Raw genomic sequence first — 230,686 nt, forward strand, 5'->3', positions numbered from 1 at the left:
CGGATGTCGGATGTCGGATGTCGGATGTCGGATGTCGGATGTCGGATGTCGGATGTCGGATGTCGGATGTCGGATGTTTTGGATTTGCAAGTTATAGTTCTTTTCAAATCAGACATCCGACATCAGAGATCAGCCATCTTTTCTTACATTTAACACCATATCATTAAATTTTTATGCAGGGAAATCAAAAACTGAATCTTTTTAGCTTCACCATGATCGTTGTAGGTCTGGTGATTGGAATGGGTATTTTTAGAACAGCCGCCACCAGTGCCAAAGATGCCATTGAACCATCTGTTTATTTTACGGCATGGATACTGGGTGGTTTTGTGGCCCTGTGTGGAGCACTTACCTATGCGGAGATCGGCAGCCGCTACCCGGTAACCGGTGGTTATTACAAAGTGTTTTCTTATGCTTATCACCCGAGTATTGCATTTGCCATCAACTGTATCATCCTGATCAGTAATGCGGCCAGTTTAAGTGCAGTGGCGTTGATTGGTAGCGGGTATATCACAAAATTATTTCCGGGCGTTGAATGGACAGATATTCATAAAGCGCTGATTAGTTGTGCCGCCATCATCTTTTTTTATGGGATCAACCTCATGGGATTGAAAATGAGTTCCCGTGCGCAAAATATCCTGATGCTGATAAAAATTGGCATGATCGTGGTGCTGATTCTTGCCTTGTTTTTTCCACATGATCAGGCCGCAGTTGTGGCAACCAGCTCCACACCTGTTGCAGATGTAGCATCGATGAGCTGGATCCAGAGCCTGGGTATCAGCCTGATTGCCGTATCATTTACGTATGGCGGGTATCAGCAAACCATCAATTTCGGTAACGAAGTAAACCAGCCGGCTAAAAATATTCCGAGAGGCATTTTTATTGGTATTGCCATTATCATTGTATTATATCTCCTGGTAAACCTGAGTTATTATACCATCGTAGGGTTTGATCAGATGAAAGGAGAAAAAGAAATTGCCTATGTAGTCATGGAACGAACATTTGGTGCAAAAGGCGCCGATATTTTTTCCTTCTTTTTATTCTTTGGGGTACTCGCTTATGTAAATGCACTGCTCATGAGTAATCCGAGGGTTATGTATGCCATGAGCGAAGAAAAAACATTGCCATCGTTCTTTGCCAGACAAAACCCGAAAAACCAGGTCTTTACCATTTCACTTACGGTGTTTGCAGCCATGTGTATTGTGATTTTATTTTTCGCACAAACATTCGATAAGATTCTCAACTTTACCATTTTCCTCGATTGTTTTGGAATGGTAGCATCCAGCGCCACCATTTTCATTCTGCGCAAAAGAACCAAACACCTCGATGGTACCGGCATTTTTAAAATGAAATTATTTCCATTGATGCCACTCATTTTTATGAGCGCATATTTATTCGTTGGTATCAGCATCGCCATGCAAACACCCGATACTGCTTTTGTTGGTTTCTGTGTGTTACTCGGATTTATGCTCATCTATTTCATCAGTACCAAATTCAGGAAACCCAATACTGAAAACCCGCAATAGAATACTATGGACCTTTCTTATATATTGAATGAGCTGGCAGAAGACAGGGATGAATATTTCAGGGCAGTGTCGCCACCCATTGTGCAGACCAGCAATTTCGCCTTTAAAAAAGTAGACGATCTCCGTAAGTCGTTTGAAGATGAATATTCAACCTGGTTGTATAGCCGTGGACTTAACCCGACAGTAGAAATTTTGCGGAAGAAATTAGCAGCACTGGATGGGGCAGAAGATTGCCTGGTATTCAATAGTGGAGCGGCAGCCATTTTTGCAGCCGTACTGGCCAATGTGAAAAGCGGTGATCATATTGTAAGTGTAAAAGACCCCTATACCTGGGCAAGGAAAATGTTTGATGAAATATTACCTCGTTTTCAGGTAACGGTTAGTTATATCGATGGGAGATCGATTGAAAATTTTGAGAAAGCCATTCAACCCAATACAACCGTTATTTATCTTGAATCGCCCAATAGCTGGCTCTTTGATTTGCAGGACCTGTCTGCCGTGGCTCAACTGGCCCGGTCAAAAAACATCGTGACCATCTGCGATAATAGTTTCTGTACACCCTTATACCAGAAACCATATGAAATAGGGATTGACCTGACCTTACAATCCGCCACCAAATATATCAGTGGTCATAGTGATGTGATTGCCGGGGTTTTAAGCGGTAGCAGTAAACAGATTACCCGTATCTTTAACAGTGAATACAATAATATAGGGTCCGGTATCCAGCCCTTTAACGCATGGTTGTTGATCAGAGGTCTTCGAACATTACCGGCACGTCTGGAGCGCATTACCCGCACTACCCAAGCTGTAATAACATTTTTGAAGTCTCACCCACAGGTGGAAAGGGTTATTTTTCCTTTGGATCCCTCATTTCCCCAATATGAGTTGGCCTGTAGGCAGATGAAAGGGGCATGTGGTTTGCTGACATTTATCCTGAAGACCCAATCCTGTGAAGCCATAGAAAATTTCTGTAATGGACTGAAACACATATTGATGGCGGTGAGTTGGGGCGGACATGAATCCCTGATCATCCCCAAATGTGCGGGAATGCCGCGCGACCAGTTCAACCCGGCGCTTGAGTTACACCGTAGCCTGCGCCTGTACGTTGGATTAGAGGAGCCTGACTATATCATTAACGACCTGTCTCAGGCACTGGATGTAATAAAGGACCATTCATAACGACTTATGAAGGGTTTCAGATAAAGCTAGTCCGCCTATCAGAAAATTATCTATCTGGTTGGGAAACTGTTATTTTTGTTATATATGAAGAAGTTAATTGCCCTTTTGGGTTGTGCCATTCTGGTACAGGTGCAGGCCCAGACTACCAATGAGAAATGGGATCTGCGGAAATGTATTGACTATGCTACACAGAATAATATTTCTGTGAAGCAGGCCGATGTACAGGCCAGGATCAGCGCATTGCTGGCAAAACAGGCAAAACTGAATCAGTACCCATCATTGAATATGAGCTCAGGAACAGGTGTGCGTTTTGGTAGATCTATTGATCCCACCACCAACCAGTTCTCTACCAGCCAGTTTTTATACCAGAATTTCGGACTGAATGCTGGTATCCAGTTATACAATGGGGGAGCAATAAAAAATAATATCAAGGCAGCGGCCTTCAGTGCACAGGCTGCTCTTGCAGATGTAGAGAGAACGGCCAACGATATTTCACTGAATGTGGCTAATTTCTATTTGCAGATACTGGCATCCAGAGAACAAGTGAAAATTACACAGGTACAAATTGCACAATCACAAACACAACTGGAGATTACGCGAAAAAGAGTAGAAGCAGGTGTATTGCCTGAATTGAATCTTGCAGAAATTGAAGCACAACTCGCCAACGACAGCAGTAATTATGTAGCGGCTGTTACAGGGTACGAACTGAATATTTTAAACCTCAAAGGTCTGCTAAACCTTGATCCGGCGATTGCTTTTGAACTTGAGGCACCTCCGGTAGAAAGTATACCTATTGAAAGTTTTGGTGATTTACAACCAGAGCTGGTGTACCAGTTGGCACTTACTTCGCAGCCATTGCAAAAAGCAAATGATTTCAGGATCAAAGCAGCACAAAAATCAGTATTAGCCACCAAAGGGCAGATGTATCCCACCATTACTTTCGGAGGCAACCTTTCATCGAACTTCTCCAATTCATTCAAAAAAACAACCGGGTTTACTTTTCTGGGTTATAGTCCGGTTACAGGTGCAGAACCTAAAGTAACCATCAGCAATGTGGATTACTATGTACAAAGTCCACTCTATCGTTTTTCGCAAAGCAGCAGAGGTTTTGGTGGATTATGGGAAGGATGGACCGATCAGATTACCAATAACTTTGGTCAGAATGTGGGTCTTAATTTCTCCATTCCCATTTTCAACAATGGTCAGGCAAAAACTGCTTACCAGCGTTCTAAACTGGACCTGAGAAATGTGGAACTTCAAAAAACACAGGCCGACCTGAAACTGAAACAGGATATCTATACCGCATATAATAATGCAACAGCCGCATTGCAGAAATTCAATGCAGGTAAGAAAACAATTGAGAGTACACAAAAAGCATATGACTTTGCATTGAAACGTTATGAAGTGGGTTTATTGGGTTCACTTGATCTCATCACCAACCAGAATAACCTGCTTCGTGCCAAAGTACAGCAGCTGGCCAATCAATACGACTATGTATTTAAAATGAAAGTGCTGGAATTTTACAAAGGACAGGGATTGAAACTCTAATAACGGGTTGAACAAAACAGAAATACAATATCTATGAATAAGAAATTACTTTGGACTATTATCGGACTGGTTGTTGTAGTGGGAGGCTTTATCGGACTAAAGAAAAGTGGTGTCATCGGCAAAGATGAAGGGTTGAAAGTATCTGCTGAGAAAGCAGCTACCAGAACCATCATCGAAACTGTGAATGCCAGCGGTAAAGTATACCCCGAGATAGAAGTAAAAGTAAGTCCGGATGTGAGTGGTGAAATAGTGGAGTTAAATGTAAACGAAGGAGACAGTGTACGTAAAGGCCAGGTACTGGCAAGAATTTATGCTGATATTTATTCCACGCAAAGAGACCAGGTGGCCGCAGGTGTGGATCAGGCAAAAGCGCAGCTCTCGAATTCTACTGCCAGTTTACCCGGATTAAAAGCTACACTCGATAATGCCAAAGCTGCTTTTGAAAGACAAAGAAAACTATACACTGAAAAAGTAACATCTCGTCAGGAATACGATCAGGCAGAGCAGGCATTCCGCACGGCAGAAGCCAATTACAATGCAGCAAGAGAAGGATTGAAAGGCACAGAAGCATCGATCATGGGTGCAGAAGCGCAACTGGCACGTGCCAATAAAGATCTTTCCAGAACCACATTGGTAGCACCCATGGATGGAGTAATCAGTTTACTCGCAGTAAAAAAAGGTGAACGTGTAGTAGGAACCGCACAGATGGCCGGTACTGAAATGATGCGTGTAGCCGATATGCGTAGCATTGAGATCAGGGTAGATGTAGGTGAAAACGATATACCCAAAGTAAAACTGGGCGACACAGCCCTTGTGGAAGTAGACGCTTATACCAATCGTAAATTCAAAGGACTGGTGTACAAAATTGCCAACCCGAATACACAGGCAACTGCTACCACTACTTCAACCGAAGTAACCAATTACAAAGTACATATTCGTCTTATTCCCGATAGTTATAAAGACATGGTGGTGCCAGGAAGAGCATTTCCTTTCCGCCCGGGTATGACCGCCAGTGCAGATATTCAAACCAATACCAAAGAAAATGTATTATCTGTTCCGCTGAATGCAGTAACCACCCGTGAAAAAGGATCTGGTGAAGGCAACAAAAAAGAAAAAACAGATGATGGCCCGCCAAGCGGTGATCCGGCCGATGACGAAGCGGTGGAAGAAGTGGTATTTGTAATAGGAAAAGATAAAAAAGTTAAAAAGGTTAAAGTAAAAACAGCTATCCAGGACCTTAACTATATTGAAATTGTAGAAGGATTAAATGAAGGCGACCAGGTAGTAACAGGACCATATAATACGGTAAGTAAAATCCTCAAAGACGGCAATCTGGTAGAAGTGGTGGCGAAGGATAAATTATTTGAAGAGAAGAAGAAGGAATAAGCAGAGCGTCCGAAAGACCGAAAGTCTGGAAGTCCGAAGAGGGGGGTATAATATTTTTGAAGCGTTATTGCTGTTAAGCAGTAACGCTTCTTTTTTTTATGAATGGCTCTTCTATACTCCCGTTCTCGTCTTCTCCCTGTGAAAAAACATTCAGTGGATGCTATACCTAATTATTGTTTTGACGCTATTAGCAGGGAGAAGGGGAGAACGGGAGTTGGATAGTTTATGCCATGAAACCTCTTCCGGTGTTTCCGACCCCGGACTTTCGGCCCACTCTCCGTATGTTTGCAATTGAATAATGCTAGATACATGCAGTATGGAATAATTGGTAGTGGCAGTTGGGCTACAGCTTTGGCGAAAATCCTTACAGATAATGGGCACACTATTTACTGGTGGGTAAGGAATGCTGAAACCATTGCGTATATGGAGAAAAGAAAGCATAACCCACATTATCTCAGTGCTGCTTATTTCAATCCACCACAATTGCGCTTAAGCAGCGATATACATGCAGTAGTTGCAGCTTCCGATGCTTTGGTTATTGCTGTACCATCGGCTTATGCAGAGCAGGTATTCGAAGAACTGAAACCGGAGGAACTGGCAGGGAAAAAAATAATTTCGGCCATCAAGGGAATCCTTCCCACCGATAACCGGTTACTGCATGAATATTTATTTACGCATTATCATGTGCCGATTGATATGTATTTCGCATTACTCGGACCCTGTCATGCAGAAGAAGTAGCATCAGAAAAATTATCTTATCTCACTTTCTCCGGAAAAGACCATGCAAGTGCAGAACAAATAGCCGGTGATTTTTCTACGGAATACATCAATACAGTTGTCAATGATGATGTAGTAGGTGTACAGTATGCAGCGGTATTGAAAAACATTTATGCACTAGGTGCCGGTATAGCACATGGACTTGAATATGGTGATAATTTCCTGAGTGTATATATTGCCAACAGTGCCAATGAGATGGTTGCTTTTTTGCGCAAACTCAGCGAAACAGAAACACAGCCTGCGGTACTTACACCCAATTATGCCGCCTCGGTTTACCTGGGCGATTTGCTGGTAACCTGTTATTCGCTGTACAGCCGAAACCGCACTTTTGGCAATATGATTGGGAAAGGTTACTCTGTAAAAGCGGCCCAACTGGAGCTGAATATGGTAGCCGAAGGGTATAATGCCGCCCGTTGCGTTTACCGTACAAACCAAACGGTAAATGCCACAATGCCCATAGCATCAACCATTTATGAGATTCTCTGGGAACACCGCCCTGCCGCTGATGGATTTAAGAAAATAGAAGGTTTTCTGGTATAGGAAAAGTGGTAACTTTATTCCATGCCAGTTTCATTTACCTTATTAAGCCCCATGGTACTCCTGATACTCCTCGGCGGAGTAATTGGTATCAACCTGCTGAGGAAACTGCTGCGTCATTCAGGGCATCATTGATAGAATGAACTTTACAGCTATGAGCTTTGAACCATGGGCTGTGAGTAAATTATCCCTTTATTTCCCTTTTTTATAATTGCAAGACAGACAACGTTCTTCAAAAAGACTTGAAGCTCACCGCCCATAGCTCACAGCTTAATTAAGCTGAAACAAATCCGCCGCAATACCATCAGCCAAAAACTTTCCTTTTTTAGTGAGAACAAGCCGATCGTCAGATAAACTGAGCGAAGCTTCTTTCAAATATTTTTGTGCGGCATTCAAAATGGCAGCTACATTTTTTTCACCCCATTTTTTTTCAATCAATGCCAGAGAACAACCTTCCATGGTACGTAAACTGGTCATGATGTATTCGTTCAGTTGTTGTTCTTTGGTAAGTTGCTCGGCTTCAGCAGGTACCAGACCCTGTTCAATGCTTTGCAGGTAAAGCGCATTATTTGACATATTCCACTGCCGGATAGTACCATTAAAAGAATGTGCCGAAGGGCCGAGTCCGAGATAAGATTTCCCCTGCCAGTAACTGCTGTTATGTCTGCTGCGGAAACCCGGCCGGGCGAAATTGGAGATTTCATAATGCTCAAAACCGACTGCTTCTAAACGGTTAGTGAGCAGGTTGAAATGCGTGGCCTGGCTTTGTTGATCAACATCGGCTTTGCTGCCTTTTTGTATCAGTTTATCCAGCGCCGTGTTGGGTTCAACTGTTAGTGCATAACAGGAGAGATGTGGTATGTTGAATGAAATAGCTGTTTCAATATTAGCCATCCATCTTTCATTGCTTAAACCCGGTGTGCCATAAATAAGATCGATGGTCAGGTTATGAAAACCAGCATCCTGCGCTAATCGTATGCATTGTTTGGCTTGTTCAGCATTATGTGCCCTGTTCATCCATTGCAGGTCTTCTTCAAAAAAAGATTGTATGCCAATACTCAGTCGGTTGATGCCTGCTTTTTTCCATTCCTGCAATTTGTCTGGTGAAATATCATCCGGGTTGGCTTCCAGTGTTATTTCAGCATCGGGTATAAGGGAAAAATGTGAGGAAAGCGTTTCCATCACCATCATCAGCTCCTCCAATGTTAAAAGTGAAGGTGTTCCTCCTCCAAAATAAATGGTAGATACGGGGTCTCTAATAAAATCTTTTCTGATGATCGCTTCTTTTGCTATGGCTGCCACCATAGCTGTTCTGGATTGTTGTGAGGTAGAGAAATGAAAATTGCAGTAGTGACAGGCTTTTCTGCAGAAAGGAATATGAATATAAATGCCCGACATATTTTGCGAAGATACAGGTAAGCTGGCAGGGGTTGATGACTAACAGATATTGTAAAAGCTTATTTTTGCGTTGATGAATTTGCTGAAGCGTTGTTTTTTGGTGCTCACAGGAATATTTTCCTTTTTTATTGGCATGGGCCAAACAGATACACCCGTCCGCAAAGCACCCATTATCCGGCAAAACGATAGCCTGGCTCCGGTTACCAGGCCGGAACAAAGTTTCGATACGGCAGTAAATATTACTGATTCACTTCAACAGCAAATAGACAGTCTTCGGTCAGATTCTCTCATCAAAGCGGCTATACCCACCGGACCACGCATAGACACCAGTACTTACAGAAAATATTATACACACCCTTTTTTGCCCCTTACACAAAAGCCCATGTTCATGATTTCCGATTTCAGGGAAAGAAGAACTCTGGATGATATGTTTTACCTGCTGATGGGTGTAGTGCTCCTGCTCGCATTTGTAAGAACAGCTTTTCCGAGGTACTTTAAAAACCTGTTTATACTCTTCCTGCAAACCTCATTAAGACAGAAACAAACAAAGGACCAGTTATTACAGGATAACCTTGGGTCTTTATTCGTGAATCTTCTTTTTATCATCAGTACCAGTATTTATGGAGCATTGGTCATCAGGAACAAAGAATGGCTCGATTACCCCTTCTGGCATATTGTATTCTTTGGAGCCGCCCTGCTGACCATGGTATATTTTGGGAAGTTTCTTTTTTTACGATTCTCGGGCTGGGTCTTTAATTCGAGAGAAGCGGCTGTAAACTATACGTTTACGGTATTCCTGGTGAACAAAGTAATGGGGGTTATATTGGTGCCTTTTCTCTTCCTCATGGCTTTTGCCAAACCCGGTTTTAAGGAAATTGCGCTCACTGTTTCGGTTGGTTTGATGGTTCTGCTGTTATTATACCGCTATATAGTATCCTTTGCCACAATAAGGAACACATTGAAAGTGAATGCCTTACATTTTTTTCTTTACCTTTGCGCCGTTGAAATACTTCCGCTGCTGTTATTATATAAGCTGATGGCGGATTATATCGGTGGAAGGTTTTAATTTTGCAAAATCTCAGAAAGCAAGCATGGTAAAGAACGGAGCAAAAAAAACGAGTACCCCTAAGACCTCGAAAAAGATCCTGATCTCTCAGCCCAGACCCGAAAGCGATAAATCGCCCTATTTCGATCTGGAGCGGAAGTATAAGGTAGAACTGGTTTTTCATCCTTTTATAAAACTGGATGGAATTCCTGCCAAAGAGTTTCGCAAACAGAAGATCGACATCATGCACTATTCCGCAGTGATCTTCACGAGCAGAAATGCCATCGATCATTTTTTCCGCACCTGTGAAGAAATGAAAGTCACCATCGGACAGGACACCAAATATTTCTGCATTACCGAAGCGGTGGCCCTCTACCTGCAAAAATTTATTCTCTACCGCAAAAGAAAAGTATTCTATGGTGCCGATGGTACCAATAAGAGTATGTTCGATGTGATCAATAAACACAAAGAGAACGAGAAGTTTCTGTATGTGTGCAGTGAGAACCAGCAGGACAATGAAATCGTTACCTGGCTCAAATCGAATAACTGCGAGTTCCAGCTGGCTTTTATGTATCGTACCATCAGCAACGATATTAAAGAAATAGTGGAAGGACAAGAGTACGATGTGATCTGTTTTTTCACCCCCAGCGGTGTAAAAAGCCTGTTCGACAATATGCCATCATTCAAACAGAACGGAACCGTTATCGGGGCATTTGGCAACAATACATCCAAAGCAGTGGAAGATGCAGGATTGAAACTGGAGATAAAAGTACCATCACCTCAAAAACCAAGTATGGTATCGGCACTCGATCAGTTTCTGGCTTCCACCCAAACCAAAAAATAAGTTCATCAACTCATTATAGATAAAACCCCTTGCTAATGCAGGGGGTTTTATTTTAGTGGTTAAATTCAGCGCATGTCATCCAGCACCCAACATACCAACAGGTTAATCCATGAAACAAGTCCTTATTTGTTGCAACATGCGCATAACCCGGTTAACTGGTATCCATGGGGTGAAGAAGCTTTGTCGCTGGCCAGAAAAGAAAACAAACCCATACTCGTCAGCATTGGTTATGCGGCCTGTCATTGGTGTCATGTAATGGAGCGGGAAAGTTTTGAGGATGAGGCAACGGCGACCATCATGAATGAACATTTCATCAATATTAAAATTGATCGTGAAGAAAGACCCGATATAGATCATATATATATGGATGCGGTACAGGCCATGACTGGTAGCGGTGGATGGCCACTGAATGTATTTCTTACACCCGATACCAAACCATTTTACGGAGGTACTTATTTCCCTCCTGTAAGGGCGCATAACAGGCCTTCATGGAAAGAAGTGCTGCTGGGATTACACAATGCCTTCACGGAAAAAAGAGAGGAGATTGATCAACAGGCGGAGAAATTAACACAACACCTGCAAACATCCAATGCATTTGGTCAGCAGGCCAATACAGCAGAATGGGTAATGGCCAATGAAACCATTGAAGATATAGCTGCCAATATCTTAAAACAGGCCGATACTGAATGGGGAGGTTTTGGTCATGCCCCCAAATTTCCGCAAACACAAAGCATCAGGTACCTGCTCAGGCATTTTCATTTTTTTCAGGATGAAGCTGCCAAAAAACAGGCATTGTTAAGTCTCGATAAAATGATTGATGGGGGTATCTACGACCAGTTGGGCGGTGGTTTTGCCCGATACAGTACCGATACAGAATGGCTGGCACCCCATTTCGAAAAAATGCTTTACGACAATGCCCTCATTGTAATAGCCATGTGTGAAGCATATGCAATAACCAAATCGGCAAAATATGCCAGGGCCATTCGCGAAACACTGCTATTTGTTGAAAGAGAACTCACACATACCGATGGAGGCTTTTACAGTGCGCTTGATGCAGATAGTGAGGGTGTAGAAGGGAAATTTTATACGTGGTCCAAACAGGAAGTCGAAGAAGTATTGGGTGAGGAAGCCAGCCTGTTTTGTGCCTATTATGATGTAACTGCAGAAGGTAACTGGGAAGAAACCAATATTCTCCGGGTAAAAGTGCAGCCGGCCGATTTTGCAGCGGCCCATGGCTATACAGAAACAGACTGGTTAGAAAAAATTGCAGCTGCAAAAGCAACACTCAAGCAGCGTCGCGACCAGCGGGTGCGTCCATCATTAGACGATAAGCATTTGCTGGGATGGAATGCTTTGATGAATACAGCCTATGGACAGGCTTACGCAGTACTGGGAGACCCCCATTATAAAGCGATAGCCGAAAAAAATATACAGTTTTTAGAACAGTCACTCAGTAAAACGGATGGCGACAGGTGGTTGCATACCTGTAAAGAAGGCAAAGCCAGTATTCCCGCTTTCCTGGACGATTATGCCTATTTAATACAGGCATATATACAGTTACAGGAAATTACAGGTAATGGCAACTACCTGATGAAGGCAAAAACCTTGCTGGAACTGGTAAACCGGTATTTTGGGGAAGAAAAAACAGGTTTTTACTTCTATACCATGGAGGGACAGTCTGATATCCTCGTGCGTAAGAAAGAAGTATATGATGGGGCTACCCCCAGCGGAAATGCGGTAATGGCAGCCAACCTGCAGTACATGGGAAGGGTCTTTGATCATAAAGGCTGGCTCGACAGGATGAACCAGATGCTGACAGGGCTGAGCCAGGCAATAGTGAAATACCCGACGTCTTTTGGGGCATGGGCGCTGGTAATGCAGGCAGAATTGGCGGGGTGGAAGGAAGTGGCCCTGGTGGGTTTGGGAGCCAAAACATACCTGCCGCAGGTATTGGAGCGCTATTCGCCCAATAAAATACTGCAGACGCAAGAAACTAAAGAAGGGGAATTCCCGTTATTAGCGGGGAAAATGAGGGAAGACGGGAAACTGGTGTTTTATGTGTGCCGGAATTTTACCTGTAGTGATTATACTACTGATAAAATAATTGATTTTTTAGCAAATGTGTAACAAGAATTACGGTAATTTGCTGTCTGACAGTGGCTTCGAGCCTATATCAGATAGTGAAAACAAAATCAGAACATTACTGACATCATCTTTACCCGCCTTGTGAAATTATTGGTTTTTCCATTTGAAAACTGTAGTTCGCTACAGTTCTAAACTTATATTTGTCACTGTCATAAATCACTTTGATCAGATGAAAGGTTATTTAACAACTATTACCCTGGCCGTATTCACGCTAAGCATGAGCTCATGTTTTCTGAATAAGGGCAAAAAGTCGAAGGGCTTGCCAGATGACGGTCAGTTACACGGAGTTGCGCCAACAGCCAGGCCAAGTATGGCAACACCCAGAAACATGGTATATGTGCCACCTGGAACCTTCCATATGGGACCAAGTGACGAGGATATCAGTTTCAACTACACCAACAGGAACAGATCAATGTCTATTCCCGGTTTCTGGATGGATGCAACCGAAATTACCAACGACCAGTATCGCCAGTTTGTAAACTGGGTTCGTGATTCTCTTACCTACAAAATTCTCTTTGGCGGTGGTATCAATAAAGAGGATGATACATCTGCAGTTAACTGGGTAAGGATGAGAACGGTTCGTTATGATAAAGCCACCATTGAAAAACTCAATGAACTGAACCTGGCGCCGGATAACCGCTTATTTGGCAGGAATGAAATTGATCCAGGCAAACTGAAATACAAAGTAGAATATTTCAACCTGGCTGAAGCTGCCAAGCGTGAAAATGCCGACAGGCCTCGTAAAGATTTCATCGTTAAATACGACGAAAAAGTATATCCCGACACACTGGTTTGGATAAGAGACTTCTCTTATTCATACAATGAACCCATGACCAAACGTTACTACGCACACCCTTCCTATGGTAATTATCCCGTAGTAGGTGTAACCTGGAAACAGGCGGTAGCATTTTGTCACTGGCGCACACATTACCAGAATAGCTGGTTAGAGAAAAAGAAATTTGCAGTAGACGGTGATTACCGTTTACCCAGTGAGGCAGAATGGGAATATGCGGCCCGTGGCGGAAGAACAAACTCCATGTATCCATGGGGTAACTATTACCTGAGAAACAAAAAAGGATGTTTACTTGCCAACTTCAAACCAGGTCGAGGTAACTATCCGGAAGATGGTGGTTTCTATACGGTGAAAGCCAATGCATACTGGGCCAATGAATATGGACTGTATAATATGTCTGGTAACGTAGCAGAATGGACAGGCTCCTATTTCTATGAAGGTTCCTACAATTTTATGTCAGACCTCAGTCCGGATGTAAGAATTGAAGCGGCCGATTCAGATTTACCCCGTATGAAACGTAAAGTGGTACGTGGTGGAAGCTGGAAAGACATTGCTTACTATTTACAGGTAAGTACCCGTAACTATGAGTACCAGGATACTGCTAAATCTTATATCGGATTCCGTTGTGTCATTGACCTTGCTCCAAAATCAAAAAGATAAAACCATTTCGCATTAAACGCGACCAATAACCTAACTATTAAAAACTAAACTTAACTATTATGGCCTCAGGTGTTTCTCCCGCTACTAACCGAATCGTTAACGTAATTGTATGTCTTGGTGCCTCTGTGGTAATTTTTGGTGCCATGGCAAAAATTCTTCACCTGTCATGGGCCGACTGGGCACTGAAGATTGGTCTTACTACAGAAGCTTTGATTTTCGTTGTATATGCCATTCTGCCTCCACCCGATATGGGAGCACCGGCTCCGGTAACTGCAGCGGGTAACCCTGCACTGAAAAGTCTGGACGATATGTTACAGCAGGCCGATATTACACCAGCCAACTTATCAAAACTGAGCGCCAATTTCCAGAAATTAGGAACTACCGTTGAGAATATGGGAGAGATCAGCAATGTCGTAAAATCAACTGGTGACTTTTCTGCTAAAACACAGGAAGCAACTGCTGCTTTATCTGCTGTTGCGGGTGCGGTAAATAGTGCCACACAGTCATTGTCTGGCTTTAACACAGCTTCTGAAGGAACCAAACAATTTCATGAGCAGGTGCAGGTATTAACCAAAAACCTGTCATCGCTGAATACCATTTATGAACTGGAATTACAGGAGAGTAATAATCACCTGAAAGCATTGAACCAGTTCTATGGTAAACTGGCACAGGCATCAGCCGCGATGTCTAGCAGTGCAGACGATGCTATGAAAGCAAAAGAACAGATTGCTGTACTGGCGAATAACCTGGGCAAACTGAACCAGGTATATGGTAATATGCTTACTGCTATGCAGGGTCGTGCATAAACCATCACCAAGAACCAAAACCTATTGTAAAACAGAATTAGAAAACTTAAGATAGATGTCATTACCAAAGGAACCGCGGCAGAAGATGATCAACATGATGTACCTGGTGCTAACTGCACTGCTGGCGCTGAATGTATCGTCTGAAATTCTGAACGCATTTAAAACGGTAGACAGGAGCCTGGTTACAGCGAGTGGTATTGTAGAGAAGAAAAACGACGAAGTATTCAGGTCATTCCAGGCAAAAATAGAAGATCCTAAAACCAGGGAAAAAGCCATGTTGTGGTTACCCAAAGCACAACAGGCAAAGAAATTGGCGGCCGATCTCTATGCCTACATGGAAGCACTGAAGAAAGAACTGAAAGAAGAATCAGGTCTTACCAAAGCCGAAGACGGAACAGAATCATATAAAGAAGATAACCTCGATGCAGCCACCCGTATGTTTATTTCTGCTCCACCCAATGGAAAAGGAAAAGGAAAGGAATTGTTTAACAGACTGAAGGATTTCAAGGATAAGCTACTTGCTATTGATCCCGATATGGCTAAAGAAATAGCAGCGGCATTGCCACTCGACCTTACTCCGCTGCCATCCAGCAGTGAAGCAGGTAAAGGCGACTGGGCCTATGGCTATTTTCATATGACACCAACTGTGGCTGCCATCACCATCCTGAGCAAGTTTCAGAATGATGTGAAAAACAGTGAGTCACAGGCCGTAGAATATTGTCACCGCCAGATCGGACAGGTAGAACTGATTTATGATGAATTCCAGGCATTTGCCGGAACCAATTCACAATACCTGATGCCAGGAGAAGAACTGGTTATAACAGCAGGTATTGGTGCATTCAGTAAAGCTGCCAGACCAAGCATTACAGTTGACGGCGCTGCCGTTCCACTGAATGCAGAAGGTGCAGCAGAATATAAAACAAGGGTAGGGAATTCAGGTCCGGCAGTAAAGAAAGTAAGGATATCATACCTCAAACCAGATGGCACATCTGCGGTAGTTGAAAAAGAAGTTCGTTATACCGTAGGGGTACCTTCCGGATTGGTGGTTTCTACCGATAAAACACGTGTATTCTACCAGGGTCTTGATAATGTGTTAAGTGTAACCGGTGGTGGAGGAGACGAGAAAGTAAAAGTGAATATTGAAGGCACCAATGTAAACATGCGTAAAGAAGGAGCAGGTCAGTACATTGTTGTTCCGCAACAATTGGGAACAGTAGTGGTGAATGCAACAGATGGAAAGAATACACAGCGTATCACCATCCCTGTAAAACGTGTACCAGATCCTATTGCCATTGTAGGTGGTAGTGCAGGTGGTACCATGAACGCCAATGTGTTCCGTGTACAGAAAGGGGTAATTGCTGATTTGCGTGATTTCGTATTTGAAGGGGTGAAATTTGAAGTATTGAATTATATGCTGATCTGTACAGGTAAAGGTTTTGATGAACCTGAATTTGCAGAAGTAAATGGTCCGTCATTCAGTGGCGATGCCATGAACCTGATCAGACGTTGTCAGCCAGGTACAACAGTAACCATCGGTGAAATCAAACTGAAACAACCGGGTGGCGGAACAAGAAAACTGGATCAGAACATAACATTCATCTTGCAATAAAGCAGTGATTATGAAAAAGACATTCTTATTGTGTGTAACGGTTTCATTGCTGGCAGGTACAACTGCCATGGCACAGGGTTTTGGTAACCTGCGTAACAACCGCAAGCCTGCAGACTCAACAGCCAATAAACCGGCTGCAACTACCGTCAACAGAGATACCATTAAGCCTGCGGCAAAACCTGCTGTAGATCCTGCTTCGGTTAAGCCAACTAAAACCATCGATACCACCACAGTTGGTGGTTTTGGAGAAGTCATTGCAAGAAGCCTGCGTAACGAAACAGCCGCAGACCGCAGCCAGACACGTGAAAAACGTCCGCTGGAGTACGAACACCTGCGTGAAGATGATCAGTTATTCAGTGAATTTATCTGGAGAGAAATAGATGCCCGCGAAAAAGTAAACCAGGCATTTATGTATCCGGGCAAAGATGATATGGGCGACCAGCGCTTTTTCTCGATCATGCTGAGTGCTATTAAAAACGACAGCGTAATGGCTTTCTCTGCAGAAGGCGGCGACGATCGTTTTACCAAACCACTGGCTTATGATGATATCATGAAAATGCTGAAAGGCCGTCTGGATACCCAATATGTTCAAAATGCTGATAACCCGAACGTAGTAGATACAGCGGTTATTTATGATACCAAGTTTGCACCCAATCCCGATTCTATCTATACATTCCGTATAAAAGAACAGTGGATATTCGACAAGGAAGCCAGCCGCTTATTTGTTCGTATCCTGGGTATTGCACCAGTGGCTAAACTGGTCATCAATGGAAAGTCAACACCAAGAACCCTTTTCTGGATCTACTATCCTGAAATGCGTAAAACACTGACAAAATTCAACGTATACAACCCGAAAAACTATGCCGGCCGTATGACCTGGGAGGAACTGTTTGAAAGCCGCTTTTTCGCCAGTTATATCGTAAAAACAAGCTCTAATAACCCCAGCGACCGTTTCCTGGCTGCTCTTATCAAAGATCCGCTGTTCCGCCTGCTGGAGGGTGAAAATATCAAGGAGCGCCTGTTTAATTATGAGCAGGACGTGTGGCAGTATTAACCCATAAAAATTTTTTTAATCAAAAAAGGAGCTGTAAAGCTCCTTTTTTGATTAAAAAAAGCTTATATTATATTTTTTGAACAAGGATTATTGGTTAATTCAGGGGAATCCTTAACTTTACTCCGGTTTTTCATAGGATATTGGATTTTAAAAACGGGGTTGGATTTCTATCCTGACCCCTTTTTTTATTTTAACCCTTTTCACTTTCTCCTGCGAAAAACGCCAACAGTAATTCGGCCTTCTTGTTGCCGATGATTTTAATCAGTGTTTCCTTATCTGCTTCCCTGATATTCTTTACCGACTTAAATGTTTTTAATAAACCGGCTATCGTTTGTGGTCCAATTCCGTTGATGCTTTCCAGCTCATTTTTAAAAGTTCCTTTCGATCGCTGATTGCGATGGAAAGTAATACCAAAGCGATGCACTTCATCACGAATACGACGAACCAGTTTTAAACTATCACTATCCCAGGGTAATTTGATAGACGCCGTATCTCCCGCAAAGAAAATTTCTTCTTCATTCTTGGCAAGTCCTACCAGTGTTAGTTGACCGGTAAGTCCCAGTTCATGAATGCTTTCCATGGCAGCACTTAACTGGCCTTTACCACCATCAATGATCACCAATTGGGGAAGAGGGGCTAATTCGGCCTGTAAACGCTTATATCTCCTGTACACCACTTCTTTCATCGTGGCAAAATCATTGATGCCCTGCACCGTTTTTACATTATAATGCCGGTAATCTTTCTTACTGGGTAAACCATCCCTGAAACAAACCATGGCCGAAACCGGGTACGCACCCTGGAAATTAGAGTTATCGAAACACTCTATATGCACAGGCACTTCCTGTAAGTGCAAATAGGATTGCAGTTCATACAATACTTTTTTCTTCTCGATATCGGAACTGCCTTCCAGGTGTAATGTTTTTTTTCTTCTCAGTTCCTCTTTGAAATAGTTCACATTCTTTAAAGCCAGGTCGAGCAGTTTCTTTTTATCACCTGCTTTCGGAATGGTCACAGTGATGGCTGAATCAGGGTACTCTATTGCAAAAGGTACAATGATCTCATTCGCCATACTGTTGAAATCGTTCCTGATACGGGTAACAGCAAAACTCAAGACTTCTTCTTCCGTTTCTTCCAGTTTGGGTTCAAGTGGTACGGTATGCGTTTGAACAATAGTGCCATTCGACACCATCAGGTAACTTACATAGGCCAGGTCATCGTCTTTCAGAATGGCAAATACATCCACACTGTTTAAATGTTTGCTTACAATAACTGAGCGCGACTGGTAGCTCTCCAGGTGCTCAATTTTTTTGCGCATCAGCTCAGCTTTCTCGAACTCGAGTTGTGCGGCGTGTTGCTGCATCTGTGCTTTAAAATGGGTAATAACAGAGCCCAGGTTGCCTTTGAGCATATTTCTTACCTGCTGCAGGCTCTCTGCATAAGCGGCTGCATCCTGTAAACCCTCGCAGGGCCCTTTGCAGTTACCAAGGTGATATTCGAGGCATACTTTAAACTTACCCTTCTGAATATTATGATCTGAAAGATTAAGCTTGCAGGTACGTAAGGGAATATACTGTCTGATAAACGCAATCAGCTCACGTACTTTTCCCGCAGAAGTAAAGGGGCCGAGGTATTCGGAGCCGTCATTTATTTTTTTCCGGGTGAGAAAAATACGGGGAAAGGGTTCTTTTTTGATGACAATATAAGGATAGGTTTTATCGTCTTTCAGGTTGATGTTAAAACGGGGCTGGTATTCTTTAATAAGTGAGTTCTCCAGTAAAAAAGCATCCTGTTCCGAATCTACAATGGTAAATTCAATTCTCCTGATACGCTGAACCAGTTCATGGGTTTTATACGTGGTAAAGGTTTTGGAGAAATAAGAAGATACCCTTTTGCGCAGGTCCTTGGCCTTGCCTACATATAATAATACATCTTCCGCATCAAAATATTTATAGATGCCGGGTTGATGTGGAATGGTATGAGCGCGTTGCTGAAATTCCTGTTGTGTCATGCTGTTTTATTCATCCGCTGAAGGGTTACTCCATGTTACATCGGTTCGTTCCTGTCGGCTATAACCACCGGGCGCTGAAAACGATCGGTTAATCTGAAAACCTTTAAATGCCCGCCAGTTATATTGTTCCTGAATACTGGTATCGCCCCGGCGGATAAATGACCGGATGAAAATACGTTTTACCTGGTTGGTTTGTTCATCCAGCAAAACATCTATTCCCTGAACGGGTACATCACGGGTTACTGCTGTATAGTTTAAGGTATAACTTTTTGTGCCTGCATCCTGAAATACGGTTTCGCGGTAATGTTTTTTATCTGTTGCGTTGCTGATGTCTTTTGCAATAAAAGCCTGTACCAATTGCATCAATTGCAGGCTGTCTAACAAAGCAGAATCCTGTTGGCCATTCATGTCATGATATACATGAACAGGTTTCCTCAACAGTAATACCTGTTTAACCTGCTCCTCAAAAAAACGACCGGTGGCAAAAAACTGCGTGCTGTCTGGTGAAGCCTGTAATTTTGTTTCGGGTGTTTTTGTTTCGCCACAGGATATGATAGTAATGATGAGCAAGGAAAAACAAGTCAACGGTATTTTCATGCTGTAAAATTATTCAAACAAGGTATAAAAGCCGGGTTAAAATTAAACTCCCGCTAAATCAGCTACATGTAATCGATGATCTAAAAACGCCAGCGTAAGAAATTAATAGCTCACAGCTAGTAGCTCATGGCTGTTGAAATACAAAAAAGCCACCTACTTTCGGCAGATGGCTTTCTCAAAAAAGCTAGTTTGGGTTTATTGTATAGCCTTGGTTAGGCCGATACGCATTCCATAGTCTAACAGGTATTCCTTAATGGGATACTTGTTAGAGAAAGTGGGCAGGTGTTGATAACGGACCTGCGGACCAAGCTGCCAGGTGGTTTTACCTGATGTATAGGTAAGGTTAAAACCAACATTGGTATTGATATTCCATTTTCTCACGAAATCATTTCCATCAGCATAATGCCTGTAATCGGTCGACAGTAGGTAAACATTTTTATTCAGGTTCAATGTGGGCTGAACAGAAGCCTCGGCATTCATACCCAGGTGGTTGCCTTTTAATACCTGCCACTGTAAACCAATGGGTACAGAAAGCTGGTACACTTTATTGGCCAGTTCGGTTTGTTTATATCCTACATTGTTATTGTAAGGAGAGTAGCGGGTAATATTTTCAATACCATTAAAGTTGATCAGTGAAATAGTGGCACGGTCATAAGTACTCGACTGGAAAGTTTCGATCTGGTAATGACGGATATTCAACTGTAATCCTGTTTTCAGTTTCAGACGGTCACTGATATTGTATAAAACAGCAAACCCCAGTTCCATACCCACAGCAGGGCGATGGCGTACGACTTCGTTTATATTCGCCGGCTGATTCAATGGTGCATTCACAGGTAAAGCGGCAGAAGCAGCAGGTTGAATGATGTCTTTTACTTTTTCATCAGACAGTCTGCGATAACTTGTTGATGGGGTGATATAAAACTGGAACCCGAATTTTGAGAGTCTTTTAGAAGACAATTTCTTCCTGGCTACACTATTGTGATTTTTGGGGTTTTCGCTGATCAAAGGATATTGTTCTTCTTTGAGTTCAGTTGCTTTCTCATTGGTATTTACCGATTCGTCTTTAGTAGGAACTATCAACTCGTTGTTGTTCGCTGCTGTTTCGGTAACAGCTATTGTGGAAAGATTTTCAATCGGTGTTGCGTTTAAGGCACGAACAGCATGTATGTCTTTGGTAGCAGCCATACTGCTTTTTGGCGCAGTTGTATTAACAATGGTTGCGCCAGGTGTTATATTATCAATGGTATTGGCCAGTAAATCATCATTGCTGGTTTCAAGCTCTGCAATGGTATGGGTATTGATAGATGATGGAGCCAGTGTATTAAAATATTGCCTGCTTTTTTCATGTGCTGCATTATTGGCAGCGAGGGCTTGCTGCTGACTTGTTACCACATTAGGTACCGATAATGGTTGCAGGTGTACATTCTGTTGTTGTGTACTTAAAACGGTACTGAGGGTAAGTGCAGTGATAATAAAAACAGAAATAAAAGTAAGTGCGGGCCAGGAGCGGTATCCATGCAACTCCGTACGTATATTATTCCATACATGATCCGATGGATACATACGGTGCTGTTTTACTTCATCTTGTAAAAACTGCTCAAACTCGTCGTCCTGGTACATCTTCTTATCCATATCAAACAATGGCTACGATTTATTAAACGCAGTAAGCCACTGAAAATCCTGTTTTGGTGCTTCGATGATCTTTTTACGGATCAATATCGTTTCAAGCATTGCTTTGGCACGGGTGTACTGGCTTCGGCTGGTACTTTCCTCGATGTCGAGCATGATGCCTATTTCTTTATGACTATACCCTTCCAATGCATAGAGGTTTAAAACCGTTCTGTAACCAACAGGTAATAAACGTATGCATTCAATGATCTGACGGGCCTGCATAATGGAGGGTACCGTTTCTTCTCTCACATGTACCGTGTTGGCATAACTGATATCAAGACTTTCATTGAACTTTTTATGTTTCTTCAGAAAGTTGATACAGGTATGAACAATGATACGCCTGATCCATCCTTCAAATGCGCCTTTGTTCTGAAATGTATGTATCTGGGTAAATACCTTAATGAACCCTTCCTGCAACATGTCTTCCGCATCTTCGCGGTTCGGTGCAAAACGGTAACACACACTCAGCATTTTAGGGCTGAACCGGTTATACAACTCGCGCTGAGCGGCAGCGTCGTTTTGTAAACAGCCTGCAATTATAGCCTGCTCCGTCATGAAGGGGTAAAATAGTTTACCCTAAATATAGACATATTTTACCTTCCGATGCTGCATTGCCACACCGAATTGTATCTGTATAAATATTAAGTGAGGATTAATTCGACCAATGGACGGATGAAAAACGGCTAAAAAACGATATTTTTCATCTAAGAAACTGATTCTCACTGTCCTATTTAAAACCTGCAGATGGAAGATATATCTACCCTGACAACAGTAAATCCAAAAGCTGTGGCATTGGAAGACATGCCACCACCCACAACGGGTCTTGCACCTTATACCGGTCCATGGACCGAGGCAGAAGTAATTCATCTCCTGAAACGAGCACTCTTCGGGGCCAAAAGAAGTGATATTGCCTATTTCCAGTCGCTCACCTGCGCACAGGCGGTAGATGCCCTGCTAACCATCGCTCCCGACGCACCTGCACCTCCTGTAAAAGAATATACCACACCGGCCAACGCCACTACACCCGATACCAATATTCTACAGGGCGATACCTGGGTAAACGACCCCAATAACGACGGAACAGTGGGCAGCCTGCGCAGAGCCTCTTTTAAAAAATGGTGGATGGGATTGATGATCAGACAGGAAAGAAACCTGCGCGAAAAAATGACCCTGTTCTGGCACAATCATTTTGCCACAGAAAGCACCGATATCAATGCCCAGTTTGTTTATAAACATCATGCACTGTTAAGAAGTTATGCAGTAGGAAATTTTAAGGCACTGGTAAAAGCTGTAACACTCGATCCTGCTATGCTGGTGTACCTGAATGGACAACTCAACCAGGCAGTAGCACCCGATGAAAATTATGGACGCGAATTACAGGAATTGTTCTGCTGTGGCAAGGGCCCCGGCTCACAATACACCGAAGAAGATGTGCAGGAATCGGCAAGGGTATTAACCGGATGGAGAAACAATGCCAATACCATCTCATCGTTTTACGACAATAACAGACACGATAAAAAAGACAAACAATTTTCTTCTTTTTACAACAACACGGTCATCACCGGTAAAAACGGACCCACCGCAGGTGAAGAAGAACTCGATGCCATGCTTGATATGATTTTTGCCACCAACGAAGTGGCAGAATACATGTGTCGCAGGTTTTATCGCTGGCTGGTGTATTATGATATCGATGATACCGTAGAGAATAATATCATCAAACCATTGGCAGTTATTTTCCGCAATGCCAACTATGAAGTGGCACCCGTATTACGCACCCTGCTGATGAGCGAACACTTTTTCGACATCCTTTCCCGTGGATGCCAGATTAAAAGTCCGGTTGATTTAGTAGTGGGTATCTGCCGTGAATTTGAGATTCCTTTTCAGCCCGATACAGATTATATTACCAATTACGGACACTGGAACTATCTCGTAAACCAGGCAAGCAATCTGCAACAGAATATCGGAGACCCACCCGATGTGAGTGGCTGGAAAGCCTATTACCAGGAACCACAGTTTTATGAAATGTGGATCAACAGCGATACACTTCCCAAACGCAACCAGTTTACCGATACCATGGTGGTGAATGGTTACACATTTGCCGGAACCAAAATGATGATTGACGGTGCGGAGCTGGCTAAAACATTCTCCAATCCCGGCGATCCCAATCAACTGATCAACGATTTCACCAAACTCATGTATCGGATTGATTTGTCTGACACATCAAAAGCGCAGATCAAAAAAGATATACTGCTGGGCGGACAGTCGCAGGATTATTACTGGACCAATGCATGGGATCAGTTTATCAATAATCCGGGTGATATGGCCAATGCCACCACGGTGAGAAATTATATCCGCGACCTGCTTAAATACTTAATGAATCTGGCCGAGTACCAACTCGCTTAAAACCAAATACTATGCAAAGACGGAATTTTTTACGCAATGCTGTGCCAGCGGGTGTGATGCTGCCTTCATTGATCAACGGCATGACGGTTAAAGCATTTGGTGCAGAGTCTTTACTCATGCAGGGTCTGTTTCCACCTACAACAGAAACAGATCATGTACTCGTGATTGTTCAGTTGAATGGAGGTAATGACGGATTGAATACAGTGATACCATTGGAATATTTTCCCAACTATATCCGCGCCCGTTCCAACATGTACATACCTCAACAGAAAGTATTGAACCTGGCCGGAACCGATAAAGTGGGTTTACATCCTTCCATGACGGGTATGCAGGCATTGTTTAATGATGGAAAGATGAGTGTGATTCATTCTGTTGGTTATCCGCAACCTAACTTTTCTCATTTCCGTGCCACCGATATCTGGATGAGCGCCAGTGATAGCAAGGAAGTAGTGAACAGCGGCTGGACGGGCAGGTATTTGAATTATGAGTATCCCAATTTCCCGAATGGTTATCCCAATAGTTCCATGCCCGATCCGCTGGCCATACAAATTGGTTCAACCACATCACTCGCTTTACAGGGTCCGGCAGTGAGCATGGGTATGAGCATATCGAACCCGAATAATTTTTATAACCTCATCAGTGGTGTGCAGGATCCGGCACCGAATACACCTGCGGGTAAAGAGCTTACTTATATCAGACAGGTGGCACAGCAAACAACTGAATATGCTACCAGTATCAAAGCAGCATCTGCAAAAGTTACACAGCAGGCCGAGTATCCGAATAATTCACTGGCATCGCAGTTAAAGATTGTAGCACGACTGATTGCAGGTGGATTGAAGACAAGAATTTATATGGTGAGTTATGGTGGATTCGATACACATTCTGCACAGGTAAATTCAACCGATACCACTACCGGTTCACACGCCAATCTCTTAAAAAATGTAAGCGATTCGATTAAAGCCTTCCAGGATGATTTGAAATTGCAGAAAGTAGAAGACCGTGTTATTGGTATGACTTTTTCTGAGTTCGGCAGAAGAATCAAAAGCAATGGTAGTATCGGAACCGATCATGGCTCTGCAGCGCCCATGTTTGTATTTGGAAAAAATGTAGATGCCAGTGTCATTGGCGATACACCCAATATACCTGTCACTGCCAACTTTAATGATAACCTGCCTTTTCAATACGATTTCAGAAGTGTGTATGCCACCCTGTTGAACAAATGGTTATGTGTAGATGCAAAGGACCTGGACCAGATCATGCTGAAAAACTTTCAAACACTTCCTATCATCAATTCACTGGCCTGTAATAAATCGGTGAACCTGTCGGGGGAGAGCTTTTTAACCAATTATCCGAATCCTTTTACCAATAGTACCAATATCAGTTTTAAAACTGCAGGCGGACATACCCTCATCCAGGTAATGGATACCATGGGCAGGGTAATTGCCAGTTTAACCGATCGGGAATATGAAGCTGGTAATTATAATGTAGTCTTCGACGGATCGAGGCTGCCGCCGGGTATTTATTATGCCCGTTACCAGAATATGACCATCCAGCAGGTACGTACCATGATTAAAGTGCGATAATAATCGGTGAATTTTTTGCAACAATGATGTAATTTTTGAATCTGAACTATATATTTGCAACATAGTAGCAAAAACATATAGTATGAACAGATCATTCAAATGCATCATGGTTTTGGCTTTTCTGTCAATGGGTATATGGGTTTCAGCCATGCCCGAAGCAGCGCCACCCAAAGGAAAACTCACAGGTAAAGTGGTAGACATCAAGGGTCAGCCATTACCGGGAGCGGCTATTTATCTTCATGAAGCCCGAACCGGAACAGTGGCAGGCATAGATGGACAGTTTAGCACGCCTGAAGTACCGGTAGGTAAATACCTTGTAGAAATATCATTCCAGGGTTATGCCAGCTTACTGGAAATAATGACCATTGCGGAGAATACTGCTTCTGCTGTTTTTACACTCAAAGAAACCTATGCAGAACACGATGCCGTAACCGTTACCGGTGTGGCTTCTGCTACCAAAGTAAAACAATCGGCACAGCCTGTATCCATCATCAAAAAAGGAGACATGCTCAGGTCTTCATCCACCAATATCATCGACGCATTGGGAAAACTGGTGCCTGGTGTTGCAGCACTATCAACAGGACCAGCCATCAGCAAACCTGTGATCAGGGGTCTGGGTTATAACCGTGTGGTAACCATACACGATGGTATTCGCCAGGAAGGACAACAGTGGGGCGATGAACATGGAATTGAAATTGATGAATACAGCCTGCAGCGTGCCGAAGTATTAAAAGGACCAGCTTCATTACTATATGGCAGCGATGCCATGGCAGGGGTGCTTCATCTCATCACCAATGTTCCGGTTGAACAGGGCACTGTAAAAGGTAACCTGCTTGGAGCATTCAATGATAACAATGGATTACGTGCGCTCAGTGCTAACCTGGCCGCACACGATCAATCTGGTTTCAACTGGAATGTGTATGGTACCAGTAAATCGGCTGCCGATTACAGGAATAAATACGATGGCCGCGTGTTCAACAGCCGCTTCAAAGAAAATAATTTCGGTGGTTACCTCGGTATCAATAAATCATGGGGGTACAGCCATTTACTCATCAGCAGTTTTAACCAGAAACTGGGTGTGGTAGAAGGGGCAAGAGATGTGGCTACAGGTGCATTCCTCATTTTTCCCGAATCTCCATCGGAGCGTGTAGCTACCAATGATGAGCTGAACAGCAGACAGTTTTATACACCCGGACAAAACATCCATCACTTTAAAATTGCAACGGATAATAATATTGCAGTGGGTACTGGCAGACTGGCATTGAACCTCGGTTTTCAGCGTAACCAGCGAAAAGAACTGGGCGATCCCGATGCACCAACTGTTCCTGAATTATATTTCGATCTGAAAACAGTGAATTATAATGTGCAGTACCATGCAGCAGAAAAAAATGGATGGAGAACAGCTTATGGTGTCAATGGTATGTTCCAGCAAAACAAAAACCTGGCAGAAGAAGTATTGATTCCTGAATACAACCAGTTTGATGCAGGCGCATTCATCTATACCAAAAAAACATTTCAGCAAAACCTCACGCTGAGTGGTGGTATACGCGGCGATTACAGACGTGTAACAGGTAAAGGCTTTATGGAAGGAACAGAAGTAAAGTTCACCGACTTCACTAAGAACTTCAGCAATTTCAGTGGTAGTGTGGGGCTGAGTTATAATGCCAATAAAGATGTTACACTCAAACTCAATGTGGCAAGGGGTTACAGGGCACCCACTGTTTCTGAGCTCGCCAGCAATGGTGTGCACGAAGGAACAGATCGTTATGAGTTTGGTGACACCAACCTGAAAACAGAAACCTCACTGCAGTTCGATGCAGGTGTAGAAATAAATTCCGAACACGTAAGCATCAACTTCAATGGGTTCTATAATAATATTCAGAACTATATTTTCTACAGTAAACTCACCGCAGCCGGTGGCGGCGATTCGCTGGTGAATGTGGATGGTACAGATGTAACCGCATTTAAATTCAGACAATCAGGTGCATCACTTGCCGGTTTTGAAATGAATGTTGACCTGCACCCGCATCCGCTCGACTGGTTACACTTCGAAAACAGTTTCTCACTGGTCATGGGTCAGTTTGGACAGCCGATAGATGGCAGTAACCGTTTACCTTTTATTCCCTCACCCCGTTTACAAAGTGAGCTGCGGGCCGATTTCAAAAAAGCTGGTAAAGGATTGGGTAATTTATACTTCAAGGCAGAGATGGATAATGTAAGCAGACAAAACCGAATCTTTACCGGTTACAATACCGAAACGGTAACAGATGGTTATACCTTGTTCAACATCGGTGCAGGAACCGATGTGCTGCACAAAGGAAAAACATTGTTCAGTCTGCACATTGGTTTGAATAATATTACCGATGTAGCTTACCAGAACCATTTAAGCAGACTCAAATACACAGATACCAACAATGCCACTGGCAGAACAGGTGTATTCAATATGGGCAGAAATTTCAGTTTGAAATTAAATGTGCCGATAGGGTTTAGGCTCTAGTTGACTGAAAGAAATAAAAGTCACAGATGCACAGATTAGGTAAAAAAATCTGTGCATCTGTGGCTTTTCCTTTTCATAACAACCCTAATTACCCGTCTCTTACTTCCTCATTCCTTATTTCTTATTTCATATTCCTTATTTTTAAGCATGGAGATCAACCTCAACACACCCGCCCTTTTATTTCCTGCCATCAGTCTGATCATGCTGGCCTATACCAATCGTTTCCTCTCTTTATCAAACAGGATACGCAACCTGCACGATAAATACCAGAGTCACGAACAGAAACATATTATTCATGGGCAGATAAAAAACCTCCGTTATCGTTTAAAACTCATCAAGAACATGCAGGCCCTGGGTGTTATTACTTTTCTGGGATGCATCATCTGTATGTACCTTATTTACACACAATACATGATGGCAGCGAATGTAGTGTTTGCCCTCACACTAATGAGTTTTGCAGCATCCTTATTTCTTTCACTCATCGAAATACAACTCAGTACCAAAGCCCTCGAACTCGAACTCAGCGATATGGAAGGACTGGAAGACCCATCAGTCATAGAATATTTTCGTAAGAAATTTGGACGGGACTGAGGGAACAGAGGAATAAGAAATAAGGAATAAGAAATAAGAAAGGGAAGAAAAATACTTTCTCGGTTCCTTATTTCTTATTCCTTATTTCTCTGTTTTTAAGCGCTAGCTGACAAAGTCTTCCTTTCTCCTATCTGCTGTCTCCACATCGCATAATACAATCCTTTTTCGTTGAGTAATGACTGGTGGTTGCCGGTTTCTACTACCTGGCCTTTTTCCAGTACATAAATGCGGTCGGCATGCATGATGGTGCTGAGGCGGTGGGCAATCATTACGGTAATCTGTTCTTTCTCGTCGGAGATATGGCGGATGGTATTGGTAATTTCTTCTTCGGTAATACTGTCCAATGCAGAAGTGGCTTCATCGAAAATAAGCAGGTGTGGGTGACGCAACAAAGCGCGTGCAATAGATAAACGTTGTTTTTCACCACCGCTTAATTTCAGTCCACCTTCACCAATCATGGTATCCAGTCCTTTTTCTGCTCTTGATAAAAGGTTGTCGCAACTGGCTTTGTGTAAGGCTTCCAGCAGGTCTGCTTCACTGGCATCGGGGTGAACGAAGCTCAGGTTCTCGCGAATGGTGCCGGCAAACAATTGGGTGTCCTGTGTTACAAAACCAATCTGGTTACGCAATTCATCGAAGTTCATATCGGCGCCATTTACTTTGTTATAGTAAATATGACCTTCCTGTGGACGGTACAAGCCTACCAGTAATTTTACCAGTGTACTCTTGCCCGAACCCGATGGACCTACAAAAGCAATGGTTTCACCTTTTTTTACATCGAAAGAAATGCCATCGAGGGCACGGTATTGAGCGGTCTGGTGTTTGAATACCACCTGGTTAAATTCGAGTTCTTCAATGAGTCCCACCTGTTTGGGCTGATCGGGGCGGGGCTCTACTTTTTTCTCCATCAGGTTATGGAAATTATTCAGCGATGCTTCGGCTTCACGATAACTCATGATGATGCTGCCAATTTCCTGTAGCGGACCGAAGATGAAGAAACTATAGAATTGAAGTGAAATCAATTGACCTACGGTTAATACATCGCGGTAAATAAGCCACATCAGTGTAAACGTGATTACCTGACGCAGAAAATTCACCATGGTACCCTGAATAAAACTGAGGGAGCGGATGCTCTTTACTTTTTTTAGTTCAAGTCCGAGAATCTTGTAGGTATTGGTGTTCAGACGTTTTACTTCCTGGTCGGTAAGTCCCAGGCTTTTTACCAGTTCAATATTGCGTAAGCTCTCAGTGGTAGAACCCGCCAGTGAAGTGGTTTCTTTCACAATGGTTTTCTGGATGATCTTTATTTTCTTGCTCAGCAGGTTGGTTACAAAGGCAATCATTACAGCACCACCGAGGAATATGGGGATGATAGACCAATGCAGTTTGGTAGCATAGATAGAAACAAAGACCACGCTTACAATAATGCCAAACAATACGTTGATGACATAACCAATGAATTTCTCCGTATCGGACCGCACTTTGGTTAGAATAGAGAGGGTTTCGCCGCTGCGCTGGTCCTCAAATTCCTGGTAGGGGAGGCGCATGGAATGTTTGAGTCCGTCGGTAAATATTTTAGCGCCGAATTTCTGGATGATCACATTTACGGTATAATCCTGGAATGCTTTGGCTATACGGCTCACCATGGCGGTACCCACCAGCAATAAGAGCATGGTCATTATGCCATTGATGAACTGACTTTCTGTACGAAAGCTGCCATCGGCATTGGTTTTTGGGTGATTGGCAAACTGGTCAATCAGTTTTCCAAAGATCATGGGATCGAAAAGGGAGAAAGTCTGGTTAACCGCTGCCAGCAGCAAAGCCAGTAAAACCAGCCATTTATAAGGTTTAAGGTAATGCAGAAGAATTTTCATGAAAACGTTTTGAGGGTTATTACCTGTCAATTTCCGTACAATTTTTGAAAAAGTGACAAATAAGCAGGGAGGAGGGAAGCTATGAGCTATGAGTTTCGAGCTGCAAGCCACAAGCTGCAAGCTACAAGTTCGAGGTAAAATTTATTCTTCTCTCCTTGCCATTCACCTCCGAAGGACTCCTTCGGACATTGACCATTCACCATTCACCATTCACCATTCCCGCCCCGGTTCTCCACAGCTGTGAACAATAAGAAATCATTAACCCGTTCGCAGAACCCCGATTAATCGGTAACTTACAAAAACCTTCCTCATATGCGTTGGAGAAAATTTAACGGCGAACAGATTCAGTTGCCCATTAAAGAAGCGGTGGCAGAAGCCATCAAACGCGAAACTTCACAGGGCATTAAACTCAAAGTATGTATTGGCACCGACAGCCAGGTAAAAGGCGATGATACCGAGTTTGCAACGGTCATCGTTTTTCTGCGTGAGCACAATGGCGGGTTCATGTACATACACAATGAGAAAACAAAACAGAAATACCACATCAAGGAAAGAATGCTGGTAGAAGTAGCCAAAAGTATTGAAATAGCGTACGAACTATGCGACCTGTTTATTGAACACCAGGTTGATATGGAAGTACATGCCGATATCAATACCAATCCACAGTTTAAAAGCAACGACGCTTTACGCGAAGCCATGGGTTATATACTCGGTATGGGCTTTGCGTTTAAAGCCAAGCCTGAAGCGTTTGCCAGTAGTTGCTGTGCAGATAAGGTAGTGAACTGAGGATAGTGAGTAGTGAGTAGTCAGTAGTGAGTGCTTGAGCCCTTACTCACCTCCGAAGGAGTCCTTCGGACATTCACCATTCAATTGGATGGCGATGAACTTTGTTTGATTTCAATGGCCTATTAGGAGTACCCGAAAATTCCAGGATAGGCCCATTTCTGCACCCCTGAAGTGTCTTAGTTTTTCCTCCAGATTCGCTGTATCAACTATGCAATTCTAACATAAGATGTTAGAATTGCATAGTTGATACAGCATTTTGTTCCCCGCAATGTCTCCCTCTATCACCGCAGGTGAAAGAATGGGGACGTTGCGGTGACTCTCGCATGAGTTGGCTATTTAGTAATCAGCATTCCCGAACTTTCGCTAACGAAATGATTGAACTCAAAGTAAATGGAGCAGGCTGGCTGTGTAACACGCAGAGTCCCTCGTGCCTCGGAGACTCTGCGGGGAATGAAGCCTGAAGCCTTTGCCAGTAGTTGCTGTGCAGATAAGGTAGTGAACTGAGGTATTTGTTAGTGAGTACTGAGCAGTCAGTAGTAAATACTGGGCTGTTGTAATCCTTATTCACTAATCACTGCTGACCACTTACACAGCGGGTGTACTGGTTACTTTTAGATTTACCAAGTCGTTACAGACGAATCGGGTATTTGAATTACTGATTAACTTTCTTATGTGTGAGCGTTCGCCGACTCATCATTTCAATGTATATGTATCATACCGATATTTAGGTATTGGGTGTGAATACATAGTTTCTTACTTTAATAATCTAACTATGATTATATGAACAACTTTTTCCGAGCGTGTATCCTCGCGATGACTATTATAATTTTTCTCCAGGGAAAAGCACAGGTAACACTAACAAAGGGCGAAACAATTGCCTATTTGAATAAAAAGATCAAAGAAATTGCGGGCTTCAAACATCCGAAGTTGCAACCGGCCTCATTTGCCTCGGAGTACCTGCAGGAAGTAAAACTTTCCGATAATAAGGTCGAAATCATTTTTACTTATATTGGTGATTCGCGTCCGCGTACTTATAAGTTTAACCCGCTTTTTATTACCCGAATTTCTTCATCAGAAGAGAAAAATGCAACTACAGGATTGGTGTATTTCGACTTTAACTCTATGACGGTTTTGCAGGATGAGATAAATATCAAGGGCCCCATTCAAAATAATTATGCAGTATTTCCTTATCTGATAGGTGACGGCAGCAACTTTGAAAAAATAAAAAAAGCATTTCTTCATCTGCAGGCGCTCTTAAAGGCTGAAGATGACCCGTTTCAATAAGTTATTGTACAAATAAAAACGACAATCTCAACCATTTGTTCTCCGCAATGTCTCCCTCTATCACCACAGGTGAAAGAATGGTGACGTTGCGGTGACTCTCGCATGAGTAAGCTATTTAGTAATCAACATTCCCGAACTTTCGCTAACGAAATGATTGAACTCAAAGTAAATGGAGCAGGCTGGCTGTGTAACATGCAGAGTCCCTCGTGCCTCGGAGACTCTGCTGGGAATGAACGACAATCTCAACCATTTTGATCTGCGCAATGTCTCCCTCTATCACCGCAGGTGAAAGAATGGGGACGTTGCGGTGACTCTCGCATGAGTTGGTTATTTAGTAATCAGCATTCCCGAACATTCGCTAATGAAATGATTGAACTCAAAGTAAATGGAGCAGGCCGGCTGTGTAACACGCAGAGTCCCTCGTGCCTCGGAGACTCTGCGGGAAACAAAGCATTGCTGTTTTGTCCATATTTCTTCCTGTTTTTTGGGGTAATGTATTGATATTAAATAGATTAATTTTATTGTATATGTGTGGCGGGTTGCGTATATTTATGAGTTAGCGGCAATTTTACATGCACACCCTGAGTATGAAAGAATTCTTAACCATTTTGATGTTTATAATCTTACTGGGACAAATTTCATGTAATGACAGCAAAAAGTCAATTCAAAGCGTCACTCTTGACTTTGCCTGTTTCAAATCACCTTACACTTCATTCACAGTAGACTTTAGTTCTAATACTTTAGTATGCAAGAATTATGGCTATGAACCCAAATTGAATGAGAAAACAAAAGAACCAATTTCTGTATATGAAAAAGATTACAAATTAAATTCGGAAGTTGCTAACGAATTAAGAGAAATGTTTAGCAAATATGTTCCAAACACAACAACACGGCGTGAAGAAGGTGATGCAACTGATGGTGGAGGTTTTCGGATTAGCTATGTGCGTTCACCCAAAGACACAGTAAATCTCACAGTTTTAATTCCGATTCATAATGACAAGCACAAAACAGACCTTCTGCAAATAGATAATTTCTTTAAAGTTGCATACATGGTTGTTAAGGATTCATTGGGAGTTAATACTCTTGATGAAACTTATGAAGTATATTTTTCAGGCCCGCCAATTCGTAAAGTATCTGAAGACCCATTAACTTATAAAATATGGGGGAATTTTAGCGGATGCAGGGAGGACAACAAAGAACTGGTAAATTTTCTTACCAGTCTATCAAAATATAACTGTGTAGCGGTTGAGGTAGGTGAACGTAAGTTAAGCTACTGTCTGACAGAAGTCATTGCAGAGTATAGCTTAAAAGGAAATATTCACTTTATAAGTAATGATGATTTACCGTGGCTTTGGACAGAACTTAACGATTTAAAAAAACAAGTGCTGGACGCAAAAAAGCAAAACAAGACCGTGGAAAAAACGTCAGATAATGCTGTTTTCTTGAGCGTTTATTTAGAAGACTCAGCAATACTTAACAAATGGCTGGACAGACCCAAAGAAGAATTATTCAAAACAAAAACAGAGATAAAAAAAATATGCCACTAACAAAAGGGTTTCCGCAAGGATGGTGGGTGGAACAACAATCGGCTGTAGTACTACTATAAGCTAATATTGGGCTTACCGATTTCTATTTGGCTTTTAGTTGTTAACTTCAACTTCAGTTTTCAATCAGCAGCGGTTCCGGGCTGAGCATTATAAAATAACAGCACAGCAGCAAGCTCTGGCCGTTAGCAATAATCAATGTATGAGAATAATATCTTTTGCTTTTTTTCTTTTTTCGTCTATGCACTTACATGTACAATCACAGAGTAGTGATTCAAGTGCAAGGGATAGAAAGTCAGAGGTTGCATCCGATAACATCGTTTTCATGAAGGCTCAAGTAATGCCAACTTTTAAAACTGGCTTAATTGATTTCGAAGACACTTTAACAAACGGGTTGAATAAGCGAATAAAAATTTCAAAAAAAACATATACAGCTATCTACTTTGTTCAAATACAAAAAGATGGAACTGTTGATCATGTCCAAAAGTTTGATGGTCAAAAAGCTCTCCCATTTGAAAAGGAATTAGAATCCACAATACTTTCCACTTCTGGTTTATGGGAACCTGGCAAACAAAATGACAAGCCAGTGAATGTGATGAAAGCAATAAGATTTACTATAAGTAATAGAAAAGTCAGTGTAGTTTACTAACACTGAGTACTGCCGCTAACATCGGTTTTACAAAATTTGGGCTGAAGAATATCGCCCATCTGCTGTGCGTTAACTTTTGGAAAGTTCCAAACCTTTACAAAAGTTTTGGATGAAGTCAGTCATCATTACTTAACTCATCCTCTCACTATTACACCCCTCAATAAACGCCAGCATTTCCTCTCTCCCCAACTTCTTCTCCGCACTCGTTACAAAATGTCTGGGTAGAAATTGCCAGGTGGTTCGGAGGGTATCGAAAAAAGCTTCGATATTTCTTTTTACTACGCCGGGTTTTTCTTTATCGGTTTTGGTAAATACCAGTGAGAACTGAACACCCCATTTATCGAGCTGGCTGATGAATTCAAGATCGTTTTTCTGCGGGCCATGCCGGCTGTCGATGAGTACAAAAATCTGGGTCAGGTTTTCGCGTTTACGGAAATAGCCTTCAATCATCTGTTCCCATCTTCTTCTGTCGGTCTGTGAGCGTTTGGCATAACCATAACCGGGTAAGTCAACAATATACCATTTGTGTCGAGGCCCTTTTTCGCCGGCACTGCTTTCTATCACAAAATGATTGATGAGCTGTGTTTTGCCCGGTGTGGCCGATGTTTTGGCCAGACTCCGCTGCCCCGTTAACATATTGATGAGCGAAGATTTGCCCACATTACTTCTCCCGATAAACGCATATTCAGGAACATCCGGTTTCGGACATTTATCGAAACTGGGGCTCGATATAAGGTACTCAGCTTTGCGTATCTGCATGCTGCAAAGTAACTAAAAGCCCGCTGATGAACGATCAGCGGGCTTAAAACAGATAGTCTATATACTCAGAATCCTGCTTTCAGGGAGATAGCAATATTTCTGCCCGGAGCCGAAATACCACTGGCAAAATAGCGGTAATTGCGGTCGGTGATGTTTTCCAGCACCAGCACTGCCTGTAATTGTTTGCTGAAAGAAAAACCTGTTCTCAGGTTCAGGGTTAACCAGGAAGGCATACCATCTGCCGTGGCATAGGGCAGATTGTCTTCGCCGTTCGGGTTATAATCTTTCAGTTTTTTCCATCCATTGAATAAGGCATAGAACTCAGCATTCCACCTGTTTTGCTGTGTTTTAATACCCATTTTTCCATACACGGGCGGAATATGGTCCAAGGGTATTTTAACCTTGTTCTGGTCGGTATAACGTCCGTAAGTGTAGGTTACAACAGCCTCCAGCGATGTTCCTTTGGCAATGGTAAGTGCACCGTTTAAGCTGAAACCGGTTACAAAAGCACTTGCTTTGTTCTGGTTGGCAAATACGGCACTTTTAACACCGGAATAAAAAATACTGTCCTGACCATTGAAGCGGTATTTATCCAATACCAGTGCATTCCTGAAAATGGTATAAAAAAAAGAACCACCCAGTGTATAGGCTTTGGTTTGTTTGGCAACACTCAGCTCACCATTGTAAGTATATTCGGGTTTGATATCCGTATTAGGCACTACTACAATACCCGTACGTGTATCGAAAACTTTAGAAAGATCATCTACATTCGGTGCCCTGAAACCACTGCTGAATACCAGTGCCATCCTGAAATTATCCTTTGTAGCATATACCAAACCAATATTGCCTGTTACAGCCACATTGTTTTGTCTGGCCCTATTGAAAGGAAAATGCATTAATGTGGTATCTGCAAACCGGGCATCCAGTTGAACGAGGTTAAAGCGGATACCATCATTTAAAGTCCATTCATCATTGATTTTGTATGTGTGTTGTGCATAGACTGCATTCGACGACATTTTAGTGGGGCCATCAGCATAGCGCGTGGTTATTCTGCTCAGAGCACCCGATACAATATTGCGTCGCTCGGCAGTGGAGCGAACAAAATTGGTATAGCTTTCTGCGCCCACATGTAACTCATGTTTACCACTATAATGTTTGGCATCGAAATTCAATCCGAAAACATTGATTCTTTCCCACCGGTAGTCTTTGTTGTTATTATTGAAACGTCGGGTGATGCGACTCTCTTCAATATCCTGGAAACTGGTCGTCAGTTTCAGGTCCTGGAAAAAGCCATTTTGTTTGCTGGCATTCAGGTGATAGGATACCAGGTTACGCATCTGCGGACCATAATACCATTCCGCATACACAGGCGCTGCAAGCGTGCCTTCACTTAAACGGTCGTAACGCGGCAGATCGCTGGTATTCGAAAACTGGAAGTTGAAAACATGTTCAATTTTGTCGCTGGCTTTGTACAGAAATTTCTGCAACACATCAATCTGATCGTATCCCGAAGGGCTTTGTTTATTGGGATCAGGATTGGGCACTGAAATATCGGTATTGCCATTTCGCTGCACTATAAATGGTTTGAGACCGAAATTGGGATACTTGCTGTTTCTGTTTTTTCCCTGTACCATATCGCCAAAAGAACCAAAAGTTACAGAAGTAAGCGAAGCCCATTTAGCACCTCCGATATTGAGAATGATATTGCCACGTTTCTCATTAATAGCACTTGCATACCTCAAAGTGCTGCTTCCCGAAACAGTTGTTTTACCATTGTTGGAAAGGGTAGGGTTTCTGGTGAACATACTCACCACACCACCCAGTGCATCGCTGCCATAGAGTGTAGAAGAGGGGCCATACAATACTTCCATCCTGTCGAGGATCATATTGTCGATGGTGATGACGTTCTGCAAATGACCGGCACGGTATACCGCATTGTTCATTCGGACACCATCAACGGATAATAATACCCTGCTGGCTTCAAAACCACGAATCACAGGACTACTGCCGCCCTGCTGGCTTTTCTGTACAAACAAAGTACCTGTGTTAATGAGTATATCGCCGGTATTGGGTTGCATGTTCAGGGTGTTTTTATCCCTGATGCTTTTTACGGTTTGTGCAATACGTCCCGATCTCTCGGCAAACTTATTGGCATAAACGGTAACGCCATTGAGTTCAACGGTTTCGTTCTGCTGGTTAGCACTGTCTTTATTTTGCTGAGCAAGTATAGTCTGGTTGAATAGCAGGCATGATGTTAAGCAACATGCCCATGCTATGTTTAAACGCATAATTTCTTTTTTGAATTTTTTTAGAAAAGATAGGATTGGGTTGATTCAGCCCTGAATAGTTTTTGTAGAAGGTTACCCTCCGTTTACTTTTTTTCCTTGATGAAAAAAAGTAACAAAAAAAATCAAGGCTGTCGAAAAAAAGCTAAAATTCATTTCATTGCGCTACAATGGATGAAGTCTAAAGCTGAGCTTTTGTCCATCGATAAAGCGAAACTGTGCTTCAGCAATAGAATAGAGCTAAGCATCATCCATTGCTTTACGCTTCATTACATGAATTTCTTAACGCTTTTTTTCTAAGGCCGGCATAGCAATACATTTTAGGTATATGCTGCCTAATCCTATTTAATAACTATAAGTACAGAAAACCTTTCGGCGGAGGCACAAGAATGCCGGGTTGAAATTGGGGAATTAGGGTTTCGAAATATGCTCCATGCATATTTGCTGGTAAGCTTGCATGCTGTAAAAGAGAAAAAGCAAAGTTCGACTGGTTGCTCACAAAACAGGATGCATATAAAACCAGCAAAGGCGATTTCTGGTTTTTCTCTGTGGTTTGATCCAGCAGTTGATGCAGTTTTTGTTCCTGGTGATCGTAGAGGCCTTTTACAATATAGGTTCCGTCGGGTTGCTTTGAAATGGTACTCACATCAAACAAAGTACCGTTTACAATGATCTCTTTGTCTTTCTTGTACCATTTCAATTGACGTACACGAACCGTACTCAGTTCTTTCGATTTGAATGCCTGTTTCATTTCGGCCCTGATGGTTTTTTGCTGGTAATGAAACAATACAAAACCCATCAGCGGGAATGCCACTAATAACAATAGAACAAAGGCGATACTTTTTCTTAGAACTGACAAATTAGTTTCTTTTTCTCACGAGGCTGTCGATCGGGTAATGTGCTTTCATGGTATCCATTACCGACTGTGCCCAGGTGGTAAGTGCCACACGCTCAGCGTCAGTAAGTTTTGCATCACGGTGTACCCATGTATAGGAATTGAGTGGCATTTCTTTTTCTTTTACCTGCTCTACCACTTCTTCCATTTTATGGTATTGTTTTCTGAGGCTGAAGGTCGTATACTCATCAAAGTTGAGGTGTTTTTTCCCTTCTTTGATATGATCATCCAGCCACCAGGTTACAGGCTGCACTTCCGCATACCAGGGGTAAATGGTATTGTTGGTATGACAGTCGTTACAGGCTTTGGTAAGAATGGTATTTACATCATCAGGAACTGCATAGAGCTTACTGATGTGTTTACTTTTATCGGTGGATTCATTTTTAGCCGGACGCACAAACTGTATGGCCAGCAATGCAATCAGTAAAATGAGCAGGATTCTTTTGAATATTTTCATGATTCAAGTGTTGTTTGGGCCATTAAATTAATACATTTCCCGTCATTTCTTTTGGAATAGGTAAACCCATGACAGTTAAAATGGTAGGTGCCAGATCGCCCAGCTTGCCCGGTTTTATGGTTCCTTTCCATTCTTTGTCGATGATAAAGAAGGGGACAAGGTTTAATGTATGGGCCGTATTCGGACTACCATCTTCATTGATCATAAAATCGGCATTACCATGATCGGCAGTAAGGAATATGGTATAACCATTTGCCAGTCCTGCAGTTACTACCCTGTTTACACAGGCATCAACCGTTTCGGCGGCTTTAATGGCAGCACTGAAAACACCGGTATGACCCACCATATCTGTATTGGCATAGTTGAGACAAACAAAGTCGGCGCTGCCTGCTTCAATTTCGGGTATGAGTTTGTCGGTGATTTCAACAGCACTCATTTCAGGCTGCAGATCATAAGTAGCCACTTTGGGTGATGGCACCATGATTCTTTTCTCACCACTATAAGGTTCTTCTCTGCCACCACTAAAGAAGAAAGTTACGTGCGGATATTTTTCTGTTTCTGCAATACGTATCTGTGTTTTGCCATTGGCTTCCAGTACTTCACCCAATGTGTTGGTGAGGTTATCGTTTTCAAAGATCACATGAACGTTTTTGAATTTGTGATCATAGAGTGTCATGGTGGTATAATGCAGGTTCAGCGGCGACATATCAAACTCAGGGAAAGCCTGCTGTGTTAATACTTCTGTGATTTCCCTGCAACGGTCGGTTCTGAAATTAAAACAGATCACTGCATCATCTTCTTTGATTGATGCAACAGGTTCACCACCTGCATTTGTGATGACGGTTGGTAAAATAAATTCATCGGTAGTGCCTGCTGCATAAGCATTTTCAATAGCACTGATGGCATCTGTTGCAACAGGGCCCTTTGCTTTCACCAAACAATCATAAGCCAGTTTAACCCTTTCCCAGCGTTTGTCTCTGTCCATGGCATAGTAACGACCGCTTACAGTGGCGATGGTACCTGCACTGTTTTTCAGGTGATCTTCTAATTCGCGTACAAAACCCAATCCGCTTTTCGGATCGGTATCGCGTCCATCGGTAAAAACATGGATAAAGAGTTTTGATAAGCCATGCTGTTTGCACAGATCGCAAATGGCTTTCAGGTGGTTGATATGCGAATGAACACCACCATCGCTCACCAGTCCGATCAGGTGTAAAGCTTTATTATTGTTTTTGGCATATGCAATGGATTGAAGAAACTGTGGGTTTGCAGCCAGCTCTCCTGTTTTAACAGCAACATTGATGCGTTGTAATTCCTGGTACACAATTCTTCCTGCACCCAGGTTGAGATGGCCTACTTCACTGTTGCCCATCTGTCCATCGGGTAAACCCACTTCTTCACCACAGGTTACAAGGGTGGTATTCGGGTATGCTTGATACAAAGAACTTACAAATGGAACTTTTGCCTGCTGAATGGCGTCTGCAGATGCTGTTTTACCAAGACCCCATCCATCCATGATGACTAAAATAACTTTCTTGCTCATATAGTAAAATGATATAGTGTGTTAATTGCTGATTAGGTATTAACTTTATGCTGATACCGGATAATCCCAAAGTTGGCATGTTTTTGGCACATATAAAGGAAGAAAGCAAAATAAAGTATATGAAATCATTTTTTTTAACCATCGGATTGGCATTGACCCTGATGTCGTTTACGTTACAGGGACCTACAGATGCGATCGTGCGTTCGCTGAAATCGGCGAGTGCAGAGCAGGTGGCATCACATTTTGATGATTTTGTAGATATGAAATTGCTGGAAAAAGACGAAGTAAAAAATATGGGTAAAAACCAGGCTACCATTGCATTGAAAAATTTCTTTGGAGATAAAGGCATCAAAGGGTTTGAGAAAATTTCAGAACGTGAAATCGGCAGCACCATGTATATGACAGGTAAACTCCTGAACAACGATAAAGGTTATAATATTACCGTGATGCTGAAACAGAAAGGCGGTCAATACCAGATCGTAACCGTCCGCATCAACTAACCCCGGTCTATCCTGGCCTTGTTTCTTGCCCCTTGAATCTTGTTTCTTGTATTCTTGTGTCTTCTTCCATTAGTTTTGTACCATGCATACATTCGATCAGCAATTACAACTATTGGTTCAATCGGCTTTACAGGAAGATATAGGTGATGGTGATCATTCTACACTGAGTTGTATTCCGCCCGGTAAAAAAGGGAAAGCCGTTCTGAAAATAAAACAGGATGGTATTTTGGCCGGATTGGCAGTTGCGGAAAAAATATTTCGCATGCAGGGCCCTGGTGCTGTTTTTCAATCTTTCAAACAGGATGGCGATGCCATGCAGGTGGGAGAAAAAGCATTTGAAGTAACCACATCTATCCATACCATACTTTCCTGTGAGCGTCTTGTACTCAATTGTATGCAACGAATGAGTGGTATAGCCACACTCACCAAACAATATACGGATCTGCTGAAAGGTTATCATACGCGCTTACTGGATACCCGTAAAACAACACCCAATTTCAGGTTGCTGGAAAAAGAAGCGGTGAGGATTGGCGGTGGTATCAATCATCGGTTTGGTTTATATGATATGATTATGCTGAAAGACAATCATATTGATTATGCAGGCGGAATATCGCAATCGATTGCGAAAGCGTATGATTACCTGCAAACGAACAGCTTATCATTAAAAATAGAAGTAGAAACACGTTCGCTGGAAGATGTAGAAACCGTTTGTGCTATTGGGCATGGAAAAGTATTTCGCATTATGCTCGATAATTTTTCACCTGCACAAGTTGCCGAAGCGGTGAAGCTGATTGACGGTCGATTTGAGACTGAAGCCAGTGGAGGTATTAACCTGCATACCATTCAATCTTATGCGGCAACAGGGGTTGATTTTGTTAGTGTGGGCGGACTAATTCACCAGGCGCAAAGTCTTGACCTGAGTCTGAAAGCTGTGTTGACAGATTAGTCTGTAATTATTGTTTTTATTACCCCTTTCCTTTATCTTGCTAACAACGCTGTAGCCCCCGCGTATTTGTTGGTATGAGAAAATTTATGCTTTTCGGTTGCTTCTTTTTGTTCATATATTCATCTATTGCACAAACAGCAAAAGCAGATTCATTGATTCGTTCGCTGGCATCAATGACAAAAGACACCCAGTATGTTCGCTTTCTCAACCTGATAGCAGAAGAATTATCTGATAAAAATGCTGACCGCTCACTCGAATTTGCTAAACAGGGTTTGGATCTTTCAATACAACTGAAGTTTACAAAGGGCAAAGGCATTTCATTGAATAATATTGGATGGGCCTATTACCGAAAAGGCGATTATTCAAAAGGATTTGATTATGCTTTACAGGCATTGCGTATCAATGATTCAATTGTTAATCTTCCGCAACTGGCTATATCATACCGGAATGTTGGGGCCATTTATAATTCACAGGCCAAATACAGAGAATCGATGGATTATTTCAGGAAGGAGATGCGCATTCATGAACAATTGAATGATCAGCATGGTATTGGCCGTAGCCTGAACAATATTGCTTTCTCTGCACACCGGGGTAAGTTGAGAGATTCTGCCCTTATTTATTGTCAGGCAGCCCTTGAACACAATGCAAAATTGGGTGATAAGTATAAGATGGCTTTTGGCCTGCGCACACTGGGTGATATTTATATGGAAGATGGTGCCATCAACAAAGCCATTGATTATTTCTCTGCTTCCGTTGCCGAAGCACGTTTGGCAAAAAGTAATTTTATTATTGAGACAGCTTTATATCGGTTAGGTAAAGCTTACCAGGAAAAAAAAGAATGGGAAACCTCGATCACCTATTTTGAAGAAGCTGTAAAAGTAGCGGAAGAACTGGGGGCGAAAGGAGAACAATCAACCATCTATAAATTATTATCCCAATCTTATATAGCACTTGGCGACTATAAAAATGCCTATCGAACACAGTCTGCGCATGTTACACTGAACGATACATTATTTGAAGAGCGAAGCCGGGCTCGCTTTGCCCAAATGCAGGTAGCTTTTGAAACAGAAAAGAAACAGGCAGAAATTAACCTGCTCAAAAAAGAAGATGAAAGCCAGAAAGAAAAAATAAGAGACCAGCGGGTATTTACTTTTCTGCTGTTGATTGTGGTGGGTCTGGTGATGGCACTCTGGCTGGTATCATGGAGAAGAAACGAGTTTAAACAATTGGTAAATAAACAACTTCGGGAGCAAAAAGAAGCACTTGAACAGGCATCGTTTCAAAAAGATAAAATATTTTCTATTCTGTCGCACGATCTTCGTATTCCGATTGCATCATTAAGTAGTGTATTACAATTGGTGGAAAAACAAAGTTTATCTGAAGAAGCATTTGCCAAGATCAGGCTGGCATTGAATAAACAAATCGGTTCGCTGAATACAACACTTGATAACCTGTTGTTATGGTCGAGGAACCAGATGGGTGGTGTGACTGATGTAAGACCAACAAAAGCACAGGTGTATGATATCATAGAAAATAACCGGCATCTTTTAATGGGTGCAGCCAACCAGAAAAAAATAGCCATTCATAATGAACTGCCTCTAACAGCAACAGTATATGCCGATGTTCATCATATGGATATTGTGATGCGTAACCTTTTACTGAATGCGTTGAAATTTACAGACGAGGGGGGTGAAGTAACTATACAATACACTGAAACTGCAGACACGGCTACCATTGCAGTTGCCGATACCGGTGTAGGAATGACGGAAGAACAATTGGGAAAACTGTTTAAAATCAATACCCATTTTACAACAACAGGTACCAGGAATGAGAAGGGGGCCGGACTTGGTTTGCTCCTCTGTAAAGAATTTGTGGAAGCCAATCATGGTACACTATCTGTAACCAGTGAGCCGGGAAATGGATCGGTGTTTTCCGTTACTTTGCCAAAAGAACAACATGGCTAAGAAAAATACCTCCGATAAAAATGGCTTTATTTTCAGCACCGACCCCAACTTCAGGTTTGAGCCGGAGGAAAACGAAATAACCGATACACTGGCACCTGCACAACAACCACTTCGCATTTTACTCGATAAAAAACAACGCGCCGGGAAAGCCGTTACACTTGTAACCGGTTTTGTGGGAAAGGAAGCTGACCTAGAAACCTTAGGCAAACAGCTCAAAAATTTCTGTGGTACCGGTGGCTCCGTTAAAGACGGCGAAGCCATCATCCAGGGCGATCAACGCGATAAAGTGCTGCAATGGCTGTTGAAGAATGGATATGCGAAAAGCAGGAAGGGGTAGGGAACAGAGGAATAAGAAATAGGAAATAAGAAATAAGAAAGGGGAAATCCTCCTTACTTTCTTATTTCTTATTTCCTATTTCATATTCTTATCTCTCCGTTTCAAACCCCACTTTCCTATGCGTTCCATCACAATACGGCTTGTTGGCCGATTGTCCGCAGCGGCAGAGGGCGGTAGTACCTTGTTTGGTTTCCTGGCTGCCATCGCCATGTGTAATCACACAATCGGTGGTAATCAATATGGGGCCATTCTTTTTGATCTCAATATTCAGGATACTGGCAGCTTCAGATTGGATGTCTTTTTGTACGGTTTGCTCTCCTTCGGCATTCAAATAATAACTCAATGCACCACTCGGACATTTTCTAACCTGTGCAATAATGGCTTCGGTGGATGCAGCTTCCATATTGACCCATGGTTTTTTAGCCGGGTCAAATACTTCTCTTAATTGTGTCCAGCAAATACGGCTATGAATACAGGTATCTGGTTTCCATACTACCGTTACTTCATTGTTTGTGTATTTGAATGTGGATTTAGGCATAAGGCAGGAGAATGATTTGATTAGTAAGTTACGAAGAAGGGGAATTCAAAATTTGGAAATTTGGAACAGATTCCGAAGTTAAGTAAGGTAGTATATATGCTTTGTTTGAAAGGCTTACAGGAGATTTTTTTAATTTTGAATTAATCAATAGTCAATCTCCAGTTTCAAGCGGTCTCTTAATTCTTTCACCAGCGGATACTGTTCTGCAATTCGTTCGAATTTTTGTTTACTGTTGAGTCGCATATGTACCGGTACTTCTTCTCTTTCGGTTGCTTCTACAAGGATATTAAAAACGATGGCCCTGTTATTGAAGGCGGTCTGTATATAATCGATCAGCATCATTCTTTCCTGCTCCACGAATTTCTGTGCGGTTAAAGCGGGAACAGTTACGGTAAAATGAATATCATCTTCTACCTGTAACAAAGCCATTTTAAAAGTGCCGGCCGATGAATGTTTCTGTTGCTGCTCCAGCTTTACGGCATATTCATTCCAGCACTGGGTCAGTTTTTCGATATTCAGTACTTCTGCTTCTTTTACTTCTTCAATGGCATACTGGTCGCCTACTTTTTCGCGTAATGCGTCAAGTAAACTTTTCTTTGGTCCGCTGGCTGTTGAGGGGAGAACAGGTTTGACCGTAGCGGCAGTGGCTGTTGGTGCTGGTTTCGGTGTTGTGGTAGTTGAAGCGGCAGCAACTGGTGCAGTATTCTTTTCTTCAATATATAATTTAGGCGATGCTGTTTCAGGAGCAGCTTTTACCTGGATGGAAGGAATAGCCCTGGTGCGAAAAGCTACCGGACCGTCAACTCGTTTTTTTTTTACAACCTGGCCATTGTCCATGGAAAGTTCGATAGCCTGTTGAAGGAAATTGAGTTTGATGATGGTCAGTTCTACATGTAAACGTTTGTTGCGTGCCATTTTGAACTGTATTTCAGCTTCGTTCAAAATGTTAAGCGCACTTACCAGGTACGACATACCTATGGATCCCGCAACCTGTATATATTTTTCCTGTAATCCTTCCACTACATCCAGTAATGCGGCAGATTTTGGGTCCTTACATACCAGCAGGTTGCGGATGAATTCTGCAAAACCATTTAATACCATATCGCCCTCAAAACCTTTCCGGTTGATTTCGTCAAACAGTAACATGGCCGATGCCATATCCTGCTGCTGTAATGAAGACAATAGCCTGAAATAATAATCCTCATCGAGGATGTTCAGGTGTTCGAGTGTATTTTGATAGGTAACAGTGCCGTTGGTAAAACTTACAATCTTATCGAGTATGCTCAATGAATCGCGCATACATCCTTCACTCTTTTGCGCAATCACCTGAAGTGCAGCTTTCTCAGCTTGTATGGCTTCTTTCACTACAATTTCCTGCAGGTGTTCTACCGTATCGTTATTGGTGATGCGTTTGAAATCAAAAATCTGGCATCGGCTCAGGATGGTAGGCAGTATTTTATGTTTTTCTGTAGTAGCTAAAATAAAAATAGCATAGGAGGGCGGTTCTTCCAGTGTTTTCAGAAAAGCATTAAAGGCACTGGTACTAAGCATGTGTACCTCATCTACAATATATACTTTGTATTTACCCGCCTGTGGTGCAAAACGTACCTGCTCCACCAGTGAACGGATATCTTCAACAGAGTTATTACTCGCCGCATCCAGCTCATGTATATTGAGCGAAGTACCGCTTTCAAAAGACACACAACTGTTACAGGTATTGCATGCTTCGCCTTCGGGGGTAGGATTGGTACAGTTGATTGTTTTGGCCAGGATACGGGCACAGGTTGTTTTACCCACCCCCCTCGGACCACAAAACAAAAATGCATGTGCCAGCTGGTTGTTTTTGATGGCATTTTTGAGTGTGGTAGTGATATGAGACTGCCCCACCACCGTATTAAAATTCTGTGGTCTGTACTTACGTGCCGAAACAATGAATTTATTATCCATATCAGTGGTGCAATATAAGGAGAAGCTTTTAGCTTCTAGCTACTGGCTGCTAGCTTCTAGGGGAATGTGTAAAAATATGGCTACTGGCTGCTAGCTTCTAGCCGCTAGCTTTTATTGGAATAAGTAAAAAACTTCTATAGCTAGCAGCTAGAAGCTAGTAGCTATAAGCTTATTTATACTCCATTTCCGGATGCCTTTCAAACGCTTTGCTTCTGTCGAATAGGTAGCGGAAAGTAATCATTCGACGACTTTGCACGCCGCCCAGACTTTTGTAGATATTCAGCATTTTGGGGTTCCAGTCGCCAGCCCAGCCCATTTCGTATTCATAATACCATCCACGGTTCTGGATCAGCAAGGCACATTCATTGATCATAAAACTATCAATACCCAAAGCCTGGTATTTTGGTACCACACCAAATGCCAACCCGGTCAGCCGTTTACAGGCACCTGTTTTTTTCATCCATAATAAATGCAGTTTCTGCCAGAGACCAAATTTGCCATTAAAATGTTTGAAGTACTGGTTGATATCTGGAATATTGATGAACATGGCAATCGGCTCTTCCTTATAATAAGCAAACCATACCACTCTTTCATCCATAATAGGTTTCATCGTGTTGAACAGTTTAACCACCTGTTCTTTGGTAATCTCTTTGTTCTCTCCATGTTGTGCCCATGCAGCATTGTAAACCGTGGCAAAATCGCCTGCATATTTTTCCAGTTCCGATAATTTGGCATGTCTTGCTTCATAACCGGGTTTGGCTTTGAACTTGGCATGTCGTTCCGCAAAACGTGGCGGCAGCGGATCATCCACTTTCATGGAATAATAGAACTGGTTATAATAATTCTGAAAACCATAGTTCACAAAAAGCTGTTCGTAATAGTCGGGATTGAATGACATGCCATACATGGGTTCTTTATCAAATCCTTCCACCATCAGTCCCCACCATTTATCGCGGTCGCCATAGTTGATGGGGCCATCCATGGCTTCCATTCCCTGTTCGGCGAGCCATTCTTTGGCAGTGTCGAATAAGAGGTTGGCAGTGGCCTGGTCGTTGATGCAATCAAAAAAGCCAATACCGCCGGTGGCAAAATCTGTTCCCTTGTTGATGTATTTGCTGCTGGTAAATGCAGCGATGCGGCCCACCGTTTCTCCTTCATCTGTTTCTACAATCCAGCGTTTGGCAGTACCATATTTAAACTGTTTGTTTTTTTCCGGGTTGAATACATCATTCACCTCATTGTCTAATGGACGTATATAAGCAGGATTGTGACGGTTGAGTGCCGCACTTACTTCCAAAAATGATTTTATCGTGGCGCTGTCAGAAACCTCAATCAAATGCATGGGCTAACTGTTTGTACAAATGTATGAAAGTCCGGGAGTTCAGGAGACCGGAAGACCGAAAGTCGGAAAGTCCGAAAGACTGGAAGAGCGTTATGAGTATTTAGGTTCTTCTTCCGGACTTTCCGACTTTCGGACATCGGACTTGCTAACTCCTATCTAAACAACTTCATTGCCATCTTTTCATCATGTTTATAAATATCTTTTCTGAAATTGAGTTGTCCGTCTTTATCAACCCATGCAGTGAAGTAAACGATGAAAACAGGTACGGATTTTTTCAGGGGTACCCATTTTTCCTTTTTGAGATGCATGGCACTGTCTATTTTTTCAGTGGTCCAGCTACTGTCCATCCTTAAAAGATATTGAGCCAGCTTTTTGGGTTCGCCAACACGGATACAGCCATGACTAAAACTTCTGCTGCTTTGTGAAAACAGGTTTCTGTTAGGGGTGTCGTGAAAATAAATATTGTAATTATTGGGGAATAGAAATTTTACAAGTCCGAGTGAATTGGCAGGCCCCGGATTTTGCCTGATAACAGGCACACTGGCTTCTTTCACAATTTCCATATTGTGTTTGGCCAGGTAATTCGAATTCTTTTTAATGCCGGGTAATATTTCACCACGAACAATGCTTTCCGGAACGTTCCAGTATGGACTGAACACAATGTATTGTAATCGGTCGTTGAAAATAACGGTACTATTGGCAGCCGTACCAACGATGACATTAACATTAAACTGAAGTCTGCCGCTATCGTACACATGCATCATGAATTCGGGGATATTTACCAGGATGTAGTTGGTATCTTTTTCAGGTGGCATCCAGCGAAGTCGTTCGAGGTTAATGAGTATCTGTCGCAGCCTTTGTTTCATAGGCACGTTTAGTTCTGCAATCATTTTATTCCCAATAACACCATCTTCAGTGAGACCCATTCTGCGCTGGTATTGTTTGGTGGCAATTACAAGGCTTGTATCAAAAATCGGAGATCCATCATTTTCCGGGAGATCACCCAGTAACTGTAAGTGTTTTTTTATCACTGTAACTATTTCTGAGGAATCTCCTTTTCGCAATGATTTTTTTAGAGAAGGAATAGAGTCGAAGCCATTTTCTTTACTGAGCCGGCTATAGGTTTGTACAAATTGTTGTAACCTTTTGTACTGGCTGTTTTGCGGTGCATAAGCATCTGCTGATTTATGCAAAAGCGTTGAATCGAGCAGGGCATGCAGGTCTATTTTTTTTCGTGGGATAAACCAGCCAAGTTCTGCGGCATCAATATCACTGCCTTTGTATACTTTGGCAGCATATTGAAAAAACTGACCGGTTAATAAAAGCTCTGTTTCAAGTAGCCGGGTGTTAGCTATTTTTTTCTTTGCATCATTTTGCTGCAAACTTTGTAATAAAGAATCGAGTAGGGGATTGTAAATACTGCTGTCAGAAAAACTGCTGATATAGTTTTGCTGAAGGTTGTTGAAGTTGAGTGCCTGTTCTGCTAAGCCAGCAGAATCGAACCAGGCATAAGCATAGTTTCGGTCTTTATAAAAATCGTTGAACTGTTCGGTGAAGCTTTTGTACTCCGGATGACTGCCTAAAAAATCAGACAGTTTGGAACTGTCCATGAAAAGATTATTGAAGGAGGTTGTTCTGGTAATGCTGGTGTCGCGGATAACAGGTTTTCTGCTTTTACCATTTTTGCAGGAATAACATAATAGTGCTAGAAATATAGAAGAAATGATCAGTGCTTTGCTCATATGATGAATATACGAAAGAGATGTGATAAATGTAATGGCCACTGAGGGCACAGAACGACACAGAAATATTCAGTGTTATTCTGTGCCCTCAGTGGCCATTTATTTTATCGAAAGAAGTGTAGCCCCTACAATACCCGCAGTCTCCGTTCTTAACCTGGTATTTCCAAGAGAAACAGGTAAGAAACCTTTGTTCAAAGCCTCCGTAATTTCCTGTGGTGTAAAATCGCCTTCCGGACCAATCAGCAGAACTGCGTTGTTGGCTGTTCTAATACCCGCTAATGATGTCTTCTGGTTTTCCTCGCAATGCGCAATCAGTTTTTGTGTCTGAGTGGCGGTTGCTATATAGGAAGCAAGTTTTGCCGGTTCATGTAAAATTGGTAACCAGCTCTGCTGGCTTTGTAACATGGCAGCTATCAATATCTGCTGCATACGGTCGAAACGAAAACGGGTATGTTCTGTACGTGAACAAATGAGTGGAATGATTTCAGTGATACCAATCTCGGTAGCTTTTTCTAAAAACCATTCAAAGCGGCTGGTATTTTTTAAAAGCGAAATGGCAATACTGATTTGTTTTTCAGGTGCGGGAACAATGGTTTCTTTTTCAAGCACTACTGTACAATGCCTTTTATCTTCCTGGGCAATACTCGCCGTATATAAACTACCTTTTCCATTGGTAAGTTCAAGCAGTTGACCCGATTTCATGCGCAATACCTGGATACAATGTTTACTTGTTTCCTCACTCAACTGAAAATGCGTGGAAGTAAATGCAACAGAGGGTTCAAAGAAATAAGGTAACGACATGGTTATGCAAATACTTTCTTATTACTGATTTCCCTTCGATAAACTCAGGGCAAGCTTATTTCTTATTGCTTATTTAAAAGGGCGCGTCATTGTCTGCGTCAAATCCTTCATCAAAATCGCCGCCATTCATTTTGCTGCCTTTTTGTATAAAGAGTTTGCCGGCATCGCCGCCTGCTGCCGATCCGCCGCTGGTGGGTAAAGTGCCTGGTGCAACAGGTTTCCAGTTGCCGCCGCCAAATCCGCCACCATCTGCTTCCCATTCTTCAAATTTCTGTATCTCCAGTTTGGCGCGCAGTTTTATGGTTTCGAGCGAACCATTACGGTGTTTGGCTATACGGATATGTGTTTCGCCATGCGTGCTTTCGCCCATTTCATTGTTCATTACCTCGTAGTATTCCGGACGATAAATGAACATGACCATATCGGCATCCTGTTCAATGGCACCCGATTCACGAAGGTCACTCAACTGAGGCATCTTGCTTTCCTTACGTGTTTCCACGGCACGACTCAACTGGCTTAGTGCAATGATGGGAATGCCCAGTTCCTTTGCAAGTGCTTTCAGGTTTCGGGAGATATTACTGATTTCCTGTTCACGGTTATTGTTACGGTCGCCACTACCACTCATCAACTGTAAGTAGTCAATAATGATGATGCCTACATTGTGTTTGTTTACCAGTCGGCGGGCTTTTGCACGAAACTCGAAAATATTTAATGCTGCTGTATCATCAATATAGATAGGAGCGGTTTCCAGTTTTTTAATACCCTTGCTGTGTAATTGCTGGTACTCATAATCTTCCAGTTTACCGCGGCTGATCTTTTCCATTTTAATCTCACTCTCTGCACTCAGAATACGCTGTACCAACTGTGCGGCGCTCATCTCCAGTGAGAAGAAACCAACCGGAATGGGTTTGGTAGGATGTAAGGCAGCATTACGTGCCAGGTTTAACGCGAATGCGGTTTTACCTACAGACGGACGTGCCGCCAGGATGATGAGATCGGTTGGCTGCCAGCCGTAGGTAATACGGTCTAATGTGGCAAAACCACTCGGCACACCCGATATATCTTCTGTTTTGGTACGCAGCTCATCAATACGGTTGATGGTTTTGGCGAGTACGTTTCCTATGTCTTCAAAATTCTTTTTGAGGTAGTTGTTGGTAATGTTGAACATTTTCGTTTCGCTGTCGTCGAGCAAATCAAAAACGTCGGTGCTGTCTTCATACGCATCTCCAATAATTTCACCACTGATGCGTATCAGTTCGCGCTGAATAAATTTCTGTAACACAATACGTGCGTGTGCATCAATATTGGCAGTAGATACAACGGAGTTAGTGAGTTTGGTAACATAGTAAGGGCCACCCACTACATCTAATTGTTCGCGCATTTTTAATTCCTCTACCACGGTGAGGATATCGATGGGCATACTTTTTTGTTGTAAGCCCTGCATGGCCCTGAAGATGAGCTGGTGTGCTTCTACATAAAAACATTCCGGTTTTACAATCTCGGTAACCGTATCAAATGCACTCTTCTCCAGCATGATGGCACCCAATACCGCTTCCTCCAGCTCTTTGGCCTGTGGCGGTACTTTGCCATATACCATGGTACTGAGGTCTATTGCGGGTTTTCTTCTTTTTCGGTCTTTATTCAGGCTGGTCAGGTCCATCTTCGTAGCGCTTCTTTTAATTGGTTGTTAGTAAGAAACCTATCCGTATCCTCAGTGGCGGTTCCATGTTACGGAATTGTTACCTCGGCAGTTAGGGGGAGCGAATATGGCGTAGAATTTTTTCATCTTAAAATTTTTCTTTGCCATTTTTCATCCACAGCTATTCACAGTTCCACGCAGGTTATTCACCGCTCTATTCACACAAATTACAAAGCTTATCCCCCAAAATCAAAAGTTTTCCGCCGCTCAGCACAGGTAATGCACAAACCGGTGTGCACAAAGATATTTTCGAAAAAGGGGGTTGGGGAGGAAGAAAAAACGTAACTGGAGAAAGCTGCCAGATGGATCTTTTTTTAAGATTAAATGCCTTCAGAATACAAGCAACATATCGTTAAATAACAGCTCGGAGCTGGTAGCTAGTGGCTGGCAGCCCAAAGCCAGCGGCTTTGCCGCTTATTATCCCTATTTTTACGCCCCGAAAAGAGCAACCGAATATGACCATTAGTTACAATTGGCTGAGTGAATATCTTCCCCGTACCATTGAACCAGAAGCTTTATCCAAAATCCTGACCGCAATTGGTCTGGAAGTAGAGAGCCTGGAAGCCTATGAAAGTATTAAAGGAGGACTGAAAGGATTGGTGATAGGTGAAGTACTTACCTGTGAGCCGCATCCCAATGCAGATAAATTAAAAGTGACGACCGTAAATATCGGCGGGGAAACACCCTTACAGGTGGTTTGTGGCGCGGCGAATGTAGCTGCCGGACAAAAAATAGTGCTGGCAACAGTGGGTACTACTATTTATCCAATTAATGGAGATCCACTGACCATGAAAGTGGCTAAAATTCGCGGGATAGAAAGTCATGGTATGATCTGCGCCGAAGATGAAATTGGCGTAGGCACCAGTCACGACGGTATCATGGTATTACCTGCCGATGCAGTACCCGGGCAACCCGCTGCTGATTTCTTTTCTCCTTATTCAGACTGGATTTATGAAATAGGTCTTACCCCCAACCGTATGGATGCGATGAGTCACCTGGGTGTGGCAAAAGATGTATGCGCCTATCTTACACATCACGAGCAGGAGACAAGACCCGTAACGCCTTTCAGTAATGCATTCTCAGTTGATAATCATAAGTTGCCCATCGCTGTAAAAGTGGAGAATACGGAAGCATGTCCACGTTATGCCGGTGTAAGTATCAGTGGGGTAACAGTGAAAGAATCGCCCGACTGGTTAAAAAATCGGTTGATGGCCATTGGACAGCGTCCCATCAATAATATTGTAGATATCACGAACTATATTTTACATGAAACAGGTCAGCCACTGCATGCTTTTAATGCAGATGCCATTACGGGTAGTGAGGTGATTGTCAAAAACATGGCTGAAGGCAGTTCCTTTATTACACTGGATGAAAAAGAAAGAAAATTATCGTCGGAAGACCTGATGATTTGCAATGCCAGTGAAGGGATGTGTTTGGCGGGTGTTTTTGGTGGTATCAAAAGCGGCGTGAATAGTGCCACAAAAAATATTTTCCTGGAAAGTGCCTGGTTTCATCCGGTATCTATCCGTAAAACTTCATTGCGTCATGGCTTGAGAACAGAAGCTGCAACCAGGTTTGAAAAGGGAGTAGATATTTCTAATTGTGTACAGGTATTGCAAAGAGCTGCATTGCTGATTAAAGAAGTGGCAGGTGGTGTTATTTCGAGTGAAGTAGTAGATGTGTATCCGCAGCCACAGCCTAAAAAAGAAGTAGCAGTAAAATATCACTACATTAAAAAACTGAGTGGTAAAAATTATCACCCCGAAAATGTAAAACGTATTCTCAAAGCACTGGGTTTTGAAATTGTGAAAGAAGACATTGATGAGTTAACAGTAGCAGTACCATACAGCAAACCCGATATCAGCATACCCGCAGATATTGTGGAAGAAATTATCAGGATCGACGGGTTGGATAATATTGATATACCTACTTCTATTACCATTAGTCCGGCAGTAGAACAACTGGGTATGAAGGAAGCGTTAAAAGACAAAATCGCCGGTTATCTTGTGGGACTGGGTTTTGTTGAAATACTCACCAACTCTATCACCAACAGTAAATATTTTTCTGAAGAAGTGTTGGGTGCTACGGTGAAGATGATCAATAACCTGAGTGCAGAACTCGATGTATTAAGACCTTCCATGCTCGAAACAGGTCTGGAAACCATTGCCTATAACCTGAACAGGAAAAACCAAAACCTGCAGTTGTTTGAATTTGGTAAAACCTATGCCACAACAGGTGCGGGTGAATATACAGAAGCAGAACATTTGTGTATTTATCTGACCGGACAGGCTCACGAAGCAGGCTGGAGAGAAAAGCCAGGTGCTTTCGATATTTATTTTGGGAAAGGAATTGCAAAAGCTGTGGTACAATTGGCAGGTATATCATCTGTTCAGTTACAGCCGTCGGAAAATAATGCGAATATTCTAACTCTATTCGCTGGTAAGCAACAGGTGGGAACAGTTACGGAGGTCGACAAAAAAACGGCTGCTGCATTTGATATCAAACAAACAGTTGTCTTTATTGATATTGATTACGCAGCACTTACAAAAGCAGTTCGCAAGCAAAAAATTGTGTACCAGGAAGTAAGCAAGTTTCCTGCCATGCAGCGAGACCTTGCCATGGTAGTAAACAATACCACTACTTATGCGGCTATTGAAAATGTAGTGCAGAAACTGAAACTCTCCCGTTTACAGGATATGCGTTTGTTTGATGTGTTTGAAAGCGATAAACTGGGAGCAGGGAAAAAATCGATGGCCATCAGTTTTACTTTTGTGGATGAAGATAAAACCCTCACCGATAAAGAAGCCGATGCCATGATGAGTAAGCTCATTCAGGGTCTGGAGAAGGAATTAGGGGCGGAGATAAGGAAATAGTCAATAGTCAATGGTCAATGGTCAATGGTCAATGGTCAATGGTCAATGGTCAATGGTCAATTATTTTTTTTGGGGCGTAAGATAGAGAACATATTCACGATTGACCATTCACCATTCACCCCGTGCATAACTCGTGCACTAAAAATGCAGTAACGCTTAAAAATGAAGTTAACTTAGAGAGATGGTAGATCTGGATCTGCACATAAAAGCCGTACAGGATAAGCTTCAGTTGTTGCTGAAGAGTCACCAGGTGCTGACCAGGGAGAACCAGCGATTACAGAAAGAGCTGGAGAAAAGCCAGCAACAGTTACAGCAACGTGATGAATATGTGCATGCGCTTCAGCAACAGGTCGACGCATTAAAACTGGGTACTTCAGCGCATTCTCCGGAAGAAAAACAGTTGCTCGAAAAACGCATCAACGGTTACCTGAAAGAAATTGATAAATGTCTGGCCTTATTAAATACCTGATCTTATGGCAGAATTGATACCTGTTAATATTGTCATTGCCGATCGCAGTTACAGACTGCGTATTGAAGCTGCCGATGAGGAGATGGTCCGTAAAACAGCCAATCTCATCAACGATAAGATTACCGAGTTCCGCAATAACCTGGCTGGTAAGGATATGCAGGACTATGTTGCGATGGTACTGCTTTGGTTTGCCACCGAACAAAATCAAAGTGGTATAGAACTCGTCAAATGGCAGGAAGCCGCCGATAAACTGGGTAACCTTAGCCGTCAGCTTGATAAGGCTATGGAAGGAGTGGGTAGTGAGTAGTCGGTAGTGCGTAAGGGTTAAACACTCACTACTGACTACTCACTACTCACTTTTCCCTATCCCTTACAGACTTTCCTCTTCTTAATTCGCGTTTCTTCTACACATTTAATTATCTTCGCTTCTATCCGTTTACCTATTATGGTAAATTGTGATGTGTAATTGTGAACCAATGATTTTGAATTTTTTAAAAATTGACCAACAAAATGGACATGATTGTCTCAATAATAACAGGAGCCGCAGCATTGATCGTGGGTTTAATAGCAGGTAAATTCATTTTTGCCAAAAACACCCAAAAACAGGTCGACGAAGCCCATTTACAGGCACAAAACATCCTCAAAGAAGCCGAACTCAGGGCCGAAACCCTTAAAAAAGAGAAACAGCTGGAGGCCAAAGAACGTTTTGTTCAACTGAAAGCTGAACATGAACGTGAGGTAAATGACCGTAACCGCAAAATCAGCGAGTCGGAAAACCGCGCCAAGCAGAAGGAAATGGCGATTAACCAGAAAGAAGCGGCTTTAGACAAACAGATCAAAGAAAATGAGGCGATCAAAGAAAACCTCAACCGCCAGATTGAAGTAGTTAACCTGAAGCGTACTGAACTGGAGAAGCACCAGGAAGAACATATACGCCGCCTGGAGAAAATTGCGGGTCTGAGTGCAGACGAAGCCCGTGCCCAATTGATTGAAAGCCTGCGTCAGGAAGCTCAAACAAGAGCGCTTTCCATGCAGCAGGAAATCATTGAAGATGCCAAGCAGAAAGCCAATAAGGAAGCACGTAAGATTGTTATTCAATCCATCCAGCGAACCGCTGCTGAGCAAACCATTGAAAATACGGTAACAGTTTTCAACCTGGAAACAGATGAAATAAAAGGTCAGATCATTGGCCGCGAAGGTCGTAATATCCGTGCCATCGAAGCTGCAACAGGTGTTGACCTGATTGTGGATGATACACCCGAAGCCATCATTCTTTCTTCATTCGATCCGTTGAGAAGAGAAATAGCCCGTCTGAGTTTACAAAGACTGGTAGCAGACGGACGTATTCACCCTGCTCGTATTGAAGAAGTGGTAGAGAAAACCCGTCGCCAGTTAGAAGAACAGGTGATGGAAATAGGTGAGCGTACCGTTATTGAAATGGGTATTCATGGTCTGCACAAAGAACTGATTCGTATTGTTGGTAAAATGCGTTTCCGTTCTTCTTACGGACAAAACCTGTTGATGCACAGCCGCGAAACAGCCAATCTCTGTGGCATCATGGCTGCTGAACTGGGTATGAACCCTAAGCTGGCTAAAAGAGCTGGCTTACTCCACGATATTGGTAAAGTGCCAGATGAAGAAACTGAACTGAGCCACGCTTTGCTGGGGGCTAAACTGGCTGAGAAATATGGTGAGAACCCAGCAGTGGTAAATGCTATTGGTGCCCACCACGATGAAATGGAAATGCAATATGTGATTTCTCCCATTGTTCAGGCTTGTGACGCTATCAGCGGTGCACGTCCGGGCGCACGTAGAGAAATCATGCAACAATATTTACAGCGAATCAAGGATCTCGAGAATCTGGCTTTGGCCTACCAGGGTGTTGAAAAAGCCTATGCCATCCAGGCGGGAAGAGAATTGCGCGTAATTGTAGAAGCAGAAAAAGTAACCGATGGTGAGAGCGATAAACTCAGCTTCGAAATAGCCCAGAAAATTCAAACTGAAATGACCTATCCCGGACAGATTAAAGTAACGGTAATCAGGGAGAAGAGGGCGGTGAATGTAGCCAGGTAGAAAGGAAAGCTACTTGCTATTAGCTGCTAGCTTCTAGCTTACGATATAATAGAGAGCCGCTTCGTTTGTATCGAAGTGGCTTTCTTTATTATTGTAGCTAAAAAGCATGATAAATTTTAAAAAACTCAAAGTCTGGCAATTAGGTTTTGATATTGCGAAAGAATGTTATGTTCTTGTATCTGTTTTTCCGAAGGAAGAAAAATATGCCCTAGTAAACCAGATTACAAGAGCAGCGGTTTCAATACCTGCCAATATTGCGGAGGGAAGTAGCAGGAAAAGTGCAAGAGAATATGCTCATTTTCTTGAAATATCACTTGGCTCCAGTTATGAGTTGGAAACGCATATATTACTGGCGGAAGCATTGTGTTACGGAGATATAAATATAAGTAAATCAATACTTTATAAACTATCAGAAGAGCAGAAGATGCTCCTGGCTTTTATCAATAAAATAAAATCTGATGGCTAGGAGCTAGTAGCTGATAGCTAACAGCTCAAAAACTTTTGGAGAATCCCCACTCCCTCCTTACCTTTGCCGTCCGCAAAAATTAAAAGTTATGAACGCAGCAGTTCAGTTTGTACACGAGCAGTTAACTGTAAAGAAGGAGCATCCTAAGTTTAAAGCAGGTGACAATGTCACTGTAAACTATAAGATTATTGAAGGTGGTAAAGAGCGTATCCAGAGCTTTCGTGGCGATGTGATCAAAATGCAGGGTAATGGCGCTACTGCTTCTTTTACCGTGCGTAAAATTTCTGATGGTGTAGGTGTTGAACGTTTGTTCCCTATCCTGTCGCCCAATATCGATTCTATCGTATTGAACAAAACTGGTAAAGTACGTCGTGCTAAATTGTATTACCTGCGTGAGCGTAGTGGTAAGAGTGCACGTATTAAAGAAAAACGTTTCTAAGCAAATCTGCTTAACCATATTAAAAGCGGAAGTTGGTGTAAACCGGCTTCCGCTTTTTTGTTGTCCTTATCAATTGTTTTTTAGTTTGGTAGCAAATTTGTTTTACTTTTGAAGTCTACAAAAATTACAAACAATGTTGTTGTCTACATTACTTTTTGGAATGCCCGGTGGAAGTGAATGGATTGTTATTGTATTGGCAGTATTGATCCTCTTCGGTGGCAGAAAAATCCCTGAATTTATGCGTGGTCTGGGTAAAGGTATCCGTGAGTTTAATGATGCCAAGAATAACGTGAAGAAAGAGATCGAAGACGGTATCAAGGAGAAAGACCAGGCTGCACAATAAGTATTCATTTCAAAAGCCTCTTAGCCTTTGTTTCGCTTCAGCACAATCAAAGACTATCATATCGCATTACAGAACGGCCAAACCACCTGTGTGGAGGCCGTTCGTTTTTATGTAGATACTATACGGCGTGATACGGAACTCAACGCCTGGCTTAGCGTTTATGAAGAGGAAGCACTTGCTCTTGCTGCACAACTCGATGCATCGCGCTCGGAAGGTAAACCCCTTACAGCCCTGCATGGTGTAGTAGTTGGTTTGAAAGATGTAATCTCCTATAAGGATCATCCTGTCTCTGCCGCTTCCCATATTTTAAAAGATTTTACCGCTATATACGACGCAACCGCAACGGCCCGCTTAAAAGAAGCCGGAGCCATCATCATTGGCCGTCAGAACTGCGATGAGTTTGCCATGGGTAGTACCAATGAGCATTCTGCCTATGGTGCAGTAAAAAATGCACTGGATACTACAAGGGTACCCGGTGGTTCTTCGGGTGGTTCTGCCGTAGCTGTTCAGGCCGGACATTGTATGATCAGCCTGGGAAGTGATACTGGAGGCTCTGTACGTCAGCCCGCAGATTTCTGTGGCATCATTGGTCTTAAACCCAGCTATGGCCGTATTTCGCGTTATGGGCTGATTGCCTATGCTTCTTCCTTTGACCAGATTGGTATTTTTGGGACCAGTGTAGAGGATGTGGCCATCACTTTACAGGTAATTGCAGGCGCAGATGATTTCGACAGTACCGTTTCCGATACAGCAGTACCCGATTATAGCAATGCATTAGCCGACAAGGCAGCTACGCCTAAAAGAATTGCCTATTTCAAGGAAGCACTGGAACACGCAGGACTCGATCCGGCCATCAGGGTAGCAACAGAAGCCTTTATCAAAAAATTAACAGAGCAGGGCTATATTGTAGAACCGGTTGATTTTGAATTGCTTGAATATGTAGTCCCAACATATTATATCCTCACTACCGCAGAAGCTTCCAGCAATCTTTCGAGGTTTGATGGGGTACGTTTTGGACATCGCTCAGACCTGCATTTTGAGGACCTGAATGCCTTGTATAAAAGCTCCCGCTCAGAAGGTTTTGGAAAAGAGGTGAAACGTCGAATCATGTTGGGCAGCTTTGTATTAAGTGCGGGATATTTCGACGCCTATTTCACTAAGGCTCAACAGGTTAGAACTATGTTGCATACCCGAACGCAGGCCATTTTTCAACAGTACGACGCCATTATTTCGCCTACTGTTCCTGCCCCCGCATTCAAGATAGGTGAGATGCAAAACGACCAGGTGGCGATGTTCCTGGGAGATATTTATACTGTATTTGCCAACCTCGTGGGCATACCGGCTATTTCGGTGCCATTGTTCAAACACCCCAACGGAATGCCCTTCGGGCTCCAGATTATGACTTCTCAGTTCGATGAGGTATCTTTGCTGCGTCTTTCGAAGCAGTTTATGGAACTGGCTTAGCCGTTCAAATTGCTTCCGGCAACCCTAACCCAACTGCAGGTTTTTCAACAATAAATAGATCATCAGTCAATGAAATGGTTTGGTATCAGTTTACAAAGTCATATAAGCATCAGCAAGACCCTGCTGATAGGCTTTGCTTTTGTAGCCGGTAGCCTTGGTATCATGTCATTTACCACTGATCCGGGAAATACTTCCCAATCCTTTTCGGATTCCTTAAACGATAAAACGTCTTTTAAAAGCCTTTTTGCCAACAATCGTTTTGATGCATCAAAGCCCTATGCCGGTCAGTTAAACCCTAGAGCAGTGGCTTTTGTACAGGAATATGTAAGAAAACATGGTGAACACCTGGAGAAAATGAAAAGCTGGGGCAAGCCTTATTTCGATCTCTACGATAATATTTTAACCGTTTACGGTTTACCCCGTGAAATGAAATACCTGAGCGTTATTGAAAGCTCACTCGGAGCCAACCTTGTTTCATGGGCGGGGGCAGCGGGCCCATGGCAGTTGATGCCTTATGAGGCCAAAAGATTTGGATTAAGGGTAGGTAATATTGACGACCGTACCGATTATTATAAAAGTACCCATGCAGCCGCTAAGCTGATGCGGGAACTCTATGCTGAATTCAATGACTGGTTACTCGTAGTAGCAGCCTATAATGCAGGTGCGGGTCGGGTAAAACAGGCCATCAGGAAGTCGGGTAGCAAAGATTTCTGGGACCTGCAATACCATTTGCCGGAAGAAACACGTAACCACGTAAAAAAATTCATCGGTACCCATTATGTATTTGAAGGAAGTGGGGGATGGACCACCATGACCGCAGCCGAAACAGAAATGAAAAAAGCGGCCATGCAAACCAGTGCCGAAGTGGTATTAAGTCAGGAAGAAATTAATAATAGCGCTGTGGTTGAAGTCAGCGGACGGTATAATTCCCTAGTGGTAACCAATTCATTATTGATGGATCTGAACCAGTTTAATCGCTGGAATCCAGGTTTTGATAAAACACTGGCGGAAGGAAAGAAATACTCCATGCGTATCCTGAAAGATAAGGAAGCCGTTTTCCTCGCTAAAAAGCAACAGTTACTGATGGAGTCGGTAAAAGCCTTGTTGGAAGGTACTGCCGTTTCAAAATAATCATTCTGCCTGCAGCACTTTTCTGATGGCTGCTGCTTTCAACAAACATTCTTCATATTCCTTTTCCGGATCACTGTAAAAAGTAATTCCGCCACCTACCTGGTAACCGAGATATGCATTATTTGCATTGTAGAGCATACTCCTGATGACCACATTGAAATCGAAATCGCCATTGGGGTCAATATAACCTACGGCTCCGGAATAGAGGCCCCGTCTTGTTTTTTCATATTGTTCAATCAGTTCCATCACCCTTTTTTTGGGTGCGCCGGTCATACTACCCATGGGGAAACAGGCTTTCAGTATGGAAGAGAATAGAACAGTTTCATCCAGTTCACCTTCTACGGTTGAGATCATTTGGTGCACTTGCGGAAAACTATAAATACCGAACAACTCACTTACATGCACAGATCCTTCTTTGCAAACCTTACTAAGATCGTTACGTACCAGATCAACCACCATCACATTTTCACTTTTATCTTTCTCACTTTTTTTGAGGTCTTTCAGCAGTTGAAGATCTGCTTCTTTGTTTTGCAGGTTTCGCTGGATGGTGCCTTTGATGGGTTGTGATATCAGTGTGCTTCCTTTTTTTTGTAAAAATCTTTCTGGACTGGCACAAAGCAGGTATTGGCTTTCGTGTTTATAATAACAGGCAAACGGGTTGGGAGAAATTGCTGTTAATTGCTGGTAAAGCGATAAAGGATCTATTTGTACATCCGTGGCATAAAATTCCTGGCAATAATTTATTTCATAACAATCGCCACGCAGTATATGTTGCCTGAGTTGTTGAATGATGTGTATGTATTCATTTCTGCTAAGACGCGACTGTATATTTAATGCAGGTGTTCTAACCGGCTTAAGAGGTACCACTGCCATTATTTCACTGTAAATATCTTCCGGGGTACGTTGATCGTAACAGGTAATCTCGAGTTGTTCATGCTGAAGTTTTAATATCACTGCCGGAACAAAAAAGAAAAGATCAGGAAACTGAATGGAATCGGGATGAGAGGAGCTAAGTGCCTCTACCTCGTTTTTATTATCATAAGATATATGGCCGAAAATCCATCGGCCTTTATGCTGTTGCAGAAATATATCGAGATCTGCAAAACGGGCATTTGCAGCAGTTCGTGTGATAGTGCCACAGGCTGCAAGACATTCAACAGTAGCATTATTTTGCTGGTACTGGTGGTTATCCAGAAAAGAACAAATGTTGAACCGGTTTGACCAGTTCAACATTTGTTCTTTACATTCTTTGCTATCTGTTATCGGAAAAGAATGAGTGATAGGCTGTTGGTTTAAGACGATCTAGAAATCATCGTCGTCATCATCATCAAATCCGCCGCTTTTATCGTTGAAGAGATCAAATTCTTTGAAGTCTTCATCCAATTTAAAATCGTCGTCATCTTCGTCGCCTTTTTTCTTGGCGCCGCCGGTTTTCTTGCCTTTACTTTTGGGAATATCAAATTCATCGAAGTCCGGATCCCATTCTTCGTCTTCTTCTGCTTTTTCCCAATCATCATCTCCTTCTTCTTCAACATCATCGTCATCATCGTCGTCATCTTTCGATTTTTTCGATGCAGATTTCGATGCAGATTTTTTAGCGGAAGGTTTTACATCCATTTCATCATCATCGTCATCCAAATCATCATCATCGTCTTCCATTTGCTTCTTGCTTTTTGAAGACGGTTTCTCGTCAGCATTTTTAGGTGCTGCTTTTTTAGGGGCTGAGGATTTTTTATCCTTATCAGATCTTTCTGCCATATTCCAATAAGATTAACTGCGTAAAATTTCAACGCAAATTCTTATTAACCAAAAAAATTTTTCTGTTACAAATGCGGTGCCACAAACTACAATCTTACAATCTGATCCCGGCCGGGGCCATTGGATACAAATTTAATAGGCGCACCCACATAATTATTAATAAAATCAATATAAGTTGACATTGTTTCAGGCAAAGCTGCTGCTTCTTTAATACCGGTTGTATCGATATTCCAGCCTGCGAAACTTTTCCAGACAGGTTGAATATCTATTCCCGACATCTGGAAAGGCACTTCAGTTGTTTGTTTGCCATCCATATTATATGCGGTGCAAACATTCAATTCGTTGAAACTGTCGAGTACATCTGCTTTGGTCATGATGATTTTAGATACACCATTGATCATACAAGCAAACTTGAGTGCAACCAGATCAATCCAGCCGCAACGGCGTGGACGGCCTGTAGTGGCACCAAACTCACTTCCAATCTTGCGCAATTCCTCGCCAGTGGCATCATGTAATTCGGTAGGGAAGGGTCCGCCACCTACACGGGTACAATAGGCTTTGGTTACACCCAATACTTCTTTAATCTGTCTGGGCGATACGCCTAAACCGGTACAAACACCTGCTGAAGTGGTATTGGAAGAAGTTACAAAGGGGAAAGTGCCGAAATCAATATCCAGCATACTTCCCTGTGCGCCTTCGGCCAATACTTTTTTGCCTTTGCTGATACTATCGTTGATGAAATATTCGCAATTAATTACATTCAATGTCTTCAGGAATTCCAATGCCTCAAAAAATTCCTCTTCAGAGGCTGAAATATCTTCGTTGAAATTGAAATTATTGAGTAAAACCTGGTGTTTGGTGCGCAGGTCATTGTATTGTTTGGAAAAATTAGGATGCAGAATATCTCCTACACGCAGGGCATTTCTGCCTGTTTTATCCATATAAGCCGGTCCGATACCTTTTAAGGTAGAACCGATTTTTGATTCACCCTTTTGTAATTCGGAAGCTTTGTCTAATGCACGGTGTGTGGGAACAATAATATTGGTTCTCTGCGAGATAAAAAGATTCTTGCGTACATCTACCCCATAAGCAGCTACTGCATCACATTCTCTTTTGAGGGTTACCGGGTCAAGTACCACACCATTTCCGATAATATTCACCGTATTCTGGTGGAAAATACCAGATGGTATCTGGTGAAGAACCATCTTTTTGCCCTCTACATATAAAGTGTGTCCGGCATTCGGACCACCCTGGAAACGGGCGATGATATCGTATTCCGGTGCGAAGTAATCAACAATCTTTCCTTTTCCTTCATCACCCCACTGTAACCCAAGTATAACGTCGACCATAGTATTGCTTTGAATCGCGGCAAAAATAGGAGATAGTTTGGGCTTTGTTGTGTTTGGCTGGGATTATTTTTCGGGAGAAGCAGTATTGAAATTCAAAAGTCAAAATGAAAAAGTCAAAAGTCAAAAAAGCAGGATATGTTTTTGACTTTTGACTTTTTCATTTTGACTTATTTACCCTCCGTTTCTGCATCAAAACGATCAACTGTTTGTATACCATTCAGTGATTTGAGGCGTATTACCAGTTCTTCCAGTTCTTCTTTATCGTGAACGAATACTTTGATGGTGCCTTCAAACAAACCTTCTCTCGATTCAATGGTTAAACCTGCAATATTGATCCTGAGATCGCCGCTGATGACATTGGTAATTTTATTGATAACGCCCACATCATCCAATCCTACAATTTTCAAACCGGTGAGGAAAGAAATTTCCTTGTTCTTCGCCCACTTTGTTTTTACTACCCTGTGTCCATAATTGGCCAGTAACTGGGCGGCATTCGGACAACCGGTCCGGTGAATGATTAAGCCTTTACCTGTACTTACAAAACCAAATACATCATCACCCGGAATGGGGTTACAGCATTTGGCCAGTGAATACATGATTTTGTCGCTGCTCTCACCAAAAATGATCAGTTCCGAATCTTTTTTGCCATAGGTTTTCTGGGTAGCATCTACAGCAAGTTCCTGGATAACGGGTTTGGGTTTGGGTATTTCAACTTTATCGCCCAATACCTGGAAGTCTTTGAGTTCTTTCAGGTCAATGACTTTGGTGGCAATCTTATAATGCAGGTCGAGTGAGGAAGGAAGTTTATAAAACTGTACCAGCTCTTCAATATTATACTGACTGTATGCGGCGCCCATACTCTCCAGTTTGCGCTGTAACACATATTTGCCATCTTCTGCTACTTTTCTTTTTTCTTCTCTGAGCGCATCTTTGATTTTGTTCCGCGCTTTAGCCGTTACCACAAAACCCAACCAGTCTTCAGAAGGTTTTTGTTTGTTACTGGTAATAATTTCTATCTGGTCGCCGCTGCGTAATTTATGACTGATGGGCACCAGCTTATGATGCACTTTGGCACCAATACATTTGGAACCAATGGCCGAGTGAATAGAAAAGGCAAAATCCAGTGCCGTACTGCCTGTAGGCAACATTTTTACTTCACCTTTTGGTGTGTACACATAAATTTCTTCGGCGAGAAAAGATGTTTTGAAATCCTGCAGAAAATCAACCCCTTCAGTATCCTGTGTACTCAATACTTCACGTATCTGGCCAAACCATTTATCGAAGCGGTCCTCATCATTACTGCCTTCCTTGTATTTGTAATGGGCGGCCAGACCTTTCTCGGCAATTTCGTTCATTCGTTTGGTACGAATCTGTACTTCCACCCATTTACCCTGTGGGCCCATTACGGTGGTATGCAATGCTTCATAGCCATTGCTTTTGGGATTACTGAGCCAGTCGCGTAAACGTTCGGGAGACGGATTGTATTCATCGGTGATCATGGAATACACTTTCCAGCAATCTTCTTTTTCTTTTTCGGTTGGTGAATCGAGGATCACACGAATAGCAAAGAGGTCGTATACTTCTTCAAAAGCCACTCCTTTCTTTTTGATTTTATTCCAGATAGAGTGAATGCTTTTGGGACGACCATAAATTTCGAAGTTGAAATTGGCCGCCTGCATCTTGTCTTTTATCGGTCGAATAAATTCATTGATATACCTGGTTCTTTCACGTTTGGTTTCCGCCAGTTTTTTGGCGATATCCCTGTAAGCTTCGGGCTCCATGTATTTCATGGACAGGTCTTCCAGTTCTGTTTTAATGCTGTATAAACCCATCCGATGGGCCAGTGGTGCGTATACCCAAACCGTTTCAGAAGCAATTTTTAATTGTTTCTCCCGCTTCATATGGTCGAGCGTACGCATATTGTGTAAACGATCGGCCAGTTTAATGAGGATGACGCGCGGGTCATCGGTAAGCGTGAGTAATATCTTTTTAAAATTCTCGGCCTGTTGTGAAGTGTTGGTATCCATCACCGTGGAAATCTTGGTGAGCCCATCAACAATACGGGCGATTTCGGTACCAAACTCTCTTTCCACATCTTCCAGGGAAATATCTGTGTCTTCTACCGTATCGTGCAGTAATGCGCAAATGGTGCTTCGCACACCCAGACCAATTTCTTCCACACAAATCATGGCCACGGCAATCGGATGAAGGATATAAGGTTCACCGCTTTTTCTCCGCATGGTTTTATGCGCATCGGCCGCCATTTCAAAAGCATGACGAACCAGCTCCTTATCGCCTTTTTTCAATTTCGATTTCAGGCTGCGTAATAAAGCACGGTAATGCCTGATGATCTCATTTTTTTCCTGCTCGGGATTCAGATTATACTTGGGTAATGCCGCTTCAACCGGTATTTCTTGCGCTTGCTCCATATCTGAGTACGAATATACGAAATCGTGAATGCTGAATGGCCAATGGCGAATAGGAGAATGTTCTTATTCACCATTGACCATTCACGCCTCCTATCTTAACTAAATTTTACAGCATCGGTAACCACTACCCCGCCTTAGTTGTTAACTTTGGCACCTGTCATGACTGAAACGAGCAAAAAGAAAGTCTTCGATTTTTCCTTATTGTCAAGAGTGTTCCTCTTTGTGCGGCCTTACCGTACCAGTTTTTACGTCAGTATCATACTGGCGGTCATCATGGCTGTTTTTGCACCCATCAGACCTTATTTAATTCAGCTAACGGTTGATAAAGCCACCGGCAAAGCAATAGCTGTACCGGGATGGCTAGACAGTTTATTATTCAGTCCGGATTTATCTGATGCCAGCCGTTTTATCATTGCGGTGACTTTATTTCAGATTGTATTTCTTTTTGTGGAAACGGCCATACGTTTTGTGTTCACCTTTATGACCGCATCTATGGGTCAGCATGTGGTAAGAGATATGCGGATCGCCACCTACAGAAAAATACTGGGTCTGAATCTTCGCCAGTTCGATAAAACCCCAATAGGTACTTTAACAACAAGAACCATTGATGATATTGAAAGGATCAATGATATTTTTTCTGACGGGCTTATCCCCATTATTGCCGATATACTGGTGATTGTGGTAACACTGGGTGTGATGTTCTGGGAAAACTGGCAATTGACGTTGATCTGCCTGACACCTTTCCCCATTATGATCATTGCTACTTATTATTTCAAGGAAAGTGTCAACAAAAGTTTTATCAGCGTAAGAAATGCTGTAGCCAGTTTGAATGCTTTTGTACAGGAACATATTACTGGAATGCAGGTGGTGCAGGCATTTGCGGCAGAAGACCGGGAGATGAATAAGTTTCAAAAAATCAATGCCGAACACCGTAATGCCAATATCAAAGCCATTTTTGCTTATTCTGTTTTCTTTCCCGTGGTGGAAGTTGTGCTGGCCTTAAGTACGGGTTTACTGGTATGGTGGATAGCGGGAAAACCTGCAGCCACCAGTCCCGGATTATTGATGGCTTTTATTCTTTATCTCAACCAGATATTTCGTCCGTTACGTGTTATCGCTGATAAATTCAATGTGTTACAAATGGGTATGGTAGCAGCAGAAAGAGTGTTTAAAGTGATGGATAATCGCGATGAAATTACAGCTGCAGATTATGGTACCCATCAACCCGAACATATCAGGGGTGATATAGAACTCGACAATGTTTCATTTGCCTATACCGATGAACAGTATGTGCTCAGGAATATCAGCTTCCAGGTAAAAGCTGGTGAAACCGTAGCGCTGGTAGGTCATACCGGAAGCGGAAAAACATCGATCATCAGTTTGCTGAACAGGTTATACCAGGTACAACATGGAGAAATCAGGATCGATGGAATTAATATTAATACCTACAATATCGACAGACTGCGAAAAAGTATTGGCGTGGTATTACAGGATGTATTTCTTTTCTCCGGCTCGGTGATGGATAATATCACTTTACGCAATCCTGCCATTACAAAAGAACAGGTAGAAGAAGCTGCGAAAATGATTGGGGTGCATGAATTCATTATGCGGCTTCCGGGTGGGTATGATTATAATGTGATGGAGAGAGGAAGCACGCTGAGTCTGGGCCAGCGACAGTTATTATCATTTATCCGCGCATTATTGTACAATCCTTCTATTCTTATTCTAGATGAAGCCACTTCTTCTATTGACACAGAAAGTGAGATGCTGATTGAAAAAGCGATTGACCAACTCATCTCAGGCAGAACGTCTATTGTTATTGCTCACAGGTTGTCTACCATACGCAAAGCAGATAAGATTATTGTGTTAGATAAGGGTGAAATAAAAGAAATGGGTAGCCATGAGGAGCTCTTGTTAATAGGCGGATTTTATGCTAAATTGCATGAGATGCAGTTTGAAAAGAAGAAGACTGTATTGGTATAGTAAATGCCTGCAAATTTTTCTGATAATAATCAGAATGAAAAAGAGCCTTCAAAAGTTGAAGAGCCTCATTTTTTATATGGTCCTTCTGAAGAAGAGCAATTACTTCGTGCCCTTAAGAGAACGCATACAGAACGTTTCCAGGTGATGACCAAACTGATGAGAATGAATATCATGTTAAGCAAGGCAAAAATTACACATCATCGTTCCGGAGAAACTGATCAACCCGAATAGTCATGGATTTTTTTGATGACGACCTGCTCGAATTTTGGTCGGCCCTTAACGAGGCAGGGGTTCTTTATCATTATTATAGGAGGGGTGGCAACCAATCTACACGGATTTCAGCGAACAACGGAAGATATTGATGTTTGGATTAAAGACACATCCGAAAACAGGACTAACCTGCGAAAAGCATTGAAAAAATACAGTCAGATAGGCTATTACATGCTTGAAACGATCCAGTTTATCCCGGGTCGGACCAATTTTAGTCTGAATAACGGTTTTCGGCTGGATTTGATGATTGATGTAAAAGGTTTAGAAGGGTTTGGGTTTGACGAATGCCTGAAAAAAGCATTCATTGCGGAAATTACTAATATTAAAATACCTTTTTTACATATCAATCACCTCATTGAATCTAAAAAAGCGGCTAACAGACCCAAGGACCAGGTCGACCTGATTTACCTTGAAAAAATCAAAAATATAGTAGAAAATAACCCGGATAAGCTGGACTGATTTTTTTCTGTGTTTTAAGGGCTTTACTTTCTGTTTTCACCCCCTTTACCCCTATCTTTGCCGCAAATTTCGAGACAGGTATGACCCGCAAGAGCGTAAAATCTTTACTGGTAGCGACTTTCAGCCTTTTTATATTGCTGTTTTCTACTGTTTCCTATGCCAATGATAATCCACAGCACGGTAATGCCGCTGCGGAGGGTCATGCTGCAAAGGAATTTGATGTAACTGAAACCATTCTCGAACACATTAAAGACGACCATAGCTGGCATTTATGGGGTCATACAACCTTGCCTTTACCGGTGATTCTGTATTCCGATAAGGGTCTGGAAGTATTTTCTTCCGCAAAGCTGATGGATGAGCACCATGAACCAGCGGTGTATGCCGGCAACTATAACTACAAAACCATCGAAGGGAAAGTAAAAGTGGTGAATGCAGATGGCAGTATCGATGAAACAGCTACCGCCAAACTATGGGATTTCTCTATCACGAAAAACGTAGCTTCTTTATTTGTTTCCATTGCTATTCTTTTACTGGTATTTCTTACTGTAGGTGGTGCTTACCGTAAAAGAGGGGTGAAATCTGCTCCCAAAGGGCTGCAGTCATTTATGGAACCCATCGTACTTTTTGTACGCGATGAGGTAGCCAAACCGAATATCGGTCATAAGTACGCGAAGTACATGCCCTTCCTATTGACTATTTTCTTCCTGATTTTAATCAATAACTTCTTAGGTCTTATTCCATTCTTCCCGGGTGGTGCCAACGTGAGTGGTAATATCGCATTTACCATGACCCTGGCCGTGTTTGTGTTTATCGTGGTAAACCTGAACGGAAACAAGAGTTACTGGCAACATATTTTCTGGATGCCTGGTATGCACTGGAGCATGAAACTGTTCCTGGCACCTATTGAATTGATTGGTGTATTCACCAAACCTGTTTCATTGATGATCCGACTGTTTGCGAACATTACAGCGGGTCACATTCTGGTACTGAGCTTAATCTGCCTGATCTTCATATTTAAAACCGTGTTTGCATCTGCTATTGCTGTGCCTTTTGCGGTGTTCATTGGATTGATTGAATTGCTTGTGGCTTTCCTGCAGGCATACATCTTTACCATGTTGAGCGCCATGTACATTGGTATGGCTACAGAAGAGCATCACCATGAAGCAGCGCATCATTAATAAATTTTTTTTCACTCACAATTAAAACATAAAACAATGGTAGTAGGAAGTGTTGCCGCAATCGGCGCTGGTTTAGCTGCTATCGGTGCCGGAATCGGTATCGGTCAGATTGGTAAAGGTGCAGTAGAAGGTATTGCCCGTCAGCCAGAAGCTGCTAACGACATCCGTGCAAACATGATCGTTGCTGCGGCTTTCGTAGAGGCGGTTGCCCTGTTTGCGGTGGTAGTTGCCCTGTTGGGTAATAAGTAACCCATTTAATTTTATACGGACCTTAAGCAAAGGGCGGCGGGTCCGTATAATTTCTAAGAAGAAATTTCAAACGCAGTTATAAACATCGTTTATGTTATTAGAAATCAACCCGCTGGTATTACCCGATATCGGACTTGTATTCTGGAATACCATTGCATTTATCGTACTCTTTTTTGTATTGCGTGCTTTTGCATGGAAGCCTATGCTGAAAGCCATTCACGATCGTGAACAGGGTATTGAAGATGCACTGAGCAAAGCCGACAAAATGAAGGCTGATATTGCTGCCATGCAGAGTGAGAACGAAGCATTGCTGGCAAAAGCCCGTGAGGAAAGAGCACAAATGATTAAAGAAGCAAAGGAAACTGCCGATAAAATGGTAGCCGATGCAAAAGATAAAGCCAAAAGCGAATACGACAGAATTGTGGCAGATGCTCAGGTAGCTATTAACCAACAGAAAAATGCAGCACTTACCGATGTTAAAAACCAGGTAGGCTCATTAGTGGTTGAAGTAGCAGAAAAGGTATTACGCAAAGAACTGGCTAACAAATCAGAACAGGAAAGCTATATTAAGCAACTGGCTGAAGGAGTGAAGCTGAATTAATTTGAAAATGTGGCAATTTGAAAATTTGAAAATGATGAAACCTTCATTTGCAGATTTTCAAACCAGTTAATTGCCACTAAAATTTTCAAATTTTCAAATTTTCAAATTTTCAAATTGAATAATAAATGCAGAATCCACGTTTAGCAGGAAGGTATGCAAAGAGCCTGGTTGACCTCGCTACAGAAAAAGGTCAGCTCGAAGCAGTGTATGCCGACATGAAATACCTGCAGGCTGTTTGTAAACAGAGCAGAGATTTTGTAAACCTGTTGAAGAGCCCGGTAATTAAAGCCGATCAGAAAAACAGTATCATCACTGCTGTTACTACTGGAAAAATAAGTGCATTAACCGCCTCTTTCAATAACCTGCTGGTAAAAAAAGGCCGTGAAAGTGATCTGCCAGAAATAGCAGAAGCATTTATTGATCAGTATAATGCACTGAAAGGCATTCATAAGGTACTGCTTACCACTGCTGTTCCGGTGAGTGAAGAATTGAAGCAATCAATTGAGCAGAAGGTAAAATCTGAAAAAAGCTTTGCCAATATTGAACTCGAAACCAAAACCGATGAAAGTCTTATTGGTGGGTTCGTGTTGGAATTTAATAATAACCTGGTTGATGCAAGTATCTTGCGCGATCTGAAAGACATCAAAAAACAGTTCCTGCAGAACTTATATGTTCAGCAGTTACGATAATAACAATCACAAATCATCATTAAACAGAATACATCATGGTGGACATTAAACCCGATGAAATATCAGCGATACTGAGACAGCAGCTCAGCAATTTCAATGTATCGGCCGATCTGGAAGAAGTGGGAACCGTATTACAGGTAGGTGACGGTATCGCCCGTGTATATGGCCTTAACGGCGTACGCAGTGGTGAACTGGTAGAGTTTGAAAGTGGCGTAAAAGCCATTGCCCTTAACCTGGAAGAAGACAACGTGGGTGTGGTATTGATGGGCGAAAGCGGCGATATTAAAGAAGGAGCCAAAGTAAAAAGAACCGGTAAAATTGCCTCTATCAAAGTTGGTGAAGGCGTTGTAGGTCGTGTTATCAATACTTTGGGTGAAGCCATCGATGGTAAAGGTCCAATCACCGGAGATTTGTACGAAATGCCACTGGAGCGTAAAGCGCCAGGTGTAATTTATCGTGAGCCGGTAAAAGAACCATTACAAACTGGTATCAAAGCAATCGATGCGATGATCCCTGTAGGTCGTGGTCAGCGTGAGCTGGTCATTGGTGATCGCCAGACTGGTAAAACAGCCATCTGTATTGATACCATCATCAACCAGAAAGAATTTTACGATGCAGGTAAACCTGTATACTGTATATATGTTGCGATTGGTCAGAAAGCTTCTACCGTAGCCGGTGTAATGAAGACTTTGGCTGATAATGGTGCAATGGCATATACCACTATCGTTGCAGCATCTGCATCAGATCCTGCTCCGCAGCAGTTCTACGCACCATTTGCCGGTGCCGCTATCGGAGAGTTTTTCCGTGATACCGGTCGCCCTGCACTGATCATTTATGATGATCTGTCTAAGCAAGCAGTAGCTTACCGTGAAGTTTCTCTGTTGTTGAGAAGACCTCCCGGACGTGAAGCATATCCTGGTGACGTATTCTACCTGCACAGCCGTTTGCTGGAACGTGCAGCGAAAGTAATTGCGAATGATGATGTAGCTAAGAATATGAACGATCTGCCGGAATCCATCAAACACCTGGTTAAAGGTGGTGGTTCGCTGACAGCATTACCCATTATTGAAACACAGGCGGGTGACGTTTCTGCCTATATCCCAACCAACGTAATTTCGATTACCGATGGTCAGATATTCCTGGAAGGTAACCTGTTCAATGCTGGTATCCGTCCTGCGATCAACGTAGGTATCTCGGTAAGCCGTGTGGGTGGTAATGCACAGATCAAATCCATGAAAAAAGTAGCTGGTACTTTGAAACTGGATCAGGCACTTTACCGTGAGATGGAAGCGTTCTCTAAATTCGGTGGTGACCTTGATGCTGCTACTAAAATGGTATTGGATAAAGGTGCGCGTAACGTAGAAATCCTGAAGCAGGCACAGTATTCACCTTTTTCAGTAGAGAAGCAGGTAGCGATTATTTACCTGGGTACACAAGGCTTGTTACGTGAAGTAGCGGTGAAAAAAGTGAAAGAGTTTGAAGCACACTTCCTGATGGAAATGGAAAACAAGTTACCTGATGTACTGGCTGAGTTTAAAAAAGGTAACCTGCCTGAAGATGGCATCACTAAGATGACTGAACTGGCAAAAAGTTTGATGCCTCAGTACAAATAAGAAGGATATAAAGCTTAATTATATAATGCCCCGGATAATATTCCGGGGCTTTTTTATAGAAATAATATTCTTATTTGGTCAGAACTTATAAGAATAACCCAATCTGAATACCTGTGTTTCGAGATAATCGGTACTTCTTAAAACAAAGCCATTACCCCTGATTGTTTTACTTGTTCGAAGCGTGTTAAAGATATCTGTGCCATTCAGGAATAATTCTCCACTGCCTTTTTGTATCTGCTTTCTCAAACCCATATCAACAGAAAATCTGCTTTCAATGCGGCCTTGGGGTATAAGATCAGGCGCTAACCAGATTGTGCTGGTCTGAATATCGAATTGACCTGGTAATTTAACGGACGTATTCAGTTTGATATTTCCTGAAGTAATATTTTCTTCAGGCATTGAAAAGATGGTTGGAACCGGGTATTTATTAGAGATGGTAAATGCGCGTATCGTATTTCGGTAAATCGTGGCACTTGCATTAAAGGAAAACCTTTTTGATACTTCCTGCTGGTACACCATTTCTGCTCCCGTGGCCTGACTTTTACCAGCATTTTGAAATATATTATAGATAAGGGTATTTCCAGGAACAATTGTTGCAATACGAGTAATGGTTGCATCTGTAATACGATGATAAAGGGATGTATAAATATTACCCGACTTCCATTTGTACGTATAACCTGCTTCTATTGATTGAGAAAACTGTGGCCGCAATGTAGGGTTGCCAACTTTTAAAACCTCAGGTTCATCGTATTTGGGGAAGATGCGAATATCAACTTCATTAGGTCTGTCTACGCGCCTGTTATAAAATACCGATAGCTTATTATTTGTGTTTAGTTTCCAAGCAAGCCTGATGCTTGGAAAAGGTTGAGCATAGTCGTAACCATCACTTGAGTAAGTATTGTGGTTGGGATTTACTTTATAATCAACACGAACATATTCGAGCCTTAAACCTGTTTCAAGTTCCCATTGATTGTTTTCATAAACATAGTTGCCATATACGGCAGGTATTGTTTCCCGGTAAGTGGCCCATCCACCAGCGCCTGCATCTATCGGAGAGTTCAATCCCGGAAAGAATTGCATATCGGTGGGTATCGACCTGTACCTGAACTTCAGGCCGGTTTCAAGGCGGCCATGTTTTAGTGGTTTTATATAGTCGAGTGTAAGGTCTGACACATGCTCGTCTGATAAAAGCTTAAATGCATCTTCACCCGTAAAAGAGGGCATGATATTAGTAAAGAAATATTTCTCATCTTCCCGGTGAAAAGTATAAGTATATCCAATATTCAACAAATGACCTGGCTGCGCAAACTTATGCCGCCATAGTGCCGTAGCTGTAGCTGTATATTTCACTTCATCTTCCAGAAACTGCCACAAACGTAAACGCTGAGAAAAATCTTTGTTGAAATAAGGGATATCGCCTTTATCGATAATTTTTTCGCGGTTGAAGTAAGCTGAAATGGTAACACTGTTACGATCATCCGGATTCCAGTCAATTCCCGTTTTAACCGTGGTAAAAGTAGTAGTACGGTTGCGCTTAACCTGTTGATGAATAACAGTACCATCAGCATAAGTACGGTCTGCAAACTCATTTCTGTTCAGCGTTCTGGTATAAAGCCAGTCTGCCTGAAGAAAAGTATTGAGTTTATTCTTCCGATAGTTGAGTGAAACAGAGGGATTGATTTTTGAAGTACCCCTGAACTGAGGCCTGATACCCGGAAGATTTTCTTTTCGCTCCCATAAGGCACCAAGGCCATTCGTAATACCAATTTTACCATTAAAACCCTCTTGCTGACTTTTTTTATAAATGATATTGATAATGCCCGCATTCCCATTCGCATCATAAATAGCAGAGGGGTTGTTAATGATTTCAATTCTTTCAATAGCTGAAGCAGGAATATTATCAAGACCAGACTGGCTCCCAAAACCTGTTACAGCATTTTGCCTGCCATCAATCAGTACCGCAACTTTATCATTTCCCCTTAACTGAATTTTTCCATCCTGAACTGTAACACCGGGCAAATTTTGCATGGCCTGTAATACTGAACCGCCGGTCTGTGTGGTATTATTGCTTACCGAATATATTTTCTTATCCATCTTAGCTGAAACACCATCGCGCTGTATAGATGCACTAACAGTTACGCTACTCAATGAGCTGGTATCTTCTTTGAGTTCAATAGTGCCAATATCAAGAAATGCGCTCAATTGCCCCACCGTAATGGCTTGTTTGTTGGTCAGAAATTGAGCGAGCGATACCTCAAGTGTATAATTACCCGGTTTTATACCGGCAATTGAAAAGCGTCCATCATCACTGGTAATAGTGCCAGTCATAAAACTATTATCCGGCCTTTTTAATTGCACGGATGCGTAGGCGAGTATTGATTTATCTTTTGCATTTTTTATTACACCGGAAATAGTAACTGTTATTTGGCTGAATACAAAAAGCGGGGTCATTAGTAAGGCTACCAGGGCGGTTCTTTTCATGCTACAAATGAAAATAACAATTCTCAAGAAAATCTGCCGGATATAATAAAGACACTATTTATTCTCCACAACCCTCAGATGAAGTATCAAAAATAGAATTTAAGCATGCTAAAAGCGTTCTTATGACCACCTGAAACACTTTGGAATTAACCGAAATTTCTAAAAATGATCTGGAAATTCATAGGCATTTTGAACCTATAAGGGTAGTTTTTTAACCCTTAACGGAGTGATCATTTTCGATAGATCAATTTTAAGTACCTGAAAATCAATTTGTAAGATGCATTTTTTCAATGTAAAAATAGTTTTTATAATAGTTTGGTTTATAAAATAAACTATTCTATGTTTGCTGTATCAAAACAACGAGCAATGAAAAAATGGATGATAGTCCTGCTGATAATAGCACCTTTCCTGGCAGGCGCGCAGGTAAAAATTACTGGTTCTGTAAAAGACCAAAAAGGACGTATACTGGCAGGAGCCAATATTGTGGTTAAAGGATCATATGATGGAGCTGTATCAGATTCAACCGGTCATTTTTCTTTTAAAACCTACGAAAAAGGTAAACAGGTGGTAGTGGCCACCAACATGGGTAATAAAACAGTGGAACAGGAAGTAACGATCGATACAGCGATCATCAGCATCGATTTTATATTGAAAGAAGAAATCAGCGAACTCAAAGCAGTAACTGTAACAGCCGGAAGTTTTGAAGCAGGCGATAAGAAAAAAGCAGCTACTGTACTAAGTTCATTGGATGTTTATACAACAGGTGGCGCCAATGCAGATATTTCTGCCGTGGTAAAAACATTACCCGGTGCCCAACAGGTAGGAGAGCAGGAAGGTTTGTTTGTACGTGGAGGTGCTGGTTACGAAGCAAAACAATTTATTGACGGCACACTGGTTAATAATCCATTTATGGCAAGCGTGCCAGATATCGCATCACGTGGTCGTTTTGCTCCAGCTTTGTTTAAAGGAACCATTTTCAGCACAGGGGGGTATTCCGCTTTATATGGTCAGGCACTTTCATCAGCGCTCATTATGGAAAGCATTGATATTCCTGAGCGTTCCGAAGTATCGGCTTCTATATCTGCACTGTTCCTTGGTGCCGGTTTGCAAAAAGTGGCAAAAGATAAAAAATCATCATGGGGTGGGAATTATGGGTATACCAATCTCGCTGCCTATTTCGGCATCGTAAAACAACAACCTGAATATTTCCGCATGCCCGATTTTCATACGGCTGATTTGAATTTTCGTGCCAAAACCAAAAGCGGTGGTATGATCAAATACTACAGCACTTTTGGTGCCAGCGACATGGGTTTACGCAGAGCTAATATTGATGACCCCACTTTAAAAAATGCTTTTGGGTTGAACAACCTCAACTGGTACCATAATCTGAGCTGGAGAGATAACCTGGGCAATGGCTGGAAAATGAATCTGGGACTGGGTTACAGCATCGATGTAAACAAAATAGACCAGCAGATACAAAACCAGCAGAATCAGAAAGTAACAACGGGTCAGCCATGGATTGATAACAGCAATTTCAACATCAATACGCGTTCTGATTTATCGCAGATCAAAGCTGTATTCGATAAACGTTTAAGTGGTATCAGTGTAATACGTTTTGGCGGAGAGTATATGTATTTCTATAACAGAAGCACTTACAATAATTTTAAAGCATGGTTACCCGATCATTTCAAAGCCCTTTTTTCTGAAGCAGATCTTTATATCACCAATGACCTTGCCGCTAAAGTAGGCGCACGTTTTGAACATTCTTCACTCATTAGTAAAGCCAATATCGCACCCCGATTATCACTTGCGTATAAAACAGGTAAAGGGGCGCAGATGAGTGTGGCTTATGGTGAATTTTACCAGAAACCAGAGAATACCTATCTCTATAATACCACCAACTTCGGGTACTCAAAAGCCACACATTTAATTGCGAACTATATCAAGAACACGGCTTTACAAACCTTTCGTATAGAAGCTTTTTACAAGAAATATGATGGGTTGGTTAAAACCTATCCTGTGATGAACAATGCAGGAGCAGGTGATGCGAAGGGCATTGAGTTATTCTGGAGAGATAAAAAAACATTCAAGGGGCTTGATTACTGGGTAAGTTATTCTTATCTCGATACCAAACGCGATTTCCTGAATTACCCCAAAGAACTGCAACCCACATTTGCAGCCAATCATACTGCATCATTTGTGATGAAACGTTTTATCAGCAAAATCAACACCGGTTTTAATTTCACCTACTCCTATGCTACGGGTCGCCCTTATTATAACCTGCAGCAAAGTGGCGCACAATATGTAATAGCCGACCAGGGTAAAACAATGGATTACCATAACCTTGGGTTTAGTTTCAACTATCTCACTTCTTTGGGAAAAGCATATGCTGTCATAGTAGGATCAGTAACCAATGTGCTGAACAGTAAACAGGTATTTGGTTATAACTATTCTAATAATGGTGCACGAAAAGAAGCCATTACACCACCTGCTCCGCAATTCTTTTTTCTCGGTGTATTCCTGAGTTGGGGTGTAGACAGAAGACAGGATGCAATAAATAACAATTTATAGGCTGTAAGCTACAAGCTGCAAGCCACAAGTGAAAATCAATAAATCAATGATCAAAAATTATTTTATGAACAATGAACAACGCGACGAACAACTCTGGCAGATTGCAAAAGCAAGAGCCGGTTTTAAATGGGGACTGCTGAGTTATTTTGTAGTCAACACATTTCTCGTAGCCATCTGGTTTTTCACCCATGGTGACAGACCTTATTTCTGGCCCATCTGGCCCATGTTGGGATGGGGTGTGGGGCTGGCTTTCCAGTATTTCCATGCTTACCACGGTAATAAGTTTCTGAGTGCAGCAGATGAGTACGAGAAACTGAAGAATAAAAATAATATGTAAGCTGCAAGCTACAAGACATAAGTAAATCAAAAATCAAAGATCAAAAAATCAAACAGTATAGTCATGAAACAGATCATCATCATTTTATCTATGTTATTTGCCGGCCAGTTGCTGGCGCAAACCAAATATGAAACTGGTATGCAAAAAGGATTAGAACAATTTGCTGCAGCAAAATCGGCTGAAGACATGGCAGCCGCATCTGCTTTTTTTGAAAGAATTGCTGATGCAGAAAAAGACAAATGGTTACCCTACTATTATGCCGCGTATGCGAATCATTTAACCGGCTGGATGAATCCTAAGGCTGATAAAGATAAAGTGGCTGAAAAAAGTAAAGACCTCTTAAGCAAGGCAGAAGCATTGGAAAGAAATTCAGAAACCTATTGCATGCGCCAGATGATTGCCATCCAACAAATGAATGTAGACCCAATGTCGCGCTGGCAAACTTATGGTACTGAAGCGACTAATGCATTGGCGGAAGCAAAGAAAATGGATGCCAATAACCCAAGAATTTATTTACTGGATGGACAAACGCTGATGTATACACCAGAAGCATTTGGTGGTGGTAAGGCTGTAGCAAAAAAACTGTTCGAAAAAGCACTGACAATGTATGGAAGTTTTAAACCGGCTTCTCCTATGCATCCAAACTGGGGAAAAGATCAGGCTACACAATTGTTAGCTGCCTGTCAGTAACTTGACGTATAAACCAAAGGAACTACACAGCAGTTCCAATAACTTTAAGTAATGGACCAACTGTTTTCCATTTTATTGATACTGCATATTACAGGTGGTGGTGCCGGACTCATAGCCGGCACCATTGCTGCGTCTGTAAAAAAAGGATCAAAGCCACACCTGTTGGCAGGCATTATTTTCTTTTGGGGCATGCTGGCAGCATCACTCAGTGCATTAATACTGAGCTGGCTTCCGGGTCATGAAAATTTATTTCTTTTTGCAGTAGGAGGCTTCACCTTATACATGATCCTGACAGGCTACCGTATCGTTATTTTAAAAAGGCGCTTCAAATCAACAGCCCTGAATATTCCACTGGTTGATTTTATCATCACCATATTCGGACTGGCATTTGCTGTTTTCCTGTTGATACAATCAGTAAAAGGCTTGTTGAACGGACATGTTTTCAGTATCGTGCCAGGTGTGTTTGGTGGTATCTGCTTGAGTTATGTGTTGCTTGATGCCAAATTATTCATGGGTCGAACTACTATTAAAGCCACATGGATGTACAGTCATATTGTTCGTATGATGGGTGCCATGATTGCATCATACACTGCATTCCTTGTTGTAAATGTGCAGATTCAAATGCAGTGGTTATTATGGTTACTGCCTAGTGTAATAGGTGCTATCTTTATCAGCTTCTTTATCCGTAAATATGCAGTGTCTTCCAAAAAATAATGCTTATGCCTGAACAAACACAAGAAAATAAGGAGGGAAAAGATTTTTCTCCTGAAGAAAGCCTACAGTTGATTCAATCAATGATCACCAAAACAAAAGATGCTGTTGCTGTAGACAGTTTTTATTTTTTGTTCTGGGGCTGGCTGGTATTTGCCTGTTGTGTGGTGGAATATGTTCTAATGGTATACTTCGAGTATCCCCATCATAGTTTTGTATGGTGGTCGATGCCATTGGGAGGTATTATTTCAGGTACCTATAGCGCCAGACAGGCAAAAAGGAAAACATCGATGACATATATTGAAGAAGCGCTCAGCTTTTTATGGATTGCTATTGGGATGTCTTTTTTTGTAATGGTATTTATCAATGTTATTTCAGAGGCCTGGAAAACAGCTTTTACCTATTATATACTTATGTACGCCATCGGCACATTTGTAAGCGGAAAACTTATTAGGTTCAAACCACTGGTAATCGGTGGAATACTCAATTTTATCCTTGCTGCCGTTTCTATTAAGTTTAATTTTGCCAACCAATTGCTGATAGGGGCACTGGCCATACTCATCAGTTATATCATACCCGGTCATTTATTAAGGATCAGGCACAACACCAAAAAACAATAAATCATGGCAGAGGAAAAAAAGATGACGGAACAGGAGAGCCTGGATCTCATTACCAATATGATCCAAAAGGCCAAGAGCAGCTACCATGATACCGGTATCGGCTCATTGTTATGGGGAACTGTGGTAGCTATAGCATCTATTGTATCATATTTTGAACGCGCCTATGATTTCAAAATTGGATTTGATATATGGCTGCTGGTTTTAGCAGCCATTATTCCACAGATCATTTTTTCCATCCGCGAAAAAAAATCTAATCAGGTAAAAAAACATGAAGATGATGCATTGAATGCTGTATGGCTGGTATTCGGGTTATCTATTTTCGCACTTAATATTTACCAGATTTTTGTTCCTGGCGTAACTGCAAAGTTTATTCAGGAAGATGGTTGGCAAATGACCAAACATTATCTCGATGGTAGTAAGCCAGATGAAATATTGCTTCCCTTTCCTCCCAGTTTTTACTCCCTGCTGATACTGTTATATGCTTTTCCAACCCTGGTTACAGGTGTCGTAAAAAAGTTTAAACCCATGCTCTATGGGGCCATCATTACTTATGGTCTCTTTATCTGGTCCTGTTTTACCCGCTCTGAGTACGACTGGTTACTGGGGGGCGCAGCAGCCATCATTTGCTGGTTCATTCCCGGCATCATTTTAAGAAGAAAATACCTGGCCCAACTGAAAAAGCATGTTTAAAGAACTGGATCCCATATTACATTCACAATTACGACTTGCAGTCGTAAGCCTACTCATTGGGGTAAAAGAAGCGGAGTTTACATTTATCCGCGAAAAAACCAATGCCACAGCGGGTAACCTGAGTGTGCAGGTCCAGAAACTGAAAGAGGCTGGTTATATTGAAGTAACCAAACAGTTTAAAGACAACTATCCCCAAACAACCTGTAAAATCACGGCTAAAGGCATTGAAGCCTTCGAAGCCTATGTACAGGCCCTGCAGCAATACCTGAAAGTAGGTGGGTGAGGGAGGAGGGTGTAGGATGGAGGATGTCAGATCTCGGATGTCAGATTTTAATAGTAGGGAAGTTTATAGACCATAGACCATGGACTATAGACTACCAACTTGCTCCAGCTTTTCACTTTTTCTTCTGCCTATCTCCCAAACTTCCGCTGTACTTTTGTGTTATAACTACGCATGCAATCAATTATACAGGTAAAAGGATTAACCAAGTCATTCAAAAACCTCACAGCCGTAAAGGATTTATCTTTTACCGTACATGAAGGTGATGTATATGGTTTTCTTGGTCAGAACGGAGCAGGTAAGAGTACAACCATACGAATGTTGCTTACCCTTATTGAACCAAGCGCCGGTTCCATCGAATTATTTGGAATGCCATTACAGAGCCACAGAACTGAAATACTTCGTCAGGTAGGTGCTGTAATTGAAAAGCCAGATGTATACAAATACCTGAGCGCTATTGATAACCTGCGCATCTTTGCCCGTCTGAGTGGATTAAAGCCTACCGACCAGCAATTGATGCAACAACTGGAAATGGTGGGCCTGGCTGAAAGGGCAAAAGATATCGTGAAAACATTTTCACAGGGAATGAAACAAAGACTGGGAATAGCGGTAGCACTTATTCACGATCCCAAACTGATTATTCTGGACGAGCCTACCAATGGACTCGACCCGCAGGGTATCGCCGATATCCGAAACCTGATACGCCATTTAAGCCGAGATCTCAATAAAACCATCCTGGTATCATCACATTTACTCAATGAAATAGAACAGATCGCCACTAGGGTACTGATAATCGACAAAGGAACCAAACTGGTAGAAGGTTCTGCGGCTGAACTGTTCGATCCGGCACAAACACTTGTTGAACTGGAAACATTGAATAACGACGCAGCTTTAGCACAACTGGAACAAAGCAGGTGGTCGGTAAACCTGCAGCCAAGAAGAACAGGAACATTACTGATTAAACTGCACAGAAACCAAATACCGGATTTACATAAAGACCTTGCAGCTATGCAGATCCCTGTATTGTCTATGCAGCCACGTCATTCACTGGAAGATTATTTTTTACAGGTAACATCAGCACAACATGCGCACACTCATTAATATAGAACTGTACAAAATATTCAAAAGGCCAAGAACCTATATTGCTTTTGCGGCTATAACAGCATTGATTGTACTGATACAATTCGGGTTGAAAATAGACGGGCAGACCTATGTAGATTTTATGTTGAACGATATTGGTTCAACACTTGAAATTGACGGGAATGTGTTGAATGGATACCTGGTTTGTTATATCATGCTGCAATTGTTATTGGTGCATGTGCCATTGCTGATAGCCCTGATTGCAGCAGATATGATTTCGGGGGAAGCAAATATGGGAACACTCCGGATATTACTGTCAAAACCATACAGCCGTACCTCATTCATGCTGGCAAAATTTATTGCCTCAACCATTTATACATTACTCTTGCTGGTATGGCTTGCTTTTCTGGCGTTATTTGTAAGTATGTGGGTTTTCGGTACCGATGACATGTTTCTGATGAAAAGTAGTTATGTGGTTTTATTAAAAGAGAATGATGTGTTCTGGCGATATATCGGTGCATTTATGTTTGCCGCACTAGCCATGACCACCGTTGCAGCATTGGGTTTCTTCCTGTCGGTATTTGCAGAAAATTCTATTGGTCCTATTGTGGCTACCATGAGTGTGATCATATTCCTTACCATACTGAGTACCATGAATATTCCTGTTTTCAATACCATAAAACCATACCTGTTTACCACGCATATGATTAGTTGGAAGGAATTTTTTGATATACAAGTAACAGAATCCAATGAAGCCATACTGGGAAGTATACAAAACAAAGACAGGATATTGAATTCTGCCATTGTACTGGTAATACATATCATCGTATTTGTGTCGGCAGCAATTGTGGTATTTAAAAAGAAAGATATTTTAAGTTAAAAACGCATCATGCAAAAACTCATCATACTACTGGTACTCGCTATTCACTGCTCACTATTCACTACTGTATCTGCACAAGATGCCACAGCGCTTGTAATGAAAGTAAAAGCCAAACTCGATCAGGTAAGTGATTATGAGGCTGATGGCAAAATGAAAACCAATGTGGCTTTTATAAAAGCGCCCATCGGCAGAGTGAAAATTTTTTATAAAAAACCAAATAAGTTCAGGCTAAAAAAAGACGGTGGCATCTCCCTTCTTCCCAAAGGTGGCGTTTCCGTCAACATGAATTCACTGGTAACAACAGATGAGTTTATGGCATTGGCAGCCGGAGAGGCAATGGTGGGAGGTATAAAAACAACCGTGGTAAAAATGTTGCCCACGAATGAAAGCAGCGAGATTGTATTGACTACCATGTATATTGATGAAGCAAACCTGCTGATTAAAAAAGCCGTTACCACTACAAAAGAAAACGGAACTTATGAGATCGAAATGAGTTACGGAAAATTTGCCTCTTTCGGACTACCTGATAAGGTCATTTTTAGTTTCAATACAAAAAATTATAAACTCCCTAAGGGGCTTACGCTTGAATTTGAAGACAATGAAAAGCCGTTATCCGAAGAACAAAAGCTTAGGAATAAAAAAGGGAGAGTAGAAATAACTTATACAAGTTATGCCATTAATAAAGGTATAGCAGATGCAGTGTTTAAATAATTAAAATACGCTTACCGACCAGCTACGCTGAAAACTTTCACCTGCTGGTAAACGATGAATGCCTTCTTTTGCTTCAAGCTTGCCTGGAGTATTTAAATGGTCTGCAATGCCGCACCAGGGCTCAATGCAAACAAAATCAGCATCTTTAGCGCTCCAGATACCCATATAGGGAAAGCCGGGATATGTTACTGTAAGTCCATGTGCATGTTTGTCGGATAATATAGAAATAGCAGTAGACCGAAGTGATTTAAATACAAGTGCATCTCCATAAAACAATGATTTGCGTAATGCAATCCGATCATTGTTTTGAAAAAAAGGAATGGCTTCTTCTTTAATCAACCCTTCCGGCGACAATGGCCAGATACCGGCATTTTCTTTTTCACTGAATTGCAGGTAATAATCTTCAAATACCATTCCTTCAACCAATGGCACCGCAAAAGCAGGGTGGGCGCCTACCGAAAAATAGATGTCTTGCTCATCTGTATTTTCAACCCTGTATGTGACATGAATCGTATCTTCTTCGAGGCGATAACCAACAGAAAAAGAAAAATGAAAAGGGTATACAAGGATGCTTTCTGCATCAGCATGCAAAGAAAAAAGGATGGAATCGTTTGATTGTTCTGCTACTGTAAACCTGCGGTCACGCGCAAAACCATGTCGGCCTAACTGGTATGTGTTATCATTAAATTGGTAGCTGTTGTTTTTTAATCCGCCAACAACCGGAAACAACACCGGACTTTTTTTACCCCAGAACTGAGGATCGCCAGACCACATATATTCCAGCTTTGTATTGTTATGAACAATACTTTGCAGCTCTGCGCCCTGATCGCTGATACTTACCGATAGATGATGATTGGATAAATGATACAACTGCATGTACTATTCTGTTTCTTCAATCTTTTCATCAACAGCATTAGCCAGCATGCGTGCACTCATTTTACGTAATGGATTCAAACGCATTTCTGCATACCCCATGCGGAAACGGATGATTTCAATACATTCAAAAGTAGCAGCGAGGAATGAACTATGGTCGGCCTTTCCTTTACCGGCAATATCAAATGCAGTTCCGTGATCGGGACTGGTACGCACGGCATTTAAACCTGCTGTATAATTAACACCTTCGCCAATAGCCAATGATTTAAAAGGTATCAATCCCTGATCGTGATACATGGCCAATACAGCATCGAAACGCTCATATTGTCCGCGCGCAAAAAAAGCATCTGCACTATATGGGCCAAATACCAGCATACTATGTTTGGCTTCCTTGATGGCTGGTTTAATGATGGTTTCTTCTTCGCTCCCGATCAAACCCTCATCACCCGCATGCGGGTTAAGTCCAAGCACGGCAATTTTTGGTTTATCAACACCAAAATCTTTTTGCAGACTGCTGTGCATGATCTTTAATTTACTGAGAATACCTTCTTTGGTAATATGTTTGGCTACATCTGCAACCGTAACATGTTCGGTAACGAGGCCAATGCGCATATTTTCAGCAACCATAAACATCAATACATCACTTACACCGAAAATATCTTTCAGGTAAGGGGTATGGCCGCTATAATTAAAATCGGGAGACTGAATATTTTTTTTGTGAATTGGAGCCGTAACAAGACCGTGAATATGCCCGGCTTTTAAAGCCTGTGCTGCTTCTTTCAAAGAAACCAGTGCATATTTTCCACCCGTTTCATTTAATTGACCGGGTGTGATGGCAATTTCTTCTTCCCAGCAAGGATAGATATTTACCTGTTTGGGGTTGAGCCTGCTGAAATCCTTGCCACTGGCATAGTTGAAATTGATCTCTGGTAAGCTCTTCCGGTAAAAATTAATGCTTTTACTATTGGCAAAAACAACGGGTGTGCAAATATCCAACAGGCGATGATCGCCAATGGTTTTCAGGATCAGTTCAATACCAATTCCATTGATATCACCACAGGAGAAACCAATTACTGGTTTTTGCATTTCATTCATCTGGAAAGCTTTAGAGCGTAAAAATACGGATAATTCAGGGACAGGGATCAGCCGATGGACTATAACATCCGCCATCTGCCATCAGACATCCGACATATAGGTGTATTTTTGCCTCAATGGAATATACCCTCAAAAAATCACTTGGTCAGCATTTCCTGAAAGATGAAAATATATGTCTGCAAATTGTAGATGCATTAAAGCAGGAATCTTTTTCACAACTGGTGGAAGTGGGTCCTGGAGGGGGGGCGCTGACTAAATACCTGTTGCAGTTAACGGATATCAGTTTTAGAGCAGTGGAATTGGATGATGAAAAAGTGGCTTACTTGGAACATACATATCCTGCCATTAAAGGGAAAATCATTCATGAAAGTATACTCGATGTAGCGGCGCCGTTTAATGACCAATTCACCGTGGTAGGTAATTTCCCTTACAATATTTCATCACAGATACTATTCCGCATACTGGAATGGAAGCAGCAGGTGCCGGTTATGATAGGGATGTTTCAAAAAGAAGTGGCTGAGCGGGTGGCATCAAAATCGGGTAACAAAGAATATGGAATATTAAGTGTGCTGGTACAGGCATTTTATGAAGTGGAATATTTATTTGATGTGCCACAGCATGCTTTTAACCCACCTCCAAAAGTAATGAGTGGGGTCATTAAACTAAAACGCAGAGAAACTGTTTGTGAGATGAAGAGTGAACGAGCTTTTTTTGTACTGGTGAAAGCAGCCTTTAACCAGCGCAGAAAAATGTTACGAAATCCGTTAAAAGGAATGTTTACGCCGGAAGTATTGCAGGAAGAGATATTTACCAAAAGAGCAGAGCAGTTAACCGTTGCAGATTTTGCAGCACTGACTTTCCGCATGAAATAATAAGAAAAGATACAAGAAAGAAGATGCAAGGGAACAAGGTGATTATAACAGCAAGAGCAAATCCATATTTGTTGGAAAGACTGGAGCGGGCGGGGTATATATGTGTGTATGCGCCAGATATTAATTATGATCAACTGAATGAACAAATAGCTGATTGTACGGGGCTTATTGTCACCACCCGATTACAGATAGATCGGGAACTGCTTGATGCAGCCCCATCACTTCAATGGATTGGCCGTTTGGGAAGTGGGATGGAAAAAATTGATGTGGCATATGCAAAATCAAAAGGTATAAAATGTGAAAGCAGTCCGGAAGGTAACCGTAATGCCGTTGCTGAACAGGCATTGGGTATGTTACTGGGTTTGATGAACAGGATCAACAGCAGTTACCAGGAAATTAAAGCAGGTAAATGGATCAGGGATGCCAACAGGGGTGATGAGCTTAGCGGAAAAACTGTTGGTATCATTGGTTTTGGAAATACCGGAATGTCATTTGCTCAAAAACTGGCTTCTTTTGAAGTTACCGTACTGGCCAATGACCTCTATAAATCAGATTTTGCAAAAGGCCTCATTCGCGAAGCGGGAGTGGAACAAATTCAGCGTTATGCTGATGTTGTGAGTCTGCACCTGCCATTAAATGAATCAACCTATCATTATGCCAATGATGATTTTTTTAATGGACTGGAAAAACAACCTTATTTTCTCAGCACCTGCAGGGGAAAGGTAACCGATACCAAAGCGCTGATACGCGCTTTAAAAAACGGGAAGATCAGGGCTGCAGCATTAGATGTACTGGAAAACGAGAAGCTGGAAACCTATACAGAAGATGAACAGGCAGATCTCGACTGGTTACTGCAACAACCCAATGTGATCATTACACCGCATATAGCAGGGTACAGCCATGAATCCTATTACCTGATGCCAAAAATTCTGTTGGATAAACTGGGTATTCAGGAATAATCATCCAGCGCTGTTACGGGCATACAGTTTTTCACCATCCATCTTTCGAACATATAACCAGGTACAAAAAACCGGTACCAGCACCTGGTACAGCATCATAAATAAGAATACCAGTAAGTCGTTTTGTTGAAAGGCATCATTTTTTACAGGTATCAGTATATGGTTTCCGATAGACCCACCTGAGAAAAGAATACTGCCAACACAGTTCCAGCCCAGGTGTAAGCCAATGGGCAGATAGAGTGAATTGGTTTTAAGAAAAGCATAGGCAAACATCCATCCTGCGGCGGCAGTGATTAAAAAGATAAAAAGCATTTGTAAGGGCTGCCCCATAGCACCATAGGAAAACCAGTGATAAATGCCAAATGCAATGGTAGAGAGCCATAAGCCTTTTACAGGCCCTAGTCTTTTTAAAGCGATATAAAACAAGGCGCCCCTGAAAATAAGTTCTTCATATAATACTGATCGAAACATCCACCAGAAAGCCTGACCAAAATCCGTTAGTTGATAAGAGGCATTCAATTGCCAGGAAAAGCCGGTCAACCATGAGCGGATCAGCTGAAAACAGGTTGCCAGCATCAGTGAAAGCATTAACCCGATCAACAACTGTTGAATACGTTTGAGCGTAGGTAACCAACCTAATACAGAAAGGTTTTTCTTTTCAACCAGCCTTAACAAAATGAGTGACAGAACGACTTCTATCAGGATTCCAATCATAACAGGCTGATTTTAAACTTTTTAAGTGTTTTTATCCTCATTCAAGATACTGGATTTTTAAAAATAAAAAACAATAATAGAAGCATTGAATTCTATATAATTTTCTATTTTTACAGTCATGCAACGCTGCAATCAAATGTGGCGTTGTATTTTTTTTACCCATTTTAAACCGAAAGAATATGAGCGAGAGTACCATGTATGTTACGAAGGAGACATTTGAGAAGATGCGTGAAGAGCTTCAGAAGATGAAATCGGTTGATCGTCCAGCCGCTTCCAGGGCCATTGCCGAAGCAAGGGAAAAAGGTGATTTGAAAGAAAATGCAGAATACGATGCCGCCAAAGAGGCGCAAGGCATGCTTGAGGCCAAAATCAAGCAACTGGAAGGTGCTATTGCCAACGCTAAAATTGTGGACACCAGCGATATTGATACCAGCAAAGTAACCATACTCACCAAAGTAACCATCACCAATATTGCCACTAAAAAAACGGTGACTTACCAGATTGTGGGTGAGAAAGAAGCAGACCTGAAAGCCGGGAAAATATCTGCAGGTTCACCTATTGGTAAAGGCCTTATGGGTAAAACCAGAGGTGAGGTAGCAGAAGTGCAGGCACCAACCGGTGTTATCAAATTCAAGATCGAAGACATCACTATCTAACATATCATCCGTTGCCATGATGTAAAACTCATGGCAACGGATGATCGTTATACCTTACTATGACCATTTTCTCCAAAATCATTGCAGGCGAAATACCATCTTATAAAATTGCAGAGAACGAACAGTTCTTTGCTTTTCTCGATATTTTTCCGCTGGTAGAAGGTCATGTATTGGTGGTGCCTAAAAATGAAACGGATAATTTATTCGATCTCTCCGACGAATACCTTTCTGCCATCCTTTTATTTTCCAGACCTATCGCTAAAGCCATAGAAAAAGCATTCCCCTGTAACCGTTGCGGCATCAGCGTGGTTGGACTTGAAGTGCCACATGCACACGTACACCTTATTCCTATTAACAGTGCGGATGACCTCAACTTCACAAGAGGCAAACTCAAACTCAGTCCGGAAGAACTGAAAGCAGCCCAGGAGAAAATTCTGGCGGAACTGTAGGGCGTGAGTAGTGAGTAGTCAATAGTCAGTGCGGAATACTCACTACTGACTACTCTCTACTCACTTTTCTCCTATCTTTAGTCAAACAAACCCCTCCACATGCAAACGACTGCTCCCAAAAGGGTCATCAATGGCTGGGCCATGTACGACTGGGCCAATAGCGTGTACAACCTCGTTATCACTTCAACCATCTTCCCCGCTTATTTTGAATCGGTAACAGGCGACGGTAATGATCAAACGTCGAACGATACGGTCATGTTATTTGGCCGTGAGTTTGTCAACACTTCCCTGTACAACTACGCATTGTCGGTAGCATTTATGATTGTGGCATTGATGTCGCCCATGCTGTCATCTATTGCAGATTATAAAGGCAATAAAAAAAGTTTTCTTTTCTTTTTCTGTACCATGGGTAGCATCGCCTGCAGTGCTTTGTTTTTTTATAACAGCAGCAACCTGGCTTATGGTCTTGCCTGTATGATTATAGCCTGTGTAGGTTACTGGAGCAGTCTTGTATTTTACAATTCATTTCTTCCTGAAATAGCTGCCCCCGTTGACCAGGATCGTGTGAGTGCAAAAGGTTTTGCAATGGGTTATATAGGAAGTGTTATTCTCCAGATTATTTGTTTTGTGTTTGTACTGAAACCAGACTTGTTTGGTATTACTGTTGGTAAAGCTTCTCAGATTTCTTTTTTACTGGTTGGTATCTGGTGGTGGGGTTTTGGCCAGTTGGCACTGAGCCGCTTACCTAAAACAAGTCCTGCAGGCAATCCCAATAGCAAGGGTAGCATTTTTACCAATGGATATAAAGAACTCAATAAGGTATGGAAACAACTGAAACACCTGCCTGTGCTAAAAAGATACCTGGCAGCTTTTTTCTTTTTTAATATGGGTGTACAAACGGTTATGCTCGCTGCCACCTTGTATGGTAAAAGCGAATTGAATATACCTACTACTAATCTTATCATTTCCATCCTCATCATACAACTGGTGGCCATACCCGGTGCATTTACCATTGCCAAGCTATCTGACAGGCTGGGAAATTTCAGGGCATTGATGATCACGGTTTCTTTGTGGATCATACTTTGTATCATTGGTTATCTCTTACCAAGAGATGGCATCAATGAATTTTATGCGCTTGCCGTATTGGTAGGTTTTGTGATGGGAGGCATTCAATCGCTTAGCAGAAGCACGTATGCCAAACTGATGCCCGAAACGAAAGACACCACTTCTTTCTTCAGCTTTTATGATGTAACAGAAAAAATAGCCATTGTAATTGGTATGTTCAGTTTCGGATACATCAATGAATACACCGGCTCGCAAAGAAATTCTGTGCTGGCACTCGTGGTTTTCTTTGTGATTGGATTGATATTGCTCACATTTGCATCGGCTACCAAACATAAACAGGGGAAAGTAGCATAAACATGAAATTGTATTCAATCAATAGCGGATATTTTAAACTGGATGGTGGTGCCATGTTTGGCGTAGTACCCAAATCAATGTGGAACAAACTCAACCCGGCAGATGAAAATAACATGTGTTCCTGGGCCATGCGTTGTTTACTGGTTGAAGATGGAAACAGGCTGGTATTAATTGATAATGGCATGGGTGATAAACAGGATGCCAAATTCTTTGGTCATTACTACCTGCACGGTGATGATGCACTCGAGACATCTTTAGCGAAATATGGGTTTAGTAAGCAGGATATCACCGATGTTTTTCTTACCCATCTTCATTTTGACCATTGTGGTGGCAGCATCATCCGCAAAGGAGATAAACTGCTACCTGCATTCCCCAACGCTACTTACTGGAGTAATGAAAAACACTGGAACTGGGCTGTTCAACCCAATGACAGGGAGAAAGCCTCTTTTTTAAAGGAAAATATATTACCCATACAGGAAAGCGGTCAGCTCAGGTTTATTGAAGCGCCGTTAACCAATTTTACCAAAGAGGGCAATCTTGAAACCGTTCCTTTTCTGGATCATTTTTCCATTCGTTTTGTGAATGGGCACACCGAAAAAATGATGCTTCCGCAAATAGAATACAAGGGTCACACACTGGTATACATGGCAGATTTGCTGCCTTCCACCGCTCATCTGCCCATTCCTTACGTGATGGCTTATGACATGTTCCCGCTCACAACACTACAGGAAAAAAAGAATTTCCTACAGGAAGCGGCAGAAAATAACTACATACTTTACTTTGAACATGATCATCTGAATGAATGCTGCACACTACAGGTGACTGAAAAAGGGGTAAGGGTGGCAGAGACATTTGCTCTTTCTGCTTTGTAAAATTGTAGTGTATTGTAGTATTTCACCTATTTTTTAACTTCAAAAAAACAGTGAAAAAACGCCATAAAATCGGTGTTTTTCAGGCTGTTATTGCCATTGTTTCATATTAAGTTTACATTGAAATCCTAGCTTTAACACGCTATTTTAAAATCCAATGTCCAAAAACCAGGTAACTGGATGTCCGAATTGCGGGTGCCGGATATCCTTCAGGCAGTTTATTCTGCTCAACAATTTTTCCGCGATCAACTGCGATACCTGCAATGCCAGGATAGAAATATCTAACAGAAATGGCAATGCAGTTATCGCGGCTGTTTCCGGACTCATCTCCGCTGCCACTGTTGTTTTTGCTGCTTATGCAGGCAAACAATATTTCAATTCCTTTTTATTGGGATTAACGGGTGGTATTTTGCTTGCCACCATTTTTGTGCTGATCATCTGCAAGGTTTTGTATAAACGTTCGCAGTTGTACAGGAGCATACAGAGCAGGCCCATTCATTATTCCGAAAGTGCCATTGTTTAACGATTGAAGCTGATCATAGAGCTTAACGGGTAACGCAGGTTGCGGTATTGCATCATATCAACCTTTACACTTCCAACCACGATCGGACTTTCTATTCGCAGTGGTATATGGTTTGGATCATCACTCACCCATACCGTCATTTTTTCACCCCCTTCAAATAGAGTGCCTTTCACCAGTAATGGTTTGAATTTGATGGCACGAAACTTTCCATACTTTGTTTTTATGGTTTCCTTACCCATGTATTTGATATAAAGATTGTACACTTCATTATCCAGAAACATAGCGAAAGGAATTTTATCTTCCGGCTTGTATTTGTTGAAGTCGATATTACGGGCATAATAAATGGAGCTAAGCACATCCTGAATACAGCCCGGAACCTTATAAACTCCTTCTGTTGTTACAGCCGTATTGGTTTCCTGGTTGAAAGTAATGTTCTCAAACTTTTTATACCCGCCTTCTTCAATATTTCGGATGAATTTCAGTGGTTGAAGATTGGCTGTATCAATATAAGACTCATAACGATCTCGCACCTTAAAAATCCAGTCGTAGCTTGGGTTGGAACTCCCCCTGCCTACAACATGATAAGCAATACGGTTATTCATTTTATCGAGTGATACAGAAAAATTGGCATTGCCTGCATTTACATACAAACCAATAACAGAATAAAATACATTGTAAGAAATACTCTCTCCTTCTTCAAAAGCTTTGTTGCGGATACCACAAAATTCATCTCCGGCCGACAATGGTTGCAGACCAATGATCCATGCGGTTAATAATAGAATTTTCTTCATGCTTGCCTGTTATTTATTGTTTCTGAACAACCTGATGCCCAGTAAAAAAACACTTCCTGCGATGGCCGGAATAATAAGGTTAATAATCCAGATACTTCCTGTCGTTGCAATGATGCCTAACAGATTTGTACTTAACATGCCAAATAATAACAAACTCACTTCCCCCCTGATACCCAGCTCTGCCAGTGTAATGCTTGGTACAATCGATAATATCAGTAACATTACCGCTACCAACGCTGCTGTGTCTGCTATACTTATTCCTACTTCAAACACCTGCATCATCAGTACATATTGCACTATAAATACAACGTACCGGAGCGCAGAAAGAAGTAAAATTTTTGTTAAGAACTTCCAGTCCAGCCTTTCCATATTCTCCACTACGAACCTGTATCGTGCCACCAGCGGTATTTTTTCAAGTAACCGGATCAGCCACGATAGCTTATAATACAGTAGAATAAGCAAAATCGTGCCAAAACAGAGGACTGTCATTAGACCGGTTAGCCAGAACATAGACAATCCTTCAAGCCGGTGGGTTGCATCGAGAATGAAAATCCGCATATACAACATGCCCACTAACCCCATCACAAAGTTCACGATGATTAAACTCATGCTGCCCACCATGGAAATGGCCATACCTTTCAGGCGATGGCCTTCATCAAGATAAAGTGATCTTGCAGCCGATTCTCCAAAACGGTTGATGCTGTTAAATACCAGTGCATGTCCTGACAAGGTAGCTTTAATGGCTTTCCAGAAAGAAATTTTTTGGACTGAATTTATCAGCACTTTCCATTTGAATGCTTCCACGCCAAAATTGGCTCCCAGTAACAGTAACGCCAGTATGAATTTCCAGGATTGGGTACTGCTGGCTGAAGAAAGAATCATAGCCCATGACTGCTGTAAATTATCCTGGGTCTGTATCTGCCGGTAAATGGAATAACACAGCCATATAAAAAGTACCGGGCCGAGGAAATAGTTGAGGAATATTTTTAACCGCTTATTCAGACAACATTTGATTTATTGATTACAAAGAACGGGGAAATAAGGGAGATAGTCCATGGTCCATGGTTAATAGTCCATAGCAGAACCTTGGGAGCGTTTTAACTCAGCAATTCACTATTGTCTATCTGCTATCAACTATGGACCGTGGACTATCTCCTTTCTTCCGTATTTTCACCCTCGAATGGCAAAAGATGAAATAATATTAGGCATTGACCCGGGTACCCAACTCATGGGTTATGCTATATTACGTATTCACAAAGGACAACCACAGGTGTTGCTGATGGATGTTTTAAAGTTGACAGCTCAGAAAGATATCTATGCACGACTTGAGACTATTCATGCCCGTGTTTGCGAGTTGGTTAAACTGTACAAGCCATCCACATTTGCCATTGAAGCCCCCTTTTTTGGTAAAAACGTACAGAGTATGCTGAAACTGGGAAGGGCACAGGGGGTTGCCATTGCCGCAGCCATGCAGGCTGGCTTAACGGTTACAGAGTATTCACCCAAAAAAGTAAAACAATCCATCACCGGAAATGGCAACGCCGATAAGGACCAGGTATGGAAAATGTTGCAGCGTATTTTACAGATAGAAGAGAAACCACAATATTTTGATGCTACCGATGCATTGGCAGTGGCACTATGTCATCATTACCAGTCATCATCGCCATTGGCAGCAGCAGGCAAAGGACTCAAAGGATGGGAAGCGTTTATTGCGAAAAACCCAGGGAGAGTTAAGAAGAGTTGAAGATGTCGGATGTCGGATGTCGGATGTCGGATGTCGGATGTCGGATGTCGGATGTCGGATGTCGGATGTCGGATGTCGGATGTTTGGGATTTGCAAGTTACAGTTCTTTTCAAATCTGACATCAGACATCCGACATCATCCAATCTATTTCAGGTATCCCGTTAACACCAGCACCAGCAAAATAGCGCCACCAATTACACGGTACCAGCCAAAGAGTCTGAATCCATGTTTTTGAAGAAAGCCAATAAAAAACTTGATGGCAAGCATGGCTACAATAAATGCAACCACATTACCTACTGCCAATGCAATCAGGTTATCTGTATTGGTTAACATCTCCGGATTGTCTTTCCAGGCTTTGAGTAATTTATAACCCGTTGCTGCAGCCATTGTTGGTACAGCGAGGAAAAAAGAAAATTCAGCTGCTAGTCCCCTGTTGAGTTTTTGCTGCATACCACCAATAATGCTGGCAGCACTTCTGCTCACACCCGGAATCATGGCCACACATTGCCATAAACCAATCATGAAGGCACGCACAAAACCAACTTCTTCTTCTTTTTCTATTGAAGGTTGCTGAAACAGTTTGTCGACGAATAATAGAACCACACCACCGGCTAACATTGTAATGGCTACGGTGAGCGGACTCTCGAGCAGGTCATCAATTTTATCAGAAAATAGTGCGCCCAATGCCAGTGCGGGAATAACGGCAATCAATAGCTTACCATAAAAACGCCAGCGATTAAGTGGAAAAAATTTCTTTCGGTACAATACCACTACCGATAAAATAGCACCCAACTGAATAGCCACTTCAAATAATTTGGTGAAATCGTCTTTGGCAATACCTAAAAACGAACTGGCAATAATCATATGCCCGGTAGAGGAGATGGGAAGAAATTCTGTTAAGCCTTCTACAACTGCAATTACAATGGCATCGAATATAGACATAGGAGAGTCAATGGTGAATGGTCAATGGTGAATGGTCAATGGGTAGTGATTTCTTTATACTTATTATTGACCATTCACCATTCACGTTTACTTACTTTTTTTAAAGATAGCATATATCTCCACCACCAATCCGATGATGATCAGAATAGGCGCAATGGTAATACGGGTAGTGCTGTACACTTCTTTGTAATCAAAAACATTGGGGTCGCTGCTTTTGCCACCACTCATCAGAAAAAAGCCGAGGGCAATGATGACGCCACCTATCAGCATCCACTTATAATTTTCTTTGGTAAAAAGCGGAGCCGCTGTATTTTTTGTTTCACTCATTGGAGTTGGTTTTATTGGTCAATGGTCAATCGGGAATGGTCAATTTGAAATATTTTTTCACCATTGACCATTCCCGATTCACGGTTAATAAAGATCATCCAGTTTCATCTTCAGGTATTTCAATACACTTCTATGGGTACTGTACACGGAAATGCCAACACCCAGTATAATCAATCCACCAAAAAGAATAAAAGTTAGTTTCCAGTCGCGAATGGCTTTCAGTTGCGGGAACTGGCTCTCGGCCCAGCTAATAATGCTGAACAATAATACAATGGCAATACCGGCACTGATGAGTCCATTGATAACAGCTCTGATATTTAATGGCCGTGCAATAAAACTGCGTGTGGCACCCACCATCTGCATGGTTTTAATAAGAAAGCGGTTACTGAACATGGCCAGGCGAATCGTATTATCGATACTCACAATGACAATCAGGCAAAGAATAATGGCAATGACCAGGAAGATCAGACCAATTTTCGCGGCACGTTCATTCAGGTTACCCACCAGTGTTTGCGGATACTGTATATCAGTAATCTGGTTTCCGTATTTTCCCAATAGCTCGGTTGAAATACGAACCAGACTGTCTTTGTTTACATAATCGGCTTTCGCATAAAAATCAATACTCTCGGGAAGCGGATTCATATCAAGAATCTTGGCCCAGTCTTCATTGTTCTCACGGTTCCAGATTTCCTGCGCCATTTTCTTGTCAACATAAGTCACCGTTTTGGTATAAGGTCTGCTGGCAATATATTGCTGTATCTGTCCGATGGTATCTTTATTCAGGGTGCGGAGATAGGCGCTGATACGGATATCTTCCTTGAATGCATTACCCACTGAATTAATATTCAGGAAAAACCATCCCATGATACCCATGATCAACAATACAAGACCCACCCCAATGATGGAATAGATATAATTGGGTTTGCTACGTTTTAAAGAAGATTTTGCGCTGTCTGCCATACTAATACCAGTTTTTCTCAGTTCACCCTTCTCCACCTGTAGAAGAAGGGCAGGGGATGAGGTAGCAAATGTAGGGTTTTGACGCCTAAAGACTTACATTTGCAACCACTCTAACGATCATTTTGCCATTGAAAATAGAGCAATCCTTACTTATTTGGGTTAAAGATATGTTAGGATTGCAGGCAGCCGGCGAAAAGCACTGTACCCACAGTAGCTGACAACCATTTCTGCCCATTCAATAACGGCTAAACAGTATCAAAAATTATATAGAACAGGATCAAATATGGAATACAATTTCACGGCGATTGAACCTAAGTGGCAAGACCAATGGAAAGCGGATGGTATTTATAAGGTAAACATCGATCCATCCAAACCCAAATACTATGTTTTGGATATGTTCCCGTACCCAAGTGGAGCAGGTTTGCATGTAGGGCATCCATTAGGTTATATCGCTTCCGATATTGTAAGCCGTTTTAAAAGACTCAAAGGATATAATGTATTACACCCGATGGGTTTTGATGCATTCGGATTACCAGCAGAGCAATATGCCATTGAACATGGTATCCATCCAAAGAAAAGTACTGAAACCAATATCAGTAACTTTATTGCGCAATTAACAAAAATCGGATTCTGCTACGACTGGGATCGGGAAGTACGTACCTGCGAACCTTCTTACTACAAATGGACCCAGTGGATTTTTCTCCAGCTCTTCAGTAGCTTTTATAACAGACAGACACAAAAAGCAGTACCCATTACCGAACTGGTGAAAGCATTTGAAGCCAATGGAAATGCAGATCATATTTGTCCGGGAGACAACAGTATTCATTTTACCGCTGCCGAATGGAAAGCATACAGCGAAAAAGAACAGCAGGATATTTTAATGCATTATCGTCTTGCCTTCTGTGGTTATGGTGAAGTAAACTGGTGTGAGGCATTGGGAACGGTATTGGCCAATGATGAAGTGGTGAATGGTGTGAGTGAACGTGGCGGACATCCAGTAGTAAAAAAGAAATTACGCCAGTGGTACCTGCGCATCACCGAATATGCCGATCGCTTATTAACCGGCCTCGAAACCATCGAGTTCAGCGAAGCCATGAAAGAAATGCAGACCAACTGGATCGGTAAATCTTCAGGAGCAGAGATCGGCTTCGAGTTACGAGCTGCTAGCTTCCAGCAGGAAAAAAACTTGCAGCTAGCAGCTAGCAGCTTGAAGCTTCAAGTTTACACCACCCGCCCCGATACCATTTTCGGTGTAGACTTTATGGTAGTGGCACCGGAACATGAGCTGATTGAAAAAATTACCACACCTGAACAGAAAGAAGCGGTAGAAACTTATATCACTTATGTGAAAAGCAGGAGCGACAGGGAAAGACAGGCGGAGAAAAAAATTACGGGTTGTTTTACGGGAGCTTATGCCATCAATCCATTCGATGGAAGAGCAATTCCGGTATGGATCTCTGAATATGTGCTCGCTGGTTATGGAACAGGTGCTATTATGGCTGTTCCATGTGGTGATGAACGTGATTTTAAATTTGCACAACATTTCGATATTCCGGTTACGAATATCATTGGCGAGGCATTTGATGGAAAAGAAGCAAACCCGACAAAAGATGCCATACTGAGTAACAGTGGTTTTCTGAATGGAATGAAAATGCGCGATGCCATTGAAGTTGTAATTAATAAGCTGGAAGAAATGGGCATCGGCAAACGCAAAGTGAATTATAAAATGCGCGATGCCGCATTCAGTCGCCAGCGTTATTGGGGAGAACCATTTCCGATTATGTGGAAAGACGGAATTGCCTATCCACTCGAAGAGTCACAATTACCACTTGAATTACCTGATGTAGAATCATACAGTCCCGGCCCTGAGGGTGAAGGCCCACTCGCAAACATCCCCGAATGGACCACTCAATTCACTACCTCCCCTTCCCCCCTTCAGGGGGCCAGGGGGCAGGGGGCTCTCGAAACCAATACCATGCCCGGTTATGCAGGCAGTAGCTGGTATTTTCTTCGTTATATGGATCCGCAGAATGATACAACTTTCTGCGACCGTACCATCAGCGATTACTGGAACCAGGTTGACTTATACATTGGCGGAACAGAACATGCGGTAGGACATTTATTGTACAGCCGTATGTGGACCAAAGCATTGTACGACCTCGGACATATTGGTTTTGATGAACCGTTCAGGAAATTGTTGAATCAGGGGATGATTCAGGGGAGTAGCAGGTTTGTGTATCGCAAAAAAGGAACCCAAATATTTATTTCAACCGGAATAGTTAATAAAGAGGAAGTGGATCAATTACATGTAGATGTTAATATTGTTGACGGCGTAGAATTAGATATCGAAGCGTTCAAGAAATGGCGCAATGGGGAGTATGCGAATGCAGAATTTATTTTAGAAGATGGGAAATACATCTGTGGGGTTGAAGTAGAGAAAATGTCGAAGTCAAAATTCAACACGGTTAACCCCGATATATTGGTGGAGAAATTCGGCGCCGACACTTTCCGTATGTACGAAATGTTCCTCGGTCCGGTAGACCAGAGCAAACCATGGGATACCAAGGGTATTGAAGGAGTACACCGTTTCCTGAAAAAATTATGGCGCTTGTTTTTTGATGAAACAAAAGGTAAAATCTGGACCGATGCTGCACCTACAGCAGAAGAATTAAAGGTCTTACACAGAACCATCAAGAAAATTGAAGACGATACAGAGCGTTATAGTTTTAATACAGCCGTAAGTGGTTTTATGATCTGTGTAAATGAACTGAGCGACCTGAAATGTCATAAAAAAGAAATACTCGAATCATTACTCATACTTATTACACCCTATGCACCACATATTGCCGAAGAACTCTGGCAACAGTTGGGTAACAGCGGTTCTATTCTCAATGCATCATACCCTGTTTTCAATGCGGCATATGTAACCGAAACCAGCAAAGAATACCCGGTAAGTATCAATGGTAAAATGAGAACCAATCTTACCATCACATTAGATGCCACAGAGGAGCAGGTAAAAGAACTTGTACTCGCCAATGAGCTGGTGCAGAAATGGATGGAGGGTAAACCTTTGAAGAAACTGATTTTTGTAAAAGGGAAGATGATTAATGTGGTGGTATAAAAAATCAGAAGCAGATATCATGTATCTGCTTCTGAACCTTAATATCGTTCAAACACAAATTGAATCTTACTTTCCTCATCTTCAGAATCAAATTGAATGGTCATATGTAACTGACCCTCCTTTAAATAAGCTAACCATTCATCAGTTTTGTCTTCACCAAAACTATTCTTAGATGTTGTGCTGAGTAGTTTTTTGTTATTGTTGAAACAAAACCTTAAGCTATCAAGAATAACACCTTCCATAAATTGCATTATAAGTTGATTTCCTTCCTTGAAGTCAAATCTCATATTACTCCAGGCCATTTTATTCATCTCAATAATCATCTGCCGATTTGTATCGGGATAATTTCTTATGGCATCAGGTTCAATAAAAGATGAATCTGTTTTCAGGTTAAAATATACTTCACTGGTTTTTACAGAAACCACTTTCCATTTGCCCAGGATTACCGTATCGCATTGGCTTTTTGCAATGGCTGAGAGAAAAATACAAAAACACAGTACTGCCAGTTGTTTCATAAATATGCTTAAAGTCAACTAAATATAGTGAAATATCCTCACATGTTTATTGTTATCAACTCCATTAACCGTTGATCATAACTGGCACTTATTTCCTCCCCTATCTTAATTATCTTGTATATCCAAAAACTGACGTATGAAGAGAATATTGTCCTGTCTACTCGCATGCTTATACCTGAGTACCGCAGCATCACAAAACAATCAACCTTATTTTTTATCAAATCCTGCCATCAGTCCCGATGGAGAAACCATTGTGTTTGCTTTTGAAGGCGATCTCTGGAAAGCAGCCGTAAAAGATGGCCGCGCCAGTCGCTTAACGGCCATGCAGGGTTATGAAACCAGTCCGCGTATTTCACCCGATGGACAATGGCTGGCATTCAGCAGCAGACAAATGGGTAATGCTGATGTGTATATCATGCCCCTGTCTGGTGGCGAAATCAAACAACTTACATTCCATAGCGCTACCGATGAAGTAAATAACTGGAGCTGGGATAGCAAGAAAATTTATTTCACCTCGAGCAGAATGGGTCAGATATCTGGTTTCACTGTTGGCATCAACGGAGGAACGGCCCAGCGTCTATTCGGCGATCATTTCTTTTTATTGGATCATGGCCTGGCAGAACATCCATCTGGTGATATCTATTTTAATGATACCTGGGAAAGTGCCAGCCAGGTTGCCCGTAAACGATACAAAGGACCATTCAATCCCGATATCCAGTCGTACAATATCAATAGCAAACAGTATAAAAAACATACCGACTGGGAAGGAAAAGATTTTGCATCTACCATTGACAAAAATGGTAAACTCTATTTTATTTCAGACGAGGCTAATGGTGAGTATAATCTCTACACGCTGGATAATGGAAAGAAAACAGCATTAACGCGTTTTACTTCATCCATTAAAACACCTGTCGTAAATGCAGGCGGTAATAAAGTAGTATTCGAAAGAGATTACCAGTTATGGTTATATGATGTAGCATCTAAAAGAACCGAGAAGCTGAACATCAGCCTGAACAGAAACTATGTATTGCCGGCAGACAAAGATTACAATGTGCGTGGTGAAATCACCAATCTGGATGTTTCGCCCGATGGCAAAAAAATTGCTTTCTCATCAAGAGGTGAAATTTTTGTAAGTGACGCAGATGGAAAATTTATTCAGCAGATCAATAAAGGCAATACTGAAAGAGCCAAAGAGGTAAAATGGATGAGCGATAATAAAACCATTCTTTTCAACCAGACGGTAGATGGTTATCTGAACTGGTTTACCATTGCTGCTGATGGCTCTGCCCCGGTAAAACAAATTACCAAAGACACAAAAAATAACCGCTCAGCCGTATTGAATAAAACACGCACCAAAATGGTGTACCTGAGCGGACGTGATGAAGTTCGGCTGCTTGACCTGAAAAACTGGGAAAACAAAACCATTGTGAAAGATGAAATATGGGCTATACAGAATTCTGATCCTGGATTTTCTCCCAATGATGAATATGTGTATTTCACAGCCATCAGGAATTTTGAACAGGATATTTTTATTCATCACCTGAAAGACAATCGCACGATTAACCTCACCAATACAGGTGTAACAGAATCGAGCCCTACATGGAGTCCCGATGGTAAGTATATTTATTTTATCTCTGCACGTACAAAGCCATCGTACCCCTTTGGTATGCAGACACCACGCATTTATCGCATGCCATTGGAAAAGATAGATGCGCCGTATCGCAGTGATAAATATGAAGCGCTCTTCAAAACGGAGAAAAAAGATACCGCCAAAAAAGATCCTGCTCCTATAAAAATAGATGCTTCGAAAATCATGGATCGACTTGAACAGGTAGGTCCCAATTTCGGGTCACAGTTTTTATTGAACGTATTACAGAAAGGTGATAAAACCATTGTATTGTATATAAGCAATCATGCGGAGGGACGCGCTGCTTTATGGAAAACAACCCTCGAGCCTTTTGAAGCGCCAAAAACAGAACGTATCAACGGTGCAGATGCATTTAGTGTAGATTATGCAGAGGGTGGCGATAAAACCATGTTGATCATTAATGGCTCAATATACAAACTGAACCTGGATGCCAATAAAGTAGATCCTGTAACCATTTCGCAGGTGTTCAGAAGAAATCTTTCAGCCGAATTTGCACAGGTATTTCAGGAAACATGGGCGCATGTAAATGAAAATTTCTATGATGAAAAATTCCATGGCATAGACTGGTTGGCTACACGTAAACGCTATGAGGCATTTGTACCTTATATAAACACCCGTGGTGACCTTCGTACATTGCTTGCTGATTTATTGGGTGAATTAAACTCGTCGCACCAGGGATTCAATTCGTTCGGAGATGAAGAAAATGTTCAGTTGTCGAACAGAACAATGGAAACAGGAATTGTTTTTGACAATACTGATCCTTACAAAGTAAAATATGTGGTGGCGGGAACCAATGCAGACAGGTCTACCATTGATGTACGCCCTGGTGATGTATTGTTGAAAGTGAATGATGAAACAGTGGATCCTGCAAAAGACCGAAACTATTATTTCAGCAAACCTTCACTGGATGGAGAACTTAGCCTGACTTTTAATCGGAATGGTCAAACGGTTACTGCTAAAATTCATCCACAGGCATCATTGTTCAATAACCTCTCGCAGGAGTGGAGTGATATCAACCAGAAAAGGGTGGATGATAAAACCAATAACCGTGTTGCCTATCATAACATGAAAGACATGGGCGGTGTGGAACTGGAAAAATTCCTGATTGATATGACCCAGGATTTTTATGGAAAAGATGCATTGATTCTCGATCTGCGTTATAATACAGGTGGTAATGTGCACGATGAGGTATTGAAATTCCTGAGCCAGCGGGCCTACCTGCAATGGAAATACCGTGAAGGTAAACTCACACCACAATCTAATTTTGCACCTGCAGATAAGCCCATTGTGTTGCTCATCAATGAGCAATCATTAAGCGATGCAGAAATGACAGCACAAGGTTTCAAAGCATTAAAACTGGGTACCATCATTGGTATGCCAACCTATCGCTGGATCATTTTCACGAGCGGCACAGGTTTGGTAGATGGTTCTTTTGTACGACTGCCGAGCTGGGGTTGTTATTCGCTTGATGGTAAGGACCTCGAAATTACAGGTGTAGAGCCTGATATTAGAGTTCCGATGAACTTCGAAGACCGACTCAATGGTCGTGATCCACAACTGGATAAGGCAATTGAAGAGATCATGAAGAAACTGAAAAAATAAATTTGCGGTATATTGTAATCTGTGAATCTGTGGCGAAAGACATTTGCCACAGATTCACAGATTTTTTTTTGAATAAATAGTAGTGTATGTTTTCTCCAATTGTTCCATTTGATAGTAGTACAGATCAACTTTTTCAACTTGATCTTACAGCCAGTAATGTGGAAGTAACAGATGTGTTGGTGAATGATACGCAACTGTTTGCTGCATATATTGACAATTGTCTTGCCCAGTCGGGTAGTCGTTATGCAATTGGTGGTTATAACGAACACCGAACTGTTTACAGCAGGAGTAAAGTATTTGATGGAGCCGATGAGCCGCGCAGACTACATTTAGGAACTGATATCTGGGGAACGGCCGGAACACCGGTATTTGTACCGATGGACGGAGCCGTACACAGTTTCGGATTTCATGAAACCTATGGCGATTACGGAGCTGTGATTATTCTGCAACACCAGTTGAACGGCGAATTGGTTCATAGCTTATATGGCCATCTTTCTTTAGGCGATCTGGATGGTTTGTACGAAGGTAAACCTGTTAAGGCAGGAGAGCAGTTGGCACATTTCGGTATTCCGGAAGAAAATGGTCACTGGCCACCACACCTGCATTTTCAATTGATCAGGGATATGCAGGGAATGAAAGGAGATTATCCAGGTGTTTGTAAATTCAGTGAGAGAGAAATATACCTGGCCAATTGTCCGGATCCTGCCTTTATTTTACAGTACACGTTTAATTGATAAGCCTGCCCTATTCTGTGATTTTCTGTGTCTTCTGTGGCATTATTTATTGTTGTCACAGAAGACACAGAAAATCACAGAAGGGATTATTCAAATTGTTTAATCTCGTCGGAGGAAATGAAATGGATACCATCTTCGAACTGGTGAGCAGCATGTTGCATGGCTTTGGCAATACCCAGTGCAGAAACAGGTTGGTATTTTTTTAATGGCCCCACTAAAATCGGTCCGATAATTTTTGCCAGAAAGATGGCTATTTTTTCTCCAACCCTTCTTTCAGCACGTTCACCCATAATAAGTGATGGTCTGAAAATACAGGTGCATGGATATTGTAGCACTGAAATGGCTTTTTCAACCTGTCCCTTCGTTCTGCTATAAAAAATAGAGGATTGTTCATCGGCACCTACAGCACTGATCAATAAAAATCGCTTGGATCCTGCATTTCTCTGTAATTCTGCTACTTTCTGCGGATACACCAGGTCAACCTGTCTGAAAGCCTGCTGACTCCCTGCTTTTGTGATGGTAGTACCCAGACAGCAAAAAACATCATCAGCCTGCACTGCCGTCTCTAATTTTTCGTAGTTCACGATTTGCTGTTGCAGTTTAGGGTGGTGCAGGGCAACCTGTTTACGAACATATATGGTAACCGTACTGTACAGTGAATCTGCCAGCAGCAATTGTAATAATACCTGCCCGGTTAAACCACTGGCACCTACGATTAATGCAGTTCTTTGTTCCATGGCATGCTTTTCTCAAAGCTACGGATATTCATGAATGGTGAATGGCTAATCGTGAATATGGAATTTGCCCATTTTTATTACCAGGCAGTGAACGAGTAACATATTATTCACGATTGGCCATTCACCATTCACCATCAAATATTTAGTAATTTCGTCCCATGTCAAATCCCAACCTCAATAAAGACCCGATGAACCTGAGCGCAGCAGAAAAAGAGTTTGAGAATGCCATTCGTCCGGCAGAAATCAACGATTTTTCTGGTCAGCCGCAGTTGGTGGAAAACCTGGTCATTTTTATTAAGGCGGCTAAATTAAGAGGGGAGGCATTGGATCATGTTTTATTTCACGGCCCTCCGGGTCTGGGTAAAACAACATTAAGCAGAATTGTAGCGAATGAATTGGGCGTAAACATCAAAGAAACATCCGGACCTGTTATTGAAAAACCCGGCGACCTGGCAGGATTACTCACCAACCTGCAACCCAATGATGTATTGTTTATTGATGAGATTCACCGGTTGAGTACGGTAGTAGAAGAATACCTGTATGCAGCGATGGAAGATTTCAGGATTGATATTATGATTGATTCTGGTCCCAATGCACGCAGTGTACAGATAAACCTGAATCCCTTTACATTGGTAGGAGCCACCACACGTAGTGGCTTATTGACTGCGCCATTATTATCCCGTTTTGGTATCAAATCGAGACTTGAATATTACCAGTCAGAAACCCTGCAGAAAATTATTGAACGAAGTGCCGCAATTCTCAATACTTCTATCAATACAGAAGCTGCTTTTGAAATTGCACGCAGAAGCCGCGGAACACCGCGAATCGCCAACGGACTCTTACGCAGGGTACGTGATTTTGCTCAGGTTTTGAATGATGGTAAAATCGATCTTGGCATCACACAACATGGATTGAAGGCCTTGAATGTGGATGAACATGGACTTGATGAAATGGATAACAGGATACTCCTGGCCATCATCGATAAATTTAAAGGAGGCCCAGTTGGACTTACCACGATTGCCACTGCAGTAGGTGAAGAAGCGGGTACACTAGAGGAAGTGTATGAACCTTTTTTGATACAGGAAGGATTTTTACAAAGGACGCCTAGAGGAAGGGAGGCCACGGCCAAAGCATATGCTCATCTTAACCGAGCATTTAAACAATCGGGCAATCAATCAGATTTGTTTGCTTAAATAAATAAGCCACAGATTCAAAGATTATTATTTTGAAATCTGTGGCTTACTATTATACCAGTATGGTTATGGTGCTACCAGACGGAAACCATTACCATGAATATTTACAATCTCAATATTTGAATCGTCTTTCAGGTACTTGCGTAATTTGGCAATATACACATCCATACTTCTCCCATTAAAATAGGTGTCGCTGCCCCATATTTTTTTGAGCGCGCGTTCACGTGGTAATAAATCATTTTTATGTTCGGCCAGCATTTTCAGCAATTCATTTTCTTTTGGAGAAAGTGTTTGTGTACTGTCGCCATTTTTCAGTTCACGTAATTTAGGATTGAAATGGTATTTACCCAGGTCAAACTCAATATTATCATTCCCTTTGTTTTCTTCCTCATTACGTTTGAGGATGGCCCTGATTTTGAGTAATAATACTTCGCTGTCAAAAGGCTTGGTGATATAGTCATCTGCACCCAGTTTATATCCCTGTATGATATCCTCTTTCATGGTTTTTGCACTCAGGAAAAACAGGGGAATGTCGGGGTCTACATCACGAATTTCTTCTGCGAGTGTAAAGCCATCCATATTGGGCATCATCACATCCAGCAGACAGATATCATATTTTTCACGCTGAAAAGCGGCAAGTCCTAAACGGCCATCGCGTTCCAGGGTAACTTCGTAATCGTTGAGTTCGAGATAGTTCTTTAATACCATACCAAGATTGGTATCGTCTTCGCACAAGAGTATCTTATATTTTTTCTTGTCTTCCATGGTTCTAAATTTATGTGAAATAAAGATAATTCACTACGAGTTATGATCCTACTGTCTGCAATCTTTTGTTAAAAGAGACAAACAGGTGCAGCTATTTAGCCATTGTTGAACTATTAGACGGGCTTAACGTTGTTTTTGGAAACGTTTATCTGTTAAGGTTTTCAAAAAAGCAACCAGATCTGTTTTCTCCTGTTTGCTAAGTCCGATAGGCACGCCCATTGTGGAATCCATGTTTACCGGATTCAATACAAATGCACCTGGATTGTTATAGTAGTCTATTACTTCTTCGAGTGTTTGAAACATACCATTGTGCATATAAGGGGCAGTTAAGGCAATATTTCTCAATCCGGGTGTTTTAAATTTTCCCAGGTCTTCCTTTTTGCGACTGATCAGGTAACGGCCCGAATCATTGAGGGCATGTCCGTCGAACAAGCCGATGTTTTTAAACTGGTCATCTGTGAAATCTGGCCCTCGGTGACAGTCGAAACATTTTGTTTTCTCACTGATAAACAGTTTTCGACCCCTTTCTTCCGATGCGGTGAAAGCAACTATATCGTCTATGTAAGCATCAAAACGACTACTATCTGTTTCCAGTGTTCGTTCAAAAGCTGCAAAAGCAGCACCAAGATTATTGCTGTTGGGTAGTGTTTTGAAGATACGTAAAAATAATTTCCTGTAAGTAGCATCTGCATTGAGTCTGGCCACTGCTTCTTTTATCGGTAAACCCATTTCATCGGGATGAGCAATCGGCATCAATGCCTGCTGTTCCAGTGATCTGGCTCGGCCATCCCAAAAAAAATAGGGACGGTTCTTCATATTGAGTACGGAAGGTGTGTTTCTTGTGGTTGACCTACCTTCAATTCCTTTACTAAAAGCCAGGGTATCCGAAAAACCATATTCAGGTATATGACAACTGGCACAACTGATACTACGATCTTTGGATAAAATCTTATCGTTGAATAGCTTTTGCCCGAGTGCAGCTTTTGTATTGATGGAGGGCGGAGCAGTATAAGAAGAAATCATCAACCCCGTAATTGCGAACAAGATGATGGCGGCCATTGTTTTCTTCATAGGGCAAAAATACCGAAAGGGACGATTTGTTTTTTTCTGTTTTATTTTTGCGGCGTGTAAACAGGATAAATCATCATAGTATGTTACTGACATCAGATAATAAGCTAAAAAAACTAATTGTTATTGGAGACCGGGTGCTGATACGTCCGTCTAAACAGGATGAACAAACGGCCAGTGGCTTATACCTGCCTCCCGGTGTACAGGAAAAGGAGAAAGTACAGCAGGGGTATATCATTAAAACAGGCCCCGGTTATGCCATACCCATGCCGGTTGATGAAGAACCCTGGAAAACAGAAGATGACCAGGTGAAATATGTACCCTTACAGGCTCGTGAAGGTGATCTGGCCATCTTTCTGTTGAGTGGCGCTACCGAAGTGCTGTATGAAAAAGAGAAATATTTTATTGTACCTCAAAGTGCCATTCTGTTACTGGAAAGAGAAGAGGAATTATAAAGCCGAAGACGCTGGTCTGATTATACAATCTACAAATACCCCATAGTTATCTTTTAAATAACTGCTGGTAACTTTTCTCATCCATGTATTCCAGTATATCACCGGGCTGACATTGGAGGATACGACAGATTTCTTCCAGCGTGGAAAAACGAATGGCTTTGGCTTTTCCACTTTTCAGGATGCTCATATTGGCAATGGTAATACCTACACGCTCACTTAATTCAGTAAGACTCATTTTGCGGCGGGCCAGCATGATATCGAGGTTCACAACTATGGGCATCAGGTAGTGAGTTCTTGTTCGGTTTTAAGTGGAAGAAGTTATAGTCTGTGTTCAGATAAAGATAAGAAGTATTGCACCTATTCATTAGTGTATCAATTCGTCTTATTCTGTTTTATCATAATCAGATACATCAGATGGTGAGTTGTTGTTCTTGTTTGAGGTTGAAAGCGTTTTTGTATATCCTGCTGATCCAAAGCACCGTAATGCCTAACCAGAATGGAACGGGTACGAATATAAAACTGCCGGTGTGGTAAATAAACTGGTTAGCAGTAAGCCTGCTTATTTCGGGGATGGTATAGGAAAAAATACGAAGCACATCAAGTACCCAGAAAATCATGAGGGTAAGCCCAATTGATCTGATCCTATTACTGATATCGGTTTGAAAGAGTACAGTGCTATGAATATATGGTAATAAACGAAGTACCAGAATAGACATTATAATCAGTAACAGACCATTGAGTATATCCAGGTCCAGAAAAACAGAAGGTAATAATAACTTTTGCGTAAATGAAGCCTTAGCAATTTCAAGGTTGCCAGTTAGTTTAATACTGTTGTCGCCATAACTGGAGATAACAGTGTCATATTGTGGGTAATCAAAAACTGGGCGAACAGGTACAGAAATAGAAATATCGCTGCTGAGGCTGGCAATGATGATGATCGTACCAAAAATGATAAAGCTCCATGCGCCTATTTTAATACGGGTAAATACAGCGTTTTCTTTAAGCGAATAATATTTGCCAATAGTATTTTTCATGTATCAGATTGTTAAGGATTGTTCGTGTTGAAGTTTACTGCCTCTTCTGAAGGCAAAAGCAAATACCAGTATAACATAACCAGCTACCATCCAAATGATACTGTTTGAAATCATCAGCCTAAGGTCAAGAGAAAAGGCAGGAGGAATTTTTTCCCGGTAAATCCAATGTATTATATAAGCGAGAACAATATCGAAAGCAATGGAACCTAAAATAGTAAATGCAATCAGGAAAAGGCTTTTATAAGTTCTTTTCTCAAAACAATTTTTGCTTGCAATGTCTTTAATGACCCATAAGGGTAACAGGAAGCAAACAATTGCAAAGAACACCTTAAACAGTATTGTCAAGCTACCGAGTATGATTTTTAAAGTGTCATATTTTGCTTTCGACAGTTGTATATACAATGTTCTGGGTTCATTCTGGTTGAATCGTTTTTCCTCTGGTAAAGGCGAAACTTCAATGTCTAATTTTTGTATTTTATAATGACCGAGTCGGCGCTTATTTGCAGAATCTATGTGAGTCCACACAGGAGATTTTAAATACGATCTGCCACTGTCTCTCGAAGTTTCATGATCTTTTGCCAGCAAATAATTATCAAGGCCCAGGTAATATCTTTCAATTTTTTTTAATGGAGTACTTGCAATTCCCCGTTTTGAAGGATCGATAAAAAATGAGTCTCTTCTTACGGCAGTATAAAATCCTACAGTACTGGCTGAAAAACCTTCAACACTAAATACATTGTTGAAAGTTTTTACATCTTTTATCCACCGGAGACTATCTTCAATTGCCTGATACCGGTAGTGCGGAAGTGAGTCGTTATAAATGAAATCGGATGGAAAAGTATCGATCATGGTTTGATCACTGATAGAACTGCTTTCAAAATAGCCTTCATTAGTCGAACCCCAAAAGGGGAAACCTGTCCATACAAACAACACTATCAAAAGCCCGGGTAGCCAAACCAGCCATGAAAGCAACCGCTTCAGTATTTTAAGGAATCTCATATGCAGTAATTATATGGTAAATAACGAATAATTATTGAAAAACAATAAAAATTAGCTAACAAATATTTTATTTTTCAAGCCGTACATCGCTTAATTTGTATGATCAAATCTCTTATTATGGCAGATAAACAGGCATTTTCAGACCTAGTAAAGACAGGTTATACGTTTAAAGGCGAGCAGGTAAAAATTGGTGTGGGTATGTTGAACGGAGAAGTGGTAAGCGGAGCCGATATCAGGTTGCCATTAAAAACCATGAACCGGCATGGACTTATAGCGGGTGCCACCGGAACGGGTAAAACAAAAACGCTGCAATTGCTGAGTGAAGCATTGAGCGATAACAGCGTTCCTGTTTTATTAATGGATATCAAGGGAGACTTGAGTGGAATAGCTGCAGCCGGACAAAGCAGTGAAAAATTAACCGAGCGTAGCCAGAAACTGGGTGTTTCATTTACGCCTGCTGCTTATCCTGTTGAACTACTTACGCTGAGTAATGAAAAAGGTGCAAGATTACGCGCCACAGTGAGTGAGTTTGGTCCGGTATTACTGAGTAAGATTTTAGGACTGAATGATACACAAGGTGGATTGGTGGCCATGATCTTTAAATATTGTGATGATCATACAATGCCATTACTGAACCTGAAAGATTTTATCAAAATATTGCAGTACATCGGTAATGAAGGGAAAGCGGAGATTGAAAAGGAGTATGGTAAAATATCCACCACATCTACCGGAACCATTCTGCGAAAAGTAATTGAATTACAACAACAGGGTGCAGATATTTTTTTCGGAGAAAAAAGTTTTGAAATCGATGACCTCATGCGCATCAGTGATGATGGCAGGGGTATGATCAGTGTATTACGTGTAACAGATATGCAGGACAGACCTAAACTCTTCTCCACATTCATGTTACAACTCCTCGCTGAATTATATGCCAGTTGTCCGGAAGAGGGAGACCTCGACAAACCCAAACTGGTATTGTTTATTGACGAAGCGCACCTGGTGTTTAATGAAGCTTCAGAAGCATTGTTACAACAGATTGAAACCGTTATCAAACTCATTCGTTCCAAAGGGGTAGGTATTTTTTTCTGTACACAGAATCCCCAGGATATACCTGCTTCCATTCTGAGTCAGTTGGGCATGAAAATTCAGCATGCATTACGGGCTTTTACAGCGGCCGATCGTAAAACCATTAAACAGGCAGCAGAGAATTTTCCTGAGACAGCTTTTTATCAAACTGATGAGCTGTTGACTCAATTGGGGATAGGAGAGGCATTCGTTACACTCTTAAATGAAAAAGGTATTCCCACTCCATTGGTGCATACCATGTTATGTGCACCACGCAGCCGTATGGATGTGTTAACAGAACAGGAGATTGATGAGTTGGTTGGCTCCAGTAAACTGGTAGCCAAATACAGCAAAGAAATAGATAGTGAAAGCGCCTATGAAATATTAACGGCCAAACTCGAAGAAGCTGCTGCCAAAAACCAGGAAACAGAGGCGTCTGATGAAGAAGAAAAAATAACAGGCCGAAAAAAGAAGGAAGAAGGATTTTTTGATAACCCGGTTGTAAGACAGGTCGGTAGAACAGCAGCCAGTGTGATCACCAGGAGCCTGTTGGGTGCATTGGGACTGGGTGGCAGAACAACAAGGTCAAGAAGAAAATACTAAGCTGATTTTTCCGGTTTCGTCAATCTGCAAGCGGTCTTCGTTTTGCAGGAAATCGAGCACGGTCCATACTTTTTCTCTGGATACAGGTAGCGTTTTTTCTAATATAGCAGGAATGCTGTTGTGACCTGCTGCCACAAGACTCAATACAGCGTTTTCAATAGAGGCAAATTCATCAGTAGATAGCTGTTTTTTCTTTTTATTGAGACAGTTATCGCAAATACCGCAATCTTTTAAAGCAGTATCGCCAAAATAAGCACCCACCAACCGGCTTCTGCATTGGTCTTCTTCGCGGAGATATTTCATCATCATACTCACACGTTCGGCATATTGTTTTTTCCTGTTTAAATACGCATCCTGATCAATATGCAAATATTTTGCGGGTGCACGGTTGAATAAATAATGAATTTGTGGTGTTTCTTTTTGAGGAAGGTATTCAATGATGCCGAATGCCATTAATTGCGATAACTGTTTTTTTATTTCTTCAACAGTCAACCTGCTCATTTTGGCAAGCTGAGATTCGAATATGGAAACACGATGATCGAAAATACCTTCATAAGAACGTAACAGGTTCCGGATCAATAGTTCGAGACCGGGATGTGATGTTTCGAACTGGTACAATGTTTCTTTATCTGTAGTAAATAGAACCTGTGATGGCAGGAAAATATTTTCAGCAAAGCTGATATGTCCCTCCTGTTCCAATACTTTCAGTGCATTGATAACAGTGATCATATCAAGGTTGAAACGACTGGTAAATGCTTTGATGTCAAAATCAAAATATCCTCCTTCGCCCGAGCCTATCGGTAATTGAAAAAAATCGGCCATAGCCTGGTACACAGACTGTATAACAGGAATAGGTGGAAAACGTTTGTCGGGTAAGTTGTGCAGTTGTAAGAGGTCATCCTGCTGGTATAATAAAACAGCAAAGGATTTTTTTCCATCTCTTCCAGCGCGTCCGGCTTCCTGGTAATAATTTTCAAGACAGTCGGGTACATTATAATGTATTACAGAGCGTACAGCCGACTTGTCGATGCCCATGCCAAAAGCATTGGTGCATACCATGATTCTACTGGCATTGGTAATCCAGTTTTGTTGCCTCGTCATTCTTTCTTCCTGCGACAGACCTGCGTGATAAAAATCAGCAGAAAAGCCCTTTAGTTGTAATAACTGACAAACCTCTTTGGTCAATTTTCTGCTATTGCAATACACAATGCTGCTTCCTGCTACGTTGTTTAATATGTTGATGAGTTTATTCGGTTTGCTTTCTACATGAAAACAACTATAGGATAAAGCAGGTCTTTCAAAAGACTGGCGAAAGATCTGAGCTTGTTTGAATTGAAGTTTTTCAATGATATCAGCCTGCACTTTTTCTGTAGCAGATGCACTAAGTGCAATGACAGGTACCTCTTTTAATTCCTGTCGCAGATGGGCAATACGTAAATAGGGTGGTCTGAAATCGTAACCCCATTGCGAAATACAATGTGCTTCATCAACAGCAATCAATGAAATGTCCAGTGCAGATAAGTATTCCTGGAACAATGCAGATTCTATACGTTCCGGCGATAAGTATAAAAATTTATAATCACCACGGGAAGCTTTCTGTAAAGTGCTTCTGACTTCTGTATAGTTCATGCTGCTGTTAATAGATGCAGCGGGAATATTTTTATCAAGCAAATGTTCTACCTGGTCGCGCATCAGCGCAATAAGCGGACTGATGACAATGCACATGCCCTCCATCATCATCGCTGGTACCTGGAAGCAGATCGATTTTCCTCCACCGGTGGGTAATAAGGCCAGTGTGTCTTTTCCATCCAGTACAGACTGGATAATTTCTTCCTGCATGGGCCGGAAGGAATCGTGGTTCCAGAACTGTTTTAAAACATCAACAGGGTAAGACATTGCATAGATGAAGTGAAAATGAAAATTTGCCATATACAACAGGTATATGTTGTAAACAGCGAGCCAACTCAAAAATAAGCTTAAAGTGTGAGAGATGACTTTTTGAGAAATATCGAAAATTTCCGAAAAAAATATTTCTCACTCTTTACTTTCTGATTTTTTATTTCTCTGTTCCTTATTCCTCTGTTTCCTCATCCAGCCCATCCTTCCCGATCTAAACTCCGATAATGAATGGCTTCTGCCAGATGCTCCGGCTGTATATCAACGCTACACGCTAAATCAGCAATCGTTCTACTCACTTTTAAAATACGATCATAGGCGCGGGCACTGAGGTTTAATTTTTCCATGGCACGTTTCAATAAATTTTCACCTACATTACTAATACGACAAATTTCTCGAAGTTGTTTACTGCTCATTTGTGCATTGGCATATACACCATTCTCTCCATTATATCTTGCAGCTTGTATTTCTCTGGCTTTGATTACCCGTTCACGAATGGTAGCTGAGTCTTCTCCATTTTGTTGGTTACTTAATTCACTGAAAGCAACGGGTGTTACTTCCACATGCAAATCAATTCTGTCTAATAGTGGACCGGATACTTTGTTTAAATATTTCTGCACAATACCCGGTCCGCAGGTGCATTCTTTTTCGGGGTGGTTATAGTAGCCACAAGGGCAGGGATTCATGGACGCAATCAACATAAAATTGGCCGGGAAATCCAGGGCGATTTTTGCCCTGGAGATGGTTACCCTTCTCTCTTCCATCGGTTGCCGCATTACTTCCAGCACCGTTCTTTTGAATTCGGGTAACTCATCGAGAAATAAAACACCATTATGTGCCAGTGATATTTCACCCGGCTGTGGTACGCCACCACCACCTACCAATGCCACATCGCTGATGGTATGATGTGGCGCGCGAAATGGCCGCTTACTGATGAGTGAACTATGTTCCGGTAATTTACCCGCCACACTATGAATCTTTGTTGTTTCCAATGCCTCCTGTAAACTGAGTGGAGGCAATATGGTGGGCAGTCTTTTCGCCAGCATGGTTTTACCAGCACCCGGCGGACCAATTAAAATGGCATTATGTCCGCCAGCCGCAGCAATTTCTAAAGCCCTTTTGATGTTTTCCTGTCCTTTCACATCTGTAAAATCAAATTCAAACAGATACTGGTCACCAAAAAACTCTTCACGTGTATTTACTACTACCGGTTGAAGCGCATTTTCATCTTTGAAAAATTCAACCACTTCTGTCAGATGTTCAACACCATATACCAGAAGGTTATTGACCATTCCTGCTTCACGGGCATTGGCTTTGGGTACAATCAGTCCCTTATATCCTTCTTTTCTTGCCTGTATGGCAATAGGTAATGCACCTTTAATAGGTTGTATGCTTCCATCCAAACTCAATTCACCCATGATCACATAGTCTTTCAGTCTTTCCGCATTTTCCAGTTGTTCACTGGCACCTAAAATACCCAATGCAATCGGCAGATCAAAGGCAGAACCTGATTTGCGTATATCGGCCGGTGCCAGGTTTACCACGATCTTGGTACGTGGCATATCAAAACCATTGGTCTTGATGGCGCTCTCAGTTCTTTGCAGACTTTCCCTCACGGCATTATCAGGTAGCCCAACAATCTGGTAGCCCTGGCCGGCACTCACATTTACTTCAATGGTAATAGTGATGGCCTCCACTCCATAAACGGCACTGCCAAAGGTTTTTACGAGCATGGTATAAAAGTGAAAATGAAAAGTCGAAATTAAAAACAGAGGGTAAGATAAAGAAGACATCAATAGCAAAAACAAAACAGGTAGATATACGGAGTAAAAACACCTGTTTTGATGGCAGATGTCGGATGTCAGATCGCAGATTTGATATGCTGCGACTAGCTCGGAGTGTGTTTTAGTATTTTGACTTGAAAAGAATATGAATAGGATAATATTAGAGCAAAGAACTAAGCAATTTCATATTGATATAATAAAGTTGTGTTTATCCTTGCCTAGAAATGTGGTAGGTTTTGAAACAGGTAAACAGTTAATCAGGTCTGCCGGCTCTGTTGCCGCTAATTATCGGGCATCAAAACGAGCAAAATCAATATCGGATTTTATATACAAGATTGAAATTGTATTGGAAGAGGCGGACGAGTCATTGTACTGGCTACAGATTATTCAGGAAGCAGGGTTGATGCATGATCATTGTATTCAGCGCTTAACTCAGGAAGCATATGAATTAACAGCTATCTTTTCTGCAACAACCAAAACTGCAAAGTCAAAAATCAAAAAATAAATCTGACATCTGCCATCCGACATCTACAAATCTGCTTCTTAGAGTTTCCCCAACAACTCCACCACCCCTTCTTTTCTGAGTATCAGGTATCCAAGTCTATCGTTGCTGATACCTTCTTTGAGTTGGTAGCTGAATACAAGCTGGTCATCGTCTACACTGGTTTCGAAATAGCGGAACTGGATATTGCTGAATTGTTGTAAGGGTTCTCCGATTTCATATAAGTGTGTGGAGAGAATGAATAATACATTTTTCATTTTACGTAAACCCTCTATTACCGTTGTGCTGCATTTCATGGCATCCTGTACATTGGTACCTTTGAAGAGCTCATCAATAAGAATAAGCCAGTTTCTGCCATCACTGATTTTTTCAATGGTATTCCTGATTCTTTGCACCTCATTGAAGAAATAACTTTCTCCTTTAATAATATTGTCAACTACATTGATATTACTCAGTAACCCATCAAACAAACTCAACTTCATTTTTTTTGCCGGTACACCCATACCTAAGTGAGCCAGGTAAACATTTACACCAACTGCTTTGATGAAAGTACTTTTGCCTGCCATATTAGCGCCAGTGAGGAAAAGAAAATTTTTATCCCTGCTCATGTCAACATCATATGATACAGGTACCTGTAGCAATGGATGGTATAATCCTGTGGCTTCAATAAAGGGCTGCTCCGATTGATGTACCTCCGGGAAACTGAAATCATATTTTTTACAGGCAATACTGAGTGATAGGAATGCATCAATACGACTGTAAATATCAATTAACTCAAAAAGATATGTTTTATAATGAAAGCGGACAAAGTCGGCATAACTCAGCATTTTCCAGTTGGTTAATTCATCTTTTGATTGATCAGCCAGTTCAGGAATGGAACCCTTCCGTAGCAACATGTCAATTCTCTCAGCCCAAATGAGCAACTGTTTGCTGGAACAATGTTCTTTCAGAAGGGTGGAAATGGTAGTGAGTCCTTTGATGAAATCAATACAATGCGAAAGGGTATATCGGGTTAAAGAAAAATCAGGGGCATTGAAAAACTTGTAGATATAACTGCTCACCACATTTGGCTGTGTTGGATACCTGTTGATCTGTGAATCATAAAACTGCGTCATGACCATAATGGTACCATTCGTAATGGTTGCCGGCCAGCGATCAATTAAAGGGATCAGGTCGCGTATGGTTTGTTGATTGTTTTTAATGCCATCTACAGAAGAGAGTGGCTTCGATACCATATCATACAAATATTCTCTGCCGCTATTGGTTTGCGTATGATCGAGAAAATGTACCACCGATAGTTCTTCCTCGCTATGAAAAATAGAAAGGTCGGCAAGTGTAGTTTTGTCTATCTGCATGTGCTAAAGTTAGGTAGTTATGAAGTCGGAAAGTCGGAAAGTCCGGAAGACCGAAAGTCCGAAAGATGATTGCGCCGGAGGTACTGTCTCTGGACTACCGGACTTTCCGACTTTCGGTCTTCTTTTTCCTATCTCTCAAACGCCAGTCTCATTCCTTTCTTAGATTCATCGAATACCCCTTTTCCATACACAGGATGCCCATTTACAAAAGTATAGTTGATGGTAGCAGGTAAAACCTGTCCTTCGAGCGGGCTCCATCCGCATTTGTAGAGAATATTATCTTTCTGAATAGTAGAAGCTTCATTCATATTCACCAGTACAAGGTCTGCATAATAGCCCTCTCTGATAAATCCTCTTTCTTTGATCTGAAAACAGGTGGCTACGGCATGACTCATTTTCTCCACTACCTTTTCCAGGCTTATTTTTCCTTCTTTTACATAGTGTAACATCAGTCCGAGTGAATGTTGTATCAAAGGCAATCCTGCGTGTGCATGTTCATAGTCTTCCTGTTTTTCTGCCCAGGTATGTGGAGCATGATCGGTGGCAATTACATCTAACCTGTCATCGAGTAAAGCTTCCCATAATGCTTTGCGGTTATGGGGTGCTTTAATGGCAGGGTTACATTTGATCTGGTTGCCCAGTCTTGTATAATCGTCACTGGTAAAATGCAGGTGATGTACGCACACTTCCGAAGTAATTCTTTTTTCTGCAAGCGGAAGCATATTACCAAACAACTGTAATTCTTTTTCCGTGGTTATATGTAAGATGTGTAAACGGGTATTGTATTTTTTGGCGTATTGAATGGCTTTGAATGATGATTCGAAACAGGCTTCTTCATTACGGATGATGGGATGATCTGAAGGTTCCAGTTTTCCCTTTTGTGCCTTGAGCGCTTGTAAATTATTCTTTATGATACTTTCTTCTTCGCAATGCGTAGCGATCAGCAGCTCAGATCCGGCAAATACTTTTTCCAGTACGAGTGGACTATCTACCAACAGGTTGCCGGTAGAGGATCCCATAAATACTTTCACCCCACATATCTGGTTTTTCTTTTCATTGGTGCGTAATACTTCTTCTATGTTATCGTTTGAGGTGCCCATATAAAAAGAGTAATTCGCCAGAGCAGTGTTTTTACCGGTTTCGTATTTCTGTTCAAGCAGTTCATGGGTAAATGCGGGCGGACTGGTGTTGGGCATTTCCATAAAACTGGTAACACCTCCGGCAACAGCGGCTTTTGCTTCTGTATAAATGGTGGCTTTATGGGTAAGACCCGGTTCGCGGAAATGTACCTGGTCATCAATGACGCCCGGTAAAAGAAACTGGTTGCTGCCATCTATTTCGGTAACATTTACAGCAGGGCTGAGGTTGCTGCCTATCTGCTCAATACGGGCATTCCTGATCCATACATCGCCATACACAATGCTGCCTTCATTTACAATGCCGGTATTTTTTATGATATAATCTTTCATAAATGAGTTGCCTTTTTAGCAAACAACGCAATTTATTACATCATGGGCACTAAACCTTAATCTTCGAGGTGAATAGAGAAAATGATCATGCGCGACTGTATCTTATCCATGACATTGGAAAAGCGAAGCGTTGGATCGTATTGGTGGATATTCGATAAGCCGTAACTGAATTTTATTTCAGGTGATACGGTTACAAAGGGCAGGTAAAAATTGAAGCCTATTCCGGCTTCAAAGCCAAAATCATTCCTTTTGAGTTTAAGCAGGTCCTCCGATAAACGGGCAGCCGAATTACTGGAAAGGTCTGTATCCAGTTTAATACCGCCTAAAAGATAGGTTTTGAAATTACCGATACGATCGGAGTTGAATTTAAAATGCAGTGGCAGGCTGATCAATGTAGCCGGCAGGGTTTGTCGCTGGATGGCTGCTTCACCCGGTCTAGGTTTTCCCAGGCTGTAATCAATGTATTTGGAACCACCAATGATCAACTGCGGATTGGCCCTGAATTCAAGGTGATCGGTCATTTTTACGGTGGCCAAAAGTCCCATTGTGATGCCACCACTCGAACCAGGTCTTACCAATAAAATAGAATCATTTTGCAGAAACAGTGGCGATTTATTCTGGTGCAGGTACGAACTGTTGTACCCAAGGGTCAGTCCAAAATAATAAGGCAGGTCATCGTGATTGGGACGATAACGCTGTTTCTGTGCCATTGCAGACACTGTACAGGTAAGTAAGAGAACCAGCAGGATTACTTGCTTCCGCAATAAATAGTGCATATGCCGAAACTGAGTTTTTTCAAATAAGTTTGAGTAAATCCTGCTACATGCATAATATTTAAAAAGTTTTGCCCTTCAGGAAAGGCTTGAACACTATCGTTCAGGTATTGATAAGCATCTTTATTTTTCGCAAATAATCCACCCACGCCCGGCGTCACCACATTGGTATAAAAATCACAGAGCTTTCTGAACAGGGGTTGACTGGGTCTTGAAAACTCCAGTACCACCAATTTACCACCTGGTTTTAATACCCTGTACATTTCTGCCAGCCCTTTGTCGAGATGTGCAAAATTCCGAACCCCATAGGCTACTGTCACCGCATCAAAATGATGATCGGGAAAATGAATGGTTTCGCTGTCGCCTGTTTGTAATGCTATCGCGTCATTCAATCCCAGCTTTGTAAGCTTTTCTCTTCCCAGCGATAACATTCCTTCAGATATATCTATGCCAATGATCTTCTTGGGTTTCAGCATTCGATGGGTCATGATGGCCACATCGCCTGTACCTGTTGCCACATCCAATACCAGTTGCGGTTGAAGCGCTTTCAATTGCCTGATGGCTTTTTTTCGCCACTGGATGTCTACACCCGCTGTCAGAAACCGATTCAGAAAATCGTACCTGAATGCGATGCTGTTAAACATTTCTGCCACCTGTTCCTTTTTGCCCTGTTCACTCTGCCGGTTAGGAACAACCTCATCATGCGCAAACTTTGCCATAAGGAGGCAAAGATATTGAATTCCGGCCTGAAGGTCAGCCATTGTTGACGCACAGACCCTAAAACAGGGGTTAATGTTTCGCAAATATTCAATTTACGACCTATTTCAGCATATTCACATAGATACAGTAAAAGCCATGATCGCTTGCTATCTTCGCAGTTAATGAGAGCCAGCATCTATAAATCTACCGGCAGTTGGTACGTAACCAGGGGGCAGGATGGGAAAACCTACCAGGCCCGTATAAAAGGGGTAATGAAGATAGAAGGCATTACTTCTACCAATCCTATAGCCGTGGGCGATGAAGTGGAAATGCAGATTGAAGATGTACAGGAAGAGTCGGCCATCATCAGCCAGATTTACGACAGAAAAAACTATGTAGCCCGTGTTTCACCACATAATAAACACCAGCATCATATCATCGCATCGAATCTCGACCAGAGCCTGCTTTTTGTAACATTGAAAGAACCTAAGACCTCACAGGGCTTTATGGATCGTTTCCTGATCTCCTGTGAAGCCTACCACGTACCCGCCATTATCGTTTTTAACAAAGCAGATCTCTATAAAAAGAAAGAACTGGAGAAGTTTGAGCTGCTCAAAGAAATTTATGAAGCCATCGGATATACTGTCCTGTTATGTAGTGTAACAGAACAGAAAGGGTTGGATGAAGTAAAAGCATTGCTGCATAACAAAACTTCTTTATTGAGTGGACATAGCGGCGTAGGGAAGTCAACTTTTATCAACGCACTTTTTCCCGAATTTAACCTGCGCACACAGGAAGTAAGTGGTTGGAGCGGAAAAGGCATGCATACCACCACTTTTGCAGAAATGTTTGATCTACCCGGTGGCGGGCGTATTATCGATACACCCGGCATCCGCGAGCTCGGTCTGGTTGACATCAGCAAAGAAGAACTCGCTCATTATTTCCCCGAAATGAGGGAGCAGATGCAAGGCTGTCAGTTTAACAATTGTATGCACATTGATGAGCCAAACTGTGCCATTAAAAAAGCTGTAATGAAGGGAGTCATTTCTGAAGAAAGATATATCAGCTATCGTACTATTTTGGATACGATGGATAGTGAATGGTGAGACGGGAATGGTGAATGGTCAATGGTGAATAGTCAGTTGGGAGTATTTTTTTACTCACTACTCACTATTGACTACTCACTACCTCATCAATACTATGCAGAATAATCCCGCAAACCTGCTTCAATTCTTCTGCAGTAATAGTTAATGGTGGTGCAATTCTCAGTCTGTCGGGGGCAAAAAGAAACCAGTCGGTGATCAATCCATTTTTTACACACTGGTGTACTATTTTCTGATTGGTGACTGCATCTTTAAATTGTAATGACATCCATAAACCATGAGAAGATTTACTGACAATGGCAGGATGATTCAGTGCTGATTGTAAGATGGTTTCTTTCTCTTTTGCGGATGCTATCATGTTTTCATTGATCAATACTTCAAAAGCGGCTTTGCCAGCAGCACATGAAACCGGGTGTCCACCAAAAGTGGTGATATGACCGAGCACGGGATCATATGTAAGTGTAGACATTAATTTTTTGTCGGCAATAAATGCACCCAATGGCATGCCGCCGCCCAGTGCTTTACCCAGTAATAAAATATCAGGAACCACTGCAAATTGCTGAAAGGCCCATAAAGTTCCTGTTCTGCCGAAGCCGGCCTGTATTTCATCAAACACCAGTAAAACACAATGATCATCGCATTTTTTGCGGATGGCTTGTAACCATTCTTTACGGGGTGCTTTGATGCCGCTTTCTGCCTGCACGGTTTCCAGTATGACGCAGGCAACGGTTGAATCGATGGCTTCAATTACAGCATCGTCATCGTATGTATAATGATGAATATCTGGTAACAAAGGTCTGAATGCATTGCGCCAGTATTCACCACCCATGATACTCAGAGCACCCTGTGTGCTGCCATGGTAGGCATCGTTGAAAGCAATTATTTTTGAACGGCCGGTAATTCTTTTGGCCAGTTTCATGGTACCTTCGGTCGCTTCGGCACCGCTATTGGTAAAATAAACGCAGTTGAGTGTTGCAGGCAGGTGATCGGTTAACAGTTTGGCATACTGTACCTGTGGACTTTGAATAAATTCTCCGTACACAATGAGATGCATATACGAAGCTGCCTGTTCCTGTACAGCTTTAACAACATTTGGATGGCTATGACCAATATTGCAGACACTGAAACCGGAGATCAGGTCAACATATTGTTTACCATTTGCATCCCATAAGTGAATACCTGAGGCTTTCACCATTTCAATACCAATGGGAGCAGATGAAGTTTGTGCCACATGCTGCAAAAAAACTTGTCTGTTAGAAATACCACTCATTTTACTAACTTTCATTAAAGTTCAACATTCACCACCCGAAATTCGATATTTTATGCCAGTTATTCTTCCTGTTCTTGGTAAACATCCCCAGTTAGGTGAAAATTGTTTTATTGCGCCGAATGCCACCATCGTAGGAGATGTGATCATGGGTGATGATTGCAGTGTGTGGTTCAATGCAGTGGTTCGTGGTGATGTGCATTATATCAAAATGGGTAATAAAGTAAATATCCAGGACGGGGCGGTTATTCATTGTACCTATCAGAAAAATCCAACCAATATTGGTAATAATGTCTCCATCGGACATAATGCACTGGTACATGGATGTACGATTCACGATAATGTACTGATTGGAATGGGAGCCATTGTAATGGATCGTTGTGTGGTGCACAGTAATTCCATTATTGCAGCCGGTGCTGTTTTATTGGAAGGTACGATAGTGGAAGCAGGTTGTATTTATGCGGGTGTTCCTGCCAAAAAAGTAAAAGATGTATCGCAGGAACTTATCCATGGTGAAATTGACCGGATATCCAATAACTATGTAATGTATGCTTCATGGTTTAAATAGTAAGGGGTGATTGGGTAGTACATAGGTCTATGGACTATAAACTATGAGCTAATTAGCAAGGCCCCATTCTGCAAAAGCGGCTGTATAATTTTTCGTAAATCGGGATGATATTTTTAATGTCGAACCGGCAGGCCTGCTGATAGGCAGACTCTTTCATGCTTTCCAGTTTCTTTTCATCTTTCAATAATGCTATGGCATACCTGCTCATGGCAGCAACATCTCCAACATCGGCCATATAACCTGTTTCTCCCTGGGTGTTGATTTCGCTTAACCCGCCAGCATTGGAACTGATGACGACCGATCTGGCAGCCATGGCTTCCAAAGCAGCCAAACCAAAACTTTCATATTCTGAAGGAAGCAGGAAAACATCACTCACGGCCAGTATATCTTCCATCTGTTCCTGTTTGCCAAGGAAGCGAACATCATCTTCAATACCCAGTTCGCGTGATAGTTCTTCCATGCCTGGTCTTTCCGGTCCATCACCAACCATGAGTAATTTCGCAGGCATTTCATTTCTTACTGCAGCAAAAATCTGGATCACATCTCCCACGCGTTTTACTTTTCTGAAATTGGAAGCGTGGATCAGAATTTTTTCTCCATTGGGTGCTATCACTTTGCGGAAAGCATCAATGGGTTTTTTGTTGAAACGATCTACATCTACAAAATTGTGGATCACTTCAATTTCTTTGTGGATGGGAAAAAATTTATAAGTTTCTTCTTTCAGGTTCTGTGATACAGCCGTAATAGCATCACTTTCATTGATGGAAAAAGTGACTACGGGTTCGTAAGTTTTATCTTTTCCTACCAGGGTAATATCGGTACCATGTAAAGTAGTAATAACAGGTACATTACGATTGGCCTTCTGTTTCACAATCTGTTTAGCCATATAAGCGGCGGAAGCATGTGGTATGGCGTAATGTACATGTAGTAGATCAAGATCGTGGTTCATGATTACATCAACCATAGTACTGGCAAGCGCCACTTCATAAGGCGGATAATCGAACAATGGGTAAGTGGGAACCCTCACTTCATGATAAAAAATATTTGCATTGAAGACATTCAGTCTTACCGGTTGCTGGTAAGTAATAAAATGCACCTGGTGTCCTTCATCAGCCAATGCTTTTCCTAATTCTGTTGCCAGCACCCCGCTACCCCCAAAAGTGGGATAGCATACTATTCCGATACGCATGTTTCTTAAGTTTATGGACGATAGTCCATAGCCCATGGTCAATAGTTTTTGTACTATAGACCATGGACTATGAACCATGGACTATTCCTACTGCAAGTAACAACAATTCCACGAATCCTGTTCTCCGTTCATATAACTGGAAAAAACATGACAAATGATTAACTTTAGCACTATGAAAAAAACATTCTTTTTATTATTCCTTTCACCCTTGGTTTTATGGGGGCAGCAGGATGATGCTGGCATGATTAAAAAAATATCAGATGAAATATTGCGTAATGGTAAAGCTTATGACCTGCTCTACCAGTTAACCAAACAGGTAGGTGGACGAATTGCAGGTTCTCCGCAAATGTATAAAGCCGAAGCCTGGGGTGAGAAAGCTTTGAAAGAAATGGGGGCCGATCAGGTATACCTGCAGGAATGTATGGTGCCCCGTTGGGTACGTGGTGCCAAAGAAGATGCACGTGTAATGAGTATTGATGGCAAATCTGCAAATCGGAAACTGGATGTGCTGGCATTGGGTAATTCACTCGGTAATGGCAAGCCGGTAACCGCAACGGTGATCGCTTTCAACAGTTTTGAAGAAATGGAAAAAAGAAAGGCAGAAGTAAAGGGTAAGATCGTTTACTTCAATCATTCTTTTGATCCGACCAATATCAAACCTTTTGTATCGTATGGACAAACAGGTGTTTCGCGCAGAGCAGGTCCGAGCGCAGCGGCTAAGTACGGTGCAGTAGGGGTAATGATTCGTTCACTTACCGAATCAACTGCGAACGACCCGCATACAGGCAGTACTGCGTATAATGACTCTTTTCCTAAAATTCCGGCTATTGCTATGGGACCAAGAGATGCAGATTATATATGGGAGTTGAGTAAGAAGTCCAGCTTTACGGTAACCATGAAAACCAGTGCTAAATTTTTGCCTGATACCATCGGGCATAATGTGATTGGTGAGTTGAAGGGAAGTGTATATCCGGATGAAATTATCACCGTGGGTGGTCACCTTGATAGCTGGGATGTAAATGAAGGAGCACACGATGATGGAGCAGGAGTGGTTCATACGATTGAAGTCATGCGCGCACTCAAAGCCATTGGCTATACCCCCAAACGTACCATTCGTTTTGTATTGTTTGCCAATGAAGAAAATGGCATGCGAGGAGGTAACAAATATGCGGAAGTGGCAAAAACAAAAAATGAAAAACACATTTTCGCGCTCGAAAGTGATGCTGGTGGATTTACACCGAGAGGCTTTGGATTTACAGCGCCCAAAGACAAACACGATAAGGCACAACAATGGTTGCCATTACTAAAACCATACGGAACAGAAGATATGTCGGGCAGTGGTGGCGGAGCCGATATTGGTCCATTGAACAGAAGCTTTGGTACACCTATTGCCGGATTTATTCCCGATCCACAACGTTATTTCGATCTGCATCATGCCCGTACAGATGTATTTGAAAACGTGAATAAAAGGGAGTTATTACTGGGTGCAGTAAATATGGCGGCACTGATTTACCTTGTTGATAAATACGGTCTCTAATATGAATAAACGAAAGATTCTCTGGACCATTGCTACCGTGCTGTTCCTGGCACTGGTTATATTTATTTACTGGCGTTACTTTTTTGTTTATGCAGAAGGTACAAAGGCAGGATTGTTAAATACTTTCCAGAAAAAAGGAGTGTTGTTTAAAACCTGGGAGGGGAAAGTAATCCAGAGTGGGTTCAGGGCCAATGTGCAGAGCAATGAATTTGATTTTAGTGTAACCAGTGAATCAGTTGCTGAAAAATTATTGCGTTGCTCTGGTAAAGAAGTAGAACTGCGTTATAAAAGATATATCGGCACATTACCCTGGAGAGGGTTGGAGCGCAATATTGTTGACAGTGTGTATGAAGTAAGGGGCGCTGCAACAGAAAGTATCATTGCTCCCAAACAACCATAATTTTTTCTTCCCCTTTTCTATCCTATCCCAGCCCAGGACTTAAGTCCTGGGCTGGGATAGGATAGAAAAGGTTATGCATGTAATAAAAATATAGCCAGCCGTTTATGAATATCTATGGGCTGTTTCTTCCAGTCCAGTATACTTTTGGTTTGAATGGATTCACTAGCTGCGGTGATGTCTACTGCGATACAGAGTTTGGTTTCCTGTTTACAGGCCTGAAGAAGATCATTGATCAATGCATTGTTGCGGTAAGGTGTTTCAATAAACAGTTGCGTACAGTTTCTTTTATATGAATCTGTCTCCAGTTCCTTTATTTTCTTCTTTCTTTCAACAGCATCAATCGGTAAATATCCGTGAAACTGAAAGCATTGTCCATTCATGCCACTGGCCATCAAAGCCAGGAGGATGGAACTGGGCCCAACCAATGGTTTTACCACTGCATGTATTGCCTGGGCAGCTTCCACCAGCACCTGTCCGGGATCTGCTATGCCCGGACAACCGGCTTCGCTAATGATACCAATATTTTTTCCTTCTTTTAATAACTGTATAAACTGAGACCTTACTTCTGCTTCTGCTTTGTGGATAGCAAACCATTGGTAATCATCAATCACCATTTCTCTCCATATTTTTTTCAGAAACCTACGGGCTGTTTTTTCCTGCTCCACAAAAAATACAGAACAGTCTTTTACTGCATCCAATATATAAGATGGGATGGTTTGTAACGCATCTTCATGTAAGACAGTGGGAATAAGATAAACTTTGCCAGTCATGCTTTATTTCTTTGCGTTGACGGGATAAGTGCTGAGTGTTGCTGCAACCACTGCATAAGCAGGAGCAAGTATCCAGCCGATAACCGGAACCACATGCATCATATAAAAAACAACACCATTACCTAATGCCAGTCCTTTGTGATGACCAATATAAAATATACTTTCTGCAGGTGTTTTTTTCTGACGCTCCATACTGTAATCAAGCATAGAGAATCCGTAATAATAACATTCAACCAGAATGGCAAGAATAGGCGTGAGCCAGCCTACTAATGGTATTAAACTCAGGAATAAAATAGCAAGCACATACACCGTTTGCCATACACTGTTTCTGAGAGCAATGGAAATACCACGAAGAATATCTTTTCCAAGTTGTTTAAAACTGAAAGGGTAATCCTTTCCTTCAATGATAGAAGCTGTTTTTTCGCTCAGGTAAGCGAAGAGGGGAGAGCCAAGGATGAGAAATAGATATTTAAACAACGAAAAATACAAGAGCATCAGCAAAAGCCATAATAAGGCTGTGCCGAATACAAAAAGAAACCCTATAAAACTACTGGATAGCTCATCAATCCAATTACGTAAACCGGTTTTGAGTGTCATCCATTCTATAAAATCAGAAGCGGTTTGTCCGAAATAATACATACCCGTCATAAAAAGAAGGGTATACAGAATGCCTGGTATTAATATCCATTTCCATAGTTTATGGCGCACAATAAAATGATGTGCCCGGATATAAGATTGTATGGCTATGATGAGTTCTTTGAGCAACGGGGGATTTTTAGATGCACTAAGTTAATGTATTCATTATGTTTATCAAGTGAAAGCTTTAACTGCATATAAACGGCAACAGTTACCAGCCTCTTTTTATCAGAGGAAAAATGTATGTACGGTTGCAAAAGAACTGATGGGAAAGCTGCTTATTACCTGTTTTGATCATCAGCTTACTGCAGGTCGTATCGTAGAAACTGAAGCCTATAATGGTATTGTTGATAAAGCCTCTCATGCTTATGGTGGACGTTTTACCAGCCGCACAGAAGTGATGTACAGGGCTGGCGGACTTGCATATGTATATCTATGTTATGGTATCCATCACTTGTTCAACGTGGTAACCAATGCAGAAAATGTACCGCATGCAGTTCTTATCAGGGGAATTGAACCGGTTGCCGGTATTGAAACGATGCTGGAGCGGATGCGGAAAACAAAAATGGATCATTCGGTTGGCCGGGGGCCGGGTAATGTATCAAAAGCGCTGGGTTTGCAGGTGATACATTCGGGAACCGATCTTTTGGGAGATTCAATATTTATAGCTGACGACAATTATCGTGTTGCGAAATTTTCCCTTATTGCTACACCACGAATAGGCGTTGATTATGCAGAAGAAGACGCTTTGCTGCCTTACCGTTTTATCATAAAAGATCACCCGCATGTAACCAAACATGTCAATAATAAAAAGTCAGGGTTAAGCTGATCAAAGTACTAGAACTTCGGACAGTTTACAATTTTGTCAGAAGAGGGTCTTCTGATGTAGATAAGCGAAAGCTCAATACCGCCGCGGTTCATAGAAGCTGTTCTCAATGAAGATGAATTGTAATCGTAGCTAACACCCAGCCTGAAGTCATCAAATTCAAGTCCTACATAAGGAATGATGGCATCTTTAAAACGCATCCAGGAACCTACATATAAGCTGGTTGATTTAATATCATCTGGGTTGGCATTGAATTGAAGTGCTGCGCCAAACATGGTGGAAGAAGCACCTCCCTGGAACATTTGCATCCCAGTCATGTGTAATGTAGTGGCAGGTCCCACAGGAAAATAAGTACCTGCATGTATGGTGGTTCTGGCAGGCAGAATATAGTTGGCACCGGTAAATTCCTGTTTTGGACGATTGATATGATACATACTCACGCCCAGGTAAAAATTATTCCGTTCATTGGTACTGCCATTGTATAACAGACCTGCATTGATGTCTACATAATTCGCTTTCAATGTGCCTGAATTGAATACTTCGGAAGTAACACCCGTAAACCCTGCAGTGGTTAGCTGATCCTGGAATTTCAGCATATTGGTATTAATCAGCATATTGGCATAAGTAACCTGAAATCCCGCACCGAGCTGGTGCATTCCATCTTCATCCAAACCTTTGTGATAAGCTGTTGAAACAGCCCCGTAATTGAATTTAACAGCGCCATTAGCACTATTGTCAGTATAACCCATGAAGCCAAGTCCCCAGGTATCATTACTTGAAATCTGATTTTTCATGATCTGGAAATCTGCCGAAGCAGTAGCTGTGGTATAGGCTTTTTCGATACTGGGCCACTGGTTACGATAATTACCTGCTACCCGGTAACTACCAAAGAATTTACCTGTAAAAGCCGGATTTAAGGTGAGAGGGGAAGAGAAAAACTGTGAAAAATTAGGGTCCTGTGCTGATGCAGAATTCATCAACAGTAATAAAAATCCCAGGCAGCTTATTTGGTACAGCTTTTTCACTCAGCGTCTAATTTAGGGTAATCTGGTCGAATCAAATACGTGTATTAAGAAGATTAGGTTGTTCTTAACGCAGTGGATTGACCAGAAAAAGGGGAAGAGCGCTGCTCCGGTCAGGATTGATTTTTGGTGCCAAAAGCCAGATCACCGGCATCACCCAGCCCCGGAACAATATATCCTTTGGCCGTTAGTTCATCATCGATATCGCCACACCAGATATTAATATTGTCGCCACATTCGCGGTGAATGAGTTCAATACCAACGGTACAGGCAATGGCCACTACCACATGAAACGCTGAAGGTGTTCCCTCATCTTTCATGTATTGTATGGTTTTTACGATTGATGAACCTGTTGCCAGCATCGGATCACTGATGATGACAATACGGTTATCAAGTGAAGGGCAACTCATATATTCCAGACTGATCTCGAAAGATCCGTCGCGGTGGTGTTTGCGATAGGCAGATACAAAAGCATTATCGGCCTTGTCGAAATAATTCAGCATACCATTGTGCATGGGTAAACCAGCCCGTAAAATGGTAGCCAATACCGGCTGTTGATCGAGTCGCTTGCTTTCATGGGTACCTAATGGGGTAGGCACTTCAACAATGCTGAAAGGCATTTGCTTACTGATTTCATAAGCTGCAATCTCACCAATACGTTCAAGGTTACGGCGAAAACGCATACGGTCGCCCTGGATATTGACATCTCTTAATTCAGATACCCAGTTGCTGACAAGACTATGTTCCTGACTAAGGTTTACGATCATGACTCGGAAATATAAGGTTGGAAAAGGCTCCAAAACTAAAATCTATCTGCTGGAATGAGAAATTTATGTTTGGAACTGTGCCATCTGAGACTTTTGTTTGAAAAAGCCAAATTCGCATGTCCTCTTTTAACGCTATAAAAACAGGGAAAAACCTAATTTGGTGAAAATTACGCACCCTTATGCAAAAAATCGCGCTTGTACTAGCTGCCCTGGTTCTGCTGGCTGCCTGTAAAAACGACAAAAAAGAAAAGGATTTCGATAACAGCAGTTATGAAACCGTAAAAGAAACCCTGGCTGAAAAAGAGAAAAATAACCCCAAACGCTTTTTGATGGTAAGTAACTCAGATCGCAAAAACCTTATTGGACAAACAGTGGTGAAAGGATCAATATCAAATAAAGCAACCGTTTGCTGGTATAAAGATGTAGAGCTGCGTTTATCTTTTTACAGTAAGACAGGTGTTAAGTTAGATGAAGGACTGGAAACCATTTATGAAAATATCGGCCCGGGAAAAACCATCAAATTCAAAACCAAATATTTTGCACCAAAAGGAACAGATAGTGTAGCCATCAATGTAAATAAAGCAACTGGTGATATATCATCAGCAGATTAATGTTTGATTTAGATATCATCAAACTTAATAGTACACAATGGTCTTTGGCTTTATATTATCAACTCAAAACGATCTCCGTCAAACAAGCCCTTATCACTCAGTTTAAGATGTGGGATAACCAGTAAAGCCATAAAACTCAGCGTCATAAAAGGTGCCTGTAATGTGGAACCGAGTCCTTTTGCCATACGGTCAATACTGGTATAGGCTTCGGCTACTGAGTATCCGTCATCGGTACTCATCAGCCCTGCAACAGGCAGTCCCAGCACCTGTTGATGACTGGCATCAGCGTAACAACTTACACCACCTCTTTCTCTGATGACAAGATTAATAGCGGCTGCAAGACTTTCGTCGTCAACACCCACTGCTACAATATTATGACTATCGTGTGCCACTGATGATGCGATGGCTCCCTTTTTGAACCCCATATTTTTGATAAAACATTTTGCTACAGGTGCCTGGTGATAACGGTTAACCACCACCATTTTCAATATATCTTTTTCTGTATTGGGGATCCATTGTCCGTTTACCAATGTACCTGGCAGGTTTAATTTATTGGTGATGAGTTGTCCGTCAAGCGCTTCCATTACCGGAATCAGACCATTAGTTGATGGGTAAGCATTTTCTGTAATGATAAGGTCATCAGCCGAAACCGGGTTACAATCGAACTGATTAATGCTGGTTGAAGGAACTCTTTCAATCAATGTTTTTCCATTCTTAGCTACCAGTGTTCCGTTGATATAGGTTTCCAATACTTCAAACGTCGTTAGATTTTTTACTACTATAAAATCTGCGGGATCAGCTTCCTGTAATAAACCAATCGGTAAGCCGTAATGTAGTACCGGATTAATACAGGCTGCTTTCAGTACATGAAATACATCAATATTTTTAGCCACTGCTCTGGCGCAAAGTTCATTGATATGACCACTCACCAGACTATCAGGATGTTTGTCATCACTGCAGAAAAGCATATGATTGGGGTGGTCTTCTACCAGATCAATCAACGCTTCAAAATTCCGGGCGGCACTCCCTTCACGGATGATGATTTTCATGCCATGCTGTAATTTATCAACGGCCTCTTCCAGTGTAAAACATTCGTGATCGGTTGAAATGCCAGCTTCAATATACTGTTTAGCCTGTTCGCCTCTTAAACCGGGCGCATGCCCGTCTACAGGTTTACCCACTTTATGGGCAGCTGCAATTTTTTTCATTACTTCCGGGTCCTTGTGCAATACACCCGGGAAATTCATCATCTCGCTCAGATAAGCAATTTCAGGTCTTTTTAAAAGCGCTTCTACGTCTGTACTGTCGATCATGGCACCTGCTGTTTCAAAAACAGTTGCAGGAACACAACTTGGGGCACCAAAATTGAATTTGAATGGTACTTTTTTACCATTCTCAATCATATAATCAACACCTGCTACACCACAAACATTGGCAATTTCATGTGGATCGCTCACTGTTCCTACGGTACCATGAACCACTGCTAGCCGGGCAAATTCGGAAGGTATCAGCATGCTGCTTTCAATATGAACATGACTGTCTATAAAACCCGGCAGCATAAACTGGTCAGGCACTTTACTGTTGTTCTCCAGTTTTTCAATCGAACGAATCATTCCATCCTGTACATGAATAGTGGCCGGATAGATTTGTTTTTTGCCAATATCTACAAGTTGCCCTGAAACGGTAAAGCTGCTGTTCTGATCCATGATGCGAAGATAATTCATCTGCAGATGAACTAATATCCTGTTGGTTTCCCCCGCTCATCATATCTTTTACTTAATCCTGATATGGTAGCCAAACTGTCTGTAAGTTTACAAACGATCGAAAACAACATACAATGAAAAAACAAATTCTGACGAGTAGCCTTTTATTACTGGTACTTTTTAGTTCCGCACAAACAGTGGAAGAAGTGATGACCAAATTTGAAGAGGCCAATGGTGGAAAAAATAAGCTGAAAGCCATCAAAACCCTTCAGATGGAAAGTGTGATGAAGATGAATATGATGGGTCAGACTTTTGATATCAACCTGAACAGTATTCGCGAACGTGGCAAACTTTACCGGAGACAGATGGGCGGAATAATGGGTATGGGTAACTCATGGACCATGGTTACTGATACAGCAGGCTATATATTGATCCCTTCTATGCCCAATTTTGGCGGTGGCGGTGGTTTTGGTGGCGGCCCAGGCGGAGGTCAGGGCGGACAAAGAGGTGGGGGTAATGCTCAGGGAGGGGGTAATGGAGCCAGCATCACAAAAATGACCGATGATGATCTTCGTAAACAGCAACATGAACTGGATTGTGCAGGTGCATTCTCCATGCTGGTAGACTATGCTAAAAAAGGTTATACAGCAGAATTGCTCGGAACAGCAAAAGTGAATAAAGAAGAATGTTATAAAGTAAAGCTGACCATGAAAGATGGTCTTACCGGTACTTTCTATATCAACAAAAATAATTTCCTTGTACAACAGGTGGATGCCGCAGATGAAATGGCTGCAGCCATGACTGGTTTTGGTAGTATCATGCGAATGATGGGAGGTGGCCGACGCAGTCTCAAAGTATCCATTCAGTACAGTGATTATAAAGAAATAGCGGGTATCAAATTTCCCATGAAACAATTGATCAGTCTGGGATCTGTTGAAACCCTGATCGAACACCTTGATATCAAACTGAACGAACCGGTAGATGAAGTGTGGTATAAAGTGAAATAAACCGAGAAACAGAGGAATATCCAATAATCAATTTCGAAGTTGGACATTCTCTGTTTCTCTGCTCTGCTGTTTTACATTTTTCTTCGTACATTCCCTATCCAATTTCAATACTGCATATGAAAAAACTTTACTGGCTGCTTTCTGCGGCTCTTCTGCTTGGTACAATGGTACAGGCACAGAAACAGGATAATAAAAAGTCAACTGTAGCTCCAACTCCTGCAACAGATCCTGCTGAAACATTTTTTTCCAAACTAAAATACCGGTTGGCTGGTCCCTTTAAAGGTGGACGCAGTGCCGCTGTAGCAGGTAGTTTTAAAAACAAAACCACTTTCTATTTCGGTGCCACAGGTGGCGGACTTTGGAAAACAACTGATGGAGGTAGTAACTGGAAAAATATTGGTGATAAATACCTGGGAGGTAATATTGGCTCTATTGCCGTAGCGCCTACCGATGAAAATATTATTTATGTAGGTGAAGGTGAGAATACCGTTCGTGGTAATGTGGCCGAAGGATTAAATGGCATGTGGCGCAGTGACGATGGAGGACGTACCTGGAAAAATCTGGGTTTAAAAGAAGGGCGTCATATCATCCGCATCATCGTTCATCCGCGTGACCCTAATACCGTTTGGGTGGCAGCACTTGGACATTTATTTGGTCCGAATGAAGAGCGCGGTGTGTTTAAAACAACAGATGGTGGTAAGAGCTGGAAAAAGGTGTTGTATGTAAATAACCAGACCGGTGCTTCTGACCTTGTCATTGATCCGGTAAATCCGAATGTAATGTATGCGGGTATGTGGCGATTGATACGTACACCGCATAGCCTTGAAAGTGGTGGAGATGGAAGCGGTATTTATAAAAGTAATGATGGTGGAGAAACCTGGACCAATATCAGCACAGCCAAAGGATTTCCCAAAGGTGTTTGGGGTATTGTAGGAGTAGCAGTAGCTCCTTCCAATACCGATAAAGTATATGCCATCATTGAAAATGCAAATGGTGGGTTATACACCAGTAACGATGCAGGAGAAAGCTGGACACTTACCAGCAGCGACAACAATATTCGTCAACGGGCATGGTATTACAGCAAAGTGTTTGTTGACCCTAAAAATGAAAACCTGGTTTATGCACTGAATGTTGGCTTCATGCGTAGCCGTGATGGTGGCAGAACATTTCAAAGTGTAAATACTCCACATAGTGACCACCATGATTTATGGATTGATCCTGAAAACGGAAATCGTATGATTGTGGCTGATGACGGTGGTGGACAGGTAAGTTTTGATGGAGGAACGAACTGGAGTACCATGGATAACCAGCCTACGGGCCAATTCTATAGGGTGTCTACCGATAATGCACATCCATATCGTATTCTTGGAGCCCAGCAGGATAATTCCACCATTCGTATGCGAAGCCGTACCGCCGGTGCAGGTATCACAGATCGTGACTGGGAAACAACAGCAGGCTCTGAAAGTGGTTATGTAGTAGCCGATCCGCTGAACCCTGATATTGTTTATGGAGGAAACTATGGTGGTTATCTCGCAAGGCTCGATCACAGAACCGGAGAAAACCGCGCCATCAATGTCTGGCCCGACAACCCGATGGGAGCTGGTGCCGATGTATTGAAATATCGTTTCCAGTGGAACTTCCCCATTTTCTTCTCTCCACATAATCCTAAACGATTATACACCGCAGGTAATCATCTTTTTGTAAGTGAAAATGAGGGACAGAGCTGGGAGATGATCAGCCCGGATCTCACGACAAATGATAAAACCCGTCAGGCATCAAGTGGCGGACCCATTACCAAAGACAACACATCGGTTGAATATTACTGTACCATTTTTACTGCTGCTGAATCGGTCCTGGAAAAAGATTTGTTGTGGACAGGTAGTGACGATGGCTTATTACATATAAGCAAGGATGGCGGCAAGAACTGGGAAAACGTAACACCTGCAGATGCTGGTAAATGGATGATGTGGAACTGTATTGAAACCGATCCGTTTAAAAAAGGAACAGCTTATGTAGTAGGTACAAAATATAAACTGGATGATTTTGCGCCTTATATCTTTAAGACAGAAGATTATGGCAAGACCTGGAAAAAAATCACCAATGGTATCGACAAAATGCATTTTGCCAGAGCCATGCGTGCTGATAAGAAAAGACCCGGTTTATTGTATGCGGGAACAGAGTATGGTATGTATATCAGTTATGATGATGGAGCCAACTGGAAAAAATTTCAATTGAACTTACCTGAAACACCCATCACCGATTTAACGATCAAAGAAAATGACCTCATTGTTGCTACACAGGGCCGCGCTTTCTGGGTATTGGATGACCTGAGTGTGGTTCAGCAGATGAATGCATCTGTGCTGGATAAAAATCTGCATGTATTTGATGTGAATCCTGTGTACAGATCTGAAGGTGGAGGAAGAGGCAGGAGAAATTTTGGTGGAGTTACTACCAATATGGGTACCAATCCTGCATCTGGTGTAGTGATCAATTATTACCTCAAAGGGATTACAGACAGTTCGAGGGTGTCTATTACTGTTTTTGACAAACAATCAAAACCCATTCGTACATTCAGTAAAAATGCAAGAGAAGCTGCAGATAAAATTGAATTCGGAAACGGCATCAACCAGTTTGAGTGGGATATGTTATATCCACCTGCTGAACGTTTGGAGGGACTGATTTTATGGACAGGTGGTATCGGTGCAGCAAAAGCGGCTCCGGGAAAATACAAAGCACGTATCCGTTACGGAAAAGATTCTGTAGATGTTCCTTTTGAAATCAAACCGAATCCAAATTATGCTACTACAGAAGCAGGGTACGATGAGCAACTGACTTTCCTGTTACAGGTACGTGATAAGTTCAGTGAAGTGCAAAGGGCTATCAAAAATATCAGAGCGTTGAGGGCTCAGATGACAGAATTTACAGGCAGAATGGATGGTAACAGGGAGATCAAATCTTTTGCTGACAGTATCAATAAAAAAATTACTGCGGTAGAAGAAGCGCTTTACCAGACCAAAGCAAAAAGCAGCCAGGATGTTTTGAATTTCCCGATCCGTTTAAATGATAAACTTTCCGGATTATACGGAGTTGCTTCAAGCGGACAAAATCCGCCAAGCAAACAGGCGAAGGAAGCCTATGCAGAAATGGCAGCCCAGGCAGATGCCGAACTCACCAAGCTAAAAGCGGTGATGGATAACGATGTAAAAGCACTGAATAAACTCATCAATGAGAAACAGGTACCTGTAATCAATATTAAATAAGTAGTAAAAAAGTAAAAGCCACAGATTCGCTGATTGAATCTGTGGCTTTTTCATATCCGACATCAGAGATCCGACATCAAATCCGGTCTCCTGTCTTTAGTACGTTGAACAGCCTGCTCATATCGCCAATCATCTACTTTTTTGGGATCACCCTGAAGTAATATCTCTGGTACTTTCATGCCCTTGAAATCTGCAGGACGGGTGTACACGGGTGGCGCCAGTAAATTATCCTGGAAAGAATCGGTGAGTGCAGATGTTTCATCATTTAACACACCCGGAATCAAACGACCAATGGCATCTACTACAACTGCTGCTGCCAGTTCTCCTCCGCTTAATACATAATCGCCAATAGAAATTTCCATGGTTACATATTGCTGCCGAATACGTTCATCGATGCCTTTATAATGACCGCAGATGATGAGTATATTTTCTTTTAAAGAGAGCTGGTTGGCTGCACGCTGATCGAAACGCTTGCCATCGGGGGTCATATAAATGATTTCGTCAAATGGCCTGTCTTTTTGTAATTCATCGATGGCGTTGGCCAATGGTTCACACATCATCACCATGCCTGCTCCACCACCATACTGGTAATCGTCAACCATCCCATATTTATTCACGGCCCATTTGCGTAACTGGTGAACATGTACTTCCAGTAACCCTTTTTCCTGCGCCCTTTTCATAATACTGTGCGCAAACGGACTTTCGAGTAATTCAGGTAAAACGGTTAGGATGTGAACATGTAACATGTAGCAAAGGTAGGGAAGATGTTACAAGAATGTGATCAAGCTGAATTACCTGTTTGTGGTGTATTCTTAAGGACTGGTTATGCAGATTAGTCAGCTAAAAAATCTCCCAGATCTCTTCTTTGTTTTTTGGTAGGTCTGCCAATTTTACTCAACCGTTTACCGGTTTGGTAAGTGGCAGCTTCAAATTTTACACGGTCCAGTTCTTCTGCAGGGGTAATATCAATATAAAATTTGATGGCTTCACTGTATTGTACCCGGTGATCCAGTAAACCTGTTACTTTTACCACCCAGCGTTTGGTTTCTGTTTTCACTTCATATTCATCACCGATGCTAACTATGCGTGATGCTTTTATGGCTGTGCCAGCCAATTTTACCTTCCCTTTGCTGCATGCATCACCTGCCTGGCTCCTTGTTTTAAACAAACGAATAGCCCAGAGGTATTTATCAATCCGTAATTTTTCTTTCACTTCATTCATAACAAAAACAAAACAGGAGCAAATATAGATCTGCTCCTGTTCTTATTTATTTTCCTTCCGCATAATATTGGTGGAAGTAAGGGATGGTTTCGATACCCTTGTAAAAATTAAAAATATCGTACTTCTCATTTGGGCTATGCAGGTTATCGCTGTCGAGACCAAAACCCATGAATACAATTTTCAATCCCAGTTCTTTTTCAAATAAAGAACAGATAGGAATACTGCCTCCGCCACGAACCGGAATAGGCTCTTTACCAAATGTTGTTTCAATGGCTTTTGCAGCAGCGCGGTATTCATTGGAATCGATGGGTGTCATATATGGTTCTCCACCATGGTGTTCATGTGCATTTACCGTAACGCCTGCTGGTGCGATGCTGGTGAAATAATCCAGTATTTTTTTGGTGATTTTTTCTGATGACTGATTAGGTACCAGACGGCAGGAAATTTTTGCAAATGCTTTTGATGGCAATACTGTTTTTGCACCTTCACCGGTATAACCACCCCAGATACCATTTACTTCCAGTGTAGGACGAATACCTGTTCTTTCATTGGTAGTATAACCTTTTTCGCCCCATAGCTGTTGAACACCCAGGTCGGTTTTGTATTCGCTTTCGCTGAAAGGTGCTTTGGCCATTTTAGCGCGCTCTTCTGCTGTTGCTTCTACCACATCATTATAAAAACCGGGTATGGTAATATGATTGTTTTCATCATGGCAGGAAGCAATCATTTTAGCCAGCATGGTAACAGGATTGGCAACAGCGCCACCATATACACCGCTATGAAGATCGCGGTTGGGGCCAGTTACTTCTACTTCTATATAGCTCAGACCTCGCACGCCAATATCAATGGAAGGAGTATCCATACTTAACATCGAAGTATCGCTGATGAGTATAACATCGGCTTTTAATAATTCTTTATTCGCTTTTACAAAAGTAGCCAGATTAGGGCTGCCCACTTCTTCTTCACCTTCAATCAGGAACTTTACATTACAGGAAAGGCTGTTGGTTTGCACCATGGTTTCCAGTGCTTTTACATGCATGTAAAACTGGCCCTTATCATCGCAGGCACCACGGGCATATATTTTTCCGTCTTTGATTACCGGTTCAAAAGGCCCACTGTGCCAGAGTTCCAATGGATCCGCAGGCTGCACATCGTAGTGACCATATACCAGCACGGTTGGTTTGGATGGGTCAACTATTTTTTCTCCATATACAACGGGGTGTCCGGCTGTTGGGTAGATATGAGTTGTATCGGCACCCGCTTCCTTCAAACTTTTTTCAACGGCTTCAGCACAACGAATCATATCTTCTTTGTGTTCACCTCTCGCACTTATGCTTGGTATGCGCAACAGGTCGAGTAACTCATTCAGAAAACGATCTTTGTGTTGTTGCTGATAATCTTTCCAGGCTTGCATAGCAATGGTATTTTGTGAGGCTGCAATTTAGGATAACCTTTGAACAGTTATTCTTTTTACCCAATGAAGCACTGATTTTAACTTAGTTAGACAGGATTAAATGTTGATAAATTGCATTTTACAGCATAATGAAATGTTTTATAACTGGTGTTTCTTATCAGAAATAATGTTTTCCAGGGTCCAGGTCATTTTTTGTTCAAAAAGCTGTTGTCGCTCACGGCATTCTTTATTACATATCCGACAGCTAAAGGGCAGGCATCCATCTGTATGTACAAACAATTCAATGGCATCGCCAAATTCCTGTTTAATCAATGCCGATAGGTCATCTATTTCTTTATGGGCTTCGTGGATATTAAGATACCAGGGTACGGTAAGGTGACAATCTACATGTAACAAACTGCCATATTTTATTACGCGAAGATTATGAAGATCAATCCAGTTTTCTTTACGGTGATGATTCAGCACCTGAATAAAACGACCCAGTAATTCGGTATCGGCCTCATCCATAATACCAGCCAGTGATGAACGGATGATTTTATAACCATTGTAAATAATGAGCACACTCATACCAAAAGCAATCAGTTTGTCGAGCCAGTATAATTGTGTAACCAGTATAATTATTAAGCCTGCAATAATGCCAAGCGTTGAATAAGTGTCTACCTGCAAATGTTTACCACTGGCCTGTAAAGCAAGTGAGTTGTTCTTTTTTCCTATTCGTAGGCAGATGGTTCCCGCTGCAAAATTTATAACTGCGGTAGCTCCTATCAGCCATAGTCCGGTATCTAACTGGTGAACAGGCTCATTCCGGAGGATATTCGCCACTGTTTCATATATGATCATGATACCTGCCGCAACAATCAATCCTCCTTCAACGGCTGCAGAAACAAATTCTGCTTTTCCATGTCCATAAGGATGCTCAAAATCTTTCGGTTTTGCAGCCACATACAAACTGTATAATCCTATAAAACCTGCTATTACATTTACAATGCTTTCCAGTGCATCTGATAGAATGGCCAGTGAATGGGTAAAATAATAAGCAATTATTTTGGCAAGGAATAACACAACACTCAGGAGACTGATCCATAACTGTACCCTGAAATTTTGTCTTGCTGTGGTCAAGTGCGGTATTTTCATAAAGATACTTGACTGTTTACAGATACCCAACCCGGAATTTTATTCCTGCTGCTGGTAAATTTTATCTTTAGTATCTTCCAACATTAAACCATTAACTATGCTTAGATCCATATTAATGTCGGCAGCTTTGTTATCTGTAGTTGTTGTTCAGGCACAGGACAAACCAGCCGCCAAATGGGATGTCAATAATCCTCCCGGCCCCGTTAAGGAAATTAGTTTTACGGTGAATGAAGGAACCTGGATGAATCTAGATGTTTCTCCAGACGGGAAAGAAATTGTATTTGATCTGTTGGGTGATATTTATACCATGCCAATCGGTGGTGGTACAGCAAAACTGTTACGTGGAGGTCATGCATTTGAAGTGCAGCCAAGGTATAGCCCCGATGGCAGTAAAATTTTATACACTTCCGATGCAGGCGGTGGAGACAATATTTGGGTCATGCAACGAGATGGCAGTAATCCTGTACAGATTACCAAAGAAACATTTCGCTTATTGAATAATGCCGCATGGATGCCGGGTGGTGAATACATTGTTGCACGTAAACATTTTACATCTACCCGCTCATTGGGTGCAGGTGAAATGTGGATGTATCATATCAGTGGTGGTGGCGGTTTGCAATTAACTGTTCGTAAAAACGATCAGCAGGATGTGAATGAACCCGTAGTGTCGCCCGATGGCAGGTATGTTTATTTCAGTGAGGATATGTATCCGGGTGGACAATTCCAATACAATAAAGATCCCAACAACCAGATTTTTGTCATACGCAGACTCGATAGGGAAACAGGTCGTATTGATAATGTAACGGGTGGCCCCGGTGGCGCTGTTCGTCCGCAATTATCGCATGATGGCAAAACACTGGCATTTATCAAACGGGTGAGAACAAAATCTGTTTTGTACCTGCGTAAACTGGAAACAGGTGAAGAATGGCCAGTATACGAAGATCTGTCAAAAGACCAACAGGAAGCATGGTCCATTTTTGGTTTATATACCGGTTTTAACTGGATGCCCAATGATCAGGAGATTGTGATCTGGAGTCGGGGTAAAATTGTTCGTATTAATGTAAATGAGGCGAATAAATCGATTGATATCCCTTTCACCGTTCAAGTGAAACAGAAAATCGTGGAAGCAGTTCGTTTTCAACAAAACCTGAATCCTGAAACTTTTCAGGCTAACGTCATCCGTCATGCAGTTACATCGCCCAATGGTAAATGGCTTGTGTTTAATGCAGTAGGTTATTTATGGAAAAAAGAATTGCCCAATGGCAAAGCTATCCGTATTACCAGTGGAACTGATTTTGAATACGAACCCTCTTTTTCACCCGATGGCAACAGTATCGTTTATACCACATGGAATGATGAAAACAGTGGAGCCATTTACAGTATTGGTTTAAACGGAGGAAGTGCCCGGAAACTAACGCCGGCAAAAGGAATTTACCGGCAACCTTCTTTTTCGCCTGATGGGAAATGGATTTTATTCCGTAAAGAAAATGGCAGCGATGCAATGGGCCCCGCATTTACAGCAGTGACGGGTACATTTATGATGCAGGCAGACGGAACTGCTGAAAAGCTGGTAACACAACGTGGCGACCAGCCTCGCTTCAATGGCAATGGCACACGTATTTATTATACATTGGGTGGTGGAATGAACAGGCAGTTTGCGAGCTGCGATTTATCGGGTAATGATGAAAGAATTCATTTGAGAAGTACTTATGGAAGTCAGTTTACTGTATCCCCCGATGATAAATGGATATCATTTATTGATCTGCATGAAGTATATGTAGCTTCATTTCCTTTAACAGGTAAAACAGTAGATATCAGCGCTAATACAAAAGATTTCCCTGTTCGTATTGTTTCAAAAGATGCGGGTATTAACCTGCATTGGGCAGCCGATAGTAAAATGCTGTATTACACTTTAGGTAATCAGTATTTTAGTATACCATTACAAGACAGGTTTGCATTTATCGCCAATAAATCTGAAGCCGATTTTAAAATACCTGAAAAAGGAATCGATATCCAGGTCGAAGTAGTAACCGATAAACCAACAGGTACGATTGCTTTCACCAATGCCAGTATCATAACCATGAAAGGGGATGAAGTTATTACAGGCGGAACAATAGTAGTGGAAAACAATCTCATCAAACAAATTGGCAAAGCGGCAACAGTAAAAGTACCGGCAGGCGCAAAAGTGATTGATTGTAAAGGTAAAACCATCATGCCTGGTTTTATTGATGCACATGCCCATGGAAACCATTTCCGTTCTGGTATGTCGCCACAAAAACACTGGCCTTATTATACCAATATGGCATATGGTGTAACTGCTATGCATGATCCATCGGCTAATAGTGAAATGGTTTTTGCGCAAAGTGAAATGGTAAAAGCAGGGGTAATGACTGGTCCGCGCGTATTCTCTACAGGAACTATTTTATATGGTGCCGATGGCGATATGAAAGCGGTGGTTAATTCAATTGATGATGCGCGTAGTGCTTTGCGCAGAACAAAAGCATTCGGTGCTTTCTCTGTAAAGAGTTATAACCAACCCCGCCGCGAACAAAGACAAATGATTATACAGGCAGCAAGAGAACTGGGTATGGAAGTAGTGCCTGAAGGTGGTTCTTTCTTCTTTCATAATATGACAATGGTAATGGATGGACATACAACCATTGAGCATAATATTCCTGTTGCGCCTTTATACAGCGACGTGATTAATCTCTGGAAAGAATCAAAAACAGCTTATACACCCACGCTTATTGTAAACTATGCTGGTGTAAGCGGTGAATACTACTGGTACCAACATACCAATGTATGGGAGAAAGAAAGATTACTTCGTTTTACACCCCGCACCGTGATAGATACCCGCAGCCGTCATAGAACGATGTTACCGGAGGAAGAGTATAAAAATGGACATATACTCACTTCAGAAAGTGCCAAAAAACTCAACGACAATGGCGTGAACGTAAACATCGGCGCACATGGGCAGATACAGGGTATTGGGGTACATTGGGAAATATGGATGATGCAACAGGGAGGGATGAGTAACCTGCAGGCATTGAAAACAGCAACCATTAATCCTGCACAAAGCCTTGGATTGGATAAGTGGATTGGTTCACTGGAAGTAGGTAAACTGGCCGATATGATTGTATTAGATAAAAGTCCACTGGAAAATATCCGCAACACCGAATCGGTAAAATATACGATGGTGAACGGAAGATTATACGAGTCTGATACCATGAATGAAATAGGCAATGCCAATAAACCCAGAACCAAATTTTATTGGGAGCAAATTAAAAATGCAGCAGTATTCAGTTTCCCCTGGGCAGCAGAGGCATCCACAGAAACAGAAACCTGTTCCTGTGGCAAACACTAATATGCTGTGGCAATTAATAAAATATGAAAAGATCTGTTTTCTATATCTTGTTTACGTTCCTTGCAGTTCATGTCAAAGCACAATCCGGACAAGAACTCTTTTGGAACGAATTAAAAAAACTCTGTGGTAAATCGTTCGAAGGAAAAGTAGTAGTTGCTCCACCCAACGATACGGCATTTGCCAATAAAAAATTACAGATGCATGTGAGGGCTTGTGAAGAAGAAAAAATTCGCATCCCTTTTCATGTGGGTACGAATTATTCCCGTACATGGGTGTTGACGAAAAAAGCGGATCGTTTGCTGTTGAAACATGACCACAGACATGAAGATGGCAGTCCTGATAGAATAACTATGTATGGGGGCTTGTCTACCAATAGCGGCACCAGCAGTATGCAGATTTTTCCGGCTGATCAGGAAACGGTAAATCTTTTACCAAGAGCAGCAAATAATGTCTGGTGGATCAACCTCGTGCCCGGTAAATCTTTTACGTATAACCTGCGGGTCATAGGTTCAGACCGGCAATTCAGCATAGAATTTGACTTAACGAAAGAAAGACCAACAGCACCGGCACCATGGGGCTGGAAAGAGTAAAAGAAAAGGTCTTGTTTGCTAACAAGACCTTTTCTTTTATATCAACTCAACTTTGTAGTTAATGGGACAATGTTTCCCGAGCATGGCAGATATGCCACAATATTTTTCGTGTGATAAACTCACGGCTCTGTTCAATTTATCAATATTGTCGGCCGATATATCGGAGCGATAGACCATGTCAATAAACTTAAAAACTTTTGGATGGTCATCTGTTTGTTCTGCTGATGCTTCAATTTCGAGTTTGGTAAAGGGTACTTTCATTTTATGTAGAATGTCCACCACATCAATACCACTGCAACCACATAAAGAACCCAGTAACATTTTTTTTGGGTTCATGCCGGTACCCGAACCTCCATTCTCAACGGTTGTATCAATACGTACTGTCTGACCTGTATCTGCAGTAACATCAAATGCTAATGTCTGCACCCAACTTGTTGTAACTTTCATTGTATTCTTTTTTCTTTAAAAATATTATCCTGACTTACGGACTTTCGGACTTGCCCTATTTATTCATTCTTGCGGCTACCACATCCCAGTTTACTAGATTCCACCAGCTATTGATATAATCTGGTCTTCTGTTCTGGTACTTAAGATAGTATGCATGTTCCCAAACATCAAGTCCTAATAAAGGTTTGCCCCATGTTTCGCTTACATCCATTAAAGGGTTGTCCTGGTTAGGTGTTGATACAATGGTAAGTGCATTATCGCTGTTAATGATGAGCCATGCCCATCCGCTTCCGAAACGTGCTTTGGCAGCATCTGCAAACTGAGTTTTGAATGCATCGAATGAACCAAAGGCCTGGATGATGGAATTGCCGAGTTGGCCTGAAGGAGTAGCTGATCCACCTGGTTTCATGGTTTGCCAGAACATTTCATGGTTATAATGTCCACCTGCATTATTTCGCATCTTCGCAGAATACTTCGAAATATTACGCAGCACCGATTCCAGTGTTTTGCTGGCGGTATTAACCCCTTCGGCTGTACAGGCTTCACCTAAACTTTTGGCATACGCCGCTGCATGTTTGCTGTAATGTATTTCCATCGTGAGCGCATCTATAGATGGCTCAAGTGCATTGTACATATAGGGTAGTGCCTGTTGCTGGAATTCATTGGTTGCTGTAACACCTGCACGCAAAACCGATGGCAGCGTTGCAGCTAGCCCAATAGCCAATCCTGCTTTACCCGATGTTTTCACAAAATTTCGACGTGACGATTGATGGCTCATGTGATACAGTTTTTATTGATGAATATAGGAGAAAGTTCATAGTCTATGGTCTATGATCTCCTTTCCTAAAATTATTCCAAATCTTACGGAACCGTGTAAAAGTTCTGTAATAAAATTCCTGGTTAAAGAGCTGAGAATCGCGCATCGCTTTAAAAGTAAGAAATGCACCAATGGGTATCAGTATCAATGTCGATAACCACATGCCTTCCATCGGTGAAGCCTGACCCGAGCGAACGAATTTCTCACCAAATGTGTTGAATAAGTGAAATAAAACAAAGAAGATGATGGCAAAGACAAGTGGAGTACCTAATCCTCCCTTCCTGATAATAGAACCCAGCGGAGCACCAATCAGGAACAAAACAATACAGGCAACAGAAAGAGTGAATTTTCTGTGCCATTCAATTTCATGGTACCGCAATGACTTATATTTTTCTTCATAATCAGAAGCCAGAAAACCCATATTACCCTTGATGCTGGTAATTTGTCCGAATGTACCGTCAATAATACTTTCTCTCAGAGAATCCGGTAATAAGGCATCAAAAGTTTTGGCTGTTTTAATCGAAGCTGTATCTGTTTTTATCCACCCTGTATCATTTGCATAACGTGCAAAACGAACATAGGGTGTTATTTCGGAATGGGCTTTTCTGGTGTAAAATGTATCAATATGTTCGAGTGAATCAATCGCCGAATTCAACTGCCGGAGACTCAGCATTTTTGGATCATAAAAGGCACTGTCGCCAGACTTGTTCATCTGAAAACTTTTCAGATCGAATACTTTTTTATATTCTTTAAAACCTAACCGGATGAATTCTGTATTGGTAGTGCCTCTGGGTCCTCTTTCTTCAAAGCGCCAGCCATTTTTCAGAATAAATTCAAGAAATTTTTTGTCAGGGGTAATACGCATGATGCCTGATTGCGCCATGAGCATATTATCCTGCAGGCCATAATTTTTTTCAAATAGAACGATATCATGTATTACGCTGTCGTTTTTTTCTTTTTTACCCAGCTTAATTACGTAACCATCAAGTTTGTCGTAAAAAACACCCTCTTTAATATCAATCGCCGGTTTGGAAACGATGATATCATATTTCAATGAAGCTAATTTTAGCTGAGTAACGGGGATGATATTATTCGAGAACAAAAAAGCCAGGCCACTAAGAAAAATGGTGATGATAAACAAGGGGCGCATAAAACGCAATAATGGAATACCAGATGCTTTGATGGCTACCAGCTCAAAACTTTCACCCAGGTTACCGAAAGTCATAATAGAGGAAAATAGTAATGCCAGTGGTAAAGCCATCGGAACCCAGAACAACATCACAAGTCCCACCAGTTTCATCACCGTAAAAAAGTCAAGCCCTTTACCTACCAGGTCATCAATATACAACCAGAAAAACTGCATGGTGAGTACAAACAAAGAAATAGCAAAAGCAGCCAGGAAAGGGCCGATAAAAGAACGGATGATGAGTATGTCTAGTTTTTTGAGCATTGAATAGCGTGAATGGTGAATCGTGAATGGTCAATGTTCAAAAAAAAGTGAGTTTGAATGATTGGAATAAAATGCTATTCATCATTCACGATTCACCATTCACGTTTACCTATCTTTAATCCATGTTACCCGCAAAACTAACACTTTCAGCAGAGGAAAGATTACTGATAATGGATACCCGCTTTATTTTAACAAAGAATGAGGTGCTGAAAAAAGTGGAATTACTGTTGGGCGAACTGAGTGAAAGGATCAGGCAAAGGGTTGTTGAACTTGGATTGAATGATGTGTCATTGTTTGTCCTTACTCCGAAAATAGCCAGAGGCGAACAATACCAAAACCTGCCATGGGTAATGATGGATTATCCCCGCATTTTTACTAAAGCAGATACCTGTGCCATCCGCTGTTTTTTCTGGTGGGGTCATTACTGGACCATCACACTACAATTGGCAGGTGTTTACCTTGATCAATACAAACAACCGGTTGAAACATTTGTGCAGGAACATGTAAGCGATGAAAACTGGTATTTATCTGTTGGAGAAGATCCATGGCAACATCAACTGGAGCCCACAACTTATACACCGGCCGTTTCAGTGGATCAAACATACTGGTTGCAGGACAGGTCTTTTCTAAAGCTGGTAAAAAAAATCCCACTGGAACAGTGGGATGATCTACTTCCATTACTGGAAAATGATATTGTTGATTTATTGAGCATCCTGAAAATGCATCAGGCACCCAGTCTGTGAAACAACTCTTTCACCTGGTATTCCCATAACTGGCTCTGGTCTTTGATTTCATTTTTCTCCGCGTAATCCTTGATCACTAAAATGGTCTGATTGGATATCTCGGTTTTCTCTATGCGAAACTCAAAATATTCATTCTTTTCACTGTGCAACCAATGAAAGCGGATAAACTTATCCTGTTCCTGATCCAGGATAGAGGCTTTATCGGGAGTGCCGCCATTCCATGAAAAACTATATACACCTTCCCATTCATCTACTTTATCTGCAAACCATTCCTGAAGACCTGCTGGTGTAGCCAGAAACTCAAAAAGAATGGCTGGGGAACATCTCACTGGAAACTCTAACGTAAATAACTGCTTTTTACTCATTACTATCTTTTAACTACCGTCAATCGTAAGGCTGCAATAATATTAAATAATCTATACCCTCCAAATGTTTTTTTAGTGAAGGATCGTGTTTTCTGGCAGGTATTTTTGAACAAAGTATTTAGTAGAGTATAAGTTGTTGTTTTTCAGCAAGTTGTGTCGAATGTTTTTTTTGATGGAATATGAAAAATGCTTAAATTGCTGTAAAGACAGGAATAGACGCCAGCGCAGGAGAGATCAGCCTTCATCTCAGTTTAATCAAACAACCCTAACATACAACCAAAACTGTTTCCAACATGAGTATGCGTCAACTCAAAATCACGAAATCGATCACGAACCGTGAATCGCAGAGTCTGGAGAAATACCTGCAGGAAATTGGTAAAGTAGACCTCATCAGTCCGGAAGAAGAAGTGCAACTGGCCATGCGAATTCGTCAGGGAGACCAGCGTTCATTGGACCGATTGGTAAAATCGAACCTTCGCTTTGTGGTTTCTGTAGCCAAACAATACCAGAACCAAGGCTTAACATTACCCGATCTGATTAATGAAGGAAACCTGGGTCTGATAAAAGCCGCATTACGTTTTGATGAAACAAGGGGTTTTAAATTTATTTCATATGCGGTATGGTGGATCAGACAAAGCATTTTACAAGCTTTAGCCGAACAGAGCCGTATTGTAAGACTTCCATTAAATAAAGTAGGACTCACCAACCGTATCAGCAAAGCCTATCAGTTACTGGAGCAGGAATTTGAACGCGAACCAACAGCACAGGAGCTGGCCGATCTACTGGAACTGAGTATCGAAGAGGTATCTGCTACCATGAGTGTAGGTTTTCGACATGTGAGTATGGATACGCCCTTGTCGGATGGAGAAGACGGCACCCTGATGGATGTAATGGAAAATCCCAATGCGGAAAAAACAGACGAAAATCTCGTGCATTATGAATCACTGCGGCTCGAAATAGAAAGAAGCCTGAAAACATTAACGGAAAGGCAAAAAGATGTGCTTTGTTATTTCTTTGGTATCGGGGTAGATAATCCGCTGAGCCTGGAAGATATTGGTGAACGATTTAATCTGACCCGTGAAAGGGTTCGGCAGATCAAGGATAAGGCTATTACCAAACTGAGAAGTACCAGCAGGTGCAAACACCTGAAAGTGTATCTCGGTTAAACAAATCCGTACTATATTTGCAACGCTTAAAGTGAACCTCAGATTGGTTCACTTTTTTATTGGTGAATGACCCGAAATAGTGAATTATGTTTCAGAATCTCTCGGAAAAATTAGAATCAGCGTTTAAAAACCTCAAAGGGGAGTCGCGTATTAATGACCTTAATATTGCGAATACGGTAAAAGATATCCGTCGTGCATTGATTGATGCCGATGTGAACTTTAAAATAGCCAAAGAATTTACCGACAAGGTAAAAGATAAAGCGGTTGGAGAGAAAGTCATCAATGCCATCAGCCCGGGGCAACTCATGGTAAAAATTGTGCAGGATGAGTTAACGGAATTGATGGGCGGAACAGAAGCCGCTTTCAATATTACCGGTAACCCTGCCGTTATCCTGATTGCCGGTTTACAGGGTAGTGGTAAAACAACTTTTACCGGAAAACTGGCCAATTACCTTAAAACCAAAAAAGGAAAATCGCCTTTACTGGTTGCAGCAGACATTTACAGGCCTGCGGCAATTGACCAGTTAACCGTATTAGCAGAACAGGTAGGCGTAGATATTTACAGCGAGCGTGAGAATAAAGATGCTGTTGCCATTGCCTTGAATGCTATAAAAGAGGCCAAAGCAAAAAATAAAAATGTAGTCATCATCGATACCGCCGGCCGTCTGGCCATTGATGAGGCGATGATGAAAGAAGTAGCCGATATCAAAGCTGCTGTTAGTCCTACAGAGATATTATTTGTGGTAGATTCAATGACGGGTCAGGATGCGGTGAATACAGCCAAGGCATTCAATGATCGTCTCGATTTTTCCGGCGTGGTATTAACCAAACTTGATGGCGATACAAGAGGTGGTGCTGCATTATCCATTAAATACACGGTTAACAAGCCCATTAAATTTGTCAGCAGCGGAGAGAAGCTCGATACACTTGATATTTTCTATCCGGAAAGGATGGCGCAGCGTATCCTGGGGATGGGTGATATTACCACGCTCGTGGAAAAAGCACAGGCCCAGTACGATGAAGTGCAGGCAAAAAAACTGGAGAAAAAAATTCGGAAGAACCAATTCGATTTTCAGGATTTTCTTGATCAGTTACAGCAGATCAAAAAAATGGGTAACCTGAAAGACCTGATGGGTATGATACCGGGTGTAGGTAAAGCCATTAAAGATGTAGATATCAATGATGATGCATTCAAAGGTATTGAAGCGATGATCAGCTCTATGACTCCCTATGAAAGAGCCAATCCTGATAGCCTCACCCCCAGCCGGAAACAACGGATTGCAAAAGGAAGTGGGAAAGATATTACGGAAATCAATGCTTTCATGAAGCAGTTTGAACAAATGAAACAGATGATGAAGATGATGAACAATATGCCCATGGGAGGAAGACTTCCGGGTATGCGCCGATAAATTATCCGGCCCATACAACATTCTTCATTTGCGTGGTGTCATAACCTCACACAAGATCGTATGCGGCTACTGGTTTTTATATCCCTTTTATTGATCAGCTTATCCAGCCATTACCGTGTAAATGGACAAAGCGCCATATTGGTAGCTTCCGACGGCAAGTTTTACGATTTTGATATTGTAAACGGAGCCTGTGTCACCAAGGAAAAAACCAATTTCTGTAACCTGAATGTACCCGGGTTTTCTGTTGCTCAATACAAGAACAAAGTGTATTATAGTAATGCTGGTGGAGCTTTGTATGAAACCGACATCCAGAATCCGGCACTTTGCAGATCTATGGGAATTACAGCAACCGGTAATGCAATGACTTCCGATAAAAATGGCACTTTGTACTGGGTATCAGGGAATATATTGTATCGGCTACCAAATGGATGGGCCAATCCTGAAATGTTGGGTACACTTCCTTTTACGGCAGCCGGGGACCTTATTTTCTTTGGAGATAAATTATTACTTGCGGCAAATCCGAATCAATCGAGTCCCAATTTCAGTCTGGTAGAGGTAAATATTGCTTCTCCGGCAAACAGCACTATCTACATGGAAACACCAGGATATGCATTTTGGGGAATTATGAATATTTCAAGTGGGTGTAATGAAAATAAAGTATATGCTATTTCAAATAGTTTAACAGGTACAGGCAGTGATATTGTGGCATTGGATATTGTAAACAAAAAAGTGTTGGGCATCTTTTGTACCGTTGGTTTTCAGGTATTCGATGCAGCAAGTGTTACAGAAACCGGTGAGTTAAAAGGCATCAATATCAACAACATCAGCATCAAACCACAATGTGCCAATTCAGGTTTGGGTGAAGTATCTGTTGCTGCCACCAGCGCCACGGGATCAGCAAAACTTTTCTTTTCATACAATAATAATCCTGCAACGGAAACTGCGGTATTTTCTAATCTCCCAACAGGTAACTATCCGATAAAAGTGACAAGTTCTGAAGGCTGTTCAAAAGATACTTTCGCTGTGGTGCCTTATGTAGACAGGATACAGGTAAGTATGACAACATTGCCCGATACCTGTGGTGCCTTGAAGGGTTCGGTATCTATCAGTAATATCAGCAATCATGCAGGTATGCGTTTTTCTGTTGAGAATGCAGCTTATGTTGCAGGAAATGTATTTAATAACTTAAGCGCGGGTACTAAATCATTAAAAGTGATTGAAACCAATGGCTGTATACTCGATACCAGTTTTGTGGTAGGTACTTTTCAACCACCGATGCCTGTTACCTCTCTGAATATTACCGGTGCCAATTGCGCCAATGCAGATGGATCAATTACGATTAATTATCAGGGAGGAGTTAATATTCAGGGTGCCAGAATTAATGGTGGAGCCATTCAAAATTCTAATCAGTTTACCAATTTATTGGCAGGTACTCACCAGTTGCAGATTATTACTTCAAGCTGTATTTATGATACAACAGTAACAGTTCCACTTCAAACCACAGTGCCCCCGGTGGTTTCTTATCTCAGTAATTCTCCCGATTGTGGAACCAAAGCAAACGGGTCCTTGCAAATCAATCTTACAGGAACAGTTGCACCATATACCTACAGTTTCAATAACTCAGCTTATACCAACATTACGAGTTACCAGAACCTTGCGGCAGGTAATTATCCTGTTGCTGTAAAAGATGCACAGGGATGCATTTTTACGGGAACTGCAACCATTCAACCATATGTAGCCAAACCTGTAAATGTGCAATGGAGTATGATACCGGCAGATTGCTGGCAGGGGGGAGGAAAACTGACCGTTACCGTTATTGGTACCGAAGCACCCTATTTTTACCGTATTAACCAACAGGCATACCAGGCTGGACAGCAGGCTTCAGGATTGGCTCCTGGAAATTATATGGCCCTCATCAGCAATGGAAACAATTGTTTGATTGATTCGACACCCGTAACCATTACCGAGCAGAATATGCCCGGGGTGGTTTGTGATACAGTATACGTTCCATCAGGGTTTACCCCGAACGGAGATGGAAAAAATGATATATTAAAACCAACAGCCAGTACAGCCATTAACAATTTCATTTTCAGGGTCTACAACAGGGCCGGGCAGGTGATTTTTGAAACCAGCCAGCCCCAGTCAGGCTGGAATGGCCGTTTTAAAGCGGTAGATCAGCCACAAGGCACTTATGTCTGGACCTTCACTTATACTGGTCCGGGCGGACGTACGAAAGTATTCAGAGGTACGGTTGTATTGATACGGTAACACTATCTTAACTTTTCTATCTGTGATAGCTTTGGAATTATAGGTCTAAACACTTATTTTTGCCGCCTGATTCACCCTATTTATTAACGCCTATAAATTTCTATTTAACATGGCAGTAAAAATGAGATTACAGAGACACGGCAGCAAAAAACGTCCGTTCTACTTTATCGTAGTGGCCGATGGCCGTGCTCCAAGGGATGGTAAGTTCATCCAAAAGATCGGAACTTACAATCCGCTGACTGTTCCAGCAACTATCCAGTTAGACCGTCAAAAAGCCCTGGAGTGGTTGAATAAAGGTGCTCAACCCACCGATACAGTTCGCCGAATCCTCTCTTTCAAGGGAGTGTTGTACCTGAAACACCTGTTAAGAGGTGTGAAACTGGGTCTGTTTGATGATGCAACAGCTATGACCAAATTCCAGGCATGGCATAATGAGCATGAAGCAAATATTACCCGTCGTAATGAAGAGCACAGAAAAAACCAGCGTGCAAAAAGAGTTTATACACCTGTTGTAAAAAAGGTGGAAGCTAAAGCTGAAGAATCTGCTCCCGCTGAAGGAACTACCGAAGCTTAATCACGATGAGTTCAACATACTCCAAAGAAGCCCCGATAGCAATGTCGGGGCTTTCTAATTTATGGAAGATGTCAGATGGCGGATCTCAGATTTAAATACATTACCAATATAAATCTGAGATCTGCCATCTGACATCCTCAAATCCCTACCTTATTTTTGCAACATGGAATCATACATTCACATAGGTCGTATAGTAGCAAGTTTTGGATTGAAAGGTGAAGTGATCGTACAACACGCACTTGGAAAAAAAACTGCATTGAAAGATGTGAAAGTGTTATTTGTAGAAGAACAGAAAGGATCATACCTGCCTTATTTTATCGAAAGCTCCAAAGCAAAAGACAATGATGAAATGTATGTGAAACTCGAAGGAGTGAATACAAAAGAATCTGCCGCAAGAATAAGCACACGCAACGTGTGGTTAAAAGATGCGGATTTCCGTAAACTCGCCGGTAAATCATCACCTATTTCATTGTTAGGTTATACTGTCATTACAGATGAAGATGAAAACCTGGGTCCGGTTGAAGAAGTAATTGAACAACCCCACCAGGTTTTATTAAAACTAATGCTCGATGGTAACGAAGCATTGATACCATTACATGAAGAGACCCTTGATGGTATTGATCATGAGAAAAAAGAAATTCATGTGGTTTTGCCCGATGGACTATTGGATATTTACAGAGAAGGGTAATAACAAATAGTCCATAGACCATGGTCCATGGACTTTAAACTATACTACCAGCTTCTTCAGATCAAATTCAAGAATACTTGCCCCGGTTGCTACATCGGCCGCTTTTAAGGCTCTTTCTGCCTGGAGAATATGCCTGTACTGGTGAGCAATAAAAAACAGGAAAGTATCACCCAGCTTCAGTTTTACCAGCTTTGAAATAGAAATAGCACAGGTGGCTTTGTTCAGATCAATGGCTTGTGCCACATCGAGTAATTGTAATAGTTTTTCCTGCTGCTCAATAAATTCTGCGATTACTTTATAGCTGTCTGCATTGCTGATCGGGTAATGATTTTTGGGTGATGACATTTTCTTTCCAACCTTACCATCTGTGCCGGGCATCATCAGTTTAGTAAAATAATTACCCAGCCAACCCGATTTGAAATGTGTGGAAGCAACCCATCCTTTTTCTTTTGCCTGATGGATGGCTTTTTCCATTTCAGGTAAATAAAAACGACCATAACTATTGAGGTGCTCTAGGCATTGTGTGGCACTCCATTTTTCGGGAGCCACTTTGTATCCAAACTGGCTATGTCTGATCATCTGCCACTCGCTGATGGCTTTGTTTAAAAAAGATTCTGTTTGTTCCTGTAATTCAACCAGGAGTTTGTTTGATAAATAGGTAGGCATTTTGCTTTGTTTTTGTTACAGCAAAGCTGCAACGACATGTCGACCAAAATCTTGGCCTGCGCCAAGATTTTAGTGAATGGTGAATGGTCAATCGTGAATGAAGGAGTTTCCCCTATTCACGATTGACCATTCACCATTCACGCTCCCCCTATCCTCACTTTCCCCAACAACTTACTAAAAGTCGTTGCATCGATACCCAGGTAAGAAGCAAGATATTTATGTGGGATAAGCCTGAGTACATGCGGACTTCTATTGAGCAACACTTTGAATTTTTCTTCGGCAGAAAAACATTGTAGTTCAATCTGTCTTTCCAGCACACCAGCCAGTGAAAAACTGGTAGCTTTTCTGATCAGTGTCTCAAAATTATGGTAACGCATCATCAGTTCATTTACCTGCTGGTAGCTGGTCCTGATAAATTCGCTTTGGGTAAGTGTCTCGAGAAAAAACCTCGAAGGGGTTTGTGTTAAAAAAGAATCGGCTACTCCGGAGAAGGAGAATGGATAAGTAAATACAATGGTTGCTTCTTTGCCATCATCACCAGCATAAAAAGCACGTTGTACACCTTCTGTTACAAAATACAGGTATCGTTCTGTTTCTCCCTGCTTGGTGAGCATGGTTTTTCTTTTGGCAGAAAAAGGCTGCCAGCAGTTGGCAAAATTTTCCCACTCGTCATCCTGTAAGGGATGAATCTTATTGCAGAATAGTCTTAGTTCAGCTAAGGCGTTTGTATCGGCGTTCAAGGTTATTTATTTAATATCCAATTTACGGCAGTTTCCAGCACCCTGTCTTTTTTTAGCGTAAGATCTGCTGATGTTGGCCGTACAACTACATCGGGAATAACAGGGCCGAAATCCTTTTCATCTTTATTGGCTCTTGTAAACATCTTGGTAGAACCTCTTGCAATAATATAACTGTTGGGGAGCATGAAGTTGTACATCTCTCCAAAATCATTGGGCGATTCTCCGGTGGGTTCGCCAAAGGTTTTGGCAAGCTGGTAACTTACTACACCATCGGCCAACATATTGGCACTGGAGAAAGTACCTGTGCCAATCAGAAAAGCAACTCTACCGGAAAAGAAAGGCTCTTTAATCTCCGGCTTTTTCAATTCCTTATTGATGTAAACATAGGTGTCGCCATCTTTCTGGCTCATATAAAAACGATTATCTGCCTCATTGTAATTAGCCTGCCCCTTGAGAAAAGTTTTATATGGGGCACTGATTTTCCATTTCATACCCCCGGCAAAAATGTACGGTTTACGGTTGAAATAACGAAGTAATAATTCTCCTAACTGCGAATCGCCGCCACCATTTTCGCGCAGGTCGATGATTAATCCTTTTGCACTACTGTCATTTAATTTTGCAAATGTTTCATCGAGAAATTTTTCAAACGGTTCAGATCTGTCATTACGCATGCTTCTGTAATTGAGATAACCAATGCCTTCAGGCAAAAAACGAAACTCATAAGGCTTATTGCCCTGACTATTCATTTTGGCACTCAAAACACGATTGATACTATCCGCCTGAGAACGCGGAAAACCCGATACAGTGAAACTTCGTTTTTCACCGTTTTCCTTGATGGCTTCAATTTGAAAAGGACTATGTATGCCATCCAGAAACAAAAGTTTACGACTGTAAAAACCAATCTGCTCAAGTTTCCATGTAGCGAGGCCGCCAAATAGCTGGAGATAGCGTTTGTTCAATTCTTCGATAGCAATTCCATTGATACGAACGATTTTATCATTCATATCGAGCTGCTGCGCCTGGCTGAGATCATAGGAAATATGCCAGCCATCTTTCTCTACTTTACGGATCATAAAAGGAAACCGTAAGCTATTGTTATATAAACTATCGGTAATGCGACTACTTACGAGACCCAGATGCCCTTCGTTTAAAGCGGCACTAAGGCGACTAAATAAAAAAACAGTCTGGGTGTGCGAAAGACTATCGCTATGCTTTTTCAATAAATCGCTGAATAAGGTGGTAAGCTGTGTTTTACCGATGGTATGATACAGGTTTACATGCGAAACTTCCATCGTCTCCAGCCAAAAACTGAAATCTTTCTCAACCTGTTCTTTGGCTATTTTTTTATGAAAAAAATCCTGTGGGTGTTTTTGCTCAAAAGCAATGGCCTGTTGTCCGTTAATAGCCATGGTTGGTATGGATAACAGGACTAAAAGAAAAAGTTTCATCAAATGTAATTTGTGGTCAAACGTACAAACACCTGCTGGTGTTACAATCACATAAACGTGGGATTGTTTCGGGGCAGGATAAACTAAATTTTTATCTTAGCTGAGAACATGTCTGCTCCACAACGATATATAGCCCATCTTGATCTCGATTCTTTCTTTGTAAGCGTAGCAATACTGAATGACCCATCCCTGAAAGGAAAGGCTGTAATTGTTGGTGGGTCGAAAGACAGGGGAGTGGTTACCACCTGTAGTTATGAGGCCCGGAAATTTGGCGTAAAAAGTGCTATGCCCATGAAAACGGCCATGCGTTTATGTCCGCATGCAATACTAACCCGGGGCACAAGAGGGGAATATAGTCGTTATTCCCGTTGGGTAACAGAAATCATAGCTGCAAAAGCACCTTTGTTTGAAAAAGCATCTATCGACGAGTTCTATATTGATTTAACAGGGATGGATCGATATTTTGATCCTTACCAATGGACAATTTATCTGCGAACAGAGATTATTGAACAGACACAGTTACCCATTTCCTTCGGATTGGCGACCAATAAAATGGTGGCAAAAATTGCAACCGATGAAGCCAAACCCAATGGGTACCTGTTTATAAAACCGGGGATGGAAAAAGCTTTTCTTGCACCCCTGTCCGTAAATAAATTTTCTGGGGTGGGTGAAAATACTTTCAAAACCTTACAGGCAATGGGTATTCATACCATTCGGGATGTAAGTGAAACGCCTATTGAAGTATTGGAGAAAAAACTTGGGAAATGGGGTTCGGATTTGTGGTATAAATCGCAAGGAATACATCTTGGAGAAGTACATGCATACCATGAAGCAAAATCTATATCAACCGAAAATACTTTCGAAGAAAATAAGACTGATGTTGATTTCCTCTTAAGTGAATTGGTTCGGATGACAGAAAAAGTAGCCTATGAATTGCGGCAGGATGAAAAGTTAACAGGTTGTATAGCCGTTAAAATACGCTACCCTGATTTCGAAACTACATCCAGGCAAACCACTATCGATTATACCCTTCGGGATGATGAACTGATACCGGTGGCTATTGATCTCTTCCATAAACTTTACAGAAAAGGGCAACCCGTTCGTTTACTGGGAGTTCGTTTAAGCGAATTAACCAATCATGCGGTTCAGGGTAGCTTGTTTGATGATGCCGAAAAGAAAAACGAACTCTATAAAGCGATTGATGATGTGAAAAATAAATTTGGAAAATCTCTTCTTCAGAAAGCAAGAACTGTTAAGAAAAAAACAGGTAAGTAAAGACTAAAGGGGACAAGCTATCTGTTCTCAAAAAGTATGTGAAGAGGAGAGTTCAAAACATTATGTATCTTACTATACTAAACACCAAAGTTTCATTATGAGAAAATTTTTAACAGTAATTGCTGGCGTATTGATTTTGTCGTCATCAATAGCGCAACGAACCGTCATTCATTGCGGTCAACTGGTAGATGTTAAGAACCTGCAATTACTCAAAGAAATGACCATCATCACAGATGGAAATAAAATTATAGATGTTCAGAAAGGGTATACTGCAGGAGCAGCAGGCGATAAACTGATAGACCTGAAATCAAAAACAGTGATGCCGGGTTTAATCGACATGCATGTTCATATGGAAAGTGAAACCAATCCGGGTAAGTACATGGAAACATTTACATTCAATCCGGCAGATTATGCGTACCAGTCTGTTGTATTTGCCGAAAGAACATTGATGACAGGTTTTACCGCAGTTCGCGACCTTGGTGGAAGTGGGGTAAATATTTCATTACGTAATGCCATTAATAAAGGATTGATCAAAGGTCCGCGTGTGTACACAGCCGGAAAATCTATCGCAACAACGGGTGGACATGCTGATCCTACGAACGGTTACAGGAGAGATATAATGGGAGACCCTGGTCCTGATGCAGGAGTGGTAAACGGAGCTGATGAAGCTGCTAAGGCTGTAAGACAACGGTATAAAGAAGGGAGTGATGTGATAAAAATTACTGCATCTGGTGGAGTGTTGAGTGTCGCCAAGAGTGGTGAGAACCCGCAGTTTACTGAAGCTGAAATAAAAGCGATAGTAGAAACGGCAAAAGATTATGGGTTTAAAGTAGCCGCACATTGTCATGGTACAGAAGCTATGAAAAGAGCCGTAAATGCAGGTGTTAACTCCATCGAACACGGAACTTATATGACAGAAGAAGTGATGCAGCTGATGAAAAAAATGGGAACTTATTATGTGCCTACCATCACTGCGGGCAGATCTGTAGCCGATTCAGCCAAGAAACCTGGCTATTACCATGAACTGGTAACACCAAAAGCTTTGGCTATTGGACCAAAAATTCAGGGCACTTTTGCCAATGCGTATAAAGCCGGAGTAAAAATTGCTTTTGGTACCGATGCAGGTGTATATGCTCACGGAAAAAACTGGCTTGAATTTGTATACATGAATGAAGGAGGAATGCCCGCATTAGAAACTATTCGCTCAGCCACTTTGTATGCTGCCGATTTATTGGGTGATGACAGAATTGGTGTTATTGAAAAAGATAAACTGGCCGATATTATCGCCATCGATGGCGACCCCGTAAAAGATATCCGCGCAATGGGGAAAGTGAAGTTTGTGATGAAAAATGGAGTGGTGTATAAAAACGAATAAATAAAGGAACAGAAGAACAGAGAAATGCCCAACTTCGAAATTCAATATTGAATATTTCTCTGTTCTTCTGTTATTTAATCTTTCTTAACTGTGCCAACATAGCCCTAAGGTCTTTGGGTAGTTCTGCTTCCAATTCAAACTTTTCTCCATTAAAAGTAAAACTTAGTTTGTGTGAATGCAGCGCAAGTCTATTCATCAATGGCCTCTCCTGCTCGTCGTGTTTCGATAATTTGAATTTCTTCTTTAATGCAGACAATAAAACAGGAGAAGGGTCTCCATACAATTCGTCACAAACAATCGGATGTCCCAGGTGTTGCATGTGAACGCGAATCTGGTGTGTGCGACCGGTATGAATCTGGAACTGTAGCCAGCTATATAAACGAAAACTTTCCAGAACGGAATAATCAGTCAGGGAAGATTTTCCTTTTACATGAGTAATCATTTTTCCAATCTTACCCGGATGTTCCATAATGGCAGCATCAACGCTACCGCTTTCATTCATCAGTTTACCATGAACAAGCCCCAGATAAAATTTTTCTACTTCTCTTCCTTCAAATAACAGGGAGAGCTGTTTATGTGATTCTTCATCTTTGGCGAAAACAATGATGCCACTGGTATCTTTATCTAAGCGGTGAACAGTATAAATATGCTCGTAACGCGATTTTAAGAAGTCCTTCAACGAGGGTTCTTGTCCTAAGCGATCAGGAATACTCAATAACCCTGAAGGCTTATTAACCACAACAAAATAATTATTCTCGAAAATGATATCTGGACGCATAACTAAATAATAGACCATAGTCCATGGCCCATGGTCTATTGACTATTGACTTTCTTTTTCAAAAAGGAATTATTCATGAACTTCAGCAGTCTTACTTCTTTCTCATTCAGGAAACGCCATTTGCCGCGGTCCACATTTTTTTTGGTGAGATTGGCAAACATTACGCGGTCCAGTCCTTTCACATCATAACCCAGGTGTTCAAAAATGCGTCGAACGATCCTGTTGCGACCGCTGTGTATCTCAATACCAATAATATTCTTCTGTTTGTCATCAGCATACCCTACGGCGTCTGCCTGCACAAAACCATCTTCCAGCGTTACACCACTTAAAATAGCTTCAAGGTCTTTTTTTATGACTGGTTTGTCAAGTGTAACCTCGTAAATTTTTTTTACTTCAAAAGAAGGATGCGTAAGTTTTTGTGCCAGCTCACCATCATTGGTGAGAATAAGTACACCGGTAGTATTTCTGTCTAGGCGACCTACTGGATAGACCCGTTCAGGTGTGGCATTTTTAATCAGGTCAAGGACTGTTTTCCTGCCTTGAGGATCGTTGGCAGTGGTGATATAATCTTTGGGTTTATTCAGTAAAATATAAACCGCATTTCTTTGCAGAAATACCTGTTTCCCTTTCACAACAACTTTGTCTTTGGAAGATACTTTATAGCCCGGTTCAAATACTTTATCACCATTAACAGTTACTTTACCATCTTTCACCAACTCAGCAGCTTCTCTTCTGCCGCAAACACCAGCATGCGCAATAAATTTATTTAAAGGCATTTGTTCATCTGAACCTTTGCCCTGTAAGGCAATATTCTCAGCTTGTGGTTCTGGTTGATTATTCTTTTTTGTATATCCACCCTGCTTTTTGCCTACTTTATGGTTGCTCGCAGCCCGCGGCTCAAAGCCCGCAGCTTTACCTTTTCCCTTGCTAGCAGCTGGCGGCTTGAAGCTAGTAGCTTTCTCCTGCTCTCCCCTCATTTTTTCGATCTTCTTCTTCCGCATTTCTTCACCTGCGGCCCTGGCTTCAGCTTTTATTTTTTTCTTTTCCTGGCGGAAAGCTTCTTTAATGGCGCTGCCTTTCTTTTTATCGGCAAACTTGTTGAAGTTGTCTGTTCTTTTTTTCATGTTTTTGTTTTTGCTGTTTTACAACAGGATCGGAAGAAAGCTTCAAGCCGCAAGCTACAAGCTGCAAGAAAATTTGGTAATAAGATTCACCTTCCTTGTAGCTTGTCGCTTGAAGCTTGTGGCTTATAGCTTTTACCCTTTGTTCGCCAATTGTCCGCAGGCGGCATCAATATCTTTTCCACGGCTTCTTCTCAAACGTGCATTCACACGGTTCGATTCAAGAAACTGCATAAAGTTTTGTATGCCTTCTTCATCCGGTTTGGTGAACCTGAAAGCATCAATCGGGTTGTATTCAATAATATTTACAAGATCAGCAGGAACCTGGCGATATATTTTAATCAACTCTTCTGCATCTTTCTGTGAGTCATTAAAGTTCTTGAAGAGGATATATTCAAAAGTGATCTCGTTTCCGGTTTGCTTGTAGAAATAATTCAGCGCATCAATCAACACCTTGATATTGTTGGTTTCATTGATGGGCATAATTTCATTACGCTTGGTATCATTGGCGGCATGTAAAGAAAGGGCTAGTTTAAAACGTACCTGGTCATCACCCAGTTTCCGGATGGCTTTGGCAACACCTGCTGTGGAAACAGTAATTCTTCTCGAACTCATAAACAATCCGTCTTCAGCCGATATACGTTCAATTGCTTTAAGTACATTGCCATAATTGAGCAGGGGTTCGCCCATGCCCATAAAAACAATATTGGATAATTTTTTCTGAAACTTCTCCTCACTTTCTTTATTAATCAAAACCACCTGGTCGTAAATCTCATCATAGGTAAGGTTACGTTTACGATCCATATATCCTGTTGCACAGAATTTGCAACTCAGGCTACAGCCAATCTGTGAAGAGACACAAGCCGTTTTTCTTTCATCGGTAGGAATCAATACACCTTCTATCAAATGATTATCATGTGTGCGAAAGCGACTTTTAATGGTGCCATCTTCGCTGTATTGCACTGCATCAACCTTTAAAGCGGGTAAGCTAAAGTTCTGGGCAAGTTTGGCCCGCAGGTCCTTGCTCAGGTTGGTCATGTCATCAAAACTATGTGCATGTTTTTGCCATAACCACTCATGCACCTGTTTCACCCTGAACTTTTTCTCGCCAATGCCATTGAAATAATCTTCCAAGTCATTGATACTCAGGTGCCTGATATTTGGTAGTTCCGTATTCATCCTGCAAAGATACCCAAGAAACAGAGAAATGTCGAATAATGAATATTCAACATTCAACGGAGGTATCACTTCGATATTCGATATTAGACATTTCTCTGTTTCTCTGTTACATTCCTTTTATCTTGCGCATCAATTATTGCTTTATTATGAATGCTTGTTATGTTATTGATGCGGTGCGTACACCGATTGGACGTTATGGCGGCAAATTGAGCTCTATTCGTCCGGACGATTTGCTGGCACATGTTATTACAGCTTTATTGCAAAGAAACAATACCATTGATCCGGCTGCTTTTGAAGATATAATTGCCGGAGCAGCCAACCAGGCAGGTGAAGATAATAGAGATGTGGCCCGTATGGCAGCCTTACTGGCCGGTTTGCCGGTAACTGTGGGTGGTAATACGGTTAACCGTTTATGTGCCAGTGGCTTACAGGCAGTAATGGACGCTTCCCGCGCCATTATGTGTGGAGAAGGTATGCTGTATATAGCAGGGGGGGTGGAGAGTATGACAAGAGCACCTTTTGTAACAGCCAAAGCAGAAGGTGCTTTCAGCAGAAAAGTGGAAACTTTTGATACAACTATCGGATGGCGTTTTGTCAATAAGAAATTGGCATCTATGTATCATCCCTACAGTATGGGGGAAACAGCAGAAAATGTGGCGAAAGACTGGGGAATTTCGAGAGAGGAACAGGATGCTTTTGCATTTGCATCACAACAAAAATATTTTGATGCACTTGGGGCCGGGAAATGGGATGATGAAATAGTTGCTGTTGAAATGATCAATGACAGGTTGATTTCATGGTTTAACCAGGATGAACATCCACGTGAAACTTCCATGGAAAAACTGGCGGCTTTAAAACCAGCATTTGCAAAAGATGGTACGGTTACGGCCGGAAATTCATCAGGTATCAATGATGGTGCCGCTGCCATGATACTCGCAAGCGAAGAAGCAGTAAAACTATTCAACCTCAAGCCAATGGCTCGAGTAGTAAGTATGGGTGTGGCAGGTGTTGATCCTGCTATTATGGGCATTGGTCCTGTACCTGCTTCACAGAAAGCCATGATAAGAGCCGGGCTCTCCGTAAAAGATCTTGACCTTGTTGAACTCAATGAGGCTTTTGCATCACAAAGCCTGGCTTGTATACAGGATCTGGAACTCGATGCTTCAAAAATTAATGTGAATGGAGGGTCAATAGCTATTGGTCATCCATTGGGTTGCAGCGGTGTTCGTATTTCTGCCACCTTACTACATGAAATGAGCAGACGACAGTCAAAGTATGGACTTGCCACGATGTGTGTAGGGGTAGGGCAGGGGGCAGCGGTTATTTATGAAGGATTATAAATTCAACAGATGAAGCTTTTGTAAACTACTGTTTTTCTGATTTGTTTTCTGTAACTTTTACATCCTAAAACCGTTACGCTAAAAACTAAAACCTGGTACTTATGAAAAAATTGATGATGCTCTGCTTTTTATTGGGAGCAGTTGCTTTTGTTCAAGCACAAACCAAAGACAGTACTTTAAATGATTTTGTAGGGAAATATAAATTTCCTGAAGGCAGTATCGTTACTGAAGTAACAGTAAGCATGGAAGGAGATGGCCTTGTAATGGGGTCAAGTGTGGGTAATTCAGCATTGGTTAAAACGGGTGAGGATCAGTTTTCCATCACTGCGTTTGAAGGAACTGCCCAGTTTAAAAGAGATGCCAATAAAAAAGTAACTGGTGTAAGTATCAATGCAGGTGGGTATGCATTAGAAGGTACAAAATCGGATGGTATTGCATTTGATCGTTCATCTTCGATTTTACTGAAACGACAACTGTTCTTTCAACGGAAATAAGTTGATCTGATCAATGATAAATAAGGAAAGGGCCATTGGCTCTTTCTTATTTATAGTAAGTTTCATCAAGGTAAAACAACCCGTCTTCTTTTTGCCAGTACCAGAATTTTTTTCTGTATACTACATATTTACCCCTTGTAGTGGTTTTAATATAACTTTCAGGTACAAATAAAATACGCGGGGGGACTATTTTATAACGATATACCAGGTTGGTACGCTGGTTGGGTGTAAAAGCCCGGCTGAGTATCCTGTAATCTGCTTTTGCGGCAATTTCTTCGGGCAGTTTTTCTTTTGGGGTGATGATATTTCCCATTCCATCAATCACAACCATTGGCAATAGCTCTTCTTTTGCCTCGCTTTTTGTACCTGTTTTGTCATTCTCCTCTTTAGGAGGAACAGTTGCTACGGGCAAATCTTTTGGTGCAGGTGCTTTGGTTGTAGGAACAGTGCTTGTTCTTGCTGTGGTTGTTTTTGCAGGTACTGTTTTTCTTCCACAACTCATTATGAGCAGCATGCAGGCAGCTAGTATCCATATCGGCTGTTTCATAACGTTATTTTGCTATGATATGCCAATATTGTGCCAGAATAGGCGAATGACTGATAGCTAGTAGGGGTTGGCCATAGCTATCAGCTGAAATAATTCACCAAACCGGACTGCGCCATTTCTTCCTGTGTTCCTTTGCTGAGGTCTTTTACAATACAAGTGCCCTGTTCCAGTTCTTTTGATCCGATAATAATGGCGTAAGGAATATTTTTCTTTTCAGCGTATTTGAACTGTTTGTCAAATTTGCTTGCCTCATGAAAAAGTTCAGCAGCGATATTATTTTTTCTGAGTTGCTGTAATAAACCGAAAGCGGTTTTGCTTTCGGCATCACCCAGGTTGAAGAATAAAACTTTGGTGCCAATCTGAACAGTATCAGGAAAGACTTGCAGTTCCTCCATCACATCATAAATACGGTCTACACCAAAACTAATACCCACACCGGGTACATTGGGTACGCCGAATAAACCGGTAAGATCATCATAACGACCGCCACCGCCAATACTACCCATTTGTACATTCAATGCTTTTACTTCGAAGATGATGCCCGTATAATAATTTAAACCACGCGCAAGCGTAAAATCTGCTACCAGTTGATTTTTGCTGTTTGCCAACGCACAGTTCGATAATACATATTGTATTTCTTCCAGTCCCTTTTTACCCGATTCAAGATTGCCAATCAATTTGGAGAGCTGAGCAATTTTATCTTCATTGCTTCCACTGATGGTCAAATATTTTTCAATCACAGCCACCTGCTCATTGTTTAATCCGCGTTGTGCCAGCTCTTCCTTTACTTTATCAATACCAATTTTATCCAGTTTGTCAATGGCGACCGTGATATCAATCATTTTATCAGCACCGCCACATATTTCAGCGAGTGCGGCCAGTATCTTACGGCTATTGATTCTGATTTCAACAGGTACATTCAGTTGTTCAAAAACTGAAGCGTAAATATGTGTCAGTTCAACTTCATTCAGTAAGCTGTTACTTCCTACCACATCAGCATCACATTGGTAAAACTCCCGGTAACGTCCTTTTTGCGGACGATCAGCACGCCATACAGGCTGTAGCTGGTATCTTTTAAAGGGCATGGTTAACTGACCATAATTCATGGCCACATAACGAGCAAAAGGGATGGTCAGATCGTAACGAAGTGCTCTTTCAGTGATGCCTTTGTTATTTTTTCCTTCCAGTATTTTTTCAAAGTCTGTCCTGGCCTGCTCGTGTTTGGCAGGGTTATCAAGACCGTTGTTGAGTATTTTGAAAATCAGTTTGTCACCTTCTTCGCCATATTTACCCATGAGTGTATCGAGGTTTTCCATGGCGGGTGTTTCCAGTGGTTGAAAACCATATAATTCAAATACTGATCTGATGGTTTGAAAAATATGGTTGCGTTTACGCACCACCGATGCACTAAAATCTCTGGTTCCTTGTGGTAAGCCGGGTTTACTCATATCATTTTCTTATTTAACTGGGCCGTATTTTTCAATAATCCTGTCGCAGGCTGCCGATAACAATCCGAATACATGATGATAATCTTTCTCAGTGCCATACCAGGGATCGGGTACCGCATTCTCAACAGCATCTATTTCATCCAGGATTAACATGGTTTTTGTTTCATCCCATATTGGCCCGCTCATCCTTTTTACTTCATAGTAATTATCATGATCCATTACATAAATCCTGTCGAAATCAATCATGTCTGAAGCCCTGAACTGCCGGCAGCGTTGCTGGCTGATGTCGACCCCATTCTGTGCGGCCACTTTCCGGGAAAGGACATGGGGTGGTTCTCCAATATGATAATTTCCTGTACCTGCACTGTCGACTTTCCAGTTAAGACCTGCCTGCATGGCTTTATACTGTAAAATGCCTTCCGCAAGCGGACTCCGGCAAATATTACCCAGGCAGACCATCAGTACTTTCATGGCGGCAAAGATAATGTTCCGTTGGCAGAAAGCTGTTTGCCCGAATCTGTAAACGAACTCTATGTTTTACGCATGATAAAAAAAACTATAAAACAACTAACGGTTATTAGTGAGTTTAACATTGGATATTATGGAAAGATAAAATGGGTGCATCTTACTATTAAATCAGGAATATTTTATTGTAAAATGAACACTTGATTTCAACGACTAAATTAAATTATTAACTAAATTGCCCACCCCGGGTACAAAAAAGGCCATATGGAACAGGATTTCAGAGAGAAGCAAAAGAAAAGTTACAGGATGATGAGAATGATTTATGACCTGTCAATGGCCGTATTCATTCTGGGAATGGCTTTAATTCTTTTGCTGGCAGAGCCCCTGAAGATTGAACAATTAATGCTGGTAGATCCGATGTACAGATATTTGATGGGATCAGTATCGGTGTTATATGGCGGATACAGGTTGTACAGAGGAATTAAGCGGGATTATTAAAATGAGAAAAGGATTTTTTTATACGGTAGGATCATTTTTTCTGTTCTCATGGTTATTGTCCTGTAACAGTGCTGATAAAGTAAAGACTGACACGGATACACCAACCAGGGGAACGATCAATATAAGTGTAGATGAGAGTTTTAAACCGGTCATAGAAGAACAACTGAGGGTACATAAATCGTCTTTTCCTGAAACCAATATCCAGGTTTCCTATAAACCGGAATCGGATTGTTTCAGGGATTTACAAAAAGACAGTACCCGGATGGTAATTGTGGCACGCGGATTAACGAAAGAAGAAGCATCGTTCTTTGAGAATCAGTTGTCTTATTTCCCGCAATATGGGGTATTGGCATATGATGCAGTAGCCGTTATTGTAAACAGGCAATCACCCGACAGCATTTTCACCCTGAGCAAACTACGCGATATCCTGAGCGGTAAGGATAAAATTACAGCCGTGATGGATGGCAATAAAGCAACCAGTACGGTTCGTTATCTGAAAGACAGTATCCTGAAAGCCGAAAGTTTTGGCGCCAATGTAGTGGCAGCAAAGAATAGCCAGAATGTACTGGATGTGGTAGCTTCCAGAACAGATGTGGTAGGTTTTGTAGGAATCAGCTGGATATCGGACAGTTATGATCCGGTTCAACTGGCATACCTGAAAAAAATCAGGTTGGGATTGGTAGAATGTGTTAAATGTGAGGAAAAAGATATATTCGCAAAGCCCTCACAGGCAACTATTTCATATGGACAGTACCCTTTGGCACGTCCATTGTATTATATATTAAAGGAGAATGCAACCGGACTTGGAACAGGGTTTATGAATTTCATGAGCCTGGAAAGAGGACAGTTGATTTTCCGGAGAGCATTTCTGGTTCCCGCTAAAATGGGATTTGGAAAAAGATCCGGAAGTATTAAAGACGCAGATTAACACAACAACTATAAAAACCGACAAATGAAGAAGACCGTTTCTTTGATCGTAACAGCCTTGCTTGCTGTACAGTGTTTGATGGCGCAGGTAGCGGAGGGAATTAAATTCCTCAACTACGAGAAGTATAAGAGCGCCCGTGAAACTTTGAAAAAGGCTTATGATGCCAATCCAAAAGATCCACAGGCGATCTATTGGTACGGTCAGTCGCTCATTGCTGCTGAAGCTGGTGAGCTTACCAAAGCAATGATTACCGCAGCCAAAGATGTATACCAGAAAGGTTTACAGGAAATTGGCAGCGATGCATGGTTGTTGGTGGGTATGGGACACCTGGAGATACTAGAAGGTGGCGACATCAATTCTGCCAAACAGAAATTTGAACAGGCCATTACTGCAACAACCGAAACAAAAGGTCGTAACAAAGGGAAAGGTAATCCCGGCATCCTGAATGCTATTGGTCGTGCAAATGCCGATGGTGGCAGCAAACTGGGTGATCCCAGTTATGGTATCGAAAAGCTGAAACAGGCTGCACCTCTCGATTTAACCAATCCGGATATCTATATCAATATGGGTATCAGCTACCTCAAATTAGGTGGTGAAAATGGTGGTGAAGCTGTAAAAGCATACCAGGAAGCTATTGCACGTGATCCAAAGAATGCAAGAGCCATGTATCGTATTGGTAAAATATACCTCAGCCAGAATAACAAAGAGCTGTTTGATCAGTTTTTTGCAAATGCAATTACTGCAGATCCTACCTATCCACGGGTATATTATGAACTGTATAAATATTATGCAGATAAAGATGTACCTAAGGCAAAGGATTATCTTGATAAGTTCGTAGCCAATGCAGACAAAGATCCCAATACAGATCTGTTTGTGGCCGATTACCTGTTCCGTGCAGGTAAATACAATGAAAGCCTTGAAAAAGTAAAACAGATTGAAGCAGAAGTGGGCGGTATCGACAAAATGCCAAAACTCTATGGTATTTATGCGTATAACTACGAAAGAACAAATGATTCTTTAAAAGCAAAAGATGCGATTGAAAAATTCTTTGCTACTGCTGACGCTGCTTCTGTAACACCAGAATACTATGTGTTAGCCATTAAAATATACTCCCGCTTTCCCGGAAGTGAAGATGTAGCTGCAGGTTTTATCGAAAAAGCCATGCAGGTGGATACTTTAACTGCCAGCAGAATCAATTATGCTAAAATGGCTTCTGATATGTATGCCAAAGCTAAAAATCCTCAAAAACAGTTGGTATGGCTGAAAAAAGGAATCGGCTTTAAGAAAGAAATGGGCATCACTGACTATTTCTACATTACAGATGCATCTATTAAAGCAGGTGAATTAGAAGAAGCATTGCGTCTGAGCAATGAAATGATTACTAAATTCCCTGACCAGATTTATGGATACAGGTTTGCGGTGCAGTCTGCCGTAGCCATAGATGCGGATACCACAAAGGGTACAGCAGTGCCTTCCATCATGCAATACATCGATTTTCTGAAGAAAGATCCGGCCAAAAACCAGCGTATTTTACCTTTCCAGTTCTACTATCTGGCTTCCTATTACCATGATAAAGCAAAGGATTTTACAAAAACACTGGAAGTGTTAAATAACCTACTAGCTATTTATCCGGAAGATAAATACGGTTTGCAGGTAAAACCTATCGTAGAAAAAGAAATAGCCGCGGCCCAAAAACAGGGCTCCGGTGGTAAAACAGCTACAAACCCTGCAGCTTCATCTGGAGCATCGGGAGCAGGTGGTAATCTTTTAAAATAATTCGGTAAAAACTCCTCCAATATGGGGGAGTTTTTCTTTTTATATGCTTCACAGGCTTATTTTTGCGGGACATTAATGTTTTAACATGAACTGGCCTATTTTTTTGTTAGACGCTTCCGCTACCAGTAATGCCTATGGTTATCTGCCCATTGGTCTACAGTTGATTTTTGCAGCCGGTTTTGTGGCCACCATGATCGCCGTTTCACAATGGCTGGGTCCTAAAAGGAAAACAGCCGACAAACTGGAAACTTTTGCCAGTGGTATTGAAAGTCATGGAGATGCCCGACAGCCCATGGCCATCAAATATTTTCTGGTAGCCATCCTTTTTGTGTTGTTTGATGTAGAAGTGATATTCTTTTACCCTTATGCGGTTAATTTCAGGGAACTGGGTTGGGAGGGTTTCTGGGCCGTATTAATGTTTGTATCCTTTTTCCTGACAGGTTTTGTATATATTATCAAAAAAGGCGCCCTTAAATGGGAAGATTAATAGTACTGTGAATACAATTTCATGGTTTTTACAACAAGAAAAAGCTAAAATGGTTATACTATCATAACCATTTATCAATAGAAAGAATATGGCACGTCCAGTCAGATTTAATATCAACCCCATACCAGCCCATACTGCCGACGCAATCTCCACTGTAAAAGCGCCGGAAGGTTTTTCGGGTGAGGGTTTTTTCACCACACAATTGAGCAGTGTAGTAGGCCTGGCCCGTAAGAATTCCATCTGGCCCTTACCTTTTGCAACATCCTGCTGTGGAATTGAATTTATGGCCACCATGGGTTCTCATTACGATCTGGCCCGTTTTGGTTCAGAACGAGTGGGTTTCTCACCCCGCCAGTGCGATCTGCTGATGGTGATGGGAACCATCGCAAAAAAAATGGGACCAGTTTTACGTCAGGTATATCTGCAAATGGCTGAGCCCCGCTGGGTAATTGCCGTTGGTGCCTGCGCATCCAGTGGTGGTATTTTTGATACTTACAGTGTTTTGCAGGGTATTGATCAGGTAATACCTGTAGATGTGTATGTGCCCGGCTGCCCGCCGCGTCCGGAAGCCATCCTTGATGGTTTTATGAAAATTCAGGACCTGGTTGGTCAGGAAAGTATCCGCAGAAGAAATAGTGAACATTATAAAGCATTGCTGAACAGTTACGGCATTCAGTAAGATCGTTTATAGACTATGGTTCATGGACCATGGACAAAAAAATAAAAATGGCTTTAACAAACGAATACATACAACAAAGGCTGAAAGATCAATTCGGTGAACTGGTGTACAATTTTGAGGACAGCTATGGAATGCTCACTTTCGAAGCACCCAAAGAACAGAATCTTAAAGTATTGCAGTTTTTGTATGATGATGATTCACTTCAGTTTCGTTTTCTGACAGATTTATGTGCGGTGAATTATCCAGATGATGCAGGCAGAGAATTAGCTGTTGTATATCATCTGCACAACCTTAAAGAAAATACCAGGATCCGTTTTAAAGTATTTACAGCGGTAGCAACACCTGATGTATTTACAGCTTCACAACTTTTCTCCAGCGCCAATTGGATGGAACGTGAAACCTATGATTTCTATGGTGTCAATTTTGTTGGACACCCTAATCTCAAACGGATACTGAATGTAGACGAAATGGATTATTTCCCATTAAGAAAGGAATATCCGCTGGAAGATCAGACAAGGATTGATAAAGATGATGAAATGTTTGGAAGAGGATAATAACAGTGAGTAGTCAATAGTGAGCAATCAGTAATACTCACTATTGACTATTCACTACTCACTATACTAAAACGAATTATTCAGCGCAGAAGCTGATCAAGATAGTAACTATGTTAGCGCAACAACAACATAACATCAAATTACCGGAAGGCTCTATCGAAAAAGAGACCACTACATTAAACGTAGGTCCAACACACCCTGCCACACACGGTGTATTCCAGAATATCATGGAGCTCGATGGAGAAAGGGTTGTATCTACAGAGCAAACAGTAGGATATATCCATCGTGCATTTGAAAAACTGGCTGAACGCAGACCGCTATACCAGATTACGCCGATTACCGATCGTTTGAATTATTGTAGCAGTCCAATCAATAATATGGGTTGGCACCTTACCTGCGAAAAATTGCTGGGTGTTAGTACGCCAAAACGTGTAGACTACCTGCGTGTAATTATAATGGAACTGGCGCGAATTTCGGATCACCTGATCTGTAATTCAATTGTTGGTGTAGATACAGGTGCCTATACCGGCTTCCTGTATGTAATGCAATACCGTGAATTAATCTATGAAATATATGAAGAAGTATGTGGGTCCCGCCTTACTACTAATATTGGGCGTATTGGCGGTTTTGAAAGGAATTTCACAAATACAGCGTTTACGAAACTCGAGAAATTCTTAAAAGAATATCCGAAAGTGCTCAAAGAGTTTGAAAACCTCTTTGCCCGTAACCGTATTTTCATGGACCGTACACAGGGTACCGGTGGCATCAGTGCTGAACGTGCATTGAATTATGGCTTTACCGGACCTAACCTCCGCGCAGCAGGAGTTGATTATGATGTACGTGTGCATAGCCCATACAGCAGTTACCAGGATTTCAACTTCACCGTTCCAGTTGGAACTACCGGCGATAACTACGACCGTTTCCTGGTACGTAATGCTGAAATGTGGCAAAGCTTAAGCATCATCGAACAGGCATACCAGAAAATTCAGGAATTCAAAGGAGCAGATGCAGAAGTATATCATGCTGATGTGCCTGAATATTATCTGCCCAAAAAAGAAGATGTGTATACCAAGATGGAAGCACTGATCTGGCATTTTAAGATTATCATGGGAGAAGTAGATATGCCCAAAGGTGAAGTGTATCATGCAGTAGAAGGCGGCAACGGTGAATTGGGATTCTACCTGATCAGTGACGGAGGAAGAACGCCATTCCGTCTACATTTCAGAAGACCCTGCTTCATTTACTACCAGGCCTATCCAGAGTTGATACAGGGCGGTATGTTAAGTGATGCAATTGTAACAATGAGTAGCTTAAACCTCATCGCAGGAGAGCTCGACGCATAATAATTTGGCAATTTGAAGATTGATTTTATGGTAAGATTTTCAGAAGAACAGATGACCGAGTTTAAAAGATTGGTGGCTCGCTATCCGGAAGGAAAGCAGAAGAGTGCTTTATTGCCGGTACTTCATCTGGCACAGGATAGTTTCGGCGGTTGGTTAAGTGCTGAAACAATGGATTATGTAGCAGAATTACTGCAGATCACTTCCATTGAAGTATATGAAGTAGCCACATTCTATAGCATGTATAACCTCAAACCAGTAGGCAAATACATGTTTGAAGTTTGCCAGACAGGTCCCTGTATGTTGAGAGGAAGCGATGATATCATTGCTTATATCGGAGAGAAACTGGGAATCAAACCAGGAGAAACAACACAGGATGGAATGTTTACACTGAAAACAGTAGAATGTTTAGGAGCCTGCGGTTATGCGCCGATGATGCAGTTGGGTAAACACTATCGTGAACACCTGACCAAAGAAAAAGTAGATGCCATTATTGACGAGTGTAGAAAAACAGCAGCTAATCTGAATTAACAATAATGAAGAGAGGAACTGTACATATTCTAATTATTCTAATGGTGTTAGCATCTGCTTGCGAAAACACATCTGTTTCAGGATCAACAACAGTTGAGGTTACTGATACTGTAACAGAAGATATGTCAATAGATACTGTTGACAATGCTGGAATGCCAGTGGGTGCAACTGCCAAGAACTCTCTGGATGTAATCGGAAAATATAAAGGTGTTTTACCCTGCGCCGATTGCGAAGGAATAGAAACAACGATCGAATTAAAAGCAGACAGTACCTATAGCAGAGTAATGAAATACCTGGGTAAACAAGATAACCTATTTACAGCTACAGGTACATGGTCATGGGCAAGTGAATTTGTGATCAACCTGGGAAGCATAAAAGAAGGCCCCAACAGGTATTTTGTAGCGGAAGGAAAATTGTTGCAGTTGGATATGAGTGGTAAAAAGGTCAGCGGTGCATTGGCGGATAAATATGAACTGAAGAAGCAATAATGAAAAAAGGCCTCATTATAGTATTCACTTTATTTTCTCTCACTGCAATTGCACAAGGCAAAGCAGAAAAGAAAATACTGGACAATATCAAATCGTTGAACAGCGCCATCTTTATTAAGAGAGATAGTGCTGTTTTATCGCAACTGGCAGGTGAAGCTGTAACATATGGGCATTCGAGCGGGAAGATTGAAAATAAAGTGGAAATGATATACAATGCCATGATAAGTCCAACCACCTACAAGGACTTCGTCATGAGTGATGTTTCCATTCAGGTGGATGGAAAAACAGCAATTGTTCGGCATGTATTAAAAGCAAGATCATTCGATGCAGCAGGTAAAGAAGGGGTATTGCATTTGAATGTATTACAGACCTGGGTTAAAAAAAATAAACAATGGATATTAGTAGCGAGGCAGGCTGTTAAATTATCCTGAGTAGTTATATCAAATACAAAACTCCTGAAAGGGAATGCAGGTATATGAGTAAAAAATTATTGTTAGAAAAGGCGCATGTAGAAGGTATCCGCTATTTCGATGTATATCGGAGGGAGGGCGGTTATCGTAGTGTGGAGAAGGCATTAAAAGAAATGGGCCCCGAAGCGATTGTAGAAGAAGTGAAGAAAAGTGGTTTGAGAGGTCGTGGTGGTGCCGGTTTCCCAGCCGGAATGAAATGGAGTTTTATTGCCAAACCAGAAGGCGTTCCGCGTCACCTGGTATGTAATGCTGATGAAAGTGAACCAGGCACATTCAAAGACAGATACCTGATGGAGTTTATTCCGCACCTGTTGATTGAAGGATTGATTGTATCCTCTTTTGCACTGGGCAGTAATGATACCTACATCTATATCCGTGGAGAATATGCATGGATCGTGGATATTTTAGAGCAGGCTATTGACGAAGCAAAAAACAATGGCTTCCTGGGAAAAAATATTTTGGGAACTGGATTCGACTGTAATATTCATGTACAGCGGGGAGCAGGAGCGTATATCTGCGGTGAAGAAACAGCATTGATTGAATCACTCGAAGGGAAACGTGGTAATCCAAGAATTAAACCTCCGTTCCCGGCCGTAAAAGGTGTTTGGGACAGGCCAACAGTGGTAAATAATGTGGAGACACTGGCTGCCGTAGTTCCTATTATCAATTTAGGTGGAGATGAATATGCAAAAATTGGTGTGGGTCGTTCAACCGGAACCAAACTCATCAGTGCATGCGGAAACATCAATAAACCGGGTGTATATGAAATTGATATGACGATTTCTGTTGAAGAATTTATTTACAGCGATGAATATTGCGGCGGAATTCCCAACGGAAAAAAACTAAAAGCCTGTATTCCGGGTGGATCATCCGTTCCTATTCTGCCAGCCAACCTGTTATTAAAAACAGCCAAAGGCGAAACACGTTATATGAACTATGAAAGTTTAGCAGAAGGTGGTTTTGCAACAGGCTCTATGATGGGTTCAGGAGGGTTTATTGTATTGGACGAAGACCAGTGTGTGGTACGTCATACATTATCACTCGCCCGTTTCTATCGCCATGAAAGCTGTGGACAGTGTTCACCATGCAGAGAAGGAACAGGATGGATGGAAAAAATCCTGAAAAATATTGAATACGGAAAAGGAAAGATGAGTGATATTGACCTGTTATGGGATATTCAGCGCAAGATTGAAGGGAATACGATTTGTCCCTTGGGCGATGCTGCTGCATGGCCAGTCGCTGCGGCCATTCGTCATTTCCGAGATGAATTTGAATGGCATGTATTGAATCCGGAGGAATCGCAGAAAAGAAATTATGGATTAGCACATTATGCTGATCCGATACACGTGCCGGTTGGAGCATAATTTGAATTAACACTTGATGTCGTTTAGGCGGCAGAAAATGAATAATATGGGTGAACAACAATTGTTTAAAGTAACGATCGACAACATCACGATCGAAGTGCCGGCAGGCACTACGATTTTGAATGCTGCGCGTAAAATTGGTGGTGATGTAGCACCTCCCGCCATGTGCTATTACAGCAAGTTGGAAGGAAGTGGAGGTAAATGTCGTACCTGTCTCGTGGAAGTAAGTAAAGGGTCTGAAAAAGATCCGCGTCCCATGCCTAAGCTGGTAGCATCTTGCCGTACCACAGTAATGGATGGAATGGAAGTAAAAAATATTACCAGTGAAAAAGTAATAGACGCAAGAGCAGGCGTGGTGGAATTTTTATTGTTGAATCATCCGCTGGATTGCCCTATCTGCGACCAGGCTGGTGAATGTCATTTACAGGATCTCAGCTATGAACACGGTAAAGAGGGAACACGTTATGAGTTCCAGCGCAGAACATTCAACAAACATGATCTGGGTCCGTATATACAGTTGCACATGACCCGTTGTATTCTTTGCTACCGTTGTGTGTTTACAGCAGATCAGTTAACAAAGAAAAGAGAGCATGGCGTATTGGATAGAGGTGATCATGCAGAAATTGCAACCTTTATTGAAAAAAGCCTCGACAACGATTTTATTGGAAACGTAATAGATGTATGTCCGGTAGGCGCATTAACCGATAAAACATTTCGTTTTAAAAATCGTGTATGGTTCCTGAAACCGGTAGATGCTCATCGTGATTGTCCAACCTGTAGCGGTAAAGTTACTTTATGGAATAGGGGTGATGAAGTGTTTCGTGTAACAGCGCGTAAAGATGAATGGGGAGAAGTGGAAAATACTGAAGACGGAAAACCAGGCTGGATTTGTAATACCTGCCGCTTCGAGAAAAAGAAAGCCAGTGATTGGATAATAGAAGGCCCAAGACTCATCAACAGGCATTCAGTGATTTCGCAAGGACATTATGCCGGTAAAGTGGGTACCAACAAACCAACAGAAACTTTTGAAGCGGTAAACGATGGAAGACAACCTCAGTTACTGATGGATATTCATACAGTAAGTGAGGTGAATAAACCCGAAGTGCAGCTAAGCCTTATTGAAGGACCGGCGCATTCTCAAGTATTTAATCAGAACAAAGACTAATTGCATTTTATAATGACACTACTTGCTTTTGATTGGGCCTTATTGATAGAAAAACTCGTACTGATTGCAGTCATCGTTTTCGGCAGCCTTGGTATTGCCCTGTACACCACTTTCGCAGAACGAAAAGTGGCAGCGATATTACAAGATCGACCAGGTCCCAATCGTGCGGGTCCTTTTGGTTTATTGCAGCCATTTGCCGATGGTCTGAAACTGATGATGAAAGAAGAAATCATCCCAAACACCTCCAATAAAGTATTGTTTATTCTTGGTCCGGGACTTGCAATGACAGCAGCTTTGATGACCTGCGCAGTAATTCCCTGGAGCAGCCATGTAGAATTGTTTGACAGGAAAATCGAATTACAGATTGCCGACATCAATATTGGAATTCTTTATGTATTTGGTGTGGTAAGTATGGGTGTATATGGCATCATGATTGGTGGATGGGCATCCAATAATAAGTTCTCGCTCATGGCTGCGTTACGTGGTGCATCACAGGCCATTAGTTATGAACTGGCTATGGGTCTTTCGCTGATTGCGGTATTGATGTTATCCGGCTCCCTGAGCCTGAAAACAATTGTTGGCGAACAAATGGCAGATGGTAATTTCTGGAACATTGCTTACCAGCCATTGGGCTTCCTTATTTTCTTTGTATGTGCGTTGGCTGAATGTAATCGTACACCATTTGATTTACCGGAAGCAGAGAATGAGTTAAACTTTGGTTACCACCAGGAATACTCATCAATGAAACTCGGTTTCTATCTGTTTGCAGAATATGTAAATATGATTATGAGCAGTGCAGTAATGGCCTGCCTCTATTTTGGCGGGTACGATATTCCATTCCTGGATGAATCAACATTGGCACCAAATATTGCAGCAATACTGGGTGTGGGCGCATTGCTTACCAAAATAGTGATCTTTATTTTCATCTTTATGTGGATACGCTGGACCATCCCGCGTTTCCGCTACGATCAGTTGATGAACCTTGGCTGGAAAACAATGATACCATTGGCGCTGGCTAATATGCTGATTACAGGGGCAGTGATTTTATGGAGGGCAGGAGCTTAGCTTAGTCAGTAGTGAATAGTGAGTGAAAAAAATACTCGCTACTCACTACTCACTAATAACTCTTGGTTTCAATAAGGTAGAAAAATATTTTTGCAACATTAAAAATCCCGCAGGGATGTAACATATGCAGGCATTAACAAACAGGGCAGAAAGTGTAAGTCGTAAACCCATGAGTTTCATGGAACGACTGTATATTCCTGCTATTCTGAAAGGTATGGCTATTACATTCAGCCATATTTTCAAAAAGCAGCCCACCATTCGTTATCCGGAACAGAAAAGAGAATTCAGTCCCGTGTTCCGTGGATTGCATGTATTGAACCGTGATGAGGAAGGGCGTGAACGTTGTACAGCCTGCGGACTTTGTGCAGTAGCTTGTCCGGCAGAAGCCATCACCATGGAAGCTGCTGAAAGACTGCCCAGTGAAGAGCATCTGTATCGTGAAGAAAAATATGCGGCAAAATATGAGATCAACATGCTCCGCTGTATTTTTTGTGGTTTGTGTGAAGAAGCATGTCCGAAAGATGCAATTTATTTGAGCGAAACATTTGCACCGGCCAATTATACGAGGAAAGGGTTTATTTACGGCAAGGAAGAGTTGTTGATACCCAACCCAAAAACGAATGCTGATGAATATGCAAAGGCAAAAGGTTTGTAATAATGAATAACCAGTTGCAGCGTATTTGATTAACTGTTTATGAAGAAGCCTAATTAAAAGACCAATGAGTATAACCGAAATATTATTCTTTTTTCTTTCTGCACTTGCTGTATTCAGTGCCATCATGGTACTGGTGAGCCGTAATCCGGTTCATAGTGTGCTTTGGCTGATTGCAGTTTTCTTTGCCATATCGGGTCATTACATTTTATTAAATGCACAGTTTCTGGCAATCGTTAATCTGATTGTGTACGCAGGGGCCATTATGGTATTATTCCTGTTTGTAATCATGTTGATGAACCTGAATAAAGAAACAGAACGCAACAAACATATCTGGATGAAACTAGCAGGTGCAGTATCAGGAGGTTGTTTCCTTATGGTATTGGTATCACTTGTTCGCCAGGCAAATGATTTTCAGGAAAAAACTGCGTTAATGGGTACGGGTGATATTGGCCTGATCAAAAACCTTGGTAAAGCCTTGTTCAGTGATTTTGTTGTGCCTTTTGAAATCAGCAGTGTATTGTTCCTGAGCGCAATGGTAGGTGCGGTAGTAATTGGGAAGAAGGAGTAACAGAAAAGATAATAGTCCATGGTCGATAGTCCATGGTAAAACAGACATAAATGCCATGGACTAGTGACCATGGACTATAAACTAAGTATATGCCGATACAATATTATATCTATCTGAGTTTAGCGCTCTTCAGCATTGGTATCATCGGGGTGTTAACACGCCGAAACGCTATCATCGTTTTTATGTGTGTTGAGTTGATGCTGAATGCCGTGAATCTGTTGCTGGTTGCATTTTCAAAAATGCACCATGGTATGGCATTGGCTGCTGATCCTGCTACAACAGCAGGTATCGACGGGCAACTTTTTGTATTCTTTATCATGGTAGTGGCGGCAGCGGAAGTAAGTGTTGGACTGGCCATTATTGTAATGATGTACCGCAACGTACATTCAGTTGATATTAACTTTTTGAATCGGTTAAAGAATTAATTCCTGCAAAGGAATCATTGTTGATCCCCTCTCAGAAATGAGATAAAAACGGTCCCGCTTCAGGCGGGTGAAGGCTATGAGTAAATTTGTTTATCTGGTACCACTTTTTCCTCTGATCGGTTTTCTGATCAATGGATTAGGAAGAAAGGCAATGTCAAAATCAATGATCAGTATCGTTGGTTGTGGTGTAATGCTGGCATCTTTTGTGGTCAGCGTATTGGTGTTCTTTGATGTAAAAGAACATGGCTCCACGACTGTAAACCTGTTTTCTTTTATCAGTGCATACAGTTTTCAGGTTCCATTTGCTTTCCAGGTTGATCAGTTGTCATCTTTATTTCTTCTCATCATCACCGGTATTGGGTTTCTCATTCACCTGTATTCAGCGGCTTATATGCATGAAGAAGAGGAGCAGCATTTCGGAAGATATTTTGCTTACCTCAATCTCTTCGTGTTCTCCATGTTATTATTGGTATTAGGAGCCAACTATGTAATCATGTTTATCGGATGGGAAGGCGTGGGTTTATGTTCATACCTGCTCATCGGCTTCTGGTTTAAGAACGATCAGTATAATTACGCAGCCAAGAAAGCCTTTGTGATGAACCGTATTGGCGATCTGGGTTTCCTGCTTGCTGTATTCTGGCTGATTTTTAAATTAGGCACTGTTTCATATGGCGATGTATTTGCTAATATCGATAAACTCTCTCAGTTTGATATTAATGCCATCACCTTATTATTGTTCGTAGGTGCCATGGGTAAAAGTGCACAGCTGCCATTGTATACCTGGCTTCCCGATGCCATGGCTGGTCCAACACCCGTATCAGCACTCATCCATGCAGCAACCATGGTTACAGCGGGCATTTATATGATCGCCCGGAGCAATATTCTTTACACAATGGCTCCGGTATCGCAAACTGTTGTAGCCATTGTAGGCCTCGCAACAGCCATATTCGCAGCAACCATAGCTTTGAAACAGAATGATATTAAAAAAGTTCTGGCCTATTCAACCGTAAGCCAGTTAGGTTATATGTTTCTTGGCTTGGGTGTAGGTGCTTATACAGGAGCCGTTTTTCATGTAATGACACATGCCTTTTTCAAAGCATTGTTATTCCTTGGAGCAGGTTCTGTCATTCATGCCATGCACCATGAGCAGGATATCCGTAAAATGGGGGGATTGAAAAAACACATGCCCATTACACATATCACTTTCCTGCTGGCATGTCTGGCTATTGCTGGCATCCCTCCATTCTCAGGGTTCTTTTCAAAAGATGAAATACTGATGGCAGCATACAATAATAATCCCCTGTATTATTATGTTGGTATGGCCGGCGCATTGATGACAGCTTTTTATATGTTCCGTTTATATACCATGACTTTCCTCGGTTCATTCAGGGGAACACAGGAGCAGCAGCATCACTTGCATGAAAGCCCGTCTGCTATGACCATTCCATTGATTGTACTGGCGGCATTGTCTGTTTTAGGAGGGTTCATAGGTATACCTGAAGTATTTGCATCAAATGCACACAGTCTCGAACATTTCCTGGCACCCATATTTGCTGAATCCACAAAAATGCAGCATGAAAATCATTTAACACATTCCCAGGAATACATTATGATGGGAGCGTCGACCGCACTCATTACTGGTATTATACTTTTTGCGGTAGCAAAATTCAAAAAGACAGACGCCAAACAAACTGAAAATACAGGTATGGCAAAAGTATTGGAGAATAAATGGTACGTTGATGAGTTATACGACACGGTTATTGTAAAGCCATTGCACCTGTTGTCTGTATTTCTGAAGAATATTATCGAGAAAAGTGGAATTGATGGTGCAGTAAATGGTGTTGGTAAGCTGGTTGGTTATGGATCGAGACAGTTGAGATTATTACAAAGTGGTCAGGTTGGTAATTACTTACTGATTATGGTGATGATTATGATTGTATTTATATTGATCTGGTTCAACGATCTGACCATTATGAATTTTTTCAAAAAACTATTTTAACCGCATAGCGCGATAAAGCATATTTATGATTCCAGTTTTTTTGATATTACTACCCTTACTAACCGGCGTCATTGGCTTCTTTATTAAAGAAAACAATGCAGCAAAAGGATGGGCACTGTTATCGTCAGTATTGACACTGGTAGTAGCCATTGCAGGTATTTACTTTTACCCTTCCGCGCAACAGTCATTCGACAGTGCATGGTTGCCTGCATTAGGCAGCAGGGTTAGTTTTTCAATGGATGGAATGAGCAAAATGCTTGTATTGCTTACTGGTATATCGTTTCCGTTGGTATTCCTGTCAACCTATAAGAATAATTATAAAAATGCAGGATCCTTTTATGCGCTGATGTTGTTAACACAGGCAGGTTTAATGGGCGTATTCCTGGCGAATGATGCTTTATTGTTTTATTTCTTCTGGGAACTGGCATTGATACCCGTTTATTTTCTCTGCTCACTTTGGGGAGGAGAAAAAAGAATTGCGGCTACTTTTAAATTCTTCATCTATACATTCATTGGCTCACTGATGATGCTCGCTGGTATTTTATATCTCTATTTCCAGACAGCCGATCATTCGTTTGCATGGCAGTCGTTTTATACGGTGCAAATGGAGCCAGCTCAACAGTCTTTGATTTTCTGGTTGTTCTTTGTGGCATTTGCCATCAAGATGCCCATATTTCCTTTTCATACATGGCAGCCCGATGCATACGAGCAATCGCCTACTGCAACCACCATGGTGCTCAGTGGAGTGATGGTGAAAATGGGCATATTCGCCGTTATCAAATGGTTGTTGCCATTCTTTCCGTCGGCCGCAGACAAGTATGCACAAGTCATCATTATTTTATCTGTAGTGGGTATGTTATATGCATCCCTGATAGCTATCAGACAGGATGATATAAAAAGACTGATCGCCTATTCTTCAATTGCACATATCGGGCTGATGAGTGCAACCTTATTTACCAATAGCCGTGTAGGACTCGAAGGCGTAATGATACAGATGTTTAACCACGGTGTAAATGTTATTGGTCTCTGGATCGTAGCCGATGCAATTGAACAGCAGCTTGGTACAAGAAAGCTCAGCGATTTGGGTGGGCTTGCACAAAAAGCGCCAACATTGGCTATTATGCTGGTAGTAATGGCATTTGCCAATATTGCATTGCCATTAACCAATGCATTTATTGGAGAATTTCTGATGTTTAACGGATTGTTCAGTTATAATATATGGATAGCAGCCATTGCAGGTATAAGTATCATTTTAGCAGCAGTGTATACATTGAATATGGTACAGAAAGTATTCTATGGTAATACAACGGCAGTTACTGAAAATGCTACCGATATCAGCGGTAATATTAAACTGGCATTGGTAGTACTGGTAGTGGTGGTAATTGCACTGGGTGTGTATCCCCAGCCGATGATCGACCTTACAAAAGATACAGTAGGTGCTACCATGGCTGGAAAATAGGATAAAAGAAATATTTGATTATTCACAAGTAGAAGTGGGAACACTTTTACCCAAAATTCCCGCAGGGGATTTGGTTTTATGAACGCAATTATATTATCAGCATTATTGGGTGTCGTTATGATGTTCAGTGGCATTATAACAAATAATAAGTCTGTATTAAAATATATCGCAGCAACAGGGCTACTGTTGTTGATAGCAGCCAATCTGCTGGATACGTATGCTTTGTTTAAAATCAACATCAACACCCATGGTTTGTTGAGTTTTGAGAAATTCGGACTTTATTTTAATACCCTTGCCTTCGGTGCAACATTCATTTATGTTTGTCTGAGTGGCAGCGATATTGAAAAAGCAGGGATCAATGTTGCGGAATACTTTGCACTCATCTTCTTTGTCTTATGTGGTGTAAGTATTCTCTCCGGATTCAACGGACTGTTAATGTTGTTTCTGGGTATTGAGATACTGTCTATCCCATTATACATTCTTACCGGTGCCGATAAACGTAACCTGAAAAGTAATGAGGCTTCATTGAAATATTTCCTGATGGGTTCATTCACCACAGGTATTATGTTAATGGGTATCGCCCTTTTTTACGGAGCAACAGGTTCATTTGCCCTGAATGCACCCCCTGTCATTCCAACAATGGGAGGGATAAATCCATCCTTCCTGCAGGTGGCGGGTTTATTATTGTTGTTTGTAGCCATGGCATTTAAAGTGTCAGCCGCTCCCTTTCATTTCTGGACACCAGATGTGTATGACGGAGCCCCTAGTGTATTCACCTCTTTTATGGCAACTGTTGTAAAAGCAGCCGGATTTATTGCTTTTGTACGCCTGTTCCAGAACCAGTCTATTGTACTCGGACCATCCTGGAAAATTATTTTATCGTTTGTCATCATCGCCACATTACTCATTGGAAATATTACCGCAGTGTTCCAGCAAAGTGTAAAACGTATGCTGGCTTATTCAAGTATTGCACAGGCAGGCTTTATGCTTTTTGCATTGTTTGCAGGCAATGATTTATCTAGAGAGGGTATTATTTTATACAGTGTAGCGTACAGTCTTGCTACCATTGGCATTTTTGCTGTACTGATTAAAATGTCTGATTACACATTTGATGGTTTCAATGGGTTGGCCAAAAAACAACCTGTCCTTGCATTTACCACTACCATATTCCTCTTGTCGTTGGCAGGTATTCCATTAACCGCTGGCTTTTTTGCCAAATATTACATGCTCGCCGCTGTTATAAAGGAAGGCGGTGCCCTCTGGCTTGTTATTATAGCGCTGTTTTTTGCAGCCGTAAGTGTGTATTACTATTTCAAGGTAATACAAGCTATGTACTTCAAAGAAGGAGAGGCTGAAACGACTGAAATAACAGGGGCTTTCAAAACAGGACTGATGTTGCTGGCAGCATTGGTTATCCTGGTGGGTATCTGGCCATCTATCATACTGAACTGGTTTTATTTCTAACCGTTCCTCACTTTTTTTAGCACCGCCCATAGCAGACAGCATTTCTCCTTTATCTTTATAGGAAGAAAGTCTTCTATGAAGGGTATGACCATGTTTGATTCACTCTCGCTGGCCTGGCGAACTGTTCGCAGTAACAAACTGCGTACAGGCATTACTGTGGCCATCATCGCTTTTGGTATTATGGCATTGATCGGTATTATTACTGCTATAGAAGCGATGAACCAGAGCTTGAAAGAGAGTTTCTCATCTATGGGCGCTAACGCTTTTAATATCCGCTTTAAAGATTCGAGGGTAAGATTTGGAAACAGCTCAGACCTGAAAAAAACGACCCGCGGGAAAAAAGAAAAAAAATCAAATCTCGATAAACCTATCCAGAAAGAGGAAGCCGAATATTTTCGGGATAATTTCAATTTCCCATCTGCATTGGTAAGTATCTACCGAAGAGGGCCGGGTGGACAAGAAATTCATTACAAAGAGAAAAAAACCAACCCACAGATTGCAGTATGGGGTGGAGATGAAAACTACCTCGCAGTAACAGGCTATACAATTGAGGCCGGACGTAACCTGAATTTACTTGACCAGCAAAGTGGCCGAAATGTTTGCTTATTGGGAAGCAATGTAGCCAAAACACTTTTTGGTACCAATCCAGAAAAAAGCATCGATAAAGTCATTCGCGTTGGTGGACTACCATACCGTGTAATTGGTTTACTAAAGAGTAAAGGCTCCAGTGCCATGTTGCGGCAGGATGATGTGATTGTTACTACATATACCAATATCAGGCATTTTCAAAACGTAAGCAGATCATACCTGGTAGGGGTAATGGTAAGTAATGTGAACGAGTTGGATCCGGCCAGTGGGGTTGCCACATCTGTTTTCCGTTCGGTAAGAAAGTTACAGCCGATTGAAGAGGATAATTTTGTGATTGAAAAGAGCGACAAGTTTGCAGAAATGTTTATCGGCTTTCTGAGTAGTATCACTGGTTCTGCCGGAGCTATTGGTCTGATTACCTTAATAGGAGCTGCCATTGGGCTGATGAATATCATGCTGGTAGCCGTAAATGAAAGAACAAAAGAAGTAGGTCTTATTAAAGCAATAGGCGGCAAAAGCAGAAATGTGCGTCAGCAGTTTTTGTTTGAAAGTATGATCATCAGCCTGCTGGGTGCACTTTTCGGAATCATTTTAGGTGTACTGGTGGGCAACCTTTTTGGGCTTGTACTTAAGACAGGATTTGTTGTTCCCTGGGCATGGGTAATAGTAGGTGTGGTGATCTGCTCGCTTGTAGGTCTGGCCGCCGGTATTTATCCAGCCATGAAAGCCGCACGATTAAACCCCATTGTGGCATTACGCTACGAATAATTTCTTTTAAACAACTTTCGTAAACTCCCTTTCCCCGTTCTCTTTGTTAGAAAAAACAAGTAGATGATAAATTTACTTTTACTTGGACTATCTTAACAAAGAGAACGGGGAAAGGGAGTTTATGCTGAGATTTTATTTCTTTGAGAAGATTTTTAATTGCTCGTTAATATAATATTGAATGTCTTCCTCCGTAGTATGTTTTCTCAGCCATTCATACGAAGGTCTGTGACGTTGGCTGAACAGGTGTAATTTTTCGTCCTTGAAACCTGTAAGAGATTGCACCAATGCTGTATTGAACCGATAGTTGATGTAGGCTTCTTTTTCATTGGTTTCATAAAACTGCATCGCCCTTCTTTTGTTTTTTTCATGACGTGAAAAACGATCCAGGTTCAGTGCAATACCTGCTCCCGAATTAGCCTGTGATACGGTGGGGATGGTATAATTGGCAATATCCTGCAGAAAATCTTTTCTTCTTTCTATGCTGTCTAACTGGTAGCGACTCATACCGCGGGAAGTAACTGTTACATTACCAAGATCTCTGGCAAGAGGCACAAGAAAGGGATATAAAGTATCCTGTGTTGAATAGATATTATTGTATTGAAGTGTATCAAAAAAATAGCCAACGGCTGCAAAAGAAAGGATATGGTTATCTCCTGCTTCTATGGCAAACCTTCCGTTATTGTTGGTCATAACTGTGGTATTGGTATTCATATTCCGAACACTGGCCAGTTTAATAGCTGTATTGGTAACACTATCTTTTAAATAGCCATACACCAACTTTTTTTTCTGCGCATTCGTTATGCTTACAAAGCCTAATGCGATTAGTGCAAGGATATATCTTCTCATAACTTCTTTTTTACAAAGGTAAAGGAATGTAAAAGCAATAGTTTGATCTATAAAAAAAGCCACTCAACATAAATTGAGTGGCTTTTTTTTGACTGAAGCTTTTATTATTTAATGATAATGACTTTCTGTAAGTAAGTCTTCTTATTATGAAGAATCTTCAATACATAATATCCATCATTAACATTACCCACATTCATCTGTTTAGAGAATGTACCACTGAATGCAGGATAGGACTGGTTGAATACTCTTTGTCCGGCTGAGTTTAACAATTCAATTGCCAGATCAGCTTTTTCTTTCACTTCGAAACTGAGGTTGAATATTCCTTTGTTCGGATTGGGCGACAAGCTCAGCTTGATTTCACGTGCAATCACTTCCGGCGGTAATGCGGTAATGGTTACCTGTAAAGGTGCAGATGTTTTCTGGCAACCCAGTGCATCAATCACTACTACTTTATAAGAGCCGGATGCAATTGGCTTGTATTTGGCAGAAGTTTCACCAGGAATACCAACATCATCTTTAAACCATTGCAATGATACACCGGTTACACTGGTCACCAATGAATCGCCTACTTTGGTGACAACAGGTGTTGGAGCATCGGCAACTACCAATTCTACACGATTACTGGGGCAACTGGTACCTGTTCTGATTTTCATGTCGTAGAAGAAATAATAGAATGGGTTTGGATCACCCGTGCCATTTATATTAACACTGTTACCGGTGATCGACATTACATTCGCAATGCTAATCGGGTAAGTTGTACCTGAAATATTTTTATTTCTAAAGATAGTAGCACCATTTTCGTTACAGAGAACCAGTAAAATATGGTCCCCTGGGTCATTTACAGGAAGATTTAAATAATAGACAGCCCCTGTATCAGCTGTAATATTGCCATCTACTTCCAATGTGCCGCCGCCATTTGGATTGGGGGGGGCAGGTTGGGGATTGGGGTGTGTAGCAGTTACATTCAGCGTTGTTCGAGCCAGAGGAATATAGCTAAAACTTCCGTCCTGATTAACTGTACCAAGATTGGCAACAATGACTTCTACTGTTCCAGGATTGCCGATGTATAAACGTGCACTTTCAATGGTCAGTGGAACACTGTTGTTAAAGCGTACAAAGTTTCCTCTGAAATTATTGTAACCACCTTGCGTGTAAGCCATTTTTGTAACCGGACCGATTGATGCTTTAACTTCATTGGCAACATAAAAGGTTTTATTACCGGGGATATTAGTGGTACTAACAGTAGTGCCTGCTGCAAATGGAGCAGTAGCATTGGCACTATTATACCAGAAATAATTACTATTGGTAACGGCGTTATTTACTTTTAATAATGCCGTTGCATTGCAGATCGTTCCAACAATGGAAGGATTATCAGCCTTTCTGCTAATGGTAAGGCTGGTAGTAAGCGTATTATTAGCTGAATTCTGATCACCGGTTACAGTAGCTGTAGCAAGTACCGTATAGGTTGTGTTCTCTGTTGTCACAAATGGGGTCTGCAAAGTAAAACTGGCATTCGATAAACCGGGAACTGTTCCTGGATAAACACTATTGAATGTTGCTACAGTAGTAGTGCCATTCTTTACTTCAACTGAAACAGGGATATTGCTTTTTGGTACGCTACCATTATTTCTAATGTTTACCGTAACATATTGTTTATTGTCTGCGCAATCAGCAACAGAAGGAGTGGTGACCTCATTAATGGTAAAATCGGTAGAAGGGTTCACCACAATTAACCTGAAATCTTCTGTTTCTCCCCTGTTATAAGGGCCACATGAAACCACATCGCTGGCAGTAGATGTTTCAACCATCACAACCCTTGCCCGGTATGTACTTCCAATGGTTAATGTACTGGGTGTGGTAAATGATCCTGTAAATACCTGTGTATTTCTCAGTGCTGAACTGGTTGCTACCAGTTCATTAGCATCTGTAAAATCACCATCATTATTATAATCAATAAATAGCTTAACAATTTTATCAACATCGCTGGCGTCTGCACTATTCACACGAACACGGAATGGAACAGATTGTGATGGCTCAATATAGGCAGCAATAGATGTATTGTTCACATAAGTAGTAGCACCTGCAGGATTGCCATATCGGATGGTTTGTAAACTCACGCTGTCAATTCTTCCACCAGCACTGTTAGATGCTGCCGAAGCACAATGTGCTGTGCCACCCACACCACTTACCAGTAAAGAATAAGCCTGTTGTCCTCTAGTGAGGGTGCCGGTAGCTCCTTTATGTGTTACAGTAATGGTATAGGTTTCACCTGCCACGGTACTGTCAATATCAATACGCTCCACATTGTCTACAATATTATCTCCTTTTACAGCGGCATTGGCCGGGAAGGCGGGGTCGAGTGTCCATGGTCTGAATGTTCTGCTGCCACTCGTGATACGAATATCAAGATCATTCACCAGTTTTCTGGCAGGATTATTCAATACATTGATCTGATCTACATCTCCTTTAACATCAGTCCAGGAAATAGTAGCTTTCAAAGGTTCCTTACCTGTAGCAACAACTGTTGTTGAGAATGAACTGGTAGTTGCATTGAATACATTTTCATACATCAGGTGTTCACTGGTTGTACCATTATTTGAAGCCACTGATGCAGAAATAACAGCCGCTGCTTTTTGTACGTTTAACAGACCCCATCCATTCTGGTAATCAGGACCAGGTGTGGTACCTGCTTCTTCCGTTGTATGAATAGCAAGACCTTTAAGTGTGGCTGCTCTGAGAAATGAGCCACTTTTTAATTTTGAATAATGCTCTTGTAACAAAAATAAAGAACCCGAAGCATTGGGTGTAGCCATTGAAGTACCACTCAAAGAAGAATAACCGTTGGTGCCGGTTGCATAAGTAGACAAAACGTTTACACCATCGGCTACTACATCGGGTTTAATACGTCCGTCATCTGTAGGGCCCCATCCGCTGAAACTACTCATCACCACATCTTCAGGGCGATTGTAACCACCCGGAATACCTCTTACTGCGCCTACCGTAAGTATGTTTTTAGCATTCGCATCCCAGGTAATACTTCCATAACTGTCGTTACTACTGAGATCATTGGGTCGGTTACCTGCAGCAGCCATCTGGTTTTGAGCATTGAAACGGAAATAGGGTTCACCTACATTCGGGCCAGTTTCACCACGATTATTTCCTGCTGCCTTTACAATCAGGTAAAAAGGAGCATTATATGCAATAGAGTCGAGCAACTGCGCATCTGAGCTATAGTAGCCGAATTTATAATCTTCCGTTTCATTAGGTCTGCCCCAGAACTCCCATCTGTTTTGTGCGTCGTTAAAATTCCATCCTGAAACCACATTGTAGGAATGGTTAGAAACAAGTAATCCTGCGGCCTCTGTTGCCTGTTCTGAGTAGCTATTGGTAAAGTCGTAAGCAATTAAACCTTGTGCACCATGCGACATGCCTTTAGCACTAGGGTTAAGACCAGTTGCAATCATGGTACCTGCTACGTGTGTTGCATGGTTGTCGGATGTGGAGGGATTGTCTTTCTGTGTAACCCTTCCAGTCAGTTCAACATGGTTCAATAACACACCGCCCCCATCCCAAACACCTATTTTATTTTTTATGTTGGCTGAATTACCGGAAAGATTCAATCCGCTTGCACCACCAGCCCAGAGTTGATTTGTACGGGTTGTTGCAGCGGCAATACTGTTATTTTGTGTGACAAAATATTTAGGGAAATTAAAAGCATCAACACCAACAAGTGTAGCCAACCGTCCATCTTTTGAACGGATGCTGAGCGGCCAGTTGCGTTGCTTGGCCAAAGACATTGCTTTTGTGTATTCGCTTCTTTCTTTTAAGCTGATACCCTGCGCCGCATTCTTCAGTACCTGAACATTGGTAGCTACCTGTGCATCGACCATAATAGCCGTTGCCAGACAGCTAACAAAAAAGGGTAAAAATCGTCTGAGCATAATATAGTTTAGTTTAACTTCATGATAACCGGCATCAGCCCGGGAATATTATTAAAATTAGATACTTTCACCATTCAAAGTGAAGCATGAGAAATATTCTTTTTGCCCTGTTTTTTGTCTTTTTAACAATTTCGGCCTGCTCTTCGGCTAAAAAGGCACAATCGGCTGAAATACAGCAGGGAATTTCAGGTGCAATCACCGAAATCAAGGGTAACCAGATGCCCAAAGTGGGCATTCCACCTGCTACACCAAAGCCTGTTTCAACCACCTTGTATGTGTACGAGCCCACCCATATTTCGCAGGTAAAAACCCTGGAAACAGGATCTCCTTTATATACGGCGATTAACCGCAAACTGGTTGCTTCAGTGGTATCAGACAGCCTGGGTCGTTACTCTGTTGCTTTACCTACCGGTACTTATTCGGTTTTTGTTAAGAAAGGGGACTATTTTTTCGCCAATTCGTTCGACACACAGAACAATATTCAACTGGTTACAGTTGATTCAGGAAAAATTACACCGATGAATATCCTCATCAATTCCGGCGCCAGTTATTAACAGAACAGGGTTATCTTTGCATCCCCCTGCGAAAAGCTTTTTTGATCAGGGGAAGGATACGGAGATATGAACCTGAATGTGTTGTTGGAACAGTACCAGAATAACCCCCGCCTTTTTCAACTGGTGGACAGGCTTTCTTTTGCCCAGCCGCAACAAATCTTTCTAAGAAATTTACAGGGCAGTAGCGCCGAATTTGTGGTGAGTGCTGTTTTTTCGCACCCGGCCGGCCAGGGATTAAACCATGTACTCGTTTTAAACGATGCAGAAGAAGCAGCCTATTTTCACAATACACTTGAAAATCTTACACAGGCGCTGGACCTTTTTTATTTTCCTTCTTCTTTCAAAAACCGAAAAAATTTCAGGATACTCAACAGTTCACATGTAATGCTTCGTACAGAAGCACTGACCAAATTAGCTGCGGGAGGCAACAAAAAAATACTGGTCACTTACCCGGAAGCCATTTTCGAAAAAGTGGTGCTGCCCAAAACACTCAGCAGTAATATCATCACTATAAAAACAAATGATACCATTAATCCCGATAGTTTAATGGAATTGTTTGTGATGTATGGATTTGAAAGAACAGATTTTGTATATGAACCCGGACAGTTTGCGGTAAGAGGTGGGATTCTCGACATCTATTCATTTGGTAATGAAAAACCATACCGTGTAGAATTGTTTGGTAATGAGGTAGACAGTATACGGATATTCGATCCTGAAACACAGTTGAGTGAAAGGAAATTATTACAGGTAAATATCATACCCAATGTAGAAACCCAGTTCAGCACAGAAGAGAAAGTTTCTTTGTTCGATTTTGTGAATGAAAACACAGTGGTATGGCTCAAAGACTGGGATGTGATTGCGGAAAAAGTAAATCAGCAATACGATGAAATGCTTGGCTTTATCGAGCTCTTAAAAGAGGGCTACCAGATGAAAGGAAATGAAGAAGAAGAGGATATTCGTGTGCTGAAAGAAGTATCGGCAGGTGATTTTGTAAATGTTTTCACCATACAGGAACAAATTGCAAACAGACATATTGTTGAGTTTGGATACAAGCCACAACTGGCCAAAACCGAAATTGAATTTAATACACGGTCACAGCCATCTTTCAACCGCCAGTTCGATTTGCTGATCAAGGATCTCACTGCACATGAAAATGCAAAATATGGTATCTATATTTTTGCAGAGCAGGTAAAACAATTAGAAAGGCTCAACACGATTTTTGCAGACCTCAAAACAGAAATCCAGTTTGTTCCGGTGCCCTCCAGCATTCATGAAGGATTTATTGACGAAGATCTCAAAATTGTTTGTTACACTGATCACCAGATATTCCAACGCTACCATAAATACAAGGTTAAACAAGCCTATAATAAAAACAAGGCACTCACACTCAAAACCCTGCGCGACTTGCAACCGGGCGACTATGTAACACATATCGATCATGGTGTAGGTACTTATAGCGGATTGCAGAAACTGGAAGTAAATGGTAAATTACAAGAAGCTGTCCGTATTATTTATAAGGACAGTGATATTCTTTATGTAAACATCAATTCGCTTCATAAAATATCTAAGTACACAGGTAAGGAAGGTACCGTACCTAAGATCAATAAACTGGGGAGTGATGTATGGGCAAGGCTGAAAGAAAAAACCAAAACCAAGGTTAAGGAAATTGCATTTGATCTGATCAAACTATACGCGCAAAGAAAGGCGCAGGAAGGTTTTGCGCATACCCCCGATAATTACCTGCAAACAGAACTGGAAGCGTCATTTATTTACGAAGACACACCCGACCAGAGTAAGGCAACAGCCGATGTAAAGAAGGATATGGAAAGTCCTTCTCCCATGGACAGACTAGTTTGTGGAGATGTAGGATTTGGCAAAACCGAAATTGCCGTTCGTGCTGCATTCAAATCGGTTGTAGACGGTAAACAGGCAGCCATATTGGTTCCAACAACCATTCTTGCCTTTCAGCATTTCAAAACATTTAAAGATCGGTTGAAAGACTTTCCAGTAACGGTTGATTATATCAATCGTTTTAAATCGGCCAAAGAGAAAAAAGAAACACTTAAAAAAGTAGAAGAAGGGAAGATTGATATCATTGTAGGCACACATGGTTTATTGGGTAAAGAAGTAAAATTCAAAGACCTGGGTGTCATGATTATTGATGAGGAACAGAAATTTGGTGTGGCACATAAAGAAAAACTGAAGACCCTTAAAACCAATGTAGACTGTTTAACACTCACAGCCACGCCTATTCCGCGTACACTCCAGTTTAGTTTGATGGGTGCAAGAGATTTGAGTATCATCAATACACCGCCACCTAACAGACAACCGATTCAGACTGAAGTTCATGTGTTTAATGATGATTTTATCCGAGAAGCCATTTACTACGAAACAGAACGTGGCGGACAGGTTTTCTTTATTCATAACAGGGTAGTGGGCTTATCTGAAATGAGTGCCATGTTACAGGGGCTTTGTCCAGACCTCAGTATTGGCTATGCACATGGTCAGTTGGAAGGACATGAGCTGGAAGAAAGGATCATGGATTTCATCGATAAAAAATACGATGTACTGGTATGCACGAATATAGTGGAGAGTGGGGTCGATATTCCGAACGTGAATACCATTATTGTAAACAATGCTCACCAGTTTGGATTGAGTGACTTACACCAGTTAAGAGGTCGTGTAGGAAGAAGCAATAAAAAGGCATTCTGTTACCTGCTCGCTCCTCCAATGAGTACATTGCCAACAGATTCCCGAAAAAGGCTGCAAACATTGGAACAGTTCAGTGATCTTGGAAGTGGCTTCCAGATTGCTATGCGCGACCTCGACATTCGTGGTGCCGGTAATTTGCTAGGTGGAGAACAAAGCGGCTTTATGGCCGAGATTGGTTTTGAAATGTACCAGAAAATTCTGGAGGAAGCCATTCGTGAACTCAAGCGTACTTCATTCAAAGACTTGTTCAAAGAGGAAATCAGTAAGCAGGATGATTATGTAAGTGATTGTACCATTGATACCGATCTTGAAATACTGATCCCGGACAGTTATGTAGAAAGTATAGCAGAGCGATTGTCTCTTTACTCAAGATTGGATAATTGTGAGAAAGAAGAAGAACTCCAGTCATTTCATCTTGAAATGATCGACCGTTTCGGGCCTATGCCTTCCGAAGTAGATGATTTGTTTACCACTGTACGATGCAGGTGGAGAGCGGTTGAAATAGGATTTGAAAAAATGACGTTAAAGCAGGATACATTAAGGTGTTATTTTATCAATCGTCCTGACTCGCCTTATTTCGAGTCCTCCCTGTTTAAAAATGTGTTGGCCTATTTGCAAACCGGTACCAATAAAGCAAGATTAAAACAGGCAGGTAAGAATTTCCTGCTGGTAGTAGACGATATCAAAGACATGAATGCCATGTTACGATTCCTGGATGGTATGCACAAGGGCGTAGTTCAACAGAAAATCAGCTAAAGAGGTCTGCAGACAACTGTGCAGACCTCTTTAATTTTTTTTATAAACCCAGCCCTAAAGCAAAACCACGGAGTTTAGTTGTCATCGTTCCAGCAGAAGTTAAAGCACCGGTAGTAAGGTTTACAGTATAAATAGTAGTTGTGGTACCTGTCGTTCCTACTGCATATGCCACACCTGTTCTGCCTCCAATATCAAAACCATTCAGTGCATCTAAGTTCGCCCCAAGGTTTCCTACTTCCACTAAAGTGCCGTTATTGGGTGGATCTTGTTTAAACAGTTTATTTCCATTGAATACATATAAAACGGTGCTGGTAGTTCCTGCAAAATTGTTGGTATAGGCGGCACCAGAGACCATGGGTGAACCAGGATTAATATTACCATCTGTAGCTGCAATGGTTCCATCATTTGGGTTGAGTCGTAAATTTTGCCCTGTATTGCTCACTAATCTGATCCGATCAACTGTTGGGTTAAAATCAAAACCCCAGGCAGTAGCATTGGCGTCAACTGAAAAGCCTGTGCCTACCGCTGTTGCAGCTCCAGATGAGGTGTTGATTGTATAAAGCTTTCCGTTGCCATTAGTACCCACAGCAAAAGCGAAGAGTTGTCCATTAGCAGGTCTGAAATCTATTCCCTGAACCAGGTCACCCACGGCTAACCCAGTGATGGCTTTGCTTACCATGGTTTGTGGTTTTGTTGGATCAAAAATCATCAACATGTTTGCTTCATCTACACCATATGCTACAGGTAAGGTAGGGATGGCAATATCCAACAGGTTAGCAGCTATTTCGTTTATATATACTGCTGCACCTGAATTTAGGTTGATGCTATAAAGCCTGGTTTTAGATGCCTGTGTAAAAGTTGCCAGAGAAATCATATTGTCTGGACTAATATCAAATCCACTTTTTCCTACATAATCTATTCCTAAACCCCCAACTTCAACCAGCGTGCCATCGTTTGGAGGAATTTGTTTGTATAATTTTTTTTGTACAATATCTATGTCGTATAAATCTGTTGCAGTAGCACCTGATCTACTATTTGTATATGCTATTGATGTGATAGAGGGATTAACGCCTCCATTGATATTGCCATCTGTTGCAGCAACAGCGCCTGTTTCAGGATGCAGGCGTAAATTCTGTCCGGTATGTGTTACAAGTCTGATGCGATCTACGGTTGGATTAAAATCAATATTGGCAACGGTTGAGCTTATGGCTGGCGTGAAGGCTGCACTGCCGATGCCGGTTACTGTACCATTTGAGATATTGATTGCATATAACCTGCTGTTGGTGGATAGACCATATAATTGCATGGTTGCAGGTCTGAAATCAATACTTAATAAACGTTCTCCACTAGCCAGGCCATTTATTGTAACAGATGCTTCAACCGTAGCAGGGGCTTTAGCATTGTACCTGTTTAATTTGCCATCTTCTGTAAGGCCATAAAAGGTAATATCCGGACCTGTCGAAGACATAAACACGGGTGGTTCAGGGACTGTACTTGAATTACCTAAGTCTTTTGTGCAACTCGTATTAAGTAAACAGAGCAAAATTGCTAATGAAAAGCCGGACAGGCTTTTTTTGGTCAACAGTAGGTTCATAGGTTCAATATTTAAGACCTATAAACGATAAAATCTATAAGATAGATTTGTGAGAAACAAAAAAGCCGTCTTGTATTTAACAAGACGGCTTCAATAAATTGAGGGCAACCAATTAGAATCCTTTTTTCGCAACACCATCAGCAATGGCTTGCAGCGCCTTGGCTTCACCTAAAATGGCTGCCATTTTATTTCCTTTACCATCATGCCCTGCAGCCATATAGCCACCACGAGCGGTTTTGGTGATCACAGCATCCTGCATGGGAACATTCTTTTCTTTAGTCTTCAGACAGTATGCCTTGATCATTTTTGATGTGTCCATTTTCTTTGAATTTAATGTGTTAGTAAATAAACAACGGGTTATGTTACCACAACTTACTGTTTTTTGTTGAAAATCAAAAAGGAAGGGTAAAATAGTAATCCACAAGGGAAGGGAGTGAGTAGTGAATAGTGAGTAGTCAGTAAAGTGCTGCTGCACTCACTACTGACTACTCACTCCTCACTAAAATCATACGTCTATCTTCGCGTACTTCGCATGACTTTCAATGAATTCGCGGCGTGGGGCTACTTCATCGCCCATGAGCATGCTGAAAATACGATCGGCTTCTGCAGCACTTTCGATGGTCACCTGTTTAAGTGTACGGCGGGAAGGATCCATGGTGGTTTCCCATAACTGGTCTGCATTCATTTCACCCAAACCTTTGTATCGCTGAATGGTTACACTGTCATCTTTTCCGCCCCCTAATTTTTCAATCCACATTTTTCTTTGCTCCTCATTATAAGCATACTGCTGTTCTTTTCCTTTCTTCACGAGATAAAGCGGTGGTTGGGCAATGTATACATAACCCTGCTCTACCATTTCTTTCATGTAACGGAAGATAAAAGTGAGAATCAGCGTGGCAATATGCGAACCATCCACATCGGCATCCGTCATGATGATGAGTTTATGGTAACGCAGTTTGGTAATATTCAATGCTTTCGGATCATCAGGTGTTCCTACTGTTACACCCAATGCGGTGTACATATTCCTGATCTCCTCGTTCTCATAAATCTTGTGCTCCATTGCTTTTTCCACATTCAGGATTTTACCTCTCAATGGAAGAATGGCCTGGTAACTTCTGTCGCGACCCTGTTTGGCAGTACCACCTGCAGAGTCTCCTTCCACCAGGTATAACTCACATTTCTGTGGATCACGCTCACTGCAATCGGCCAGTTTGCCCGGAAGACCGCCACCTGTAAGCACCGTTTTACGCTGTACCATGTCGCGGGCTTTTTTAGCCGCCACCCTTGCCTGTGCAGCGAGGATGATTTTGGAAATAACATGTTTGGCTTCTTTCGGATTTTCTTCAAGGTATGCTTCAAGTACCCTCGCTACCGTTGTTTGCACCACACCACTCACTTCACTGTTACCCAATTTGGTTTTGGTTTGTCCCTCAAATTGTGGCTCTGGAACTTTTACTGAAATAATGGCACTCAATCCTTCACGGAAATCATCACCTTCTACCTGTACTTTGGCTCTTTCAAATAATCCTTCCTTATCTCCATAACTTTTAAATACCCTTGTCAATGCCTGGCGGAACCCGGTTACGTGAGTACCACCTTCAATGGTATTGATGTTATTTACGTAAGAGAAAATGTGTTCTTTGAAATCATCATTATAAGTAAGTGCTACTTCTACAGCCACATTGGTGGTTTCATCATGTCCTTCAACATATAATGGCTGAGCAATAATAGGTGTGCGGTGGCCATTTTTATCGAGCATCTGAACAAACTCGGTAATGCCTCCTTCACTATAAAAATTCTTGGAATACACATTACCTTCCTCGTCTTTTTCACGTAAGTCGGTAAGGGTAATGCTGATGCGTTTATTGAGGTAACTCAGTTCGCGCAAGCGGCCTTCCAGTATGTCTTTCTTGTATACTGTTTCCTGAAAGATGGTAGCATCGGGCCAGAAACGAACATGTGTACCGGTGATGGCACTGGTACCAATTTCGCGAACCGCATATTGCGGAACACCGATTTTGTATTCCTGTTCAAATATTTTTCCCTCACGGTGAACGGTTACATGCAAAGTGGTACTTAATGCGTTTACGCAACTCACACCCACACCATGTAAACCGCCAGACACTTTATAGGTGTTCTTGTCGAATTTACCCCCTGCGTGTAAAACGGTCATTACCACTTCCAGTGCACTTCTTTTTTCTTTGCTGTGCATGGCGGTAGGAATACCACGACCGTCATCCTGTACGCTGATGGAATTATCTTCATGAATGGTTACGCCGATATTTTTACAATAACCGGCAAGGGCCTCATCGATCGAGTTGTCCACTACTTCATATACCAGGTGATGAAGGCCTTTTACTCCCACATCGCCAATATACATGGCCGGTCTTTTCCGAACCGCTTCCAAACCCTCTAAAACCTGTATGCTGTCGGCACCATAATTCTTATTCTGTGCCTCGTTACTGTTCAATTGTTCCTGATCCATAAATGCTTGTGAATCCTGTGTTTAAGTGAAATTTCGCAGGTGGACAAAGCTAATGAAAATAAGGCTGTTTTCCGGTTAAAAAAGGCCCTGGTTTTCCACATTTTGAACGCTTTTCCGACTTGTTAAAAAAGGGCTTTTTTACAGTGTTATGACATCCATGCTGTAACTGTTCACGTTAATTTGATGTTTATACATTAATTTTGCAGGTAATGGTGGAAGTAATGGATATATTGAGGGTGGCGAATAAAGGTGGAATTGAACCTACCATGGACCTGTTGTACCAGAAACAACAGCATATTCCAGGCTCTATACATTACAATATCAGGCGCTATTATGCCCAGCATCCCTGGGTAGCCGACGATACCGGTATGATGGTTTACCATTATAACAGCCGTAAACCCGAAGACAATTATCTCGAACTGCGTTATTGTACTACCGGTAACCGCTACTGTGCCGAAAAGAGCTGTGCCCAATGCACCGAATTGCCAACCAATAATTGTAGTGGCAAACACCAGACGGTTGATGTATTTACTTTTCATTTTACCTCCACTTTCCTGCACCAGTTTGTACACAATGTAAAGCTGAGCAACCGGAAAGATGAAGTACTGGCCTTTAAACATCCCCATGCATTTACCAAGGTGTTCCCGCTTTGTAACAGAAAAAGGAATTCACTCGACGCACTGCTGAACCATAGTTATACAGGAGCCCTTGAAAATATTTTTGTGAATGCCAAAGTGCATGAACTGTTATTGTACAGTTTAGACTGCCTGGTAGACGAAAAAGAAGAAGGGTTTACCTGTAAATTCCTGGCCGATGAAAGCGGTCGTGACCGTATCTACCAGGCGCGTGAAATTTTGCTGCAACATATTGGCGATCCCATTACCATCAAGGAATTGAGCCGAAAAGTAGCCATGAATGAGTGTTACCTGAAGAAAGGGTTTAAAGAAGTTTTCGGTACCACCATTTTCGATTTCTATCAGCAACAAAGAATGGAACATGCCAAATATCTTCTTTATGAAAAAGGGTTAAGCGTAACAGATGTGTCGGCCTTACTTGGTTACTCTTCCATTTCACATTTTTCTGCAGCGTTTAAAAAACATACGGGGTTAAAGCCTTGTGATTTACTTCGATAATACGGAAGTCCGGCGTCGGCAAGCCCGGCAGCGTTTTATTTATCTATAGTAAGTTTTTGTAGACAGTTCATTTTTATGTATTCTGACCCCGGACTCACCGACTTTCGGACTCTCAATCCTACAGATTTATTATCTTTCCCTACTTACTAACCAAACCCAAACTTATGAGGAATGTCTTTTACATTATCCTTCTATGTCTGCTAACTGCCTGTACCAGTAAAAAAGCAGATACTATCATTCATCATGCAGTGATTTACACGGTTGATTCAGCTTTTACTACTGCGGAAGCCATGGCTATTAAAGATGGTGTGATTATAGAGACAGGTACGAATGAGGTGATCATGAAAAAGTACCAGGCGAATGAGATGATTGATGCGGACGGACAAGCTGTTTTCCCGGGTTTGATAGACGCACATGCGCACTTTGTAGGATATGGTCGCTCACTTTTCCAGGTTGATCTGTTTGGAACCAATACCTGGGAAGAAACAGTGGCCCGTGTAAAAGCCTTTGCTGATGAGCATCCTGATTTGTACTGGATACAGGGCAGGGGATGGGACCAGAACCGCTGGCCCGGCAAAAGTTTTCCTACCAATGAAGAATTGAATCGCTTATTTCCCGGCAAACCTGTGGTACTGACACGTGTAGACGGACATGCTTCCATTGCCAACCAGAAAGCGTTGGACCTGGCAGGTATTAAAGCCGGACAGACAATAGTAGGTGGTTCTATCGAAGTAAAAAACGGAGTGTTGACTGGTGTTTTGATTGATAATGCCGACAACAGGGTATATGCACAAATTCCTGCACCCAATAAACAAACCTATGTACAATGGTTACAGGCGGCAGAGAAAAACTGTTTTGCACAGGGGTTAACCACCATTACAGATTGCGGATTACATTATACAGATGTTGAAGCGATTGATACTTTACAGAAAGAAGGTAAACTCAATATGCGTTTGTACGTGATGCTGAGTGATGACGCTTCGAACTATGAAAAATTTCTTGCAAAAGGCCCTTATAAAACAGACAGGCTTTTTGTAAAAGGCATTAAAGTATATGCCGATGGGGCATTGGGTAGCAGGGGAGCTTGCTTATTATCGCCATACAGCGACAGAAAAGACTGGTCGGGTTTTCTGTTGAGAAATAAAAACCACTACGATTCATTGGCATCTGTTCTTTCTAAAACAGATTTTCAAATGTGTACCCATGCTATTGGCGATAGTGCCAATCGGGAAGTACTGAATATCTACAACAAATATTTGGGTGGAAAAAATGATAAACGCTGGCGCATCGAGCATGCACAGGTGATTCATCCGGATGATTTTAGTTTGTTTGCCAGTGCAAGTGTTATTCCTTCTGTTCAACCTACACATGGAACCAGCGATATGTATTGGGCTGGTGAAAGATTGGGCGCAGAAAGGGTGAAAGGAGCGTATGCTTTTAAACAATTGCTGCAGCAGAATGGGTGGATTCCATTGGGTACCGATTTTCCGGTGGAAGATATTTCTCCTTTCAAAACCTTCCTTGCGGCTGTGGTAAGAAAAGATGCTAAGGGTTATCCTGAAAATGGGTTCCAGATGGAGAATGCACTTACACGCGAAGAAACCATTCGGGGTATGACCATCTGGGCGGCAAAAGCCAGTTTTATGGAAAATGAAATAGGTAGTTTGGAGAAAGGGAAAAAAGCTGATTTCATAATCCTTGATCAGGACCTGATGAAAGTAGCGCCAGAGAAAATTTTAGAGGTGAAGGTAAAAGCAACTTATAGTGGTGGAAAGAAAGTATATGGGCAATAAACGTAGGATTTTCTGGACCATAAAATAATTGAGCCGCAGATTCGCAGATTTTGATTTTAATCTGCGAATCTGCGGCTCAAAAAATACTACAACTATTTAATCTCACCTACCATATCTCCCGGAATAACCCAGGCATCAAATTCATCAGGTGTAAGATAACCCAGTTTAACAGCCATTTCTTTGAGTGTTGTTCCTTCCTTATGGGCTTTCTGTGCAATTTCTGCGGCCTTGTAATAACCGATTTTGGTATTGAGGGCAGTAACCAGCATCAGGCTATTATCAACGTGTTTTTTGATGTTGGCTTCCAATGGTTCAATACCTACGGCACATTTATCATTAAAGCTTACACAACCATCGCCAATCAGTCTTGCGCTGTGTAAGAAATTATAAATCATTACCGGCTTAAATACATTCAGTTCAAAATGGCCTGTTGCACCGCCAATATTAATGGCCACATCATTACCCATTACCTGTGCCGCAATCATGGTCAAGGCTTCACACTGTGTAGGATTTACCTTACCTGGCATGATGGAAGAACCGGGTTCATTATCAGGAATAAATATTTCACCGATACCGCTTCTGGGTCCTGAACTCAACATACGGATATCATTAGCGATTTTCATGAGGCTCACTGCCACTGTTTTCAAAGCACCATGGGCTTCTACGATGGCATCGTGTGCGGCCAGTGCTTCGAATTTATTTTCAGCAGTCACAAAAGGTAAACCTGTTAAGTTGGCAATATGTTTCGCCACATTTACATCATATCCTTTTGGTGTATTGATGCCCGTACCTACAGCAGTACCGCCCAGTGCAAGCTCACTTAAATGTGCCAGGCTGTTGTGGATGGCTTTCAAACCATGATCCAACTGACTTACATAACCACTGATCTCTTGTCCGAGGGTAAGTGGAGTGGCATCCATAAAATGGGTGCGGCCAATTTTTACCACATGCATAAATGCTTTGCTTTTTGCTGCCAGTGTATCCCTTAATTTTTTGATACCTGGAATGGTTACTTCCAGCAAAATTTTATAGGCAGCAATATGCATGGCCGTTGGAAATGTATCGTTGGATGATTGTGATTTGTTCACATCATCATTCGGGTGTAAAAATTTATCCTTATCACTCAGGTTGCCACCTTTCATTACATGACCGCGATAAGCTACTACTTCATTTACATTCATATTGCTCTGCGTGCCAGAACCTGTTTGCCAAACCACGAGAGGAAACTGGTCATCTAATTTACCTGCGAGTATTTCATCGCAAACCTGGCCAATCAGCTCTGCTTTTTCCTGTGGTAAAACACCTGCATCGGCATTGGTGAGTGCAGCGGCTTTCTTCAGGTAAGCAAATGCCTGAATAATTTCTTTGGGCATTTTATTGATGTCCTGGGCAATACGAAAATTATCGATACTGCGCTGGGTTTGTGCACCCCAGTAAACATGAGCAGGTACCTTAACCTCACCCATGGTGTCTTTTTCAATACGAAATTCCATGTTCCGGATTTTAAATGATCTGGTTGAATGAATTGCGCTGCAAAGGTACTAAGAAGCAGAAGTAAACAGATAAAAAATACAGCTTTACCTGTCATTTATTGTATTTAGGCTAAATGACAGCCATAACCGGCAAATACTATGGTTTTTTCTTATTTTTCATCCACAGAAAACCTTTCTATGCATAAAATCCTGTTATCCTTCCTCTTATTTGTAACCCTGCTGTCGCAGGCGCAGAAAACGGAAAATATTATTGTCATCACTACCGATGGATTTCGCTGGCAGGAACTTTTCAAAGGCATGGATGAAACCATTGCCCAAGATAAACGGTTTAACCAGGATGACAGTGCAGGTATTTTCAAAAAATTTGGCGCTTCGTCTGAGGCAGAAAAAAGAAAAAAACTGATGCCTTTTTTCTGGAATACCATCGCCAGGCAGGGGCAGATATATGGAAACAGGATATTGGGTAATAAAGTGAACGTAAGCAATCGCTATTGGTTTTCTTATCCCGGCTATAATGAAATTTTATCAGGCTATGCAGATAACAGGATAGATGCAAATGATTATCCGCCCAATCCCAATATTACGATTACAGAATTTTTAAACCAGCAACCGGCACTCAAGGGAAAAGTAGGTGTATTTGGAGCCTGGGAAGCATTTAACCGAATATTGAATGAAGAAAGAAGCGGGGTTCCGGTAGTGGCAGCATACGATACCTGTGGTGGAAGAAACCCAAATGCCAATGAGCGCATGATTAATAAACTGCTACGAGATTCGCATAAAGAATGGCCGGAAGAATGTTTTGATGTATTCACACACCATGCAGCCATGGAATACCTGAAAAAAGAGCGACCCAGGGTTATGTATATCGCCTACGGAGAAACAGATGAGTGGGCACATGGATGGAAATACAAATACTACCTGAATGCCGCTCAGCAGGTAGACCAATGGATTGCAGAAATATGGAATTATGTTCAGTCAACACCTGCCTACAAAAATAAAACGACCTTACTCATCACCACTGATCATGGTCGCGGCGATAAAGACAAAAGTAAATGGACCAGCCATGGCAGCGATATTGAAGGAGCTGATGAAATATGGTTTGCCGTTATCGGACCCGATACGGCACCGCTTGGAGAAATAAAAACCAATGCACAGTTTTACCAGAAACAGTTTGCACAAACCATCGCCAGATTAATGGGGTATGTATTTAAGGCAAATCAGCCTATTGCTGATGCCATTGAAGAGGTAATCAAAAAATAAATTTAGCCCGGGATTTTAATTCCGGGCTACATGATTTTATTTTCCTTTAAATATGGCTTTTCTTTTTTCGAGGAAGGCTGTTGTTCCTTCTTTCATATCATCTGTAGCGAAACAATCACCAAAAGCATTTACTTCTACCGCAAAACCATCTTTTGTTTCATCGAAAACTGCATTGGCACTTTCAATACATTTGGCAATGGCAATAGGAGCTTTGGCATTAATGATTTCAAGAACGGCAGTAGCTTTTTTGATCAACTCATCCTGGGGGACCACATAATTTACGAGGCCAAGCTGAAGGGCCATATTGGCATCAATCATACCCGCACTCATTAATAATTCGAGGGCACGACCTTTACCAATCAGTTGTACCAGTCTTTGTGTGCCGCCATAACCCGGAATCAATCCCAGGTTTACTTCAGGCTGACCAAATTTGGCATTCTCGGAAGCCAGTCTGAAATGACAACTCATCGCAAGCTCACAGCCGCCTCCCAACGCAAATCCATTCACGCAGGCGACAACAGGTTTGGGGGAACGTTCAATCTTAAAGAAAATGTTCTGCCCTTTTTTGGCCAGTGCCTTACCTTCTTCAACTGAGGCACCACTGAACTCACTGATATCGGCACCTGCAACAAATGCTTTGGGGCCAGCACCGGTAATGATCACGGACTTGATATCATCGTTGAGGTAAACTTCATTCATCACATTGTCGAGGTCAGACATTACCTGTTGATTCAGGGCATTGAGTTTATCGGGCCGGTTGATGGTAATGATGAAAATACCATTTTCCAAATGGGTCAATAAAGTTTGATACATGGCAATCTATTTCCACAAAAATAAGGCAGCAGCCGTCTTCTTTTGTATTTTGTAATATGAATCTGATAGAGGTCATACTGTACACAGGTATTTTTGTTTTTGCAGCCACTGGTGCACTGAAGGCAAGGGCACATCAAATGGATATTTTTGGCGCCACCGTTGTTGCTTTTGCAACGGCTTATGGCGGCGGCACCATCCGCGACCTCTTGATTGGCGTGCGACCCGTTAACTGGATCAACGATTACCTGGCACTGGGTCTGGTGGTATTTGCTGTACTCATCATCTCATTACTAAAAACAAATCCCGCGCGTTTCAGAAGAACTTTGTTTTTTACCGATGCCATTGGTTTGGGTATGTTTACGGTAGGTGGGATTGAACGAAGTCTTTTGTTTGATATCAATGAAGGATATGCAGTGATCATGGGTGTTATGTCTGCAACATTTGGTGGTCTGATTGCAGATATTATTTGCGGGGAAGTACCAAACCTGCTTAAAAAAGGTGAATTGTACGCAACAGCCTGTGCTATTGGCGGGATTATTTATATACTCCTTAAAAAAGTGGGAATAGAGTATAATCTTGGGTTATTTATTTGTGTAGTCATCATTGTAGGTATTCGTATACTGTCCAAACGAAAAAGGCTTCAGTTGCCGGAAATATGATCATGAAAAAGCCCGTGATGAAACGGGCTTTTTTGGGTTGCAGGTATGGGGGTATATTAGTTGAATAAATACTGCTTTAAAAAATCAATTGTTCTTTTCTTGGCCGTGCTGTTGGCGGTTGCATCTGCTCCTGCAGTGGTAACGCCATCGAAACTATGTTCTGCATGGAGGTATTCATATTTAACCATTGGTGCAGATAATGTAGATTGCTGAGCTTTTAAAATCAACCCGTCGTAAGAACTGACCTTTGTATTATTATCGCTGTTAGTATACAGTGTCGTGTACAATGGATCATTACCAGCGGCATGAATCATCACCGGTGCATAAGGAATGTATTTTCCATTGCTGGGCGTACCTGGTTTTCCATAATAATTAAACATGGCTGCGCCAGGATAATAGGATACAGCAGCAACAAAACCTCCTTCTGCCGGACGTGGCGCTGGTGCCAAAACACCAGCCGTATAAGTTGAATCTGTTTTTGAACTGTACACAGACCATACAGGTTTACTAACTGCATCAGCATTAACAACAGTACTCAAAACACTGGTGCCACCATGTGAAAAACCAAGTAATGCTATTTTTTGTCCATTAATGCGTACTTGTGTCCTTAGAAAAGCAAGTCCTGCATACGCATCTCTTGGGCGGACAAATTCTGCTGCCAGAAAAAGATTATCAGGCGGTGCCATATTCGGGAAAGTTTTAACACCACGAGCCGTATAACTGTCTACAAATAAAGCAGCTATTTTATGTACCCTGAATGAATCGATCCATACTTTGAATTGATTGGCAAGTTTAGTATTAGTGGTATCGGTGGAACTCCATAAACCCCCACTTCCATGCTGTACAATCACTGCAGGAACGGTAGTAGAAGACGCGGGAATAAATAAAACTGCTTTTAACGGGTTACCGCCTGTTGGATTAACAAGGTAAATGGTTTGGGTGATCTCCGGTAGAATACTACCACCCTGGTTACTGTCTAAAGACTGAACCTGTTCCGAAGGGGTAGCAATTTGCTGTTTACTACAGGATACTAAAATAACGGTGGCCATTAGCAGGCACATGCTTTTTTGAAATACGCTTTTCATACTCTTTTGTGTAATTGAATTAAATACGGCTGCAAAATTGGGTAGCGGGCGTTCCACCAGAAAAGAATAGTGATTGAAGCGTACCAAATAACTGTTTAACCGTGTTTGCTTTTTGTTGAAGTGAATTTTGTCGATTCAATCTGCTCATAAGGAAAAAATCAGGTCAGCCCTCTGAAAACGCTTCATCGTTAATTCACCACGTTTCATGAGATTTTGCAGACAGCTCGTCTTCAAAAATTTCACATAACATTTCCAACGCTGGATTTTTGTGTCATAAATCAAATGTTTATGAACAAGCCGGAACATACATACAGTGGTTATTTCAGCTTTCTGAGTTACCTGGGTATTGGCTTTGCCATGTGTACCATTACAGGTTTTGCCACACATCCAGGTATGATTAAATCAGAAAATTGTGAGCAGAAGCCAGTAGAACAGGTGCATGTGTCTGTAAATACAATCGACAGATTAGATTATTTATTTCAATAAACCATTCAACTATCATTATCATGACCAACGAACAAATTCAACTGGTAAAACAATCCTGGGGCAAAGTAGCTGCTATTGATCCCTTAGTAGTAGGAGAGTTGTTTTATAACCGCTTATTTGAAATTGCACCTGCTGTAAAACCTATGTTCCGTAACCCGATGCCAGAGCAGTCAAAGAAACTGTTGAGTATGCTGGCATATGTAATTGGTAAGCTCGATAAACTGGATGATATCATTGATGAAGTATCAAAACTGGCGGTAAGACATGTACAGTATGGCGTAAGAGAAGAACATTATGGCGTAGTGGCAGTGGCTTTGTTGTGGACTCTGGAACAAGGGCTCGGCGATAACTGGACACCAAGCGTAAAAGAAGCATGGATAGCCTGTTACACCATCTTATCAGGAGCGATGATTCAAGCCGCTAACCAGTCGGAGAAAGCAGCATAAATGTAAAATTAGTCCCGCCTTAGGCGGGATTGCTTTTTCTTTCCTTTCTTTGAATCATAAAACAAGGCCATGACACCCAGGCAGATCAGTTTGGTAAAAACAAGTTGGAAGTTGTTACGGGAAGTAGATCCTGTATTATTGGGTGAAGTATTTTACAGTCGCCTCTTTATGAATATGCCTGCGGCAAGGAATATGTTTACCATCAATATGCAGGAACAATATGGTAAACTGTTGGATATGCTTCATGCCGTTGTAACAAGACTCGATCGCCTCGAAGAAATAACAGAAGAAATCAGACAACTGGCCATCAGACATGTGCATTATGGCGTGAAACCGGAACATTATGCATATGTGGGTGATGCATTGTTATGGACCTTAGCCAAAGGAATGGGCAATGACTGGAACAAGGATACCGAAGAAGCCTGGACAACCTGTTACCAGCTCTTGTCGTCTACCATGATAGAAGCCGCATCGAAGCAATAAAACGGTTCATTTCATTTTTACCACACTTCATATGGTAAATACGACGGTTCATATCCTGTTTTTTCACAGGATGAAGCATATTTCAGTATTTTGTTGTTGATGCGTGCAACCCCACTTTTTTTATTCCTTTATCGAGTCATACTTACAGTACTCATGCTGTGCTCATGTGCCGGGTTATCAGGTCAGGTACAGATTGGATTGCCACTGAACTTAAAAACCTATCCTATACAGGCTGCCAATGGTTTTGAATCGAGGGTGGTAACGGGTGTGGTACAGGATCGATCAGGATTTACCTGGATTGCTACATCGGATGGTCTTTATCGATATGACGGATATGGTTTCCGGCATTACACGCACGATCATGCAGATACAAACAGCCTGGCGGATAATAATATTACACGTATTGCCATTGGGCAGGATCAGAAAATATGGATGGGTTTTAATAAAGGAATACTCTGTTCCTATGATCCATCGAACGGAAAATTTAAAAAATACAATCTAACCACAAAGGGTAATACACAAACAGGAGATGCTGTTAGCTTTTTATATATCGACAGGAAGAATCGTATATGGGCAGGTGTTCGTCAGCATGGTTTTATTGAACTCGATATCCAGACACAAAAACACAGGTATTATAACCTGATTGAGGAACAGGATTCTTCTTTTTCTTCTGAAATGAGGAGCCGCTATAATACTGTGAATGCAGCGAGTGAAGACAATAAAGGGAATTTGTGGCTTGCGACACACAATGGATTATACTATTTGAATGTAGCGCAACAGGCACTCAGGCATTTTTCAGAACCAGGTGCAGGTAAAAAAAGTTTCAGAAACGATAATTATATCTCCATTGAACAGGATGATAACCAGTTATGGTTAGGAGCATGGGGTGGTGGGCTGGCCAGGTTCGAGGTATTAACAGGGCAATGGAAAAGGTATAAAATGAATCTTGCTGAACCTGAAAAATACACGACAAATATTGTTTCTTCTGTCAGAAAAAAATCAGCAGGGGCTTTATGGGTCACCAGTAATGATAAAGGATTGGGTGTTTTTGATATACAAAAAGAGCAATTCTTTTTTTATTCCGGAGAAGTGGCAGAACATATTGGGTTGCCTTCCAATTTATGTTATGGTATTTATCAAAACCGGAATGGATCATTGTGGTTAACACATGAGTGGGGGCTTACCCGTCTTGAAATACCAGTTCAGTTATTTGAGTATAAACCCGTAACGGTAAGTAAAACAGATAATATTGAATACTACTACATTAAAGATATTGCCGAAGATGAGCGTTACCGTTATATCGCAACAGAGTTTGCAGACGGACTTCAGGTAGAAGACAAGAAGAGCGGAACGGTAAAAAGATTCAAAGTGGCTGTATTGCCAGGTGAGGAGCCTTTTCAGGCTATCCATCGAATTTATATAGACAGTAAAAAACGTGTCTGGGTTATTTCACGAGATATTATTTACCAGTTCAATAAAACAAAACAACAACTCGAAACGGTAGCTCAGCCTCCGGTTTATTCAACACAAAACAGATCGAACGAATTCAATGATTGTGTAGAAGATGCCCGGGGCAGGTTATGGATTAGCAGTGGAAGAAACGGTGTGTTCTGTTACGATCCCGAACAAAAAACATACAGACATTATAAATATATGCCGGGTAATAAGCAGGGTCTTACCTCAAATACCATTACTGCTGTGGCAATAGATGGTACTGGAAAAGTATGGGTAGGCGGATCAAAAGCCTGTCTGGCCTATTTTAATGAAAAGGAAAACAGATTTGAACTTTTTTCAGTGGACAATCAGAAAAGTAAAAGAGCTGCTGTTAATAATGTGTATGCTCTGTATGCGGATAAGAATAATATACTTTGGGCAGGTACAGATGCCGGCTTACTCAAGATAAGTACTGATCAGTCAAGTAAGGGATCTGTAGGTTTGTATGATGCTGCGCATGGCATAAAAGGAACAGTGGTTAATGATATTACAGTAGATCAAAAAGGACTTATATGGGTCACTACCAATTCGGCTTTATGTGTAGTAAATGATGAGAATGGCAGTATTCAATCCTATGTTTTACAAAAAGACATTTTAAAGAGCATCAGTGGAAAGCTGAAATTAACTACCTCTCTCAACAAGGTACGGATACTTACATATGGTGGTTATTATGAAACCGAAGGATTGCCGGAAGCAAAGCAGGATAGATCTTATCCGGTAAAAATTACATCATTCCGTGTGGGTGATAAAGAATATTATTTTGATGAGCCACTGAAAAAAGATGGACGCATCAAACTACAGCCGGGGGAACAAATGTTCTCATTTGAATTTGGTATTCCCGAAAGAACAGCAGGAAGCCCCGAACGTTATGAGTTTATGCTGGAAGGATTTGATGCCGACTGGGTGCATGCAGACGGAAGACGATATGCCAGTTATACCAATATCAGAAGTGGTCATTATACTTTTCGGGTAAGGAATATTGCTGCTAATACAAACGAAGCCATTGGTATTGCAATTCCCATCAGGGTAGTAGCCCCTTTTTATTTGCGCTGGTGGTTTCTGCTGTTAACAGGAATGATTGTTGTTTACCTGTCGTATGAATGGTATGCTTATCGTTTGAGGAAACAGGCACAGATATTACAACTACAGGCCCGGACAGAGGCGTTGGAAAAAGAGAAAACACTGGTACAATACGAAAACCTCAAACAGCACCTGAATCCGCATTTTCTGTTTAACTCACTTACATCATTGGGTAGTCTGATAAGGATCGATCAAAAAATGGCAGCCTCTTTTCTGGATGGGATGAGTAAAATTTATCGTTATATCCTACAAAGCAAAGATGCTGAAACAGTATTGCTGAAAGACGAAATCAATTTTGTGCAAACTTTTATCAGGTTACAGGAAACAAGATTCGGAAAGGGGTTGCTGATACAAATTGATATTGACCATGATTATATGTTCCGTAAAATAGTACCGGTAACTTTACAGAACCTGATTGAAAATGCCATCAAGCACAATATTGTTGATGAAGAAACACCGCTTGTTATTGAAGTGTTCGTAGAAGAAGAATACCTGGTGATCAGGAACAACCTGCAAAGAAAAAGTTTTGTTGAAACCAGTAACAGGCAAGGTCTGGATAATCTTGTTTCATTGTATGCTTATCTGACAGAAAGAAAACTGCAGTTCATAGAAAACACCACTCATTTTACGGTTAAAATACCTTTGATATGATCAAGGCCATAATAATAGAAGACGAATCGCTGATAGCACGGGAACTGCAAAGTAAAATTGCAGCAGTGGCTCCCGATGTAAACATCATGGAGCTATTACCCAGTTTGAAGACGGCAAAAAAATGGCTCATGCAAAATGCCATGCCCGATCTGGTATTTATGGATATTCAACTGAGTGATGGGGTGAGTTTTGAATTGTTTGAAACATTTGATCTGACCTGCCCGGTAATATTTACAACAGCCTATGATGAATATGCTGTAAAAGCATTCAAGGTAAACGGAATTGATTATCTCTTAAAACCGATTGATGAAGAAGACCTGAGAAAAGCCATTGATAAATACAGGCAATTGCAGGAAAAAAACATGCCATACCCCAATGATCTAGCTGCATTTATCGCACGGTTTGGTCAGCAGCAGACGGCTTATAAAGAAAAATTTATAGTACAGCAGCGCAACAACTGGATACCAGTGAGCACTACAGATATTGCTTGTTTTGTTCGCGATAATCTTAACTATCTGTACACCTTTAGCGGCGAAAAATATATTCTTGATTTTAACACACTGGAAGACATAGAGGAACTCCTCGATCCAAAACTTTTCTACAGGAGTAACAGACAAAGCATTATTCATATCGATGCCATACAGTCTGTAAAACCCCATGAAAACCAGAAGCTCACCGTAACGCTTAAAGCACCCCTGAAATTAGAGTTGGATGTGAGCAGGGAAAAAGCACCAGCATTTAAAAAATGGTTTGATCGCTAAATAAATGAGCAGATAAGGAAAAGGGTCACTAATTCAAGAAAGTCTCCCGTTCTCCCTTTCTCTTTATTAACACTGTCTGTCCAATTTGAGACCGATTAGTTGCCTAGCTTTTACAGTGGGAAAAGATAGTTTGCGGAGAGTCGTTTATGGACGTAAGATTTTTTCCATTGCTTTGCCTTTGGCTAACTCATCAATCAGTTTGTCCATGTAGCGAATTTTTTGCATGAGAGGGTCTTCAATTTCTTCAACCCTATACCCGCAAATAACACCGGTAATTTTTGACACATTCGGATGGATCTGCGGAGCTTCTGCAAAGAAATTTTCCAAACTTGTTTTTTTGTCAATCTGCTCCTGGAACTTTTTTTGTGTATACCCTGTAAGCCAGCAAATGATGGTATCAACTTCTTCTTTGGTGCGACCTTTTTTTTCAGCTTTGGCAATATAATGTGGGTAAACGCCGGCGAATGACATCTTGAAAACCCTTGTATTGTCCATATAAGTTTGATTTGGCGAGGTGATAACTTACTTGCTTAATCGTATCATTAGTGGTAACGGAAATGGATAGAAAAGATTAGTAATTGACTTAAAAAGCCCTGTTTAGCTTAACCCATTCTTTAATATAGTTGGCAATCTCACTTGTTGCTGTTCCCGGTGCAAACAATTTTCCTACACCCATTTCATTCAAAGTCTTCATGTCATCTTCCGGAATAATACCACCGCCGGTGAGTAAAACATCAGTCATACCTTTTTCTTTGAGTAATTGTATCACTTTCGGAAAAACGGTCATGTGTGCACCACTCAATATACTGATACCAATTGCATCAACGTCTTCCTGGAGAGCGGCATTTACCACCATTTCAGGTGTTTGGCGCAGACCGGTATAAATCACTTCCATACCGGCATCACGTAATGCTGTTGCAATTACTTTAGCGCCGCGGTCATGACCATCCAAACCTACTTTGGCCACCAATACCCGAACAGGACGTTTTGAATTACTCATGCAATCGATTTAGGGAGCAAAAATAAGGAATCATTTGCGTTGAAAACGTGCTTTCAGCCCAGCCACACCCCTTTCGGTAATTGACTGTAAAGAATCGTTACCATTCTCAAATAAGATGATTTTCATGCCTGTTTCACGAAACAGTGGATATTGTATGGAATCTTTAATGCTTACTTTTTCAAATTGCTGGAAAACAATATCGTCCGCATCAGGCATTCTTTTACCAACCAGTATCAGGTGTTTGAAATCGTATTGCTCAGGCATCCAGAAAAGAAAAGAGGCATTGTCGCTGTATACTTCCGGAAGCCCTAATTTTTTGGCATGGTAATTCAGTGCGCCGGCTGTATAATAACCCCGGCAATAAATCATTGTTTTCTTTTGCTGGCTGTCGGGCAGATTTTTATATACAGCTGCTGTTTTTTCTGCCAGCTCACGCCAGCTAATCATATCAGCAAAATCTTGTGGCAGGGGATGGTATTGCTGGTCTTCCCATTTAAAACTTCCCAAAGTATGAAGCTCTTTTTTCCTGTACCAGTCTGCCAGTTCCTGTGGTTTGAGCATGGGCAATAGCAAGGGCATAATGAAAGAGCCAAGTATAACAGGGATCACTACAAAAACATAACGAAGCCACTTTGCTTTTGTGGCAGTAATCTTCTCGAGGTAAAATCCTCCAAAAGCAAAGAGAACAGGATAGGCACCTGCAGCATAATAACTTTTGCCATTCATATACGTAAGCAGTGCTATTATAAACAGGTAGGTGAATGCTACCATACGGTATGGTTTCCCTTCGCGTGTAAATGCAGTGAAATATAAACCTGCAAGCCAGATAAATACACAGGGAAGAAACATCATGAATTGATCTGTAAGAAAATCGAACGGATTAATAAATTGCAACTGTTCCTTTTTTAATTCTTCCATGTGAGCTATTAATGGAAAGCCATGGTTGTATTGCCAGAGCACATTGGGTAGCATGATGAGCAAGGCAACAACTGCAGAGAAATAAAGATGTTTATTCAAAAAAATCTTTCGCTCTCTTGTTAGTAATAAAGCCGCTAATAGACTTATGGTATAAAAAGCCACTGAGTATTTACTTAACATGCCCAACCCGATACTGATACCAAACACATACAGCCAACTGTTTTTTGAAGTTTGAATAAAACATATCAGTGCATAGACATTCAATGTCCAGAAAAACACATCGAGAAAGTTGGGATGGAAATAATAAAACAGACGGATATAACCCGTAAACATAAATGGCAGAAAGGCGAGCAGAATAGCAAATGCACGACCTCCGAGTGAAATAATAATCCTCCCCATTAATATGAAAGTGAAAGAGCCAATGAGTGCAGGCCAGAATTTTACCCAGAACAAGGAAGCGCCGAACGCATTGCTGATCCATGCCATAAAAGACAACATGGGAGGTACTTCAAGAAATCCCCAGGCCAGGTGTTTACCCTCTGCGAGATAGAGGTATTCATCGCGGTGCAGTTCATAAAACGGATGTACGAGGAAAAAAGGAACGATAAAACGCAGCAGTGCCAAAAAATATAATAGCCTTACAGTATTCTTCATGCAGGTTGTTTGCAGAAAGATACAAATTCCTGCTAAAGAAAGAAGATGCCACTGAAGGCACAGAAAAGCACAGAATCATTCAGTGTCTTTCTGTGCCTTCAGTGGCAATAAAATATATACTAAGCCAGCAGTGAAAGTGTATGCTTAATCCGCCCCACTGTATCTTCTTTGCCAATCAACGCTGCAATATCAAAAACACCCGGACCAAATTTACCGCCCACCAACATAATGCGGAATGGCAGCATGAGTTCTCCGGGTTTCAACTGGTTGACAGCAGCCAGTTCTTTGAATTCTTTTTCCAGATCGCCGGCTTCCCAAAGGGTACTGAGTTCGTAGCCACGAATCAGTTCTGTGAAAAAAAGGTTTTTCTTTTCATCCCATTTAGGTTTGATGGAATCTGTATCAACCTTAACAGGTGCTTCAAAGAAAAATTGACTCTGTGGTACAAAATCAGGTAAGAGTGTACAACGCTCTTTTACGAGATTAATGACAGTATGGAGTAGTGAGGTATTGCTGACAACAATATTTTTTTCTGCCAGCGCAGCTTGAACAGCAGGAGCCAATACAGCAGCATCCGATTGTTTAATCCACTCATGGTTGAACCATTTGGCTTTTTCATAATCGAATTTCGCGCCGCCTTTATGTACACGATCCATCGAAAACTGCTGGATCAGTTCATCGAGGGTGAAAATTTCCTTGTCGGTACCATCGTTCCAGCCCAGCATGGCCAGCAGGTTTACAAATGCCTGTGGTAGAAATCCTCTTTCTTTAAAACCGATAGTGGTTTCATTGGTTTTGGGATCGGTCCAGTCCATGGCAAACACAGGAAAACCAAGCCGGTCGCCATCGCGTTTGCTGAGTTTACCATTGCCATCTGGTTTTAATATGAGTGGCAGGTGTGCCCATTGTGGCATGCTGTCGATCCAGCCTAGGTATTTCCATAACAGTAAGTGAACCGGTGCAGAGGGTAACCATTCTTCTCCGCGGAAAGCATGCGATATCTGCATCAGGTAATCATCAACTACTACAGCCAGGTGATAAGTGGGCATACCATCTGCTTTCAATAAAACTTTATCGTCAACCTGTGAAGTATGAAAACTTACTTCACCACGAATCATATCGGTAAAGCTAACCGTTTCATTCTCCGGCATTTTAATGCGTATCACATAGGGCATTCCTTCACCTATCAGGCGAGTTACTTCATCTTCACCCAACGTGAGGGAATTGCGCATTTTAGTGCGAATCTGCTGGTTGTATTGTGGTGAAGGATTTTCAGCTGTTTTAAAATCGGCACGCATGGCTTCCAGTTCTGCGGGTGTATCGAAAGCATAATAAGCATAGCCGTCTTTAACCAGTTGTTCTGCATACTGCCTGTACATGGCTTTTCTTTCACTCTGTCTGTATGGGGCAAAAGGACCGCCGTGTTTCGGGCTTTCATCAGGAACCAGCCCGCACCAGTCGAGGGTCTGGAAAATATAATCTTCTGCACCTGGTACAAAACGGGTCTGGTCGGTATCCTCAATCCTCAATATAAAATCACCGCCCTGTTGTTTGGCGAATAAATAGTTGAATAAAACGGTTCTCACGCCACCCAGGTGAAGTCCGCCGGTAGGCGAAGGGGCAAAACGTACACGTACTTTTCTGTTCATGGGGCAAAGATAGTGAGGGGGAAGCTACAAGCCGCAGGCTGCAAGCTGCAAGCAAAGAAATACGGAGAGTTTTACCTGAAACCTGATACCTGAACCTTGAACCTTGTATCTCGTATCTTTACCCCATGTATCTCACCAAAACACCGTGGTGGTTAAGGGCTTTGTATCCTTCATTGGTATGGCGCATGCCGGCAAAGGAAAAAAAGATCTATCTCAGTTTCGATGATGGTCCGCATCCTGTTGCCACCCCCTTTGTACTTGACCAGTTGGCAGCATATGGTGCAAAAGCCAGTTTTTTTTGTATCGGTAAAAACGTAGCGGCAGAACCTGCTATCTATCAGCGTATTCTTGACGAAGGTCATTCCGTAGGTAATCATACCCATGAACATGTAAATGGATGGAAAACGACTGATGAAGTTTATATCGCAGATACGATGAAAGCTGCCGGCTATATTCAATCGAATTTATTCAGGCCACCTTATGGAAGAATCAAGCTATCACAGATCAAATATTTACAGAAAAAGGGGATGCGGATTATTATGTGGGATGTATTGAGCACCGATTTTGATACAAATCTTACCCCACAGGCCAGTTTATCTTATGTGCTCTATCATACAAAACCCGGATCTATTGTGTTATTTCATGATAGTGAAAAAGCATGGGAAAGAATGTCTGTAGCATTGCCTGCTGTGTTACAACATTTCTCTAATGAAGGTTATATGTTTGAACGACTTTAGCATATGCATCAAGCAAAAAAATAGCCAGAGTAGAAACTCCGGCTCTTCTTTTAATCCGTACCCTATGAAAACAATCTTTCCCGACTAAAGTCGGGATGAATCTTTTTGATCGCCTGTTGATCTTTTTTTAGGGTTCGTTGACTAATAACGAGGAATCATTTCATTTTATTTTCCATCCATGAAAAAAAGCCAAATAAGTATGTTTCATATGGCTTACTCGGGATTTATCGGCAATTTTGCAGTATGGTATTGATTGATACGCATTGTCACTTGTATTCTACTGAGTTTGGTACAGAAAACCAGGAAATCATTAACCGCGCCAGAGCGGTTGGTATAGAGAAATTTTATTTGCCTGCTATCGATAGTGAAGTAATTGAAGCGATGCTTTCACTGGAAGCGGCTAACCCGGGTGTATGTTATGCCATGATGGGTTTACATCCCTGTTCGGTGAATGAAAAAGTGGAGGATGAGTTGGCCATTGTACTGGAATGGCTGAATAAACGGTCATTTGTTGCAGTGGGAGAGATAGGGCTTGATTTTTACTGGGACAAGACTTTTGCCGATCAGCAAAGAAATGCCTTTGCCCAGCAGATGGATTGGGCCCTGGAGCGAAAAATGCCCATTGTCATTCATACTCGTAATGCCATGCAGGAAACCATTGACATGGTAAAACCATATGCAGCGAGGGGACTAAAAGGTATTTTTCACTGTTTTAGCGGCAGTTATGAATCGGCCAGGCAGATTGTATCGATGGACTTTATGTTGGGTATTGGGGGTGTGTTAACGTATAAAAATGCCGGTTTACCTGAAGCGCTGGATAAAATAGGGCTGGAACATATGGTATTGGAGACAGATGCGCCTTATCTGAGTCCGGTGCCTTACCGAGGAAAGCGCAATGAGAGCAGTTATATGATAGAAGTGGCCAAAAAGCTGGCAGAAGTAAAAAAAGTTACTGTGGATGAAATTGCCACCATTACCACGGCCAATGCCCAAAAAATATTCGGAAACTGAAGGGGTAAACATTACTTTTGCAGTCCTTAAAAATACAGAGAAATGTTTTGCATTACGAGAATCGAAGGTACAAGCATTCCATTTCTAAAGTGTATAAAGTAATAAAGAGAGGTGTCCGAGTGGTTGAAGGAGCACGCCTGGAAAGTGTGTATACGGGAAACCGTATCGAGGGCCGAGACGAAAGGCGGTGCCTTTGTCTCGGTGCCGACCGTAAGCGTCGGCATTCGAATCCGATCTCTCTAAAACAAGATAAATAGTTCTTTACAAGAAATGAAAATACAGAGAGGTGTCCGAGTGGTTGAAGGAGCACGCCTGGAAAGTGTGTATACGGGAAACCGTATCGAGGGTTCGAATCCCTTCCTCTCTGCAAAAATTAATCCTGCATTGCAGGATTTTATGTTTTACGTATATATCATATACTCCCCACAGGCCGATCGATATTATGTCGGCCAAACACAAAATTTCACTGAAAGATTGAACAGGCATAATAGTGGATACGAATCTTCTACTTCGCCCTATGCGCCTTGGCAACTTAAATGTTTAATTGAGAAGCCTTCTAGATCTGAGGCCATGATATTGGAAAAAAAACTTAAGAACCTCAATAAACAAAGGGTAATCGATTTTATCAATAAGTATGGATAGCTGTGTCTGAAGCTTTTATCCTTTGTTATTCATTATAGTAGCCTCGCCCCCCCCTTCATTCCCCCTTTCTCCCATTCAGGTAATATTCCCTTAACATTGGGGTAACATGGTGGTAACATTGCCGAAATAGTTTTGCAGCAAAATAAACACTGTGAAATCTATTATTTCGACCCTGCTCGCTCTTTTTTCTATTACGGCTGTATTTGCGCAAACCGGTACACTTACCGGTAAAGTTTCTTCCGGATCCAATAATGAAGTGGTTACAGGCGTAGCCATCTTTAATGCTGCAAAAAAAATCAACCTTATTTCCGATGTAGAGGGTCGTTTTAGTATTCGTCTGACCCCCGGTACTTATGAACTTACTTTTTCGATGACAGGTTACAAAACCAAAACCATCAGCGAAATCGTTATTGTAGCCGGACAAACAAACGAATTGAATATTGTACTGGCTGAACAGAAAAAAGAACTGGATGAAGTGGTGGTTACTGCTACACCTGCCCGCAGGGAATCGGCTTCTGCAGTCTTGAGTCTGCAAAAAAATAATACCAGTGTATCAGATGGTATCTCATCCGAATCCATTAAAAAATCGCCCGATCGTAATGTGGGTGAAGTATTGAAACGTGTAACAGGTACCAGTGTTCAGGACGATAAATATGTCATTGTACGTGGTTTGAATGACCGTTATAATGTAGCTACCATCAACGGTGCGGTAATGCCCAGCACTGAACCAGACAGAAGAACATTCTCATTTGATATCGTTCCTTCTGATATGATCGATAATGTTCTGATCAATAAAACCGCTACTCCCGATATGCCCGGTGAATTTTCTGGCGGTATTGTTCAGGTGACTACAAAAGATATTCCGTTTAAAAACGCATTTGGTTTTGCCCTGTCTACTTCTTATAACAGTATTTCTACTGGTAAAGATTTTAATATTGGTCACAGAGGTGATCTGGACTATTTAGGTTTTGATGATGGTTCAAGAGGGTTTCCTTCTTCTTTTCCTTCTACCAACAGATGGAGAAGTTATGATATGGCACAAAAAATTCAGGCATCCAGAAAGATGTACAACACTTATGGAGATGAAATTTCAAAAGCCCTTCCTTCACTGAATGGTCAGATCAATTTCGCTAAAAAATTCAACAGCAAAAATGGCGGAAGCTTTGGTATACTGGGTGCTGTTACTTACAGGAACTCACAAACCATTCAGCTTACCGACCGTCAGCAGTATGGCGATGCTACTTCTACTACGAACCTGCTGTTTGATTATGCAGATACCTCATACTCATTTAATACCAGCTTAGGTGCATTATTAAATGTGGGTTACAAAAAAGGAAAAAATAAACTCGTTTTAAAGAACCTGTTTAACAGGGTTTTTGAAAATGGTAATACCATCCGTGAAGGATCGAACTTCAATGACCTTCAGTACATCAACAAGAACAGGATTGCCATTGCCATGATCAAAACCATCTTCAGCTCACAGTTGGAAGGTGAACATGCGCTGGGTAAAAACAATAACAAACTGAAATGGAACCTGAACTTTGCATTTACTAAAAAGGATCAACCTGACTATCGCTCACAGCCTTACCAGAAGAATATTTCACAGGTAAATGACAAATCAGTTCCTTATACCATTGCATTAAGAAATACCTACCGTTTCTGGAGTGAGCTGGATGAAAATACCTTGGGTGGTAAAGTGGATTATAGTAAACCACTGAAATGGGGCAATACTACATCGAGTCTGAAAGCAGGTGTATTGGCTCAGTATAAAATCCGCGATTTCGGTGCACGTGCTTTCCGCTATGAAGAAGCCAATCCATCAAGTTTCAATACTGCATTACTTACGCTGGCACCAGGCAGGGTATTTAACGATGCCAATATGTATACCAATGGCTTCTATCTCAATGAAATTACCAACAATACCGATCGGTACGATGCCACGTCACTACTCACAGGCTCATACCTGATGTTTGATAACAAATTCAACGAAAAATGGAGACTGATCTGGGGAGTACGTGCAGAGACTTTTAATTATGAAGTAGAAACTGGTAATGTGAGCGGCACCAAAACCATCATTAAAAAAGATTACCTGGATATCCTTCCTTCTGTAAACCTGATTTACAGCTTTAACAATAAATCAAATCTGCGTTTCTCTGCTTCAAGAACGGTATCAAGACCTGATTTCCGTGAAGTAGCCAATTTCTCCTATTTCGATTTTGTGAGAGCAGCAATCATCCGTGGTAATGGTGCATTGGAAAGAAGCCAGAATACCAATATTGACCTTCGTTTTGAAACATACCCGCAGAGTGGTGAAATTATTTCTGCTTCTCTGTTCTTCAAACATTTCAGCAAACCTATTGAGCAGCGTATGTCGGGTGAGTCATCTCTGGAATACCAGGTGATTACTTTCTTCAATCCTGATAATGCATATGCATATGGTATTGAACTCGACCTGCGTAAAAAACTCTCCTTCCTGGGTGAAGGCAAATTCCTTGAGAACACTACTTTCAGTGCCAACACTTCTATCATTAAATCTTCTGTGGATCTTTCAGCAGCATCAAATCCATATGATGTCAAAAGACCTATGCAGGGACAATCACCTTATCTGGTTAACCTGAGTCTTACATATGCAGATGATGCCAACTGGAGCAGTACCATATTGTTCAACAGAATCGGGCAGCGTATTGAAACCGTAGGTGCTTTTGGTATTCCTGATGTGTATGAGAATGGCAGAAGTGTACTTGATTTTCAATTGGCTAAAAAAGTATTGAAGAAGAAAGGGGAGATTAAAATTAATATAGCTAACCTTTTGAATACAAGACAGATATTCTACAATAATGTGGAGTCTAAAAAAGAGAACCGTGCCTATAAGAGCCAGGATGACAGAATCCAGTGGAGTAACCTGTTTGGTACAAGCTGGGGAGTTGGGTTCTCTTATAATTTCTAAAGTTGATACTTGTTGATAGATGTAAAGGCTCCCGATGATTCGGGAGCCTTTTTATTGTACACCGTTGCGTGGTAACAATTAGTTAATCTTCCGGTAACATACTCATTACATTGTAGTGGTTGTTTTGCAGCATAAAAACAACGAAAATGATACGCTCTCTTTTGATTTCACGTCTGGCAATGGTAGCAATAGCTGCTTTGACGATGACAGCCTGTACAAAAAACGATGATGAAGACCCGATTGTGGAACCACCGGTTGATCCTAACGCAACCGTATTAAGAGGTTCTTTGCTGGAAAATAAAACCCTGACTGCCGATAAAACATGGACACTCAAAGGTTATGTATATGTACCCAATGGTGTTACATTGACCATTGAACCAGGTACCGTTATTAAAAGTGATAAAACAGAGAAAGGTGCATTGTGTATTGAAAGAGGTGGTAAGATTATGGCGAATGGCACTTCCGATAAACCCATTGTATTTACCTCAGGTATGGATGCAGGATCACGTAATCCCGGCGATTGGGGTGGTATCGTTATCCTCGGTTATGCTAAAACAAACCGTAGCTCTACACCGGTAATTGAAGGTGGACTGGATCGTCCATACGGTGGTACGAACGATGCAGATAATTCTGGCAGCATGAAATATGTTCGTATTGAATATGCAGGTATTGCTGCTTTCCCTGGTTCTGAAATCAATGGATTGACTTTAGGTGGTGTAGGAAGTGGAACAACACTGGAAAATATCCAGGTAGTATATGGTAATGATGATGCCTATGAATTTTTTGGTGGTACGGTAAATGCTAAATACCTCGTAGCTTTTGGAACGGCTGATGATGATTTCGATTTTGATTTCGGCTATACTGGTAAAATCCAGTTTGCTGTTGCACTGCGCGATCCTGCATTTGTGGATAATGGTGATGCAGGTAATGGTATTGAAGCAGATAACGATGGTTCTGGTACTACTGCTGCTCCTTATACACGTCCTGTATTAAGCAACTTCACTTTTGTTGGACCTAATAACGCCAGTGGTACATTGGCTAACCATAACTATGGTAACAGATGGAGAAGAGCCGTACGTTTTGTACTGCGTAACTCTATCCTGATGGGATGGCAGAAAGGTGGATTCTCTATCGAGTCTGATGGTACTGCCAACGACTACAGTGGTGCAGGTGCTACTTCTGAATTTAAAAATAACCTGGTACACGCCATTGCAGATCCGTACAGGGTATCTGGTTTAACATCCGCTACCTTAACTGCAGCAGCTATGAGAACAAAAGCAGAATCTGAAGGATGTATCACTTATACAGATGCTGCAGATGTTAAGCTGACTTCTCCTTTTACACTAACCTCACCTAACCTGTTACCTGCAAGTGGCTCACCCGCTTTAGCTGGTGCAAACTTTACAGGTCTGGATGCTTATTTTACATCTACTACTTATGTAGGGGCATTTGGTACAACCAACTGGTTAGCCAGCTGGACAAGGTTCCCTGCAAAAGGACAATAATCAACAGAATGATTCTTTTTAAAAAACCGCTGCCGGGGGGAGCGGTTTTTTTATTTCTTTGTATCAAATTGAAATTATGCGGTATTTATTATTGATGCTGATTTGTGTGATTGTAATAATGTCCTGTGGTGAATCGGACAGTAAAGAAACTGTTATAACGACGGATAAACTGGTAACTGATATGCACAGGCTCCCGGAATTAAAAACGGTGGATAGCATTGATATGCATTTTTTTCCGGATATCAATGACCAGAAAGTATATACAAGATTCGGACTGAATGATACAGCAGCCATTCATCTTTTTACACTGGATGAAATTAACCATGTTTTTGTTGACCAAGCAAATTGTGAATACGATACCAAGTTTTTCTGTTTCTCAAAAGGACAAGTCGTTAAAACATTATATGTAGCGGCTTTGAAGGATAGTTGTCATTTTATTGGCTTTATTAAAAGCGGTGGAATAACTGTTAAGGCACAGTTGTCTGATTCAGCAGCAAATTTGGTAAATGAATTAAGAAAGAAAAGCAGTAAGTAAGATTTTATCTATAGCTTACCAGAAAGAATCCGTGCAACTCTGTTCGTTACTCTGTGTAACTCTGTGGTTAATCTGTTTAATTTTATTTAACCACAGAGTTACACGGAGGGGAACACGGAGTTACACAGAGGTGGGTGTGTATATTTTTTCGCTGTATTGCTGAGAAACTCTTGCAATAGGGCCTATATTACCAGTTATTCATTTGTTCAGGTACAATTCTTTCAGGTGTTTTAATGGGATGGTCTTTCCAGTCTGGATCGTATTTTACAAACCAGCTTAACCATAAACTGCGTGATAAACGCATGATGAGTGGCTGACAAACCAATAGTAATATAAACGCAGTACCCATCCAGTAAAAAATACGGTTATCATCGATGGAGAAAGTCATGCCAATTAATACTTTCCAAGCCACAAATGTTGAAACAAGGAATGCAACAGATAAGGCATAACTCACATAGCCTGTTCCATAATAAAAACCCACTTCAATTTCTGTTGGCTGACCACAAACAGGACATTGTTCATGCATTTCTACATTGGTCTTGAATTTATAAGGCTCCTGGCTTTTAAATATCCTTCCTTGGCGGCACCTTGGACAACGATTGTTAAAAACGCTCCACAAATACCAGTGCTTTTTATTGTTCTCAGGCATATCAATGCTATTTAATCAATACAAAGATACGATTTAATGGGGGAGTAGTTAAGAAGCAGTAAGGGGAAAACGAGCGACAAGAAAATCAAGAAACAAGCAAAAAGTAAAGCAATTTTTTGGAAAGAATAGTAAGACCTCCGTGTAATTCTGTGCATCACTCCGTTTCCTCTGTGGTTTAACCACGGAGTTACACAGAGTATGGCACAGTGTTACACGGAGGCTTTATTATTTAAGCGATAATCTTCTCCATCTGCATACTCCTTGATCCCTTGATCAATAAATGGGTATCAGAAAATTTTTGTTGCTGAAACCAGCTTGCTGCTTCAGTTGAATTTGGGAAAAAGATGTACGAGTGATTCACCTTGCTGAAATCGCCGCCTACCAATACCACTTTATGCCATGGATACTGGTTTATCAGGTCTACGATCTGCTGATGTTCGTTTTTGCTCTCTTCACCCAATTCCATCATGCCACCCAGCATCAAAACTTTTTCTTTTGCATGAAGCCGGGCAAAGTTTTCTATGGCTGCACGCATACTGGTGGGGTTGGCATTATACGCATCAAGGATAATGTGATTACCATCTTTTTCCACCATCTGCGATCTGCTGTTTGATGGGGCATAGGATTCAATGGCAGTTTTTATTTTTTCATCCGGTACATTAAATGCCTTACCTACGGCAATGGCGCATAATACATTGGGTAGGTTATAAGCACCTACCAATTGTGTATGTACTTGTTGGAACGATATTCCCTTGGTGATATTCACTTCCAGGAAAGGTTCACTGGCAGCTACTATTCCGGTTATATTGCCTTCGTTGGTTCCATAACCCAATACTTTCTCTATACCCTTACTCATGGCGTGCAGATAATCATAATCATTGTACCTGAATATGGTTCCGTTATGAGCCCTGATATAATCATACAATTCACCTTTACCTTTTCTTACACCTTCAATGCCTCCAAAACCTTCCAGATGTGCTTTGCCACAATTGGTGATGATACCATGTGTAGGAGCGGTGTACACACAATAGCCTTCAATTTCTTTCTGGTGATTGGCACCCATTTCTATTACCGCCATTGCTGCATCAGCCGGAATACTGAGTAGGGTGAGCGGTACACCAATGTGGTTATTAAGGTTTCCCTGCGTGGTATACGTTTTAAAATGCGAAGCCAGCACCGTGTACACAAGCTCTTTGGTAGTTGTCTTACCATTACTGCCGGTAATCGCGATAAAAGGGATATTAAATTGTTGTCTGTGATGACCCGCCAAGTCTTGTAAAGTTTGTAAAACATCATCTACTAAAATGAATCTGTCATTATCGACACCGGAAGGTTCATCAATTACTGCGTATGCCGCACCTGATTGAAGTGCCTGTTCAGCAAACAGGTTGCCATTGAAATTAGGCCCTTTCAATGCAAAAAAAATATCTCCTTCTTTTAATTTCCTGGTATCGGTTTGGATAGAAGGATGCTGTAGATATAGCTGATAAAGTTCGGAAATTGTCATAGATGCAAGATAAGGAGTGAATGGGGAATGGTCAATGGTGAATGAAGGGAGAAGTCCGAAAGTCGGGAAGACCGAAAGTCCGGAGAAGGTTTGAATACACGCTAGCAGCTAGTGGCTCATAGCTCATAGCTCATGGCTTGTAGCCTGTAGCTTGAGGCTTGCAGCTTTGACCGAGCCTCCGGCTCCAAACAAAAAAGCCACCTCCTTCCGAGAGATGGCTCTTTTTATATTTACCTTTTCCTTCTTAGCGTTTATTTCTTCTGGGTGGGAAGAACTGACCTGTTTTAGCTTTTCTTGAAATACCTTCTGCTGAACCATAATGACTCATGGCACAACGGAAACCAAGTGTATTGGTACTCAGGTCTTCTTCCAGGAAGCGGCGTGCGCCCGGACTTAACCAGTAAGCCCTGTCATTCCAGCTACCACCTTTGAACACCCTTGATTTATCAGAGATGAGGGTAGTAGTACCGTAACCATAATTTACAAAGCTGGAAGAGTCACCGTCTAAGTAGTTGGTGGCATAAGAACGCTGGTAGTTTCTTCTGTTACGTAAAGTAGAATCTTCTTCCAGTACTGTTTTAATACGTCCTTTATCATCTCGCAGGTTACCCTGACCGCCGGTCATATCAATCTTACGGAATTCATTACCACGGAACAGGTTGAAATCATCACCATCCAATGAGTTCTGCGGACGATATACATCAGATACCCACTCATTCACGTTACCGCTCATGTTATACAAGCCATAACCATTGGGAATAAATGAAGTTACTTCTGCAGGAATGGCTGCATTATCGTTCAGACCACCGGCCACACCCATGTTATCACCCGCACCTCTTTTAAAGTTGGCGAGGAAAGCACCCTGGTAAGCACTTTTCTGTGTGTAGCGAATATTATCGTAACCATTGTTTTTCCATGAATAAATCTGCTTGTTGGCAATCAACTCCTCACCACGTTTTGAACCTTTCGATTTACGCTGTGGGTTCTCGGCAATATATCCGTAAGCTGCATATTCCCACTCTGCTTCTGTTGGCAGGCGGTAGTCGCCAAATAAAATACCATCTTCAAAAGTTACTTTGGCTCTTGGACGGCCATTGGCATCTTTCAAAGGATTTTTATTCGATGTAGCTAAACGGCCTGGCGTTGACTGGTATTCATCCATCAGGTAAGCCTTGGTATTGAAGTTATCCTGTCCGGAACCATTCAGTTCTTTTTTGATCTGGTTTCTGGCATCCAGGTAACCTTTACCCATGAGGGTCAGTTCGTTAACACGGTCTGTTCTCCAGATACAGAAATCAGT

The 230,686-nt window shown here is 41.7% G+C and carries 205 protein-coding genes and 1 tRNA gene (1 of these 206 cut by a window edge); 124 read left to right on the forward strand and 82 right to left on the reverse strand.

What is annotated here, in order from left to right:
* The first annotated feature begins 173 nt into the window (after positions 1-173).
* From ACH3Z1_RS07360 to ACH3Z1_RS07380, 5 genes are all read left to right on the forward strand, one after another.
* Positions 174-1,523 carry an APC family permease gene (locus tag ACH3Z1_RS07360; RefSeq protein ID WP_490821238.1) on the forward strand — a complete coding sequence of 450 codons (1,350 nt, stop codon included), beginning with the start codon at positions 174-176 and terminating at the stop codon, positions 1,521-1,523.
* Between the two features lie 6 nt (positions 1,524-1,529).
* The gene (locus tag ACH3Z1_RS07365) at positions 1,530-2,702 is read left to right on the forward strand and encodes a trans-sulfuration enzyme family protein (protein WP_490821239.1); all 1,173 of its coding nucleotides are present in this window, start codon (positions 1,530-1,532) and stop codon (positions 2,700-2,702) included.
* An 84-nt stretch (positions 2,703-2,786) separates the two neighbouring features.
* Positions 2,787-4,250, forward strand: coding sequence for a TolC family protein (locus tag ACH3Z1_RS07370; protein ID WP_490821240.1), 1,464 nt, complete (start codon positions 2,787-2,789; stop codon positions 4,248-4,250).
* 33 nt (positions 4,251-4,283) lie between these two features.
* Entirely contained in the window at positions 4,284-5,636 is a 1,353-nt protein-coding gene (locus ACH3Z1_RS07375) for an efflux RND transporter periplasmic adaptor subunit (protein WP_490821241.1), read from the forward strand.
* A 309-nt stretch (positions 5,637-5,945) separates the two neighbouring features.
* The gene (locus tag ACH3Z1_RS07380) at positions 5,946-6,953 is read left to right on the forward strand and encodes an NAD(P)H-dependent glycerol-3-phosphate dehydrogenase (protein ID WP_490821242.1); all 1,008 of its coding nucleotides are present in this window, start codon (positions 5,946-5,948) and stop codon (positions 6,951-6,953) included.
* Positions 6,954-7,220: 267 nt separating this feature from the next.
* Here the strand turns inward: ACH3Z1_RS07380 and hemW are convergent, their stop codons facing one another.
* Complete coding sequence (hemW, locus tag ACH3Z1_RS07385) at positions 7,221-8,348, reverse strand: radical SAM family heme chaperone HemW (protein ID WP_490821243.1); 1,128 nt, start codon at positions 8,346-8,348, stop codon at positions 7,221-7,223.
* Between the two features lie 133 nt (positions 8,349-8,481).
* On the opposite strand from hemW, the gene ACH3Z1_RS07390 reads away from it, so the two are divergent.
* The 7 genes from ACH3Z1_RS07390 (at position 8,482) to porN (ending at position 17,304) form a co-directional block, all read left to right on the forward strand.
* Positions 8,482-9,414, forward strand: a complete 933-nt coding sequence (locus ACH3Z1_RS07390) for a DUF4271 domain-containing protein (protein ID WP_490821244.1) — start codon at positions 8,482-8,484, stop codon at positions 9,412-9,414.
* Positions 9,415-9,439: 25 nt separating this feature from the next.
* A complete protein-coding gene (locus ACH3Z1_RS07395; RefSeq protein WP_490821245.1) occupies positions 9,440-10,237 on the forward strand; it encodes a uroporphyrinogen-III synthase in 798 nt (265 codons plus the stop codon).
* Between the two features lie 72 nt (positions 10,238-10,309).
* Positions 10,310-12,364, forward strand: coding sequence for a thioredoxin domain-containing protein (locus ACH3Z1_RS07400; protein ID WP_490821246.1), 2,055 nt, complete (start codon positions 10,310-10,312; stop codon positions 12,362-12,364).
* 187 nt (positions 12,365-12,551) lie between these two features.
* Entirely contained in the window at positions 12,552-13,835 is a 1,284-nt protein-coding gene (gene porK / locus ACH3Z1_RS07405) for a T9SS ring complex lipoprotein PorK/GldK (RefSeq protein WP_490821247.1), read from the forward strand.
* A gap of 59 nt (positions 13,836-13,894) precedes the next feature.
* On the forward strand, positions 13,895-14,641 hold the full coding sequence (gene porL, locus ACH3Z1_RS07410; protein ID WP_490821248.1) for a type IX secretion system motor protein PorL/GldL: 747 nt from the start codon (positions 13,895-13,897) through the stop codon (positions 14,639-14,641).
* A gap of 55 nt (positions 14,642-14,696) precedes the next feature.
* Positions 14,697-16,250 carry a type IX secretion system motor protein PorM/GldM gene (porM, locus tag ACH3Z1_RS07415; protein ID WP_490821249.1) on the forward strand — a complete coding sequence of 518 codons (1,554 nt, stop codon included), beginning with the start codon at positions 14,697-14,699 and terminating at the stop codon, positions 16,248-16,250.
* Between the two features lie 10 nt (positions 16,251-16,260).
* The gene (porN, locus tag ACH3Z1_RS07420; protein WP_490821250.1) at positions 16,261-17,304 is read left to right on the forward strand and encodes a type IX secretion system ring subunit PorN/GldN; all 1,044 of its coding nucleotides are present in this window, start codon (positions 16,261-16,263) and stop codon (positions 17,302-17,304) included.
* A gap of 190 nt (positions 17,305-17,494) precedes the next feature.
* Here the strand turns inward: porN and uvrC are convergent, their stop codons facing one another.
* The 4 genes from uvrC to ACH3Z1_RS07440 all read right to left on the reverse strand — a co-directional run bounded on the left by uvrC (position 17,495) and on the right by ACH3Z1_RS07440 (position 22,135).
* Positions 17,495-19,312, reverse strand: coding sequence for an excinuclease ABC subunit UvrC (gene uvrC, locus ACH3Z1_RS07425; protein WP_490821251.1), 1,818 nt, complete (start codon positions 19,310-19,312; stop codon positions 17,495-17,497).
* 6 nt (positions 19,313-19,318) lie between these two features.
* Positions 19,319-19,909, reverse strand: a complete 591-nt coding sequence (locus ACH3Z1_RS07430) for a hypothetical protein (protein ID WP_490821252.1) — start codon at positions 19,907-19,909, stop codon at positions 19,319-19,321.
* Positions 19,910-20,104: 195 nt separating this feature from the next.
* Positions 20,105-21,541, reverse strand: a complete 1,437-nt coding sequence (locus ACH3Z1_RS07435) for an outer membrane beta-barrel protein (protein ID WP_490821253.1) — start codon at positions 21,539-21,541, stop codon at positions 20,105-20,107.
* A gap of 12 nt (positions 21,542-21,553) precedes the next feature.
* Positions 21,554-22,135 (reverse strand): RNA polymerase sigma factor, encoded by a 582-nt coding sequence (locus ACH3Z1_RS07440; RefSeq protein ID WP_490821254.1) that lies wholly within the window; start codon positions 22,133-22,135, stop codon positions 21,554-21,556.
* Positions 22,136-22,324: 189 nt separating this feature from the next.
* On the opposite strand from ACH3Z1_RS07440, the gene ACH3Z1_RS07445 reads away from it, so the two are divergent.
* The 4 genes from ACH3Z1_RS07445 (at position 22,325) to ACH3Z1_RS07460 (ending at position 28,654) form a co-directional block, all read left to right on the forward strand.
* Positions 22,325-23,983 (forward strand): DUF1800 domain-containing protein, encoded by a 1,659-nt coding sequence (locus ACH3Z1_RS07445; protein ID WP_490821255.1) that lies wholly within the window; start codon positions 22,325-22,327, stop codon positions 23,981-23,983.
* A gap of 11 nt (positions 23,984-23,994) precedes the next feature.
* Positions 23,995-25,566: a DUF1501 domain-containing protein gene (locus tag ACH3Z1_RS07450; protein WP_490821256.1), complete on the forward strand. Its 1,572-nt coding sequence runs from the start codon at positions 23,995-23,997 to the stop codon at positions 25,564-25,566.
* Positions 25,567-25,648: 82 nt separating this feature from the next.
* Positions 25,649-28,063: a TonB-dependent receptor gene (locus ACH3Z1_RS07455; RefSeq protein ID WP_490821257.1), complete on the forward strand. Its 2,415-nt coding sequence runs from the start codon at positions 25,649-25,651 to the stop codon at positions 28,061-28,063.
* A 147-nt stretch (positions 28,064-28,210) separates the two neighbouring features.
* Positions 28,211-28,654: a DUF2721 domain-containing protein gene (locus tag ACH3Z1_RS07460; RefSeq protein WP_490821258.1), complete on the forward strand. Its 444-nt coding sequence runs from the start codon at positions 28,211-28,213 to the stop codon at positions 28,652-28,654.
* A gap of 95 nt (positions 28,655-28,749) precedes the next feature.
* Here ACH3Z1_RS07460 and ACH3Z1_RS07465 read toward each other — a convergent pair whose 3' ends face one another.
* The gene (locus tag ACH3Z1_RS07465) at positions 28,750-30,528 is read right to left on the reverse strand and encodes an ABC transporter ATP-binding protein (protein WP_490821259.1); all 1,779 of its coding nucleotides are present in this window, start codon (positions 30,526-30,528) and stop codon (positions 28,750-28,752) included.
* Between the two features lie 312 nt (positions 30,529-30,840).
* Here ACH3Z1_RS07465 and ACH3Z1_RS07470 point away from each other — a divergent pair, with 312 nt between their 5' ends.
* From ACH3Z1_RS07470 to ACH3Z1_RS07485, 4 genes are all read left to right on the forward strand, one after another.
* The gene (locus tag ACH3Z1_RS07470; protein ID WP_490821260.1) at positions 30,841-31,314 is read left to right on the forward strand and encodes a ribonuclease H-like YkuK family protein; all 474 of its coding nucleotides are present in this window, start codon (positions 30,841-30,843) and stop codon (positions 31,312-31,314) included.
* A gap of 813 nt (positions 31,315-32,127) precedes the next feature.
* Positions 32,128-32,598, forward strand: a complete 471-nt coding sequence (locus ACH3Z1_RS07475; protein WP_490821261.1) for a hypothetical protein — start codon at positions 32,128-32,130, stop codon at positions 32,596-32,598.
* 587 nt (positions 32,599-33,185) lie between these two features.
* A complete protein-coding gene (locus ACH3Z1_RS07480; RefSeq protein ID WP_490821262.1) occupies positions 33,186-34,145 on the forward strand; it encodes a hypothetical protein in 960 nt (319 codons plus the stop codon).
* 199 nt (positions 34,146-34,344) lie between these two features.
* Positions 34,345-34,791: a hypothetical protein gene (locus ACH3Z1_RS07485; protein WP_490821263.1), complete on the forward strand. Its 447-nt coding sequence runs from the start codon at positions 34,345-34,347 to the stop codon at positions 34,789-34,791.
* A 129-nt stretch (positions 34,792-34,920) separates the two neighbouring features.
* On the opposite strand, the gene yihA is transcribed toward ACH3Z1_RS07485, so the two are convergent.
* The 5 genes from yihA to gpmI form a co-directional block, all read right to left on the reverse strand.
* Positions 34,921-35,550 (reverse strand): ribosome biogenesis GTP-binding protein YihA/YsxC, encoded by a 630-nt coding sequence (gene yihA, locus ACH3Z1_RS07490; protein WP_490821264.1) that lies wholly within the window; start codon positions 35,548-35,550, stop codon positions 34,921-34,923.
* Positions 35,551-35,615: 65 nt separating this feature from the next.
* Entirely contained in the window at positions 35,616-37,838 is a 2,223-nt protein-coding gene (locus ACH3Z1_RS07495; protein ID WP_490821265.1) for a TonB-dependent receptor plug domain-containing protein, read from the reverse strand.
* A gap of 349 nt (positions 37,839-38,187) precedes the next feature.
* On the reverse strand, positions 38,188-38,694 hold the full coding sequence (locus tag ACH3Z1_RS07500; RefSeq protein ID WP_490821266.1) for a hypothetical protein: 507 nt from the start codon (positions 38,692-38,694) through the stop codon (positions 38,188-38,190).
* A 1-nt stretch (position 38,695) separates the two neighbouring features.
* A complete protein-coding gene (locus ACH3Z1_RS07505) occupies positions 38,696-39,187 on the reverse strand; it encodes a heme-binding domain-containing protein (RefSeq protein WP_490821267.1) in 492 nt (163 codons plus the stop codon).
* A gap of 22 nt (positions 39,188-39,209) precedes the next feature.
* A complete protein-coding gene (gpmI, locus tag ACH3Z1_RS07510) occupies positions 39,210-40,730 on the reverse strand; it encodes a 2,3-bisphosphoglycerate-independent phosphoglycerate mutase (protein ID WP_490821268.1) in 1,521 nt (506 codons plus the stop codon).
* Between the two features lie 119 nt (positions 40,731-40,849).
* On the opposite strand from gpmI, the gene ACH3Z1_RS07515 reads away from it, so the two are divergent.
* From ACH3Z1_RS07515 to ACH3Z1_RS07530, 4 genes are all read left to right on the forward strand, one after another.
* Positions 40,850-41,230 (forward strand): DUF4783 domain-containing protein, encoded by a 381-nt coding sequence (locus tag ACH3Z1_RS07515; RefSeq protein WP_490821269.1) that lies wholly within the window; start codon positions 40,850-40,852, stop codon positions 41,228-41,230.
* An 82-nt stretch (positions 41,231-41,312) separates the two neighbouring features.
* On the forward strand, positions 41,313-42,176 hold the full coding sequence (gene nadC / locus ACH3Z1_RS07520) for a carboxylating nicotinate-nucleotide diphosphorylase (protein WP_490821270.1): 864 nt from the start codon (positions 41,313-41,315) through the stop codon (positions 42,174-42,176).
* Positions 42,177-42,250: 74 nt separating this feature from the next.
* Complete coding sequence (locus ACH3Z1_RS07525; RefSeq protein ID WP_490821271.1) at positions 42,251-44,140, forward strand: ATP-binding protein; 1,890 nt, start codon at positions 42,251-42,253, stop codon at positions 44,138-44,140.
* Positions 44,133-44,477: a translation initiation factor gene (locus ACH3Z1_RS07530; RefSeq protein ID WP_490821272.1), complete on the forward strand. Its 345-nt coding sequence runs from the start codon at positions 44,133-44,135 to the stop codon at positions 44,475-44,477. Before ACH3Z1_RS07525 ends, ACH3Z1_RS07530 begins: the two co-directional genes overlap by 8 nt.
* Positions 44,478-44,565: 88 nt before the next feature.
* Here ACH3Z1_RS07530 and ACH3Z1_RS07535 read toward each other — a convergent pair whose 3' ends face one another.
* The 6 genes from ACH3Z1_RS07535 to dnaB all read right to left on the reverse strand — a co-directional run bounded on the left by ACH3Z1_RS07535 (position 44,566) and on the right by dnaB (position 52,507).
* Entirely contained in the window at positions 44,566-45,015 is a 450-nt protein-coding gene (locus ACH3Z1_RS07535) for a (4Fe-4S)-binding protein (protein ID WP_490821273.1), read from the reverse strand.
* 144 nt (positions 45,016-45,159) lie between these two features.
* Positions 45,160-46,962 (reverse strand): DNA polymerase III subunit gamma/tau, encoded by a 1,803-nt coding sequence (locus ACH3Z1_RS07540; protein ID WP_490821274.1) that lies wholly within the window; start codon positions 46,960-46,962, stop codon positions 45,160-45,162.
* Between the two features lie 169 nt (positions 46,963-47,131).
* Complete coding sequence (locus tag ACH3Z1_RS07545; RefSeq protein WP_490821275.1) at positions 47,132-48,304, reverse strand: hypothetical protein; 1,173 nt, start codon at positions 48,302-48,304, stop codon at positions 47,132-47,134.
* Positions 48,305-48,456: 152 nt separating this feature from the next.
* A complete protein-coding gene (locus ACH3Z1_RS07550) occupies positions 48,457-50,046 on the reverse strand; it encodes a L,D-transpeptidase family protein (protein WP_490821276.1) in 1,590 nt (529 codons plus the stop codon).
* A gap of 99 nt (positions 50,047-50,145) precedes the next feature.
* Positions 50,146-50,847 carry an RsmE family RNA methyltransferase gene (locus tag ACH3Z1_RS07555; RefSeq protein WP_490821277.1) on the reverse strand — a complete coding sequence of 234 codons (702 nt, stop codon included), beginning with the start codon at positions 50,845-50,847 and terminating at the stop codon, positions 50,146-50,148.
* Positions 50,848-50,920: 73 nt separating this feature from the next.
* Positions 50,921-52,507 (reverse strand): replicative DNA helicase, encoded by a 1,587-nt coding sequence (dnaB, locus tag ACH3Z1_RS07560; protein WP_490821278.1) that lies wholly within the window; start codon positions 52,505-52,507, stop codon positions 50,921-50,923.
* A 494-nt stretch (positions 52,508-53,001) separates the two neighbouring features.
* Here dnaB and pheT point away from each other — a divergent pair, with 494 nt between their 5' ends.
* The 9 genes from pheT to ACH3Z1_RS07605 all read left to right on the forward strand — a co-directional run bounded on the left by pheT (position 53,002) and on the right by ACH3Z1_RS07605 (position 61,804).
* Complete coding sequence (gene pheT, locus ACH3Z1_RS07565) at positions 53,002-55,419, forward strand: phenylalanine--tRNA ligase subunit beta (RefSeq protein WP_490821279.1); 2,418 nt, start codon at positions 53,002-53,004, stop codon at positions 55,417-55,419.
* Between the two features lie 181 nt (positions 55,420-55,600).
* Positions 55,601-55,888: a hypothetical protein gene (locus ACH3Z1_RS07570; protein ID WP_490821280.1), complete on the forward strand. Its 288-nt coding sequence runs from the start codon at positions 55,601-55,603 to the stop codon at positions 55,886-55,888.
* Positions 55,889-55,892: 4 nt separating this feature from the next.
* A complete protein-coding gene (locus ACH3Z1_RS07575) occupies positions 55,893-56,195 on the forward strand; it encodes a cell division protein ZapA (RefSeq protein ID WP_490821281.1) in 303 nt (100 codons plus the stop codon).
* Between the two features lie 209 nt (positions 56,196-56,404).
* Positions 56,405-57,961 (forward strand): ribonuclease Y, encoded by a 1,557-nt coding sequence (gene rny / locus ACH3Z1_RS07580; RefSeq protein WP_490821282.1) that lies wholly within the window; start codon positions 56,405-56,407, stop codon positions 57,959-57,961.
* Between the two features lie 106 nt (positions 57,962-58,067).
* Positions 58,068-58,427, forward strand: coding sequence for a four helix bundle protein (locus ACH3Z1_RS07585; protein ID WP_490821283.1), 360 nt, complete (start codon positions 58,068-58,070; stop codon positions 58,425-58,427).
* Between the two features lie 88 nt (positions 58,428-58,515).
* Positions 58,516-58,866, forward strand: coding sequence for a 50S ribosomal protein L19 (rplS, locus tag ACH3Z1_RS07590; RefSeq protein WP_490821284.1), 351 nt, complete (start codon positions 58,516-58,518; stop codon positions 58,864-58,866).
* 133 nt (positions 58,867-58,999) lie between these two features.
* On the forward strand, positions 59,000-59,209 hold the full coding sequence (locus ACH3Z1_RS07595) for a Sec-independent protein translocase subunit TatA/TatB (RefSeq protein WP_295205245.1): 210 nt from the start codon (positions 59,000-59,002) through the stop codon (positions 59,207-59,209).
* 27 nt (positions 59,210-59,236) lie between these two features.
* Complete coding sequence (gatA, locus tag ACH3Z1_RS07600) at positions 59,237-60,673, forward strand: Asp-tRNA(Asn)/Glu-tRNA(Gln) amidotransferase subunit GatA (RefSeq protein WP_490821285.1); 1,437 nt, start codon at positions 59,237-59,239, stop codon at positions 60,671-60,673.
* Positions 60,674-60,742: 69 nt separating this feature from the next.
* Positions 60,743-61,804 (forward strand): lytic transglycosylase domain-containing protein, encoded by a 1,062-nt coding sequence (locus tag ACH3Z1_RS07605; protein WP_490821286.1) that lies wholly within the window; start codon positions 60,743-60,745, stop codon positions 61,802-61,804.
* Here the strand turns inward: ACH3Z1_RS07605 and ACH3Z1_RS07610 are convergent, their stop codons facing one another.
* From ACH3Z1_RS07610 to ACH3Z1_RS07625, 4 genes are all read right to left on the reverse strand, one after another.
* The gene (locus tag ACH3Z1_RS07610; RefSeq protein WP_490821287.1) at positions 61,805-63,037 is read right to left on the reverse strand and encodes an anthranilate synthase component I family protein; all 1,233 of its coding nucleotides are present in this window, start codon (positions 63,035-63,037) and stop codon (positions 61,805-61,807) included.
* Positions 63,038-63,106: 69 nt separating this feature from the next.
* Complete coding sequence (locus ACH3Z1_RS07615; RefSeq protein WP_490821288.1) at positions 63,107-63,562, reverse strand: hypothetical protein; 456 nt, start codon at positions 63,560-63,562, stop codon at positions 63,107-63,109.
* Positions 63,563-63,648: 86 nt separating this feature from the next.
* Positions 63,649-64,911 carry an adenylosuccinate synthase gene (locus ACH3Z1_RS07620; protein WP_490821289.1) on the reverse strand — a complete coding sequence of 421 codons (1,263 nt, stop codon included), beginning with the start codon at positions 64,909-64,911 and terminating at the stop codon, positions 63,649-63,651.
* Between the two features lie 167 nt (positions 64,912-65,078).
* Complete coding sequence (locus tag ACH3Z1_RS07625) at positions 65,079-67,340, reverse strand: RelA/SpoT family protein (RefSeq protein WP_490821290.1); 2,262 nt, start codon at positions 67,338-67,340, stop codon at positions 65,079-65,081.
* 159 nt (positions 67,341-67,499) lie between these two features.
* Between ACH3Z1_RS07625 and ACH3Z1_RS07630 the strand changes: the two genes are divergently transcribed.
* The 8 genes from ACH3Z1_RS07630 to atpA all read left to right on the forward strand — a co-directional run bounded on the left by ACH3Z1_RS07630 (position 67,500) and on the right by atpA (position 74,382).
* The gene (locus ACH3Z1_RS07630; protein WP_490821291.1) at positions 67,500-69,323 is read left to right on the forward strand and encodes an ABC transporter ATP-binding protein; all 1,824 of its coding nucleotides are present in this window, start codon (positions 67,500-67,502) and stop codon (positions 69,321-69,323) included.
* Between the two features lie 3 nt (positions 69,324-69,326).
* Positions 69,327-69,554 carry a hypothetical protein gene (locus ACH3Z1_RS07635; protein WP_490821292.1) on the forward strand — a complete coding sequence of 76 codons (228 nt, stop codon included), beginning with the start codon at positions 69,327-69,329 and terminating at the stop codon, positions 69,552-69,554.
* A gap of 15 nt (positions 69,555-69,569) precedes the next feature.
* The gene (locus ACH3Z1_RS07640; RefSeq protein WP_490822631.1) at positions 69,570-70,052 is read left to right on the forward strand and encodes a DUF6036 family nucleotidyltransferase; all 483 of its coding nucleotides are present in this window, start codon (positions 69,570-69,572) and stop codon (positions 70,050-70,052) included.
* 80 nt (positions 70,053-70,132) lie between these two features.
* On the forward strand, positions 70,133-71,230 hold the full coding sequence (gene atpB, locus ACH3Z1_RS07645) for a F0F1 ATP synthase subunit A (protein ID WP_490821293.1): 1,098 nt from the start codon (positions 70,133-70,135) through the stop codon (positions 71,228-71,230).
* Positions 71,231-71,266: 36 nt separating this feature from the next.
* Positions 71,267-71,479 carry an ATP synthase F0 subunit C gene (gene atpE, locus ACH3Z1_RS07650; RefSeq protein WP_490821294.1) on the forward strand — a complete coding sequence of 71 codons (213 nt, stop codon included), beginning with the start codon at positions 71,267-71,269 and terminating at the stop codon, positions 71,477-71,479.
* A gap of 91 nt (positions 71,480-71,570) precedes the next feature.
* Positions 71,571-72,080 (forward strand): F0F1 ATP synthase subunit B, encoded by a 510-nt coding sequence (atpF, locus tag ACH3Z1_RS07655; RefSeq protein ID WP_490821295.1) that lies wholly within the window; start codon positions 71,571-71,573, stop codon positions 72,078-72,080.
* 125 nt (positions 72,081-72,205) lie between these two features.
* Positions 72,206-72,769: an ATP synthase F1 subunit delta gene (atpH, locus tag ACH3Z1_RS07660; protein WP_490821296.1), complete on the forward strand. Its 564-nt coding sequence runs from the start codon at positions 72,206-72,208 to the stop codon at positions 72,767-72,769.
* A gap of 35 nt (positions 72,770-72,804) precedes the next feature.
* Positions 72,805-74,382 (forward strand): F0F1 ATP synthase subunit alpha, encoded by a 1,578-nt coding sequence (gene atpA, locus ACH3Z1_RS07665; protein WP_490821297.1) that lies wholly within the window; start codon positions 72,805-72,807, stop codon positions 74,380-74,382.
* Positions 74,383-74,460: 78 nt separating this feature from the next.
* Here atpA and ACH3Z1_RS07670 read toward each other — a convergent pair whose 3' ends face one another.
* Positions 74,461-76,863 carry a TonB-dependent receptor domain-containing protein gene (locus ACH3Z1_RS07670; RefSeq protein WP_490821298.1) on the reverse strand — a complete coding sequence of 801 codons (2,403 nt, stop codon included), beginning with the start codon at positions 76,861-76,863 and terminating at the stop codon, positions 74,461-74,463.
* A 366-nt stretch (positions 76,864-77,229) separates the two neighbouring features.
* Between ACH3Z1_RS07670 and ACH3Z1_RS07675 the strand changes: the two genes are divergently transcribed.
* The 10 genes from ACH3Z1_RS07675 (at position 77,230) to ACH3Z1_RS07720 (ending at position 85,433) form a co-directional block, all read left to right on the forward strand.
* Positions 77,230-79,434, forward strand: coding sequence for a TonB-dependent receptor (locus ACH3Z1_RS07675; protein ID WP_490821299.1), 2,205 nt, complete (start codon positions 77,230-77,232; stop codon positions 79,432-79,434).
* Between the two features lie 64 nt (positions 79,435-79,498).
* Positions 79,499-79,771: a 2TM domain-containing protein gene (locus ACH3Z1_RS07680; RefSeq protein ID WP_490821300.1), complete on the forward strand. Its 273-nt coding sequence runs from the start codon at positions 79,499-79,501 to the stop codon at positions 79,769-79,771.
* A 63-nt stretch (positions 79,772-79,834) separates the two neighbouring features.
* Positions 79,835-80,461 (forward strand): hypothetical protein, encoded by a 627-nt coding sequence (locus tag ACH3Z1_RS07685; RefSeq protein ID WP_490821301.1) that lies wholly within the window; start codon positions 79,835-79,837, stop codon positions 80,459-80,461.
* Between the two features lie 51 nt (positions 80,462-80,512).
* On the forward strand, positions 80,513-81,175 hold the full coding sequence (locus ACH3Z1_RS07690) for a hypothetical protein (protein WP_490821302.1): 663 nt from the start codon (positions 80,513-80,515) through the stop codon (positions 81,173-81,175).
* 5 nt (positions 81,176-81,180) lie between these two features.
* The gene (locus ACH3Z1_RS07695) at positions 81,181-81,792 is read left to right on the forward strand and encodes a hypothetical protein (protein ID WP_490821303.1); all 612 of its coding nucleotides are present in this window, start codon (positions 81,181-81,183) and stop codon (positions 81,790-81,792) included.
* Between the two features lie 3 nt (positions 81,793-81,795).
* Positions 81,796-82,482: a hypothetical protein gene (locus ACH3Z1_RS07700; RefSeq protein WP_490821304.1), complete on the forward strand. Its 687-nt coding sequence runs from the start codon at positions 81,796-81,798 to the stop codon at positions 82,480-82,482.
* On the forward strand, positions 82,475-82,765 hold the full coding sequence (locus ACH3Z1_RS07705) for a winged helix-turn-helix domain-containing protein (RefSeq protein ID WP_490821305.1): 291 nt from the start codon (positions 82,475-82,477) through the stop codon (positions 82,763-82,765). Before ACH3Z1_RS07700 ends, ACH3Z1_RS07705 begins: the two co-directional genes overlap by 8 nt.
* A 171-nt stretch (positions 82,766-82,936) precedes the next feature.
* Positions 82,937-83,863 (forward strand): ABC transporter ATP-binding protein, encoded by a 927-nt coding sequence (locus tag ACH3Z1_RS07710; RefSeq protein WP_490821306.1) that lies wholly within the window; start codon positions 82,937-82,939, stop codon positions 83,861-83,863.
* Positions 83,847-84,722: an ABC transporter permease gene (locus tag ACH3Z1_RS07715; protein ID WP_490821307.1), complete on the forward strand. Its 876-nt coding sequence runs from the start codon at positions 83,847-83,849 to the stop codon at positions 84,720-84,722. The genes ACH3Z1_RS07710 and ACH3Z1_RS07715 overlap by 17 nt, the downstream gene beginning before the upstream one ends.
* Positions 84,723-84,731: 9 nt before the next feature.
* Positions 84,732-85,433 carry a LolA family protein gene (locus tag ACH3Z1_RS07720; protein ID WP_490821308.1) on the forward strand — a complete coding sequence of 234 codons (702 nt, stop codon included), beginning with the start codon at positions 84,732-84,734 and terminating at the stop codon, positions 85,431-85,433.
* Here ACH3Z1_RS07720 and ACH3Z1_RS07725 read toward each other — a convergent pair whose 3' ends face one another.
* Positions 85,434-86,309, reverse strand: coding sequence for an aldose 1-epimerase family protein (locus ACH3Z1_RS07725; RefSeq protein WP_490821309.1), 876 nt, complete (start codon positions 86,307-86,309; stop codon positions 85,434-85,436). It lies immediately after the preceding gene.
* Positions 86,310-86,312: 3 nt separating this feature from the next.
* Positions 86,313-87,401: a 4-hydroxythreonine-4-phosphate dehydrogenase PdxA gene (gene pdxA / locus ACH3Z1_RS07730; protein ID WP_490821310.1), complete on the reverse strand. Its 1,089-nt coding sequence runs from the start codon at positions 87,399-87,401 to the stop codon at positions 86,313-86,315.
* A 116-nt stretch (positions 87,402-87,517) separates the two neighbouring features.
* Between pdxA and rsmA the strand changes: the two genes are divergently transcribed.
* Together rsmA and ACH3Z1_RS07740 are read left to right on the forward strand one after the other, a co-directional pair.
* On the forward strand, positions 87,518-88,273 hold the full coding sequence (rsmA, locus tag ACH3Z1_RS07735; RefSeq protein WP_490821311.1) for a 16S rRNA (adenine(1518)-N(6)/adenine(1519)-N(6))-dimethyltransferase RsmA: 756 nt from the start codon (positions 87,518-87,520) through the stop codon (positions 88,271-88,273).
* A gap of 23 nt (positions 88,274-88,296) precedes the next feature.
* Positions 88,297-89,232, forward strand: a complete 936-nt coding sequence (locus ACH3Z1_RS07740; RefSeq protein ID WP_490821312.1) for an NAD(P)-dependent oxidoreductase — start codon at positions 88,297-88,299, stop codon at positions 89,230-89,232.
* Here the strand turns inward: ACH3Z1_RS07740 and ACH3Z1_RS07745 are convergent, their stop codons facing one another.
* Complete coding sequence (locus ACH3Z1_RS07745) at positions 89,233-89,946, reverse strand: CPBP family intramembrane glutamic endopeptidase (RefSeq protein WP_490821313.1); 714 nt, start codon at positions 89,944-89,946, stop codon at positions 89,233-89,235. It lies immediately after the preceding gene.
* Positions 89,947-90,125: 179 nt separating this feature from the next.
* On the opposite strand from ACH3Z1_RS07745, the gene greA reads away from it, so the two are divergent.
* The 5 genes from greA (at position 90,126) to ACH3Z1_RS07770 (ending at position 93,862) form a co-directional block, all read left to right on the forward strand.
* Complete coding sequence (gene greA, locus ACH3Z1_RS07750; protein WP_490821314.1) at positions 90,126-90,602, forward strand: transcription elongation factor GreA; 477 nt, start codon at positions 90,126-90,128, stop codon at positions 90,600-90,602.
* A 59-nt stretch (positions 90,603-90,661) separates the two neighbouring features.
* Positions 90,662-91,051, forward strand: coding sequence for an HIT family protein (locus tag ACH3Z1_RS07755; RefSeq protein ID WP_490821315.1), 390 nt, complete (start codon positions 90,662-90,664; stop codon positions 91,049-91,051).
* 99 nt (positions 91,052-91,150) lie between these two features.
* Positions 91,151-92,470 (forward strand): MFS transporter, encoded by a 1,320-nt coding sequence (locus tag ACH3Z1_RS07760; protein ID WP_490821316.1) that lies wholly within the window; start codon positions 91,151-91,153, stop codon positions 92,468-92,470.
* A 2-nt stretch (positions 92,471-92,472) separates the two neighbouring features.
* Positions 92,473-93,342 (forward strand): MBL fold metallo-hydrolase, encoded by an 870-nt coding sequence (locus ACH3Z1_RS07765; RefSeq protein WP_490821317.1) that lies wholly within the window; start codon positions 92,473-92,475, stop codon positions 93,340-93,342.
* A gap of 154 nt (positions 93,343-93,496) precedes the next feature.
* Positions 93,497-93,862 (forward strand): hypothetical protein, encoded by a 366-nt coding sequence (locus ACH3Z1_RS07770; RefSeq protein ID WP_490821318.1) that lies wholly within the window; start codon positions 93,497-93,499, stop codon positions 93,860-93,862.
* Here the strand turns inward: ACH3Z1_RS07770 and ACH3Z1_RS07775 are convergent.
* Together ACH3Z1_RS07775 and ACH3Z1_RS07780 are read right to left on the reverse strand one after the other, a co-directional pair.
* Positions 93,859-94,653 (reverse strand): DUF3108 domain-containing protein, encoded by a 795-nt coding sequence (locus ACH3Z1_RS07775; protein WP_490821319.1) that lies wholly within the window; start codon positions 94,651-94,653, stop codon positions 93,859-93,861. The two genes, ACH3Z1_RS07770 and ACH3Z1_RS07775, sit on opposite strands and share 4 nt — an antisense overlap.
* A 9-nt stretch (positions 94,654-94,662) precedes the next feature.
* Positions 94,663-95,535: a hypothetical protein gene (locus ACH3Z1_RS07780; protein WP_490821320.1), complete on the reverse strand. Its 873-nt coding sequence runs from the start codon at positions 95,533-95,535 to the stop codon at positions 94,663-94,665.
* Between the two features lie 298 nt (positions 95,536-95,833).
* Here ACH3Z1_RS07780 and ruvC point away from each other — a divergent pair, with 298 nt between their 5' ends.
* Positions 95,834-96,397, forward strand: a complete 564-nt coding sequence (gene ruvC / locus ACH3Z1_RS07785) for a crossover junction endodeoxyribonuclease RuvC (protein ID WP_490821321.1) — start codon at positions 95,834-95,836, stop codon at positions 96,395-96,397.
* 144 nt (positions 96,398-96,541) lie between these two features.
* On the opposite strand, the gene ACH3Z1_RS07790 is transcribed toward ruvC, so the two are convergent.
* The 3 genes from ACH3Z1_RS07790 to ACH3Z1_RS07800 all read right to left on the reverse strand — a co-directional run bounded on the left by ACH3Z1_RS07790 (position 96,542) and on the right by ACH3Z1_RS07800 (position 98,626).
* On the reverse strand, positions 96,542-97,339 hold the full coding sequence (locus tag ACH3Z1_RS07790; RefSeq protein ID WP_490821322.1) for an undecaprenyl-diphosphate phosphatase: 798 nt from the start codon (positions 97,337-97,339) through the stop codon (positions 96,542-96,544).
* Between the two features lie 87 nt (positions 97,340-97,426).
* Entirely contained in the window at positions 97,427-97,666 is a 240-nt protein-coding gene (locus ACH3Z1_RS07795) for a DUF3098 domain-containing protein (RefSeq protein WP_490821323.1), read from the reverse strand.
* A gap of 84 nt (positions 97,667-97,750) precedes the next feature.
* Positions 97,751-98,626, reverse strand: a complete 876-nt coding sequence (locus ACH3Z1_RS07800) for a cell division protein FtsX (protein WP_490821324.1) — start codon at positions 98,624-98,626, stop codon at positions 97,751-97,753.
* A gap of 283 nt (positions 98,627-98,909) precedes the next feature.
* Here ACH3Z1_RS07800 and leuS point away from each other — a divergent pair, with 283 nt between their 5' ends.
* Positions 98,910-101,747, forward strand: coding sequence for a leucine--tRNA ligase (leuS, locus tag ACH3Z1_RS07805; RefSeq protein ID WP_490821325.1), 2,838 nt, complete (start codon positions 98,910-98,912; stop codon positions 101,745-101,747).
* A gap of 38 nt (positions 101,748-101,785) precedes the next feature.
* Here the strand turns inward: leuS and ACH3Z1_RS07810 are convergent, their stop codons facing one another.
* Complete coding sequence (locus ACH3Z1_RS07810; protein WP_490821326.1) at positions 101,786-102,262, reverse strand: hypothetical protein; 477 nt, start codon at positions 102,260-102,262, stop codon at positions 101,786-101,788.
* 136 nt (positions 102,263-102,398) lie between these two features.
* Here ACH3Z1_RS07810 and ACH3Z1_RS07815 point away from each other — a divergent pair, with 136 nt between their 5' ends.
* Together ACH3Z1_RS07815 and ACH3Z1_RS07820 are read left to right on the forward strand one after the other, a co-directional pair.
* Complete coding sequence (locus ACH3Z1_RS07815; protein ID WP_490821327.1) at positions 102,399-105,512, forward strand: S41 family peptidase; 3,114 nt, start codon at positions 102,399-102,401, stop codon at positions 105,510-105,512.
* A gap of 86 nt (positions 105,513-105,598) precedes the next feature.
* Positions 105,599-106,246, forward strand: a complete 648-nt coding sequence (locus tag ACH3Z1_RS07820) for a peptidoglycan DD-metalloendopeptidase family protein (RefSeq protein WP_490821328.1) — start codon at positions 105,599-105,601, stop codon at positions 106,244-106,246.
* An 86-nt stretch (positions 106,247-106,332) separates the two neighbouring features.
* Here ACH3Z1_RS07820 and ACH3Z1_RS07825 read toward each other — a convergent pair whose 3' ends face one another.
* Entirely contained in the window at positions 106,333-106,983 is a 651-nt protein-coding gene (locus tag ACH3Z1_RS07825; RefSeq protein ID WP_490821329.1) for an NAD(P)H-binding protein, read from the reverse strand.
* Between the two features lie 158 nt (positions 106,984-107,141).
* Here ACH3Z1_RS07825 and ruvB point away from each other — a divergent pair, with 158 nt between their 5' ends.
* Positions 107,142-108,176 (forward strand): Holliday junction branch migration DNA helicase RuvB, encoded by a 1,035-nt coding sequence (ruvB, locus tag ACH3Z1_RS07830; RefSeq protein WP_490821330.1) that lies wholly within the window; start codon positions 107,142-107,144, stop codon positions 108,174-108,176.
* Positions 108,177-108,242: 66 nt separating this feature from the next.
* Here ruvB and ACH3Z1_RS07835 read toward each other — a convergent pair whose 3' ends face one another.
* Both ACH3Z1_RS07835 and ACH3Z1_RS07840 read right to left on the reverse strand, forming a co-directional pair.
* Positions 108,243-108,941, reverse strand: coding sequence for a response regulator transcription factor (locus tag ACH3Z1_RS07835; RefSeq protein WP_490821331.1), 699 nt, complete (start codon positions 108,939-108,941; stop codon positions 108,243-108,245).
* Between the two features lie 123 nt (positions 108,942-109,064).
* On the reverse strand, positions 109,065-110,012 hold the full coding sequence (locus ACH3Z1_RS07840) for a cytochrome-c peroxidase (protein WP_490821332.1): 948 nt from the start codon (positions 110,010-110,012) through the stop codon (positions 109,065-109,067).
* 80 nt (positions 110,013-110,092) lie between these two features.
* Between ACH3Z1_RS07840 and ACH3Z1_RS07845 the strand changes: the two genes are divergently transcribed.
* Positions 110,093-110,464, forward strand: a complete 372-nt coding sequence (locus ACH3Z1_RS07845; RefSeq protein WP_490821333.1) for a co-chaperone GroES — start codon at positions 110,093-110,095, stop codon at positions 110,462-110,464.
* Positions 110,465-110,510: 46 nt separating this feature from the next.
* On the opposite strand, the gene ACH3Z1_RS07850 is transcribed toward ACH3Z1_RS07845, so the two are convergent.
* From ACH3Z1_RS07850 to ACH3Z1_RS07860, 3 genes are all read right to left on the reverse strand, one after another.
* On the reverse strand, positions 110,511-110,744 hold the full coding sequence (locus ACH3Z1_RS07850; RefSeq protein WP_490821334.1) for a helix-turn-helix domain-containing protein: 234 nt from the start codon (positions 110,742-110,744) through the stop codon (positions 110,511-110,513).
* Positions 110,745-110,874: 130 nt separating this feature from the next.
* Positions 110,875-111,498, reverse strand: coding sequence for a DUF2975 domain-containing protein (locus ACH3Z1_RS07855; protein ID WP_490821335.1), 624 nt, complete (start codon positions 111,496-111,498; stop codon positions 110,875-110,877).
* Between the two features lie 3 nt (positions 111,499-111,501).
* Positions 111,502-112,497 carry a DUF2975 domain-containing protein gene (locus ACH3Z1_RS07860; protein WP_490821336.1) on the reverse strand — a complete coding sequence of 332 codons (996 nt, stop codon included), beginning with the start codon at positions 112,495-112,497 and terminating at the stop codon, positions 111,502-111,504.
* A gap of 117 nt (positions 112,498-112,614) precedes the next feature.
* Between ACH3Z1_RS07860 and ACH3Z1_RS07865 the strand changes: the two genes are divergently transcribed.
* Complete coding sequence (locus tag ACH3Z1_RS07865; RefSeq protein WP_490821337.1) at positions 112,615-114,165, forward strand: helicase HerA-like domain-containing protein; 1,551 nt, start codon at positions 112,615-112,617, stop codon at positions 114,163-114,165.
* Here the strand turns inward: ACH3Z1_RS07865 and ACH3Z1_RS07870 are convergent.
* Both ACH3Z1_RS07870 and ACH3Z1_RS07875 read right to left on the reverse strand, forming a co-directional pair.
* Positions 114,148-116,094 (reverse strand): RecQ family ATP-dependent DNA helicase, encoded by a 1,947-nt coding sequence (locus ACH3Z1_RS07870; protein ID WP_490821338.1) that lies wholly within the window; start codon positions 116,092-116,094, stop codon positions 114,148-114,150. The two genes, ACH3Z1_RS07865 and ACH3Z1_RS07870, sit on opposite strands and share 18 nt — an antisense overlap.
* Positions 116,095-116,252: 158 nt before the next feature.
* Positions 116,253-117,794: a YifB family Mg chelatase-like AAA ATPase gene (locus ACH3Z1_RS07875; RefSeq protein WP_490821339.1), complete on the reverse strand. Its 1,542-nt coding sequence runs from the start codon at positions 117,792-117,794 to the stop codon at positions 116,253-116,255.
* 196 nt (positions 117,795-117,990) lie between these two features.
* Between ACH3Z1_RS07875 and ACH3Z1_RS07880 the strand changes: the two genes are divergently transcribed.
* On the forward strand, positions 117,991-118,350 hold the full coding sequence (locus ACH3Z1_RS07880) for a four helix bundle protein (protein WP_490821340.1): 360 nt from the start codon (positions 117,991-117,993) through the stop codon (positions 118,348-118,350).
* Between the two features lie 38 nt (positions 118,351-118,388).
* Here ACH3Z1_RS07880 and ACH3Z1_RS07885 read toward each other — a convergent pair whose 3' ends face one another.
* The 4 genes from ACH3Z1_RS07885 to ubiE form a co-directional block, all read right to left on the reverse strand.
* The gene (locus ACH3Z1_RS07885) at positions 118,389-119,702 is read right to left on the reverse strand and encodes a MutS-related protein (RefSeq protein ID WP_490821341.1); all 1,314 of its coding nucleotides are present in this window, start codon (positions 119,700-119,702) and stop codon (positions 118,389-118,391) included.
* A gap of 128 nt (positions 119,703-119,830) precedes the next feature.
* Positions 119,831-121,171 carry a dihydroorotase gene (locus ACH3Z1_RS07890; RefSeq protein WP_490821342.1) on the reverse strand — a complete coding sequence of 447 codons (1,341 nt, stop codon included), beginning with the start codon at positions 121,169-121,171 and terminating at the stop codon, positions 119,831-119,833.
* 56 nt (positions 121,172-121,227) lie between these two features.
* Positions 121,228-121,881, reverse strand: coding sequence for a type IX secretion/gliding motility protein PorT/SprT (gene porT, locus ACH3Z1_RS07895; protein ID WP_490821343.1), 654 nt, complete (start codon positions 121,879-121,881; stop codon positions 121,228-121,230).
* Positions 121,882-121,919: 38 nt separating this feature from the next.
* Complete coding sequence (gene ubiE / locus ACH3Z1_RS07900; RefSeq protein WP_490821344.1) at positions 121,920-122,663, reverse strand: bifunctional demethylmenaquinone methyltransferase/2-methoxy-6-polyprenyl-1,4-benzoquinol methylase UbiE; 744 nt, start codon at positions 122,661-122,663, stop codon at positions 121,920-121,922.
* Between the two features lie 162 nt (positions 122,664-122,825).
* Between ubiE and rsgA the strand changes: the two genes are divergently transcribed.
* On the forward strand, positions 122,826-123,749 hold the full coding sequence (rsgA, locus tag ACH3Z1_RS07905; RefSeq protein WP_490821345.1) for a ribosome small subunit-dependent GTPase A: 924 nt from the start codon (positions 122,826-122,828) through the stop codon (positions 123,747-123,749).
* Positions 123,750-123,813: 64 nt separating this feature from the next.
* Here the strand turns inward: rsgA and ACH3Z1_RS07910 are convergent, their stop codons facing one another.
* Complete coding sequence (locus ACH3Z1_RS07910; RefSeq protein WP_490821346.1) at positions 123,814-125,016, reverse strand: aspartate aminotransferase family protein; 1,203 nt, start codon at positions 125,014-125,016, stop codon at positions 123,814-123,816.
* 52 nt (positions 125,017-125,068) lie between these two features.
* Here ACH3Z1_RS07910 and ACH3Z1_RS07915 point away from each other — a divergent pair, with 52 nt between their 5' ends.
* A complete protein-coding gene (locus ACH3Z1_RS07915; RefSeq protein ID WP_490821347.1) occupies positions 125,069-125,581 on the forward strand; it encodes a gamma carbonic anhydrase family protein in 513 nt (170 codons plus the stop codon).
* Positions 125,582-125,633: 52 nt separating this feature from the next.
* On the opposite strand, the gene bshA is transcribed toward ACH3Z1_RS07915, so the two are convergent.
* Positions 125,634-126,770 (reverse strand): N-acetyl-alpha-D-glucosaminyl L-malate synthase BshA, encoded by a 1,137-nt coding sequence (gene bshA / locus ACH3Z1_RS07920; protein WP_490821348.1) that lies wholly within the window; start codon positions 126,768-126,770, stop codon positions 125,634-125,636.
* A 172-nt stretch (positions 126,771-126,942) separates the two neighbouring features.
* Here bshA and ACH3Z1_RS07925 point away from each other — a divergent pair, with 172 nt between their 5' ends.
* Together ACH3Z1_RS07925 and ACH3Z1_RS07930 are read left to right on the forward strand one after the other, a co-directional pair.
* Positions 126,943-128,307, forward strand: coding sequence for a M20/M25/M40 family metallo-hydrolase (locus tag ACH3Z1_RS07925; RefSeq protein ID WP_490821349.1), 1,365 nt, complete (start codon positions 126,943-126,945; stop codon positions 128,305-128,307).
* A gap of 1 nt (position 128,308) precedes the next feature.
* Positions 128,309-128,707, forward strand: coding sequence for a DUF8785 domain-containing protein (locus ACH3Z1_RS07930; protein ID WP_490821350.1), 399 nt, complete (start codon positions 128,309-128,311; stop codon positions 128,705-128,707).
* Between the two features lie 71 nt (positions 128,708-128,778).
* Here ACH3Z1_RS07930 and ACH3Z1_RS07935 read toward each other — a convergent pair whose 3' ends face one another.
* Positions 128,779-129,477: an SAM-dependent methyltransferase gene (locus ACH3Z1_RS07935; protein ID WP_490821351.1), complete on the reverse strand. Its 699-nt coding sequence runs from the start codon at positions 129,475-129,477 to the stop codon at positions 128,779-128,781.
* Positions 129,478-129,480: 3 nt separating this feature from the next.
* On the reverse strand, positions 129,481-130,242 hold the full coding sequence (locus ACH3Z1_RS07940) for an EI24 domain-containing protein (protein WP_490821352.1): 762 nt from the start codon (positions 130,240-130,242) through the stop codon (positions 129,481-129,483).
* Between the two features lie 49 nt (positions 130,243-130,291).
* On the opposite strand from ACH3Z1_RS07940, the gene ACH3Z1_RS07945 reads away from it, so the two are divergent.
* A complete protein-coding gene (locus ACH3Z1_RS07945; protein ID WP_490821353.1) occupies positions 130,292-130,942 on the forward strand; it encodes a DNA-3-methyladenine glycosylase in 651 nt (216 codons plus the stop codon).
* Between the two features lie 8 nt (positions 130,943-130,950).
* Here ACH3Z1_RS07945 and ACH3Z1_RS07950 read toward each other — a convergent pair whose 3' ends face one another.
* Positions 130,951-131,964, reverse strand: a complete 1,014-nt coding sequence (locus ACH3Z1_RS07950; protein WP_490821354.1) for a PorP/SprF family type IX secretion system membrane protein — start codon at positions 131,962-131,964, stop codon at positions 130,951-130,953.
* A 110-nt stretch (positions 131,965-132,074) separates the two neighbouring features.
* Positions 132,075-132,728 (reverse strand): uracil phosphoribosyltransferase, encoded by a 654-nt coding sequence (upp, locus tag ACH3Z1_RS07955; protein ID WP_490821355.1) that lies wholly within the window; start codon positions 132,726-132,728, stop codon positions 132,075-132,077.
* Positions 132,729-132,907: 179 nt separating this feature from the next.
* Between upp and ACH3Z1_RS07960 the strand changes: the two genes are divergently transcribed.
* Positions 132,908-133,339, forward strand: a complete 432-nt coding sequence (locus tag ACH3Z1_RS07960; protein ID WP_490821356.1) for a hypothetical protein — start codon at positions 132,908-132,910, stop codon at positions 133,337-133,339.
* Between the two features lie 50 nt (positions 133,340-133,389).
* On the opposite strand, the gene ade is transcribed toward ACH3Z1_RS07960, so the two are convergent.
* Positions 133,390-135,045, reverse strand: a complete 1,656-nt coding sequence (gene ade / locus ACH3Z1_RS07965; RefSeq protein WP_490821357.1) for an adenine deaminase — start codon at positions 135,043-135,045, stop codon at positions 133,390-133,392.
* Positions 135,046-135,176: 131 nt separating this feature from the next.
* On the opposite strand from ade, the gene ACH3Z1_RS07970 reads away from it, so the two are divergent.
* On the forward strand, positions 135,177-136,049 hold the full coding sequence (locus tag ACH3Z1_RS07970; RefSeq protein WP_490821358.1) for a hypothetical protein: 873 nt from the start codon (positions 135,177-135,179) through the stop codon (positions 136,047-136,049).
* Between the two features lie 116 nt (positions 136,050-136,165).
* Positions 136,166-139,309: a WD40/YVTN/BNR-like repeat-containing protein gene (locus tag ACH3Z1_RS07975; RefSeq protein ID WP_490821359.1), complete on the forward strand. Its 3,144-nt coding sequence runs from the start codon at positions 136,166-136,168 to the stop codon at positions 139,307-139,309.
* A gap of 62 nt (positions 139,310-139,371) precedes the next feature.
* Here the strand turns inward: ACH3Z1_RS07975 and trmD are convergent, their stop codons facing one another.
* The 4 genes from trmD to ACH3Z1_RS07995 all read right to left on the reverse strand — a co-directional run bounded on the left by trmD (position 139,372) and on the right by ACH3Z1_RS07995 (position 143,064).
* Entirely contained in the window at positions 139,372-140,055 is a 684-nt protein-coding gene (trmD, locus tag ACH3Z1_RS07980; RefSeq protein ID WP_490821360.1) for a tRNA (guanosine(37)-N1)-methyltransferase TrmD, read from the reverse strand.
* 86 nt (positions 140,056-140,141) lie between these two features.
* Entirely contained in the window at positions 140,142-140,531 is a 390-nt protein-coding gene (locus tag ACH3Z1_RS07985) for an RNA-binding S4 domain-containing protein (protein ID WP_490821361.1), read from the reverse strand.
* Positions 140,532-140,577: 46 nt separating this feature from the next.
* Positions 140,578-141,945: a dipeptidase gene (locus tag ACH3Z1_RS07990; RefSeq protein ID WP_490821362.1), complete on the reverse strand. Its 1,368-nt coding sequence runs from the start codon at positions 141,943-141,945 to the stop codon at positions 140,578-140,580.
* Positions 141,946-142,083: 138 nt separating this feature from the next.
* The gene (locus tag ACH3Z1_RS07995) at positions 142,084-143,064 is read right to left on the reverse strand and encodes a cation diffusion facilitator family transporter (protein WP_490821363.1); all 981 of its coding nucleotides are present in this window, start codon (positions 143,062-143,064) and stop codon (positions 142,084-142,086) included.
* 112 nt (positions 143,065-143,176) lie between these two features.
* On the opposite strand from ACH3Z1_RS07995, the gene ACH3Z1_RS08000 reads away from it, so the two are divergent.
* A complete protein-coding gene (locus tag ACH3Z1_RS08000; RefSeq protein ID WP_490821364.1) occupies positions 143,177-146,443 on the forward strand; it encodes an amidohydrolase family protein in 3,267 nt (1,088 codons plus the stop codon).
* A gap of 23 nt (positions 146,444-146,466) precedes the next feature.
* On the forward strand, positions 146,467-147,033 hold the full coding sequence (locus ACH3Z1_RS08005) for a hypothetical protein (protein WP_490821365.1): 567 nt from the start codon (positions 146,467-146,469) through the stop codon (positions 147,031-147,033).
* A 36-nt stretch (positions 147,034-147,069) separates the two neighbouring features.
* Here ACH3Z1_RS08005 and ACH3Z1_RS08010 read toward each other — a convergent pair whose 3' ends face one another.
* From ACH3Z1_RS08010 to ACH3Z1_RS08020, 3 genes are read right to left on the reverse strand one after another with little or no spacing between them, the layout of a single operon-like run.
* On the reverse strand, positions 147,070-147,480 hold the full coding sequence (locus tag ACH3Z1_RS08010) for an OsmC family protein (RefSeq protein WP_490821366.1): 411 nt from the start codon (positions 147,478-147,480) through the stop codon (positions 147,070-147,072).
* A gap of 55 nt (positions 147,481-147,535) precedes the next feature.
* Entirely contained in the window at positions 147,536-148,258 is a 723-nt protein-coding gene (locus ACH3Z1_RS08015; RefSeq protein WP_490821367.1) for a Fe-Mn family superoxide dismutase, read from the reverse strand.
* A 43-nt stretch (positions 148,259-148,301) separates the two neighbouring features.
* Positions 148,302-149,747: an LptF/LptG family permease gene (locus ACH3Z1_RS08020; RefSeq protein WP_490821368.1), complete on the reverse strand. Its 1,446-nt coding sequence runs from the start codon at positions 149,745-149,747 to the stop codon at positions 148,302-148,304.
* A 122-nt stretch (positions 149,748-149,869) separates the two neighbouring features.
* Here ACH3Z1_RS08020 and ACH3Z1_RS08025 point away from each other — a divergent pair, with 122 nt between their 5' ends.
* Positions 149,870-150,490 carry a hypothetical protein gene (locus ACH3Z1_RS08025; RefSeq protein WP_490821369.1) on the forward strand — a complete coding sequence of 207 codons (621 nt, stop codon included), beginning with the start codon at positions 149,870-149,872 and terminating at the stop codon, positions 150,488-150,490.
* Here the strand turns inward: ACH3Z1_RS08025 and ACH3Z1_RS08030 are convergent.
* The gene (locus tag ACH3Z1_RS08030) at positions 150,472-150,855 is read right to left on the reverse strand and encodes an START-like domain-containing protein (RefSeq protein WP_490821370.1); all 384 of its coding nucleotides are present in this window, start codon (positions 150,853-150,855) and stop codon (positions 150,472-150,474) included. The genes ACH3Z1_RS08025 and ACH3Z1_RS08030 overlap by 19 nt on opposite strands.
* A gap of 299 nt (positions 150,856-151,154) precedes the next feature.
* Here ACH3Z1_RS08030 and ACH3Z1_RS08035 point away from each other — a divergent pair, with 299 nt between their 5' ends.
* The 5 genes from ACH3Z1_RS08035 to rimM all read left to right on the forward strand — a co-directional run bounded on the left by ACH3Z1_RS08035 (position 151,155) and on the right by rimM (position 156,960).
* A complete protein-coding gene (locus ACH3Z1_RS08035) occupies positions 151,155-152,021 on the forward strand; it encodes a sigma-70 family RNA polymerase sigma factor (RefSeq protein ID WP_490821371.1) in 867 nt (288 codons plus the stop codon).
* Between the two features lie 86 nt (positions 152,022-152,107).
* Positions 152,108-153,430 (forward strand): signal recognition particle protein, encoded by a 1,323-nt coding sequence (gene ffh / locus ACH3Z1_RS08040; RefSeq protein WP_490821372.1) that lies wholly within the window; start codon positions 152,108-152,110, stop codon positions 153,428-153,430.
* Positions 153,431-153,490: 60 nt separating this feature from the next.
* Positions 153,491-155,698: a T9SS type B sorting domain-containing protein gene (locus ACH3Z1_RS08045; protein ID WP_490821373.1), complete on the forward strand. Its 2,208-nt coding sequence runs from the start codon at positions 153,491-153,493 to the stop codon at positions 155,696-155,698.
* A 109-nt stretch (positions 155,699-155,807) separates the two neighbouring features.
* Positions 155,808-156,272, forward strand: coding sequence for a 30S ribosomal protein S16 (gene rpsP, locus ACH3Z1_RS08050; RefSeq protein WP_490821374.1), 465 nt, complete (start codon positions 155,808-155,810; stop codon positions 156,270-156,272).
* A gap of 163 nt (positions 156,273-156,435) precedes the next feature.
* Positions 156,436-156,960 carry a ribosome maturation factor RimM gene (gene rimM / locus ACH3Z1_RS08055; RefSeq protein ID WP_490821375.1) on the forward strand — a complete coding sequence of 175 codons (525 nt, stop codon included), beginning with the start codon at positions 156,436-156,438 and terminating at the stop codon, positions 156,958-156,960.
* A gap of 39 nt (positions 156,961-156,999) precedes the next feature.
* On the opposite strand, the gene ACH3Z1_RS08060 is transcribed toward rimM, so the two are convergent.
* From ACH3Z1_RS08060 to ACH3Z1_RS08070, 3 genes are all read right to left on the reverse strand, one after another.
* Entirely contained in the window at positions 157,000-157,626 is a 627-nt protein-coding gene (locus tag ACH3Z1_RS08060; protein WP_490821376.1) for a DinB family protein, read from the reverse strand.
* A 137-nt stretch (positions 157,627-157,763) separates the two neighbouring features.
* Positions 157,764-158,366 carry a Crp/Fnr family transcriptional regulator gene (locus ACH3Z1_RS08065; RefSeq protein WP_490821377.1) on the reverse strand — a complete coding sequence of 201 codons (603 nt, stop codon included), beginning with the start codon at positions 158,364-158,366 and terminating at the stop codon, positions 157,764-157,766.
* Between the two features lie 2 nt (positions 158,367-158,368).
* Positions 158,369-159,814, reverse strand: coding sequence for a S41 family peptidase (locus tag ACH3Z1_RS08070; protein WP_490821378.1), 1,446 nt, complete (start codon positions 159,812-159,814; stop codon positions 158,369-158,371).
* A 108-nt stretch (positions 159,815-159,922) separates the two neighbouring features.
* On the opposite strand from ACH3Z1_RS08070, the gene dinB reads away from it, so the two are divergent.
* Both dinB and ACH3Z1_RS08080 read left to right on the forward strand, forming a co-directional pair.
* Entirely contained in the window at positions 159,923-161,089 is a 1,167-nt protein-coding gene (gene dinB / locus ACH3Z1_RS08075; RefSeq protein ID WP_490821379.1) for a DNA polymerase IV, read from the forward strand.
* 97 nt (positions 161,090-161,186) lie between these two features.
* Positions 161,187-162,464, forward strand: a complete 1,278-nt coding sequence (locus tag ACH3Z1_RS08080; RefSeq protein WP_490821380.1) for a metal-dependent hydrolase family protein — start codon at positions 161,187-161,189, stop codon at positions 162,462-162,464.
* Between the two features lie 70 nt (positions 162,465-162,534).
* On the opposite strand, the gene ACH3Z1_RS08085 is transcribed toward ACH3Z1_RS08080, so the two are convergent.
* The 3 genes from ACH3Z1_RS08085 to rlmN form a co-directional block, all read right to left on the reverse strand.
* A complete protein-coding gene (locus ACH3Z1_RS08085; protein ID WP_490821381.1) occupies positions 162,535-163,242 on the reverse strand; it encodes an RluA family pseudouridine synthase in 708 nt (235 codons plus the stop codon).
* Positions 163,243-163,277: 35 nt separating this feature from the next.
* Positions 163,278-164,366, reverse strand: a complete 1,089-nt coding sequence (locus ACH3Z1_RS08090) for a pseudouridine synthase (protein ID WP_490821382.1) — start codon at positions 164,364-164,366, stop codon at positions 163,278-163,280.
* A 132-nt stretch (positions 164,367-164,498) separates the two neighbouring features.
* A complete protein-coding gene (gene rlmN, locus ACH3Z1_RS08095; protein ID WP_490821383.1) occupies positions 164,499-165,542 on the reverse strand; it encodes a dual-specificity RNA methyltransferase RlmN in 1,044 nt (347 codons plus the stop codon).
* A 146-nt stretch (positions 165,543-165,688) separates the two neighbouring features.
* On the opposite strand from rlmN, the gene ACH3Z1_RS08100 reads away from it, so the two are divergent.
* Positions 165,689-166,882: a thiolase family protein gene (locus tag ACH3Z1_RS08100; RefSeq protein ID WP_490821384.1), complete on the forward strand. Its 1,194-nt coding sequence runs from the start codon at positions 165,689-165,691 to the stop codon at positions 166,880-166,882.
* Positions 166,883-166,983: 101 nt separating this feature from the next.
* The gene (locus ACH3Z1_RS08105) at positions 166,984-167,376 is read left to right on the forward strand and encodes a hypothetical protein (RefSeq protein ID WP_490821385.1); all 393 of its coding nucleotides are present in this window, start codon (positions 166,984-166,986) and stop codon (positions 167,374-167,376) included.
* A gap of 46 nt (positions 167,377-167,422) precedes the next feature.
* Here the strand turns inward: ACH3Z1_RS08105 and ACH3Z1_RS08110 are convergent, their stop codons facing one another.
* The 3 genes from ACH3Z1_RS08110 to ACH3Z1_RS08120 all read right to left on the reverse strand — a co-directional run bounded on the left by ACH3Z1_RS08110 (position 167,423) and on the right by ACH3Z1_RS08120 (position 169,842).
* Positions 167,423-167,923 (reverse strand): hypothetical protein, encoded by a 501-nt coding sequence (locus ACH3Z1_RS08110; RefSeq protein ID WP_490821386.1) that lies wholly within the window; start codon positions 167,921-167,923, stop codon positions 167,423-167,425.
* A gap of 80 nt (positions 167,924-168,003) precedes the next feature.
* Positions 168,004-169,371, reverse strand: coding sequence for a histidine--tRNA ligase (hisS, locus tag ACH3Z1_RS08115; RefSeq protein WP_490821387.1), 1,368 nt, complete (start codon positions 169,369-169,371; stop codon positions 168,004-168,006).
* 9 nt (positions 169,372-169,380) lie between these two features.
* The gene (locus ACH3Z1_RS08120) at positions 169,381-169,842 is read right to left on the reverse strand and encodes a low molecular weight protein-tyrosine-phosphatase (protein WP_490821388.1); all 462 of its coding nucleotides are present in this window, start codon (positions 169,840-169,842) and stop codon (positions 169,381-169,383) included.
* Positions 169,843-170,100: 258 nt separating this feature from the next.
* Here ACH3Z1_RS08120 and ACH3Z1_RS08125 point away from each other — a divergent pair, with 258 nt between their 5' ends.
* The 20 genes from ACH3Z1_RS08125 (at position 170,101) to ACH3Z1_RS08220 (ending at position 189,107) form a co-directional block, all read left to right on the forward strand.
* Positions 170,101-170,334 (forward strand): hypothetical protein, encoded by a 234-nt coding sequence (locus ACH3Z1_RS08125; protein ID WP_490821389.1) that lies wholly within the window; start codon positions 170,101-170,103, stop codon positions 170,332-170,334.
* Position 170,335: 1 nt separating this feature from the next.
* Positions 170,336-171,262, forward strand: coding sequence for a PstS family phosphate ABC transporter substrate-binding protein (locus tag ACH3Z1_RS08130; RefSeq protein ID WP_490821390.1), 927 nt, complete (start codon positions 170,336-170,338; stop codon positions 171,260-171,262).
* A gap of 24 nt (positions 171,263-171,286) precedes the next feature.
* Positions 171,287-173,038 carry a tetratricopeptide repeat protein gene (locus ACH3Z1_RS08135; protein WP_490821391.1) on the forward strand — a complete coding sequence of 584 codons (1,752 nt, stop codon included), beginning with the start codon at positions 171,287-171,289 and terminating at the stop codon, positions 173,036-173,038.
* Positions 173,039-173,123: 85 nt separating this feature from the next.
* Positions 173,124-173,525 carry an NADH-quinone oxidoreductase subunit A gene (locus tag ACH3Z1_RS08140; protein ID WP_490821392.1) on the forward strand — a complete coding sequence of 134 codons (402 nt, stop codon included), beginning with the start codon at positions 173,124-173,126 and terminating at the stop codon, positions 173,523-173,525.
* Positions 173,526-173,613: 88 nt separating this feature from the next.
* On the forward strand, positions 173,614-174,204 hold the full coding sequence (locus ACH3Z1_RS08145) for an NADH-quinone oxidoreductase subunit B (protein ID WP_490821393.1): 591 nt from the start codon (positions 173,614-173,616) through the stop codon (positions 174,202-174,204).
* A gap of 47 nt (positions 174,205-174,251) precedes the next feature.
* A complete protein-coding gene (locus ACH3Z1_RS08150; protein ID WP_490821394.1) occupies positions 174,252-174,758 on the forward strand; it encodes an NADH-quinone oxidoreductase subunit C in 507 nt (168 codons plus the stop codon).
* A gap of 110 nt (positions 174,759-174,868) precedes the next feature.
* Positions 174,869-176,101 (forward strand): NADH-quinone oxidoreductase subunit D, encoded by a 1,233-nt coding sequence (locus ACH3Z1_RS08155; protein ID WP_490821395.1) that lies wholly within the window; start codon positions 174,869-174,871, stop codon positions 176,099-176,101.
* 27 nt (positions 176,102-176,128) lie between these two features.
* Complete coding sequence (locus tag ACH3Z1_RS08160) at positions 176,129-176,629, forward strand: NADH-quinone oxidoreductase subunit NuoE family protein (RefSeq protein ID WP_490821396.1); 501 nt, start codon at positions 176,129-176,131, stop codon at positions 176,627-176,629.
* Positions 176,630-176,670: 41 nt separating this feature from the next.
* The gene (locus ACH3Z1_RS08165) at positions 176,671-177,117 is read left to right on the forward strand and encodes a copper resistance protein NlpE (protein ID WP_490821397.1); all 447 of its coding nucleotides are present in this window, start codon (positions 176,671-176,673) and stop codon (positions 177,115-177,117) included.
* The gene (locus tag ACH3Z1_RS08170; RefSeq protein WP_490821398.1) at positions 177,117-177,548 is read left to right on the forward strand and encodes a nuclear transport factor 2 family protein; all 432 of its coding nucleotides are present in this window, start codon (positions 177,117-177,119) and stop codon (positions 177,546-177,548) included. The genes ACH3Z1_RS08165 and ACH3Z1_RS08170 overlap by 1 nt, the downstream gene beginning before the upstream one ends.
* Before the next feature lie 44 nt (positions 177,549-177,592).
* Positions 177,593-178,951 carry an NADH-quinone oxidoreductase subunit NuoF gene (gene nuoF / locus ACH3Z1_RS08175; RefSeq protein ID WP_490821399.1) on the forward strand — a complete coding sequence of 453 codons (1,359 nt, stop codon included), beginning with the start codon at positions 177,593-177,595 and terminating at the stop codon, positions 178,949-178,951.
* A 16-nt stretch (positions 178,952-178,967) separates the two neighbouring features.
* The gene (locus tag ACH3Z1_RS08180; RefSeq protein WP_490821401.1) at positions 178,968-180,116 is read left to right on the forward strand and encodes an NADH-quinone oxidoreductase subunit G; all 1,149 of its coding nucleotides are present in this window, start codon (positions 178,968-178,970) and stop codon (positions 180,114-180,116) included.
* A 12-nt stretch (positions 180,117-180,128) separates the two neighbouring features.
* Positions 180,129-181,181, forward strand: a complete 1,053-nt coding sequence (nuoH, locus tag ACH3Z1_RS08185) for an NADH-quinone oxidoreductase subunit NuoH (protein WP_490821402.1) — start codon at positions 180,129-180,131, stop codon at positions 181,179-181,181.
* Between the two features lie 178 nt (positions 181,182-181,359).
* Positions 181,360-181,836 carry a NuoI/complex I 23 kDa subunit family protein gene (locus ACH3Z1_RS08190; protein WP_490821403.1) on the forward strand — a complete coding sequence of 159 codons (477 nt, stop codon included), beginning with the start codon at positions 181,360-181,362 and terminating at the stop codon, positions 181,834-181,836.
* Positions 181,837-181,900: 64 nt separating this feature from the next.
* Positions 181,901-182,404, forward strand: a complete 504-nt coding sequence (locus ACH3Z1_RS08195) for an NADH-quinone oxidoreductase subunit J family protein (protein ID WP_490821404.1) — start codon at positions 181,901-181,903, stop codon at positions 182,402-182,404.
* Positions 182,405-182,493: 89 nt separating this feature from the next.
* Positions 182,494-182,829, forward strand: coding sequence for an NADH-quinone oxidoreductase subunit NuoK (gene nuoK, locus ACH3Z1_RS08200; protein WP_490821405.1), 336 nt, complete (start codon positions 182,494-182,496; stop codon positions 182,827-182,829).
* Positions 182,830-182,905: 76 nt separating this feature from the next.
* Positions 182,906-184,828: an NADH-quinone oxidoreductase subunit L gene (nuoL, locus tag ACH3Z1_RS08205; protein WP_490821406.1), complete on the forward strand. Its 1,923-nt coding sequence runs from the start codon at positions 182,906-182,908 to the stop codon at positions 184,826-184,828.
* A 25-nt stretch (positions 184,829-184,853) separates the two neighbouring features.
* Positions 184,854-186,287, forward strand: coding sequence for a complex I subunit 4 family protein (locus tag ACH3Z1_RS08210; RefSeq protein ID WP_490821407.1), 1,434 nt, complete (start codon positions 184,854-184,856; stop codon positions 186,285-186,287).
* A 78-nt stretch (positions 186,288-186,365) separates the two neighbouring features.
* Positions 186,366-187,751, forward strand: a complete 1,386-nt coding sequence (locus ACH3Z1_RS08215; protein ID WP_490821408.1) for an NADH-quinone oxidoreductase subunit N — start codon at positions 186,366-186,368, stop codon at positions 187,749-187,751.
* A gap of 75 nt (positions 187,752-187,826) precedes the next feature.
* On the forward strand, positions 187,827-189,107 hold the full coding sequence (locus ACH3Z1_RS08220) for an ABC transporter permease (RefSeq protein WP_490821409.1): 1,281 nt from the start codon (positions 187,827-187,829) through the stop codon (positions 189,105-189,107).
* Between the two features lie 132 nt (positions 189,108-189,239).
* Here ACH3Z1_RS08220 and ACH3Z1_RS08225 read toward each other — a convergent pair whose 3' ends face one another.
* Together ACH3Z1_RS08225 and ACH3Z1_RS08230 are read right to left on the reverse strand one after the other, a co-directional pair.
* Positions 189,240-189,953 carry a hypothetical protein gene (locus tag ACH3Z1_RS08225; RefSeq protein WP_490821410.1) on the reverse strand — a complete coding sequence of 238 codons (714 nt, stop codon included), beginning with the start codon at positions 189,951-189,953 and terminating at the stop codon, positions 189,240-189,242.
* Positions 189,954-190,057: 104 nt separating this feature from the next.
* On the reverse strand, positions 190,058-193,894 hold the full coding sequence (locus ACH3Z1_RS08230) for a S8 family serine peptidase (protein WP_490821411.1): 3,837 nt from the start codon (positions 193,892-193,894) through the stop codon (positions 190,058-190,060).
* A gap of 86 nt (positions 193,895-193,980) precedes the next feature.
* Here ACH3Z1_RS08230 and ACH3Z1_RS08235 point away from each other — a divergent pair, with 86 nt between their 5' ends.
* Together ACH3Z1_RS08235 and mfd are read left to right on the forward strand one after the other, a co-directional pair.
* Positions 193,981-194,448, forward strand: a complete 468-nt coding sequence (locus ACH3Z1_RS08235; protein WP_490821412.1) for a peptidase associated/transthyretin-like domain-containing protein — start codon at positions 193,981-193,983, stop codon at positions 194,446-194,448.
* 66 nt (positions 194,449-194,514) lie between these two features.
* On the forward strand, positions 194,515-197,916 hold the full coding sequence (gene mfd / locus ACH3Z1_RS08240) for a transcription-repair coupling factor (protein WP_490821413.1): 3,402 nt from the start codon (positions 194,515-194,517) through the stop codon (positions 197,914-197,916).
* Between the two features lie 40 nt (positions 197,917-197,956).
* Here mfd and ACH3Z1_RS08245 read toward each other — a convergent pair whose 3' ends face one another.
* From ACH3Z1_RS08245 to gyrB, 3 genes are all read right to left on the reverse strand, one after another.
* Entirely contained in the window at positions 197,957-199,384 is a 1,428-nt protein-coding gene (locus tag ACH3Z1_RS08245) for a DUF4394 domain-containing protein (protein WP_490821414.1), read from the reverse strand.
* Between the two features lie 238 nt (positions 199,385-199,622).
* Positions 199,623-199,829 carry a hypothetical protein gene (locus ACH3Z1_RS08250; protein WP_026768059.1) on the reverse strand — a complete coding sequence of 69 codons (207 nt, stop codon included), beginning with the start codon at positions 199,827-199,829 and terminating at the stop codon, positions 199,623-199,625.
* A 186-nt stretch (positions 199,830-200,015) separates the two neighbouring features.
* Entirely contained in the window at positions 200,016-201,995 is a 1,980-nt protein-coding gene (gyrB, locus tag ACH3Z1_RS08255) for a DNA topoisomerase (ATP-hydrolyzing) subunit B (RefSeq protein ID WP_490821415.1), read from the reverse strand.
* 209 nt (positions 201,996-202,204) lie between these two features.
* On the opposite strand from gyrB, the gene ACH3Z1_RS08260 reads away from it, so the two are divergent.
* Both ACH3Z1_RS08260 and ACH3Z1_RS08265 read left to right on the forward strand, forming a co-directional pair.
* Entirely contained in the window at positions 202,205-203,128 is a 924-nt protein-coding gene (locus ACH3Z1_RS08260; protein WP_490821416.1) for a helix-turn-helix domain-containing protein, read from the forward strand.
* A gap of 164 nt (positions 203,129-203,292) precedes the next feature.
* Positions 203,293-204,921: an amidohydrolase gene (locus tag ACH3Z1_RS08265; protein WP_490821417.1), complete on the forward strand. Its 1,629-nt coding sequence runs from the start codon at positions 203,293-203,295 to the stop codon at positions 204,919-204,921.
* A gap of 92 nt (positions 204,922-205,013) precedes the next feature.
* Here ACH3Z1_RS08265 and fumC read toward each other — a convergent pair whose 3' ends face one another.
* On the reverse strand, positions 205,014-206,414 hold the full coding sequence (fumC, locus tag ACH3Z1_RS08270) for a class II fumarate hydratase (protein WP_490821418.1): 1,401 nt from the start codon (positions 206,412-206,414) through the stop codon (positions 205,014-205,016).
* 177 nt (positions 206,415-206,591) lie between these two features.
* Between fumC and ACH3Z1_RS08275 the strand changes: the two genes are divergently transcribed.
* Positions 206,592-207,674, forward strand: a complete 1,083-nt coding sequence (locus ACH3Z1_RS08275; RefSeq protein ID WP_490821419.1) for an alkaline phosphatase family protein — start codon at positions 206,592-206,594, stop codon at positions 207,672-207,674.
* Between the two features lie 36 nt (positions 207,675-207,710).
* Here ACH3Z1_RS08275 and ACH3Z1_RS08280 read toward each other — a convergent pair whose 3' ends face one another.
* Positions 207,711-208,487, reverse strand: coding sequence for an enoyl-CoA hydratase/isomerase family protein (locus ACH3Z1_RS08280; protein ID WP_490821420.1), 777 nt, complete (start codon positions 208,485-208,487; stop codon positions 207,711-207,713).
* Between the two features lie 56 nt (positions 208,488-208,543).
* Between ACH3Z1_RS08280 and ACH3Z1_RS08285 the strand changes: the two genes are divergently transcribed.
* Positions 208,544-209,146, forward strand: a complete 603-nt coding sequence (locus ACH3Z1_RS08285; protein WP_490821421.1) for a trimeric intracellular cation channel family protein — start codon at positions 208,544-208,546, stop codon at positions 209,144-209,146.
* 56 nt (positions 209,147-209,202) lie between these two features.
* Here ACH3Z1_RS08285 and ACH3Z1_RS08290 read toward each other — a convergent pair whose 3' ends face one another.
* Positions 209,203-210,231 carry a dienelactone hydrolase family protein gene (locus tag ACH3Z1_RS08290; RefSeq protein WP_490821422.1) on the reverse strand — a complete coding sequence of 343 codons (1,029 nt, stop codon included), beginning with the start codon at positions 210,229-210,231 and terminating at the stop codon, positions 209,203-209,205.
* Between the two features lie 288 nt (positions 210,232-210,519).
* On the opposite strand from ACH3Z1_RS08290, the gene ACH3Z1_RS08295 reads away from it, so the two are divergent.
* From ACH3Z1_RS08295 to ACH3Z1_RS08315, 5 genes are all read left to right on the forward strand, one after another.
* Positions 210,520-210,717 (forward strand): hypothetical protein, encoded by a 198-nt coding sequence (locus ACH3Z1_RS08295; protein WP_490821423.1) that lies wholly within the window; start codon positions 210,520-210,522, stop codon positions 210,715-210,717.
* 20 nt (positions 210,718-210,737) lie between these two features.
* Positions 210,738-211,163 (forward strand): globin family protein, encoded by a 426-nt coding sequence (locus ACH3Z1_RS08300; RefSeq protein WP_490821424.1) that lies wholly within the window; start codon positions 210,738-210,740, stop codon positions 211,161-211,163.
* Positions 211,164-211,232: 69 nt separating this feature from the next.
* Positions 211,233-211,646 carry a globin domain-containing protein gene (locus ACH3Z1_RS08305; protein ID WP_490821425.1) on the forward strand — a complete coding sequence of 138 codons (414 nt, stop codon included), beginning with the start codon at positions 211,233-211,235 and terminating at the stop codon, positions 211,644-211,646.
* A 153-nt stretch (positions 211,647-211,799) separates the two neighbouring features.
* A complete protein-coding gene (locus ACH3Z1_RS08310) occupies positions 211,800-214,871 on the forward strand; it encodes a two-component regulator propeller domain-containing protein (protein ID WP_490821426.1) in 3,072 nt (1,023 codons plus the stop codon).
* Positions 214,868-215,632 carry a LytR/AlgR family response regulator transcription factor gene (locus ACH3Z1_RS08315; RefSeq protein ID WP_490821427.1) on the forward strand — a complete coding sequence of 255 codons (765 nt, stop codon included), beginning with the start codon at positions 214,868-214,870 and terminating at the stop codon, positions 215,630-215,632. The genes ACH3Z1_RS08310 and ACH3Z1_RS08315 overlap by 4 nt, the downstream gene beginning before the upstream one ends.
* A 144-nt stretch (positions 215,633-215,776) precedes the next feature.
* On the opposite strand, the gene ACH3Z1_RS08320 is transcribed toward ACH3Z1_RS08315, so the two are convergent.
* From ACH3Z1_RS08320 to gltX, 4 genes are all read right to left on the reverse strand, one after another.
* The gene (locus tag ACH3Z1_RS08320) at positions 215,777-216,127 is read right to left on the reverse strand and encodes a DUF2200 domain-containing protein (protein WP_490821428.1); all 351 of its coding nucleotides are present in this window, start codon (positions 216,125-216,127) and stop codon (positions 215,777-215,779) included.
* Between the two features lie 88 nt (positions 216,128-216,215).
* The gene (locus tag ACH3Z1_RS08325; RefSeq protein WP_490821429.1) at positions 216,216-216,632 is read right to left on the reverse strand and encodes a cobalamin B12-binding domain-containing protein; all 417 of its coding nucleotides are present in this window, start codon (positions 216,630-216,632) and stop codon (positions 216,216-216,218) included.
* A 30-nt stretch (positions 216,633-216,662) separates the two neighbouring features.
* Positions 216,663-218,204 carry a glycosyltransferase family 39 protein gene (locus ACH3Z1_RS08330; RefSeq protein ID WP_490821430.1) on the reverse strand — a complete coding sequence of 514 codons (1,542 nt, stop codon included), beginning with the start codon at positions 218,202-218,204 and terminating at the stop codon, positions 216,663-216,665.
* 119 nt (positions 218,205-218,323) lie between these two features.
* Positions 218,324-219,853, reverse strand: a complete 1,530-nt coding sequence (gltX, locus tag ACH3Z1_RS08335) for a glutamate--tRNA ligase (RefSeq protein ID WP_490821431.1) — start codon at positions 219,851-219,853, stop codon at positions 218,324-218,326.
* 125 nt (positions 219,854-219,978) lie between these two features.
* Between gltX and ACH3Z1_RS08340 the strand changes: the two genes are divergently transcribed.
* The 7 genes from ACH3Z1_RS08340 to ACH3Z1_RS08370 all read left to right on the forward strand — a co-directional run bounded on the left by ACH3Z1_RS08340 (position 219,979) and on the right by ACH3Z1_RS08370 (position 227,230).
* On the forward strand, positions 219,979-220,590 hold the full coding sequence (locus tag ACH3Z1_RS08340) for a polysaccharide deacetylase family protein (protein WP_490821432.1): 612 nt from the start codon (positions 219,979-219,981) through the stop codon (positions 220,588-220,590).
* A gap of 243 nt (positions 220,591-220,833) precedes the next feature.
* Positions 220,834-221,601, forward strand: a complete 768-nt coding sequence (locus ACH3Z1_RS08345) for a TatD family hydrolase (protein WP_490821433.1) — start codon at positions 220,834-220,836, stop codon at positions 221,599-221,601.
* 280 nt (positions 221,602-221,881) lie between these two features.
* A tRNA-Ser gene (locus ACH3Z1_RS08350) sits at positions 221,882-221,968 on the forward strand.
* Between the two features lie 29 nt (positions 221,969-221,997).
* A complete protein-coding gene (locus ACH3Z1_RS08355; RefSeq protein WP_490822632.1) occupies positions 221,998-222,243 on the forward strand; it encodes a GIY-YIG nuclease family protein in 246 nt (81 codons plus the stop codon).
* 151 nt (positions 222,244-222,394) lie between these two features.
* Positions 222,395-225,190: a TonB-dependent receptor gene (locus ACH3Z1_RS08360; RefSeq protein WP_490821434.1), complete on the forward strand. Its 2,796-nt coding sequence runs from the start codon at positions 222,395-222,397 to the stop codon at positions 225,188-225,190.
* Between the two features lie 146 nt (positions 225,191-225,336).
* Positions 225,337-226,695, forward strand: coding sequence for a beta-helix domain-containing protein (locus ACH3Z1_RS08365; RefSeq protein WP_490821435.1), 1,359 nt, complete (start codon positions 225,337-225,339; stop codon positions 226,693-226,695).
* Positions 226,696-226,771: 76 nt separating this feature from the next.
* Positions 226,772-227,230, forward strand: coding sequence for a hypothetical protein (locus tag ACH3Z1_RS08370; RefSeq protein ID WP_490821436.1), 459 nt, complete (start codon positions 226,772-226,774; stop codon positions 227,228-227,230).
* A 187-nt stretch (positions 227,231-227,417) separates the two neighbouring features.
* Here ACH3Z1_RS08370 and ACH3Z1_RS08375 read toward each other — a convergent pair whose 3' ends face one another.
* The 3 genes from ACH3Z1_RS08375 to ACH3Z1_RS08385 form a co-directional block, all read right to left on the reverse strand.
* Positions 227,418-227,756 (reverse strand): DUF983 domain-containing protein, encoded by a 339-nt coding sequence (locus ACH3Z1_RS08375; protein ID WP_490821437.1) that lies wholly within the window; start codon positions 227,754-227,756, stop codon positions 227,418-227,420.
* A gap of 352 nt (positions 227,757-228,108) precedes the next feature.
* Positions 228,109-229,386 (reverse strand): UDP-N-acetylmuramoyl-tripeptide--D-alanyl-D-alanine ligase, encoded by a 1,278-nt coding sequence (locus tag ACH3Z1_RS08380; RefSeq protein WP_490821438.1) that lies wholly within the window; start codon positions 229,384-229,386, stop codon positions 228,109-228,111.
* A 244-nt stretch (positions 229,387-229,630) separates the two neighbouring features.
* Positions 229,631-230,686: the 3' portion of an SUMF1/EgtB/PvdO family nonheme iron enzyme gene (locus tag ACH3Z1_RS08385; protein ID WP_490821439.1), read on the reverse strand. Its footprint extends 510 nt past the window's final position; only the last 1,056 of its 1,566 coding nucleotides appear in the window; its start codon lies beyond the right edge, outside the window; its stop codon occupies positions 229,631-229,633.

It is taken from the genome of Sediminibacterium sp. FW305-C-49 (genome assembly GCF_058231085.1).

Bases quoted from the DNA above. Each gene is read 5' to 3' on its own strand.
- ACH3Z1_RS08265 (WP_490821417.1), top strand. From the start codon at position 203,293: ATGAGGAATGTCTTTTACATTATCCTTCTATGTCTGCTAACTGCCTGT.
- atpB (WP_490821293.1), top strand. From the start codon at position 70,133: ATGACCCGCAAGAGCGTAAAATCTTTACTGGTAGCGACTTTCAGCCTT.
- hemW (WP_490821243.1), bottom strand. From the start codon at position 8,348: ATGTCGGGCATTTATATTCATATTCCTTTCTGCAGAAAAGCCTGTCAC.
- rlmN (WP_490821383.1), bottom strand. From the start codon at position 165,542: ATGAATACGGAACTACCAAATATCAGGCACCTGAGTATCAATGACTTG.
- ACH3Z1_RS08070 (WP_490821378.1), bottom strand. From the start codon at position 159,814: ATGAAACTTTTTCTTTTAGTCCTGTTATCCATACCAACCATGGCTATT.
- ACH3Z1_RS08210 (WP_490821407.1), top strand. From the start codon at position 184,854: ATGATTCCAGTTTTTTTGATATTACTACCCTTACTAACCGGCGTCATT.
- ACH3Z1_RS07715 (WP_490821307.1), top strand. From the start codon at position 83,847: ATGCGCACACTCATTAATATAGAACTGTACAAAATATTCAAAAGGCCA.
- ACH3Z1_RS08085 (WP_490821381.1), bottom strand. From the start codon at position 163,242: ATGCGTCCAGATATCATTTTCGAGAATAATTATTTTGTTGTGGTTAAT.
- ACH3Z1_RS08005 (WP_490821365.1), top strand. From the start codon at position 146,467: ATGAAAAGATCTGTTTTCTATATCTTGTTTACGTTCCTTGCAGTTCAT.
- nuoF (WP_490821399.1), top strand. From the start codon at position 177,593: ATGAGTAAAAAATTATTGTTAGAAAAGGCGCATGTAGAAGGTATCCGC.
- ACH3Z1_RS07970 (WP_490821358.1), top strand. From the start codon at position 135,177: ATGAAAAAACAAATTCTGACGAGTAGCCTTTTATTACTGGTACTTTTT.
- ACH3Z1_RS07475 (WP_490821261.1), top strand. From the start codon at position 32,128: ATGACTATTATAATTTTTCTCCAGGGAAAAGCACAGGTAACACTAACA.
- ACH3Z1_RS08130 (WP_490821390.1), top strand. From the start codon at position 170,336: ATGAGAAAAGGATTTTTTTATACGGTAGGATCATTTTTTCTGTTCTCA.
- ACH3Z1_RS08000 (WP_490821364.1), top strand. From the start codon at position 143,177: ATGCTTAGATCCATATTAATGTCGGCAGCTTTGTTATCTGTAGTTGTT.
- nadC (WP_490821270.1), top strand. From the start codon at position 41,313: ATGCATACATTCGATCAGCAATTACAACTATTGGTTCAATCGGCTTTA.
- ACH3Z1_RS07535 (WP_490821273.1), bottom strand. From the start codon at position 45,015: ATGCCTAAATCCACATTCAAATACACAAACAATGAAGTAACGGTAGTA.
- atpE (WP_490821294.1), top strand. From the start codon at position 71,267: ATGGTAGTAGGAAGTGTTGCCGCAATCGGCGCTGGTTTAGCTGCTATC.
- atpH (WP_490821296.1), top strand. From the start codon at position 72,206: ATGCAGAATCCACGTTTAGCAGGAAGGTATGCAAAGAGCCTGGTTGAC.
- ACH3Z1_RS07605 (WP_490821286.1), top strand. From the start codon at position 60,743: ATGAAATGGTTTGGTATCAGTTTACAAAGTCATATAAGCATCAGCAAG.
- ACH3Z1_RS08300 (WP_490821424.1), top strand. From the start codon at position 210,738: ATGACCAACGAACAAATTCAACTGGTAAAACAATCCTGGGGCAAAGTA.
- pdxA (WP_490821310.1), bottom strand. From the start codon at position 87,401: ATGAATGAAATGCAAAAACCAGTAATTGGTTTCTCCTGTGGTGATATC.
- ruvC (WP_490821321.1), top strand. From the start codon at position 95,834: ATGGCAAAAGATGAAATAATATTAGGCATTGACCCGGGTACCCAACTC.
- ACH3Z1_RS07485 (WP_490821263.1), top strand. From the start codon at position 34,345: ATGAGAATAATATCTTTTGCTTTTTTTCTTTTTTCGTCTATGCACTTA.
- pheT (WP_490821279.1), top strand. From the start codon at position 53,002: ATGACCATTAGTTACAATTGGCTGAGTGAATATCTTCCCCGTACCATT.
- ACH3Z1_RS08295 (WP_490821423.1), top strand. From the start codon at position 210,520: ATGAACAAGCCGGAACATACATACAGTGGTTATTTCAGCTTTCTGAGT.
- ACH3Z1_RS08100 (WP_490821384.1), top strand. From the start codon at position 165,689: ATGAATGCTTGTTATGTTATTGATGCGGTGCGTACACCGATTGGACGT.
- ACH3Z1_RS08020 (WP_490821368.1), bottom strand. From the start codon at position 149,747: ATGCTCAAAAAACTAGACATACTCATCATCCGTTCTTTTATCGGCCCT.
- ACH3Z1_RS07725 (WP_490821309.1), bottom strand. From the start codon at position 86,309: ATGCAGTTGTATCATTTATCCAATCATCATCTATCGGTAAGTATCAGC.
- ACH3Z1_RS07460 (WP_490821258.1), top strand. From the start codon at position 28,211: ATGGAGATCAACCTCAACACACCCGCCCTTTTATTTCCTGCCATCAGT.
- porT (WP_490821343.1), bottom strand. From the start codon at position 121,881: ATGGCACAGAAACAGCGTTATCGTCCCAATCACGATGACCTGCCTTAT.
- ACH3Z1_RS07870 (WP_490821338.1), bottom strand. From the start codon at position 116,094: ATGGCAAATTTTCATTTTCACTTCATCTATGCAATGTCTTACCCTGTT.
- ACH3Z1_RS08145 (WP_490821393.1), top strand. From the start codon at position 173,614: ATGGCACGTCCAGTCAGATTTAATATCAACCCCATACCAGCCCATACT.
- ACH3Z1_RS07790 (WP_490821322.1), bottom strand. From the start codon at position 97,339: ATGTCTATATTCGATGCCATTGTAATTGCAGTTGTAGAAGGCTTAACA.
- ACH3Z1_RS07985 (WP_490821361.1), bottom strand. From the start codon at position 140,531: ATGAATGAAGTGAAAGAAAAATTACGGATTGATAAATACCTCTGGGCT.
- ACH3Z1_RS07555 (WP_490821277.1), bottom strand. From the start codon at position 50,847: ATGTCGTTACCTTATTTCTTTGAACCCTCTGTTGCATTTACTTCCACG.
- ACH3Z1_RS07365 (WP_490821239.1), top strand. From the start codon at position 1,530: ATGGACCTTTCTTATATATTGAATGAGCTGGCAGAAGACAGGGATGAA.
- ACH3Z1_RS08150 (WP_490821394.1), top strand. From the start codon at position 174,252: ATGGCTTTAACAAACGAATACATACAACAAAGGCTGAAAGATCAATTC.
- ACH3Z1_RS08045 (WP_490821373.1), top strand. From the start codon at position 153,491: ATGCGGCTACTGGTTTTTATATCCCTTTTATTGATCAGCTTATCCAGC.
- ACH3Z1_RS07585 (WP_490821283.1), top strand. From the start codon at position 58,068: ATGATAAATTTTAAAAAACTCAAAGTCTGGCAATTAGGTTTTGATATT.
- ACH3Z1_RS07885 (WP_490821341.1), bottom strand. From the start codon at position 119,702: ATGCAGATAGACAAAACTACACTTGCCGACCTTTCTATTTTTCATAGC.
- rsmA (WP_490821311.1), top strand. From the start codon at position 87,518: ATGGAATATACCCTCAAAAAATCACTTGGTCAGCATTTCCTGAAAGAT.
- ACH3Z1_RS07570 (WP_490821280.1), top strand. From the start codon at position 55,601: ATGGTAGATCTGGATCTGCACATAAAAGCCGTACAGGATAAGCTTCAG.
- ACH3Z1_RS07455 (WP_490821257.1), top strand. From the start codon at position 25,649: ATGAACAGATCATTCAAATGCATCATGGTTTTGGCTTTTCTGTCAATG.
- ACH3Z1_RS08225 (WP_490821410.1), bottom strand. From the start codon at position 189,953: ATGAGAAGATATATCCTTGCACTAATCGCATTAGGCTTTGTAAGCATA.
- rpsP (WP_490821374.1), top strand. From the start codon at position 155,808: ATGGCAGTAAAAATGAGATTACAGAGACACGGCAGCAAAAAACGTCCG.
- ACH3Z1_RS07480 (WP_490821262.1), top strand. From the start codon at position 33,186: ATGAAAGAATTCTTAACCATTTTGATGTTTATAATCTTACTGGGACAA.
- ACH3Z1_RS07930 (WP_490821350.1), top strand. From the start codon at position 128,309: ATGAATAAACGAAAGATTCTCTGGACCATTGCTACCGTGCTGTTCCTG.
- ACH3Z1_RS07680 (WP_490821300.1), top strand. From the start codon at position 79,499: ATGAACAATGAACAACGCGACGAACAACTCTGGCAGATTGCAAAAGCA.
- rny (WP_490821282.1), top strand. From the start codon at position 56,405: ATGATTGTCTCAATAATAACAGGAGCCGCAGCATTGATCGTGGGTTTA.
- ACH3Z1_RS08140 (WP_490821392.1), top strand. From the start codon at position 173,124: ATGAACTGGCCTATTTTTTTGTTAGACGCTTCCGCTACCAGTAATGCC.
- ACH3Z1_RS07360 (WP_490821238.1), top strand. From the start codon at position 174: ATGCAGGGAAATCAAAAACTGAATCTTTTTAGCTTCACCATGATCGTT.
- ACH3Z1_RS08315 (WP_490821427.1), top strand. From the start codon at position 214,868: ATGATCAAGGCCATAATAATAGAAGACGAATCGCTGATAGCACGGGAA.
- leuS (WP_490821325.1), top strand. From the start codon at position 98,910: ATGGAATACAATTTCACGGCGATTGAACCTAAGTGGCAAGACCAATGG.
- ACH3Z1_RS07775 (WP_490821319.1), bottom strand. From the start codon at position 94,653: ATGAAGAAAATTCTATTATTAACCGCATGGATCATTGGTCTGCAACCA.
- ACH3Z1_RS08090 (WP_490821382.1), bottom strand. From the start codon at position 164,366: ATGAAAAAAAGAACAGACAACTTCAACAAGTTTGCCGATAAAAAGAAA.
- ACH3Z1_RS07620 (WP_490821289.1), bottom strand. From the start codon at position 64,911: ATGGTCGACGTTATACTTGGGTTACAGTGGGGTGATGAAGGAAAAGGA.
- ACH3Z1_RS07760 (WP_490821316.1), top strand. From the start codon at position 91,151: ATGCAAACGACTGCTCCCAAAAGGGTCATCAATGGCTGGGCCATGTAC.
- ACH3Z1_RS08035 (WP_490821371.1), top strand. From the start codon at position 151,155: ATGCGTCAACTCAAAATCACGAAATCGATCACGAACCGTGAATCGCAG.
- ACH3Z1_RS07515 (WP_490821269.1), top strand. From the start codon at position 40,850: ATGAAATCATTTTTTTTAACCATCGGATTGGCATTGACCCTGATGTCG.
- ACH3Z1_RS07400 (WP_490821246.1), top strand. From the start codon at position 10,310: ATGTCATCCAGCACCCAACATACCAACAGGTTAATCCATGAAACAAGT.
- ACH3Z1_RS08355 (WP_490822632.1), top strand. From the start codon at position 221,998: ATGTTTTACGTATATATCATATACTCCCCACAGGCCGATCGATATTAT.
- ACH3Z1_RS07370 (WP_490821240.1), top strand. From the start codon at position 2,787: ATGAAGAAGTTAATTGCCCTTTTGGGTTGTGCCATTCTGGTACAGGTG.
- ACH3Z1_RS07810 (WP_490821326.1), bottom strand. From the start codon at position 102,262: ATGAAACAACTGGCAGTACTGTGTTTTTGTATTTTTCTCTCAGCCATT.
- ACH3Z1_RS07925 (WP_490821349.1), top strand. From the start codon at position 126,943: ATGAAAAAAACATTCTTTTTATTATTCCTTTCACCCTTGGTTTTATGG.
- ACH3Z1_RS07865 (WP_490821337.1), top strand. From the start codon at position 112,615: ATGGCAGATAAACAGGCATTTTCAGACCTAGTAAAGACAGGTTATACG.
- ACH3Z1_RS08195 (WP_490821404.1), top strand. From the start codon at position 181,901: ATGAGTATAACCGAAATATTATTCTTTTTTCTTTCTGCACTTGCTGTA.
- ACH3Z1_RS07835 (WP_490821331.1), bottom strand. From the start codon at position 108,941: ATGGAAGACAAGAAAAAATATAAGATACTCTTGTGCGAAGACGATACC.
- ACH3Z1_RS08025 (WP_490821369.1), top strand. From the start codon at position 149,870: ATGTTACCCGCAAAACTAACACTTTCAGCAGAGGAAAGATTACTGATA.
- ACH3Z1_RS08215 (WP_490821408.1), top strand. From the start codon at position 186,366: ATGAACGCAATTATATTATCAGCATTATTGGGTGTCGTTATGATGTTC.
- gpmI (WP_490821268.1), bottom strand. From the start codon at position 40,730: ATGAGCAAGAAAGTTATTTTAGTCATCATGGATGGATGGGGTCTTGGT.
- ACH3Z1_RS07445 (WP_490821255.1), top strand. From the start codon at position 22,325: ATGGAAGATATATCTACCCTGACAACAGTAAATCCAAAAGCTGTGGCA.
- ACH3Z1_RS07845 (WP_490821333.1), top strand. From the start codon at position 110,093: ATGTTACTGACATCAGATAATAAGCTAAAAAAACTAATTGTTATTGGA.
- ACH3Z1_RS07745 (WP_490821313.1), bottom strand. From the start codon at position 89,946: ATGATTGGAATCCTGATAGAAGTCGTTCTGTCACTCATTTTGTTAAGG.
- ACH3Z1_RS08250 (WP_026768059.1), bottom strand. From the start codon at position 199,829: ATGGACACATCAAAAATGATCAAGGCATACTGTCTGAAGACTAAAGAA.
- ACH3Z1_RS07435 (WP_490821253.1), bottom strand. From the start codon at position 21,541: ATGGATAAGAAGATGTACCAGGACGACGAGTTTGAGCAGTTTTTACAA.
- ACH3Z1_RS07770 (WP_490821318.1), top strand. From the start codon at position 93,497: ATGTCCAAAAACCAGGTAACTGGATGTCCGAATTGCGGGTGCCGGATA.
- ACH3Z1_RS07690 (WP_490821302.1), top strand. From the start codon at position 80,513: ATGGACCAACTGTTTTCCATTTTATTGATACTGCATATTACAGGTGGT.
- ACH3Z1_RS08120 (WP_490821388.1), bottom strand. From the start codon at position 169,842: ATGAAAGTACTGATGGTCTGCCTGGGTAATATTTGCCGGAGTCCGCTT.
- ACH3Z1_RS07710 (WP_490821306.1), top strand. From the start codon at position 82,937: ATGCAATCAATTATACAGGTAAAAGGATTAACCAAGTCATTCAAAAAC.
- ACH3Z1_RS08245 (WP_490821414.1), bottom strand. From the start codon at position 199,384: ATGTCTTCGACAGGTCCGGATATTACCTTTTATGGCCTTACAGAAGAT.
- ACH3Z1_RS07800 (WP_490821324.1), bottom strand. From the start codon at position 98,626: ATGGCAGACAGCGCAAAATCTTCTTTAAAACGTAGCAAACCCAATTAT.
- ACH3Z1_RS07850 (WP_490821334.1), bottom strand. From the start codon at position 110,744: ATGCCCATAGTTGTGAACCTCGATATCATGCTGGCCCGCCGCAAAATG.
- ACH3Z1_RS07380 (WP_490821242.1), top strand. From the start codon at position 5,946: ATGCAGTATGGAATAATTGGTAGTGGCAGTTGGGCTACAGCTTTGGCG.
- ACH3Z1_RS07695 (WP_490821303.1), top strand. From the start codon at position 81,181: ATGCCTGAACAAACACAAGAAAATAAGGAGGGAAAAGATTTTTCTCCT.
- ACH3Z1_RS08125 (WP_490821389.1), top strand. From the start codon at position 170,101: ATGGAACAGGATTTCAGAGAGAAGCAAAAGAAAAGTTACAGGATGATG.
- ACH3Z1_RS07630 (WP_490821291.1), top strand. From the start codon at position 67,500: ATGACTGAAACGAGCAAAAAGAAAGTCTTCGATTTTTCCTTATTGTCA.
- mfd (WP_490821413.1), top strand. From the start codon at position 194,515: ATGAACCTGAATGTGTTGTTGGAACAGTACCAGAATAACCCCCGCCTT.
- ACH3Z1_RS08310 (WP_490821426.1), top strand. From the start codon at position 211,800: ATGCTGTGCTCATGTGCCGGGTTATCAGGTCAGGTACAGATTGGATTG.
- rsgA (WP_490821345.1), top strand. From the start codon at position 122,826: ATGAGAGCCAGCATCTATAAATCTACCGGCAGTTGGTACGTAACCAGG.
- porK (WP_490821247.1), top strand. From the start codon at position 12,552: ATGAAAGGTTATTTAACAACTATTACCCTGGCCGTATTCACGCTAAGC.
- ACH3Z1_RS08380 (WP_490821438.1), bottom strand. From the start codon at position 229,386: ATGACAATTTCCGAACTTTATCAGCTATATCTACAGCATCCTTCTATC.
- ACH3Z1_RS07780 (WP_490821320.1), bottom strand. From the start codon at position 95,535: ATGATTCTTTCTTCAGCCAGCAGTACCCAATCCTGGAAATTCATACTG.
- ade (WP_490821357.1), bottom strand. From the start codon at position 135,045: ATGGATCAGAACAGCAGCTTTACCGTTTCAGGGCAACTTGTAGATATT.
- ACH3Z1_RS07975 (WP_490821359.1), top strand. From the start codon at position 136,166: ATGAAAAAACTTTACTGGCTGCTTTCTGCGGCTCTTCTGCTTGGTACA.
- ACH3Z1_RS08010 (WP_490821366.1), bottom strand. From the start codon at position 147,480: ATGAAAGTTACAACAAGTTGGGTGCAGACATTAGCATTTGATGTTACT.
- ACH3Z1_RS08180 (WP_490821401.1), top strand. From the start codon at position 178,968: ATGTCGTTTAGGCGGCAGAAAATGAATAATATGGGTGAACAACAATTG.
- ACH3Z1_RS08370 (WP_490821436.1), top strand. From the start codon at position 226,772: ATGCGGTATTTATTATTGATGCTGATTTGTGTGATTGTAATAATGTCC.
- ACH3Z1_RS07550 (WP_490821276.1), bottom strand. From the start codon at position 50,046: ATGAGCAAAGCACTGATCATTTCTTCTATATTTCTAGCACTATTATGT.
- ACH3Z1_RS07890 (WP_490821342.1), bottom strand. From the start codon at position 121,171: ATGAAAGATTATATCATAAAAAATACCGGCATTGTAAATGAAGGCAGC.
- ACH3Z1_RS08275 (WP_490821419.1), top strand. From the start codon at position 206,592: ATGCATAAAATCCTGTTATCCTTCCTCTTATTTGTAACCCTGCTGTCG.
- ACH3Z1_RS08165 (WP_490821397.1), top strand. From the start codon at position 176,671: ATGGTGTTAGCATCTGCTTGCGAAAACACATCTGTTTCAGGATCAACA.
- ACH3Z1_RS08080 (WP_490821380.1), top strand. From the start codon at position 161,187: ATGAGAAAATTTTTAACAGTAATTGCTGGCGTATTGATTTTGTCGTCA.
- ACH3Z1_RS07670 (WP_490821298.1), bottom strand. From the start codon at position 76,863: ATGAAAAGAACCGCCCTGGTAGCCTTACTAATGACCCCGCTTTTTGTA.
- ACH3Z1_RS07610 (WP_490821287.1), bottom strand. From the start codon at position 63,037: ATGTTGAACTGGTCAAACCGGTTCAACATTTGTTCTTTTCTGGATAAC.
- ACH3Z1_RS08290 (WP_490821422.1), bottom strand. From the start codon at position 210,231: ATGAAAAGCGTATTTCAAAAAAGCATGTGCCTGCTAATGGCCACCGTT.
- ACH3Z1_RS07935 (WP_490821351.1), bottom strand. From the start codon at position 129,477: ATGACTGGCAAAGTTTATCTTATTCCCACTGTCTTACATGAAGATGCG.
- ACH3Z1_RS08135 (WP_490821391.1), top strand. From the start codon at position 171,287: ATGAAGAAGACCGTTTCTTTGATCGTAACAGCCTTGCTTGCTGTACAG.
- ubiE (WP_490821344.1), bottom strand. From the start codon at position 122,663: ATGGCAAAGTTTGCGCATGATGAGGTTGTTCCTAACCGGCAGAGTGAA.
- porN (WP_490821250.1), top strand. From the start codon at position 16,261: ATGAAAAAGACATTCTTATTGTGTGTAACGGTTTCATTGCTGGCAGGT.
- ACH3Z1_RS07875 (WP_490821339.1), bottom strand. From the start codon at position 117,794: ATGCTCGTAAAAACCTTTGGCAGTGCCGTTTATGGAGTGGAGGCCATC.
- ACH3Z1_RS07815 (WP_490821327.1), top strand. From the start codon at position 102,399: ATGAAGAGAATATTGTCCTGTCTACTCGCATGCTTATACCTGAGTACC.
- ACH3Z1_RS08280 (WP_490821420.1), bottom strand. From the start codon at position 208,487: ATGTATCAAACTTTATTGACCCATTTGGAAAATGGTATTTTCATCATT.
- ACH3Z1_RS08285 (WP_490821421.1), top strand. From the start codon at position 208,544: ATGAATCTGATAGAGGTCATACTGTACACAGGTATTTTTGTTTTTGCA.
- ACH3Z1_RS07795 (WP_490821323.1), bottom strand. From the start codon at position 97,666: ATGAGTGAAACAAAAAATACAGCGGCTCCGCTTTTTACCAAAGAAAAT.
- bshA (WP_490821348.1), bottom strand. From the start codon at position 126,770: ATGCGTATCGGAATAGTATGCTATCCCACTTTTGGGGGTAGCGGGGTG.
- ACH3Z1_RS07840 (WP_490821332.1), bottom strand. From the start codon at position 110,012: ATGAAGAAAACAATGGCCGCCATCATCTTGTTCGCAATTACGGGGTTG.
- atpF (WP_490821295.1), top strand. From the start codon at position 71,571: ATGTTATTAGAAATCAACCCGCTGGTATTACCCGATATCGGACTTGTA.
- ACH3Z1_RS07740 (WP_490821312.1), top strand. From the start codon at position 88,297: ATGCAAGGGAACAAGGTGATTATAACAGCAAGAGCAAATCCATATTTG.
- dinB (WP_490821379.1), top strand. From the start codon at position 159,923: ATGTCTGCTCCACAACGATATATAGCCCATCTTGATCTCGATTCTTTC.
- ACH3Z1_RS08155 (WP_490821395.1), top strand. From the start codon at position 174,869: ATGTTAGCGCAACAACAACATAACATCAAATTACCGGAAGGCTCTATC.
- ACH3Z1_RS08365 (WP_490821435.1), top strand. From the start codon at position 225,337: ATGATACGCTCTCTTTTGATTTCACGTCTGGCAATGGTAGCAATAGCT.
- fumC (WP_490821418.1), bottom strand. From the start codon at position 206,414: ATGGAATTTCGTATTGAAAAAGACACCATGGGTGAGGTTAAGGTACCT.
- upp (WP_490821355.1), bottom strand. From the start codon at position 132,728: ATGATCGTAAACCTTAGTCAGGAACATAGTCTTGTCAGCAACTGGGTA.
- nuoK (WP_490821405.1), top strand. From the start codon at position 182,494: ATGCCGATACAATATTATATCTATCTGAGTTTAGCGCTCTTCAGCATT.
- ACH3Z1_RS08325 (WP_490821429.1), bottom strand. From the start codon at position 216,632: ATGAGTAATTCAAAACGTCCTGTTCGGGTATTGGTGGCCAAAGTAGGT.
- gyrB (WP_490821415.1), bottom strand. From the start codon at position 201,995: ATGGATCAGGAACAATTGAACAGTAACGAGGCACAGAATAAGAATTAT.
- hisS (WP_490821387.1), bottom strand. From the start codon at position 169,371: ATGAGTAAACCCGGCTTACCACAAGGAACCAGAGATTTTAGTGCATCG.
- ACH3Z1_RS08235 (WP_490821412.1), top strand. From the start codon at position 193,981: ATGAGAAATATTCTTTTTGCCCTGTTTTTTGTCTTTTTAACAATTTCG.
- dnaB (WP_490821278.1), bottom strand. From the start codon at position 52,507: ATGGACCTGACCAGCCTGAATAAAGACCGAAAAAGAAGAAAACCCGCA.
- ACH3Z1_RS07465 (WP_490821259.1), bottom strand. From the start codon at position 30,528: ATGAAAATTCTTCTGCATTACCTTAAACCTTATAAATGGCTGGTTTTA.
- yihA (WP_490821264.1), bottom strand. From the start codon at position 35,550: ATGCAGATACGCAAAGCTGAGTACCTTATATCGAGCCCCAGTTTCGAT.
- ruvB (WP_490821330.1), top strand. From the start codon at position 107,142: ATGTCAAATCCCAACCTCAATAAAGACCCGATGAACCTGAGCGCAGCA.
- ACH3Z1_RS08220 (WP_490821409.1), top strand. From the start codon at position 187,827: ATGAAGGGTATGACCATGTTTGATTCACTCTCGCTGGCCTGGCGAACT.
- ACH3Z1_RS07855 (WP_490821335.1), bottom strand. From the start codon at position 111,498: ATGAAAAATACTATTGGCAAATATTATTCGCTTAAAGAAAACGCTGTA.
- uvrC (WP_490821251.1), bottom strand. From the start codon at position 19,312: ATGACACAACAGGAATTTCAGCAACGCGCTCATACCATTCCACATCAA.
- ACH3Z1_RS08015 (WP_490821367.1), bottom strand. From the start codon at position 148,258: ATGAGCCATCAATCGTCACGTCGAAATTTTGTGAAAACATCGGGTAAA.
- ffh (WP_490821372.1), top strand. From the start codon at position 152,108: ATGTTTCAGAATCTCTCGGAAAAATTAGAATCAGCGTTTAAAAACCTC.
- ACH3Z1_RS08160 (WP_490821396.1), top strand. From the start codon at position 176,129: ATGGTAAGATTTTCAGAAGAACAGATGACCGAGTTTAAAAGATTGGTG.
- rplS (WP_490821284.1), top strand. From the start codon at position 58,516: ATGAACGCAGCAGTTCAGTTTGTACACGAGCAGTTAACTGTAAAGAAG.
- ACH3Z1_RS08375 (WP_490821437.1), bottom strand. From the start codon at position 227,756: ATGCATGAACAATGTCCTGTTTGTGGTCAGCCAACAGAAATTGAAGTG.
- ACH3Z1_RS07540 (WP_490821274.1), bottom strand. From the start codon at position 46,962: ATGGATAATAAATTCATTGTTTCGGCACGTAAGTACAGACCACAGAAT.
- ACH3Z1_RS07685 (WP_490821301.1), top strand. From the start codon at position 79,835: ATGAAACAGATCATCATCATTTTATCTATGTTATTTGCCGGCCAGTTG.
- ACH3Z1_RS07860 (WP_490821336.1), bottom strand. From the start codon at position 112,497: ATGAGATTCCTTAAAATACTGAAGCGGTTGCTTTCATGGCTGGTTTGG.
- nuoH (WP_490821402.1), top strand. From the start codon at position 180,129: ATGACACTACTTGCTTTTGATTGGGCCTTATTGATAGAAAAACTCGTA.
- ACH3Z1_RS07765 (WP_490821317.1), top strand. From the start codon at position 92,473: ATGAAATTGTATTCAATCAATAGCGGATATTTTAAACTGGATGGTGGT.
- ACH3Z1_RS08305 (WP_490821425.1), top strand. From the start codon at position 211,233: ATGACACCCAGGCAGATCAGTTTGGTAAAAACAAGTTGGAAGTTGTTA.
- porL (WP_490821248.1), top strand. From the start codon at position 13,895: ATGGCCTCAGGTGTTTCTCCCGCTACTAACCGAATCGTTAACGTAATT.
- ACH3Z1_RS07440 (WP_490821254.1), bottom strand. From the start codon at position 22,135: ATGACGGAGCAGGCTATAATTGCAGGCTGTTTACAAAACGACGCTGCC.
- ACH3Z1_RS08340 (WP_490821432.1), top strand. From the start codon at position 219,979: ATGTATCTCACCAAAACACCGTGGTGGTTAAGGGCTTTGTATCCTTCA.
- ACH3Z1_RS08170 (WP_490821398.1), top strand. From the start codon at position 177,117: ATGAAAAAAGGCCTCATTATAGTATTCACTTTATTTTCTCTCACTGCA.
- porM (WP_490821249.1), top strand. From the start codon at position 14,697: ATGTCATTACCAAAGGAACCGCGGCAGAAGATGATCAACATGATGTAC.
- nuoL (WP_490821406.1), top strand. From the start codon at position 182,906: ATGAGTAAATTTGTTTATCTGGTACCACTTTTTCCTCTGATCGGTTTT.
- ACH3Z1_RS07910 (WP_490821346.1), bottom strand. From the start codon at position 125,016: ATGAGTGGTATTTCTAACAGACAAGTTTTTTTGCAGCATGTGGCACAA.
- atpA (WP_490821297.1), top strand. From the start codon at position 72,805: ATGGTGGACATTAAACCCGATGAAATATCAGCGATACTGAGACAGCAG.
- ACH3Z1_RS08105 (WP_490821385.1), top strand. From the start codon at position 166,984: ATGAAAAAATTGATGATGCTCTGCTTTTTATTGGGAGCAGTTGCTTTT.
- ACH3Z1_RS08190 (WP_490821403.1), top strand. From the start codon at position 181,360: ATGGAACGACTGTATATTCCTGCTATTCTGAAAGGTATGGCTATTACA.
- ACH3Z1_RS07820 (WP_490821328.1), top strand. From the start codon at position 105,599: ATGTTTTCTCCAATTGTTCCATTTGATAGTAGTACAGATCAACTTTTT.
- ACH3Z1_RS07960 (WP_490821356.1), top strand. From the start codon at position 132,908: ATGCAAAAAATCGCGCTTGTACTAGCTGCCCTGGTTCTGCTGGCTGCC.
- ACH3Z1_RS07625 (WP_490821290.1), bottom strand. From the start codon at position 67,340: ATGGAGCAAGCGCAAGAAATACCGGTTGAAGCGGCATTACCCAAGTAT.
- ACH3Z1_RS08110 (WP_490821386.1), bottom strand. From the start codon at position 167,923: ATGAAACAGCCGATATGGATACTAGCTGCCTGCATGCTGCTCATAATG.
- trmD (WP_490821360.1), bottom strand. From the start codon at position 140,055: ATGTTACATGTTCACATCCTAACCGTTTTACCTGAATTACTCGAAAGT.
- ACH3Z1_RS07595 (WP_295205245.1), top strand. From the start codon at position 59,000: ATGTTGTTGTCTACATTACTTTTTGGAATGCCCGGTGGAAGTGAATGG.
- ACH3Z1_RS07395 (WP_490821245.1), top strand. From the start codon at position 9,440: ATGGTAAAGAACGGAGCAAAAAAAACGAGTACCCCTAAGACCTCGAAA.
- ACH3Z1_RS08330 (WP_490821430.1), bottom strand. From the start codon at position 218,204: ATGAAGAATACTGTAAGGCTATTATATTTTTTGGCACTGCTGCGTTTT.
- ACH3Z1_RS08320 (WP_490821428.1), bottom strand. From the start codon at position 216,127: ATGGACAATACAAGGGTTTTCAAGATGTCATTCGCCGGCGTTTACCCA.
- ACH3Z1_RS07470 (WP_490821260.1), top strand. From the start codon at position 30,841: ATGCGTTGGAGAAAATTTAACGGCGAACAGATTCAGTTGCCCATTAAA.
- ACH3Z1_RS08030 (WP_490821370.1), bottom strand. From the start codon at position 150,855: ATGAGTAAAAAGCAGTTATTTACGTTAGAGTTTCCAGTGAGATGTTCC.
- ACH3Z1_RS07505 (WP_490821267.1), bottom strand. From the start codon at position 39,187: ATGAAAATATTCAAAAGAATCCTGCTCATTTTACTGATTGCATTGCTG.
- ACH3Z1_RS07755 (WP_490821315.1), top strand. From the start codon at position 90,662: ATGACCATTTTCTCCAAAATCATTGCAGGCGAAATACCATCTTATAAA.
- ACH3Z1_RS07390 (WP_490821244.1), top strand. From the start codon at position 8,482: ATGGGCCAAACAGATACACCCGTCCGCAAAGCACCCATTATCCGGCAA.
- ACH3Z1_RS07615 (WP_490821288.1), bottom strand. From the start codon at position 63,562: ATGGCAGAAAGATCTGATAAGGATAAAAAATCCTCAGCCCCTAAAAAA.
- ACH3Z1_RS07635 (WP_490821292.1), top strand. From the start codon at position 69,327: ATGCCTGCAAATTTTTCTGATAATAATCAGAATGAAAAAGAGCCTTCA.
- ACH3Z1_RS07825 (WP_490821329.1), bottom strand. From the start codon at position 106,983: ATGGAACAAAGAACTGCATTAATCGTAGGTGCCAGTGGTTTAACCGGG.
- ACH3Z1_RS07545 (WP_490821275.1), bottom strand. From the start codon at position 48,304: ATGCATTTGATTGAGGTTTCTGACAGCGCCACGATAAAATCATTTTTG.
- ACH3Z1_RS07880 (WP_490821340.1), top strand. From the start codon at position 117,991: ATGAATAGGATAATATTAGAGCAAAGAACTAAGCAATTTCATATTGAT.
- ACH3Z1_RS07450 (WP_490821256.1), top strand. From the start codon at position 23,995: ATGCAAAGACGGAATTTTTTACGCAATGCTGTGCCAGCGGGTGTGATG.
- ACH3Z1_RS07375 (WP_490821241.1), top strand. From the start codon at position 4,284: ATGAATAAGAAATTACTTTGGACTATTATCGGACTGGTTGTTGTAGTG.
- ACH3Z1_RS07990 (WP_490821362.1), bottom strand. From the start codon at position 141,945: ATGCAAGCCTGGAAAGATTATCAGCAACAACACAAAGATCGTTTTCTG.
- greA (WP_490821314.1), top strand. From the start codon at position 90,126: ATGAGCGAGAGTACCATGTATGTTACGAAGGAGACATTTGAGAAGATG.
- ACH3Z1_RS07705 (WP_490821305.1), top strand. From the start codon at position 82,475: ATGTTTAAAGAACTGGATCCCATATTACATTCACAATTACGACTTGCA.
- ACH3Z1_RS08345 (WP_490821433.1), top strand. From the start codon at position 220,834: ATGGTATTGATTGATACGCATTGTCACTTGTATTCTACTGAGTTTGGT.
- ACH3Z1_RS07430 (WP_490821252.1), bottom strand. From the start codon at position 19,909: ATGAAAATACCGTTGACTTGTTTTTCCTTGCTCATCATTACTATCATA.
- ACH3Z1_RS08060 (WP_490821376.1), bottom strand. From the start codon at position 157,626: ATGCCTACCTATTTATCAAACAAACTCCTGGTTGAATTACAGGAACAA.
- ACH3Z1_RS08260 (WP_490821416.1), top strand. From the start codon at position 202,205: ATGGTGGAAGTAATGGATATATTGAGGGTGGCGAATAAAGGTGGAATT.
- gltX (WP_490821431.1), bottom strand. From the start codon at position 219,853: ATGAACAGAAAAGTACGTGTACGTTTTGCCCCTTCGCCTACCGGCGGA.
- ACH3Z1_RS07675 (WP_490821299.1), top strand. From the start codon at position 77,230: ATGAAAAAATGGATGATAGTCCTGCTGATAATAGCACCTTTCCTGGCA.
- ACH3Z1_RS07700 (WP_490821304.1), top strand. From the start codon at position 81,796: ATGGCAGAGGAAAAAAAGATGACGGAACAGGAGAGCCTGGATCTCATT.
- ACH3Z1_RS07915 (WP_490821347.1), top strand. From the start codon at position 125,069: ATGCCAGTTATTCTTCCTGTTCTTGGTAAACATCCCCAGTTAGGTGAA.
- ACH3Z1_RS07640 (WP_490822631.1), top strand. From the start codon at position 69,570: ATGACGACCTGCTCGAATTTTGGTCGGCCCTTAACGAGGCAGGGGTTC.
- ACH3Z1_RS07495 (WP_490821265.1), bottom strand. From the start codon at position 37,838: ATGCGTTTAAACATAGCATGGGCATGTTGCTTAACATCATGCCTGCTA.
- ACH3Z1_RS07530 (WP_490821272.1), top strand. From the start codon at position 44,133: ATGGCTAAGAAAAATACCTCCGATAAAAATGGCTTTATTTTCAGCACC.
- ACH3Z1_RS07720 (WP_490821308.1), top strand. From the start codon at position 84,732: ATGCAAAAACTCATCATACTACTGGTACTCGCTATTCACTGCTCACTA.
- ACH3Z1_RS07575 (WP_490821281.1), top strand. From the start codon at position 55,893: ATGGCAGAATTGATACCTGTTAATATTGTCATTGCCGATCGCAGTTAC.
- ACH3Z1_RS07525 (WP_490821271.1), top strand. From the start codon at position 42,251: ATGAGAAAATTTATGCTTTTCGGTTGCTTCTTTTTGTTCATATATTCA.
- ACH3Z1_RS08230 (WP_490821411.1), bottom strand. From the start codon at position 193,894: ATGCTCAGACGATTTTTACCCTTTTTTGTTAGCTGTCTGGCAACGGCT.
- rimM (WP_490821375.1), top strand. From the start codon at position 156,436: ATGGAATCATACATTCACATAGGTCGTATAGTAGCAAGTTTTGGATTG.